This is a genomic window from Lelliottia sp. CFBP8978, assembly GCF_034046055.2.
GTDB lineage: Bacteria > Pseudomonadota > Gammaproteobacteria > Enterobacterales > Enterobacteriaceae > Enterobacter.
The window spans coordinates 172,260-402,945 of the sequence record NZ_CM188253.1 but is presented as its reverse complement, the minus strand read 5'-3'; the positions used below and the strand labels follow the sequence as shown (position 1 = coordinate 402,945).

General features: G+C 52.5%; 198 protein-coding genes, 7 tRNA genes, 3 rRNA genes, 1 other RNA gene, 8 pseudogenes and 1 riboswitch (1 of these 218 running past the window's edge). Of the genes and pseudogenes, 87 read left to right on the top strand and 130 right to left on the bottom strand.

What is annotated here, in order from left to right:
• Positions 1-39: 39 nt before the first annotated feature.
• Together groL and SOM82_RS01845 are read right to left on the bottom strand one after the other, a co-directional pair.
• On the bottom strand, positions 40-1,683 hold the full coding sequence (gene groL, locus SOM82_RS01850; RefSeq protein WP_154126925.1) for a chaperonin GroEL: 1,644 nt from the start codon (positions 1,681-1,683) through the stop codon (positions 40-42).
• 39 nt (positions 1,684-1,722) lie between these two features.
• Complete coding sequence (locus tag SOM82_RS01845; protein ID WP_003855929.1) at positions 1,723-2,016, bottom strand: co-chaperone GroES; 294 nt, start codon at positions 2,014-2,016, stop codon at positions 1,723-1,725.
• A gap of 178 nt (positions 2,017-2,194) precedes the next feature.
• On the opposite strand from SOM82_RS01845, the gene yjeH reads away from it, so the two are divergent.
• Positions 2,195-3,436 carry an L-methionine/branched-chain amino acid transporter gene (gene yjeH / locus SOM82_RS01840; RefSeq protein WP_320460724.1) on the top strand — a complete coding sequence of 414 codons (1,242 nt, stop codon included), beginning with the start codon at positions 2,195-2,197 and terminating at the stop codon, positions 3,434-3,436.
• A gap of 32 nt (positions 3,437-3,468) precedes the next feature.
• Here the strand turns inward: yjeH and SOM82_RS01835 are convergent, their stop codons facing one another.
• Entirely contained in the window at positions 3,469-3,939 is a 471-nt protein-coding gene (locus tag SOM82_RS01835; protein WP_320460723.1) for an FxsA family protein, read from the bottom strand.
• A gap of 334 nt (positions 3,940-4,273) precedes the next feature.
• On the opposite strand from SOM82_RS01835, the gene aspA reads away from it, so the two are divergent.
• The 5 genes from aspA (at position 4,274) to SOM82_RS01810 (ending at position 9,858) form a co-directional block, all read left to right on the top strand.
• Positions 4,274-5,710: an aspartate ammonia-lyase gene (gene aspA / locus SOM82_RS01830; protein WP_100777921.1), complete on the top strand. Its 1,437-nt coding sequence runs from the start codon at positions 4,274-4,276 to the stop codon at positions 5,708-5,710.
• 115 nt (positions 5,711-5,825) lie between these two features.
• Positions 5,826-7,127 carry an anaerobic C4-dicarboxylate transporter gene (locus SOM82_RS01825; protein WP_154126922.1) on the top strand — a complete coding sequence of 434 codons (1,302 nt, stop codon included), beginning with the start codon at positions 5,826-5,828 and terminating at the stop codon, positions 7,125-7,127.
• A 111-nt stretch (positions 7,128-7,238) separates the two neighbouring features.
• On the top strand, positions 7,239-7,562 hold the full coding sequence (gene cutA / locus SOM82_RS01820; protein ID WP_320460722.1) for a divalent cation tolerance protein CutA: 324 nt from the start codon (positions 7,239-7,241) through the stop codon (positions 7,560-7,562).
• Positions 7,538-9,235 carry a protein-disulfide reductase DsbD gene (locus tag SOM82_RS01815; protein WP_320460721.1) on the top strand — a complete coding sequence of 566 codons (1,698 nt, stop codon included), beginning with the start codon at positions 7,538-7,540 and terminating at the stop codon, positions 9,233-9,235. The genes cutA and SOM82_RS01815 overlap by 25 nt, the downstream gene beginning before the upstream one ends.
• A gap of 47 nt (positions 9,236-9,282) precedes the next feature.
• Entirely contained in the window at positions 9,283-9,858 is a 576-nt protein-coding gene (locus tag SOM82_RS01810) for a transcriptional regulator (RefSeq protein ID WP_320460720.1), read from the top strand.
• On the opposite strand, the gene SOM82_RS01805 is transcribed toward SOM82_RS01810, so the two are convergent.
• Together SOM82_RS01805 and SOM82_RS01800 are read right to left on the bottom strand one after the other, a co-directional pair.
• The gene (locus SOM82_RS01805) at positions 9,855-10,445 is read right to left on the bottom strand and encodes a LysE family translocator (RefSeq protein ID WP_320460719.1); all 591 of its coding nucleotides are present in this window, start codon (positions 10,443-10,445) and stop codon (positions 9,855-9,857) included. The genes SOM82_RS01810 and SOM82_RS01805 overlap by 4 nt on opposite strands.
• A gap of 36 nt (positions 10,446-10,481) precedes the next feature.
• On the bottom strand, positions 10,482-11,327 hold the full coding sequence (locus tag SOM82_RS01800) for an AraC family transcriptional regulator (RefSeq protein ID WP_422655529.1): 846 nt from the start codon (positions 11,325-11,327) through the stop codon (positions 10,482-10,484).
• Between the two features lie 170 nt (positions 11,328-11,497).
• Between SOM82_RS01800 and SOM82_RS01795 the strand changes: the two genes are divergently transcribed.
• The 3 genes from SOM82_RS01795 to SOM82_RS01785 all read left to right on the top strand — a co-directional run bounded on the left by SOM82_RS01795 (position 11,498) and on the right by SOM82_RS01785 (position 14,115).
• Positions 11,498-11,573 (top strand) — tRNA-Phe (locus SOM82_RS01795).
• Between the two features lie 407 nt (positions 11,574-11,980).
• Positions 11,981-13,648 carry an S-type pyocin domain-containing protein gene (locus SOM82_RS01790; RefSeq protein WP_320460717.1) on the top strand — a complete coding sequence of 556 codons (1,668 nt, stop codon included), beginning with the start codon at positions 11,981-11,983 and terminating at the stop codon, positions 13,646-13,648.
• Positions 13,648-14,115: a DUF6392 family protein gene (locus tag SOM82_RS01785; protein ID WP_320460716.1), complete on the top strand. Its 468-nt coding sequence runs from the start codon at positions 13,648-13,650 to the stop codon at positions 14,113-14,115. The genes SOM82_RS01790 and SOM82_RS01785 overlap by 1 nt, the downstream gene beginning before the upstream one ends.
• A 113-nt stretch (positions 14,116-14,228) precedes the next feature.
• Here SOM82_RS01785 and SOM82_RS01780 read toward each other — a convergent pair.
• The 3 genes and pseudogenes from SOM82_RS01780 to SOM82_RS01770 form a co-directional block, all read right to left on the bottom strand.
• Positions 14,229-15,131 (bottom strand): annotated as a pseudogene (locus tag SOM82_RS01780) (IS3 family transposase); the annotation flags it as partial.
• 12 nt (positions 15,132-15,143) lie between these two features.
• The gene (locus tag SOM82_RS01775) at positions 15,144-16,295 is read right to left on the bottom strand and encodes an IS30 family transposase (RefSeq protein ID WP_064562008.1); all 1,152 of its coding nucleotides are present in this window, start codon (positions 16,293-16,295) and stop codon (positions 15,144-15,146) included.
• A gap of 67 nt (positions 16,296-16,362) precedes the next feature.
• A pseudogene (locus tag SOM82_RS01770) lies at positions 16,363-16,629 on the bottom strand (transposase); the annotation flags it as partial.
• A 146-nt stretch (positions 16,630-16,775) separates the two neighbouring features.
• Between SOM82_RS01770 and SOM82_RS01765 the strand changes: the two are divergent.
• From SOM82_RS01765 to SOM82_RS01740, 6 genes and pseudogenes are all read left to right on the top strand, one after another.
• A pseudogene (locus SOM82_RS01765) lies at positions 16,776-17,021 on the top strand (transposase); the annotation flags it as partial.
• Positions 17,022-17,088: 67 nt separating this feature from the next.
• Complete coding sequence (locus tag SOM82_RS01760) at positions 17,089-18,240, top strand: IS30 family transposase (RefSeq protein WP_064562008.1); 1,152 nt, start codon at positions 17,089-17,091, stop codon at positions 18,238-18,240.
• Between the two features lie 10 nt (positions 18,241-18,250).
• A pseudogene (locus SOM82_RS01755) lies at positions 18,251-19,147 on the top strand (IS3 family transposase); the annotation flags it as partial.
• A 112-nt stretch (positions 19,148-19,259) separates the two neighbouring features.
• Positions 19,260-20,483 (top strand): ABC-three component system protein, encoded by a 1,224-nt coding sequence (locus SOM82_RS01750; protein WP_223075484.1) that lies wholly within the window; start codon positions 19,260-19,262, stop codon positions 20,481-20,483.
• The gene (locus SOM82_RS01745; protein WP_320461733.1) at positions 20,480-20,968 is read left to right on the top strand and encodes a three component ABC system middle component; all 489 of its coding nucleotides are present in this window, start codon (positions 20,480-20,482) and stop codon (positions 20,966-20,968) included. The genes SOM82_RS01750 and SOM82_RS01745 overlap by 4 nt, the downstream gene beginning before the upstream one ends.
• A complete protein-coding gene (locus SOM82_RS01740) occupies positions 20,965-22,926 on the top strand; it encodes a DUF3732 domain-containing protein (protein ID WP_320461734.1) in 1,962 nt (653 codons plus the stop codon). Before SOM82_RS01745 ends, SOM82_RS01740 begins: the two co-directional genes overlap by 4 nt.
• Before the next feature lie 159 nt (positions 22,927-23,085).
• Here SOM82_RS01740 and SOM82_RS01735 read toward each other — a convergent pair whose 3' ends face one another.
• The 37 genes and pseudogenes from SOM82_RS01735 to tssB form a co-directional block, all read right to left on the bottom strand.
• A complete protein-coding gene (locus SOM82_RS01735) occupies positions 23,086-23,571 on the bottom strand; it encodes a hypothetical protein (RefSeq protein WP_320461735.1) in 486 nt (161 codons plus the stop codon).
• 141 nt (positions 23,572-23,712) lie between these two features.
• A complete protein-coding gene (tssE, locus tag SOM82_RS01730; RefSeq protein ID WP_320461736.1) occupies positions 23,713-24,165 on the bottom strand; it encodes a type VI secretion system baseplate subunit TssE in 453 nt (150 codons plus the stop codon).
• Entirely contained in the window at positions 24,158-24,694 is a 537-nt protein-coding gene (gene tssJ, locus SOM82_RS01725; RefSeq protein WP_320461737.1) for a type VI secretion system lipoprotein TssJ, read from the bottom strand. The genes tssE and tssJ overlap by 8 nt, the downstream gene beginning before the upstream one ends.
• Positions 24,675-25,778: a type VI secretion system baseplate subunit TssG gene (gene tssG, locus SOM82_RS01720; protein ID WP_320461738.1), complete on the bottom strand. Its 1,104-nt coding sequence runs from the start codon at positions 25,776-25,778 to the stop codon at positions 24,675-24,677. The genes tssJ and tssG overlap by 20 nt, the downstream gene beginning before the upstream one ends.
• A complete protein-coding gene (gene tssF, locus SOM82_RS01715) occupies positions 25,733-27,496 on the bottom strand; it encodes a type VI secretion system baseplate subunit TssF (RefSeq protein WP_320461739.1) in 1,764 nt (587 codons plus the stop codon). Before tssF ends, tssG begins: the two co-directional genes overlap by 46 nt.
• A 54-nt stretch (positions 27,497-27,550) precedes the next feature.
• Positions 27,551-27,988, bottom strand: coding sequence for a putative T6SS immunity periplasmic lipoprotein (locus SOM82_RS01710; protein WP_320461740.1), 438 nt, complete (start codon positions 27,986-27,988; stop codon positions 27,551-27,553).
• Positions 27,979-28,518: a type IV secretion protein Rhs gene (locus SOM82_RS01705; RefSeq protein ID WP_320461741.1), complete on the bottom strand. Its 540-nt coding sequence runs from the start codon at positions 28,516-28,518 to the stop codon at positions 27,979-27,981. The genes SOM82_RS01710 and SOM82_RS01705 overlap by 10 nt, the downstream gene beginning before the upstream one ends.
• Before the next feature lie 44 nt (positions 28,519-28,562).
• On the bottom strand, positions 28,563-30,158 hold the full coding sequence (gene tssA / locus SOM82_RS01700; protein WP_320461742.1) for a type VI secretion system protein TssA: 1,596 nt from the start codon (positions 30,156-30,158) through the stop codon (positions 28,563-28,565).
• Complete coding sequence (locus SOM82_RS01695; RefSeq protein WP_320461743.1) at positions 30,158-33,574, bottom strand: ImcF-related family protein; 3,417 nt, start codon at positions 33,572-33,574, stop codon at positions 30,158-30,160. The genes tssA and SOM82_RS01695 overlap by 1 nt, the downstream gene beginning before the upstream one ends.
• Complete coding sequence (locus SOM82_RS01690) at positions 33,561-34,721, bottom strand: KPHS_23130 family T6SS system protein (RefSeq protein ID WP_320461744.1); 1,161 nt, start codon at positions 34,719-34,721, stop codon at positions 33,561-33,563. Before SOM82_RS01690 ends, SOM82_RS01695 begins: the two co-directional genes overlap by 14 nt.
• 3 nt (positions 34,722-34,724) lie before the next feature.
• The gene (locus tag SOM82_RS01685; RefSeq protein WP_118664847.1) at positions 34,725-34,991 is read right to left on the bottom strand and encodes a PAAR domain-containing protein; all 267 of its coding nucleotides are present in this window, start codon (positions 34,989-34,991) and stop codon (positions 34,725-34,727) included.
• A gap of 29 nt (positions 34,992-35,020) precedes the next feature.
• Positions 35,021-35,704: a hypothetical protein gene (locus SOM82_RS01680; protein ID WP_320461745.1), complete on the bottom strand. Its 684-nt coding sequence runs from the start codon at positions 35,702-35,704 to the stop codon at positions 35,021-35,023.
• Between the two features lie 50 nt (positions 35,705-35,754).
• Positions 35,755-36,423, bottom strand: a complete 669-nt coding sequence (locus tag SOM82_RS01675; RefSeq protein ID WP_320461746.1) for a hypothetical protein — start codon at positions 36,421-36,423, stop codon at positions 35,755-35,757.
• On the bottom strand, positions 36,420-38,324 hold the full coding sequence (locus SOM82_RS01670) for a muramidase family protein (protein WP_320461747.1): 1,905 nt from the start codon (positions 38,322-38,324) through the stop codon (positions 36,420-36,422). Before SOM82_RS01670 ends, SOM82_RS01675 begins: the two co-directional genes overlap by 4 nt.
• A gap of 8 nt (positions 38,325-38,332) precedes the next feature.
• The gene (locus SOM82_RS01665) at positions 38,333-38,872 is read right to left on the bottom strand and encodes a hypothetical protein (RefSeq protein WP_320461748.1); all 540 of its coding nucleotides are present in this window, start codon (positions 38,870-38,872) and stop codon (positions 38,333-38,335) included.
• Complete coding sequence (locus tag SOM82_RS01660) at positions 38,865-41,489, bottom strand: type VI secretion system Vgr family protein (RefSeq protein ID WP_320461749.1); 2,625 nt, start codon at positions 41,487-41,489, stop codon at positions 38,865-38,867. Before SOM82_RS01660 ends, SOM82_RS01665 begins: the two co-directional genes overlap by 8 nt.
• A 205-nt stretch (positions 41,490-41,694) precedes the next feature.
• The gene (locus SOM82_RS01655) at positions 41,695-42,159 is read right to left on the bottom strand and encodes a putative T6SS immunity periplasmic lipoprotein (protein ID WP_320461750.1); all 465 of its coding nucleotides are present in this window, start codon (positions 42,157-42,159) and stop codon (positions 41,695-41,697) included.
• Positions 42,153-42,716, bottom strand: coding sequence for a type IV secretion protein Rhs (locus SOM82_RS01650; protein ID WP_320461751.1), 564 nt, complete (start codon positions 42,714-42,716; stop codon positions 42,153-42,155). Before SOM82_RS01650 ends, SOM82_RS01655 begins: the two co-directional genes overlap by 7 nt.
• A 14-nt stretch (positions 42,717-42,730) precedes the next feature.
• A pseudogene (locus SOM82_RS01645) lies at positions 42,731-43,183 on the bottom strand (ClpB D2-like domain containing protein); the annotation flags it as partial.
• A complete protein-coding gene (locus SOM82_RS01640; RefSeq protein ID WP_501083548.1) occupies positions 43,165-43,674 on the bottom strand; it encodes a hypothetical protein in 510 nt (169 codons plus the stop codon). The gene SOM82_RS01640 and the pseudogene SOM82_RS01645, both read right to left, overlap by 19 nt.
• 281 nt (positions 43,675-43,955) lie before the next feature.
• The gene (locus SOM82_RS01635; RefSeq protein WP_501083547.1) at positions 43,956-44,594 is read right to left on the bottom strand and encodes a DUF2931 family protein; all 639 of its coding nucleotides are present in this window, start codon (positions 44,592-44,594) and stop codon (positions 43,956-43,958) included.
• Between the two features lie 90 nt (positions 44,595-44,684).
• On the bottom strand, positions 44,685-45,332 hold the full coding sequence (locus SOM82_RS01630) for a DUF2931 family protein (RefSeq protein ID WP_320461753.1): 648 nt from the start codon (positions 45,330-45,332) through the stop codon (positions 44,685-44,687).
• A complete protein-coding gene (locus SOM82_RS01625; RefSeq protein WP_320461754.1) occupies positions 45,329-46,897 on the bottom strand; it encodes a T6SS phospholipase effector Tle1-like catalytic domain-containing protein in 1,569 nt (522 codons plus the stop codon). Before SOM82_RS01625 ends, SOM82_RS01630 begins: the two co-directional genes overlap by 4 nt.
• Before the next feature lie 279 nt (positions 46,898-47,176).
• Positions 47,177-47,815, bottom strand: a complete 639-nt coding sequence (locus tag SOM82_RS01620; protein WP_501083546.1) for a DUF2931 family protein — start codon at positions 47,813-47,815, stop codon at positions 47,177-47,179.
• 92 nt (positions 47,816-47,907) lie between these two features.
• Complete coding sequence (locus SOM82_RS01615; RefSeq protein ID WP_320461755.1) at positions 47,908-48,546, bottom strand: DUF2931 family protein; 639 nt, start codon at positions 48,544-48,546, stop codon at positions 47,908-47,910.
• Positions 48,543-50,129 (bottom strand): phospholipase effector Tle1 domain-containing protein, encoded by a 1,587-nt coding sequence (locus SOM82_RS01610; protein WP_501083545.1) that lies wholly within the window; start codon positions 50,127-50,129, stop codon positions 48,543-48,545. Before SOM82_RS01610 ends, SOM82_RS01615 begins: the two co-directional genes overlap by 4 nt.
• A 281-nt stretch (positions 50,130-50,410) precedes the next feature.
• Entirely contained in the window at positions 50,411-51,049 is a 639-nt protein-coding gene (locus tag SOM82_RS01605) for a DUF2931 family protein (protein ID WP_501083544.1), read from the bottom strand.
• Entirely contained in the window at positions 51,046-52,632 is a 1,587-nt protein-coding gene (locus SOM82_RS01600) for a T6SS phospholipase effector Tle1-like catalytic domain-containing protein (RefSeq protein ID WP_320461756.1), read from the bottom strand. The genes SOM82_RS01605 and SOM82_RS01600 overlap by 4 nt, the downstream gene beginning before the upstream one ends.
• Positions 52,633-52,634: 2 nt before the next feature.
• Positions 52,635-55,151, bottom strand: a complete 2,517-nt coding sequence (locus SOM82_RS01595) for a type VI secretion system Vgr family protein (protein ID WP_320461757.1) — start codon at positions 55,149-55,151, stop codon at positions 52,635-52,637.
• A gap of 546 nt (positions 55,152-55,697) precedes the next feature.
• On the bottom strand, positions 55,698-56,330 hold the full coding sequence (locus SOM82_RS01590) for an Ssp6 family T6SS pore-forming effector (RefSeq protein WP_320461758.1): 633 nt from the start codon (positions 56,328-56,330) through the stop codon (positions 55,698-55,700).
• Positions 56,330-58,990 carry a type VI secretion system ATPase TssH gene (tssH, locus tag SOM82_RS01585; RefSeq protein WP_501083543.1) on the bottom strand — a complete coding sequence of 887 codons (2,661 nt, stop codon included), beginning with the start codon at positions 58,988-58,990 and terminating at the stop codon, positions 56,330-56,332. The genes SOM82_RS01590 and tssH overlap by 1 nt, the downstream gene beginning before the upstream one ends.
• Before the next feature lie 294 nt (positions 58,991-59,284).
• On the bottom strand, positions 59,285-59,776 hold the full coding sequence (locus SOM82_RS01580) for an Hcp family type VI secretion system effector (RefSeq protein ID WP_042319939.1): 492 nt from the start codon (positions 59,774-59,776) through the stop codon (positions 59,285-59,287).
• A gap of 2 nt (positions 59,777-59,778) precedes the next feature.
• Complete coding sequence (locus tag SOM82_RS01575) at positions 59,779-61,506, bottom strand: OmpA family protein (RefSeq protein ID WP_320461276.1); 1,728 nt, start codon at positions 61,504-61,506, stop codon at positions 59,779-59,781.
• A 3-nt stretch (positions 61,507-61,509) separates the two neighbouring features.
• Positions 61,510-62,163: a type VI secretion system protein TssL, short form gene (tssL, locus tag SOM82_RS01570; protein ID WP_320461275.1), complete on the bottom strand. Its 654-nt coding sequence runs from the start codon at positions 62,161-62,163 to the stop codon at positions 61,510-61,512.
• Positions 62,160-63,497, bottom strand: a complete 1,338-nt coding sequence (gene tssK / locus SOM82_RS01565) for a type VI secretion system baseplate subunit TssK (protein ID WP_320461274.1) — start codon at positions 63,495-63,497, stop codon at positions 62,160-62,162. Before tssK ends, tssL begins: the two co-directional genes overlap by 4 nt.
• 12 nt (positions 63,498-63,509) lie before the next feature.
• On the bottom strand, positions 63,510-65,060 hold the full coding sequence (gene tssC, locus SOM82_RS01560; protein WP_320461273.1) for a type VI secretion system contractile sheath large subunit: 1,551 nt from the start codon (positions 65,058-65,060) through the stop codon (positions 63,510-63,512).
• An 18-nt stretch (positions 65,061-65,078) separates the two neighbouring features.
• Complete coding sequence (gene tssB, locus SOM82_RS01555; protein ID WP_154126898.1) at positions 65,079-65,573, bottom strand: type VI secretion system contractile sheath small subunit; 495 nt, start codon at positions 65,571-65,573, stop codon at positions 65,079-65,081.
• Between the two features lie 986 nt (positions 65,574-66,559).
• On the opposite strand from tssB, the gene SOM82_RS01550 reads away from it, so the two are divergent.
• Positions 66,560-67,921 (top strand): HdeD family acid-resistance protein, encoded by a 1,362-nt coding sequence (locus SOM82_RS01550; protein ID WP_154126897.1) that lies wholly within the window; start codon positions 66,560-66,562, stop codon positions 67,919-67,921.
• Between the two features lie 103 nt (positions 67,922-68,024).
• The gene (locus SOM82_RS01545; protein ID WP_154126896.1) at positions 68,025-68,978 is read left to right on the top strand and encodes a nickel/cobalt transporter; all 954 of its coding nucleotides are present in this window, start codon (positions 68,025-68,027) and stop codon (positions 68,976-68,978) included.
• A gap of 32 nt (positions 68,979-69,010) precedes the next feature.
• Here the strand turns inward: SOM82_RS01545 and proP are convergent, their stop codons facing one another.
• Positions 69,011-70,513, bottom strand: a complete 1,503-nt coding sequence (proP, locus tag SOM82_RS01540) for a glycine betaine/L-proline transporter ProP (protein ID WP_154126895.1) — start codon at positions 70,511-70,513, stop codon at positions 69,011-69,013.
• 654 nt (positions 70,514-71,167) lie between these two features.
• Here proP and kdgT point away from each other — a divergent pair.
• Positions 71,168-72,157 carry a 2-keto-3-deoxygluconate transporter gene (gene kdgT, locus SOM82_RS01535; RefSeq protein ID WP_320461272.1) on the top strand — a complete coding sequence of 330 codons (990 nt, stop codon included), beginning with the start codon at positions 71,168-71,170 and terminating at the stop codon, positions 72,155-72,157.
• Positions 72,158-72,200: 43 nt separating this feature from the next.
• Here the strand turns inward: kdgT and SOM82_RS01530 are convergent, their stop codons facing one another.
• Entirely contained in the window at positions 72,201-73,079 is an 879-nt protein-coding gene (locus tag SOM82_RS01530; RefSeq protein WP_320461271.1) for a diguanylate cyclase regulator RdcB family protein, read from the bottom strand.
• On the bottom strand, positions 73,076-75,430 hold the full coding sequence (crfC, locus tag SOM82_RS01525; protein ID WP_320461270.1) for a clamp-binding protein CrfC: 2,355 nt from the start codon (positions 75,428-75,430) through the stop codon (positions 73,076-73,078). Before crfC ends, SOM82_RS01530 begins: the two co-directional genes overlap by 4 nt.
• Positions 75,431-76,029: 599 nt before the next feature.
• On the opposite strand from crfC, the gene SOM82_RS01520 reads away from it, so the two are divergent.
• The 18 genes from SOM82_RS01520 (at position 76,030) to SOM82_RS01435 (ending at position 89,889) form a co-directional block, all read left to right on the top strand.
• Positions 76,030-76,365 (top strand): zinc ribbon domain-containing protein YjdM, encoded by a 336-nt coding sequence (locus tag SOM82_RS01520; protein ID WP_320461269.1) that lies wholly within the window; start codon positions 76,030-76,032, stop codon positions 76,363-76,365.
• Between the two features lie 132 nt (positions 76,366-76,497).
• Positions 76,498-76,929 carry a VOC family metalloprotein YjdN gene (yjdN, locus tag SOM82_RS01515; RefSeq protein ID WP_320461268.1) on the top strand — a complete coding sequence of 144 codons (432 nt, stop codon included), beginning with the start codon at positions 76,498-76,500 and terminating at the stop codon, positions 76,927-76,929.
• Positions 76,930-77,065: 136 nt separating this feature from the next.
• Positions 77,066-77,854 carry a phosphonate ABC transporter ATP-binding protein gene (gene phnC / locus SOM82_RS01510; RefSeq protein WP_320461267.1) on the top strand — a complete coding sequence of 263 codons (789 nt, stop codon included), beginning with the start codon at positions 77,066-77,068 and terminating at the stop codon, positions 77,852-77,854.
• 65 nt (positions 77,855-77,919) lie between these two features.
• Complete coding sequence (gene phnD, locus SOM82_RS01505) at positions 77,920-78,936, top strand: phosphonate ABC transporter substrate-binding protein (protein WP_154126888.1); 1,017 nt, start codon at positions 77,920-77,922, stop codon at positions 78,934-78,936.
• Between the two features lie 448 nt (positions 78,937-79,384).
• Entirely contained in the window at positions 79,385-80,164 is a 780-nt protein-coding gene (gene phnE, locus SOM82_RS01500) for a phosphonate ABC transporter, permease protein PhnE (RefSeq protein ID WP_320461266.1), read from the top strand.
• Positions 80,165-80,184: 20 nt separating this feature from the next.
• Entirely contained in the window at positions 80,185-80,910 is a 726-nt protein-coding gene (phnF, locus tag SOM82_RS01495; RefSeq protein ID WP_320461265.1) for a phosphonate metabolism transcriptional regulator PhnF, read from the top strand.
• On the top strand, positions 80,911-81,363 hold the full coding sequence (phnG, locus tag SOM82_RS01490) for a phosphonate C-P lyase system protein PhnG (RefSeq protein WP_320461264.1): 453 nt from the start codon (positions 80,911-80,913) through the stop codon (positions 81,361-81,363).
• Positions 81,360-81,944, top strand: coding sequence for a phosphonate C-P lyase system protein PhnH (gene phnH / locus SOM82_RS01485; RefSeq protein ID WP_320461263.1), 585 nt, complete (start codon positions 81,360-81,362; stop codon positions 81,942-81,944). Before phnG ends, phnH begins: the two co-directional genes overlap by 4 nt.
• Positions 81,944-83,008, top strand: coding sequence for a carbon-phosphorus lyase complex subunit (locus tag SOM82_RS01480; protein WP_320461262.1), 1,065 nt, complete (start codon positions 81,944-81,946; stop codon positions 83,006-83,008). Before phnH ends, SOM82_RS01480 begins: the two co-directional genes overlap by 1 nt.
• A complete protein-coding gene (gene phnJ / locus SOM82_RS01475) occupies positions 83,001-83,846 on the top strand; it encodes an alpha-D-ribose 1-methylphosphonate 5-phosphate C-P-lyase PhnJ (RefSeq protein ID WP_154126882.1) in 846 nt (281 codons plus the stop codon). The genes SOM82_RS01480 and phnJ overlap by 8 nt, the downstream gene beginning before the upstream one ends.
• Positions 83,843-84,598: a phosphonate C-P lyase system protein PhnK gene (gene phnK, locus SOM82_RS01470; RefSeq protein WP_154126881.1), complete on the top strand. Its 756-nt coding sequence runs from the start codon at positions 83,843-83,845 to the stop codon at positions 84,596-84,598. Before phnJ ends, phnK begins: the two co-directional genes overlap by 4 nt.
• Positions 84,599-84,607: 9 nt before the next feature.
• Positions 84,608-85,294, top strand: coding sequence for a phosphonate C-P lyase system protein PhnL (gene phnL, locus SOM82_RS01465; RefSeq protein WP_154126880.1), 687 nt, complete (start codon positions 84,608-84,610; stop codon positions 85,292-85,294).
• Positions 85,291-86,427, top strand: coding sequence for an alpha-D-ribose 1-methylphosphonate 5-triphosphate diphosphatase (phnM, locus tag SOM82_RS01460; RefSeq protein WP_320461261.1), 1,137 nt, complete (start codon positions 85,291-85,293; stop codon positions 86,425-86,427). Before phnL ends, phnM begins: the two co-directional genes overlap by 4 nt.
• The gene (gene phnN, locus SOM82_RS01455) at positions 86,424-86,981 is read left to right on the top strand and encodes a ribose 1,5-bisphosphokinase (protein ID WP_320461282.1); all 558 of its coding nucleotides are present in this window, start codon (positions 86,424-86,426) and stop codon (positions 86,979-86,981) included. Before phnM ends, phnN begins: the two co-directional genes overlap by 4 nt.
• Positions 86,968-87,402 carry an aminoalkylphosphonate N-acetyltransferase gene (gene phnO / locus SOM82_RS01450; protein WP_320461260.1) on the top strand — a complete coding sequence of 145 codons (435 nt, stop codon included), beginning with the start codon at positions 86,968-86,970 and terminating at the stop codon, positions 87,400-87,402. Before phnN ends, phnO begins: the two co-directional genes overlap by 14 nt.
• A gap of 9 nt (positions 87,403-87,411) precedes the next feature.
• Complete coding sequence (gene phnP / locus SOM82_RS01445) at positions 87,412-88,170, top strand: phosphonate metabolism protein PhnP (RefSeq protein ID WP_320461259.1); 759 nt, start codon at positions 87,412-87,414, stop codon at positions 88,168-88,170.
• 310 nt (positions 88,171-88,480) lie between these two features.
• A complete protein-coding gene (locus tag SOM82_RS01440; RefSeq protein ID WP_320461281.1) occupies positions 88,481-89,164 on the top strand; it encodes an Ssp6 family T6SS pore-forming effector in 684 nt (227 codons plus the stop codon).
• A gap of 245 nt (positions 89,165-89,409) precedes the next feature.
• Positions 89,410-89,889 (top strand): Hcp family type VI secretion system effector, encoded by a 480-nt coding sequence (locus SOM82_RS01435; RefSeq protein WP_154126875.1) that lies wholly within the window; start codon positions 89,410-89,412, stop codon positions 89,887-89,889.
• Positions 89,890-89,964: 75 nt separating this feature from the next.
• Here SOM82_RS01435 and yjdP read toward each other — a convergent pair whose 3' ends face one another.
• Both yjdP and SOM82_RS01425 read right to left on the bottom strand, forming a co-directional pair.
• The gene (yjdP, locus tag SOM82_RS01430; protein WP_154126874.1) at positions 89,965-90,279 is read right to left on the bottom strand and encodes a DDRRRQL repeat protein YjdP; all 315 of its coding nucleotides are present in this window, start codon (positions 90,277-90,279) and stop codon (positions 89,965-89,967) included.
• Positions 90,280-90,348: 69 nt separating this feature from the next.
• Positions 90,349-90,441, bottom strand: a pseudogene (locus tag SOM82_RS01425) (hypothetical protein); the annotation flags it as partial.
• A gap of 240 nt (positions 90,442-90,681) precedes the next feature.
• On the opposite strand from SOM82_RS01425, the pseudogene SOM82_RS01420 reads away from it, so the two are divergent.
• Positions 90,682-90,789 (top strand): annotated as a pseudogene (locus SOM82_RS01420) (D-lyxose/D-mannose family sugar isomerase); the annotation flags it as partial.
• Positions 90,790-90,843: 54 nt separating this feature from the next.
• Here SOM82_RS01420 and SOM82_RS01415 read toward each other — a convergent pair.
• A pseudogene (locus SOM82_RS01415) lies at positions 90,844-90,951 on the bottom strand (winged helix-turn-helix domain-containing protein); the annotation flags it as partial.
• Positions 90,952-91,286: 335 nt separating this feature from the next.
• Between SOM82_RS01415 and fdhF the strand changes: the two are divergent.
• A complete protein-coding gene (gene fdhF, locus SOM82_RS01410) occupies positions 91,287-93,434 on the top strand; it encodes a formate dehydrogenase subunit alpha (protein WP_320461258.1) in 2,148 nt (715 codons plus the stop codon).
• 86 nt (positions 93,435-93,520) lie between these two features.
• Here the strand turns inward: fdhF and SOM82_RS01405 are convergent, their stop codons facing one another.
• A complete protein-coding gene (locus SOM82_RS01405; RefSeq protein ID WP_320461257.1) occupies positions 93,521-94,171 on the bottom strand; it encodes a helix-turn-helix domain-containing protein in 651 nt (216 codons plus the stop codon).
• A gap of 371 nt (positions 94,172-94,542) precedes the next feature.
• Between SOM82_RS01405 and SOM82_RS01400 the strand changes: the two genes are divergently transcribed.
• From SOM82_RS01400 to SOM82_RS01370, 7 genes are all read left to right on the top strand, one after another.
• Complete coding sequence (locus SOM82_RS01400) at positions 94,543-94,989, top strand: fimbrial protein (RefSeq protein ID WP_501083542.1); 447 nt, start codon at positions 94,543-94,545, stop codon at positions 94,987-94,989.
• A 76-nt stretch (positions 94,990-95,065) separates the two neighbouring features.
• The gene (locus tag SOM82_RS01395) at positions 95,066-95,602 is read left to right on the top strand and encodes a fimbrial protein (RefSeq protein WP_320461255.1); all 537 of its coding nucleotides are present in this window, start codon (positions 95,066-95,068) and stop codon (positions 95,600-95,602) included.
• Between the two features lie 39 nt (positions 95,603-95,641).
• Positions 95,642-96,313: a fimbrial biogenesis chaperone gene (locus tag SOM82_RS01390; RefSeq protein WP_320461254.1), complete on the top strand. Its 672-nt coding sequence runs from the start codon at positions 95,642-95,644 to the stop codon at positions 96,311-96,313.
• 79 nt (positions 96,314-96,392) lie between these two features.
• Complete coding sequence (locus tag SOM82_RS01385) at positions 96,393-98,924, top strand: fimbria/pilus outer membrane usher protein (protein ID WP_320461253.1); 2,532 nt, start codon at positions 96,393-96,395, stop codon at positions 98,922-98,924.
• Between the two features lie 10 nt (positions 98,925-98,934).
• Entirely contained in the window at positions 98,935-99,945 is a 1,011-nt protein-coding gene (locus SOM82_RS01380; protein WP_320461252.1) for a fimbrial protein, read from the top strand.
• A gap of 50 nt (positions 99,946-99,995) precedes the next feature.
• Complete coding sequence (locus SOM82_RS01375) at positions 99,996-100,544, top strand: hypothetical protein (protein ID WP_320461251.1); 549 nt, start codon at positions 99,996-99,998, stop codon at positions 100,542-100,544.
• Between the two features lie 82 nt (positions 100,545-100,626).
• Positions 100,627-101,295 (top strand): tetratricopeptide repeat protein, encoded by a 669-nt coding sequence (locus tag SOM82_RS01370; protein ID WP_414672126.1) that lies wholly within the window; start codon positions 100,627-100,629, stop codon positions 101,293-101,295.
• A 75-nt stretch (positions 101,296-101,370) separates the two neighbouring features.
• Here the strand turns inward: SOM82_RS01370 and gltP are convergent, their stop codons facing one another.
• Positions 101,371-102,684, bottom strand: a complete 1,314-nt coding sequence (gltP, locus tag SOM82_RS01365; RefSeq protein ID WP_320461249.1) for a glutamate/aspartate:proton symporter GltP — start codon at positions 102,682-102,684, stop codon at positions 101,371-101,373.
• Between the two features lie 423 nt (positions 102,685-103,107).
• Between gltP and acs the strand changes: the two genes are divergently transcribed.
• The 4 genes from acs to SOM82_RS01345 all read left to right on the top strand — a co-directional run bounded on the left by acs (position 103,108) and on the right by SOM82_RS01345 (position 108,635).
• Entirely contained in the window at positions 103,108-105,066 is a 1,959-nt protein-coding gene (acs, locus tag SOM82_RS01360; RefSeq protein ID WP_154126864.1) for an acetate--CoA ligase, read from the top strand.
• Between the two features lie 192 nt (positions 105,067-105,258).
• Entirely contained in the window at positions 105,259-105,573 is a 315-nt protein-coding gene (locus SOM82_RS01355; RefSeq protein ID WP_154126863.1) for a DUF485 domain-containing protein, read from the top strand.
• The gene (actP, locus tag SOM82_RS01350) at positions 105,570-107,219 is read left to right on the top strand and encodes a cation/acetate symporter ActP (protein WP_154126862.1); all 1,650 of its coding nucleotides are present in this window, start codon (positions 105,570-105,572) and stop codon (positions 107,217-107,219) included. Before SOM82_RS01355 ends, actP begins: the two co-directional genes overlap by 4 nt.
• Before the next feature lie 126 nt (positions 107,220-107,345).
• The gene (locus SOM82_RS01345) at positions 107,346-108,635 is read left to right on the top strand and encodes a Gfo/Idh/MocA family protein (protein WP_320461248.1); all 1,290 of its coding nucleotides are present in this window, start codon (positions 107,346-107,348) and stop codon (positions 108,633-108,635) included.
• A 15-nt stretch (positions 108,636-108,650) separates the two neighbouring features.
• Here SOM82_RS01345 and SOM82_RS01340 read toward each other — a convergent pair whose 3' ends face one another.
• Together SOM82_RS01340 and SOM82_RS01335 are read right to left on the bottom strand one after the other, a co-directional pair.
• A complete protein-coding gene (locus SOM82_RS01340) occupies positions 108,651-109,340 on the bottom strand; it encodes an LrgB family protein (protein ID WP_320461247.1) in 690 nt (229 codons plus the stop codon).
• The gene (locus SOM82_RS01335; RefSeq protein ID WP_320461246.1) at positions 109,333-109,743 is read right to left on the bottom strand and encodes a CidA/LrgA family protein; all 411 of its coding nucleotides are present in this window, start codon (positions 109,741-109,743) and stop codon (positions 109,333-109,335) included. Before SOM82_RS01335 ends, SOM82_RS01340 begins: the two co-directional genes overlap by 8 nt.
• A gap of 102 nt (positions 109,744-109,845) precedes the next feature.
• Here SOM82_RS01335 and SOM82_RS01330 point away from each other — a divergent pair, with 102 nt between their 5' ends.
• Positions 109,846-110,742 carry a LysR family transcriptional regulator gene (locus tag SOM82_RS01330; RefSeq protein ID WP_154126858.1) on the top strand — a complete coding sequence of 299 codons (897 nt, stop codon included), beginning with the start codon at positions 109,846-109,848 and terminating at the stop codon, positions 110,740-110,742.
• 213 nt (positions 110,743-110,955) lie between these two features.
• Here SOM82_RS01330 and SOM82_RS01325 read toward each other — a convergent pair whose 3' ends face one another.
• From SOM82_RS01325 to soxR, 4 genes are all read right to left on the bottom strand, one after another.
• Positions 110,956-112,602 (bottom strand): Na+/H+ antiporter, encoded by a 1,647-nt coding sequence (locus SOM82_RS01325; RefSeq protein WP_154126857.1) that lies wholly within the window; start codon positions 112,600-112,602, stop codon positions 110,956-110,958.
• 200 nt (positions 112,603-112,802) lie between these two features.
• Positions 112,803-114,152, bottom strand: a complete 1,350-nt coding sequence (gene ghxP / locus SOM82_RS01320; RefSeq protein ID WP_154126856.1) for a guanine/hypoxanthine transporter GhxP — start codon at positions 114,150-114,152, stop codon at positions 112,803-112,805.
• 301 nt (positions 114,153-114,453) lie between these two features.
• Entirely contained in the window at positions 114,454-115,122 is a 669-nt protein-coding gene (locus SOM82_RS01315; protein WP_320461245.1) for a glutathione S-transferase family protein, read from the bottom strand.
• A gap of 262 nt (positions 115,123-115,384) precedes the next feature.
• Entirely contained in the window at positions 115,385-115,843 is a 459-nt protein-coding gene (soxR, locus tag SOM82_RS01310; protein WP_154126854.1) for a redox-sensitive transcriptional activator SoxR, read from the bottom strand.
• Positions 115,844-115,940: 97 nt separating this feature from the next.
• Between soxR and soxS the strand changes: the two genes are divergently transcribed.
• On the top strand, positions 115,941-116,267 hold the full coding sequence (soxS, locus tag SOM82_RS01305) for a superoxide response transcriptional regulator SoxS (RefSeq protein ID WP_154126853.1): 327 nt from the start codon (positions 115,941-115,943) through the stop codon (positions 116,265-116,267).
• Here the strand turns inward: soxS and pdeC are convergent.
• Positions 116,264-117,850, bottom strand: coding sequence for a cyclic di-3',5'-guanosine monophosphate phosphodiesterase PdeC (gene pdeC / locus SOM82_RS01300; RefSeq protein ID WP_320461280.1), 1,587 nt, complete (start codon positions 117,848-117,850; stop codon positions 116,264-116,266). The two genes, soxS and pdeC, sit on opposite strands and share 4 nt — an antisense overlap.
• A gap of 338 nt (positions 117,851-118,188) precedes the next feature.
• On the bottom strand, positions 118,189-119,592 hold the full coding sequence (locus tag SOM82_RS01295; protein ID WP_320461279.1) for a sensor domain-containing diguanylate cyclase: 1,404 nt from the start codon (positions 119,590-119,592) through the stop codon (positions 118,189-118,191).
• Positions 119,593-120,089: 497 nt separating this feature from the next.
• Between SOM82_RS01295 and SOM82_RS01290 the strand changes: the two genes are divergently transcribed.
• A complete protein-coding gene (locus SOM82_RS01290) occupies positions 120,090-120,371 on the top strand; it encodes a YjcB family protein (RefSeq protein ID WP_154126852.1) in 282 nt (93 codons plus the stop codon).
• A gap of 227 nt (positions 120,372-120,598) precedes the next feature.
• Here SOM82_RS01290 and ssb1 read toward each other — a convergent pair whose 3' ends face one another.
• A complete protein-coding gene (gene ssb1 / locus SOM82_RS01285) occupies positions 120,599-121,126 on the bottom strand; it encodes a single-stranded DNA-binding protein SSB1 (protein WP_014168221.1) in 528 nt (175 codons plus the stop codon).
• Between the two features lie 246 nt (positions 121,127-121,372).
• Here ssb1 and uvrA point away from each other — a divergent pair, with 246 nt between their 5' ends.
• Positions 121,373-124,195: an excinuclease ABC subunit UvrA gene (uvrA, locus tag SOM82_RS01280; protein ID WP_154126851.1), complete on the top strand. Its 2,823-nt coding sequence runs from the start codon at positions 121,373-121,375 to the stop codon at positions 124,193-124,195.
• Between the two features lie 3 nt (positions 124,196-124,198).
• Here the strand turns inward: uvrA and SOM82_RS01275 are convergent, their stop codons facing one another.
• Entirely contained in the window at positions 124,199-124,552 is a 354-nt protein-coding gene (locus SOM82_RS01275) for an MmcQ/YjbR family DNA-binding protein (RefSeq protein ID WP_320461244.1), read from the bottom strand.
• A 117-nt stretch (positions 124,553-124,669) separates the two neighbouring features.
• The gene (gene aphA, locus SOM82_RS01270; protein WP_320461243.1) at positions 124,670-125,383 is read right to left on the bottom strand and encodes an acid phosphatase AphA; all 714 of its coding nucleotides are present in this window, start codon (positions 125,381-125,383) and stop codon (positions 124,670-124,672) included.
• A gap of 483 nt (positions 125,384-125,866) precedes the next feature.
• On the opposite strand from aphA, the gene SOM82_RS01265 reads away from it, so the two are divergent.
• Together SOM82_RS01265 and SOM82_RS01260 are read left to right on the top strand one after the other, a co-directional pair.
• Complete coding sequence (locus SOM82_RS01265) at positions 125,867-126,373, top strand: DUF2778 domain-containing protein (protein ID WP_320461242.1); 507 nt, start codon at positions 125,867-125,869, stop codon at positions 126,371-126,373.
• Positions 126,366-126,890 carry a hypothetical protein gene (locus SOM82_RS01260; RefSeq protein ID WP_501083541.1) on the top strand — a complete coding sequence of 175 codons (525 nt, stop codon included), beginning with the start codon at positions 126,366-126,368 and terminating at the stop codon, positions 126,888-126,890. The genes SOM82_RS01265 and SOM82_RS01260 overlap by 8 nt, the downstream gene beginning before the upstream one ends.
• Before the next feature lie 172 nt (positions 126,891-127,062).
• On the opposite strand, the gene tyrB is transcribed toward SOM82_RS01260, so the two are convergent.
• Positions 127,063-128,256 carry an aromatic amino acid transaminase gene (gene tyrB / locus SOM82_RS01255; RefSeq protein WP_320461240.1) on the bottom strand — a complete coding sequence of 398 codons (1,194 nt, stop codon included), beginning with the start codon at positions 128,254-128,256 and terminating at the stop codon, positions 127,063-127,065.
• A gap of 227 nt (positions 128,257-128,483) precedes the next feature.
• Here tyrB and SOM82_RS01250 point away from each other — a divergent pair, with 227 nt between their 5' ends.
• The 6 genes from SOM82_RS01250 to SOM82_RS01225 all read left to right on the top strand — a co-directional run bounded on the left by SOM82_RS01250 (position 128,484) and on the right by SOM82_RS01225 (position 131,450).
• Positions 128,484-129,041 (top strand): DUF2589 domain-containing protein, encoded by a 558-nt coding sequence (locus SOM82_RS01250; protein ID WP_154126848.1) that lies wholly within the window; start codon positions 128,484-128,486, stop codon positions 129,039-129,041.
• Positions 129,042-129,116: 75 nt separating this feature from the next.
• Positions 129,117-129,722: a DUF2589 domain-containing protein gene (locus SOM82_RS01245; RefSeq protein ID WP_154126847.1), complete on the top strand. Its 606-nt coding sequence runs from the start codon at positions 129,117-129,119 to the stop codon at positions 129,720-129,722.
• The gene (locus SOM82_RS01240) at positions 129,722-130,171 is read left to right on the top strand and encodes a lysozyme (protein ID WP_154126846.1); all 450 of its coding nucleotides are present in this window, start codon (positions 129,722-129,724) and stop codon (positions 130,169-130,171) included. The genes SOM82_RS01245 and SOM82_RS01240 overlap by 1 nt, the downstream gene beginning before the upstream one ends.
• 15 nt (positions 130,172-130,186) lie before the next feature.
• Positions 130,187-130,672 carry a ribonuclease domain-containing protein gene (locus tag SOM82_RS01235; RefSeq protein ID WP_320461239.1) on the top strand — a complete coding sequence of 162 codons (486 nt, stop codon included), beginning with the start codon at positions 130,187-130,189 and terminating at the stop codon, positions 130,670-130,672.
• Between the two features lie 81 nt (positions 130,673-130,753).
• A complete protein-coding gene (locus SOM82_RS01230; protein WP_320461238.1) occupies positions 130,754-131,161 on the top strand; it encodes a hypothetical protein in 408 nt (135 codons plus the stop codon).
• A gap of 1 nt (position 131,162) precedes the next feature.
• Positions 131,163-131,450, top strand: coding sequence for a hypothetical protein (locus SOM82_RS01225; protein ID WP_320461237.1), 288 nt, complete (start codon positions 131,163-131,165; stop codon positions 131,448-131,450).
• A 99-nt stretch (positions 131,451-131,549) separates the two neighbouring features.
• Here SOM82_RS01225 and SOM82_RS01220 read toward each other — a convergent pair whose 3' ends face one another.
• Complete coding sequence (locus tag SOM82_RS01220) at positions 131,550-132,155, bottom strand: response regulator transcription factor (RefSeq protein ID WP_154126842.1); 606 nt, start codon at positions 132,153-132,155, stop codon at positions 131,550-131,552.
• Positions 132,156-132,458: 303 nt separating this feature from the next.
• Between SOM82_RS01220 and SOM82_RS01215 the strand changes: the two genes are divergently transcribed.
• Complete coding sequence (locus SOM82_RS01215) at positions 132,459-133,592, top strand: hypothetical protein (protein WP_320461236.1); 1,134 nt, start codon at positions 132,459-132,461, stop codon at positions 133,590-133,592.
• 42 nt (positions 133,593-133,634) lie between these two features.
• Here the strand turns inward: SOM82_RS01215 and alr are convergent, their stop codons facing one another.
• Together alr and dnaB are read right to left on the bottom strand one after the other, a co-directional pair.
• Positions 133,635-134,714: an alanine racemase gene (gene alr, locus SOM82_RS01210; RefSeq protein ID WP_320461235.1), complete on the bottom strand. Its 1,080-nt coding sequence runs from the start codon at positions 134,712-134,714 to the stop codon at positions 133,635-133,637.
• Between the two features lie 148 nt (positions 134,715-134,862).
• Positions 134,863-136,275 (bottom strand): replicative DNA helicase, encoded by a 1,413-nt coding sequence (gene dnaB / locus SOM82_RS01205; RefSeq protein WP_154126839.1) that lies wholly within the window; start codon positions 136,273-136,275, stop codon positions 134,863-134,865.
• A gap of 66 nt (positions 136,276-136,341) precedes the next feature.
• Between dnaB and SOM82_RS01200 the strand changes: the two genes are divergently transcribed.
• Positions 136,342-137,325: a quinone oxidoreductase gene (locus tag SOM82_RS01200; protein WP_320461234.1), complete on the top strand. Its 984-nt coding sequence runs from the start codon at positions 136,342-136,344 to the stop codon at positions 137,323-137,325.
• Between the two features lie 177 nt (positions 137,326-137,502).
• On the opposite strand, the gene pspG is transcribed toward SOM82_RS01200, so the two are convergent.
• The 4 genes from pspG to SOM82_RS01180 all read right to left on the bottom strand — a co-directional run bounded on the left by pspG (position 137,503) and on the right by SOM82_RS01180 (position 140,932).
• The gene (pspG, locus tag SOM82_RS01195) at positions 137,503-137,745 is read right to left on the bottom strand and encodes an envelope stress response protein PspG (protein WP_154126837.1); all 243 of its coding nucleotides are present in this window, start codon (positions 137,743-137,745) and stop codon (positions 137,503-137,505) included.
• Between the two features lie 138 nt (positions 137,746-137,883).
• Positions 137,884-138,879: a tRNA dihydrouridine(20/20a) synthase DusA gene (gene dusA / locus SOM82_RS01190; RefSeq protein WP_320461233.1), complete on the bottom strand. Its 996-nt coding sequence runs from the start codon at positions 138,877-138,879 to the stop codon at positions 137,884-137,886.
• Between the two features lie 82 nt (positions 138,880-138,961).
• Complete coding sequence (locus SOM82_RS01185) at positions 138,962-140,272, bottom strand: conjugal transfer protein TraF (protein WP_320461232.1); 1,311 nt, start codon at positions 140,270-140,272, stop codon at positions 138,962-138,964.
• Positions 140,273-140,443: 171 nt separating this feature from the next.
• Positions 140,444-140,932: a cupin domain-containing protein gene (locus SOM82_RS01180; RefSeq protein WP_154126835.1), complete on the bottom strand. Its 489-nt coding sequence runs from the start codon at positions 140,930-140,932 to the stop codon at positions 140,444-140,446.
• A gap of 113 nt (positions 140,933-141,045) precedes the next feature.
• Between SOM82_RS01180 and zur the strand changes: the two genes are divergently transcribed.
• A complete protein-coding gene (gene zur, locus SOM82_RS01175; protein WP_154126834.1) occupies positions 141,046-141,561 on the top strand; it encodes a zinc uptake transcriptional repressor Zur in 516 nt (171 codons plus the stop codon).
• Positions 141,562-141,626: 65 nt separating this feature from the next.
• Here zur and SOM82_RS01170 read toward each other — a convergent pair whose 3' ends face one another.
• The 4 genes from SOM82_RS01170 to SOM82_RS01155 all read right to left on the bottom strand — a co-directional run bounded on the left by SOM82_RS01170 (position 141,627) and on the right by SOM82_RS01155 (position 144,454).
• A complete protein-coding gene (locus SOM82_RS01170) occupies positions 141,627-141,836 on the bottom strand; it encodes a CsbD family protein (protein WP_095280331.1) in 210 nt (69 codons plus the stop codon).
• A 145-nt stretch (positions 141,837-141,981) separates the two neighbouring features.
• The gene (dinF, locus tag SOM82_RS01165; RefSeq protein ID WP_320461231.1) at positions 141,982-143,301 is read right to left on the bottom strand and encodes an MATE family efflux transporter DinF; all 1,320 of its coding nucleotides are present in this window, start codon (positions 143,299-143,301) and stop codon (positions 141,982-141,984) included.
• A gap of 66 nt (positions 143,302-143,367) precedes the next feature.
• Positions 143,368-143,976, bottom strand: coding sequence for a transcriptional repressor LexA (gene lexA / locus SOM82_RS01160; protein WP_154126832.1), 609 nt, complete (start codon positions 143,974-143,976; stop codon positions 143,368-143,370).
• A gap of 109 nt (positions 143,977-144,085) precedes the next feature.
• Positions 144,086-144,454: a diacylglycerol kinase gene (locus tag SOM82_RS01155; protein ID WP_154126831.1), complete on the bottom strand. Its 369-nt coding sequence runs from the start codon at positions 144,452-144,454 to the stop codon at positions 144,086-144,088.
• Between the two features lie 154 nt (positions 144,455-144,608).
• Here SOM82_RS01155 and plsB point away from each other — a divergent pair, with 154 nt between their 5' ends.
• Complete coding sequence (plsB, locus tag SOM82_RS01150) at positions 144,609-147,029, top strand: glycerol-3-phosphate 1-O-acyltransferase PlsB (protein WP_154126830.1); 2,421 nt, start codon at positions 144,609-144,611, stop codon at positions 147,027-147,029.
• Between the two features lie 107 nt (positions 147,030-147,136).
• Here plsB and ubiA read toward each other — a convergent pair whose 3' ends face one another.
• From ubiA to malK, 5 genes are all read right to left on the bottom strand, one after another.
• Entirely contained in the window at positions 147,137-148,006 is an 870-nt protein-coding gene (gene ubiA, locus SOM82_RS01145) for a 4-hydroxybenzoate octaprenyltransferase (RefSeq protein WP_320461230.1), read from the bottom strand.
• Positions 148,007-148,018: 12 nt separating this feature from the next.
• Complete coding sequence (gene ubiC, locus SOM82_RS01140) at positions 148,019-148,516, bottom strand: chorismate lyase (protein WP_320461229.1); 498 nt, start codon at positions 148,514-148,516, stop codon at positions 148,019-148,021.
• 181 nt (positions 148,517-148,697) lie between these two features.
• Positions 148,698-149,660, bottom strand: coding sequence for a maltose operon protein MalM (gene malM / locus SOM82_RS01135; protein WP_320461228.1), 963 nt, complete (start codon positions 149,658-149,660; stop codon positions 148,698-148,700).
• A 119-nt stretch (positions 149,661-149,779) separates the two neighbouring features.
• Positions 149,780-151,102: a maltoporin gene (locus tag SOM82_RS01130; protein ID WP_320461278.1), complete on the bottom strand. Its 1,323-nt coding sequence runs from the start codon at positions 151,100-151,102 to the stop codon at positions 149,780-149,782.
• Positions 151,103-151,202: 100 nt separating this feature from the next.
• Complete coding sequence (malK, locus tag SOM82_RS01125) at positions 151,203-152,312, bottom strand: maltose/maltodextrin ABC transporter ATP-binding protein MalK (protein ID WP_154126825.1); 1,110 nt, start codon at positions 152,310-152,312, stop codon at positions 151,203-151,205.
• Between the two features lie 371 nt (positions 152,313-152,683).
• Between malK and malE the strand changes: the two genes are divergently transcribed.
• The 3 genes from malE (at position 152,684) to malG (ending at position 156,586) form a co-directional block, all read left to right on the top strand.
• Positions 152,684-153,874: a maltose/maltodextrin ABC transporter substrate-binding protein MalE gene (malE, locus tag SOM82_RS01120; RefSeq protein ID WP_154126824.1), complete on the top strand. Its 1,191-nt coding sequence runs from the start codon at positions 152,684-152,686 to the stop codon at positions 153,872-153,874.
• Positions 153,875-153,995: 121 nt separating this feature from the next.
• Complete coding sequence (malF, locus tag SOM82_RS01115) at positions 153,996-155,540, top strand: maltose ABC transporter permease MalF (protein ID WP_154126823.1); 1,545 nt, start codon at positions 153,996-153,998, stop codon at positions 155,538-155,540.
• Between the two features lie 155 nt (positions 155,541-155,695).
• Positions 155,696-156,586 (top strand): maltose ABC transporter permease MalG, encoded by an 891-nt coding sequence (gene malG / locus SOM82_RS01110; RefSeq protein WP_154126822.1) that lies wholly within the window; start codon positions 155,696-155,698, stop codon positions 156,584-156,586.
• A 213-nt stretch (positions 156,587-156,799) separates the two neighbouring features.
• Here malG and psiE read toward each other — a convergent pair whose 3' ends face one another.
• From psiE to pgi, 6 genes are all read right to left on the bottom strand, one after another.
• On the bottom strand, positions 156,800-157,210 hold the full coding sequence (gene psiE, locus SOM82_RS01105; protein WP_154126821.1) for a phosphate-starvation-inducible protein PsiE: 411 nt from the start codon (positions 157,208-157,210) through the stop codon (positions 156,800-156,802).
• Positions 157,211-157,660: 450 nt separating this feature from the next.
• A complete protein-coding gene (locus SOM82_RS01100; RefSeq protein ID WP_320461227.1) occupies positions 157,661-159,757 on the bottom strand; it encodes a YjbH domain-containing protein in 2,097 nt (698 codons plus the stop codon).
• Positions 159,757-160,494: a capsule biosynthesis GfcC family protein gene (locus SOM82_RS01095; RefSeq protein ID WP_320461226.1), complete on the bottom strand. Its 738-nt coding sequence runs from the start codon at positions 160,492-160,494 to the stop codon at positions 159,757-159,759. Before SOM82_RS01095 ends, SOM82_RS01100 begins: the two co-directional genes overlap by 1 nt.
• Positions 160,491-161,129, bottom strand: coding sequence for a YjbF family lipoprotein (locus SOM82_RS01090; protein WP_320461225.1), 639 nt, complete (start codon positions 161,127-161,129; stop codon positions 160,491-160,493). The genes SOM82_RS01095 and SOM82_RS01090 overlap by 4 nt, the downstream gene beginning before the upstream one ends.
• A 63-nt stretch (positions 161,130-161,192) precedes the next feature.
• Complete coding sequence (gene yjbE, locus SOM82_RS01085) at positions 161,193-161,435, bottom strand: exopolysaccharide production protein YjbE (protein WP_095280315.1); 243 nt, start codon at positions 161,433-161,435, stop codon at positions 161,193-161,195.
• 365 nt (positions 161,436-161,800) lie between these two features.
• Positions 161,801-163,450, bottom strand: a complete 1,650-nt coding sequence (gene pgi, locus SOM82_RS01080) for a glucose-6-phosphate isomerase (RefSeq protein ID WP_320461224.1) — start codon at positions 163,448-163,450, stop codon at positions 161,801-161,803.
• Positions 163,451-163,824: 374 nt separating this feature from the next.
• Here pgi and lysC point away from each other — a divergent pair, with 374 nt between their 5' ends.
• From lysC to SOM82_RS01065, 3 genes are all read left to right on the top strand, one after another.
• The gene (gene lysC, locus SOM82_RS01075) at positions 163,825-165,174 is read left to right on the top strand and encodes a lysine-sensitive aspartokinase 3 (RefSeq protein ID WP_154126817.1); all 1,350 of its coding nucleotides are present in this window, start codon (positions 163,825-163,827) and stop codon (positions 165,172-165,174) included.
• Between the two features lie 92 nt (positions 165,175-165,266).
• Positions 165,267-166,211 carry a ketopantoate/pantoate/pantothenate transporter PanS gene (panS, locus tag SOM82_RS01070; RefSeq protein WP_320461223.1) on the top strand — a complete coding sequence of 315 codons (945 nt, stop codon included), beginning with the start codon at positions 165,267-165,269 and terminating at the stop codon, positions 166,209-166,211.
• 63 nt (positions 166,212-166,274) lie between these two features.
• Positions 166,275-166,547, top strand: coding sequence for a YjbD family protein (locus SOM82_RS01065; protein WP_100778081.1), 273 nt, complete (start codon positions 166,275-166,277; stop codon positions 166,545-166,547).
• Here the strand turns inward: SOM82_RS01065 and rluF are convergent, their stop codons facing one another.
• The 5 genes from rluF to metH all read right to left on the bottom strand — a co-directional run bounded on the left by rluF (position 166,548) and on the right by metH (position 173,787).
• Complete coding sequence (gene rluF / locus SOM82_RS01060) at positions 166,548-167,429, bottom strand: 23S rRNA pseudouridine(2604) synthase RluF (RefSeq protein ID WP_320461222.1); 882 nt, start codon at positions 167,427-167,429, stop codon at positions 166,548-166,550.
• 84 nt (positions 167,430-167,513) lie between these two features.
• Positions 167,514-167,840 carry a helix-turn-helix domain-containing protein gene (locus tag SOM82_RS01055; RefSeq protein ID WP_320461221.1) on the bottom strand — a complete coding sequence of 109 codons (327 nt, stop codon included), beginning with the start codon at positions 167,838-167,840 and terminating at the stop codon, positions 167,514-167,516.
• On the bottom strand, positions 167,830-168,138 hold the full coding sequence (locus tag SOM82_RS01050) for a type II toxin-antitoxin system RelE/ParE family toxin (protein ID WP_320461220.1): 309 nt from the start codon (positions 168,136-168,138) through the stop codon (positions 167,830-167,832). The genes SOM82_RS01055 and SOM82_RS01050 overlap by 11 nt, the downstream gene beginning before the upstream one ends.
• A gap of 165 nt (positions 168,139-168,303) precedes the next feature.
• Positions 168,304-169,935 carry a Na/Pi cotransporter family protein gene (locus tag SOM82_RS01045; RefSeq protein ID WP_320461219.1) on the bottom strand — a complete coding sequence of 544 codons (1,632 nt, stop codon included), beginning with the start codon at positions 169,933-169,935 and terminating at the stop codon, positions 168,304-168,306.
• 168 nt (positions 169,936-170,103) lie between these two features.
• On the bottom strand, positions 170,104-173,787 hold the full coding sequence (metH, locus tag SOM82_RS01040) for a methionine synthase (RefSeq protein ID WP_320461218.1): 3,684 nt from the start codon (positions 173,785-173,787) through the stop codon (positions 170,104-170,106).
• 194 nt (positions 173,788-173,981) lie between these two features.
• Between metH and iclR the strand changes: the two genes are divergently transcribed.
• On the top strand, positions 173,982-174,809 hold the full coding sequence (gene iclR / locus SOM82_RS01035; RefSeq protein WP_154126811.1) for a glyoxylate bypass operon transcriptional repressor IclR: 828 nt from the start codon (positions 173,982-173,984) through the stop codon (positions 174,807-174,809).
• A 59-nt stretch (positions 174,810-174,868) separates the two neighbouring features.
• Here iclR and aceK read toward each other — a convergent pair whose 3' ends face one another.
• The 8 genes from aceK to SOM82_RS00995 all read right to left on the bottom strand — a co-directional run bounded on the left by aceK (position 174,869) and on the right by SOM82_RS00995 (position 186,133).
• Positions 174,869-176,596, bottom strand: coding sequence for a bifunctional isocitrate dehydrogenase kinase/phosphatase (gene aceK / locus SOM82_RS01030; protein ID WP_320461217.1), 1,728 nt, complete (start codon positions 176,594-176,596; stop codon positions 174,869-174,871).
• Positions 176,597-176,644: 48 nt separating this feature from the next.
• Complete coding sequence (gene aceA, locus SOM82_RS01025; protein ID WP_154126809.1) at positions 176,645-177,949, bottom strand: isocitrate lyase; 1,305 nt, start codon at positions 177,947-177,949, stop codon at positions 176,645-176,647.
• Positions 177,950-178,105: 156 nt separating this feature from the next.
• Entirely contained in the window at positions 178,106-179,707 is a 1,602-nt protein-coding gene (gene aceB / locus SOM82_RS01020) for a malate synthase A (protein ID WP_320461216.1), read from the bottom strand.
• A gap of 271 nt (positions 179,708-179,978) precedes the next feature.
• Positions 179,979-180,908 carry a homoserine O-acetyltransferase MetA gene (gene metA, locus SOM82_RS01015; RefSeq protein WP_154126807.1) on the bottom strand — a complete coding sequence of 310 codons (930 nt, stop codon included), beginning with the start codon at positions 180,906-180,908 and terminating at the stop codon, positions 179,979-179,981.
• Between the two features lie 193 nt (positions 180,909-181,101).
• Positions 181,102-181,217, bottom strand: a 5S ribosomal RNA gene (rrf, locus tag SOM82_RS01010).
• A gap of 91 nt (positions 181,218-181,308) precedes the next feature.
• Positions 181,309-184,215: ribosomal RNA gene (locus SOM82_RS01005) — 23S ribosomal RNA — on the bottom strand.
• A gap of 217 nt (positions 184,216-184,432) precedes the next feature.
• A tRNA-Glu gene (locus SOM82_RS01000) sits at positions 184,433-184,508 on the bottom strand.
• Positions 184,509-184,593: 85 nt separating this feature from the next.
• Positions 184,594-186,133: ribosomal RNA gene (locus SOM82_RS00995) — 16S ribosomal RNA — on the bottom strand.
• Together the 16S, 23S and 5S rRNA genes with 1 tRNA gene alongside form the textbook arrangement of a ribosomal RNA operon.
• Before the next feature lie 562 nt (positions 186,134-186,695).
• Here SOM82_RS00995 and purH point away from each other — a divergent pair.
• Both purH and purD read left to right on the top strand, forming a co-directional pair.
• Positions 186,696-188,285: a bifunctional phosphoribosylaminoimidazolecarboxamide formyltransferase/IMP cyclohydrolase gene (purH, locus tag SOM82_RS00990; RefSeq protein WP_154129101.1), complete on the top strand. Its 1,590-nt coding sequence runs from the start codon at positions 186,696-186,698 to the stop codon at positions 188,283-188,285.
• 15 nt (positions 188,286-188,300) lie between these two features.
• Positions 188,301-189,593, top strand: coding sequence for a phosphoribosylamine--glycine ligase (gene purD / locus SOM82_RS00985; protein WP_320461692.1), 1,293 nt, complete (start codon positions 188,301-188,303; stop codon positions 189,591-189,593).
• 38 nt (positions 189,594-189,631) lie between these two features.
• Here purD and SOM82_RS00980 read toward each other — a convergent pair whose 3' ends face one another.
• The 6 genes from SOM82_RS00980 to nudC all read right to left on the bottom strand — a co-directional run bounded on the left by SOM82_RS00980 (position 189,632) and on the right by nudC (position 193,986).
• Positions 189,632-190,324 (bottom strand): DUF1481 domain-containing protein, encoded by a 693-nt coding sequence (locus tag SOM82_RS00980; RefSeq protein WP_320461693.1) that lies wholly within the window; start codon positions 190,322-190,324, stop codon positions 189,632-189,634.
• A gap of 11 nt (positions 190,325-190,335) precedes the next feature.
• Positions 190,336-190,608, bottom strand: a complete 273-nt coding sequence (gene hupA / locus SOM82_RS00975; RefSeq protein WP_002445246.1) for a nucleoid-associated protein HU-alpha — start codon at positions 190,606-190,608, stop codon at positions 190,336-190,338.
• A gap of 186 nt (positions 190,609-190,794) precedes the next feature.
• Positions 190,795-191,385, bottom strand: coding sequence for a YjaG family protein (locus SOM82_RS00970; protein ID WP_154129103.1), 591 nt, complete (start codon positions 191,383-191,385; stop codon positions 190,795-190,797).
• A 41-nt stretch (positions 191,386-191,426) separates the two neighbouring features.
• The gene (nfi, locus tag SOM82_RS00965; RefSeq protein WP_320461694.1) at positions 191,427-192,098 is read right to left on the bottom strand and encodes a deoxyribonuclease V; all 672 of its coding nucleotides are present in this window, start codon (positions 192,096-192,098) and stop codon (positions 191,427-191,429) included.
• Positions 192,099-192,107: 9 nt separating this feature from the next.
• Positions 192,108-193,172 carry a uroporphyrinogen decarboxylase gene (gene hemE / locus SOM82_RS00960; RefSeq protein WP_320461695.1) on the bottom strand — a complete coding sequence of 355 codons (1,065 nt, stop codon included), beginning with the start codon at positions 193,170-193,172 and terminating at the stop codon, positions 192,108-192,110.
• A gap of 40 nt (positions 193,173-193,212) precedes the next feature.
• Complete coding sequence (gene nudC, locus SOM82_RS00955) at positions 193,213-193,986, bottom strand: NAD(+) diphosphatase (protein WP_320461696.1); 774 nt, start codon at positions 193,984-193,986, stop codon at positions 193,213-193,215.
• A 95-nt stretch (positions 193,987-194,081) separates the two neighbouring features.
• Between nudC and rsd the strand changes: the two genes are divergently transcribed.
• The 10 genes from rsd to SOM82_RS00905 all read left to right on the top strand — a co-directional run bounded on the left by rsd (position 194,082) and on the right by SOM82_RS00905 (position 202,813).
• A complete protein-coding gene (gene rsd, locus SOM82_RS00950) occupies positions 194,082-194,579 on the top strand; it encodes a sigma D regulator (protein ID WP_154129107.1) in 498 nt (165 codons plus the stop codon).
• A gap of 53 nt (positions 194,580-194,632) precedes the next feature.
• Positions 194,633-194,741, top strand: a riboswitch (TPP riboswitch).
• A gap of 83 nt (positions 194,742-194,824) precedes the next feature.
• Positions 194,825-196,720: a phosphomethylpyrimidine synthase ThiC gene (thiC, locus tag SOM82_RS00945; protein ID WP_320461697.1), complete on the top strand. Its 1,896-nt coding sequence runs from the start codon at positions 194,825-194,827 to the stop codon at positions 196,718-196,720.
• Positions 196,720-197,355, top strand: coding sequence for a thiamine phosphate synthase (gene thiE, locus SOM82_RS00940; protein ID WP_320461698.1), 636 nt, complete (start codon positions 196,720-196,722; stop codon positions 197,353-197,355). Before thiC ends, thiE begins: the two co-directional genes overlap by 1 nt.
• Positions 197,348-198,103, top strand: a complete 756-nt coding sequence (locus SOM82_RS00935) for a HesA/MoeB/ThiF family protein (protein WP_320461699.1) — start codon at positions 197,348-197,350, stop codon at positions 198,101-198,103. Before thiE ends, SOM82_RS00935 begins: the two co-directional genes overlap by 8 nt.
• Positions 198,087-198,287: a sulfur carrier protein ThiS gene (gene thiS / locus SOM82_RS00930; RefSeq protein WP_154129111.1), complete on the top strand. Its 201-nt coding sequence runs from the start codon at positions 198,087-198,089 to the stop codon at positions 198,285-198,287. The genes SOM82_RS00935 and thiS overlap by 17 nt, the downstream gene beginning before the upstream one ends.
• 1 nt (position 198,288) lies before the next feature.
• A complete protein-coding gene (gene thiG, locus SOM82_RS00925; protein WP_320461700.1) occupies positions 198,289-199,059 on the top strand; it encodes a thiazole synthase in 771 nt (256 codons plus the stop codon).
• Positions 199,056-200,189 (top strand): 2-iminoacetate synthase ThiH, encoded by a 1,134-nt coding sequence (thiH, locus tag SOM82_RS00920; RefSeq protein ID WP_320461701.1) that lies wholly within the window; start codon positions 199,056-199,058, stop codon positions 200,187-200,189. The genes thiG and thiH overlap by 4 nt, the downstream gene beginning before the upstream one ends.
• 276 nt (positions 200,190-200,465) lie before the next feature.
• Positions 200,466-202,007 carry a sensor domain-containing diguanylate cyclase gene (locus SOM82_RS00915; protein WP_320461702.1) on the top strand — a complete coding sequence of 514 codons (1,542 nt, stop codon included), beginning with the start codon at positions 200,466-200,468 and terminating at the stop codon, positions 202,005-202,007.
• A 179-nt stretch (positions 202,008-202,186) separates the two neighbouring features.
• The gene (locus tag SOM82_RS00910) at positions 202,187-202,492 is read left to right on the top strand and encodes a PTS sugar transporter subunit IIB (protein ID WP_154129115.1); all 306 of its coding nucleotides are present in this window, start codon (positions 202,187-202,189) and stop codon (positions 202,490-202,492) included.
• 3 nt (positions 202,493-202,495) lie between these two features.
• A complete protein-coding gene (locus tag SOM82_RS00905) occupies positions 202,496-202,813 on the top strand; it encodes a PTS lactose/cellobiose transporter subunit IIA (protein ID WP_154129116.1) in 318 nt (105 codons plus the stop codon).
• Positions 202,814-202,884: 71 nt separating this feature from the next.
• Here SOM82_RS00905 and rpoC read toward each other — a convergent pair whose 3' ends face one another.
• The 13 genes from rpoC to SOM82_RS00840 form a co-directional block, all read right to left on the bottom strand.
• Positions 202,885-207,108, bottom strand: a complete 4,224-nt coding sequence (rpoC, locus tag SOM82_RS00900; RefSeq protein WP_320461703.1) for a DNA-directed RNA polymerase subunit beta' — start codon at positions 207,106-207,108, stop codon at positions 202,885-202,887.
• A 77-nt stretch (positions 207,109-207,185) separates the two neighbouring features.
• On the bottom strand, positions 207,186-211,214 hold the full coding sequence (gene rpoB, locus SOM82_RS00895) for a DNA-directed RNA polymerase subunit beta (RefSeq protein ID WP_154129117.1): 4,029 nt from the start codon (positions 211,212-211,214) through the stop codon (positions 207,186-207,188).
• Positions 211,215-211,534: 320 nt separating this feature from the next.
• Positions 211,535-211,900 carry a 50S ribosomal protein L7/L12 gene (rplL, locus tag SOM82_RS00890; protein WP_095280280.1) on the bottom strand — a complete coding sequence of 122 codons (366 nt, stop codon included), beginning with the start codon at positions 211,898-211,900 and terminating at the stop codon, positions 211,535-211,537.
• A gap of 66 nt (positions 211,901-211,966) precedes the next feature.
• Entirely contained in the window at positions 211,967-212,464 is a 498-nt protein-coding gene (rplJ, locus tag SOM82_RS00885) for a 50S ribosomal protein L10 (RefSeq protein ID WP_002438625.1), read from the bottom strand.
• 291 nt (positions 212,465-212,755) lie between these two features.
• A complete protein-coding gene (rplA, locus tag SOM82_RS00880; protein WP_100778109.1) occupies positions 212,756-213,460 on the bottom strand; it encodes a 50S ribosomal protein L1 in 705 nt (234 codons plus the stop codon).
• 3 nt (positions 213,461-213,463) lie between these two features.
• Positions 213,464-213,892, bottom strand: coding sequence for a 50S ribosomal protein L11 (gene rplK / locus SOM82_RS00875; protein ID WP_004097640.1), 429 nt, complete (start codon positions 213,890-213,892; stop codon positions 213,464-213,466).
• A 155-nt stretch (positions 213,893-214,047) separates the two neighbouring features.
• Positions 214,048-214,593 carry a transcription termination/antitermination protein NusG gene (nusG, locus tag SOM82_RS00870; RefSeq protein WP_002438628.1) on the bottom strand — a complete coding sequence of 182 codons (546 nt, stop codon included), beginning with the start codon at positions 214,591-214,593 and terminating at the stop codon, positions 214,048-214,050.
• A 1-nt stretch (position 214,594) separates the two neighbouring features.
• Positions 214,595-214,978 (bottom strand): preprotein translocase subunit SecE, encoded by a 384-nt coding sequence (secE, locus tag SOM82_RS00865; RefSeq protein WP_003862342.1) that lies wholly within the window; start codon positions 214,976-214,978, stop codon positions 214,595-214,597.
• Positions 214,979-215,207: 229 nt separating this feature from the next.
• Positions 215,208-216,392 carry an elongation factor Tu gene (gene tuf / locus SOM82_RS00860; RefSeq protein ID WP_324723110.1) on the bottom strand — a complete coding sequence of 395 codons (1,185 nt, stop codon included), beginning with the start codon at positions 216,390-216,392 and terminating at the stop codon, positions 215,208-215,210.
• 118 nt (positions 216,393-216,510) lie between these two features.
• Positions 216,511-216,586: transfer RNA gene (locus SOM82_RS00855), tRNA-Thr, on the bottom strand.
• Positions 216,587-216,592: 6 nt separating this feature from the next.
• Positions 216,593-216,667 (bottom strand) — tRNA-Gly (locus SOM82_RS00850).
• 116 nt (positions 216,668-216,783) lie between these two features.
• Positions 216,784-216,868 (bottom strand) — tRNA-Tyr (locus tag SOM82_RS00845).
• Between the two features lie 8 nt (positions 216,869-216,876).
• A tRNA-Thr gene (locus tag SOM82_RS00840) sits at positions 216,877-216,952 on the bottom strand.
• Positions 216,953-217,287: 335 nt separating this feature from the next.
• Between SOM82_RS00840 and coaA the strand changes: the two genes are divergently transcribed.
• On the top strand, positions 217,288-218,238 hold the full coding sequence (gene coaA / locus SOM82_RS00835) for a type I pantothenate kinase (protein WP_154128630.1): 951 nt from the start codon (positions 217,288-217,290) through the stop codon (positions 218,236-218,238).
• Between the two features lie 55 nt (positions 218,239-218,293).
• Here coaA and dppF read toward each other — a convergent pair whose 3' ends face one another.
• The 10 genes from dppF to SOM82_RS00785 all read right to left on the bottom strand — a co-directional run bounded on the left by dppF (position 218,294) and on the right by SOM82_RS00785 (position 229,047).
• Positions 218,294-219,304: a dipeptide ABC transporter ATP-binding subunit DppF gene (gene dppF / locus SOM82_RS00830; RefSeq protein WP_154128629.1), complete on the bottom strand. Its 1,011-nt coding sequence runs from the start codon at positions 219,302-219,304 to the stop codon at positions 218,294-218,296.
• Complete coding sequence (gene dppD, locus SOM82_RS00825) at positions 219,301-220,284, bottom strand: dipeptide ABC transporter ATP-binding protein (protein WP_154128628.1); 984 nt, start codon at positions 220,282-220,284, stop codon at positions 219,301-219,303. The genes dppF and dppD overlap by 4 nt, the downstream gene beginning before the upstream one ends.
• Positions 220,285-220,294: 10 nt before the next feature.
• Entirely contained in the window at positions 220,295-221,197 is a 903-nt protein-coding gene (gene dppC / locus SOM82_RS00820) for a dipeptide ABC transporter permease DppC (RefSeq protein WP_154128627.1), read from the bottom strand.
• 9 nt (positions 221,198-221,206) lie between these two features.
• Entirely contained in the window at positions 221,207-222,226 is a 1,020-nt protein-coding gene (dppB, locus tag SOM82_RS00815) for a dipeptide ABC transporter permease DppB (RefSeq protein WP_154128626.1), read from the bottom strand.
• Between the two features lie 158 nt (positions 222,227-222,384).
• On the bottom strand, positions 222,385-223,992 hold the full coding sequence (gene dppA, locus SOM82_RS00810) for a dipeptide ABC transporter periplasmic-binding protein DppA (RefSeq protein WP_154128625.1): 1,608 nt from the start codon (positions 223,990-223,992) through the stop codon (positions 222,385-222,387).
• A 622-nt stretch (positions 223,993-224,614) separates the two neighbouring features.
• A non-coding RNA gene (locus tag SOM82_RS00805) (RtT sRNA) lies at positions 224,615-224,746 on the bottom strand.
• Between the two features lie 37 nt (positions 224,747-224,783).
• Positions 224,784-224,860, bottom strand: a tRNA-Pro gene (locus SOM82_RS00800).
• Positions 224,861-224,951: 91 nt separating this feature from the next.
• The gene (gene eptB / locus SOM82_RS00795; RefSeq protein WP_154128624.1) at positions 224,952-226,643 is read right to left on the bottom strand and encodes a kdo(2)-lipid A phosphoethanolamine 7''-transferase; all 1,692 of its coding nucleotides are present in this window, start codon (positions 226,641-226,643) and stop codon (positions 224,952-224,954) included.
• A gap of 261 nt (positions 226,644-226,904) precedes the next feature.
• The gene (locus SOM82_RS00790; RefSeq protein WP_154128623.1) at positions 226,905-228,107 is read right to left on the bottom strand and encodes an L-lactate MFS transporter; all 1,203 of its coding nucleotides are present in this window, start codon (positions 228,105-228,107) and stop codon (positions 226,905-226,907) included.
• A gap of 238 nt (positions 228,108-228,345) precedes the next feature.
• Positions 228,346-229,047, bottom strand: a complete 702-nt coding sequence (locus SOM82_RS00785) for an autotransporter domain-containing protein (protein ID WP_154128622.1) — start codon at positions 229,045-229,047, stop codon at positions 228,346-228,348.
• A gap of 160 nt (positions 229,048-229,207) precedes the next feature.
• Between SOM82_RS00785 and tag the strand changes: the two genes are divergently transcribed.
• A complete protein-coding gene (gene tag, locus SOM82_RS00780) occupies positions 229,208-229,789 on the top strand; it encodes a DNA-3-methyladenine glycosylase I (RefSeq protein ID WP_320460706.1) in 582 nt (193 codons plus the stop codon).
• Positions 229,767-230,213: an N-acetyltransferase gene (locus SOM82_RS00775; RefSeq protein ID WP_320460705.1), complete on the top strand. Its 447-nt coding sequence runs from the start codon at positions 229,767-229,769 to the stop codon at positions 230,211-230,213. Before tag ends, SOM82_RS00775 begins: the two co-directional genes overlap by 23 nt.
• Here SOM82_RS00775 and SOM82_RS00770 read toward each other — a convergent pair.
• Positions 230,176-230,686, bottom strand: the end of a protein-coding gene (locus SOM82_RS00770) for a molybdopterin guanine dinucleotide-containing S/N-oxide reductase (RefSeq protein WP_320460715.1). Its footprint extends 1,769 nt past the window's final position; 511 of the gene's 2,280 nt are visible here — the last part of the coding sequence; its start codon lies off the right edge, out of view — the gene reads right to left on this strand; it ends in the stop codon at positions 230,176-230,178. The genes SOM82_RS00775 and SOM82_RS00770 overlap by 38 nt on opposite strands.

Below are 230,686 nucleotides of genomic sequence, written 5' to 3'. Positions count from 1 at the left end.
AATCATTCTGGTTTCAGAAAGATGCCGGGCGCAGGGCAATTACATCATGCCGCCCATTCCACCCATTCCGCCCATGCCGGCTGCGCCTAAATCAGGAGCATCGCCTTTAGGCAGATCGGTCACCATGCACTCGGTCGTGATCATCAGACCCGCAACGGATGCCGCGTACTGCAGAGCAGAACGGGTCACTTTAGTTGGGTCCAGGATACCGAAGTCGATCATGTTGCCGTATTCTTCAGTTGCTGCGTTGTAACCGTAGTTACCTTCGCCTGCTTTCACGTTGTTCGCCACCACAGACGGCTCTTCACCGGCGTTGGACACGATCTGACGCAGTGGAGCTTCCATTGCGCGCAGCGCAACTTTGATACCCACGTTCTGATCTTCGTTCTGAGCAGTCAGGCCAGACAGTTTAGCGGCAACGCGAACCAGCGCGACACCACCACCAGCCACTACGCCTTCTTCTACCGCAGCACGGGTTGCGTGCAGGGCGTCATCAACGCGAGCTTTCTTCTCTTTCATTTCAACTTCGGTAGCCGCACCGACTTTGATTACCGCAACGCCGCCAGCCAGTTTCGCTACGCGCTCCTGCAGTTTTTCACGGTCGTAATCAGAAGTTGCTTCTTCGATCTGCTTACGGATCTGACCAACGCGGCCCTGAATAGCGGCTTCGTCACCCACGCCATCAATGATGGTGGTGGTGTCTTTGTTGATCACAACGCGTTTCGCCTGACCCAGGTCTTCCAGGGTGGCTTTTTCCAGTTCCATACCGATCTCTTCAGAGATAACGGTACCGCCGGTCAGCGTCGCGATATCCTGCAGCATGGCTTTACGGCGATCGCCGAAACCAGGTGCTTTAACCGCAGCCACTTTCACGATGCCGCGCATGGTGTTAACCACCAGCGTAGCCAGCGCTTCGCCTTCAACGTCTTCAGCGATGATAACCAGTGGTTTACCCGCTTTCGCAACGGCTTCCAGAACTGGCAGCATTTCGCGAATGTTGGAGATTTTCTTATCAGCCAGCAGGATGAACGGGCTTTCCAGCTCAACAGCGCCAGTTTCTGGCTTGTTGATGAAGTATGGGGACAGGTAACCGCGGTCGAACTGCATACCTTCTACCACGTCCAGTTCGTCTTCCAGACCGGTACCGTCTTCAACGGTGATAACGCCTTCTTTACCGACTTTATCCATCGCTTCAGCGATCAGTTTACCGACAGTTTCGTCGGAGTTAGCGGAGATAGTACCAACCTGAGCAATCGCTTTAGAGTCGGAGCATGGTACGGACAGCGTTTTCAGCTCTTCGACAGCCGCGATAACCGCTTTGTCGATACCACGTTTCAGATCCATCGGGTTCATGCCCGCAGCAACAGCTTTCAGGCCTTCAGCGATGATCGCCTGTGCCAGTACGGTCGCAGTGGTGGTACCGTCGCCTGCCGCATCGTTCGCTTTAGAGGCAACTTCTTTTACCATCTGCGCGCCCATGTTTTCGAACTTGTCTTCGAGTTCGATTTCACGAGCTACGGAAACGCCATCTTTGGTGATGGTTGGTGCGCCGAAGGATTTATCCAGCACTACGTTACGGCCTTTCGGGCCCAGGGTCACTTTAACTGCATCTGCCAGTACGTTTACGCCGCGCAGCATTTTCACACGAGCGTCGTTACCGAATTTTACGTCTTTAGCTGCCATGTTCTTATTTCCTCAAATTCGTTCAGTGTCGTCCGCGGATTACGCTTCAACAATTGCCAGGATGTCACTTTCGGACATGATCAACACTTCTTCATTGTCGATCTTCTCGGATTTCACGCCGTAACCATCGTTGAAAATCACGATGTCACCAACTTTAACGTCCAGTGGCTGCACAGTTCCGTTTTCCAGAATGCGGCCCTTACCGACAGCGATGATTTCGCCACGAGTTGATTTAGCTGCTGCTGAACCGGTCAGAACGATGCCGCCAGCAGATTTGGTTTCAACTTCTTTACGCTTGACGATCACACGATCATGTAACGGACGAATACTCATTGATAGCTCTCCTTTGAGAAAGTCATTATCAGTTATGGATGACGCCGGGCCGGGAACGGTTTTCCGACTAGTGCCCTGAGAGATGGGGATGGGGGGGTGCCCCTTCAAGGGGCTATCGAAAAAAAAATTGTGAAAGTGATACCATCGCCTCTCTTTTGATGGTGTCAGGACGAAGCAGATGAGTGGACTCAAGCAGGAACTGGGACTGGCGCAAGGTGTGGGACTCCTCTCAACATCCTTGTTAGGGACGGGTGTCTTTGCCGTGCCTGCGCTGGCGGCATGGGTGGCCGGAAATAACAGCCTGTGGGCGTGGCCGGTGCTGATCGTGCTGGTTTTCCCGATTGCGGTTGTCTTTGCGGTACTCGGACGGCACTTCCCCAGCGCGGGCGGCGTAGCGCATTTTGTCGGCATGGCGTTTGGCCCACGGCTCGAGCGCGTCACCGGCTGGCTGTTTCTGTCGGTCATTCCGGTTGGCTTGCCTGCGGCTCTGTATATTGCCACCGGCTTTGGTCAGGCGCTGTTTGGCTGGCACGACGAACAACTGCTGTTTGCTGAACTGGGGACGCTGGCCATCATCTGGTGGGTCGGTTCACGCGGAGCCAGCTCCAGCGCCAATCTGCAAACGCTGGTCGCCGTGCTCATCGTCGCGTTGATTGCAGCCATCTGGTGGGCGGGAAATATCCAGGTGAGCGCGATTCTTTTCCCGGCGATCGCTGATGTCGATCACTCTCAACTGTTCGCCGCACTCTCCGTGATGTTCTGGTGTTTTGTCGGGCTGGAAGCGTTCGCGCATCTGGCATCAGAATTTAAACAGCCGGAGCGCGACTTCCCACGCGCTCTGATGATTGGCCTGGTGCTGGCGGGGACCGTCTATTGGGCATGTACGGTGCTGGTACTGCATTTTCACGCTTATGGCGCGGAGACTGCCGCTGCCGCCTCTCTGCCCGGCATCGTCGTACAACTGTTTGGCGTAAAAGCCTTGTGGGTCGCCTGCGTGATTGGCTATCTCGCCTGTTTCGCCAGCCTGAATATCTATATTCAGAGCTTCGCCCGTCTGGTGTGGTCCCAGGCGCAGTACAAACCAAACAGCCGGTTATCTCGCCTGTCAACACGCCAGCTCCCGCTTAACGCGTTGAACGCTGTGCTGGGCTGCTGCGTGTTGAGCACTCTGGCGATCTACTGGCTGGACATTAATCTTGATGCCCTTATCGTCTATGCCAATGGCATTTTCATCATGATTTATCTGCTGTGCATGATCGCAGGTTGTCGATTACTGAAAGGGCGCTTTAAGGCGCTGGCGGTGACAGGCGGTGTGCTCTGTTTACTGCTGCTGGCGATGGTGGGATGGAAAAGTTTGTATGCGGTAATTATGCTGGCCGGATTGTGGCTGCTGTTGCCTAAGCGTAGCGTGGTTCTTTGACAAAACGCCCGGCGATGCCGGGCGTTTTCATATTATTTATCGTCTTTATGATCGAGACGGTCGCGCTGGTCGTCCTTACGCTGGTATTCCCCGTCGAAGGTCTCGCCATTGCCCGGACCGGCGCTGAACCCGCCGCCCGGCATACGGTTAAAGCGCAGATGCGGCAGCAGTCTCATCGTCAGAAGTTTTTGCACCGGTGGCAACAGCAGTAACAGGCCAAGGAAGTCGGTGAAGAACCCCGGCAGGATCAGCAGCAGGCCCGCAAGAATCAGGGACACGCTTTTGATCATCTCGGCCGCCGGACTTTCCCCCGCCGCCATCTTTTGCTGCATTAACAGGAAGTTTTTGAAACCCTGATTGCGCACCAATGACATACCAATCACTGACGTGAATATCACCAGAATCAGTGTCAGCAGGACGCCCAGCACGTGGGCGACCTGGATAAAAATAGAAATCTCAATGTAAACATAGAGAAAAATGGCAATAAAAGGTATCCAGCGCACTGGTTTCTCCTGTGTGGCAGACGCCTCTGGCCTCTGTCTGAATGTATTTGCGAGTCGCGTCTTTCTGAAATGGTGACGATTAGCCAAATTTCAATCGGTTTGCACGGATATTTTTTCTGGAAACATTCAAGCGGTGATTCATTTCACAGATTAATAATTATCATGTGATGAGGGTGATAATAAGTGATCCAGATTACGGCAATTCGCTATCATCAGCATATGATCTCGGGTATCTGGCTGATTGAGGGAATAATCGTCGGTCAGCAAATATTGAAAACCACATATCTACTGTGTGTTTAGTACAATCCATCGGCTGCTTTAAAAGAAGGTTCACATGTTAAACAACATTCGTATCGAAGAAGATTTGTTGGGTACCAGGGAAGTTCCAGCGGATGCCTACTACGGTATTCACACTCTGAGAGCGATTGAAAACTTCTACATCAGCAACAACAAAATCAGTGACATTCCTGAGTTTGTGCGTGGCATGGTGATGGTAAAAAAAGCCGCAGCACTGGCAAATAAAGAGCTGCAAACCATTCCGAAAAGCGCTGCGAACGCCATCATCGCTGCATGCGATGAAGTGCTGAACAACGGCAAATGCATGGATCAGTTCCCGGTTGACGTCTATCAGGGCGGCGCGGGGACCTCCGTGAACATGAATACCAACGAAGTGCTGGCAAACATCGGGCTTGAACTGATGGGCCACCAGAAAGGTGAGTACCAGTACCTCAACCCGAACGACCACGTTAACAAGTGCCAGTCTACTAACGACGCCTATCCGACCGGTTTCCGAATCGCCGTTTACGCCTCTGTAGTGAAACTGATCGACGCGATTAACCAGCTGGGCGATGGCTTCCAGCGTAAAGCGGTTGAATTCCAGGACATTCTGAAAATGGGTCGTACCCAGTTGCAGGACGCCGTGCCGATGACGCTCGGCCAGGAATTCCACGCGTTTAACGTTCTGCTGAACGAAGAGACCCGCAACATCCTGCGCACCTCCGAGCTGCTGCTGGAAGTGAACCTCGGTGCGACCGCCATTGGTACTCGCCTGAACACCCCGGACGGCTATCAGCAACTGGCCGTGCAGAAACTGGCCGAAGTCTCCAACCTGGCCGTCGTTCCGGCAGAAGACCTGATTGAAGCCACCTCCGACTGCGGCGCCTATGTGATGGTACACAGCGCGCTGAAACGTCTGGCGGTGAAACTCTCAAAAATCTGTAACGACCTGCGTTTGCTCTCTTCCGGTCCGCGTGCCGGCCTGAACGAAATCAATCTGCCAGAGCTGCAGGCCGGTTCTTCCATCATGCCAGCCAAAGTGAACCCGGTTGTGCCAGAAGTGGTAAATCAGGTGTGTTTCAAAGTCATCGGTAACGACATCACCGTGACGATGGCTTCTGAAGCGGGTCAGCTGCAGTTGAACGTCATGGAGCCGGTCATCGGTCAGGCGATGTTCGAGTCTATCCACATTCTGACCAACGCCTGCTACAACCTGCTGGAAAAATGCATTAATGGCATCACGGCAAACAAAGCCGTGTGTGAAAGCTTCGTCTACAACTCTATCGGTATCGTCACCTATCTGAACCCATTCATCGGCCACCACAACGGCGATATCGTCGGGAAGATTTGCGCCGAAACCGGTAAGAGCGTGCGCGAAGTCGTGCTTGAGCGTGGACTGCTGACAGAAGCGGAGCTGGATGATATCTTCTCGGCGCAAAACCTGATGCACCCGGCCTACAAAGCGAAACGTTATACCGATGAAAGCGAACAATAACAGTTCCGGTTAAACTTCCGAAAGGCACGTCACTTGTGACGTGCCTTTTTGCTTTTATAGGACATCACAAAAATAACATTTATGTATCCAACATCTAACATTCAAGGAAGCGATTATGATTGTCATTGAGCTGATTATCGTTTTAGCGGCGATTTTTCTCGGCGCCAGGCTAGGGGGGATTGGTATCGGCTATGCCGGTGGGTTGGGCGTGCTGGTACTGGCAGCCATCGGTGTCGCACCGGGTAAAATCCCGTTTGACGTTATCTCTATCATCATGGCGGTGATTGCGGCGATCTCGGCCATGCAGATCGCGGGCGGCCTGGATTATCTGGTCCATCAAACTGAAAAGCTGCTGCGCAAAAACCCTAAGTACATCACCATTCTCGCGCCTGTTGTCACCTATTTCCTGACCATTTTTGCCGGTACGGGCAACATCTCCCTGGCAACGCTGCCGGTGATTGCTGAAGTGGCAAAAGAGCAAGGCATCAAACCGTGCCGCCCGCTGTCGACTGCCGTCGTCTCCGCCCAGATTGCCATTACCGCCTCGCCGATTTCTGCCGCAGTGGTTTACATGTCATCCGTCATGGAAGGCCACGGCGTCAGCTACATTCATTTGCTGTCGGTGGTGATTCCTTCAACGCTGCTGGCCGTTCTGCTGATGTCCTTCCTGGTCACCATGCTGTTTAACTCCAAACTTTCCGACGATCCGGTGTATCTGAAACGTCTGGAAGAGGGCTTGATCGAGCTGCGTGGTGAAAACAAAATTGAGATCAAACCGCGTGCGAAACTGTCAGTGCTGCTGTTCCTGTTGGGCGTAATCTGCGTGGTGATTTATGCCATCGTTAACAGCCCAAGCCTGGGCCTGGTGGCGACGCCGCTCATGAACACCACCAACGCCATCCTGATTATTATGCTGAGTGTCGCGACGCTGACCACAACGCTTTGCGGCGTGGAAACGGACAGCATTCTGAGCTCCAGTACCTTTAAAGCGGGAATGAGCGCCTGTATCTGTATTCTCGGCGTGGCGTGGCTCGGCGATACCTTCGTGTCTCACAACATCGACTGGATTAAAGAGACGGCGGGTACGGTCATTCAGGGGCATCCGTGGCTGCTGGCGGTGATCTTCTTCGTTGCTTCTGCGCTGCTGTACTCTCAGGCCGCGACCGCCAAAGCGCTGATGCCAATGGCGCTGGCGCTGAACGTGTCGCCGCTGACAGCGGTCGCCTCGTTTGCCGCCGTTTCCGGCCTGTTCATTCTGCCTACCTACCCGACGCTGGTCGCGGCGGTACAGATGGACGATACCGGGACTACGCGCATCGGGCGTTTCGTCTTTAACCATCCATTCTTTATTCCAGGCACGATGGGCGTGGTCTTTGCCGTGTGCTTCGGTTTCCTGATCGGCAGCGTGATTCTCTGATCCGCCTCCGGTGTAAAATTAGTTAAAGTCGGGCCGCTTAGCGGCCCGATTCATTAATCGCCTCCGGCCCAGCGTGATATAGTGATTTTTTCGCGATGAGGAGGTCGACTTGTGAACACGCCTGACGCTGTTGTTGTACTCTGTACCGCCCCCGATGAAGCCACCGCCCAGGAGCTGGCCGCCAAAGTGCTGGCAGAAAAGCTCGCAGCCTGCGTGACCCTCCTTCCCGGCGCGACGTCCCTCTATTACTGGGAAGGCAAGCTGGAACAGGAGTACGAAGTGCAAATGCTGCTGAAAACCAACGTGGCACATCAACAGGCGCTGCTCGACTGCCTCAAATCTCATCACCCTTACCAGACCCCGGAACTACTGGTTATGCCAGTCCTCCACGGCGATAACGATTATCTCTCATGGCTCAACGCTTCCTTACACTGATTCTTCTGCTGTGCAGCACATCAGCATTTGCCGGGTTATTTGACGCGCCCGGCCGCTCGAATTTCATTCCCGCTGACCAGGCGTTTGTCTTCGACTTCCAGCAAAATCAGCACGATCTCAATCTGAGCTGGCAGGTCAAAGACGGCTATTACCTTTATCGCAAGCAGGTCAGCTTCACGCCCGCAAACGCGCAAATCGGTGAGCCACAGTTGCCCGCCGGTGAGTGGCATGAAGACGAGTTTTACGGCAAAAGCGAAATTTATCGCCAGCAGTTGAACGTGCCGGTTACGGTGAATCAGGCAAGCCCCGGCGCGACGCTCACAGTGACCTATCAGGGCTGTGCTGATGCAGGTTTTTGCTATCCACCTGAAACCAAAATAGTGCCGCTGAGTGAGGTAAAAGCGGCAGCTCAACCGGCCGTCTCTCCTGCTCCAGCTGGAAAAAGTGGCGAAGAGAGCACCAGGCTCCCCTTCTCTGCGCTCTGGGCCTTGCTGATCGGCATCGGCATCGCCTTCACGCCGTGCGTATTGCCGATGTATCCGCTGATCTCGGGTATCGTGCTGGGCGGTCAACAACGTCTATCGACGACTCGCGCGCTGCTGTTGGCGTTTATCTATGTGCAGGGGATGGCGCTGACCTATACGGCGCTGGGCCTGGTGGTTGCTGCCGCCGGGCTTCAGTTTCAGGCTGCGCTCCAGCATCCTTACGTGCTCATCGGCCTGTCGATAGTCTTCACGCTGCTGGCCCTGTCGATGTTTGGGCTCTTTACTCTGCAGCTGCCGTCGTCCCTGCAAACACGTTTAACGCTGATGAGTAACCGGCAGCAAGGCGGTTCTGCGGGTGGCGTTTTTGTGATGGGCGCCATTGCCGGGCTGATTTGCTCACCTTGCACCACCGCGCCGCTGAGCGCGATCCTGCTCTACATCGCGCAGAGCGGCAATATGTGGTTCGGCGGCGGTACGCTCTACCTGTATGCGCTGGGCATGGGTCTGCCGCTGATCCTGGTGACGGTCTTTGGCAATCGCCTGTTGCCGAAAAGCGGCCCGTGGATGGCGCAAGTGAAGACGGCCTTTGGCTTCGTGATTCTGGCGCTGCCGGTCTTCTTGCTGGAGCGCGTAACAGGCGATGTCTGGGGCGTTCGCTTGTGGGCGATGCTTGGGGTGGCGTTCTTTGGCTGGGCGTTTATCACCAGTCTGCAGGCGCAAAAACCCTGGATGCGGTTGCTTCAAATCATCCTGCTGGCTGCCGCGCTGATAAGCGTGCGTCCGCTTCAGGACTGGGCCTTTGGGTCAACAAGCGCGCAAACTCAGGCGCATCTTAACTTCACTCACATCAGCAACGTTGATGAGCTGAATACCGCGCTGGCGCAGGCCAAAGGAAAACCCGTGATGCTCGACCTCTATGCCGACTGGTGTGTGGCATGTAAAGAGTTCGAAAAATACACCTTTAGCGATCCGCAGGTGCAAAACGCGCTGAAAAATACCGTTCTGCTGCAGGCTAATGTGACAGCTAATAACGCCCAGGATAAGGCTTTACTGAAGCAACTCAACGTGTTGGGGCTGCCGACGATCCTGTTCTTTAACGAACAGGGCGAGGAACAACCGGCGGCACGCGTGACTGGATTTATGGATGCGGCTGCGTTCAGCGCACATTTGCGCGATCGCCAACCGTAAACGACACTGTTAACGGGAGAAACCGTTAGCATTGGGAGGAGAAAACCGTGCAACGTGAAGACGTACTGGGACAAGCCCTACAATTACTTGAGATTCAAGGGATCGCCAGCACCACGCTTGAGATGGTGGCCGAACGCGTCAATTATCCTCTGGATGAACTGCGCCGCTTCTGGCCCGATAAAGAAGCTCTGCTCTACGATGCGCTCCGCTATCTCAGCCAGCAGGTGGATATCTGGCGCAGGCAGTTAATACTGAATGAAGAGCTGTCGGCAGAACAAAAATTACTGGCGCGCTATACGGCGCTGGCGGATTGCGTGCGCAACAAACGCTATCCAGGGTGCTTGTTTATCGCCGCCTGTACTTTCTATCCGGATCCTGGTCACCCTATTCACCAACTGGCAGAACAGCAAAAACGCGCGGCTCACGACTTTACTCACGAGCTGCTCACGACGCTCGAAGTGGACGATCCTGCGATGGTCGCCAAACAAATGGAGCTGGTGCTGGAGGGGTGTCTGAGCCGCATGCTGGTTAATCGTAGCCTTACTGACGTCGAGACGGCGCATCGGCTGGCAGAAGATATTCTGCGTTTTGCCCAGTGCCGCATGGGCGGAGCGCTCACTTAAGCCAGCATGCCTGCCCAGGCAGAAGCAAACAGACACAGCGCCATCATCCGTTGAAAGCGCACCATCGCCACGGTGGTGCGAAATACGCGGTTAACTGCGCTTCCCAACCATGCCCAGCACGTCAGACAGGCCACTGAGATAAGCAAAAACCATAGGGCCATTAACGCGATCTCCCGCAAGGCATGCTCGCCTTTAGGGGCAAATAAACTCACCACCGCCAACGCCATCATCCACGTTTTCGGGTTAATCACCTGTAATAGAGCCGCCGCACGAACCGTAAAACGGTGCTGCGTTCCGTTGGTCAGATTCGCCGCCGGGGCGCTAAAAAGCTGCCAGCTCATCCAGCTTAGCCACAGCACTCCAGCCCAGCTCATGATCTGGCGGATAAGCGGATACTGGCGCAACAATTCCCCTGCCCCCGCGCCGGATATCAGCACAATGGCGCTCGCTGCCACGCAGCCGCTAATCAATGGGGGAAGGGTGGCCTTCACACCGTAATGCTGACTGTTGGTCAAAACGAGGATATTGGTCGGCCCCGGCGTTATCGAGGCAACAAAGGCAAACAGCAGAAACGGCATCACATTCACAGGTGGCTCCTTCTTATCAGAGCCCTGAATGTGCCGTTATTTTCTGGAAACGTCTGGAAGGTTTGTGCACAACTTTCGGTAATGAGCGGGGGTTATACGATACGCGCGCTGGAACCAACGCCCAAGATGACTTTGGTCGGCAAATCCCAGTGCCGCAGCCACATCGACAGGCTGCTCACCACGGGCCAACAACTGCCGCGCTTTCGCCAGCCGGAGCTGGATGAGCCAGGCGTGGGGGGCCAAATGGAACTCGCGTTTAAAGCAGCGCGTCAGCGTAAAACGGTCGGTGCCCGTCTCCCGTGCGAGATCGGAAAGACCGATGTTCTCACCCACGTGTGCGTAAAGATAATCGCGCGCGCGGTGGGCGACAGCGGCGCTTTGCAGCTGAGAGGGCAACTTTTTGCGCCAGTGACAATGAGAGGTAATCTGCGCCAGAAGATGATCCATCGTGCTCTGCTGCACGATTTTCATTTCGTCAGAATGGAGTGCTGCAAACGTGTCGCCAATAGCACCAACCAGCTGGGGCTCACGCGTCAGGGTTTGCGCAAAATGGAGTGAGTAGCTCCCGGGCGTGGCCTCATACAAGCCGTGCAGGGTGTTGGTCAGCCACTGTTCGTCCAGGTAAAAGGTCAGATAGGTAAAGCCCCCCTCTACGGGTGCATCACCATCATGGATCTCCCCCGGCTCCAGCAGAAAAGCATCGCCCGGACGACTATGATGCCGTTCGCGACGACAATGAAACTGCTGCGTACCGGAAAGCGTAATGCCCACCAGATAACTGTCATGCCAGTGCGGATCGTAGGCATGCCCTTCAAAATGCGCCTTGATCGTTTCAATACCCGTATCTGCATGCTGACGTAGCTCAAGCCAGTCGTTCGCCATATCGCCCTCCTCCTGCCCGTCAGCATTGCGATTTCTTGCCATTTTTGTCTGGAAGATTTGTGCATTTTCGGCGCTCAAACGGACAGATTGCCGCAAAGTTAAGCAGTTGAACAGCTTTTCCCTAAATAGGGTTGACGATCCTACGGGATTAAGGTTTAATTCGCTCCGTTGCCCGGATAGCTCAGTCGGTAGAGCAGGGGATTGAAAATCCCCGTGTCCTTGGTTCGATTCCGAGTCCGGGCACCACTATTTAAAGAAACCAGCCTTAGGGCTGGTTTTTTGCTTTCTGGGGTTCCGGTAGATTTCTGGTCGCGATGACCGCTGATGTCGCTGCTTTACCTCTTCCATCCAGCCTAAACATTTCTTCTAAGTGGCAACCCCCCTCTGGTCGCGGTAGCCTTGTCTGTCAGACTTCAAATCCCCAATAGACACTATATTTCACATGAGTACCCGGCTGACGGATTCATTTCTGCAAGGCCACATCCGGTCTTTGTCCGGTCGGAAGCCAAACACAAACCACCAGCACTAACTCTACCTCCCAGCTATCAACAACAACCCCTATATCAAACCGAACATTTTTCACTCTGATTGATTTAGCTTTAGTCATCTTTTGGGTATTATGCCTACGATATCAATATGATTCATGAGGGATTATGACCAGAGCACTGGTAAGGCTTGGAGACAAAACCACGAGCGGCGGTGAAGTGATTTCAGCTTCCTCGACGATTATTGAAGAACGGAATATTGCCCTGAATGGCGATATGGCATGGTGCCCAAAAGAAACCTGCAACGGGCCATTTCAGATCAATGGCACTGCGTATTACTTCGCTGAAGACAAACCCTGCGTAGCCACAGGTGATCGGGTACTTTGTAACTGCAAAAACAATCAGGTGCTGGGCAGTACGACAATTTGGGTGGAAGATAGTCCGAGCGATCCTTTTGAGGAGCATCGCAAGCGGGCAGCGGAATGGCCCATTAACAAAATAGCTGCCGCCGCCATAGTCGCTATTCCTGTGTTCGCAAAGTCTGTCCTGCGTGGTACTGGTAATACCGATGCCGGGGAGTCAGAAGAACCACAAAGCAATATCGGTGAAATGAGCTTCTATCAGTCACAACCCACTCAGCCAGACCCTGAGCCAGAACAATACGCACAGGCTGCAAAGAAGAAGAAAAATGCACCGCCACCAGAGCCACCGAAGAAATCACTCTTCGATAAAGTCACCGGCTTTTTCTTTGGTGAAGCTGAAGCGATGCCCCTCCCCCCGCCGCCTGTCATGGCTGGGACCGCCGAAGCCGGGATGGCTGCCTCTGCCGGAGGAGCAACCGCTAAAGCCAGTCAGGACGCCGCTATAGCGTTAATCTACTCCATGAAACGCCTCTCCGGCCCCGAAGTCTGGAACGGGCGGCTGGCGATGAATCTACCGTTCGTGGTCATGGGTGCCATCATTCAGTCGAATCTCAAAGGCGAGCAGAGCGACCTGCTAACGCCTCATAACCTGCTGGAAGTGGCTCACAGTAAGGGAGCTGTCCCTACCCGTGTCCGTTATAACTGGATCACCGACGACGACAGCGGGAAGCTGAAAGCGGTTGGCTATCACACTACTGCCGCCAGTGGCCGTGATCAGGTGCGAGTCAGAATGCTGGAGAAGCAGACCGATGGCAGCTATGAATTCTGGAGCGACGAGCGAAGCGATAAACCATTAATCACATGGACACCAGCAAACACGCCGGGGTCACAGAACGGCTGGAACACAGGGAGTAACAGCCCACAGGCAGGAACCGTCACGATACCGGGGCTTGAGCAACCGGATATTCAGAATGTGACCATCACCACCACGCCACTGCCAGAGGAAAAGGACTTCCGGGATTACATTCTGGTGTTTCCGGGCAACGTACATCCACCGATCTACATCTACCTTAGCAAGCCTCCAGTGGAACTACTGGAGGTCGATTTATATAGCAACTTTACAGGTAGACCACGGAATGGTACTCATGCTGATCACATGCCATCAGCCGCAGCAGTACGAGCCTTCTTACGACGTGAGTACCCAGACGCAAAACCTGCCGAAATTGACCGTATGGCGAAAGACGTTGCTTCTATTATCATTCCTGCTGATATTCACCAAAAACTTAGTGCCACTTATGGCGGCAGAAATAGCCCTATGCAAATACAGCAAGACTCCAGAGATTTGCGAGCGGCTGTAGATCGCGACATTGAGACCATACGCCCTGAGCTTAAACAGCGTGGCGTAACAGATAGCCAAATCGATGAAGCAAAAGTTGAGATGCATCAATTAAATCAGGAACAGGGATTATACTAATGACCGTTAATGTCGAAGCATTGATTCGCTACTTAGGTAAGCCATATCAGGAAATTTTTGATGCCGGATTGATTCCCTACAAGACCAAGCCGACAGGCTACCCGGGAGATCCTGATCTAACGTTAAGCATGATGAATGAAGGAATTTACTTAGCCTTTAAGCGAGAAGGTACAACGCTTTTTTCAATTGAGCTTTTTTTACAGAATGAGAAGAAAACGAACTATAAATTTCCTAATCAGCTGCCATCCCCACTACAACCTGAGATGGTGCGATCTTGGGTGCATTCACAATTCGGACCTCCTGACAGATTCTTGCCTCCCCGGAAACGGTTACGCCAAGAGATTGGCTACACAGATTTGTTCACCGTAACGGATTTTCATATTCCGATCAGTATGCAAGTCGATTACGACTTGCAGGAGAGAGTCAAAGAGGTGGCATTCATAGCAACATCTGAGCTCCGCTGGTAATGGTCATAGCAGCACCTTTCGGGGTGCCGTTTCCAGCCTCACCCAGAACAAGAAACGTTAAGGTCATCACAGAAAGCTGAATCATGCATGACAGAATCATCAATCTGAAGTGGTCAACAAAAACTGGCCACGGCTTTAGAGTTTTTCCAGAACAATCGCTCTGATTCATTGGGTGTTAAGCCACCGTTATATTGGTGGGGTCTGAGCTGGCTGTAATAACCAATGATGTAATTCGTTATTGATCTATTTGCTTCGCTAAAATTAGCGTATCCACAGTTCGGTACCCATTCTGATTTCAGGCTGCGAAAAAATCGTTCCATTGGGCTGTTGTCCCAGCAGTTCCCACGTCGACTCATGCTTTGCTTTATACGATAACGCCACAGTAACCGTCTGAATTCCCTGCTGGTATAGTGACTTCCCTGGTCAGAATGATACATAACGTCAGCCGGTTTCCCCCTGGCTTCCCAGGCCATCGTTAATGCTTTTCCTGTCAGGGCTGAGTCCGGAGAAAACGACATCGCCCAGCCTATTGGCTTGCGGGAAAATAAATCCAGAACAACCGCCAGATAAGCCCACCGTTTGCCCGTCCAGATGTAGGTCACGTCGCCGCACCAGGTCTGATTAGGTTCCGTTACTGCAAACTGGCGATCCAGATGATTAGGGATATCCACATGCTCTTTTGTGGCTTTTTTGTAGCGATGCTCCGGTTGCTGGCAACTAACAATATTCAGCTCTTTCATTATCTTACTGGCCCGCCAGCGACTCAACGGAACACCTTTTGCGCCGACCATATCGGCAATGCTCCGGGCCCCCGCAGAGCCATTACTGGCATGATGAACTTCACGAACCAGGCTAAGTATAACGATATGTTTTGCATCAGGTTTCTGCGGTCGGCTTAGCCAGTACCGATAGCTACTGCGATGGATCCCGAACACATTGCAAATAAAGGCAACAGGAAACCGCGTCCTGAGTTTCTCAACTAACGAGAATTGTTCAGAGAGTCTGACATCAAGAGCGCGGTTGTAGATTCAATCTGTCAACGCAACACCCCTTTCAATGATCTCTTTCGGTGTTTTGAACTTCAGTGTCTTTCTCGGTCTGTTGTTTAGCTGAGCTGCAACCTGATCCAGCTCATGTTGAGTATATTGGGCAAGACATGTCTTTTTAGGAAAGTACTGTCGAATTAGCCCATTAGTGTTCTCGTTTGTTCCCCGCTGCCAGGGACTCTGAGGATCGCAGAAGTAAACTTTAACTCCGGTGCTGCCAGTAAATTCCAGATGCCTGGCCAGCTCCATTCCTCTGTCCCATGTCAGTGATTGCCGGAGTTCAGGCGGCAAGCTCAGGAATTTGTCGGTAAGAGCCTGATTCACTGAGAAAGAATCTTTGCCCCTGAGCCTAAGGATGATCGTATAACGTGATTTTCGGTCTACAAGTGTGGCTATATGCGAGTTTTTTGTGCCTGATACTAAATCGCCTTCCCAGTGCCCCAGAGAGCGTCTGTTATCGATATGCCGGGAGCGTTCGTGAATTGGCGTTCCGTTCACTATGTTGATCGTGCCTCTTTCACCTTTGCGGGTATGGCGTCTGCCATGACGAAGGCTATGCGACCGGCGCAGATGCTGTACATTCAGGTGGTGTAGCGCTTCACGGCTACGAAAGTACAGGGTTTTATAAATTGTCTCAGGTGATATTCGCAGTGTTTTTTGACGCGGCTTCGTTCGCCTTAACCATCCTGATATTTGCTCTGGAGACCACTTCATCTCCAGCTTTTCCAGGACAAGCTCCCGCAACGGTAAATTCTGATCCAGTAAGCACGGTTTTGGTCTTTTCGCCATTCTGTTGGCCCGGTTATTAGCATCAACAGCTTTGTAATAGCGCCTGCCTCGATTACGCTGGACTTCACGTGAGATCGTCGAAGGACTACGATTCAGCGCAGTCGCTATCGCACGAATGCTCATTTTGGCTGACAAACCAGCTCGTATTTCCTCGCGCTCAGACAGCGTCAGGTGAGCTACAGCCCGCTTGCGCTCATTGGGTTTTATGCCGCCAGTATCTCTTAACATGGTGAAGATTGTTCCTGGTTTCGAACCCAGGATATTAGCTATCTCACTGAAGCCTGTTCCGTTCTTCCACAGTTCAAAAACAGATGCTTTTTCCTTTGCTGTAAATGTCCGTCTCATTCAAAAACCCTCCGCAACCCCATGTTTTCACATGACTGTTGCGTTGACCAATTGAATCTACAGTAGCCTTTTTTAATATATTGTTTTCCATTTCAACACGTTGCAGTCGTTTTTCTAATTCACGAATGCGAAGTTGCTCAGGCGTCATCGGAGAGGCCTTTGGGGATTTACCTGCGCGTTCTTCTTTAAGCTGGCGAACCCATTTATCCATCGTGGATTTACCGACATTCATTGCCGTTGCAGCGGCGGCAACGGTGTAGTGCTGATCGAGTACAAGCTGGGCAGCCTCAAGTCGGAACTCGGGGCTAAAATTGCGTCTGTTACGTCCGGTCATAATGTCACCTGTTTTGACTATGAGGTGATGATATCACCTCTATTCAGGTGGCCAGATTTAGTATTCCACTTCACTCCTGGATGAATAGACCCGGGTTTCGTAGACACTTTTTTGCCTCATAATGGAGGCCTAATGAAGGAGTGTTTATGTCAGTCAAAACGTTCACTGAAGAATTCAAAATTGAAGCCGTAAAACAGATCACTGAGCAGGGGTACCCTGTATCTGAGGTCTCCTCTCGACTTGGTGTATCCACTAATAGTCTTTACGCCTGGGTTAAGCGCTACCAGAAGCCCGAGCCGCAGCGTAAGCAGGACGATGCACTTCAGCATGAAGTAAAGCGCCTCAGGCAAGAACTTAAGCGAGTAACTGAAGAGCGGGATATCTTAAAAAAGGCCGCTGTAGATTCAATTGGTCAACGCAACAGTCATGTGAAAACATGGGGTTGCGGAGGGTTTTTGAATGAGACGGACATTTACAGCAAAGGAAAAAGCATCTGTTTTTGAACTGTGGAAGAACGGAACAGGCTTCAGTGAGATAGCTAATATCCTGGGTTCGAAACCAGGAACAATCTTCACCATGTTAAGAGATACTGGCGGCATAAAACCCAATGAGCGCAAGCGGGCTGTAGCTCACCTGACGCTGTCTGAGCGCGAGGAAATACGAGCTGGTTTGTCAGCCAAAATGAGCATTCGTGCGATAGCGACTGCGCTGAATCGTAGTCCTTCGACGATCTCACGTGAAGTCCAGCGTAATCGAGGCAGGCGCTATTACAAAGCTGTTGATGCTAATAACCGGGCCAACAGAATGGCGAAAAGACCAAAACCGTGCTTACTGGATCAGAATTTACCGTTGCGGGAGCTTGTCCTGGAAAAGCTGGAGATGAAGTGGTCTCCAGAGCAAATATCAGGATGGTTAAGGCGAACGAAGCCGCGTCAAAAAACACTGCGAATATCACCTGAGACAATTTATAAAACCCTGTACTTTCGTAGCCGTGAAGCGCTACACCACCTGAATGTACAGCATCTGCGCCGGTCGCATAGCCTTCGTCATGGCAGACGCCATACCCGCAAAGGTGAAAGAGGCACGATCAACATAGTGAACGGAACGCCAATTCACGAACGCTCCCGGCATATCGATAACAGACGCTCTCTGGGGCACTGGGAAGGCGATTTAGTATCAGGCACAAAAAACTCGCATATAGCCACACTTGTAGACCGAAAATCACGTTATACGATCATCCTTAGGCTCAGGGGCAAAGATTCTTTCTCAGTGAATCAGGCTCTTACCGACAAATTCCTGAGCTTGCCGCCTGAACTCCGGCAATCACTGACATGGGACAGAGGAATGGAGCTGGCCAGGCATCTGGAATTTACTGGCAGCACCGGAGTTAAAGTTTACTTCTGCGATCCTCAGAGTCCCTGGCAGCGGGGAACAAACGAGAACACTAATGGGCTAATTCGACAGTACTTTCCTAAAAAGACATGTCTTGCCCAATATACTCAACATGAGCTGGATCAGGTTGCAGCTCAGCTAAACAACAGACCGAGAAAGACACTGAAGTTCAAAACACCGAAAGAGATCATTGAAAGGGGTGTTGCGTTGACAGATTGAATCTACAGCCGTACTTTGCAAGAACGTCAGGCTGAAGTACGCCTTCATTAAAAAAATGTCGTCCTTTTATGCTGTACGCAGGTTATGCCTGGTTCTTGGCCTCCATCACAGCGGTTATTACCAGTGGCTAAAGCGGCCTAAATCTTTGCGTACCCGGCAAGATGAACGGCAAACAGGCTTGATTAAACAACTGTGGCTTGAAAGCGGTACGGTTTACGGCTATCGAAAAATCTGGCTCGATATGAAAGATCTGGGTGAATGCGTCGGACGTAACAGGATCGCGCGCCTGATGAGGCTCGCTGAACTAGCATCTCAGACTGGATACCGAAAACGACGCTATTACGGTGGCGGAAAGCCTTCTTTTGCCAGTCCAAATTACCTTGAACGCCAGTTCGTTGTCCCAACCCCAAATACGCATTGGGTGAGTGACATGACTTATATAAGGACGCATGAGGGTTGGCTGTATCTGGCTGTTGTTCTTGATCTCTTCTCACGCAGGGTTATCGGCTGGAGCATGGGCGGACGAATGACCGCTGAGTTAGTAATGGATGCATTATTGATGGCGGTATGGCGACGTAAACCAACGGCAGAAGTATTAATCCATTCAGATCAGGGCTCTCAATATACGAGCGAAAGATGTCAGCATTTTATGACAGCTCACAATTTAAAAAGCAGCATGAGTCGTCGGGGCAATTGCCATGACAACGCAGTGGCAGAAAGCTTTTTCCAGTTGCTAAAACGGGAACGCATAAAGAAACGGATCTATAAAAATAGGGAAGAAGCGAAGGCGGATATCTTCGATTATGTCGAAATGTTTTATAATGCTAAACGCCGCCACAGTGCCTGTGAGGATCAAGCCCCTGCAGTTTATGAAAGTGCCTGGTTCATGAGGCACGGAACAGTCTAGGAAACTAGGGTCTATTCAATGATACATACCACCAAACATTGGATGGTAGCTTGTTGCTTTCATGAGTCATTTTTCCGTACAGCTGAAAGCGCAATCGACGCAGGGACTAAAAATGACCGGAGTATCTAGCGATCAATACGCTGCTGGTGAACAGGGCTTAGGGTATATCTATCAGCCTCGTTTCGCGCTACTTAAGCTTCTACAGTGGCCAGAAGATACATCTGTTTTGATCGAAAAGGATGATGACCTAGACTTCATTAAGTCTGATGGTGTCAAAACACTGGCATCGCTCAAACACAAAGGGGATGGGGATACTCTAACCGACCTGTCTACCGATTTCTGGAAGTCAGTCCGCATCTGGCTTGACCGCTATAATCGTGATGGTAAAACCGAAGCAAATCTTCGTTTCTTTCTGTTTACGACCGGAACTATCTCAAACTCCTCGTTCCTGCAACACTTCTTAGTCGAACCGCCAACAAAAGACGATAATTCAGTATCAATAACTCAACTCGCTAACACAGCTCTGGCTAGAAGCAAGTCAAAACTGATCACGGCAATAGCCGATGAGTTCAATAAACTGACTGACGAGCAAAAAGATGACTTCTTATCACGGATAATCATATTTGATGGCGGGCCTCGCATTGAAGACCTTCCTTCAATCATCAAAAATCAGCACATGCGTATCATTAGACGCGATAACCGAGACGCTATTTTTGAACGACTTGAAGGATGGTGGAATAACACCATAGTCGATCTGCTAACAGGGAAACGTAAAGAGGCGATTTTTGGTTATGAGATCTCCGACAAACTTGCAGCATTTTCAGAAGAGTACAAATCGGACAATCTGCCGATTACGTTCAGAGGAAAAATGCCCGTTGGAGAAATCGACGCGATGAATGATCCCAGGCTCTTTGTTGTGCAGCTCCGTGAAATAGGGGTTTCCTCTAATCGTATCCGAAACGCTATTCTCGACTATTACCGAGCATTTGAGCAGCGTTCTTCATGGGCGCGTGAAAACCTTTTGGTAACAGGAGAGATGGAGGATTATGAAGACCGCCTTGTTGATGAATGGAGTCGCTATAAAGACGTCGTTTTTGAAGAATTAGATGAAAACTCAGCTGATGAAGTACTTATTACTGCGGGAAAAGCATTGTATCAATGGGCCGATCTTGAAAGTGGTAATATTCACTCATTGCGTATCCGAGAACGAGTGACTGAGCCTTATGTAGTTCGAGGAGGATTTCACATCCTTGCGAACAGTAGACCACTACCTAAAATTTTCTGGCATCCCCACTTCCTAAATAGAGTTGGTCAATTGTTGGGAGCCCAAGAATGAAGCAATGGGATCAACGTCCATTCGAGATAAGGAATCTTTTCAATCCTGCATTTTGTGGTGTTGTACTATTCAGAGCAATGCAGAGCTACGAAGAGGAAAACTCACAGGGCATGCCATTCTCTCTGGCTCTTTTAGTTCTACCATTATGTCTGCAAAAAGATTCTCGCCAAGTGTTTGCTGATAATCCTCGCCGCTACTTTTTGAAAACTATAGAAAACAACCCCAAATTACTCGTTAATTTTGCTAATCGCGTCAATAATATGCTGCCATTTACGCTTGAAGCTTTTGGAGTGCTCATGGAACGAGGATGTTTTGTTGTAACGCAAGATGGCCGATTGAAAACAGTACCTAAAAAAGTTCGCAAATCGGTCATAGGGACTGAAGAATCGATCTCATGCCAGCGTGTCGCGCGCTATATAGGAAAAGAATTTGCCCGTATTGCAGATCGCGTTACGGTATACACGACCTTTGGAATACGCCCATGAAAATTAAGTCGATTCATGTCTACAGCCATGATGGCCAACGTCGGGACCTGCAATTTAAGGTTAATGGTTTAAATGTCATTACTGGCCGTTCCTCAACCGGTAAATCAGCTCTTTCTGAGATCATTGAATACTGTATGGGTCGATCTACCTTTAACGTACCAGAAGGCATTATTCGCGATAAAGTGTCATGGTTCGCAGTCATTTATCAATTTTCACAGGAGCAGGTACTGATCGCGAAACCAACACCAAATGCAGGAGCCACAAGCTGTGGCACCGTTATGCTGCGACGAGGAAATGAACTGACCGCACCAAATTTCAAAGACCTCTCGGTTAACACCGATGATGATTCTGTAGTCGCACTGCTGTCACGATTACTAGGCATCCGCGAGAACCGTACAGACGTGGCAATTGGGCACAGCAGAGAAAGCTTTGATGCAAACATCAAGCATACTTTTTATTACCTTTTCCAAAAGCAGGGCCTTGTAGCAAATAAAGATCAACTTTTTTATCGACAAAATGAGGCATTTCAGCCACAAGCTATTCGCGACACATTACCGATTCTTCTAGGCATTTCATCAAATGATCGCTATGAACTTGAGGCCAAACTCCGAACTGCGCAGCGAGATCTGAAAATCAACGTCAAACGTCTTGAACAAGCTCGCGATACAATCGACACATCACTGCTAAAAGGTTCTGGGCTTTTATCTGAAGCCAGAGCCGTAGGTATCATCACACAAGACAAAGACAAAATTGGAACTGACGAAGTAATTAATGTTTTGCGTTCTACAATGCAATGGAGTCCGTCACCCCTACCTGAAGACGATGGACATAGAATATCCATTCTTGAAAATGAAATTGCTGGTTTACGACAAGACAGACGTCAGATCCAGTCCCGAATTGATTCTGCTCGGATGTATGCCAAGCAATCAGGTAATTTTGAAAACGAAGTTTTAGAACAACAAGACCGATTATCTTCTATCAAGGCTCTACCGAAAAATCCGGAAACTGGCGAATGGCAATGGCCTTTCTGTGAAGCAAATTTAGCACTGGAATCTCCAATTGCTAAAGCACTCCTGAGCGAACTAACAACTCTCGACGCTGAAATGAGCATTGTGGCTGGCCAGCGCCCTAAAATGGATGCTTATCTTACTGAACTAGAAGATGAGGTTCAGACCATTGTAAGTTCGATAAGAGCCAAAGAAGTGGAGCTTGCTGCGGCAATAGCGGCAAACGAAGTTATTGAGCAATTAGGCACACGCAATAATGCTGCGGCAAGAGTAATTGGTCGTATAAGTTTGTTCCTGGAAGACCTTGTACCTAACTCAGAGCTGGCAACATATGAATCAGAAAATCGTCGTCTAAAGCTCAAAGTCGAAGACCTACAAAGGAAAGTTGGAGCTGATAGCAGCCATGAAAGACTCATATCTATTCTGAATAACATTTCGTCACAGATTACACGCTACATCCTGGCTTTTGATGCAGAATTTCAGGGGCTCCCTGCACGGTTTGATCTAAGCCAAATGACTATTATCTTTGATCGTATAGATCGTCCGGTACCTATGAGTCGAACTGGCGGTGGCGAAAATCATCTCGCTTATCACCTCTCTGCATTGTTAGCCCTTCATCTCTTTGCCTCAAAGAACAATTGCCCCATCCCTCAGTTTCTTTTAATTGATCAGCCTACCCAAGTTTATTTCCCTTCTGAAAAAATTTACCAGGAAGCTGATGGTACTGTTCAGAAAACGGAAGCTGATGCTGACTTAGCAGCAGTACGTAGACTGTTTGCGTTACTGCTGAAGTTTACACAAGAAGAAGTTCCTGGCTTCCAGCTTATCGTGACAGAGCACGCAAATCTTCGCGACCAGTGGTTCCAAGATGCTTTAACCGAGCTTCCCTGGACCAAGCCCCCTGCCCTGGTACCAGAAGACTGGCCTTTACCGTCAGAATTACCAAATTAGGCACGAGTTTTGAAAATCCCCGTGTCCTTGGTTCGATTCCGAGTCCGGCACCACTATTTAAAGAACCCGCCCAAAAGGCGGGTTTTTGCTTTTGGAGTTTTGGTAAAACATTAACCAGAGCTGCGATGTTCAACGGCTTTTATCCGGGTACATTGGGTTTCAGGCCAGATTCTCAATGGCACGAAAGAAAATGTCTTCAGTCATAATGGCGTTTTTCACTATCGCCTGATGCTCGCCGCGAATAATCCAGCCCGCTTCCGGCGCCATGCATAAATAAAAAAGTTGTTTTACCGGGATGCGGTCAGGCGCATTGACCGTCATCGTGACACAACCTTTCTCACCTCCCCGATAAAGCTGCTCAGGCAAAATGCTTACGCTTCGGGTATCGTTTTGCAGCCTGACCGTCGTGATTTCATAGCGGAGTGCGCCGCTGTTGAGGCTATGCCCTACTGTGCTCAGGTCCTGCACATATTTTGATGCGACCGTCACTCTAATACCGGCTCCGTCAAACCACTGCTGTATCTGCTGTGCAAATTCCGCCATCCGCTGACAGAATGCCTGAATATCTGTATCAACAGACCCGTCTGTAGGTAAGGCGACGGTTTGTTGCTGGACTTTCTTAAAAAAACGCGCTCTGGCTGACACGCTATCCCCTTTCTTCTGACCCGGTGTGATAATCCGATGCTCTGTAACGGGCGAATCCGTTATTATTTCTTTCATACCGAAATACCCTATTACCTGCGAAAGAAACGGCAGGAAAATATATCAATATGAACAAAAATTCGGTTAAATCGCTGCCCGTGCGTCCAGATAATGTTCGTTTTTCATATGTCTGATAAGCACTCGACCCTCCGGCATAAACTCCGTGCCATAGCGTACCAACCCGATCCCCTTGAGTTCGGCATCAATCGCATAGCGCAATTCACCGGGGATCTCTTGATCCAGAAGTACCACGTCAATTTTTTTCAGCCTTGGCTCGTATTTAAGCAGAACAGCCGACAGTTTGCCGATCAGCTCATGAGCGGTGCCGGGCATGCCCTGAAGGGTTTTAGTCATATCCGGCAGCCCATAATCCGGAAGATGCGCCAGCGTCCCGGCGCGGCAGTTGAGGATGCGCTGCATGTTGTCGAGCACCGATAAAATCACCTGGTTCTGTTCGCTGACCTGATGCAGGTCGAGGCCGCCAGTGAAATTGCCAAAGAGGGACTCATACAGGGACGGACGTGGCGACTCATTCATCTTTCAATGGCTCCAGCGTCAGCCGGTTGTTACCCGCGTCGATGATCCGTGCCCTGTCCGGATCGAGATCGTCCCGGCTCAGTACCACGCGCCAGGTATTGTTTGCCTGATCCGGTGACATAAACATTCCGGCCACCGCCACATACTGCGCATTTTCATCAATCGGCATATCGACCATCACCGCCCCGCCCGGCTCCAGGCGAATGTCTTTCTCTGCCACCAGGTCTGCTTTAATCGCCTGACTGTCGGTGGCAAACAGAGACGGGTAGTCCGTACTGTCGAACGTCTTGCGATCCTTAAGCTGATAAATACGCACCACGGTGGACAACGCCGCGCCACTTGCATTGTTATTAATGGCTTCACGGGCGCGAATATCCAGGTGCAGGGTTTTTACCTGTTTGTAGAATATTGATTTGCTCACGGCGACGGTGCCGTCCGTGACTTTCTGGGTCAGTCCACAGCCCGCCAGCAGCATCGTGATGCCTGCGGTCAGTGCAACAAGGGGAAATTTACCAGTGGTAATCGCCATCTTCATCGGTCTCCCTGCGGTGAATATGTTCCAGAACCCGCTCATAGCGGCCCAGATTAATGGTGATGATTTTCGGGTGTGTCCGGGTGTTTTCCGGATTCAGTGGCCGCATGACGGCGGTACGGCCCAGCTGTACCGCCCCCGCCCGGGGCTGGCTGTGCATCGTGGCATCAGGAAGCAGGCTGCGGTCCACGCACAGCTGCAGCCGCACATCGAGTCGTGACCCGAGATACACATGCAGCAGCGCCATTAAATCCGTGTGGAGGTCGCCACCGGGTAGCCAGCCCTGCACTTCTTCCGGGTCGGTGGTGGTCAGGCGCATCAGCACCTGACTGTTCACATCGGTGGCATAGCTACCCATCACCGGCCGGTGGGTCAGGGTGACGGGCTGACGCACGCTCATCGTCAACGTTTTTTTCAGCGGGACGCGTCGTTTGTCGTGATGCCAGATTTTCGCCCGGGTATTGGGGGCCAGCAGACGTACCAGCGACACCATCCCTTCCGCAGTACGCCCCGGCAACAGCATGACCGGCAGCAGCGCCAGAAAACGCGAGGCGGGTGTCGCAATACTGTCCGTGCAGCCGTCAATCCCGAGTCCGGCGAGCCCCAGCAGATACTGTGAGGTGTTGTCCTTCCCGCCGGCTTCGAAGGTGGCAGGGTAGGAGTATTTCCGCCAGATACGGTAGTACTGAGCGATCAGCCGGTGGTTGAAGATATCAAGAAAATCAGCTGTTGCTTCATGGCCTTCCCGACGCTGGGTAATGTCATCGATGTAATGGGTCGGTAGCGGGGACTCCACGCCGTAAAGTCCCATAAAGGTGATGCGCACCGTGGGCGGCAGGTGGGGATGCTCAGGCGGTTCAATCCCTTTGATTTCGGAGGCCGGGAAACCCATGCCCGGATGGGGCCGAAAACGTACCGGTTCATGACGTACCTGCCAGGTGCTGCCAGTGACCGGTTTACCCGGCTGGCTCTGCTCCAGTATCTGGCAGAAGCGGTAAAAGTTCATGTACGGCAGATACTGCCGCAGCTGCTCCATCATCCTGGCAGGCGCGGACTGTGATTCTCTTTCCACCGGATGCATTTTCCTTCTGGCTGAACAATAAGGGTGAGCTGGTTAAACTGGTTCATATCGGCATACAGCGCAAAAAACCGGTTCAGCATTTCGCCAAACAGGTGAATATCCCCTTCTCCCGTGAAACCGTTGCTGTCGAGAGTCACTTCGATATCCAGCCCGCGCAGCAGGAAACCCTGCTCGAACCGCTGCAGGCGATGATGCGCTACGTGCTGGATAGCCTCCAGACGGCGGTTATTGAGTTCATCTTCCTGCCAGTTATACAGCGCCAGCGTGCCGCGCAGCACTTCGGCGGTACTCATCATATTGAGGAAGCCGGAGCCGAGATGGCTCAACACCCGCCAGTGAAAACGGTCTTCCGCAGGCGGATAGACCGGCAGCGTGGGTTTGCCGAGATTTCTCACCGTTAACGGTGTCTGTACCATCTGTTCACAGCGGTCAAGCAGCGTGCTCTGGAGCGCCCGGCGCGGTAGCTGGCCGTTGGTGCCGGTAATTTGCAGCGACACGGCTTCACGCTCAACGAGCCGGTCATCCTCCCACTGGTGACCGCCCAGAATAAGCCAGGTGTCATACAACCCGGTCACGCTGCGCTTCACCCGGGTGTGGTAATAACGGGGCGGCGCATGACGTCGCATCATGCCACCTTTGTGACGGAAACTGCTGAACGGCACGTACTCCGCATCGCGGGTCCGGTTTGAACCAGTGACAGAATCCACGGCATAAATCTCGGTGTGCCCGTCCTGCAGCCGTTTAGGCCGCAGCAGGTATTCACTTTCCAGACCGGTGATAGTGAGCGGGTCCGCCTCCAGCGTGAACAGGTTAATCACCGGCACGCAGTGAAGGCGAACGGCCTCATCGTTCACGGGCAGGTCTGATGGCCAGAGCGAACTGAACACCACTTCAATATCAAAATACTCCGCCCCGGCAGGCGGCGTGATATCGTCCAGCCCGTTGAGATGGACAAACATAAACTTGTCCCGGAAGGTGAAATATTCCAGCAACAGCTGGTAACCACTGAAAGCGGTATCGCCTTTTGGCCACAGCCCGTCCTCATCACCAAATCCACCCGGAGAAAAATATCCGTCAAGCCGGATACGGTCGGTCTGCCCGGGCAGGCGCATATACAGCGCCGCCTGCCGTTTAGTCAGCATCAGATGCAGCTGACTGCTGACCGGTGCATCCGCCCCGAGATACAGGCTCAGACGACTCAGGTCAGCGTGCGACCAGTCGGCCTGCGTGCTGCAGGCAAAACGCATCCGCAACAGCGAGCGGCCATCAGGCTCAGTGGTCATGGTCACCCCTGAGATATTCAGAGGATTAAGCATCACATCCCGCGTCGTGCGGTAACGACAGACCGTATTCTTTGGCCCTACGGGCCGGGAGTACACTTCCAGCCCTGCGGGCATCACTTCCGCCATTTTCACGGCCTGAAGCGCGGGCGTGAACGCCACCACCGAGAGCGACGGAATGGTGCGCAGATAATGGGGCCAGAGCATGCTGACCAGCCCTTCGGTCAGTTCCGGCAGGTCATCATCAATTTTTTCACGCAACCGCCCCATCGAGAAAGCAAAGCCTTCAAACAGGCGTTCAACATACGGGTCGGGTGTGCCGGCCTTATCCAGGTCCAGCATCGCGGCCCGGTCAGGGTGGGTCTGGGCAAACTCTTTGGCGGCTTCACGGAGGTAGCGCAATTCTGCGTCGTAATAACGCAGGGTTAAATCGTCCATAAAAATAATTACTCAGAATATATAAAAGAATATTCTCATCCCGAAAAGTGGAAACTATCTCACCACTTCTTGACTGGTGAGACGAATTGTCTTGATTTGACCATTTGAAATTTCAAATCCAGTAGTGATTTTTCTGAATGACCCATTAGGTGATATCGATGTAAGAAAATACCTTGCAATAAACTGACCCTTCTCTGGTAACGGCCAGCGCTCAGGGGGAACGCATAGTTTTCCATTTATTATTTTAAAATCGGATCCGAATAGATATTCCCGTTGATTAGGCGGAGTTCCTCTGGGTGAAATACTCATATCTGACAGACGATAGTGCTCAGTATCAGGAACCCAAAAACATATACTTGTCCCAACCATACTGATCTTCGCCTCCTCTTCCGGAAGCATTCTGTCTCCTGACCCAGGGCAGCCTGTAAGCGTTAATAAACAAATGCAGAAAAGCAATGCTTTATATGGCAGTTGATTATTTTTTAACACCATGGAAATCCTTTTAATACGTGCTTATATTGTCGCCTGATTGCCGACTCGCTAATATCTCCGTCAAGTGTAACGTCATGGGATCTAATCAGGTCACGCCATCCTCTGTATCCTTCTCTTTCAAGCGTGAAATAGTCTGCAATGATCTGCGCCTGCTGTTCCATTGGATAATCAGCTAAAATTCGGCCATCAAAACGATATCGATAACTGACGAGCCAACTTACCAGCCCTCGCATGATGACGTTCATCCCTTTTTCCCGCTGCCATATATGAGCCATCTCATGAATAAATAAATGCTGCATATCAGGAAGCGATTGAGAAAAATCCTCCCGGTATAATGAAACGCGGAAATAGATCTCCCCATTGGGCGTCATTGCCGTACGTTCATTTTGCAATTCAAAGGGAAGATAACTGTCACAATGGATCCACACCTTGTTATACGGAATGGTTGACATAAATATGGGGCTTGCCAGTGTAATTTCGCCCAAAGTCAATCTTCGCAGTGAGCCTTCTTTTTCCTGATCGGTTTCCATTCTTCCTCCTGATAGATGCTCAGCGATTTATTATTAAGCATTTTTTAACCACACAACACCGCCGCACGCGCTGGATCGAGAGTGATCAGACCGGCAAGTAACTGGTCCATAACCGGACCCAGGCGGGCTTTATCAGCCTCACTGCGTCCGGCTTTGATTCGAAGCAGTTTCAGGTGACGGGCACGCACTTCAAACAGCAGCTCAGGCTCCCAGTCGGTGAGAGTGACTTCACTGGCCCGATCGCCCAGTTCAGCAAACAGATGCACCGCCAGCTCATTTTTACCGTACTGCTCAGCAATCCTGCCCATCAGCAGACGCAGCAGCCACTTCTGACGGTCAGTCGTGATGCCTGGACGGCTCTGCAACCAGCCCAGCGCCGCATCCGGACCTTCACTGTCGGCCAGCGCCACGGCTTCCGGCTCCAGGGCCAGAATGTCATCGTTTCCGGAGGCCATCTGAGCAGACGGCGTGTCATTCCCCCACCCGCCCGTCGCATCCAGCACGCGCTGCTGGATCCAGTTCAGGGTCACTTCATCGGCAAAGGGGGTGCCATCACTGAAGGCCAGCGCTTCCAGTCCGGACAGACGGGTCAGCAGCCCTTTCAGATCGGCCGCCACAATGTCTGCCAGCGTAGCCTGACCAGAATTCATCAGCGCCTGGTGGATATACCACTGCAGATCCAGCCACAGATGGTTGGCACCCCGGGAAAAGGTACTGTCGGCGGTCTCCAGCATTTCACTCCAGTTCTGCTGCAGGTAAAGGCGCTTGAGTAACGCCCGCTGGTCCGCTCTGGGCGGCTCGATACGCGTGCGCCCCTGCGCATCCGGGCCAGGAATGGCATGCAGCGTATCGTGGCGCAGACTTTTCATCAGGTGATGCGCTGACAGCCAGCCGTCAGGTTGCTCACGCAGGTATTCGGAGAAGGTGCGCGCCTGCGCCAGCAAATCCTGACCGGAGGTAATACGCCCTGGAGCCAGGACATCACCGTGACGCGTTGTGGCAGGCGGTTCGCTATGGCTGGCATTCTGCGGCACGACGGCATCCACGCCACCGGCTTTCTGCAGCCGACTCTCCAGAGCACCGTACAGCGCACTGAGCTGCGGCCGGGTTGCATCCGGATCGTCCTGGGTCAGGTGTGCTATCAGCAGCAGCGCTCCGGCGGTCCGCAGCGTCTCTTCCCGGACCACTTCCGGGTACAGCGACAGACTGTCGGTCAGGCGTGAACCCGCCAGCCACTCCATCGCCGCCTTGCGGCTGCGGTCACGCTGCGGGTGAAGTTGCTGTCCATAGCGTTCCAGCAGTCCGGCCAGTAGTTCCAGCCCATCGGCCAGCCCCTGCTCCCCCTCACGATGCAGCTTCGCCCAGCAGTAGTACGTTGCCACCCGAATGTCTTTGGCGGTGGTCGTGAGCAGTTTTTCCGCCAGACGACAGATAAGCTCCGTGTCGGCGCCGGAGAGTTTGTTGACCTCTTCACGCATCTGCTGGAAGTCATCGTCATAGCCCGGGTCATCCCCAACGGGCGACGAATCTGATAACGGCTGCAGCCAGCTGTCCCACTTTGCCACCCGTTCACGGGTGGTCTGCAGCAAAGCCGCTTTATCAGCCTGACAGGCGCTGAGTAACGGATTCAGGGTGTTCATCAGTACACCTCCGCCGCATCAGCGCTGTCAGTGGTATCCGGAGAAGATGCCTGGGCGCTGACGCTGAAGATAGTATCCGGCAGGCGGAAATTACGCAGTTTCAGCAGCACCAGAGGTCCCTCTCCTGCTTCAGTTCGCAGGGTGTAATTCAACGTTCGTCCGTCCTGCGCTTTCCAGCTCAGGCTGTAGCTGCTGCCCACGCCCGGATAAGCACTGACGGCCGCCTTATCGAGCAGACGTATCCACCCCCAGGCGCCGGGGATATCCGCATACTGCCGGGTCCCCGCCTGCGTGCTAATCCAGCTCAGGTTCGCGCCGGGCGCTTCGGTATCCGCAGGCCAGGTGAAGCGCTTCCACGCCGGGAGCTGATTCACGTAGGTCAGTTTCTGGCTGTCGATAATCATGTCAGTCTGCATCACGCCGGCGGCGGTACCCGGACGCAATTCAAAGTTCATCCCGGCATTGCCCTCGGTGAACGCCACATCCGAGATATGACTCAGGGTGTTGATGGCATTGAGGAAGGCCGGATTAAAGGTCAGTCCCTGGGCGTTAATGCTGTCCGGCAGCCAGTGGTTGCCCTCACGGTGCAAAACCCCTTTCAGGCGAGTCTGCAGGAACTGCGCGATACGCCCGGAATCGGCATTCAGGTATTTCGCGAGCAGCGGAAGGGAAACATCACTGCTGGCATCGCTGAACGGATAGCGTCCCCCAAATGCACTGTTCCACTCGCTGACCACCGCCTGCTGCCACTGTGTATTGAGGCTGTCGGCCGCCGGGGTGAGCACCTGCTGCCAGGCCTGCTCCATGGGGTTCACAAATACCGTCTGACCAAAACCACTCCACTCCTGACCGAGGCCCGCCGCAATCAGGCTGCCGTAATCACGGGTTTCGGTCAGGTCGACCGCCTTGCCCTGGAACACCGTCTGGGCAAGCGTCTGGGTCATGGCCTGCGGGTCCGCGGCGTTGGTCACCTGCTGCAGGCGCAGACGCACCTGCGTCACCCGGGTCAGGAAGGACTGCAGACTCTGTGCATCGGTTCCGGTGCGGCTCTTGTCCATCAGCGCGATGACCGGGCCAAAAGTCGCATCCAGCGGGCCATGTACCCCGGCGCTCTGGTCAATGGCATCCTGGCTGTCACCGCCCAGCAGATTCTTCGCCGATTTCACCAGCGAGTCAGATATTGCCTCCCCGGTCTGCCCGGTGCGGCCCTGCACGTTCAGGGTATTCATCAGGGCCACCAGAGGAGACTGGCGCACGTCGGCCATCAGGGTTAACTGGTCAATCGAGTCCGACAGTGTGGCGGCACGATGAAGCCGCAGACTGTTGAGGAACGCCAGCCAGGCCCCGCCAAAATCTGCAAAATAGCGCTCCGTCAGCTGTTTCTTCAGCGCTTCCGGGGAGCTTTCATCCTGAGAGGGCACCGACCGATTGCTGTCAGTCAGTACCCAGTCGAGCTCGTCCCGGCGAGCCTTGACGACTTTTTCAATGGCGGGCTGCACGGCCTGCTCCCAGGCCTGGCGTGTGAACATCCCCGGCACGATTTCAGTTGTACTGAACAGACGGGCAGCATCGGTCTCGCCCGTCATGTCTTCCAGACGCATATCGGCATACAGATGAGCCACCTGAGAGAGCATCTTTTGATACAGGGTGGATTCACTGTTACGCACGCCCATCAGACGAACCAGCAGGGAGCGCACCTGGCTGACCATGCCCTCATTCGCAGGCAGGGACCACTGCGGATGACGGGCCAGCTGTGCACCATAAAATGACAGCAATGACGGGGCCACGCCCTGCCAGACACCGTCTTTCACGCCATCACGTTTCGGCCAGTCATGCAGCAGCGCGGAACTGAACCAGGCCGCATCCATATGCGCCGGGCGGGCCAGCATCAGGTAAAGTTTGAGCTGCTCCCAGGTGGTTTTTGCCATCTGCTCACGCAGCGGGCTGCCCGGCGGCAGGGCATTGAAGGCGTTAAGCTGTGTCTGCAAATGTCCGGCGGCGGCATCACGCAACAGCGGCAGAGCGCTGTCCTGATAACGTGGCCAGAGCGCGGCCTGCAGGGCGTCATTCTGACTGAGTCCGGCACGCTCATACCACGGCACTCCGTGCTCTGAACGGTACTGCAGTCGGGCCAGCGTTTTCTGCAGTTCGTACAGTGCGTGCAGGCGTTGTTCAACTGGCAGGTTCTGACGGGCGGCAAGCGTTGCCTGGGCATTCGCGCCGTCAATCTGCTGCCTGTTACTGATATACGACACGCCCATCCAGGCTGCCCATGACACCATCAGCAGCCCGACAACGGAAGTCAGTACGTTGCCCCACGGAAGACCGGGTTTATGCGGACGCAGCGCAGCCGGAAGCGAGCGAACAGTATCTGGCAGCACATCCCAGCGGCGGTCCATACCCCAGTGGTGCTGCACGCTGCGCTCAGCGCCCGCGGATGGCTGGCTGAACACCATGCCCGCCAGCGGCAGCGGCCGGTACGGATTGAGCATGACTGACAGCGGTGCGGTCACGCTCTCCGGTTCACGAATCAGCTGGTCAGCCAGCGCCAGCAGGAAGTGATGTTTTATGTCACCGCAGGTCTGCTGCAGCCCCTGAGAAGTCAGGTCAGATGCCAGGACATTAAGCTGCTGCGCCAGTCCTTCGGTACGACACCCGGCAGGCAACAGACAGCCTGTCGCCTGCACAATGCGCCCTTCCGGTTTACCGGCGCGCGGATGCAGGGACCAGACATATAGCGGGAGCTTCCAGCCGAGCACGTCCATAAGGTCGCTGATGGCGTGAGAAAGGGAGTCCATGATGCTTTCGGACGGGACCGGTAGCGGTTGTTCCAGCCCTGGCGCTGAGAGCTGGTCAAAGGCCGAGGTCACCCATACCAGACCATCCGCCGGACGACGACGCAGCTTACGCAGCGCGGTCAGCCAGGCGCTGTCCGTCGGGGTATTGAGGTCACCCCCCCACAACAGCAGCGTGCCGCGGTCTTCCTGCCAGAGTTGGGTGGTAAGACCCGGCGTCAGTTGTTCCACCTCAGCGACGGTCCCGGTTATCAGCAGAACACGAACCTTACGGCTCCAGCGACGGCCGTACAAATTGCGCATCGCCTGACGAATGGCCGTTACGGTGACATTACAGGGGGCGGTCTGCTTAACGCGACTTTCATCGGCTGGCAGCACATTATTTCGCATAGCCTGATAACGACGCCAGCCCTGCTTAATGGCAAGGCTAATTATTTTGCCATGGCGGACAAGTAGCAGGAGGATTATCACCGCCACAAATACCAGCAGCTTAAGGCCATTACTGGTCAGTCCGAACGCATCGCCCTTTTTCCAGATGGCCAATCCGATCGCGGCAGCAATCAGCACAGTAATACTGATGCGTCCCCAGTTACCACGCCACACTGAGTTATCCTTCGCCATTCATCAGATTCCCTGTAGTTACGGTATTTAAAAATCGCTGCTCTTTGTCACCCGAGAGCATTAGGCAATCTTCTTTTGTGAGCACGGCTATATCACTAACGACGGCAGCAATAATCCACGATGAGAAAGGACCGCTAAGTCCGGCATATTTCTCCAGCCAATGGCACTGCTGGGGTTTCCAGCTGCCTTCATATTGTTTTGCACTGGCCAGAATAGTGGAAAAATCCCCCCCCCACTCCATGCTATCGCCCACAATTGCACGCGCAGCAATAGCCTGTGACTGGGTCGAGAAAAAGGTATTGAGCTCTTCACTCAACATTTGGGTTGATTCAAGCGACATAGGCCGAAGCAGGCGAGCGTGATGGTTTAGCTGATACTTCATTGCTACATCATCAGAGGTCAGCATTAAAGCCGAGAGCGAATCACTGTACTCATTCCCTCCCTGAGTCTGGTGAACCAACAGAAGCTCAACATCCAGAATAGGGGATTTAAGACGTTCGCCCACCCAATCGAAGGTTCGGTCTTTAAGAATCGTCAGTAACGGTAAGGGAAACGCCTGTCCAACAAACTGGAGCCAGCATGCTGAAAATTCTCTCTGTAATGTCACATCAGGATCGTGTGAATCAGTCAGTAAGGTTGCGTGGAAAGGGAGGTCAGATAAGCGCTGTAATTCTGATATGTCCAAGCCCCCAATCAATGCTGAAAAAGCATCTTCGCCAACAGGTAACGTTATTCCCCGAGAAAGAGAGCTACTCTGCTCGAGATCTTTGGGGGCCTGCAGAAATGTGGATGGTGTCAATTCATCAGGCAGGATAACCCGGCTATACAGAACCGCCAGATAACGCCCGGCCCAGGAAACCCATTGCTGCTGTGCATAGTCTGCCTCATCGGATTCAAACTGATGGCGGTCCATTGCGTGGTTATATATCCATCCGCGAATGCAAATCGTCACGAACCAGAGAAAAAGAGGGCCTCCGGAAACAATCCAGAGGTTAAATTTTTGCAATTTACCCAGAAACTGATTGGCGTGGAGTACAAAGAGCAACACTCCAGCAATAACAGCAATAAGGCCTGCAATCAGCCAGATGACCAGTGACGGCTCATCAGGTTCTGTAGCAATTGTGGCTTTCTGACGCTCCCAGCTCATAACTTATCCTACTGAACAATCCGGCGCACTGGAGATAACATGGCAGCCACATTCACATTCGCAGCCATCCACCACAACTTCTTTGCCATCAGAAATCCATTCAGGTGATCCTTCTATAATGGCATTAATACCATGCCCTTCAACAGGACAATTAATTTCATCGCCAACTAAGGCTACTTTCTTTCCGTTCACAATCATGGTCGAAGATGCAGAGATAACCTCACCGCCATGCGTTGTTTTATCCCCAAGCAATACAAATCCTTTGGACATAGCACACCTAACAAATTAGTTTACACGTTTTAATTGAGGCGACGGAACTGAATCCATCCGTTTTTAATTTGAGAAACAATATCATCATCGAGAAATGCAGAACAAATACCGAGCTCATCGACGGCGAATACTGTAGCAGGATATCCGACTAATATATCTTTCCTGCCTGATGGGTCTGGCTCCTCAACATCAGGAAGCCCCGTTTCCGCATAATTATTAGTTTTTAAATATTGATTGCAATCAATACTAAACCCTTCATCATTGACTTCTTCTATCGGTGCCTTCTCTTCGATATCAAGGCGAACAACTTTACCATCAAATTTATCGCCAACAGAAATTCGTTCTTTCGAATCTTCTTTTAAAAAGCGAATAGTGTTTGCAGAAACAATCATTTCGCCCCCTGAAAACTTAGCACCTGCCCACCCTACAACATTTAAATCGGCATCACTACTTTCATGATAAAAGAATATAGTAGGCACATTATTATTTATTTTAATGTATATTTCATTAGTGGCGGCAAATTCAGGGTCGGGGCTTAAAATATATTCACTAGAATCTTTTTTTGGATTGTTAGCCAAAACCCCATATTCTTTCAACACCCCCTTCTCTTTATAAACCCAATAACCATAATACAAGCCATCTTTTATTTTGAGACCATTGCTGAATGCAATGGCAGGTAAAAACAAAACAAGGAAGGACATTAACTTAAACATAATCCCATTTCAATATAGAATGAGCTGCGCATACTTTCCAGATAGATAATTTAGATAATTCTCTTGAAAAGCATCCAACCCTTTAACACCTCAACCTTATTATTCTTATTTAAAATGGAGTTACATAAGCCATCATTACTCAAAAAAACACTACTACTATAGTCTTCCATTGGATCATTTTTTTTCTCTTTACCTCCGTATTTTTCGTTTGATTTAAAATATTCAGAACAGTCGATCTTGAAAACATCATTTTTTAAAATTTCTATAGGAGCAATTTCAGATGTTTTTTTAACTTTCTTATTTCCAGAGAATTTAACACCCACCTTATATTTTATGTCACGATCACTATCACCATCGGTATTATCATAAAAATTTCTTGTGGTTGGAGTATCAATCAATATTACCTTATCATTCAATTGGAAGTTGGCCCACCCAATAGTTGGCCCACCTTCAATTTCTTCATGCTTGAAGAAAACAGCACCAGAGCCCTTATTGATTACAATATATACTTCATCGTTGGACTGGTCATCAATTTTATTTTTCAAATAATAAAACCCGTCAACCTCATCAACATCCCCAACAACGCCAGCTATAGTTTTATAATTGTCATTAGGTCCATATGCCCATTCGAGATGATATAATCCAGGTTCTAAAGAAAAAGCACTTGCATTTAAAAAAAAAGGGAAAAGAAACAGGGAAATCACTAAAAATATTTTCATTGTACAATCTCCACATGGAACGCCGGCTCACCGCTATGCAAAAAAGGGCTGATGTATTTAAAGCCATCATTATTGGCAGCATATTCCGTAAGAGCCTTATCAAAGGCTAATAACACACTTCGCTTACTTGATAGGTTTTTACTAATATCAAATACATTTCTCTTAGCATACATTTCTTCTGAAACACAGTGACGTGATACTAATCGCCCCTCACTTTGAAGTTGAATTACTTTTTCTGTCATAGCTGCTTTAACTGCAGCTGTTTTGCTATGATCATTCCCACCGGCATCTATGGCCGCTTTAATGACCTCTCTCCCAGCTTTAGCATAATATGCTAACTGAGAATCTATCCCCTTGCCTTGCATATTACCATACATAGCATTCACTTGTTTTTCAACAGAACGTAACGTACTAGTTATCATGATTTTATGCACACCTGACGATTTCATTATTTCTTTTATAATATCAAGAGAATGATTGGTTACCAGATTTTTCAAGCTAAGAGGAATATCTTTAGAAAAATCCACCACCGGCTCAAAGTCTTTATCAACAGAAACATTTTTAGCTTTCCCCTCGGAAGTAGTCTGATGTTTCTCTGGATCACTTTTACTCCTACGAGCAACAGACTTATCTGTCGTCGTAGTTTTAATATGAATTACATTGTTTTTCTTTTCCGAGTCTGCGGACTTGCTTCCTTTTGGCAAAACAATATGGCTTCTCGAATACTCTATGGCTGCTTTAGTATTAGCATTTTCAACCCCAACGGTTTTGAGAATCTCTTTTTTTGTCTTCTCTGAAACATAGCGGCTAACATACCCATGGTTTTGATTATCGTCGGGTATTTTCAATTTAGCACCCACGCGTAACATGTTTACGTTATGAATCTTATTAATTCTTGCTAGCTTCTCAACTGATATGCAATGACTCTTAGCTATTGCCGATAAAGTGTCACCTTTCTTAACGGTATAAGTTAGAGTCTTATGCTTTCCATCGGTATCTTTTTCACCAGTTGCTTTAGCTAATTCTTTATAATTATCAGCAAGAATAGTAAACACAATTTCTGAACCTGCGATAGCATTGACTGATTCAGTCATCCCATTTGCATCAGTCATGCCTTTGATAAAAACTAGAGATTTCTCATAATCTGACACTAGATTCGGACATGTTGAAACAGGAAACGGAGAAATAGCAGCAATATAGTTTTTATTTTTGAATGCTGTATTATCCCCAATTGACAGCTTAAATTTAGTGCTTACCTCAGTGTTTTTGAGCAACCCTTCCGTAACAGATAAGCGATCGGTTATATATTGCGCCCATTTTATCCCATCTTTGCTTTTCTTACGCGTACCATCGAGATATTTCCCTAAACTATAGGCACCATCATGATGCAACAAATAAAGCCATTCCCAGTATTCACTTTGATCTGATGTGTAACTCTCCATTACCTTAGACTTATTAAGCAGAAAAGAATATATTACCGCATAGCATCCCTTCTCAGCATCAAAAACTTCTTCATTACGAAGATCTAGCTGAAAACCAAGAATGTCTTCAGATTGTGTTAATGTATCATTGATAAAACCAACAGTACCTTGAGCTAAACCAGCGGCACTTGTAGTCCCCGCAGCCGCATCCGGGTTAAATCCAGATTCAACTTTTGCCGTTAGTAATATATATGAGATTTCTTTATAACTCAATCCATAGCGGACGGCTATAGTGATTATCATATCTATGATAGCATCCTGGACTTCTTTGTCAGCATCTCCTGTTGTGCGGCTATTTCCTCTTAGCTTTCGAGATGTATCAATATCCGGATAGAGTGATATTAAAGAGAATGGTTTAATTTGGTCATCAAAATATGCCTTCCCTTTTTTTGCATTCAAGTACTCATATAAATCAGACATGCCATACCTCAGCGATTGCTAATAAAGTCTATATTTGTATTATTATATGGGTCTTTTATTTCTCGAGATCTAAGCTCAGAAAGTTTCTTGCCTGTAATAAACTCCCCTGACAGATTAAAAAATGGTGCATCAATATAGGATAGCAAAGAACCACTTACACTCTCTTCTTCATCCAATCCCAGATGATAACCTATGACAATACTGTCATTTTCATAACATTTCATTGTGGAAGGAGCCCAATCACCAGGCTTAACGACATTATTAAAAGTATAACCTTGATCTTCTAAAATCTTTATCTGTTCCTTTGGAATATATGGCAAATGAAATACTTTATTGCTTGCACTGGTTTTAACTTCCAACTGATAATCTTTGCATATATTTTCTGTGGAGCTCCCTTGGTACATCTGACACTCAGCAGTTACTTTTACTAAGGCAGAACCGCATTGCATTTGTACTGCTTTGGCGTTCCAGTCACTATTAGCAAAAGCCCCAAACGAGACCATACAAATGAACAATAAAAATCTGCAATTAAAAATAACACTATTCATCTCCATTCCCCTCACAATCACTGCATTGACAGCCATCATACTGAAATGACATATCTGAAAATGTTGAACAATGAACTCTATCCACAATGTTTTCGCTATCGTACCAATAGTCACTTTGCATTATTTCTAACTCAATTGGCTCATTCGAGTTTGATGTATAAACCGGAACTGTTTCACCATTCTCGTTAGTTTTACCAAATAGTTTCTGCCCATTACTTGCATTCAACATGTACGCAGCTGCAGCTACAGGTACGCCAGAATCAGAAGATGCTGCAAATTTCCCACTATATCCAGATGGAAACTGAGGCATAGAACTGCACATGCTTGCACTTCCCATTTTCTGCGCATTGGCACATTTCCACAGGATATTACCTTCACAGCCCAGAATAATATTTTTACCCTGCAACTGGATGAACGATCCATCCAGGTTTTTCAGCACGACATCTTTCGCTGCCGTGATTTCAACCCGCCCTTCCGTACTGGTTACGGTCACATCCTTTTTGGCTATCGCATCAAGCGCATCATCCTGAGCCTGAATTTCTACCTTACCCTTAGCGGCAAAGAGTTTCATCCCGGCCTTACGAGCCAACATACTCACGGCTTCTCCCGCTGCCACTGTAAAGTGTTTAAGTGCACTGATGTCAGTGTTTTGTTGTGACATAATCCCTACGCTGGCACTACCCGACGCCATGCGAACCGCCTGTGGGCTGGTGATACTCACGCCTTCAGGTGCATTCAACACAATTCCTGGCTGCACCAGATCTTTGAGGGCATCAGTTAACTTCACCTGGCTCTGAATATCCGCGGGTAGCGCCTGCGCAGTTTCAGCTGCGTCTGACATGCTTCGGGCAATACTCAGTGCATTCTCGAGCTGGGCAATCGCCTCCTGCATAGAAAGCATCTTGTCCCCGGCAAACGGCTGTTTATCTGCAGTGATAAACACCCCGGCACCACCCCGGATGGACACATACCGATCGGTACGCAATTCAGCACCTTCACCGCGAAGAATCCTGCTCGCATCGACGTTGTGACCTAAATTAAGTTGGGTCTTACCACCGTACTCTGTACTGAGCTTAACGTGCTCTTCACCGCGCTTGTCCTCCATCCGCAGCTTGTTCAGCCCTGCTGTGCGGATAACATTGCGCGTGCTGTTGGCCTCAGTGACGTGGTCGACATGGCGGGAGTCGTGCATCGCGTGGGCGATATACGGGCGGTCCGGGTCACCTTCATGGAAAGCGATGGCCACTTCAGTACCCTGAATCAGCGGGAAGTGGAAGCCGTACTTATCACCACCGTAGGGCTTGGCGAAGCGTACCGGCATACTTTCCATGCCCTGGCGTTTGTCGTCGCGGTCGGCGTCAAATTTTACCCGGTACATGCCGGATGCATCCTGCCAGGCGTAGATGTCGTTATCCTTGGCGCTGGTCACGCGCGCCATCAGGGTGCCGCTCACCACCGGGCGCTTTTTAGCCGCAGGACGCCAGCAACGGTTTTCGTAGTACGGCATCCCTTCCCACATGACTACCAGGGCATTCTTACGGCTGGCAATATAACCCGTGCGGGTAATGATAATGCCGTTGTCCGTTTCTGAGGGTAAAGTCGGCGGTATCGCCAGTTCACTGATGGTTAATACCTGCGCCGGAGAAAGCAAAGCATCATTACTGCAGCCGCTGATAGTCGTCTGTCCTGACAGAAAACGCTCGTGTTCAAGCCGAGCCCAGAAGTTGCCGGTTTCCGCTGAAGGTGTGATTTTATCGCCACGTTCAAGATGACGCGGCAGGTAGTGATAAACCTCACCGTAGGCCACACCGTCACCGTCGCCACGGGTCATGTCCGCCGGTACAGAGGTCAGGATATTCTGGGCTTCACGGTGATTGTAATCACTGGCAGTAACATTACGCTCTACCACGTTCTGTCGGACGTTAACCCCCCATATCGAGTCAGCAGCATTATCACTCATCCCTGACGGGCTGCTGAGTGGCAGCGATTTACCAAACGTCCAAGCGCTCTGCTTGTCTGCGAAATGCACCACTTCAGTCTGGGTATCGGGTTGCAGGGTGAAGAAGTAGAAAATCCCCACTTCGGCCAGCAAACGCTCAATAAACTCGAGGTCATTTTCCTTGTACTGGTTAATCTGTTCACGCTTCGGATAGTCTGCTTTGAGGGTGAACTCATATTCCCAGCCTTTCAGGCCATGTTCCTGCAAAACTTCGGCGACAACTTCCGGTACCGACTTATTAACGAAAAAGCGGTGGGTACGGAATTGCTTGCGCAGCAAAGACAGGAACGGCTCAATAATAATCTGGTACGTCGCCTGGTCACGTGAGCCACTGATACGCTTAAAATGCGTCACCACACCATGTACCACTTTCTGCCCGGTCAACCCCATCAGAGGCCCGGTTCCCATGGTTAGCGTGGCAGGTTTGGTCAACAGTTGCGCTGAACTGATATTCTGAGCGCTGCTGGTAAATATGATGGTATAGGTATAAAGCTCGCTCATGAACTCATTACCGTTAAATTCTTCCACATCCAGTGCTGCAGTACAGGACGGTATATCCAGACGGTAACGGTTCAGCCCATCTTCAGTTAGGGCCTTGAACGTATCGGTCAGACTCATGATATCGACTCCATGGGATAACCTGCTGTTCATTACTCTCTTGACGAAGGGCAAGTAGCAGATTTAATCAGGGGTACTCAGCGAGTACGAAAAAGTTATTACAATTCCAGCCCCGACAGCGCAATGAGGGCTCTAACCATTTATTCGGGAATTTCAAAATTGTTCATGCTAAAGAAAATTACTTACTTCCCGAGACTGCCATTCATCAATTCTTTATCATTTCATCATACGACCTTAGGATCTCCATATCGTTGGGTCGTATGTTATGAACCACGCCTTTACTCACCTCAAGTGCTGAAACAATACGTCGAGGACGGTCCTCATGCCTTAATGAGGCAAAGCTTGCCTGAATGAAATACTGACCATCTTTATTAAAATTATAAAAAGACGGTGGAATGCAAAGTAATTCATTACTTATCCGTAATTGTGGGCTGAATATTATTTTTTCATTTTTAGATTTTGTTCCCCGAGGATTAATAGATATGTACTTTAAAACATAGTCATCGCCACCATTGACAGAGAAGCAAACACTCCCATCATTAACAATGATATGTCCCTCTTCATCTGGTTGCAGTCTGTCGCCAGGCCCCGGACATCCTGTTAAAGTTTGCAAAAATATAGCAGCAAGCAGGCCTGCACGCAGAACCCGAAAAACGATCGGAATTACCATGGAAAACCTCTTAACGCGTTTTTATACCCTTGCTTAATGACAGATTCAGAAATATCACCATCCAAAGTTATACTATGGTCAATCCTCAGTTTTAACCAGCCATAATACCCTTCACTTTGCAAAGCAAAATTATCTGCAATGATTTGTGCTTGCTGCTCCATTGAATATTCGCTTAACAGTCGCCCATCGAGCGTATACCGATAGCTCACCAGCCAGCTTATCAAGCCTCTGGCAATGACGTTCATTCCCCGTTCTCTCTGCCAAACATGACTCATTTCGTGAATAAATAAATGCCGTAAAAATGGCAAGCTTTTTGAAAAGTCATCGCGATACCAATACCTGAAATATATTTCACCATTAGGCGTCATGGCTGTATGTTCATCCTGCAACCCAAACGGCAGATAGCTACCATGATGAATTTTCACCTTATCGTAATCGATCCGGTTGCCGAATACCGTTCTGGCTAAGGCGACTTCCCCGGTGGTCAGTTTTCTGACGGAATCATCGTCCTGCTTCTTGTCGTCCTTCTTTTTCTTACTGGCATCATGAATGGTCATTCCCTGCCTCCGGATTAGCGTTCAGCCGCTTCTGAAAATTCAAGCCCAATCCCTTCTTCATCGCTCCAGCCTAACGTCAGCGACGTCGGCTTCTGTTTCGCCGCCATGTGCATAAGCAGTTGCTGACTCAGCACCGGCAAAATCTGCTGGTTGAGCAGGCTGTCGACGTTGCGCGCGCCGGTATCCGGCAACAGGCAGGCGGCGGTCAGGGCATCGAACAGACTCTCATCAATGTGGGTGGACAGGCCGTAGTGGCGGTGCAGGCGCTTACTGACCTGGTCGAGCTTCATCTGCACGATGGTGCGCATCGCGGTTTCGGCCAGTGGCCGGAAGATCACCGTCTGGAAACGGGCCAGCAGCGCGGGCTGGAAATGATCGCGCAGGATCGGGCGCAACAGTTCATGCAGATCGCTTTCTGTAGCCTCTGGCTGCTCGTCAATCAGTTGCATCAGAGGGCCGCTGCCAAGAATTGCTTAGAAATCAGCTGGATAGCGTCATCGACCTTTTTAGTTACCCCTTCAAAAACTTCTCCAATACCCATTCCAATTAAACTATCTTCTTTATCTCTAGCTGTGCCGATACCTTCTACATACACAGCCACCTGATAGTCTGTTTTTTCATCTATTTTTATCTGTGCATCGACTGAATACAATGTATTTAACCAATGGATATTAGAATAATAACCGAGATAACTTCCTGCTCCATTATCACTCATATCTAGTTTACGTGAGCAGGACTCGGCATCCTCTGCATTTACACCGACATCCATATTTGTGCATGTATTTAAAAGACGATTATCGGTATTAAAAACGTTATTCCCGGTACCATCAAAAAACATACCAATGGTGAGGGTAATTCCTGGTACAGTTTTACGTTTACAGACCACTGTTTTCTCTGACACATTCACATCAGTAAAGTGCTCGCACTCACTGGCTTCCCATGCATGGAAATCACTCATGCTTATTTACTCCCTGTAGATGGATTGCCGGTCCCAATGATCTCAATATTTAATTTGCCGGGCATTGAGGTATAAACGGGCAGCGTTTTGCCATGTTCATCGGAGGTTCCGGTAAATATCTGACCGTCCGCCGTGGTTACCTTATATTCTGCATTAGCGGGTTATAAACACAACAATACTTGCATGCATTATCCTTAACATATTACAGGATAAAAAAAGCAATACCCCACACAAGATCGAAACTACCGTCCTAAACACACAAATAAAATAACCACAATGATTTACCATGACCCATATGGGTATTTTTTATCTTTTATAAATTGTTTCATACCATCGCTATATTCATAACCATTTGGAAAATTTGTTTCCCCTCTGCAAATATCAAGTTTATCGCCCGAAACCGTCGTAATTTTGGTTGACGTTTGTTCGATGTTAGGCTTTCCGTTATTTAGCAACCAGACCCGGACTTTCCCCTCCGGAGCCAGCCCTATTACCATATAACGAAAATAATAGGGTTTATCTGGATTATCCCACTCAGGCTCTGTGGATTCCATTTTCTTGCTTGTATCAGCAGCAAAAAAAAGCGTCGTCTCATATACTTTTTTGTCGATAATTGAATCCCAGCAAAACTTTATCATCTGTGGTGGCGCATCGGCTTTATTAAAGGTGGCTTTTCCTTTCCCAATATAATCACCCCATGCTCCCACACTGTTTCCCTGCGGCTGATCGATAGTCCGGAATACATATCCATAGCCATCTGTGTCCAGAAACTTCACCAGCGTAACCGCGGCAGGAAGCGCTTTCGGCGTGGTAAATGTAAAATACATCTTATCCCAGGGAACTTTAGTTTTTCCCTGCGAAGAAGAATTATCACATCCAGTCAATAACAGAACCAGGAATAAAGCTGCCCATATTTTCATGCATTATCATTAATATATTCTAGAATAAAAAACATTCCACACAAGAGCGAAATAACCATCCAAAAAACACAAAAAAATAACCACAACGATTCACCATGACCCATATGGGTATTTTTTGTTTTTTATAAAATCAATCGTGTCGTCGTCATATCCATAGCTAAAGTCACTTTTAGTCACTCCTTTGCACATATCTAATTCTTTGCCGGAAACCGTTGTAATCTCTGTGCCAGTCTGCTCAAGGTTAGGCCTACCATTATTTTTTAACCAAACCCTTACTTTTCCTTCTGGTGCCAGACCAATCACCACATATTCAAAGTAATAAGTATCCTCAGGACTGTAGTTACTGGGTTCCGTAGTAAGCATTTTATTTTTAGTTTCAGATGAAAACACTAATGTGGTTTCATAAACTTTTTTGTCAATAATTGAATCCCAGCAAAATTGCATAACTTGCGGGGGAGAAGATGCTTTATTAAAAGGCGAGGTTCCCTTTCCGGCATGCTGGCTCCATGTCCCCACACTCTGCCCTTGTGGTTGATCGATTGTCCGAAAAACTTTTCCATAACCATTAACATCAATAAGCTTTACAAGTGTTACCTGAGCAGGTAATGCTTTAGGTGTCGAAAAGGTAAAGTACCACTCATCAAAAGGGGCTTTAATCTTCCCTTGCTGGTCAGTGGCCGAACTGCTGTTGCAACTAACCAAAAAAGCAAATGATAAGAGTATAGTAATTAATCTCATGCTTTTTCTCCTTTCATATTCCATACTGCACGGGTCCAGCCGGGGTTTGGTCGATTAATAAATCCAAACACTTCTGTCGCTTTTACTGCTCCATATATTTTTTCAATATGCTTACCATCAAGCCATACCGTTTTGAACTCGACGGGGTTCCAATTTGCTGAGCAATGAATGTATTTTCCAATCAATTCAATTTCAGCTGCAGTAAAATATACTGGGACACCTCCACCTCGAACGGCTTTGCCTTGGTTAATCGCTTTTTGACTCAAGCTCTCTAGATCAGGAGGTAATTTTAAATCTTCATTAGCTTTCCTAATAAGATTAAATACACTACCAGCCTCAAGGGCAGCATCAAGCATCACCCTTAAGCTGACCTTGCTCCAGTCATTAGGGACAACTCGCTTAAGCGTCACAGCAGCGCCGACGCGTTTTTCTATTATCTCCTGACGCCGTTTATCATGGTTTACCAGATAGTCATACCAGGTTTCAGTTTTTATCTCTCCACTCGCCATTATTGGGCTTAGATTAGGAAACACCTTCAAATCAGGTGTTTCAGCTGCAGTCTGTCGATAAACATCAGTAATCTCTGGGGGAACACTATCCCTTACCGTTTCATTTTTCGGCTTAGTTAAAAAATAATATTCCTGCTCATTTGGGTTGTAACCACCGCCAATATCGGAATGTACACCGGGGAGAGATAGTTCTGGCCATGATTCTTTTATACTGTTCAGGCTAAAGTTATATCGACACTCGTGCATCGCAGCTATCTGGAAAACTTTCTGTGCGATATCGGGAGGTAAATCAAGATCCACGCCAGGATTTATGGCATCGTGCGGGTCAAGCCCAACGGCGCAAACGGTGTCAAACAATCCGATAAACCGCACTTCACCGGCAGGCTGCCCATGCTGATTTCGGCCATCTAACCCCTTAGTGATTGCTTGCTGTATTGCGTTATCATTATTTCTGACGCGATTTGCAAAATGACGGGCCGCTGCTGCGCCCCTACTGAAACCGAATATATCAAATTGGATTTTCTCTATTGCGTTTGTTATGCCACTTCCTTCACCGAGCAGAGTTCGGATTTCTTTTGCGATCTGAGAAACACCTTCATCAGTCTTATCAACCACACCTTCTGATAAAGTCCCGGTCCCCATTGCTACCAGGCTGTCTTCTATGCCTTTTTGTGTGCCAATACCTTGAACGTAGACAGCACGCTGAAATTGAGTTTTATCCTCAACAACCTCATCATCAACGGAATAAAGTGTATTTAGCCAATGAATATTTGAATAATATCCCATAAAACTACTACTGCCATTTACACTCATCCCCAGTTTTTTGGTACAAAGCTCAAGATCTTCTTTTTTAAGACCAACATCAAGGTGAGTACAACTTTTCAATAAGCGCTCATCTGTATTGAAGACATTATTACCTGTACCATCAAAAAACATACCAATGGTGATGGTAATTCCTGGTACAGTTTTACGTTTACAGACCACTGTTTTCTCTGACACATTCACATCAGTAAAGTGCTCGCACTCACTGGCTTCCCATGCATGGTAATCACTCATGCATATTTACTCCCTGTAGGTGGATTGCCAGCCCCAATGATCTCAATATTTAATTTGCCGGGCATTGAGGTATAAACGGGCAGCGTTTTGCCATGCTCATCGGAGGTTCCGGTGAATATCTGACCGTCAGCAGTGGTTACCTTATATTCTGCATTAGCGGGTTACAAACCCAACAATACTTTCATGCATTATCCTTAACATATTACAGGATAAAAAAAGCAATACCCCTCGCAAGAGCGGAACTACCGTCTTAAACAGACAAATAACAACCACAATGATTTACCATGCCCCATATGGGTATTTTTTATCTTTTATAAACTCGGGAGTCTCCCCATAATAAACATATCCATTCGGATGTTTAGTCACTCCTTTACACATGTCAAGTTCATCGCCCGAAACCGTCGTAATTTTGGTTGACGTTTGTTCGATGTTAGGCTTTCCGTTATTCAGCAACCAGACCCGGACTTTCCCCTCCGGAGCCAGCCCTATTACCATATAACGAAAATAATAAGGCTTATCTGGATTATCCCACTCAGGCTCTGTGGATTCCATTTTCTTGCTTGTATCGGGAGCGAAAAAAAGCGTCGTCTCATATACTTTTTTGTCGATAATTGAATCCCAGCAAAACTTTATCATCTGTGGTGGCGCATCGGCTTTATTAAAGGTGGCTTTTCCTTTCCCAATATAATCACCCCATGCTCCCACACTGTTTCCCTGCGGCTGATCGATAGTCCGGAATACATATCCATAGCCATCTGTGTCCAGAAACTTCACCAGCGTAACCGCGGCAGGAAGCGCCTTCGGCGTGGTAAATGTAAAATACATCTTATCCCAGGGAACTTTAATTTTTCCCTGCGAAGAAGAATTATCACATCCAGTCAATAACAGAACCAGGAATAAATCCGCCCATATTTTCATGCATTATCCTTAATTTATTCCAGAATAAAAAACATTCCACACAAGAGCGAAATCACCATCCAAAAAACACAAAAAAAAATAACCACAATGATTTACCATGCCCCATATGGGTATTTTTTATCTTTTATAAACTCGGGAGTCTCCCCATAATAAACATATCCATTCGGATGTTTAGTCACTCCTTTACACATGTCAAGTTTATCGCCCGAAACCGTCGTAATTTTGGTTGACGTTTGTTCGATGTTAGGCTTTCCGTTGTTTTTCAACCAGACCCGAACTTTCCCCTCAGGTGCGAGGCCGATTACCATTGATAGAAAATAATAAGGCTCGCCAGGATTATCCCACTCAGGCTCTGTGGATTCCATTTTCTTGCTTGTATCAGGAGCAAAAAACAGCGTCGTCTCATATACCTTTTTGTCGATAATTGAATCCCAGCAAAACTTTATCATCTGTGGTGGCGCATCGGCTTTATTAAAGGTGGCTATGCCCATGCCAATACGGTCCCCCCACGTCCCCACACTGTTTCCCTGCGGCTGATCGATAGTCCGGAATACATATCCATAGCCATCTGTGTCCAGAAACTTCACCAGCGTAACCACGGCAGGAAGCGATTTTGGTGTGGTAAATGTAAAATACATCTTATCCCAGGGAACTTTAATTTTTCCCTGCGAAGAAGAATTATCACATCCAGTCAATAACAAAACGAGGAACAGACCCGTCACTATTCTCATGCTTTTTCCCCTTGCATATTCCAGACCGACCGCACCCAATTTTCATTTGGCATATTAACATAGCCGATAACCTGCACTTTCTTCTCCGCACCATAAATCGTCCTCACTTGTTTGCCATCCAGCCAGACATCCTTAAATTTCAGTCCGTTCCAGTTAGCTGAGCAGTGAATATATTTTCCAATTATCAGTAACTCATCAGATGTGAAAGATGCAGGAACCTGACCCATTCTGATAGCCATCCCCTGAGTAATTGCTTTCTGGCTCAACAATTCAAGTTCATCGGGTAATTTCATATCCGGATCTTCGGGGTCAATATCATTAAAATTCGAACCATTTTCCTGAGCCGCATCCAGCATAACCTGCAAACTGACCTTACTCCAGTCATTAGGCACAATACGTTTGAGGGTTATAGCTGCCCCTACGCGCTTCTCTATTGTCCCCGCCCGCTGCGCATCCATATCCACGATATAATCATACCAACACTCTTCCTTTACCTCTCCAGAAGGTAATATATATTCAAGAGCTGGATTAGCCCTTAGATCCGGCAGTTTCGCTGCAGTATTTTTATAAACAAGCGTATTTTCGTTAACAGCCTTCACGTTGATATTTTCACCTGCTGGCTCCGTCAGAAAGTAATATTCCTGCTCATTCGGATTATACCCACCACCAATATCAGAGTGTACCCCTGGCAATGCAAGTTCTGGCCAGGAATCTTTGATGCTATTCAGACTGAAATTATAACGAACCTCATGCATAGCGGATATCTGAAATACTTTCTGCGCGATATCTGGTGGAAGCTTCAGTTCTACGCCGGGATTAACCGGGCCATGAACATCAAACAGGTTCGTGACAGAACCAACAGCACACACTGTATCAAACAATCCCAAAAATCGAACCTCTCCGGCTGGTTTTCCGTGCTGATTTCTCCCATTCAGACCAGTCTTTATTGCTTGCTGTATAACATTGTCTTGATTCCTGACGCGATTGGCAAAATGACGGGCGGCGGCTGCACCGCGACTAAAACCAAAAACATCGAACTGAATTTTATCAATTGCACATGTAATATTATTATCAGTCACTATCAGTGCTTTTAGTTGATTAGAAATCTGCGAGATAGCGTCATCGACCTTTTTAGTCACCCCTTCGAAAACTTCTCCAATACCCATTCCAATTAAACTATCTTCTTTATCTCTAGCTGTGCCGATACCTTCTACATACACAGCCACCTGATAGTCTGTTTTTTCATCTATTTTTATCTGTGCATCAATTGTATACAACGTATTTAACCAATGGATATTAGAATAATAACCGAGATAACTCCCTGCTCCATTATCACTCATATCTAGTTTACGTGAGCAGGACTCGGCATCCTCTGCATTTACACCGACATCCATATTTGTGCATGTATTTAAAAGACGGTTATCGATATTAAAAACGTTATTCCCGGTACCATCAAAAAACATACCAATGGTGATGGTAATGCCTGGAACAGGCTTACGCTTACAGACGACTGTTTTCTCTGACACATTCACATCAGTAAAGTGCTCGCACTCACTGGCTTCCCATGCATGGAAATCACTCATGCTTATTTACCCCCTGTAGATGGATTGCCGGTCCCAATGATCTCAATATTTAATTTGCCGGGCATTGAGGTATAAACGGGCAGCGTTTTGCCATGTTCATCGGAGGTTCCGGTAAATATCTGACCGTCCGCCGTGGTTACCTTATATTCTGCATTAGCGGGTTATAAACACAACAATACTTGCATGCATTATCCTTAACATATTACAGGATAAAAAAAGCAATACCCCACACAAGATCGAAACTACCGTCCTAAACACACAAATAAAATAACCACAATGATTTACCATGACCCATATGGGTATTTTTTATCTTTTATAAATTGTTTCATACCATCGCTATATTCATAACCATTTGGAAAATTTGTTTCCCCTCTGCAAATATCAAGTTTATCGCCCGAAACCGTCGTAATTTTGGTTGACGTTTGTTCGATGTTAGGCTTTCCGTTGTTTTTCAACCAGACCCGAACTTTCCCCTCAGGTGCGAGGCCGATTACCATTGATAGAAAATAATAAGGCTCGCCAGGATTATCCCACTCAGGCTCTGTGGATTCCATTTTCTTGCTTGTATCAGGAGCAAAAAACAGCGTCGTCTCATATACCTTTTTGTCGATAATTGAATCCCAGCAAAACTTTATCATCTGTGGTGGCGCATCGGCTTTATTAAAGGTGGCTATGCCCATGCCAATACGGTCCCCCCACGTCCCCACACTGTTTCCCTGCGGCTGATCGATAGTCCGGAATACATATCCATAGCCATCTGTGTCCAGAAACTTCACCAGCGTAACCACGGCAGGAAGCGATTTTGGTGTGGTAAATGTAAAATACATCTTATCCCAGGGAACTTTAATTTTTCCCTGCGAAGAAGAATTATCACATCCAGTCAATAACAAAACGAGGAACAGACCCGTCACTATTCTCATGCTTTTTCCCCTTGCATATTCCAGACCGACCGCACCCAATTTTCATTTGGCATATTAACATAGCCGATAACCTGCACTTTCTTCTCCGCACCATAAATCGTCCTCACTTGTTTGCCATCCAGCCAGACATCCTTAAATTTCAGTCCGTTCCAGTTTGCTGAGCAGTGAATATATTTACCAATTAACAGTAATTCGTCGGAGGAAAAAGGAATGAGTGCGTTACCAGTTCGAACAGACTTTCCTTGAGCAATTGCCTTTTGGCATAAACTTTCCAACTCAACATGAATTGACAGGTTTTTATCTTTTGGAAGTATTTCATCGAAAACTCCTCCAGCTTCCTGAGCCGCATCCAGCATAACCCGCAAACTGACCTTACTCCAGTCATTAGACACAATACGTTTGAGGGTTATAGCTGCCCCTACGCGCTTCTCTATTGTCCCCGCCCGCTGCGCATCCATATCCACGATATAATCATACCAACACTCTTCCTTTACCTCTCCAGAAGGTAATATATATTCAAGAGCTGGATTAGCCCTTAGATCCGGCAGTTTCGCTGCAGTATTTTTATAAACAAGCGTATTTTCGTTAACAGCCTTCACGTTGATATTTTCACCTGCTGGCTCCGTCAGAAAGTAATATTCCTGCTCATTCGGATTATACCCACCACCAATATCAGAGTGTACCCCTGGCAATGCAAGTTCTGGCCAGGAATCTTTGATGCTATTCAGACTGAAATTATAACGAACCTCATGCATAGCGGATATCTGAAATACTTTCTGCGCGATATCTGGTGGAAGCTTCAGTTCTACGCCGGGATTAACCGGGCCATGAACATCAAACAGGTTCGTGACAGAACCAACAGCACACACTGTATCAAACAATCCCAAAAATCGAACCTCTCCGGCTGGTTTTCCGTGCTGATTTCTCCCATTCAGACCAGTCTTTATTGCTTGCTGTATAACATTGTCTTGATTCCTGACGCGATTGGCAAAATGACGGGCGGCGGCTGCACCGCGACTAAAACCAAAAACATCGAACTGAATTTTATCAATTGCACATGTAATATTATTATCAGTCACTATCAGTGCTTTTAGTTGATTAGAAATCTGCGAGATAGCGTCATCGACCTTTTTAGTCACCCCTTCGAAAACTTCTCCAATACCCATTCCAATTAAACTATCTTCTTTATCTCTAGCTGTGCCGATACCTTCTACATACACAGCCACCTGATAGTCTGTTTTTTCATCTATTTTTATCTGTGCATCAATTGTATACAACGTATTTAACCAATGGATATTAGAATAATAACCGAGATAACTCCCTGCTCCATTATCACTCATATCTAGTTTACGTGAGCAGGACTCGGCATCCTCTGCATTTACACCGACATCCATATTTGTGCATGTATTTAAAAGACGGTTATCGATATTAAAAACGTTATTCCCGGTACCATCAAAAAACATACCAATGGTGATGGTAATGCCTGGAACAGGCTTACGCTTACAGACGACTGTTTTCTCTGACACATTCACATCAGTAAAGTGCTCGCACTCACTGGCTTCCCATGCATGGAAATCACTCATGCTTATTTACTCCCTGTAGATGGATTGCCGGTTCCAATGATCTCAATATTTAATTTGCCGGGCATTGAGGTATAAACGGGCAGCGTTTTGCCATGTTCATCGGAGGTTCCGGTAAATATCTGACCGTCCGCCGTGGTTACCTTATATTCGGTATTGGGAATAATTTTCCCTTCATCATCTTTCAGAGAATAAACACCACCATATCCTTTCGGGAACGTATGAGGCGGGGTATTTAACGTGGCCGGTCCCATTTTCTGAGCATTGGCACATTTTAGTAAAATATTCCCGGGGCAACCCAGTTCAATATTCCCTCCACTCAACTTGATGTAGGCACCACCGCAGTTAATGACCAGTTCCGTTGCTGCTGTAATTTCAATTTTGCCTTCGGCGCTCGTCACCGTAACGTCTTTCTTCGCTATGGCATCCAGCGCATCATCCTGTGCCTGGATTTCGACTTTACCCTTCGCCGCAAACAGCTTCATACCCGCCTGACGGGCCAGCAAGCTGATGGCTTCACCTGCCGCTACCGTGAAGCGCTTCATCGCGCTGATATCAGCATTGTTTTGCGCCACGATCCCCACGCTGGCACCTCCCGAGGAAACGCGCACGCCTTCCGGACTGCTGATGCTTACCCCTTGCGGTGCGTTCAATACCATCCCCGGCTGTGCCAATTCTGTCAGTGCATCCGTTAGCAGTTTATGGCTCTGGATATCCGCCGGATACGCCTGAGCTCCTTCCGCCGCATCTGACAGGCTTCTGGCAATACTTAACGCATTTTCAAGCTGTGCCACAGCCTCTTTCATGGAGAGCATTTTGTCACTGGCGGATGGCTGATTGTCCGCACTAATGAATACACCGGCTCCGCCGCGAACCGCCACCCACTTGTCGGTACGCAATTCAGCACCTTCACCGCGAAGAATCCTGCTCGCATCGACGTTGTGCCCTAAATTAAGTTGGGTCTTGCCACCGTACTCGGTACTGAGCTTAACGTGCTCTTCACCGCGTTTATCTTCCATCCGCAGCTTGTTAAGGCCCGCGGTGCGGATAACATTGCGCGTGCTGTTGGCTTCGGTGACGTGATCCACATGGCGGGAATCGTGCAGGGCATGGGCGATATACGGCCGGTCCGGGTCGCCCTCATGAAAGGCAATGGCCACTTCCGTGCCCTGTATCAGCGGGAAGTGGAAGCCATATTTGTCGCCACCGTAGGGTTTGGCAAAGCGCACCGGCATACTTTCCATGCCCTGACGCTTGTCGTCACGGTCAGCATCAAATTTTACCCGGTACATGCCCGACGCATCCTGCCAGGCGTAGTTATCGTTATCTTTGGCACTGGTCACGCGCGCCATCAGGGTGCCGCTCACCACCGGGCGCTTTTTAGCCGCAGGACGCCAGCAACGGTTTTCGTAGTACGGCATCGCCGCCCATGACACTTTCAGGGCATTCTTGCGGCTGGCGGTATAACCGGCGCTGACGATGACCAGGCCATTTTCGGTTTCACGCGGCAGCGTCGGTGGGATAGCGGTTTCGGTGATAGTCAGCACCTGGGCCGGGCCGAGGGTGTAATCGGTGCTGCTGCCGGTCACCACGGTTTGAGTGGACAGGAAGCGTTCATGCTCCAGGCGCGCCCAGAAGTTACCGGTTTCGGCTGTCGGGTTAATCTTGTCGCCACGCTCAAGATGGCGCGGACGGTAGTGGTACACCTCACCATACGTGATGCCGTCACCATCGCCCCGGGTCATGTCGGCCGGAGCGGACGTCAGGATATTCTGGGCTTCACGGTGGTTATAGTCGCTGGCCGTGACCGAGCGCTCCACCACGTTGTGCCTGACATGAACGCCCCACACAGAGTTAACTGCATTGTCATTCGCCCCTGACGGGCTGTTCAGCGGCAGTTTTTTACCGAACGTCCAGGCACTCTGTTTATCCGCGAAGTGCACCACTTCCGTCTGGGTATCAGGCTGCAGGGTGAAGAAGTAAAAAATCCCCACTTCGGCCAGCAGGCGTTCGATAAACGCGAGGTCGTTTTCCTGGTACTGGTTTATTTGTTCGCGCTTCGGATACTCCGCCTTGAGAGTGAACTCATATTCCCAGCCTTTCAGGCCATGCTCCTGGAGGACTTCGGTGACAACCTCCGGTACCGATTTGTTGACGAAGAAACGATGGGTGCGAAACTGCTTATCCAGTAGGGATATAAAAGGTTCCAGAATAATTTCATACGTAACCTGATCGCGTGAACCGGTCAGGCGCCGGAAATTTGTCACCACACCATGAACAATTTTACCGACAACAGAATTAAATAGTTCCCCCACCCCCATGCTCAGCGTAGCGGTTTTACTTAACATCATGTCAGCCGTAAGATCCGGATGGGGACTGGTAAAACGAATGGTATAATGATAGAGAGAACTCATTTGTTCTAAACCATCAAAACGTTCCACATCCAATGGATAAGGGCAGGAAGGAATATCTAGCTTATAGCGATTAAGGATACCCTCTGTAATTTTAAATGTATTTTCCATTTCTATAAACCCTGTCCCGTTCAGAATGATATTAAATAAAACTTAACAGACATGATAAGTTCCACCTATAATATCCCCACTCATCGTAAATATATTTCATGGCGGATTTATAAAGTCCATAGCCTATGAACAAAACTACTATACTGGCCCCCACCAAGAATAAAGAGGTAGGATTGACAGAAAAGAAGAAGCAGTAGAAAGAATAAACCTTACTGATATCTCATAACGTCATCCCGATGCTGACTACGATCCGTAAAACAATGACAAGCATAAAGTCCTTTATGTTCATAACGATCCATTTAAACCAAGCGCCGATATAAAACTAATAATGATCCCCCCATTTCTTATGAATTTTTGGGAATGCGTATCGATAAATTACATAACCAAGACATGCAACAACAAAGGCCCCTCCCCCCCAATAGAATCTGCTCTCCAGTTCTGATACAAAAAAAAACCAAAATACAAGAAGTAGCCCACAAAGCACCAGCGTCGCGCCAACAGCGCAAATAATATTAAGCACAATAGAAATTATTTTTCCAAAAACATTCATAGCCCACCAAAGAAATACTTGCAAATCCTGCTAAACTCTTCTGGATTTAGTTCATGTATGCCACATGCTGTTTCGAAAGGTTTGACTGTATCTTCGACAAGGAAATATAAAAGGTCCAAATCCCCCATACTTTTCAATTTGTAGTAAGCATCAGGATTTCTTTGCCGTAAATATCGTGATGTATAAATTGCACGTGATGCCTCTGCGCCAATTGAAAGTACCGATCCGATAACGGTGCCCGCAAACAATGCAGTTGCTGCTCGTTCCGAAATCATATATCCCAATTTAACACCAGTGAATTGTGAAAAAAGTGCCTTACCCACACTACTACCCGTGATGTGAAGTGCAACAGAAGGCATATCAACCCGAGATATAAAATCATCTATAAATGGTTGAATAATCTTACGAATAGTTTCATCGTTAAAGGTTACTTTTTTAACCAGAGCTGCCAACCGAAACTTATCATCCTGATTCTCTCTACGATGTTCAGTGTCTATAAAATCATAGCCAAGATAGGCAAGGCTGACGGGTAAGGTAATAACACCTTTCGCCACGGCACCGATAAACCCGGATCCATCGATATTAATGGCCTCCAGCATATCTCTGGCAATCTCTTTTGCACTGTCCATCACTCCCTCTCTATTACAGAGTCAGAGCGCACATCAAACGCCAGCCCAATCCCCTCTTTATCATCCCAACTGAGAGTCAGGGAGCGCGGCTTCTGTTTCGCCGCCATGTGCATAAGCAGTTGCTGACTCAGCACCGGCAAAATCTGCTGGTTGAGCAGGCTGTCGACGTTGCGCGCGCCGGTATCCGGCAACAGGCAGGCGGCGGTCAGGGCATCGAACAGACTCTCATCAATGTGGGTGGACAGGCCGTAGTGGCGGTGCAGGCGCTTACTGACCTGGTCGAGCTTCATCTGCACGATGGTGCGCATCGCGGTTTCGGCCAGTGGCCGGAAGATCACCGTCTGGAAACGGGCCAGCAGCGCGGGCTGGAAATGATCGCGCAGGATCGGGCGCAACAGTTCATGCAGATCGCTTTCTGTAGCCTCTGGCTGCTCGTCAATCAGTTGCATCAGAGGATCGCTGCCCAGATTAGAGGTCATCAGGATCACGGTATTGCGGAAGTCGATTTCACGCCCTTCCCCGTCGCGCATAAAGCCCCGGTCAAAGACCTGATAAAACAGGTTCATCACATCGCGATGCGCTTTTTCCACTTCATCGAGCAGCACCACGCTGTACGGACGCTTGCGCACCGCTTCGGTGAGAATGCCGCCCTGACCGTAGCCGACGTAGCCCGGAGGGGAGCCTTTTAACTGGCTGACGGTATGCGGCTCCTGGTATTCAGAGAGGTTGATAGTAATGAGCGATTTTTCCCCGCCGTACATGACATCAGCCAGCGCCAGCGCCGTTTCGGTTTTACCGACCCCGCTTGGCCCCACCAGCAAAAAGACACCCTGCGGACCGTTCTCTGGCGTAAGACCCGTCTTCGACGCACGCAGACGCTGGGCGATAGCGTTGAGCGCCGCGTCCTGACCCACCACGCGTTTCCCGATTTCCGCTTCCAGGTTCAGCAGTTCAGTCTGTTCGTCCTTCATTAATGAAGAGAGCGGCACCCCGGTCCAGTCGGCAATCACGTTGGCAACGGTGCGGGCGTCGACGTCCACCTGTATCAGGGCATTGCTCTGCTGGAGTTTATCCAGCTGCTTCTGCAGGACATGGATGTCGCCCTGACGACTGATGTCCTGGCGACAAGCCATCAGCTGTTCGCTGAGGGCTTTTTCTTCCGAGAAATGGCTTTCAAGCAATGCCAGAGCGTCGGTTTTCTCCTGATGCAGTTGTTCGATGACCGACAGGCGGTCGCTGTGTTGCTCACCCCCGAGCGCAATATCTTCCAGCAGCGCCTGTTGCTCCAACTCAAGCGCCGTCAGCTGTGCTTTCAGACGAACCATCGCTTCCGGCACGGTATCGAGGCTCATGCGTACCCGGGCGCTCGCCGTGTCGAGCAGGTCGACGGCTTTGTCCGGTAACTGGCGACCCGTCAGATAGCGCCGCGACAGCGTGACGGCGGCGCGGACGGCGGCGTCGGTAATGTGGACGTTGTGATGTCGCGCATAGCGGGATTTCAGGCCTCTGAGCATCAGGCAGGCGGTGTCGTCATCCGGCTCGTCCACTTTCACCATCTGGAAACGGCGCTCAAGAGCCGCGTCGCGCTCGAAGTATTGTTTGTACTCGCTCCAGGTGGTGGCGGCGATGGTGCGAAGTTCGCCACGCGCCAGCGCCGGTTTTAACAGGTTGGCCGCATCGGCGCCGCCCGCCTGGTTGCCCGCCCCGATAATGGTGTGCGCTTCGTCGATAAACAGCAAAATCGGAACCGGCGACTGCTGCACGGCATCAATCACGTTTTTCAGGCGCTGTTCAAACTCCCCTTTTACGCCCGCCCCCGCCTGCAGCAGGCCGAGGTCGAGGGTGCGCAGGCTGACGGTTTTCAGCGTTTCCGGTACGTTACCCTCGGCAATGCGCAGCGCCAGGCCTTCCACGAGTGCGGTTTTCCCCACGCCAGGCTCACCGACCAGAATCGGGTTGTTTTTACGACGACGCGAGAGAATATCGACCATCTGGCGGATTTCCGTATCACGGCCAAACACCGGATCGATTTTTCCCTCACGCGCTTTGGCGGTGACATCGAGGGTGAATTTATCCAGCGCGTTTTGTAGCGCCGGGGTGAGTTCACCTTCGCCGATTGCAGCTCCGACCGGACGGCCGACAAATTCCACTTCACTGCCGCTTTGCGCCAGTTCAGCTTCCTGCTGGACTTCAGGGCGTTCATCCGACTGGGCATCCAGCAGCGGACGCAGGAGCTCCAGCTGGCTCCGGCCCAGCGTTAGCAGCGGCCACAGCCCATCACAGCGTGCCAGTTTTGGCTTATCGACCAGCGCCATCAACAGGTGATGGCTTCGGATTTGCTCTTCACCATTGAGGGAGGCCCGCATCCAGGCGTCCTGCATCAGCGTCTGAATGCCGTCGGACAGCTCCGGCCGCCCGCGCACCGAACGCGGCAGCCTGTCCAGCCAGCCGAGTAAATCCTGCCAGAGGGCGTCCATATCCCATTCGTAGCGGCGGGCCAGCACCGTCAGGTCACCTTCACCCTGCTCCAGCAGTTTCAGCAGCCAGTGTTCTGGTAAAATTTCCGCATGCGCCCGGGTCTGGCACAGGGACGCGGCCCCTTCCATGGCGCGGGCACAGTAAGGGTTCAGTCGGCGTAACAGGATGGCGGGATTTTCCATGAGTTTCTCTCTTTTTAAGTTCCGGACACGCTACCGCCCCTCGCTTTTCCTTCTTTAAGGAACCCTAAGCGCATCAGGTCAGGCAGACAAATTGTGTATTTTTTTGCTGAAAGTCCGCGCGGCAGACACTCAGCAAAAAATGGGCAAACTCGCTGCCCATTTGAGTGGTTACTCTAAATAGTTCGTTCTGTAGCAAGGCGGCAAGTTCGGGCATCCCCGGGAGCATAGATAACTATGTGACCGGGGTGAGCGAACGTAGCCAACGCCGCTACAGCGCGAAATATGACGAGTAACTTAGGCGGTGGTACGCTCATTCCAGGAATCAGAATGAATGATGTTGCCGTCTTTGTAGGTCCAGGTGATTTTTTCGTAGCGCAGTTCGATCATTTCCAGATGGTTGTGTTTTTCCATTGCCGGGTCTTTGATGTCGTGCATTTTCGGGGCGACTTTCACCAGCTTCACGTTTTCCAGTTTGGTGTTGAAATATTCAACTTCCTGGCCTGCGTCGTTGATTTTGTACCACTTGAATTCGGCGGATTTCAGGGTCTGACCGGTGGTCACCGCCTTGTACAGGTACGGGCTGGACGAGTCGATTTCCTTGGTAAACAGGAACGGCGTGTGGATACGGGTACCGGTTAATTTGCCGGTGTTGTTATCGGTGGGGATGTACAGGCTGTGATCCTGAGCCACCACTTCAATACTGCCTTCGCGGTCTTTCACGTCGACGGAACCTTTAATGTCCGCACCGCCATCGTCCTTGAGCCATAGATAAACTGGAATTGCCATGTTTACTTCTCCATTTCTTGAGTTGAAACGTCACTTTCATCCGGTGACGCAGGTTTTGTATCTGGCAGACGGCAGGCATCTGCCTGCGGTACCAGACTGATCTCGACACGCCGGTTCTGCGCACGGCCATCGGGCGTATCGTTTGATGCAATTGGACGGCTGTCACCGAACCCCTGCACCGCAAAACAACTTTCCGGGACGTCACCGGTGTCACGCATCCAGTTGCGCACCGCTTCTGCGCGTTGCAAAGAGAGGGGCTGGTTAAGCTGCACGCTGCCGGTATTGTCGGTGTGGCCGCTGATGACAATCAGCCAGCCCGGTCTGGCTTTAATGCCCACCAGGGCATTGACCAACACTTTGGTCGACCCCTCTTTAAGTGCCGCTTTACCTGAGTCAAACAGCGACATGCTGTCGAGACGAACGATTTTCGGGTCCTGGCTAATCGTTTTAATAACAGGTGCAGGCGATGGCGGTGGTGCCCAGTCATTCACCGCGGCTTCCACTGGCGGGATCAGACGCAGTCCCTGATACAGTCCTAACCGATAGCGAACAGGCTCACCCCGTCGTTGCCAGTCATCCAGCAGCACCGCGTCGGCACGCAGACGCTGTTGCGCCCGGAGTTTGGGAGCAACGGGCTGGCCGATCAGGTGGTGATAGAGGGCAAGATGATCGCCAACATTGCGGATCAGACGCTGGTTATTCACCCAGGACGCCAGCATCGCCAGTGCCAGGAAAATCCCTGACATCAGTCCGGCATAACGCCAGAACACCATCCGGCGACTGACGCCCCGGCGTCGTGGCAGGGCAGACAGCAGCAACTCCGGCAACGGTAAGGGACCTTCAGTCGCCGCAATGTCGGGGGGCAGAGTCGTAAGGCTGGCGATATGCTGTTGCCAAAGGTTGTTGGCAAGCCCTCTGACGGGCGTCATACAGATCCCCTGAGCACAGAGCTTTAAAGCAGGCAACTCGCCATGACGAACCTGTAACAGTGTGTTGATGGTACTCGCCTGCCAGCTCAGCAGACTGTCCAGCCACAACCCCTGACTCAGGCGTGACAGACGCTTACCGGCATCGTTGTCCCGAGTCCATTCTGGCAGTGACAGATTGCCTTGCCCGGGCTGATACACCTGAATACCTGTACGATGGCTAACAGTTGTGAACCAGACGGGCTCTGCATCATGGCTGGCGGCAGACGGTGACACCCAGGTGGCCGTCCAGACCGGAGGAATGCTGCCCGTTGCGGGACGGCACTGCATCACACCACGCTGCCAGCCCCTGAGCTGCTGGGCAAAATCATCTACAGAGGTGTGTTTTTCGGGCAGGACGGCCAGTAATACAGAGATCTGCGACACCAGGGCCGGACGGACCTGACTCAGGTGCTGCGCTAGTTTTGGTAAATGCTCTGCATCCTTAACCCACAAATACCAGCCCTGCGGGGTTTCGCGGTAAAAGGTTCCAGGCGCAAAAAGGGCCGAGTTATCCCCGCAGGCGAGAATAACTGCCCCCTGAAAATCTTCCGGCGGCAGACTGTTATCCCCCAGATCCCGGACCGCGGCGGCCAGAGACCGGGCGTCCCGCCGCTGGCGCCACAGCACCATGCCGCACACCAGGATAACCAGCAAACTGAGTGCCACACGGCTTGTGACTGACAGCGGCCAGAAGCCCAGGATAAGCCACAGCGCCAGCACCGCACTTAGCGCCGTCAACAGACTCCGGTAAGTATCACGCATCCCTTACCCCGGCCTGACAATCTGACTCACCAGGTCAGTGAGGGAGGACGAGAGGAAAAACCAGAGTGCGGTCAGTGTTGCCGCACCGATAACCCAGGAAAACCAGTACCCACGACGCCCTCCACGCAGCCGGGACGTTCTGACCACAATCGGTGCATCCTGCGCCAGCGAAAATGCCGGTACCCGCTCGCTGAGACTGCGGACCACATCCTCGCGGCGTTCATCATCCCGAGCACGATACCGGCCGACAAACCCCAGCTGCAGAGTACGGTACAGACAGGTCAGCACCGCGGTATCAGGCGCGGTTTCCTTAAGAAGGTTACGAATACGCTCCCAAAGTTCCTCCCCGGCATTCAGCGAGCCAAAGAAATGGGCCTGCAGTGGATCGCGGTGCCAGACCAGATACCCGTCATCGGTCATCCCGCGGTTAAGTACGCTCTCATCGAGCAGGGCGCACAACGCGTACATCATGTGGTCACGACTGATGTCGCTGTATCCCGCTTCGGTCAGCGCTGTCCGTGCATCCTGTACCAGTCGACAGGCCCGGCGGTAAAGCTTTTCCCCTTCCCGTACTTCCTGACCGCCCCGCAGCTGGCTGGCCATCAGCCAGCCGGGATAGAAAATACGTTCAATCACGCTGATATCTGATTTGGTCATGTACGTAGTACCGCAAAGAGTTCAAGTTTCACCTCACCGAGTGAGCCCGGGGTGTAGAAGGTACAGCTCTCCGCCTCCAGCATCGCCCTTGCAGCTTCCGTCGACAGATCCAGCGAGAAATACTGGTTTTCCAGACGCAACGGGATTGCCGCCGGCACATGGGTGAGCGGTTTGATCACCATGCCACTCAGTGCCACGTTCACCACATCGGAGACATCGTCGAAGCTGCCGGCCTTGCACAGCAGAGGAAATCTGACCTGCAGCTCGTGATTCGGCATGGATGAGCGGACGGACAGGTAGAAATCGGCCCCTTCGCGCAGGCGCGCATCATGCAGGGAGCCTTTCCAGATCTGATCGTAATGCTCAAGCTGAATGCTTATCACCCGCGATGGCAGGCTCGCCTCAAGGAGCTTATCCAGTAAAGCCAGTAATGGCGTGAACACCTGTTCAGGGGCATCGTGTTGATACGCCGGAATATCCCCGGCATCATGCTCCAGTGAGAACGTCAGCAGGCTGCCGGCAAGGCGGGTCAGTTCCCGGTACAATAGTTCTGGATGGCGGGACGGCGACTGTAGCAGCTCCGTCAGGACCGGTTCGGCACTGTTCAGGGCATTGAGCAGCCAGAAGAGAGATACGTCGGCCACCGCGAAATCAGCCATCCGTTCATTACTCTCACGGCGCATGGCCATCAGACGACGACGACGCACCTGCAGACGCACCAGCAGATCACCCAGATCGGTGACCAGCAACGGGCTGGCGGAAAGCGAAAGCATTGGCGGGATAAACGACGGGTCACGGCTCCACTGCCCCTGAGCATTACGCACCAGACGGACCACCGGACAGGTCAGGTATGCCGTATTTTCCTGGGTAGATAACCTCAGCGTGATGACATTGCGCAGAATAGCCAGCTCCCCGCTTTCATACCCGGCAAGTTCCTGGACCACAACACGTTCTGCTTTCCAGCGACGGGGGCGTTCGCTGTCCTGTCCGTTATCTAGATTGCCCCCGCTGGCACTCAGCAGGGGTAGCGCAGCAACCACCTCAACGCTTTCACGTCCGACCGCAGTGGACAGATCACAAACCGGCGGGAGATTGTCTGCGAGATCCGTATCCACTATCGTGCCATCCTGAAACTGCAGCACAAGACGGGTAGCGTTCAGCCGCGACAGTGCCAGCGCCGCATCATCAAATTCTGCCGCAACCACGCCCCAGGGATGAGAAATCCCCATCAGGGCGACCATGTCGGCAACGTGCTCACTCCAGCGGGCCTGCTGCTGAAATTGCTGCGGGGCCAGAGCGGCCCCATCCTCCCATAACGGACGATAAATCTTCATCCCTGGGCCACCTTACGCTTTCGCCTTCGGCATCTGGCTGACCAGCGACAGATTCACATCCATCCCTTCGACCTGGAAGTGCGGTATGGCAAAGAGCTGCACGCGGAAAAAGCCCGGGTTGTCCTCAATGTCCTGCACAATCACTTTCGCATCGCGGAGTGGGTGAGACGCCTGCAGCTCGTCGCCCGGATCGGTCATTTCGGTGACCAGACCGCGCACCCAGGTGTTCAGCTCCAGCTCCAGCAGACGGCGATCCTTGGTGGTACCGATGTTTTCGCGCTGAATAATCTTCAGGTAATGCGCAATACGCGACAGCAGGAAGATATACGGCAGACGGGCGTTGATACGGCTGTTAGCGGTGGCATCAGGGGTGTCGTACAGCGCCGGTTTCTGCGTGGAGTTCGCCGAGAAGAAGCAGGCGTAGTCGCGGTTTTTGTAGTACGACAGCGGGATGAAACCGAGGTTGGCGAATTCAAATTCGCGGGTTTCCGGGATCATCACTTCAGACGGTATTTTTACCTGATTGCCGGTCCCCAAATCATAGAGATGAATTGGCAGGTCTTTCACCGCGCCACCCGCCTGCGGTCCACGAATCTGCACACACCATCCGTTGTTGATAAAGCTCTTCACCATGTTGGCAGCAAAGGCGAACGACGCGCTGGTCCACAGGTATTTCTCATGATCCGGACCTTTCACCTGCTCAACATAGTTGAAGCTGCGTACCGGAACGGTATCCGGGCCATACGGCAAGCGACCCAGCACGCGCGGCATCACCAGACCGAGATAGCGGGAGTCGTCCGTGTCGCGGAAGGATTTCCATTTGATGTATTCGGCGCGGTCGAAGTAGTTACCGATATCTTTAATAGCAGCCACTTCTTCCATGGTCTCTTTGAGGAAGAATTTCGGGCCTGCGGAGCCGATAAACGGCATATGGGCAGCAGCGGAGACTTTGGAAATGTTACGCATCAGCGCCACATCCTGTGGGCTGGCGTCAAATTCATACGCTGAGATCACCGCCGCAATGGGCTCGCCGCCCGGGGTGTCGTACTCGCTTGTATAAGAGTGCCAGTATAATCCGCTCTGAATGATCTCCGGCGCATCTTCGAAATCCTGACGCAGAACGTCTTTGGTGACGTCGAGGATTTCGGTTTTCACGTTCTGCCGATAATCGGTGTTGTCCACCAGATGCTTCATGCCACGCCACAGGCTCTCTACTTTCTGGAACTCTTCGCTGTGCATCACGGCGTCAAGCTGGCGGCTAATCTGATAGTCCAGCTCCGCAATATGGTGGTCGATTAAGGTCTTATCGAGTTTTTCCACCTTCTGGCCAGACTGGCGCAAACGCTCCAGAAACACCTGAACCCCAGCGGTAATACGCTCATTGGCACCAGCTTCTGCCATCGCCGTCTCATCCTGCCAGATGCTGAGATCGCTCAGGCTGGATGCGGGTTTGAGGTTAATTTTTTCAAACAGGGAGGCATAGACGCCCGTTGCGTCAGCGCGTCCCAGTACGGTGGTCTCGCCCACAGAAGCGGCATTTTCATTCTGTATAGACATCAGCATTTTCCTTAATAGTTTCCGTCAGGCTTTAGGGGCAAGTGCGGCAATTTCACTGCGAAGCTCATTGCTGAGGGCCGGATCGCGCAATATGACTTCCAGTTCTTTCCGGAACGTGGCGTTGTCCAGCAAATTGGATTTGAGATCGCGCAATAAGCTGCGCATGGCGAGCATCGCTTTGAGCTGGGGAATTTGTCGGGCCACCTGCTCCGGTTCAAAGTCCTTCATATCTTTAAAGCTAAGACGAACGTTTTCTTCGCTGCCATCACCTGCCAGCGTATTTTCCACGGTGAGATTAACCGAGGGAGAAAAGTCGGACAGGACGCTGTTAAAGTTATTTTTGTTGATGTTTACTTTTTCACGCTCAGACAGCGGACGCTGTTCTTCGCCATTACTGAAATCACCGGTTACCAGCAATTTCAGCGGCAGTTCGGTTTTCTTTTGGGCGTTTCCTGTATGCAAGCTTAATTTGAGATTAATTCGGGCTTTCGGAATTTCTTCCTGATATGAACCAGACATGTCATGTTCCTTCACACTAGAAATGAAAATGTTTCAGACGGCAGGTTTCCCCGGAATCCTCCGCGATAACACAGCCAGACCTGCAGTAACAATTTAACGGGGCAAAACAGATAATTACGTGAAAATGCTACGCCAATTACATGGCGTAACAAGAGGGTGATACTCCTTAAATGTAAATAGTCATGAATGAAGATTTAAAAAATGGCGACCAAAGGCGTGATTACTTGATGAGATAAATTCTACTTAAGGCCAGATAATACGCCACTCACCTCTGATGAATTACTGCCAACGCTTAATTATTTTTACGTGGGAAATATTTCAAAACCGTAACAATTAACTGTAACATCGCCCCTCAAAATAAAAGCCAGATCAAAAAACATATGCCAGATAATTGACCATTAACGAGTTTGTATCAATACATCACCCCCAAAGGCATTCATAAAATATATGACAAATAAATATTACTCCGGTTTATAGCAGAACACGTAATTCAATAATTTCACTCTAAATGGTCATTTAAAATTAGCCAGTACATTATTTATTTTCGTCAATATGTTTTTTTGATGAAACCATAATTGATTCAAAATCATTACCCCACGAATAATATTTATTTACGAGATGCATAAATAATACCTCCACTGCGGAATAACAATATCATCCTGAGAAAACTGAATAGCCTCCTCGTGATGCTGCTTATCCCTTGTCAATCGCTGCCTGGAGCCCTGGTCGTCCCGCCATGCCATCATTAAAATGCGTCAGCCGAACGAGCCAGGCGGAAAAATTAAGCGCCAGACGCGGCAAAATGGAAGTCCGAAGCCATACCTTTCTCACCGGCGGTGGTTGATAGCACCCTGTACTGGCCCGATGCGTATCAATGCTGCCGGACAACTGCATCATCGGTAGCCACCGGGGAGTTCGTGGATTGATCACGCACTCTCCGATTGGGTGAGCTATATATGTGAGAGGTTATTTCCGGAAGCGCTCTCATGATGCGATTGATCCTGATTTTGCTCGGCGTGGATTTTCTGCGTTCGCACTGGCGCGGGCTTCGCCGCTTCGGCTGGATAACGCTCATTGCCGGTATAGTCATCTTTGTTGACGCCATGGACGGATCGCTATTCTTTCCCATTGAACCTTTCGCCTGTTTGCTGCTTTTCGAAGGCGGCGCCACTTTAATGGTGGCTCACAGCGGGATGGGGGGACAGCGCATATTGCGCTATGTGAAAGGGGCGACCTTTTCGCTGGCAGCTGTGCTGATTCTTGCAGGTAATCATGATGGTAATCTGGTGCTAGCTATAATATTCGGCACCCTGTTTTTACTGGATGGCTCCCTGCAAATCGCCTCTGCGCTGGTGGTGCGTTATCAACGATGGCGGCCCGCTCTGGTGGGAGGCATTGTTGAAATTGCCCTCGCTATCTTCTTCTACCAGCCCTGGCCCTCACACTACGCTGGTACCGTTCCGTACTGTCTTGGGCTGGGTCTCGCGTTTGCGGGATGGAATATGTTTATCCTCGCCAACCGCGTCAAAGTCGCGGCCGCCAATCCCGGCCTGAAAGGCGAGGAGTATATGAAGGAAGCGGATACTCATCCTCCCGCCGTCGTGGAATGGGACGGTCCGCCAGACGATAACGAAAAAGCGCTTACCGTGCACGTCTGGACACCGGTTGGCTCGGCGCCAGGTGAAACCCTTTCCCGTCCGGTCATCAATCGCTATATTGCAGCGGTGGATCAAAATGGCATTATTTCTACCGGCCATGCTGCGCTGGAATCGCCGGGTGGGATCTATATCAGCCTCTACCCTGCAGTGCTGATTGATCGCTCGCCTGATGCTTTCGCCCGTCTGTTAAGGGCCACGCCGGAAAATAACGTCCCAGGGCTGTTTCAGCCGGATTATGCAACTGAATCCGTGCAATGGTGCCCCTCAACAAGACAAGTGCGCATTCGCAATTACAGCGAAACGCGTCTGATAGCCTTCTGGGAAAGCTATCGTCAGAACGAATCCTATAATTTGACGCATCGAAACTGCTCCAGCAGTGTCGCAAGAGCACTCGAAGCCGCGCTGGAGGGTTCCGTCGGCAGGCTATGGCAACGCCGTGGATTCTGGCTCGCGATAGGAAAATTGATGTCCACACCGGAGCTATGGGTAGCACTGCAATTACGTAAACGCGCCGAGACAATGGCCTGGACGCCGGGGCTGGTGCTGGATTACGCCCGAGCGCTGAGCATGCTCGCCGATCCGCGACCAACAGGCTGGTTCAACACGCTGAATCGGGCACTTAAAAAGATGTTCAACCGCCGGCTTGCATGGGTAAAAGGCAAAAGTGGTGAAGGGATGACGGGGGATTAACCCCCTGTCCGTATCTTGTCGCTCAGTAACAACCGAGAGAAACAGCCGTCACCACACGGTGACAAACGCTATACTTCCCCCAAATTTTCCCGCAGGCCAAATCATGATCACACAACGTCTTACGCGTGACTGGCGTCTTCCCACTGCCGGACTGATGGCACTGGTGATTCTGTTTGCAGGTTTTACCCTGCACGCGCACTGGAACACGTTTATTCAGTGGTGTCTCGCGACGCAAATAACGCTCCACCGCTATCTGGTGATGTATCTCTTGCAACTGAATAACCAGCAATACAGCGGTGGGCTGTGGCTGCTGACCGGCTCCTTCTTTTATGGGGTACTGCACGCCATCGGACCCGGCCACGGCAAATTTATCGTCACAGCCTACCTGAGCACCAATAAAGAGAGCCTTCTGGCGGCACGCGTCGTGCCCTTTGTCGGGAGTCTGATGCAGGGCGTCAGCGCCATTTTGTTTGTTTTTATCCTGGCCGTAGGGTTTAACCTCGCCTCGGGCGATCTGAGTACCAGCCGCTGGTACGTAGAGAAAATCAGCGCACTGCTGATCGGCGCGTTCGGTGCTTTTATCATTTACCATGCGCTGAAAAGCCTGCGTCCGCGCCAGATGACCATCGCGTCTCTCAGGCCTCTTCACCAGCACGATGAGCAGTGCGGCTGCGGACATCATGGCGCAGGCGTCGATCTCAGCCAGGGAGACTGGAAAACCCGTCTCGGCGTCATTCTGGCGATTGGCGCGCGCCCGTGTAGCGGAGCAATAATGATTTTACTGTTCTCAAATGCGCTGGGAATTGTCACATGGGGGATTGCCGCGGTGATGACCATGTCGTTCGGCACAGCGCTGTCGATTATGGGGCTTTCGCTGGCGGTACGCTTTGCGCGGGAGCGGACGGTTGCTTTCTTCGGTGACCGTTCAGGTTTGAGCTGGCTGATGCCCTGCGCGAAGATTATCGGGGGCGTGATTCTGATTCTGTTCGCAACCGTCTTGTTCTTAACGGTGATTCCGGTCAGTGCCAACGGCGACTATATCGCTGCGGGCTGTTAAAAAAAAACCCGCCAGCGGCGGGTTTTTGTCTGTTACTCATTTATCCGTGGATGCTGATCCACCAGGCGAGAACGCTTCGCCTGCAGTGCTTCGATCTCGGCATCAATATCTTCAATGCGGTGTTCAATCTTGTCGTGATGCTCACGCAGGATCTCTTTCGCTTCCTGAAGGTCAGAGGCCGCCGGAGTGGCACCTTTCAACGGCAGATTGGCCGTCTCTTTCATCGTCAGACCGGTAATTAAACCAATCACCGCGATGACCATCAGATAGTAAGCCGGCATCATCAGGTTCTGCGTGGTTTCGACCAGCGAAGCCGCAAGCGTCGGCGTCAGGCCGGCCACCAGCACCGAGATGTTAAATGCCGCCGCCAGCGCGCTGTAGCGAATATGCGTCGGGAACATCGCCGGAAGCGTTGACGCCATCACCCCGATAAAGCAGTTGAGGATCACCGCCAGCATCAGCAGACCGGCGAAAATCAGACCGAGTACATTACTGTTAATCAGGATAAAGGCCGGGATCGCCAGCAGGAACAGCGCAACGCTGCCCAGAATAATGAACGGGCGACGACCGAAGCGGTCACTCAGCAGGCCCATAATCGGCTGCACAAACAGCATACCCACCATGATGGCGATAATAATCAGCACACCGTGGTCTTCGGAGTAGTGCAAGTTATGCGACAGATAGCTCGGCATATAGGTGAGCAGCATGTAATAGGTCACGTTCGTCGAAATGACCAGACCGATACAGGTCAGCAGACTCCGCCAGTGTTTGGTCGCAATCTCTTTGAACGACACCTTTGGACCATCCTGCAGCCCTTCGCGATCGCCCTGCTCCAGCTTGTCAACGTGCTGCTGGAATGCCGGCGTCTCTTCTAATGCATGACGCAGATAAAGCCCAATCACACCCAGCGGCAGCGCCATGAAGAACGGAATACGCCAGCCCCACTCAAGGAAGTTCTCTTCGCCGACGACGGTTGAAATCAACACTACGACGCCCGCACCGAGCACAAAGCCTGCAATCGAACCAAAGTCGAGCCAGCTTCCCATAAAGCCGCGTTTACGGTCCGGGGAATATTCCGCGACAAAGATGGACGCGCCCGTGTATTCGCCCCCTACCGAGAAGCCCTGCGCCATTTTACACAGCAGCAGCAGAATCGGTGCCCATATGCCAATCGAGGCATAGGAAGGGATCAGGCCGATACAGAAGGTACTTATCGACATGATGACAATGGTGATGGCAAGGATCTTCTGGCGACCATATTTATCGCCCAACATGCCGAAGAACAAACCACCCAACGGACGGATCAGAAACGGTACGGAGAAGGTCCCCAGGGCCGCAATCATCTGCAGGCTGGGATCGGCACCGGGGAAGAAGACTTTACCTAATGCATAGGCAACGAAACCATAAACACCAAAATCGAACCACTCCATCGCGTTACCAAGGGAAGCGGCGGTAATGGCTTTGCGCAACTTGCCGTCATCAATAATGGTGACGTCGCGCAGTGTGATGGGTTTGACTTTTTTCCTTTTAAGCATTGCTATCCTCGTAGACTCAGCCCTGTCCATACCACAGATCTTTTTGCGGTCTGTGAACCTTGAGATTCGCCTCATGCGAATCTTCTTCTTCAAGCGTAGCAGGTTTACTTACATTGACGTTTATCGTCGATACAACCGAACCTGTTGACGCCTGACTGGGCAGTTAGTGACCTCTTTACCCTACCAGCCTTTAAATTAGTGATCAACTTCACAAATATTTACGAAGGGCGTCAAAAGTTGTCAAAAAGCGTAAACGCGTCTTTATCACGATGATCACTCAGAGAGCGCCAGAATGATTATTTCGCGGGTGATTATTTTTGTCGCAATAAAAAAATATCACTCACCTTTATTTACATTCAATTCACAGCGATTTTATTTATTAATAATGTAGACACGGGTTTACAAAAATATGTGATCAAGATAACTAAAACATTGTTTTATTTTCATTGAATCATAATTCCAATGATCGCATGATAAGCCCGAACACGCCGTCCGGGGTGCGTCTTACTGACCGTAAAAGAGAGATGCTGACTTACGGCTGGTGCATCAACAAACGGATTACCAGACAGCAACAATTCACAATCATTTGAATTTAATAAATATTTTTAGCTGACTTGTCCGCCAGAAACGCGAGATAAGATGTGAGGGTTTATCATGAAAATCAAAGCCACGATTGAACGCATCCCTGGCGGGATGATGCTGGTTCCACTGGTACTTGGCGCAATATTAAATACGCTTGCTCCAAATACAGGCGCTTATTTCGGTGGTTTCACAAAAGGAATGATTACCGGTACCGTTCCAATTCTGGCGGTATGGTTCTTCTGTATTGGGGCCTCCATTAACTTACGAGCGACCGGCACCGTTCTGCGTAAATCAGGCACGCTGGTGATTACCAAAATTGCCGTTGCCTGGGTTGTGGCAATGATCTGTGCGATGTTCATTCCTGAGAACGGTATCCAGACAGGCTTCTTCGCAGGGCTGTCCATTCTGGCGATTGTTTCAGCAATGGACATGACCAACGGCGGCCTCTACGCCAGCCTGATGAACCAGTACGGCACCAAAGAAGAGTCCGGCGCATTCGTGCTGATGTCTCTGGAATCGGGCCCGCTGATGACGATGCTGATCCTCGGCTCTGCCGGTCTGGCCTCGTTTGAACCGCACCATTTCGTTGGCGCTGTCCTGCCATTCCTGATCGGTTTTGCACTGGGTAACCTGGACACCGATCTGCGCGATTTCTTCAGCAAGGCAACTCCGGTTCTGATTCCGTTCTTCGGCTTCGCGCTGGGTAACACCATCAACCTGGGCGTAATCCTGGATACCGGCCTGCTGGGTATCCTTCTGGGTGTGGCAGTCATCGTCATCACCGGTATTCCACTGATTATCGCGGACCGCGTTATCGGGGGAGGAAATGGTACCGCAGGTGTCGCCGCCTCATCCGCCGCAGGAGCGGCCGTGGCGAACCCGGTCATTATTGCGCAGATTAACCCGGCATTCGAACCCGTCGCCGCCTCCGCTACGGCGCTGGTAGCTGCCGCGGTGATTGTGACCGCGATTCTGGTTCCAATCATTACTGCACTGTATGCGAAGCGCTATGGCAATATCCCGAAAGTCGAGTCAGAGCCAGTAGAATCCTTGCACCACTAAGTTATTATCTCAAGACCCTCTCTTCGGAGAGGGTTTTGGCTTTTTACTCGCCGAACATCTCACCGACCATCGCATCTGCCAGTCTTTTTGCCGAGCATAATCTGGGCATCCCCAGCGCGACTGTTTGCCAGCTTTGGGTCACCGACCAGCTCACCGGATGGCGTTCCGGATGACACCAGTCCCCCAGCCAGCCCAACATATCTTTATGATCCATTAAGCCCGGTGATATCGGCGTCGTCAGCCATTGATGATAAAAGTGGCGCGTGGCAGGGGAAGCGTTAATTCCCTGAGCAAGATAATTTGCCGCAAGGCTGCGTAAATTGTCCTTCAGCATCGCGCCCACATCATCGTTCGCCAGACGGCAGGCATCGCCAAACGCGCCCCAGCGCAACTCTTCCAGTGCCACATAGCACCGCCCAGCGAGTGACCAGCCGTCGTATTGGCCCGCTCGCCAGCGGGTAAAAATTTGCTCACTGTGTTCACCAGCCTGCACCGTTAATCCACGCTGAGACAGCGCTTTCTCTTTATAGGCTGCACGCTGGCAAAAATAGGCGCAAAGATCGTCATACTGCTGCATCAGGCCAGGAGAATGCTGGCCAGGACGATGGGTCTGTTGGCGTAATGAGGTTAATTTGTCGGTCATACGGGTCAACGCCAGGTGTCCGGGATCAAACATACCGGCCAGTTTCTCCGCCAGGCCCAGCCGCAGGGCAGCATTTTCGCTGAACATTCCCGTCATCGCCCAGGGCCGAAGCTTCGACTGAGTCATGATCTCCTGGGCTAAACGCTCACGAAATTGCTGCTGCTGCGGCACAAGAGGAGCAGGACGCGCCGCGTCCACCCCCTGAACCAAATCGACCATAAATTTGGGATGAATACACTCCAGCGTCCGCCCGGGACCGTCCAGTAGTTGTGTTGTCATGGTTGCTCTGCTGCGAATAGGGTTTGAATATCATCGCGTAACAGTCGGGTATCTTCCTGAATCCACGTCGCAGTAGTAATACTTTGCTTCAACAACTGGCTGAGCGCCCTGGTAGAATGCTCATTTTGCTGCCGCACTGCGAGGCTATCACGCAAGCTTTCCTGTAACCCGGTAAGACATAACGAGAATTCTGCAAAAAACGTCGCCATTCCTGCCGTAACAGAGACATCGACCTGCGCCACCAAAGCTTTACAGATTTGTTCACAAAATTGCTCAATATGGTGTTTGAAGCGCTGGTGAAGCTGCGCCACATCAATGACATATCGGGTACGCGTCATCACGTAATCTTCCCAGCCCCAGCCCGGATTATTGAGCCAGCGCGACACCGTCTCACGCACGCTGGCGGAACCGGACACCTCTCCGGCAGGACGGTTCTCCGGGGCAATCGCATCGTTAAACAGCCCGCGAGTGTTGAAGTTAAGCTGGCTGGCCTGGAATGCCGGGAAGCTGATCCTTGCGCGAAAACCAGCATGACTCAGCTCCTCTTTAATGCGCTTCTCAATAGGACGCATCGCTTCGTTAAGGGAACGGGCGAGCGTCGATTCCAGCTGGTCAAAGCGCAGCGCCAGCTCACGGCTTATTTTGCCCTGCGCATCCAGCATGATCATTTCACAGGAGGAGCGGATTTTGCTCAGTACAATCTGCGCCTGCCCTTCGTCGTCCAGCACCAGTTGCCCCATTTCAGCCGATGCGCCACTACGCAAATTCATCTTCTCAACGCCCGCTAAATCAAGAATGTTATCGCGGTTAAAAACGTGGCTGATCGCCTGCTGGATATGGCTTTGCTGATGGGCAATAAACGCGTTAGCCGCATCAAGCGCCTGCTCAACCTCATGCCCCACTTCATCGCTCACCACATCCTGACGCGTTTGTAACAGCGCCATATCCTCTTCCAGTCGGGCAATATTGACCTGCAGCTCCTCAAAGGCCACCGTCAGCCCCTGATAGCGGAAATCCAGATACTCACGCGCATTTTGCGCGTAGTTCAACAGCTTATGAGATGCGGAACGCAGCGCATAAAGCGACGCGTTGGCATAAGCGGCATAGATCAGTTTGCGAATAGGCTGTTCAAATAACGAGTCTTCCCACAGCAGATCGGCCGCGTGACGGATATGTTCAACGTCATCCAGATCGGCTGTTCGCCAGCGACGTCCGAGCGCCGCTTCGGCAAAGTCCTGCACCCAGCGCTGCTCCTGCGGATCCGGCAGACGACCATGAGTGGAAATTTCATAGCGCGCGCGGTTTGCCAGATACGCCCACATCGACGAGACCGGATAAATTTGTCCGGGCGAGATATTCCCTTTCATCAGCGTGCCGGAGATCATCGCCCGCACCTGTTCTTCGTCATCGCTGTTACGGTCTTTCTGATCGAATTTATTGACCAGCGCATAAAGCGGCACCGATTTCCCCACCGCCGAAATCGCCTGACGCACCTCTTCATCTGATATCGACTTAAGCTGCGTATAGTCCATTACCGTCAGCACGGCGGAGGAGCGCGACAGTTGCTCACTGAGCATTTTTTGCAGATGCGGCTGCCCGGCTTCGTTTGGCCCCGGGGTGTCGAGCAACGTTAATTGCCCCAGATGCGCATCCAGCCCCGCCAGATGCACAAATTCCACTTCAATAACCGGAATATGTTCAATGGCGGTATATTCCGAGAACGGGAATTCCACGTCTAACGCCTGTGAGAGCCGCACCAGATCGTTGAGGCTTTTCAGGCACTGGAAGATCGGCTGCGCGCCAAGATAGTGTTTTTCGAAGGCTTCGCCCTGCTCAATACGCCCCAGCAGCGCATTCATATCTTTGTCGATCTCAAGACGTTGCGTCAGCTTTCCGCGATCGTGATTGCACAATTTGTCCTGTAACTGCTTGATCAGCGTATCAATCGGCGACACATGCGCAAAATGCAGCACCGGCTCTGTTTGCCCCGGCGTATGGCGAATCAGCGTCGGCAGCGCGGTCATTGGACGATTACGGTTGGGCAAGACTTCGGTTCCGACAATCGCATTAATGGTCGTCGATTTCCCGGCCTTCATGGTGCCGACAATCGCCAGCACCATCTCAAGACGGGTAATTTTGCGTAATTCGTTATTCAGCATTGAAAGCTGAGTTTCAACGCCGCGGGTACTAAAGTGCAAAGGAAGAACATTATTCGTCTCCCCGGTCATTGCAGCAGTTGTGCTATCCAGAACCGCAATCGGCATAGACTTAAGGGCATCCAGATTCTGCAAAGCAAGTTGCAACAACCGCTCTGCTTCCTGGCTTAATTCGAAAATTGTCTGTGTGTGCATGATAAAAGCCTTTCCTTAACGCAAATTTATTACTTTTATTAAGCCAGATAGTTTTAATAAGAAATTTCGGCTTTTTGATTACGCGTGGAAAATAGGTTTAATGAATATAAGCGCCTGATGACAAAACAAAATATAATCTGCCGACAGCGTAAAGCGCTCCTACACTCCTCTCGGCAAGAGGAGCCGAAAGATATTGAGCGTAGACCATTTTTATGTAGCTATAGGATATATCAAACTAATTTACCCACCCAAAATGAGAGGTAATTCCCGGCTGCCAATGCAAAAAGCGGCAATCTCAGGTTCCGTTGATAAATAACAACTGCTCGCCTCACCTTATCCGAAATGACTGTACCTGGCAATTTACGCAATAAAATATTCAATATATTCCATTGCAATGCTTATCTCTTAAGCACGGTGTTAGCATCGCTTAAGTGACTGACAGGAAATGTCACTCTGAAAAAAGCGTTATCACTATTTAAAAAAAAGAATGTCACCGACAAATGTGTGGATTTAGGCTATACTTGACGCCTTTTTCGGCAAACAGCCGGGTTTTGGCTGGCACTTTCCAGCCCCGTTCGCACTTTTTTGAGGATACGAATATGTCACTTCCACATTGCCCACAATGTCATTCTGAATACACCTACGAAGATAATGGGATGTTCATTTGCCCTGAATGCGCCCATGAATGGAATGATGCAGAACCTGCACAGGATAACGATACGCTGATCGTAAAAGATGCCAACGGTAATCTGCTGGCCGATGGTGATAACGTTACCGTGGTAAAAGACCTGAAAGTCAAAGGCAGCTCTTCGATGCTGAAAATCGGCACCAAAGTGAAGGGTATTCGCCTGGTGGAAGGCGATCATAATATTGACTGTAAAATTGACGGGTTCGGCCCAATGAAATTGAAATCCGAATTTGTGAAAAAGAACTGATTTTACTTTTGTTTTCTTTACAGGCCCGGTAAGCGTCACGCTGCCGGGCCTTTTTTACACCTGCGCTGCGCTTATCCTGCCCCGACAATCCGAACTAAACTTACTGAGCTTCTCTTACCTGAGGTAATGATTATGCCGTTAAGTCCCTACATCGCATTCAGCGGTAACAGTGCAGAGGCCATCGCCTTTTATCAGCAGACCCTCGGCGCAGAACTCCTCTATAAAATCACCTTTGGCGAAATGCCTAAAGATGAGCACAGCGACGAAGGCTGTCCTTCCGGTATGCAGTTCCCGGATACCGCCATCGCTCACGCCAATGTTCGTATCGCAGGCAGCGATATCATGATGAGTGACGGAGCTCCGGGCGGTAAAGCGCAGTATGCAGGCTTTACGCTGGTTCTCGATACTCAGGATGTCTCCGAAGGCAAACGCTGGTTCGACAATCTGGCCGCCGACGGTCATATCGAGATGGCCTGGCAGGAAACCTTCTGGGCGCACGGATTCGGTAAAGTCACCGATAAATATGGCGTGCCGTGGATGATCAACGTCGTTAAACCGCAGTAACCTTCCGGCGGAGGCCGCCCGCCTCCGCCTGTCATCGCACTCGCCTCAATTATTCAAACTCCTGCAACGAATACTTAACCAAAATGTCACAATAATCCGCCAGCATGGGCCCACATTTTCCTTGAGGCCAGGCCACATGCAAACTGTCATCCGCGTCGAGAAACTGAGCAAGACCTTCCATCAAAACAAGGCGCTGCATGCCGTTGATCTGACCGTCCAGCAGGGCGAAATGGTGGCATTGTTAGGGCCTTCTGGTTCAGGTAAATCCACACTCTTAAGGCATCTCAGCGGTTTAATCACCGGTGATAAAACGCCAGAAAGCCACATTGAGCTGCTGGGTAACACCGTGCAGCGCGCAGGCCGCCTCGCGAGCGATATCCGTAAAAGCCGCGCGCAAACCGGCTACATCTTTCAGCAGTTCAATCTGGTGAACCGTCTGACGGTGCTGGAGAACGTTCTGATTGGCGCGCTGGGCAGCACTCCGTTCTGGCGCACCTGTCTGCGCTGGTTCTCTCCGGCACAAAAACAGCAAGCTCTCCAGGCGCTGACCCGCGTCGGCATGGCCCATTTCGCCCACCAGCGCGTCTCGACGCTGTCCGGTGGGCAACAGCAGCGCGTGGCGATTGCCCGGGCGCTGATGCAAAAAGCCAAAGTCATTCTGGCGGATGAGCCCATTGCCTCACTGGATCCCGAATCTGCCCGCATCGTGATGGAAACCCTGCGCGACATCAACCAGAACGACGGCATCACCGTGGTGGTGACGCTGCATCAGGTGGATTACGCCCTGCGCTACTGCGAACGCATCGTCGCCCTGCGTCAGGGCTATGTGTTCTTTGATGGCGCAAGCCAGCACTTTGATAACGAACGATCTGACCATCTCTACCGCAGCATTAACCGCGTCGATGAGAACGCGCAGGCTGCTTAATGTCCTGAAAGACCAGGCATTCATGGCGCTGCCAGCCTGGAACAATGTCTAAGTGAGGAACATAGATGAGCTACAAAGCCGTTGCCGCGCTGGCGTTCACCAGCATGTTCAGCATCAGCACCCTGTTAAGCCCGGCGTATGCCCAGGAGCAGGAAAAAGCCCTGAACTTTGGCATTATTTCGACCGAGTCACAGCAAAACCTGAAACCCCAGTGGGAACCGTTCCTGAAAGATATGGAAACCAAACTGGGCATCAAAGTGAATGCCTTCTTCGCCCCGGACTATGCCGGCATCATTCAGGGGATGCGCTTTAACAAAGTCGATATCGCCTGGTACGGCAACCTCTCCGCCATGGAAGCGGTGGACCGCGCTAACGGTCAGGTCTTTGCGCAAACCGTCGCTGCCGACGGTTCTCCGGGTTACTGGAGCGTATTGATCGTCAATAAAGACAGTCCGATCAACACCCTCAATGACATGCTCGCCAAACGTAAAGATCTGACCTTCGGCAACGGCGATCCTAACTCGACCTCCGGCTTCCTGGTCCCTGGCTACTACGTCTTCGCCAAAAATAACGTCTCCCCCAGCGAATTCAAACGCACCGTCAATGCGGGACATGAAACCAACGCGCTGGCCGTCGCCAACAAACAGGTCGATGTGGCGACCAATAACACCGAAAACCTCGACAAACTGAAAACCTCCGCGCCGGAAAAGCTGAAAGAACTGAAGGTGATCTGGAAATCACCACTCATTCCGGGCGACCCGATTGTCTGGCGGAAAAATCTCTCCGAAAGCACCAAAGACAAGGTGTACGACTTCTTTATGAATTACGGCAAAACGCCAGAAGAGAAAACCGTACTGGAACGTCTGGGGTGGGCACCGTTCCGCGCCTCAAGCGACCTGCAGCTGGTGCCAATTCGTCAACTGGCGCTGTTTAAAGAGATGCAGGGCGTGAAGGACAACAAAGGCCTGAACAGCGAAGAGAAGACCAGCAAAGTGTCGACGCTTCAGGCACAGCTGGAAGACCTGGACCGCCTGACCGCTGCGCTGAGCGCGATGACGTCGGTGAATAAAGCGGTGCAATAGCGCTTTTCCCCCTCACCCCTGCCCTCTCCCCAGAGGGGAGAGGGTGTAATCGTGCCCAATGGGGGGGAGAGTCATCATTCCCTCCGGAGAGAGAGTCATCGTTCCCTCTGCGGAGAAGGTGCAATCGTTCCCAAGGGGAGAGAGAGTAATCATTCCCTCCGCGGAGAGAGAGTCATCATTCCCTCTGCGGAGAGAGTGCAATCGTTCCCAAGGGGGGAGAGTCATCATTCCCTCCGGAGAGAGTGCAATCGTTCCCAAGGGGGGGAGAGTCATCATTCCCTCCGGAGAGAGTGCAATCGTTCCCAAGGGGGGGAGAGTCATCATTCCCTCCGGAGAGAGTGCAATCGTTCCCTCTCCCCTTTGGGGAGAGGGTTAGGGTGAGGGGAAAAAGCGCACGCTAATCCCTCACCGCGGCCTCTCTCACAGGGAGAGAACATTAGGAGAACTCATGCAAACCATCACCGTTCCACCACCAAAACGCAGCTGGTTCTCGCTGATAAGCTGGGCCATTCTGCTGGCGGTGCTCGTTGTCTCCTGGAAAGGCGCGGAAATGGACCCGCTAATGCTGGTCAAAGATTCCGGCAACATGGCTACCTTTGCGGCGGACTTCTTCCCGCCGGATTTTAGCCAGTGGCGAGACTATCTCAGTGAAATGGCCGTCACCATGCAAATCGCCGTCTGGGGCACTGCGCTTGCGGTCGTCCTCTCCATCCCGTTTGGCCTGATGAGCGCCGAAAACATCGTTCCCTGGTGGATTTACCAGCCGGTGCGCCGCCTGATGGACGCCTGCCGCGCCATCAACGAAATGGTCTTCGCCATGCTGTTCGTGGTCGCCGTCGGTCTGGGTCCGTTTGCTGGCGTCATGGCGCTGTTTATTCATACCACCGGCGTACTCTCCAAGCTGTTATCCGAAGCGGTCGAAGCCATTGAGCCCGGCCCGGTGGAAGGAATTCGCGCCACCGGAGCCAACAAAATCGAAGAAATTCTGTATGGCGTTCTGCCGCAGGTGATGCCGCTGCTGATCTCCTACTCCCTCTACCGCTTTGAATCCAACGTCCGCTCCGCCACGGTGGTCGGCATGGTGGGCGCAGGCGGGATTGGCGTCACGCTGTGGGAGGCGATTCGCGGTTTCCAGTTCCAGCAAACCTGCGCGCTGATGGTCCTTATCATCATCACCGTCAGCCTGCTGGACTTCCTCTCCCAACGGTTGCGTAAGCACTTTATCTGAGAAGCGAGGCATTGATTTCTATGCACTTATCCAGACATCCGACCAGTTACCCTACCCGCTGGCAAGAGATCGCCGCCAAACTTGAAGTGGAGCTGCGCACCCACTACCGCTGCGGCGACTATCTGCCTGCCGAACAACAGCTCGCCGACCGTTACGAGGTCAATCGCCACACGCTGCGCCGCGCCATTGATCAGCTGGTGGAACGCGGCTGGGTACAGCGCCGTCAGGGAGTTGGCGTGCTGGTGCTGATGCGCCCGTTCGACTACCCCCTGAATGCTCAGGCGCGCTTTAGCCAGAATCTGCTCGATCAGGGCAGCCATCCCACCAGCGAAAAACTGCTCTCCGTGCTGCGCCCGGCCTCCAGCCACATCGCTGATGCGCTGGGCATTCAGGAGGGCGATAACGTGGTGCATCTGCGCACCCTGCGCCGGGTCAACGGCGTGGCGGTCTGCCAAATCGACCACTACTTCGCCGACCTGACGCTCTGGCCGGTATTGCAAAATTTCTCCAGCGGCTCGCTGCATGACTTCCTGTCTGATGCCACCGGCATCGCGCTCAGACGAACCCAGACGCGGATCAGCGCCCGCCGCGCGCAGGCCAAAGAGAGCAAAGTGCTGGAGATCCCGAACATGGCGCCGCTGCTCTGCGTGCGCACTCTCAACCATCGTGACGGCGACATCAACGCGACGGAGTATTCCGTCAGCCTGACCCGCGCCGACATGATTGAATTCACCATGGAGCACTGAATGCATTTCGATACCTCCACTCGCCAGCGCTGGATGAGCGTGCTCGCTCACAGCCAGCCCGCGGCGCTGCGTGAACGCATGCGCACGCTGAAACTGACGCCGGAATACGAAACGATCCGCGCACCCGAAGTCGGCCTCGTGCAGATTCAGGCGCGGACGGGCGGTACCGGCGAGCGTTTTTTTGCCGGTGACGCCACCCTTACCCGCACAGTGGTCCGCCTCACCAGCGGAACGCTGGGTTACAGCTATCTGCTCGGACGCGACAAACAGCATGCCGAGCTGTGCGCCGTCATCGACGCGCTATTGCAGGAACAGCCCTATTTTCAGTCGTTAATGGAAACCCTCATTGCCCCGCTGGAGGCTGACCGTGCCGCGCGCATCGCCGCTCGTCAGGCCGAAATCAATACCAGCCGGGTCGACTTCTTTACGCTCGTTCGCGGAGACAACGCATGACGCTTCAACCCGCTTTTACCCAGGCAGTACCGGATGCCCAACACAGTTTTCGTCGTCTGCTGAAAGCCATGAGCGAGCCCGGCGTGATTGTCTCTTTGCATCAGCTGACACACGGCTGGCAGCCGCTGAATATCGCCACCACCAGCGTGCTGCTGACGCTGGCGGATAACGACACGCCGGTGTGGCTGTCGGCCAGGATGGCAAATGATATCGCCAGCCAGAATCTGCGTTTTCACACCAGCGCGCCGCTGGTTGAACAGCCGCAGCAGGCGGTGTTTGCGGTCGCCGACGAGCAGATCGACCATCAGCAGCTTAACGCGCTCTCGTCCGGCAGCGCCGTGGCCCCGGAAGCCAGCGCCACGCTGATTCTGCAGGTGTCCAGCCTCAGCGGTGGCCGGATGTTGCGCCTGACCGGCGCCGGTATTGCCGACGAGCGGATGGTCGCGCCGCAACTGCCGGAGTGCATTATTCACGAACTCACCGAACGCCCTCACCCGTTCCCGTTGGGTATCGACCTGATCCTGACCTGCGGCGAACGTCTGCTGGCTATCCCACGGACCACTCATGTAGAGGTGTGCTGATGTACGTTGCCGTGAAAGGGGGCGAAAAGGCGATAGCCAGCGCCCATGCATTGCAAGAGCACAGAAGACGGGGAGATGAACAGCTTCCCGAACTGAGCGTTAACCAGATTGAACAGCAGCTCAACCTTGCGGTGGACCGGGTGATGACCGAGGGCGGCATCGCCGATCGCGAGCTGGCGGCACTGGCGCTGAAACAGGCCAGCGGCGATAACGTCGAAGCCATTTTCCTGCTGCGCGCTTATCGCACAACGCTTGCGAAACTGGCGGTCAGCGAGCCGGTCAATACCGCAGAGATGCGTCTGGAACGCCGGATTTCTGCCATTTACAAAGATATTCCCGGCGGGCAACGGCTCGGCCCAACCTACGATTACACCCATCGTTTGCTGGATTTCACCCTGCTGGCGAACGGAGAAACCCCGACCCTGAATTCAGGCGACGCCCCCCAGGAAAGCGCCCCCCACGTTTTTAGTCTGCTGGTGAATCAGGGGCTGGCGAAGGCGGAAGAGGACAGCGGCAGCGTGCCCGACGACGTCACCCGCACGCCGCCGGTCTACCCGTGTTCACGCTCATCGCGCCTGCAACAGCTGATGCGTGGCGACGAAGGGTATCTGCTGGCGCTGGCCTACTCGACCCAGCGCGGCTACGGGCGCAACCATCCCTTCGCGGGCGAGATCCGCAGCGGCTACGTTCAGGTTGAAATTGTGCCAGAAGAGCTGGGTTTTGCGGTAAACGTCGGCGAACTGCTGCTAACGGAATGTGAAATGGTCAACGGCTTTGTAGCCCCTGAAAACGAATCACCCTGGTTCACTCGCGGCTACGGGCTGGTGTTTGGCATGAGCGAGCGCAAGGCGATGGCGATGGCGCTGGTCGACCGCGCACTGCAAGCTCCGGACTATCACGAGACCCTTTCCGGCCCGGCGCAGGACGAAGAGTTCGTGCTGGCCCATGCGGATAACGTCGAAGCGGCCGGTTTTGTCTCCCATCTTAAGCTGCCGCATTACGTCGATTTCCAGGCGGAACTGGAACTGCTGAAACGTCTGCAACGGGAGCACAACAATGGCTAACCTCAGCGGCTACAACTTTGCCTATCTGGACGAACAAACCAAACGCATGATCCGCCGCGCCATTTTGAAAGCGGTGGCAATTCCAGGCTATCAGGTGCCATTCGGCGGCCGCGAAATGCCCATGCCCTACGGCTGGGGAACCGGCGGCATTCAGCTCACCGCCAGCGTGATCGGCGAAGCGGACGTGCTGAAAGTCATCGACCAGGGGGCGGACGACACCACCAACGCCGTCTCGATCCGCAACTTCTTCAAACGCGTTACCGGCGTGAACACCACCGAACGCACGGAAGACGCCACCCTGATTCAGACCCGCCATCGCATCCCGGAAACGCCGCTTGTTGAAGATCAGATCCTGATTTTCCAGGTGCCGATCCCCGAGCCGCTGCGCTTTATCGAGCCGCGCGAAACGGAAACCCGCACCATGCATGCCCTCGAAGAGTACGGCGTGATGCAGGTGAAGCTGTACGAAGATATCGCCCGTTTCGGCCATATCGCCACCACCTACGCCTATCCGGTGAAAGTGAACGGACGCTACGTGATGGACCCGTCGCCAATCCCAAAATTCGATAACCCGAAGATGGACATGATGCCCGCGCTCCAGCTGTTCGGGGCCGGGCGCGAGAAGCGCATCTACGCCGTTCCGCCGTTTACCCGCGTCGAAAGCCTCGATTTCGACGATCACCCGTTTACGGTGCAGGAGTGGGACGAGCCGTGCGCGATCTGCGGGTCGAAACACAGCTATCTCGATGAAGTGGTGCTCGACGATACGGGCAAACGCATGTTTGTCTGCTCCGACACCGATTTCTGCCGCCAACAGAGCGAGGCCCAGCGCCCATGAAACCGCTGCTTTCAGTCAATCACCTCACCCATTTGTATGCGCCGGGCAAAGGTTTTAGCGACGTGTCATTCGATCTCTGGCCTGGCGAAGTGCTGGGCATCGTCGGCGAGTCCGGCTCCGGAAAAACGACGCTGCTCAAAGCTATCTCCGCGCGTCTTGCGCCGCAGAATGGCGAAATTTTGTATCAGGGCCAGTCGCTGTACGGCATGAGTGAAGCCGAGCGCCGTCGGCTGTTGCGCACCGAGTGGGGCGTGGTCCATCAGCATCCGATGGACGGCCTGCGCCGTCAGGTGTCGGCGGGCGGCAATATCGGCGAACGGCTGATGGCGACCGGGGCACGTCATTACGGCGATATTCGCGCCACCGCGCAGCAGTGGCTCACCGATGTCGAAATCCCCGCCTCGCGAATCGACGACCTGCCCACCACTTTTTCCGGCGGTATGCAGCAGCGTCTGCAAATCGCCCGCAATCTGGTGACGCACCCGAAGCTGGTGTTTATGGATGAGCCGACGGGCGGGCTGGACGTCTCCGTGCAGGCCCGCCTGCTGGACCTGCTGCGGGGCCTGGTGGTGGAATTGGATCTGGCGGTGGTGATTGTCACCCACGATCTGGGCGTGGCCCGTCTGCTGGCGGACCGCCTGATGGTGATGAAAGAGGGCCGGGTGGTGGAAAGTGGCTTAACCGACCGCGTGCTCGACGATCCGCTTCATCCGTACACCCAGCTGCTGGTGTCGTCCGTGTTGCAGAATTAAGGGAACATCATGAACGCCATTCGTGTACAAAATTTAAGTAAAACCTTTGTCCTGCACCATCAAAACGGCGTGCGCCTGCCGGTGCTGCAAAACGCGTCACTTGAGGTCAGCAACGGGGAATGCGTGGTCCTGCACGGCCATTCCGGCAGCGGAAAATCGACGCTGTTACGATCGCTGTACGCCAACTATTTGCCGGACGAAGGCCACATCCATATTCGCCACGGCGACGAGTGGGTGGATCTGGTGCAGGCTCCGGCGCGCAAAGTGCTGGAAGTGCGCCGCGCGACGATCGGCTGGGTGAGCCAGTTTCTGCGGGTGATCCCGAGGATCTCGGCGCTGGATGTGGTTATGCAGCCGCTGCTGGATCTGGGCGTCTCGCGCGAAGAGTGCGCCGCCAAAGCGGCCAGCCTGTTGACCCGTCTGAACGTCCCGGAACGGCTGTGGCATCTGGCGCCATCGACCTTTTCCGGCGGCGAACAGCAGCGCGTGAATATTGCCCGCGGCTTTATTGTCGATTACCCGATTTTACTTCTCGATGAACCGACCGCCTCGCTGGATGCCAAAAACAGCGCCGCAGTGGTCGAACTGATCGAACAGGCCAAAGCGCGCGGCGCGGCGATCGTGGGGATCTTCCACGACGCCACGGTCCGCGATCGCGTGGCGGATCGTCTGCATGCGATGGGAGTCGCGCCATGATTATCAATAACGTCAAACTGGTACTCGAAAACGAAGTCATCAACGGATCGATTGAAATCCAGGACGGTGTGATTCGCACATACGCCGAAACCCAGAGCCGCTCACCGCAGGCGATGGACGGCGACGGCGGCTGGCTGCTGCCGGGCCTTATCGAGCTGCACACCGATAACCTGGATAAATTCTTTACCCCGCGGCCAAAAGTGGACTGGCCTGCGCATTCGGCGATGAGCAGTCACGACGCGCTGATGGTCGCCAGCGGCATCACCACCGTGCTGGACGCGGTGGCCATCGGCGATGTACGCGACGGCGGAGACCGGCTGGAAAATCTGGAGAAGATGATTAACGCGGTCGAGGAGACGCAAAAACGCGGGCTTAACCGCGCCGAGCATCGCCTGCATCTGCGCTGCGAACTGCCCCACCACACCACGCTGCCGCTGTTTGAAAAGCTGGTTGGCCGCGAACCGGTATCGCTGGTCTCTCTGATGGACCACTCTCCGGGCCAGCGTCAGTTCGCCAATATCGAGAAGTATCGCGAATACTATCAGGGCAAGTATTCACTCAGCGACGAGGAGATGGCGCACTATGAAGAAGAGCAGCTCGCGCTGGCGGCGCAGTGGTCGCAGCCGAATCGCCTGTCGATCGCGGCGATGTGCCGGGAGCGCAATATTGCCCTCGCCAGCCACGACGACGCCACTCATGAGCATGTCCTCGAATCCCACCAGCTTGGCAGCGTGATCGCCGAATTTCCCACCACGTTTGCCGCAGCAGAGTCTTCGCGCAAAGTGGGGATGAACGTGCTGATGGGCGCGCCAAATATCGTGCGCGGAGGTTCTCACTCCGGCAACGTGGCGGCAAGCCAGCTCGCCTCGCTCGGCCTGCTGGATATTCTCTCATCCGATTACTATCCGGCGAGCCTGCTGGATGCGGCTTTCCGCGTGGCTGACGATGAAGGTAACGACTTTACGCTGTCGCAGGCCATTCGCCTGGTGACCAAAAACCCGGCCAACGCGCTGAACCTGAGCGATCGCGGGGTGATTGGCGAAGGCAAACGGGCGGATCTGGTGCTGGCGCATCGTAAGGGCGAGCACATCCATATCGACCACGTCTGGCGTCAGGGTAAACGGGTGTTCTGATGGGAAAACTGATCTGGCTGATGGGGCCGTCCGGCTCCGGAAAAGACAGTCTGCTGATGGCGCTGCGTCAGCAGGAGCACCCGGGATTGCTGGTCGCGCATCGTTACATTACGCGCGCAGCGAATGCGGGGAGCGAGAACCACATTGCCCTCAGCGAGCAGGAGTTTTTTACTCGCGCCGGGCAGAACTTACTGGCATTAAGCTGGCACGCCAACGGCCTTTACTATGGCGTGGGCGTGGAGATCGATCTGTGGCTACACGCCGGATTTGACGTGCTGGTGAACGGCTCACGCGCCCATCTGGCGCAGGCCCGCGCCCGCTATGCCCAGGCGCTGCTGCCGGTCTGCCTGCACGTTTCACCGGAGATTTTGCGCCACCGGCTGGAAAGCCGTGGGCGGGAGAGCGCGCGGGAGATCGACCTGCGGCTGGAACGCGCCGCGCGCTATACGCTATCCGACTGCCATCTCCTCAATAACGACGGAAGTTTGCTACAGTCAGTCGAACACTTTTTAGCGCTTATTCGGCAAAAGGAAAAACATCATGCCTGTCTGTGAACTTCGCCCCGCCACTGCTGAAGATGCTGAAGCCGTTTACGCGCTGATTTGCGAGCTAAAGCAGGCGCAATTCGACCGCGAGGCGTTCCATGCCGGTTATCTCGCCAACCTTCAGGACCGCAACATGCATTATCAGCTTGCGGCGCTCGACGGGCATATCGTCGGAATGATTGGCCTGCATTTGCAGTTTCATCTGCATCATGTTCGCTGGATTGGAGAGATTCAGGAGCTGGTGGTATTGCCGCAGTCGCGCGGTCTGAACGTCGGGAGCCGGCTGTTAGCCTGGGCAGAGGACGCCGCGCGTCGCGTGGATGCGGAGATGACCGAGCTGTCCACCAGCGTGAAGCGCGTGGATGCCCACCGCTTCTATCTGCGCGAAGGGTATACGCAGAGCCATTTTCGCTTTACCAAAGCGCTGTAAGGAGGCGTGATGAGCCTGACGATGACGCTCACAGGAACCGGTGGCGCCCAGCTGGTGCCGGTCTTCGGCTGCGACTGCGCGGCCTGTCGCCGGGCACGATTGCAGGAAGGGCATCGCCGCCGCCCTTGTAGCGCGGCGGTCAAATTCAATAACGCGGTCACACTGCTGGATGCGGGCATTCCACATCTGATGGATGACTGGCCAGCGGGCAGTTTTCAGCAATTTTTACTCACTCATTATCATATGGATCATGTGCAGGGTTTGTTCCCGCTGCGCTGGGGCGTGGGGGCAACCATTCCGGTTTACGGGCCACCGGATGAAAGCGGATGCGACGATCTTTTCAGGCACCCCGGCATTCTCGACTTTAGCCATACGGTCGAACCGTTTGTGATGTTTGAATTGCAGGGATTACGCGTCACTCCGCTGCCGCTGAATCATTCCAGGCTGACGTTTGGCTATCTGCTGGAGAGCGCCCACAGCCGCGTGGCGTGGCTGTCGGACACCGCCGGGCTGCCGGATAAAACGGTGAAATTCCTGCTCAACAACCCGCCGCAGGCGATGGTCATTGATTGCAGCCACGAGCCGCGCCCTGAAACCCCGCGTAATCACGGTGATTTGACTACCGTGATAGCCCTGAACGAGGTAATTGGTTGTCCGCAGGTGATTCTGACCCATATCAGCCACCAGTTTGACGTGTGGCTGATGGATAACCCATTGCCCGCGGGATATGAAGCGGCTTATGACGGCATGATATTGGCGATGGAGTAAACATTCAGCGTATCAATGAATATGATTTTTCAAACACATTGATTTGCCATGTATATGACTTATCTTTTGTTTGTTTATTTATTGAGATTGATGAGTCGTTCTATTTAAAATATCACTTATTAAGCCCTGGCGATTTTTTATTTCCCTCTTAAATTACTATCAAAGCAAAAACGCTTTCCGCATTTTATGTTCCTTTCCGTACAAAAACGCCCTGTAGGATATATACCTGCACCGTTTAATAATTTCTCAGCACCTCCGTAAATACGCTATTAACTAACATCACCGTGTAAGAGGGATTTTCATGGTAGACATGGTTCTCGTGGGAAATATTGCAACAGACGAGGTAAAGGATATTGCAAGGAGAATTGCACATATCATTATTGCACCTGAAACGGTTAAAGGAATGATTAACGGCGCGCTTACGGTGCCACTGGATATGGGATATCTGGCATGGGGATATCTGGATACGGACTCCCGTTTCTCCCACCAGACGCAACGCATTCGGATGGTCACCGCGATACGCCACGATATACTGAACTATCAAAATATCGTGAATGCCGCGCAAAAGATTCTCGAACTCTTTAATACGTATCTCTCTGAGTCGCAGCAAGATACCGCTTATCGGTCTGTCATGTCGTCCGTTGCTGGCAGGATGTTGGCAACAAAATTAGTCACGCTGATTGCGGCAGCGGCGCTGGAGCGCGTCTCTTTTATCGTTGCGGCAGACAGTAAAGGCGTCATCGGTACCGTCGCCATGGCGCTGCTGGTGGGAGGAATGAGTGAACGCTCCATCCGCACCGCTCAGGCGCTGGAGGCCGAGGACCCAGAGGTTTATATGCTGCTCGCTCCCCACGATTACGATCTTTTATACTTTCTGATTGAACCTGCGGTTAAACCCTTTGTGGATGCGATTCATGTCAGAGTCACTCAGGGAAGCCCGGCGTTTAATCGTATTATTCACGAAGTCGGGGAGAGGCTAAATGCCAGGCAATAGTCCTTTGCTTTCGGTATTGAAAACCTTTGCCGACATTCTCCTCTTCACCCTGATTAATATATGGGTGGATATTGATTCCGTGTTATTGGTTGGCGGAATCATACTGTGCATTATGATGTTTAACCCGTGGCCGATGAAATTTGTCTATATGGCGCTATGGATAGTTATCATTTACTCTGTTTCCAGAATTGTGACTGCCCTTGACAATTACAGGAAATCAAAAGAGACAGACAAAGGAAAATAGTATGTCTAATCCCGCATATTTATGGTTAACCGATCAAAATGGTTCTCCGGTACAAGGCAATTCTTGCGTCATCGGCAGGCAAGGTTCGATTGAAATACTCTCGTTATCGCATCACCTCACCATTCCCGCTGACCATAACACCGGGAAATTAACGGGAACCCGCATCCATACCCCTGTTCATTTTCAAAAAGAATTCGATCGCGTTACGCCGTTTTTATACCGCGCGATCAGTCAAGGCATGACCTTTAAATCTGCTGAAATCAAAATGTACCATATCCTGGAATCGGGTCGTGAAGCCGAGTATTTCAATATTTTTATGGAGAATGTCAAAATTACCGGCATCACGCCAAACCTGCATCCGGGTTCCGGAACCGGGAGGCACATGGAAACCATCCAGCTACGTTATGAGTCGATTCAGTGGAAATACGTCGACGGTAATATTGTGTTTAAAGACAGCTGGAATGAACGCTGTGTGGCCTAAAAGAGAGGGCGCCCGTTGCGCCCTTTATCCCTTCATCGGGCTTTCAAAAGGTCATGCGGAAAATGCATCACGCCTTTAATAGTCCTCTTCCAGCCTGCGCTCATCGTCCTCCAGCCGACGCCGGTCTTCGTCGAGCTGGCGCTGTCTGTCGTCAAGCTGACGGCGGCGGTCCTCCAGCTGGCGTCGTCTGTCATCGTACTGACGACTGTCGTTTCGACGACTCTCATCATAGCGATCATCATCGTTATTACGCTGGCCTGAGCCGGGATGGTAGGCATCGTTGATCGCCTGCTGAATATTGCCAATGGCATCATCAACAATATCGGCATGAGCCAGTTGGCTGGTTAACGACAGCAAGCCAAATAACAGAGCAGTAGAGTAACGTTTCATAGAACCAGTCTCGCAGAGGGGCTGGCTTTACGTTATTCAACGCGGTGCGGCGGGAGTAGCGGAGGAATCTCAAATATTGCTCGCCTTACCCAGCGCCTGTGCCAGCTGTGTCCGCGTAAACGGTTTACGCAATAATTCGACGTCCGGTAACCGGGGATTGTGCGGCCCGATGCTGACCCCTCACCCCTGCCCTCTCCCCATAGGGGAGAGGGAGAAAACCGCACCGGACTTTAGCAAAGAGGAAGAAAACCGCTCCGGACAATTATTCTCCCCTGAAGTAAAGAGGGCGAAAATCGCACCGTCCAGTCCCCTCTCCCCTGAAGTAAAAAAACAGCACCGGACAGTCCCCTCTCCCCTATGGGGAGAGGGTTAGGGTGAGGGGCGACGGGTGGCGGGTGGCAGGTGGCGGGTGAGGTCTCTTCCGTCAATGACGACGAGCACAACAACCACTTTATGCAGCCCCTGTCGCGTGATAACAACATCGAAGAAGACGAACCGGCGGTGCTGGTGCGAAAACATTCGTCGAACGGGAGGCGTCTTTACGCGACAACCTTTAAGCGGCTCGCTGTGCGAAATATCGGCGGCAAAGACGTAACCGAGGCCGCGAATGGTTTTTATCAGCAGCGGCTGATGAGGGTTAATTTCGATTTTACGCCGCAGGCGCATCAAAAGACGAGCTCATTGAGTACGTCCTGCAGCAGTTCGCAAACTGTCGTGTCGTCATCAACCACCAGAATTGCCGGTTTCATCGTCTGCTTCCGTGAGGGGATTATGTTAAGTCTGATCTATTCTGCAAACGGCTCCAGCCAAATGCATTATTGCGTGACGGAATTTCAAGCCATGTCACATCCGTTGCCCCTTCGACACGTCAATTTTGACGATTGCCTGTTCCTCGTCAGGGTTTTGACCAAAAAGGGGCCGTAAAGTCAGGGTATACCCACATTAAAAACATGGCATAGATGCTGCATAACAGGCTGCGAAAGATGTGATTAACTGGAGCGATACCGATGAAAAAAGTCGTCACGGTTTGCCCCTATTGTGCCTCAGGTTGCAAGATAAACCTGGTGGTCGATAACGGCAAAATCGTTCGGGCGGAGGCTGCACAGGGTAAGACCAACCAGGGTACGCTGTGCCTGAAAGGCTACTATGGCTGGGATTTCATTAACGATACCCAGATCCTCACCCCCCGTCTGAAAACCCCAATGATTCGCCGTCAACGTGGCGGAAAGCTGGAATCCGTCTCCTGGGACGAGGCGCTGGACTATGTCGCCAGCCGCCTGAGCGCCATCAAAGCGAAATATGGCCCGGATGCGATTCAAACTACCGGCTCATCACGCGGTACGGGTAATGAAACCAACTATGTAATGCAAAAATTTGCGCGCGCCGTTATTGGCACCAATAACGTCGACTGCTGCGCTCGCGTCTGACACGGCCCATCGGTTGCAGGTCTGCACCAGTCGGTCGGTAACGGCGCAATGAGTAACGCCATCAACGAGATAGATAATACCGATCTCGTGTTTATTTTCGGCTACAACCCGGCAGATTCACACCCGATCGTGGCGAATCACGTGATTAACGCCAAACGCAACGGGGCGAAAATCATCGTCTGCGATCCGCGCAAAATTGAAACCGCGCGCATTGCCGATATGCATCTGGCGCTGAAAAACGGCTCGAACATCGCGCTGCTGAACGCCATTGGCCACGTGATCATTGAAGAAAACCTCTACGATACGGCGTTTGTCGCCAGCCGTACCGAGGGCTTTGAGGATTACCGCAAAATCGTTGAAGGCTATACGCCGGAATCGGTGGAAGAGATCACCGGGCTTAGCGCCCAGCAGATTCGTGAATGTGCGCGGATGTACGCCGGGGCGAAATCGGCCGCTATCCTGTGGGGCATGGGCGTGACCCAGTTCTATCAGGGCGTGGAAACCGTACGCTCGCTGACCAGCCTGGCGATGCTCACCGGCAATCTGGGCCGCCCGAGCGTGGGCGTCAACCCGGTGCGTGGGCAGAACAACGTGCAGGGCGCGTGCGATATGGGCGCGCTGCCGGATACCTATCCGGGCTATCAGTACGTCAACAACCCGGAACACCGCGAAAAATTCGCCAAAGCCTGGGGCGTGGAGAGCCTGCCTGCGCATACCGGCTACCGCATCAGCGAGCTGCCGCACCGCGCGGCGCATGGCGAAGTGCGCGCGGCGTACATCATGGGCGAAGATCCGCTGCAAACCGATGCCGAGCTGTCGGCGGTGCGCAAAGGGTTTGACGATCTCGAGCTGGTTATCGTGCAGGACATCTTTATGACCAAAACCGCCCACGCGGCCGACGTCATTTTGCCGTCCACCTCCTGGGGCGAGCACGAAGGGGTGTATACCGCCGCCGACCGTGGTTTCCAGCGCTTCTTCAAAGCGGTTGAACCGCAGTGGGACCTGAAAACCGACTGGCAAATCATCAGCGAAATCGCCACCCGGATGGGCTATCCGATGCACTACAACAACACCCAGGAAATCTGGGATGAGTTGCGTCATCTGTGCCCAAGCTTTACCGGGGCGACCTATGAAAAAATGGGTGAACTGGGCTATGTGATGTGGCCGTGCCGCGATGAGTCCGAGGCCGATCAGGGTACGTCATACCTGTTCGCTGAGAAGTTCGATACCCCGAACGGGCTGGCGCAGTTCTTCACCTGCGACTGGGTCGCGCCTATCGATAAGCTCACCGATGAATATCCGATGGTGCTCTCGACGGTGCGTGAAGTCGGCCACTACTCCTGTCGTTCGATGACCGGGAACTGTGCCGCGCTGGCCGCGCTGGCAGACGAGCCAGGATATGCGCAGATCAACACCGCCGATGCCGCAAGGTTGGGCATCGAAAACGAAGCGCTGGTGTGGGTTCACTCGCGCAAGGGCAAAGTGATCACCCGCGCGCAGGTCAGCGATCGCCCAAACAAAGGGGCCGTCTACATGACCTATCAGTGGTGGATTGGCGCCTGTAACGAGTTGGTCACCGAGAACTTAAGCCCGATAACCAAAACCCCGGAGTATAAATACTGCGCCGTTCGGGTGGAAAGCATCAGCGATCAGCACAGCGCCGAGCAGTATGTGATCGACGAATACAACAAGCTGAAGTCCCGGTTACGTGAGAGTGCGCTGGGCTGAAGCAATTTTTGATTGTCAATTGGGCTAAATGCTTTGGGGTGAATATTTTCACCCCTTTTTTGTTCTCTACCTGCGGGGAACGATGTTTAAAATCTCAACGGCAAATCACTTATTTCCACCAGATTCCCTTTCCTGATCGTGATATAGCCCCCCTTTTTTAATTCAGACAGTATCGACAGAATATGGCTACGTGACAGCAACGTTCTCTCCTGGATAAATTCCGTGACGTTAGTGTTCGCCCTGAAATCCATCTCTTTGCTTGCTAAATCAATCAGTTGATATCTGACTTTATCGTAGGATGTTGGGGAAATCATCTTTAAATTATAATGGTGATAATGGCCGATAATATATAACAGCGTAATTGAAAAACTCTTCCACAACTGCTGTTTATCGAGGATATCGAAGATATTTCCTAAGGGTACAACCCCGAGACCGACGTCAACATCGGCGGTGATATACGTGGGATCTAACGATGAGGAAAAATTGCTCATACCCAATATCGCGGGCCCGTACACCGTGCCTATCACCAGGCCATCTCTGATGCGATTGACGTTAACCGAGCCTGTTTTAAGCAGATAACACTTAGTCTCCTGTTGGGTTATCAAGTCTAAACGCTGGCCGTGACGAAAAGTGATGGTTGTCGCGTCAGCCATCAGGGCATCAATCAACCGCTCAATGTCATCAACAGGTTTCGTGAGCCGATACTGAGACAATGCATCTAATTTATTGTTTTTCATAAGATTACCAGAAGCAAATCGCCATCATTTCAGGGTATCATCCTGACAAAACTATAATACAGCCACCCTCATTTATCTATAAATCTCCTGAATATTACCCGGTAACGCGCGACCACCGGAGCATTCTAGATAACATTATGAATTAACAGACTTTATCTACCACCACCCAGGACAAACTCTGATTTCAGAAGGAAATAATCTTGAGTGGCAGCGGATATCTGGCGCATTATCATCACCAGAATTTATGATTAATACCGCTCATTACGGGCTCTATTGAACAAATACTTTATCAATGTATGAGAAAACTTAACGCATTTCTGTTTGTTCTTATTTCCGTTTTAGTTCCGCTATTTTGCTGGGCGGCAGGAGATATGAGCATTATTAACATCACGGGGAAAATTACATCCTCCTCCTGCAAAGTGGATGGCGATAGTCTTAATGTTCCAGTGAAACTTGGGAGTAATATTCAGAGTAACGATTTAAGCAAAGCGGAATCATCTACGCCCTGGGTCGATTTTCATTTAAAAGTGATCAGTTGCCCCGAGTCAGTAACGCAAGCCACGGTAACATTTACCGGGAAAGCGGATACGGCAAACCCTGAGAGCATGTATAGCAATGACGGGACAGCCGAAAATGTGGCGATTGAATTACAAGGTTCAGGCGGTGAGGACCTTGGCAATGGTAAATCGTTGGTCGGGAAAATAGATGTCGACCATACGCATACGTTCGATTTGCAGGCTCGAGTATACAGTGCCAAGGGGAATGCAACCGGGGGGAATATCAGTTCTGCCGTCACCGCCACCTTTACTTATCAATGACAGAATTTTTATCTGTTATGACTTCAATCAATTCTGTAGTAAGTATTTTAACCCACTATCATGAAGGTGATAAACAATGAAACAACAGTTAAAAGCCGCCCTGCTGATTTCTGGCAGCGTATTAGTCTCGTCCTCGGCATTTGCCGAAGACGGAAAGATCAATTTTACTGGCGAAATATTAGATGCCGCCTGTACGGTTGATATTGGCGCTGGCAACACCATGAGCGTCGATTTAGGCAAGATTAACAAAAGCGCGATAGCCACATCTGGCGCAACATCCTCGCCTACCGATTTCTCATTAACGCTCACTGACTGCCCTGCAGCCATCACCTCGGCAGCCATTAAATTCGATGGTACTGCGTTCAATGGTGATAACAGTGTGCTGGCGCTGACGGAAGGGACCACTGAATTACCTTCAGCGACCGGCGTCGGTATCCAGATCCTGGATGATGAGGATACTGTCGTCGCCCTGGATGCCCCTTCAAAGGACTATACCCTCAAGGCTGATGTCGACAACGATCTGAAGTTCAGCGCTCGCTATATTGCCAAAAGCGATACGGTCGTTGCCGGTACAGCAAATTCAGCTGTGAGCTTTACCGTTAACTACAACTAATATCCTCACGCTTCACTCAAAAACCCAGAGATTAATTAAATGAAACTCCATTCATTACCCGTCATTGCTTGCCTATTATTTTCGATCCATGCTGCTCATGCTGGCGTGGTAGTCGGTGGAACCCGTGTTATTTATGATGGTGCGAAAAAAGAAAGTTCACTCCGTATAGAAAACCCGGATAAATCACCCTATTTAATTCAATCATGGGTTGAAGCCACGGATAGCGGTGCTAAAAAAGCACCCTTTGTCATTACCCCCCCATTATTCCGCCTGGATGGTGAGCAGAAGAATATTCTGCGTATCGTACAGGCTGGGGGGCTTCCCCAAAATCAGGAATCTCTTTTCTGGCTGAATATCAAATCTATTCCTTATGTCGCCAAAAAAGACAACACGCTACAGATCGCTATCAAAACGCGCATTAAGCTGATCTACAGACCCGATACATTAAAAAGCAATTCAGAGGCAACTACGAATGAACTGCGCTGGCAGCACGCTGGAAATAAAATTCAGGTCAGCAACCCGACGAATTATTACATGAACTTCAACAGCATCAAGGTGAACGGAAAAGCATTATCCAACGTCACGTTCGTTGCACCGCATGCCACCGCCCAGTTCCCAGTATCCGGTGGTCAGTCGTCTGGACAAGTGAGCTGGAAACTGATCAATGATTTCGGCGTTACGGGCCCAGAGCATACCGCCCCAGCTAATTAATTTTTACGCTTTCACGTCTTATTCATTCTGATAATTCCCGGATTAGCAGTGCTCTTTTATTGTCAACAGGAGGCATGTGATGAAATACAAAGTCATTTTAAAACATGCACTCCTCGCGACATTAATCGCTCAGATACTCACCGGCGTAGCACAAGCAGACCCCAAAGAAGGGGAGATGTATTTTAACCCGGCCTTATTAGAAACCGATAATAGCCAGCAAGGGAAAACCGATCTCAGTGTCTTTGCGGGCGATACTCAAGCCCCGGGTACCTATCGGGTGGATATTTATGTCAATAAAGACAAGGTTGATTCCCGAGATATTGAATTTACTCTGACCAAAGATGCGGACGATAAATCCAGCCTGCAACCTTGTCTGAGCGTCAGTGATTTAAAAAAGTATGGCGTTAGAACGGAAATATTTCCGGGTCTGAACACAGAGTCCGGTTGCGCCAATTTATCCGCGATCCCCCAGGCGACGAGTGAGTTAACGTTCAGCACGATGCAACTGGATCTGAGTATCCCCCAGGCCGCGCTGACACCCCGCGCTCGCGGCTATGTCCCCCCTGAGCAGTGGGATAACGGCATCACTGCCTTCTTACTGAACTACAGCCTTTCCGGCGACAGCAGTACCTCCCGCACCCAAAATGGCAGCGACAGCAACAGCCAATACGCCAACCTGCGTCCAGGCCTCAATATCGGGCCCTGGCGGTTGCGGAATTACAGCACCTGGAGCCGTGACAACAGCGGTCAGCAAGAGTGGAGCTCGGTCTACACCTATTTGCAGCGCAATGTTGTTCCGCTGAAAAGCGAATTGACGCTGGGGGACAGCTCATCACCGTCGGACGTGTTCGACAGCATTTCATTTCATGGGGTACAAATTGCCTCGGATGACGACATGCAGCCGGATAGCCTGCGCGGCTACGCGCCCGTAGTGCGTGGCATCGCGCGAACCAACGCCCAGGTGATCATTCGCCAGAACGGCTACCAGATTTATCAAAGCTATGTCGCTCCCGGCGCATTCGAAATTACCGATATGTACCCGACCGGCGGCAGCGGTGATTTAGATGTCACCATCAAAGAGAGCGATGGCAGCGAACAGCATTTAATCGTCCCCTTCGCCTCATTGCCTGTTCTCCAGCGCGAGGGGCGCTTTAAATACAGTGTCACCGGAGGAAAATACCGTGCTTATGACGACAGTACGATCGAAATGCCTTTCGTCCAGGGCACGGCGATGTACGGCTTACCTTGGGGCATAACGGCCTACGGCGGCCTGCAGAGTGCAAAAACCTATCGCTCCGTGGCTCTGGGCCTCGGGTTCAATATTGGCACCTTCGGAGCCTTCTCGATTGATGGTACTCAGGCCAGGTCGACCCCTTTTGAGGCGGAAGAACAAAGCGGGCAATCCTGGCGTGTGCGCTACAGCAAGAGTATTGCCCAAACCGGCACCAGTGTTTCTGTCGCCGGTTATCGCTATTCCACGGACGGTTATTACTCGATGCAGGATGTGTTCGACACCTACAGCGATGATCACGCACTGCCCTCGCACAACCGCAGCCGTCAGGAGCTGACGCTGAGTCAGAACTTGGGGAAAAACGCGGGCTCGCTGTCAGCCAACGTGGTCGCGGAGGATTACTGGGACAGTAACCAGACGATGAAATCTATCAGCCTGGGCTACAACAACAGCTGGCATGACATCAGTTACAGCATCAATTACAGCTACAACCGCAACACGTCATCCAGTGGCAACGACGATGTTACTTACGACCACGATCAAGTCGTCACCCTGAATATCAGCGTCCCGCTGGATCATTTTCTGCCAAACACTTACGCCAGTTATGGCCTGAATACCAGTCAACAAGGCAGCACCAGTCACAACGTTAGCCTCAACGGAACCGCGTTACCCGACAATAACCTGAGCTGGGGATTGCAGGAAGGCTACACCTCTGAGGGTGAAGGCAACAACGGCAGTCTGAGCGCGAACTACCGGGGCACCTACGGCCAGGCCAATGCGGGTTACAGCTATGACGAAAATAGCCGACGCATGAGTTATGGCCTCTCCGGCGGCGTCGTGGCGCATGAAAACGGCATCACCCTGAGCCAGCCACTTGGCGAGACCATTGCCCTGGTCAAAGCGCCGGGGGCCAGTGGTGTGGGCGTCAATAATCAGACCGGTGTGAAGACGGACTATCGGGGTTATGCCGTCCAAACGTTTCTGAGCCCGTATCGGAAAAATGACATTAGCCTGAACACGGAAACCTTACCCGATAACGTGGATATCGCTTTAGCCAACAAAACCGTGGTGCCCACTCGCGGCGCGGTCGTTCGCGCTGATTTTCAGGCTCGCGTGGGGAGTCGCGTGTTAATGACCCTCCTCAAGATGGGCGGTGAAGAGGTGCCCTTTGGTGCCACCGTCACGGACCCAACGTCGCCTGATGCACAGGGCTTTATTGTCGGCGATGCAGGTCAGGTCTTTCTGACCGGTTTACGTCAGCACGGCACGCTCAACGTGCAGTGGGGACAGGATACTAACGAACATTGCCAGGTTGATTATTCGCTGCCGGACAGCGAACCGCAAAATGGCATCATGCTGGTTAGCCAGCAGTGTAAATAAGAGAACGCACATGTTTAATGCTTATCGTAACGTCATTTTTCTCGCTCTGGCGCTGGTCTTCGTTATTTTGCATCCGCTTCAGGCGTATGCGAATCCTAGCTGTGATTCCTCTGGCGGAAATTATACCGCACAGGGTAGTGTTCAGATGGCCAGAGATGCGCCCATCGGTAGCAACACTACAGCACTTTTAGCCAGCGGACGTGAATATTATATTGCCTGCACAATGGTGTCTTCCGGCGAATACTCGGTCTATTTCAAAGTCACGGTAGATTCAGCCCCTGTCGACGGCTTTACCGATGTGTATCCTACCGATACCCCTGGCATCGGCGTGCGCTTCCATTTCCGCGACGACTCCGATCTTTGCGAAATACAATATGGCGATACCATTGATAATTCCTCGCGGGTCTTTAAATGTACGTTGAGCCCTACCTCAACCCCGATGGCGCTGATTTACTCCGCCGTTGAACTGGTGAAAACCAGCAATGACTTTTATGGCGGACAGATAAGAAAACTGCCAATCGTGAAAACCAGCTACCACATTGACGACCAGGTATTAGAAAGACCGCTGAGCGACATCTGGAATGGCTCAGACTCCATCTCGGTTGATATCACGTCGTGCTCATTATCAACCTATGCTGCCTCTGTGGATTTAGCTGATGTGCCAGACTCCTCCTTTACGGGAGAAGGCAGCACCGCCGGAGACAAAGCGTTCACCGTCAGTATGGATTGCAGTTTCGGTATTAACATTAATGTAACGCTACACGGTGTGCAAAATGCAGACACCAGCGATACCAGTGTCTTGGCATTAACCAACGCGGGTACTGCGGGTACAGCCAGTGGGCTGGGGGTGCAGATCCTTTCAAACGACATTCCGCTTAAGCTGGATGAGACAATAAAAGTCATGACCGCGATTGACGGGCATGAAGATCTCTCCTTTGTCGCCAGGTACATTCAAACCAAACCCTCGTTAGGCGCAGGCACCGCCAATACGGTCGCCACGCTCGAATTAACGTACCAGTAGCGTCTTTGTCCCTTTTTAATTGTCATCAATAAAGAAGAATCATTGAAAAAATGAACATAACCATATTGAGCGATGACCATTTTTTTGCCCAGAGTGTATTAGCGCTATGCCCGAAAAACAGCCTTGACGTACAGCCAGAAAAACATCTGCTGCTGGTTGACGTCATGAATTTCAGTGATTATCACCAACTGAGTGCGTTATGCACACCCGAGGGGAATTGCACTCTGGCCTTTGTCCCCCAACATGTTCAGCATTTTCATTTTATGGATACGACGCTGTGGCCGCGGTTGAGTGATAACATAAACATCGCTGTTATTTCGCGTAAAGCACAGGTATTCGAATATCAGGCATTATTTACGAATAATGCCTGTCATATTAAACATGCGTTTACGGCTGATACTATTTTTACCCGACCAGAGATTAATGTCATTCATTCGATAGACAGCGCCGCCCCGTCCTGCCACCAGGTGAACCATAAATGCCTGAGCGCTCACAAGCGTGCGGTGATGAAAAAGACCCATATTTCCAGCCATGCTGAACTGCAGGACGTGGTGATAAAGCATCAGGCCCTCACTCATGCGCTCACAAAACTGCTGTGACGGATTCACACTCAGCGTCCCATTTAATTCTTGCTGCTCACCCTTTATACTGCCGCTCCTTGCATGCGGATGAAAAAAGATGATGAAACGTAGTGGCTGGCTGCTGTTATTCCCTCTGCTGGCGCACGCCGACGAGATTGGTAGCCAATACAAAGAACAGGCAGAAGCAGGCGACAAACGCGCCCAATATTATCTGGCCGACACCTACTACAGCTCGGGCGATGAGCCACATGCTCGCTATTGGGCCGAGAAAGCAGCGAAAGCGGGCGATCCCGACGCCGTTGCCCTGCTGGCGCAGATGATGATGAAAACCAGTTTACCCGATGCGCGTAAGCTCGCGGAACAGGCGACGCTGGCAGGCAGCACCAACGGGGAGATCACCCTCGCCCACACGCTGGTGAACACGCTGGCGGGTAAAACCGACTATCCGCGCGCCCTCTCGCTGCTGCAAAAAGCCGCTGAGAATACCGATAGCGATGCCGCCGTGGATGCGCAAATGCTGCTCGGGCTGATTTACGCCAACGGCGGTGAAGTGGAAGAAGATGACGTCAAAGCTACCTTCTGGTTCAAACGCAGCTCCACGCTGTCACGCTCCGGCTATGCCGAATACTGGGCGGGAAAGATGTTCCAGGAAGGGGAAAAAGGCTTTATCGAACCGAATACGCAGAAGGCGCTGAACTGGTTTAACGTCAGCTGTCTGGAAGGCAATGATTCAGGTTGTGAAGAGCTTGATGCTTTAAGCGGGGAGTAACGCCCGGCGGCGCGATGCTTGCCAGGCCTACAAAAGTAGGCCCGATAAGCGCAAGCGCCATCGGGCAAAGGGGCTTTAACGGTTCGCGGTCGTCTCAAATTTCCCCAGCATTTCGCGCTCGTAGGCCTGCGCTTTTTTGCGGTCAAATTTGTGTTCCCACTTGGCAATCACCAGCACTGCCAGCGCATTCCCCACCACGTTCAGCGCGGTACGCGCCATGTCGAGAATACGATCCACACCGGCGATAAACGCCAGCCCTTCCAGCGGAATACCGACGCTGCCGAGCGTTGCCAGCAGTACCACGAAGGAGACACCCGGGACGCCCGCAATCCCTTTCGAGGTCACCATCAGGGTCAGGACCAGCACGATTTCCTGCCACAGTGACAGATCGATCCCGTACAGCTGGGCGATAAAGATTGCCGCGATACTCTGGTACAGGGTTGAGCCATCGAGGTTAAAGGAGTAACCGGTCGGGACAACGAAACTGGTAATCGACGCGGGCGCGCCGTAGGCTTCCATCTTCTCGATAATGCGCGGCAGAACGCTCTCAGAGCTGGCCGTGGAGTAAGCCAGAATCAGCTCGTCTTTCAGAATTCGAATCAGGATCCAGATACTCAGCCCGCAGATGCGCGCCACAATCCCCAGCACCACCAGCGCAAAGAACAGAATCGCAAAGTGAACCAGAATAACCAGCTTGGCCAGCGGCCACAGCGAGGCGAAACCAAAGTTCGCCACCGTCACGGCAATCAGCGCGAACACGCCCACCGGCGCATAGCGCATCACCATGTGCGTCACTTTAAACATGGTTTCAGAGATCGAGCGGAACACCGTCACCAGTGGCTCACGGTGCGTTGCCGGAAGGGAAGAAAGCCCCAGACCAAACAGCACCGAGAAGAAGATAATCGGCAGCATTTCGCCTTTCGCCATCGACGCCACAATATTGGTTGGCACCAGCGAAAGGATAGTTCCCATCAGGCCATGAGCATGGCTTTGCACGTCTGCTGTCGTGCTTTGGTATTTCGAAATATCCACCGTTGCCAGCTGCGACATATCAATCCCGGCGCCCGGCTGAAACACATTCGCCAGCGTGATGCCAAGGATGATCGCAACCGTAGTGATCACTTCGAAATAGATAATGGTTTTCGCGCCGATACGCCCTAACTGCTTTGCATCGCCGACACCCGCGATACCCACAATCAGCGTTGAGATCACAATCGGGACAACGATCATTTTGATCAGGTGAATAAAGATATCGCCCGCCGGTGACAGCATATTCGCCACCAGCCACTCGCGGTCGTCACTATGATAATGGAGATAACTACCCAGCAAGATACCCAGCACCATTGCCAGCAGGATTTGCCAGGCCAGGCTGATTTTAAAATTTTTCATAAAAACTGACTTCCTCAATGAAGCGTCCTATTCATCAAAACTGCATGAATATGGAAACATACTGAAAGGGTATGAATTGTGTTGCGTTGGTTTATGGGGTTTTTTAACGCGCCGTATCAGTATCATCTGCATGGCCTGCTGCGCAAGCCTTAAAGAACGAGGCTTTTCACTGCTAAATGGTCATCTGACGCTAATTTGTAATAATTCTTATAAATAACCTTTTGTTATAAAAACGCTTTTTTTCTACTAAATGTGAATAATCCTTACGGTAAATTATTTCCCTTCAAAGTTTCATTTGCTGCTTTTTCAACCTGTTCAGTTAATGCGTGATCTGTCGCCCAAATAACAAACAAAGCTGCTAAAGCCCCTACAATTAACGTTTTTGCGACATATTATTAACATCTTACAAGGAGAAAAAAAGCCATGAGCCAAATTCACAAACACGACATTCCCGCAAATATTGCGGACCACTGCCTGATTAATCCGGAACAATATAAAGAGAAGTATCAGCACTCGATTACCGATCCTGACGCCTTCTGGGGCGAACAGGGTAAAATTCTGGACTGGATCCAGCCCTATCAGAAGGTGAAGAACACCTCTTTTGCCCCCGGCAACGTTTCGATTAAATGGTATGAAGATGGTACCCTGAATCTGGCCGCTAACTGCCTGGACCGACATCTTGCCGGGCGCGGTGACGATACCGCCATTATCTGGGAAGGCGACGACGCCTCTCAGAGTAAGCACATTACCTATAAAGAGCTGCATCGCGACGTGTGTCGGTTTGCCAACGTCCTGCTGGACCAGGGGATCAAAAAAGGCGATGTCGTCGCCATTTACATGCCAATGGTGCCTGAAGCGGCCGTGGCGATGCTGGCCTGCGCGCGCATCGGAGCCGTGCATTCCGTGATTTTCGGCGGTTTCTCGCCGGAAGCCGTGGCCGGGCGCATCATTGATTCCAGTTCAAAACTGGTGATCACCGCCGATGAGGGCGTTCGCGCCGGACGCGGCATTCCGCTGAAGAAAAATGTCGACGAAGCGCTGAAAAACCCGAACGTCAAAACCATCAGCAATGTCATCGTCCTCAAACGTACCGGCGGCAACGTGGAGTGGAAAGAGGGTCGCGATCTGTGGTGGAGCGATCTGATTGAAAACGCCAGCGACCAGCATCAGCCCGAAGAGATGAACGCGGAAGATCCGCTTTTTATTCTTTATACCTCGGGGTCCACCGGCAAGCCAAAGGGCGTGCTGCACACCACCGGTGGCTATCTGGTGTACGCGGCATCGACGTTTAAATATGTCTTCGATTATCACCAGGGCGATGTGTACTGGTGTACCGCCGATGTGGGTTGGGTAACGGGCCACAGCTATCTGCTGTATGGTCCCCTGGCCTGTGGGGCGACCACGCTGATGTTCGAAGGCGTGCCTAACTGGCCGACACCTGCGCGAATGAGCCAGGTCGTGGACAAGCATCAGGTCAATATTCTCTATACCGCCCCCACCGCGATCCGCGCCCTGATGGCCGAAGGCGATAAAGCCATTGAAGGTACTGACCGCTCTTCCCTGCGTATTCTCGGTTCCGTGGGCGAGCCGATAAACCCGGAAGCGTGGGAATGGTACTGGAAGAAAATCGGCAACGAAAAATGTCCGGTGATGGATACCTGGTGGCAGACCGAAACCGGCGGTTTCATGATTACTCCCCTGCCCGGCGCGACCCAACTGAAGGCGGGATCCGCCACGCGCCCGTTCTTTGGCGTCCAGCCAGCGCTGGTGGATAACGAAGGCAATCCGCTGGAAGGCGCAACCGAAGGCAATCTGGTGATCACCGACTCCTGGCCTGGCCAGGCGCGCACCCTGTTTGGCGATCACGATCGCTTCGAGCAGACCTACTTCTCGACCTTTAAAAACATGTACTTCAGCGGCGACGGCGCGCGTCGTGATGAAGATGGCTACTACTGGATCACCGGACGCGTGGACGATGTGTTGAACGTCTCCGGTCACCGTCTGGGAACGGCTGAAATTGAATCGGCGCTGGTTTCCCATCCGAAAATTGCCGAAGCCGCCGTGGTGGGCATTCCGCACAACATTAAAGGCCAGGCGATTTATGCCTACGTCACTCTGAACCACGGCGAAGAGCCGTCACCAGAGCTGTACACCGAAGTGCGTAACTGGGTGCGTAAAGAGATTGGCCCGCTTGCCACGCCGGATGTGCTGCACTGGACCGACTCGCTGCCGAAAACCCGTTCCGGCAAGATCATGCGTCGTATTCTGCGCAAAATCGCGGCGGGCGATACCAGTAATCTCGGTGATACCTCCACGCTTGCCGATCCTGGCGTAGTGGAAAAACTGCTCGAAGAGAAGCAGGCCATCGCGATGCCTTCGTAACCCCCCTCACCCTGGCCCTCTCCCTATAGGGGAGAGGGAATTAAAACACCCCTCCCCAAAGGATTTCACGTTGAAGGAAGGCGGCAAGCGAGAACATCCCAGGAGCATAGTTATCTATGTGACCGGGGTGGTCGAGTGCGGCCAACGCACCTGCAGCGTGAAAGACAAAGGGGAACCTCTGGAGACTCTGTGATGAATGACAACATTTATCAGCAGATAGAAAATAGTGCGCATTTCAGGGAGCTCGTCGAAAAACGGCAACGGTTTGCCTTTATTCTTTCCATCATCATGCTGATTATTTACGTCGGCTTTATTTTACTGATCGCCTTTGCCCCTCACTGGCTCGGCACGCCGCTGCACGCAGGAACCAGCGTCACGCGTGGGATCCCCATCGGGATTGGCGTCATCGTCATTTCATTTGTGCTGACCGGCGTGTACGTCTGGCGCGCTAACGGTGAATTTGATCGTCTTAATAAAGCAGTTCTGCGCGAGGTAAAAGCATCATGAAGCGAGTTCTGACGGCGCTAGCCGCCACACTACCTATTGCTGCCAACGCTGCTGATGCCATTACCGGCGCGGTTGAACGCCAGCCAACCAACTGGCAGGCGATTATTATGTTTTTGATTTTCGTGCTGTTGACGCTCTATATCACCTACTGGGCGTCAAAGCGCGTACGGTCCCGTAACGATTATTACACCGCGGGCGGTAACATTACCGGCTTCCAGAACGGGCTGGCGATTGCGGGCGACTTTATGTCTGCCGCGTCGTTCCTCGGCATCTCCGCGCTGGTGTATACCTCCGGTTACGACGGGCTGATTTACTCCCTCGGTTTCCTCGTCGGCTGGCCGATTATTCTGTTCCTGATTGCCGAACGCCTGCGTAATCTCGGGCGCTACACCTTTGCCGACGTCGCATCCTATCGCCTGAAACAAGGCCCGATCCGCACCCTTTCCGCCTGCGGTTCGCTGGTGGTGGTGGCGCTGTACCTGATTGCCCAGATGGTGGGCGCAGGGAAATTGATCGAACTGCTGTTCGGCCTGAACTACCACGTGGCAGTCGTGCTGGTGGGCGTATTAATGGTGATGTATGTGTTGTTCGGCGGCATGCTCGCCACCACCTGGGTGCAGATCATCAAAGCCGTGCTGCTGCTGTTCGGCGCCAGTTTTATGGCCTTTATGGTGATGAAACACGTTGGCTTTAGCTTCAATAACCTGTTCACCGAAGCGATGGCGGTTCACCCGAAAGGCGAAGCCATTATGAGCCCGGGCGGGCTGGTGAAAGACCCGATATCCGCCCTGTCCCTCGGACTGGGTCTGATGTTTGGTACTGCCGGTTTGCCGCACATCCTGATGCGTTTCTTTACCGTCAGCGATGCCCGCGAAGCGCGTAAAAGCGTCTTCTATGCCACCGGTTTTATGGGTTATTTCTACATTCTGACCTTTATCATCGGCTTTGGCGCGATCATGCTGGTGGGCGCGAATCCGGCGTTTAAAGACGCGGCGGGACAGCTGATTGGCGGCAATAACATGGCGGCGGTACATCTGGCCGATGCCGTGGGCGGTAACCTGTTCCTCGGCTTTATCTCCGCCGTGGCGTTCGCCACCATTCTGGCGGTGGTCGCCGGTCTGACGCTGGCGGGCGCTTCCGCGGTATCGCATGACCTCTACGCTAACGTGTGGCGTAAAGGGGCGACCGAGCGCCAGGAGCTGAAGGTCTCCAAAATCACCGTGCTGATTCTCGGCGTGGTGGCGATCCTGCTGGGGATTCTGTTCGAGAAACAGAATATCGCCTTCATGGTCGGGCTGGCCTTCTCCATTGCGGCAAGCTGTAACTTCCCGATCATTCTGCTCTCCATGTACTGGTCAAAACTGACCACCCGTGGCGCGATGATTGGCGGCTGGCTGGGCCTGCTGACGGCGGTGATTCTGATGATTCTCGGCCCCACCATTTGGGTGCAGATCCTCGGTCACGAAAAAGCCATCTTCCCTTACGAATACCCGGCGCTGTTCTCCATTGCCGTGGCGTTCATCGGGATTTGGTTCTTCTCTGCCACCGATAACTCAGCGGAAGGTAATCTGGAGCGTGATAAATTCCGTGCCCAGTTTATCCGTTCTCAAACCGGCCTGGGTATCGATCAGGGCCGCGCGCATTAATCGTTAATTCTCCCCGGTCATTCTGGCCGGGGATCACATTTCTCTCCTGTTAACATATCCATCTTCGGCCATCGCGCTACAGTACCTGAACGATTATGAAACATTGTTTTATTACGTGAGGATACGATGAAGCGATATGCCCTTGTAGGAACCGGCGGCCGCGCTGGATTATATATTTCGGCTATTGGCGGACAATGGAAAACCGGTGCGCAAATGGTGGCCTTTTGCGACACCAACCAGACGCGCATGAACTATGCAAATCAACTGCTGCAGAACGAAGGCGCTGCGCCGGTCTCCACCTGGAAAGCCGCGCAGTTTGAAGAGATGATCCGCGAAACGCGTCCGGACATCATCATTGTGACCACGATGGATCGCACCCATGACGATTATATTGTCCGGGCGCTGCGCGCAGGCTGCGACGTGATCACCGAAAAACCGATGACCATTGATGAAAAGCGCGCTTTGCGCATTCTCGACGCTATTGAAGAAACGGGCCGCCAGGTACGCGTGGCGTTTAATTACCGCTATGCCCCGCATCACAGCAAAGTGCGTGAGCTGCTGATGAACGACACCATCGGCGAGGTCTACTCGGTACATTTTGAGTGGTTGCTCAACACCGAACATGGCGCGGATTACTTCCGTCGCTGGCATCGAGAAAAACGAAACAGCGGCGGCCTGCTGGTGCATAAATCTACCCACCATTTCGATCTGATGAACTTCTGGCTGGGCAGCTATCCTGAGCGCGTTTACGCGGAAGGCAGCCTGCGTTTTTACGGCAAAGAGAATGCGGAGCGCCGCGGCGTTGCGCAATTCTACCCGCGCGCCCATGGCTACACGCAGGCAAAAGACGATCCCTTTGCGCTGCATATGGCTGAAAATCCACAGCTTAAAGCGCTCTATCTCGACGCCGAGCATGAAGACAATTACTACCGCGATCAGAGCGTTTTCAGCGATGGCATTACCATCGAAGACACAATGTCAGTGCTGGTGAAATACCAGAACCAGACGCAGCTGACCTACTCGCTGAATACGTATCTGCCGTGGGAAGGGCTGAACGTGGTGTTCAACGGCAGCAAGGGGCGGCTGGAGATGAGGATCGTGGAGAAATCCTACGTTAACGCCGGCGGTGAGCGCGAAAACGAAGGCAGTCTGGAAGCGTGTGATATCACCGTCTTCCCGATGTTCGATGCTCCCTGGAAGGCCGATTTCTCGCTCGGTGAAGGCGGACACGGCGGCGGCGATAACGCGATGCTGGCGGACCTGTTTGGCGAACCGGGTCACGATCCGCTCAAACGCGCTGCCGACCACCGCGCAGGCGCCATGTCGATCCTGACCGGTATCGCCGGAAATCTCTCGATGCAGCAGCAGCGACCGGTTCATTTTAAAGAGTTTGAGCTGGTTGCCCGGCTGAAATAACCGTCACGCCGCTGGTCAGAACATTACCCATGCCACCAGCGGCGCAACCAGCACCATCACCACGCCGGACAGCATCATCACCAGGCTTGCCACCACGCCTTCCTGCTGACCCAGCTCGTAAGAGCGAGCCGTCCCTGCGCCGTGCGACGCCGCGCCAAATCCGGCCCCTTTTGCCATCCCCTCGCGAATCGACAGGCGCAAAAACAGCATGTCGCCCACCGCCATGCCAAACACGCCGGTCACCACGACAAACAGCGCGACCAGATCGGACTGCCCGCCGAGAGGTTTGGCGGCGGCCAGCGCAAACGGCGTGGTAACGGATCGCACCGCCAGGCTACGCTGGATCTCATCCGACAGAGTGAATAGTCGCGCCAGCCACACAGAGCTGGTCACCGCAACCACCGTGGCGGTAACCACGCCTGCGGTCAGCGACATCCAGTGACGTTTGATGATCGCCAGATTATCGTAAACCGGTACGGCAAAGGCGATAGTCGCAGGGCCAAGCAGCCATAATAACCAGTGCGACTCGCCGATATAGTTCTGCCAGGAGATGTGGCCAAAGACCAGCATCAGCACCAGTAAAATGGGGGTGAAGACCAGCGGCATCAGCGGCAGGGCGTGAAAGCGGCGATAGAGTCGTTTGTTGGCGAAATAGACCACCAGCGTGACGACAAGGCACAACACGCTGATGTGAAAATTAGTCATGCTTCTGCCTGCTGATTTCAAAGCGATACACTTTATCCACCACCCATGCCGTCGCCCCCAGCACCATGAGCGTGCTCAAGGCGATCACCGCAAAAATGCGCCAGCCGTCCACCATCAGCAGTTGTGCATAATTCACTACCGCCACCACGGCCGGAACAAAGAACAGCAGCATTTCTGCCAGCAGCCAGCGGGCGCCCGCGCGTACCCAGTTGAGGGGGATCACGCGACAGAGAATGAGGGCCAGCATTAATATCATGCCGACCAGATTGGCCGGCAGCGGCAAGCGCAGCCAGCTGACAAGATATTCAGCGAAAACGAACAGACCCGCATACAAAAGTACCTGAACCGGCACCTGGAGTCGTTGCATAACGGCAGGCGTAACACGACTTAACGCCACGGCCATGGGGGATTTCCTCAAAAATGAGACGAGACGCCAGTATAGTGACCGCACGGTATGGACTGAAATGAATTAAAATCATCGAAGGTATAGTTTCGAGGAATAATCATGGACATAAGAACGCTGCGCTATTTTGTCGAGGTGGTCCGCCAGCAGAGTTTTACCCGCGCAGCGGAGAAGTTATTTGTCACCCAACCCACCATCAGCAAGATGCTGAAAAATCTCGAAGATGAACTGAACTGTACGTTGTTAATTCGCGATGGGCGCAAGCTGTTGCTTACCGATACCGGTCGCGTGGTGTTTGAGCGCGGTCTGGCGATCCTGGCCGAGTTTCGTCAGCTCGAAGCCGAACTGGGCGATATTAACCATCTGAATAAAGGTCTGTTGCGCCTGGGGATCCCGCCGATGGTCGGCATGATGATGGCCGGGCCTATCAGTTTATATCGCCAGCGTTATCCGGGCGTCGAGCTGAAAATCTCCGAATTTGGCGGACTGACGGTGCAACAGGCGGTGATGAATGGCGAGCTGGATCTGGCGATGACCGCCCTGCCCGTTGAAGAAGACAGCGGGCTGGCAACGCTGCCACTGTTCAGCCATCCTCTGTGCGTGCTGGTTCCGCGCTCGGGCGACTGGCTGCACATTCACACCGTGAAACCGGAATTATTGGCGGAACATCCGCTGCTTATCTACAACGAGGATTTCGCCCTTAGTCGCCAACTGATGCAGCTGTTTAATGATCATGGCGTCAAACCGCGTATTGCCGTGCGCAGCGGGCAGTGGGATTTTTTGGCGGCGATGGTGCAAGCCGGAGTGGGGATCGCCATTTTACCGCAGCCCGTATGCGAGCGGCTGGACAAAAACACGCTGCGCTGGATACCGCTCGACAGCAATCTGCACTGGCAGCTAGGGATGATTTGGCGCGAAGGCGTCTATCTGTCGCACAGCGCACAGGCATGGCTGAAGTGCTGCGAAGGATTTTGGGTGAAGACCTCTTCTCTGGAGTAAAAAGCCCCCGCAGCGACACCCCGGTCCGGGCAAAAATCGTTGAGGTGCTTTCCGAGCAGCGATTTTCTTTGCCGGAAGGCGGGATTGTTACGGGGGCCACAATAGCCCCCATAACACGTTCACGAGCGCTGCTGGTTTAGAGAAGCGCGGGACCAGAAGTGAACGGAAGACCGTCCTGAGCCTCATGTCCCACTCTCACTTACATGAGAAGCCCTACGGATTCTCAATCAGCAATGCTTCCAGCAGATCCAAATCGTGCAGCAGTTTTTGCAGCGTCTCATTGCTGATCTGCCGGGTGGCGCGCAGGTGGTAAAGCTCGGCACGCTCGGAGCGCAGCGCCGCCAGGCGAAAACGGCGTTCGAGATTCTCTTCCTGCATTGAGCTTTCAACATCGTTACGGCCGTCGGCACGTCGGCGCAGATTACCAATCACGCGCGAGCTCACCTCTTTCAGCAACTGATTATCAATGTTCTCTTCAGTGTCAGCCGACAGGCGCTCTTCCATTTTTTCGATCGCCACAATCGCCACTTCAGCCGTAGCCGCGCGGGCGATTCGCTCCTCTTTATGCTGTTGGGCGTGATCGGCCACTTCAAGATGTTGCAGCAGCACGGGCAGCATGATGACGCCGATAAACAGTGAGAACAGAATCACTCCTGCCGCCAGGAACACCAGCTCGTAGCGCGCCGGGAACACATTGCCATCCGGCAACAGCAGCGGAATAGAGAGCACACCGGCAAGGGTAATCGCCCCACGCACACCGGCAAAGGACGCAATCAGCAGTTCACGCGTGGTCCAGGAGCCAAACTCCATCGGTTTTTTATGCAGAAAGCGCATGCTGAAGTTTTTCATCGTCCACAGCCAGCCGAAGCGAACCAGCATCAGCGCCATGTAAATCAGCACGATATCGGTAAACAGCATCCAGGTTTCGACGTTCGGATCAGCCTCTGCCGCCACCAGCGACGACTCCAGAATACCCGGCAGTTGCAGGCCCAACAGCAGGAACACCATGCCGTTAAACACAAATTCAAGCATCGCCCAGGTGCTGTTCGCACGCAGACGCATCGCCAGTGGCGCCCGGCGCATAACGCCGGAACGGGTGATCGTCATCCCCGCCGCGACCGCCGCCAGGATGCCGGATACGCCGATATGTTCCGCAATCAGATAAGAAGCGAACGGCAGCAGGAACAGCAGAACGATCTGCGTGGCGGGCTCGTCGCCGCCCCAGCGGCTGAGGAAGCCCAGCGAGCGGCCATACAGCCAGCTGACGGCGAAACCGGCCATAATGCCGCCAATCGCCACTTTGAAGAATTCAACGGTCGCGCCGCCGACGGTAAAGATCATCGTGCCCATCGCCACCGCGACGGCAAATTTCAGGGCGACCAGGCCGGAGGCATCATTCATCAGCGCCTCACCCTGCAGAATGCCCATGATTTTTTTCGGAATGCGCCCTTCTCCGACGATGCCGGACAGCGCCACCGCATCGGTGGGTGACAGAACAGCGGCCAGCGCGAAGGCGGGAATCAACGGAATGCCCGGGACAATCCAGTAAATGAGGAAACCAATTCCAACCACCGTGACGACGACCAGCGCCAGCGCCAGGCCGAAAATCTCCCGCCCGTGTTCAAGAAACTCGCGCGTGGGGGTTTTCCAGCCGTCGGCAAACAGCAGCGGCGGAATGAACAGCACGAGAAACAGCTCGGGATCGAACTCTACGTGCAGACCAAACGTCGGCCATGCCAGCAGCGCGCCGATGGCAATTTGCATCAGCGGGAGAGGTAACTGGAAGGGGAGGACTCGGGTCACTACCCCGGAAAGTGAGACCACAAGGGTCATGATGAGTATTGTGAAGAAGATTTCCATGCGTTCCCTGTTTGCGGTGTTTCTTATAAATATCCCACTCGGCTAAATCGGCACAGGCAAAATAGCCCAATGGGCCTCGCGCTCAGTAAGGCGTCGTGCCTTTATTCTACCTTCCCCAGAGTAACGCAAAAGACAACGATGTGTGTTCCGAAAATAAAAACGGGCGGCCAAAGCCACCCGTTTCAATAGGTTGCAGAGGCTTAGATTGCCCAGCCACCGGCATAGAACGCCACCAGCGCGATCGCAATCACGACGGTACCGATGTTCAGCTTGCGCCATTCACCGGAGACCAGACGACCAATGACCAGTGAAGCGAAACCAATCATGATGCCGGTCACGATGTTACAGGTCAGCACGATAAACACGGCGGTAATCAGGCCGGACATGGCATCGACGAAATCAGCAAAGTCGATTTTCGCCACATTGCTCAGCATCAGCAGGCCCACGTACATCAGCGCCGGAGCCGTTGCGTAGGCCGGAACCAGATAAGAGAGCGGAGAGAGGAACAGGATCAGCAGGAACAGCACGCCAACGGTGATAGCCGTCAGACCGGTTTTACCGCCCGCCGCCGTACCCGCTGCGGATTCGATGTACACCGCTGCCGGAGCCGCGCCCACCAGACCCGAGAACACGCTGCTCAGGGAGTCGGTGGTCAGCGCTTTGCCGCCATCAATGATTTGCCCGTCTTTATCGAGCAGGTTCGCCTGCCCGGCTACCGCGCGGATAGTGCCTGTGGCATCAAACACCGCGGTCATCACCAGCGCCAGAACGCTTGGCAGGATCACCGGGTTCAGCGCGCCGACGATATCCAGGCTGCCAATCAGAGAGTTGCCCTGCTCGTCACTCAGAGAAGGCATCGCGAAGATACCGGAGAAGTGAACGGTTGGGTCGAAGATCAGGCCGACAACGGAGATACCGATGATGGTCAGCAGGATCCCGCCAGGCACTTTCAGTTTTTCGAGGCCGATAATCACCGCCAGGCCAATCAGCGACATGATCACCGGGAAGCTGGCAAAGTGACCCAGCGCAACCGGCAGGCCATCCAGCGGGTTCTTAACAACCAGACCGACGCCGTTTGCGGCGATCAGCAGCAGGAACAGGCCGATACCAATTCCCGTACCGTGCGCCACGCCTTGCGGCAGGTTGCGCAAGATCCAGCTACGAATCCCGGTGGCGGAGATGATGGTAAACAGCACACCCATCAGGAAGACCGCACCCAGCGCGACAGGTACGCTGATGTGCTGGCCCAGCACCAGGCTGAACGCCGTAAACGCGGTTAATGAGATCGCGCAACCAATCGCCAGCGGCAGGTTCGCCCACAGACCCATAACGATTGAGCCAACGCCTGCCACCAGACAGGTTGCGACAAACACGGCTGCAGGCGGGAAGCCCGCTTTACCCAGCATGCCCGGCACAACAATGACGGAATAGACCATCGCCAGGAAGGTCGTCAGACCTGCAACCACTTCCTGACGCACGGTGCTGCCGCGAGCAGAAATCTTAAAGATGGCGTCGAGTGAACCGCCGGTACGCGCTGAAGGCGTAGACATAGAAAACATCCCCTGAGAATTTTTATCATTCGTTTGTGAGCGTGGTGAACACTCCACTGCCAGCGAAACGTCAAATCCTTGTGCTGCATTTGCGACGAAAAGGGGCGTCACAAAAAAAGCAAACGTTTAGCTCCGCGCCTACAAAACGGGTGGTCAATTTAAGGCAAACGATTATCTAGCGTAATACACGCCCTTTTCAACTGAACTTTGTCGTTTTTCGCTAAATTGGCCTTATGACGCTGAAGAAATAACCAGAGGATGCGCAAACGTTATCGTGAATGCGCAATTTGATAACAATCTGTCACCCGCCAGGGATCTCAAAAGGCCCACCCTGCTGAATCGCGCGTTGCCAGGCAGGACGCATTTCCACTCTTTTTTTCCACGCCTGGGTGTGCGGAAGATTATCGATCCCACCGCGTGCCAGCAGTGCGAAGATCGGATAAGTCATCTGGATATCGGCCATGCTCAGTTGCTCTCCGGCAAACCAGGTGTTTTCACTGAGATGCGCTTCAATGTAGCGCGCGTGGGTTTCCAGCTGCGGGTTGAGCCACGCTTTTTGCACCCCCTGCCCAAGCACTTTCCCCAGTGAACGCAGGCCAAACGGAATCGGCGGTTTGCCGAGGCTGACAAAAATGAGCTTCATCAGCAGTAAAGGCATCAGCGATCCCTCGGCATAATGCAGCCAGAAGCGATACTGAATTTTATCGGCCGCATCCTGAGGCTTGAGATGCGACTGCGGATCATAGGTCTCCTGCAAATATTCAAGAATAGCCCCCGATTCGGCGAGGATCAGGCCGTTATCTTCAACCACCGGCGATTTGCCCAGCGGATGAATTTTCTTGAGCGACGCGGGGGCCATCATGGTTTTTTCCCGCTGATAACGCACAATCTGATACGGCAAAGCGAGCTCTTCGAGTGCCCAAATCACGCGGTGTGAGCGGGACTGATTCAGATGGTGGAGCGTAAGCATGGTGATCTCCTGTGATTCATACAAACTAACTATAGAAAATTGCACAACATGGCGAAAAAATTTTGGCGAGAATTTCGCCTTGTTGACTGGCAATCAGCAGGGCTTTGCATAGAATTAAAGTGTCAACACAAACCGGAACCTCCCCAACGTGCTCGACATGAGGGGTGTTGATGTCGGGGGAAACCCTCCCGTGAACCAGCGGGATAGAGAGAAAGACAAAGACCGGGAACAAACTAAAGCGCCTTTATGGCGCTTTAGTTTTTTACTCCTCTTCCAGCAGTCGCGCCCCGGTTCCTTGCTCACCCAGTTTATCGCCCGGGTTGCGCAGCGGGCAGTCGCTGCGGGAAAGACATCCGCAACCAATACACCCGTCCAGCTCGTCGCGCAATGCCACCAGCGTATGAATGCGCCGATCCAGCTCTTCGCGCCATTGCGAAGAGAGCTCTTTCCACTCTTTCGGACTGAGCGAGTGCCCTTCCGGCAGAACGCCAAACGCATCGCCGATGGTCGCCAGCGGGATGCCGATGCGTTGCGCAATTTTGATAATCGCCACGTAGCGCAGGACATCGCGGGTATAGCGCCGCTGATTGCCCCCGTTGCGGATGCTTTTAATTAAGCCTTTGCTTTCATAGAAATGCAGCGCCGAGACCGCCACCCCACTTCGCTTCGCCACTTCGCCCGGCGTCAGCAGCGCTTTTATTCTGGGCAATCTCTTTTCCATAAAACCTCTTTACCTCAAGTTAACTTGAGGAATTATACTCCACCGCAGAGAAAACGACGAATCTACAGAGAAAGCTGTATTAAAAGAGGGCAACCTTATGTCACATCAGCAAATTATTCAGACACTTATTGAATGGATTGATGAACATATCGACCAACCGTTAAACATTGACGTTGTCGCCAAAAAGTCCGGTTATTCGAAATGGTATCTGCAGAGAATGTTCCGCACTGTGATGCATCAGACCCTGGGGGATTACATTCGCCAGCGCCGTTTGCTGCTGGCCGCCCAGGCATTGCGCACCACCAGGCGTCCTATTTTTGATATCGCGATGGATTTGGGGTATGTCTCCCAGCAGACTTTCTCCCGGGTGTTTCGTCGCGAATTTGATCGCACTCCCAGCGATTATCGCCACCAGCTCAATTAGCTTGTGCGGGGGATCAACACCGGAACCGGTTGCTGCTGCCAGGTCATAAATTCCTGCGGTGGCATCGCTTTCGCAAAGTGCCAGCCCTGACAATATTGCACGCCGCGCTTCAATAGCCATGTCACCTGTTCCGCCGTCTCCACGCCTTCGGCAATGGTTTTCAGGCGCAGGCTTTGGGCCATCTCAATGATGTGTTCGGCGATCAGATGGCTGGTGCTATTGGTCGTCAGGGTGTCAATAAAGGATTTGTCGATTTTGAGGATATCCACGTTGAGCGAATAGAGGTTATGCAGGTTTGAATAACCGGTGCCAAAATCGTCGATAGCCACTTCGTAGCCCGCCTGGCGGAAGGCCTGAATCACTGGCGTGGTTTTCGGTACATCAATGAAGCCGCGCTCCGTCACTTCGATTTTAATCTGCTGCGCCCGAACGTTGTGCTGGTGGGCTTTATCAGAGATAAGGGCAATCAGACGGGAAGAGTGGAAATCAGACGCCGACAGATTGATGGAAATATACAGGTCCGGATTGTCCCCCAAAAAATGCCCGAGATCGTTAAAGACCTCTTCGACGACATAATCGGTGATTCGCTCGATCATCCCCTCTTTTTCCGCCAGCGGAATAAACTCGGCGGGACTCATCACTTGCCCATTAAATCCTGGCCATCGAAGCAGAGCTTCAGCGCCAACGCAGCGATTGTTTTTAATATCAATAATCGGTTGATAATGAACGCACAGCTGTCGTTTATTCAGTGCACGATGCAATAAACGTCCGGGGGAATTAAATTCGCGATGAGTACGCGACCAAACCAGCAATATAATAATGCTGCAAATCATTCCCAGCGGTAGCGTTAGCGTCGCCTGATGATAAAGAATTTCATAAAACCGGGCGTTCGATGTTGAAACAATAGCCGCTATAGGACGTTTCGTAGATTGGACAATGGTGTAAAAACGGTCATCTTTTTGAAATGGCTGATCGGCTTTTCCCACCAGCGTGTGTAATAAGGGAATATTGGACTGGGGACTGACCGAAAAGAATGCGTTGGTGACCGTGTCATATACTCCCCATTCCAGCGAATGATCTGCCGACATGACTTCACTGTACGAGAGCGGATTAACCACCACCACATAATTCCCGCGCTGCATATATGTCATTTTATAACCAGCGAAAAAGGGCGTATCGCGGAAATAATAGATAGAGACGTCGGGCTTACGTTGATAATTGGGGGCAGCGATAACGTAGGGCTGGTTGGGCGTCGTGACCGTAGAACACAAAAACTGCTGACCTTCGGCGTAAATTAAATCAGCGACATACAGGCGACCGCGCACCACGTTCAACATATATTGTCGATGGGACGGCGTACACAATTCACCCTGATATTTGTTGGCCGCGTCGCGGGCTAAATCAACTTGATGAATGACGAGTTCAGTTTTATCTAAAGCAAGTTGCGCAAAGGTTCGTAGCTGACTGCTTGTTTCCGTTACGGCTCTTAGCTGGGCAAACCATAGCGCAAGCATCACCGGTAGTGAAACTACCATGATGATCCCTACCACCCTTAGCATCTTGCGCCGCGCGCTACGATTCATTTCCGCCTCATATCCCTGCATTTTGTGTGCCTGTAGTAATGAAGGCCGGATGCTTTGATAAACAGGTGATTACGTTGCATGAATCATGCGAAGTTAGCAACTGACTTTTATCATCAAAAACCTGTTATTTGGTTATGCCGATATTATTTTCCCGTAAGCCAAACTAAAAGAATGCGTTCCGTTTTAATTAAGGAAAATAATTATCCAGTCTTAACCAGGCGTTTTAAGATAACACAACAGAGAATCATAGATTAAGCCAAACTCATGACAGCATGAAAAAAGCACAACGCCATCATGAAATTTCTGCCTATTTGCCAGTCGGCGTTCCCGCAGATGATTTATAGATAATCGCGAGACACCACCGTTTTCCCTCTTCCGCTACGTTTGGCATCATATAAGGCTTTATCGGCGCGAGTGAGCAGCGCTGAGCTGTCATTCTGATCGCAACACACCTCAACCACCCCGGCACTGAAGGAGAGCGTCAGCGATTTATCCCCCATCTGCATCGGCCTTTCCATAAGTGCGGCGCGCAACCTGGCGGAAAGGACCACCGCCGCTTCACTATCCGCCTGCGACATCAGCAGCAGGAACTCCTCACCGCCCACCCGGCCCAGAGCCGAATGCGCGGGGCTTATCTCGCGCAGACGATCGCAAAAATGCACCAGCGCAGAATCTCCGACCTGATGTCCCCACTCATCGTTAATTTGCTTAAAGTAATCCAGGTCAAACATCAGCACGCAAAAGCGGTTGCCCGCATCTGGCCGTTGGGTCTCTGCCATAGCGGTCTGGAGCTGCTGCAAAATGGCAGAGCGGTTGAGGCATCCGGTGAGATCGTCAGTCGTGGCCTTCAGCGCCAGCTGTTGTTCGACCTTTTTCCGTTCGGTGATATCCAGCCCAATGTTCAGAATCGAGTTATCCGGGAGCGGAATGTTCGACCACAGGATCGTGAGCTGTGCGCCATCTTTTCGCAGAGGATGCCACTCGTACATATCTTTCAGCGGCGAGACATTAAACGAGCTACGGACCCGCCGTCGCTCTTCCGGGTCGGGATAAAACACCGCCAGCGGATCGGCATGGGCATTAATTTCCGCCATACTCCAGCCGAAAACTTTTTCGCACTCCACATTCCAGAGCACGCAACGATTCCCTTTATCAAAAGAGGTCATCAGTACCGGGGCGCGTTCAAATAAAGTCTTATATTGTGTGACCACTCGCTGCATCTCTTTTGCCGTTCGCTCACGGGAGACCATTTCGGCAAAATACTCTTTGAGTTTTTCGACCAGCACCGCGACGATATTTTTCAGCACGGGCAACGCCTGCAATCGCCGGGTAAACGCCAGAAAGAAATAGCCGTTACAACTCCCGTCGTGGGAAGAGAGTTTGCATAAAACCCCGCTTTGTAATTGTCCATATCCGGGATGTTGGGCAGTGAATAGCGATTTGCCGACATTTTCTTTCCAGTAAATAGCGCGCCATGCGCGATGATGGCGTTGCAGCAGAGTGCTGGCCAGAAAATCCGTCACATCAAAGGCGTGGCACGTCACCTCTCCGGCGCACACGACGCGTGGATATCCCCTGTCGTCATCCACGCTAATCCAGGCCAGCGTAGAACCCAGCGTGCGGTTGATGGTTTCCAGCATCTCCGATAACGAGCACTGGGAGGTTAACCGCGGCATCAGTTTTGCTAAAGCATGCAGAGCCAGCATGCTGTCATCAATAATTTCACGGCATGTTTCTTTCATCATTTTATTCGCAGGTCGTTGAATGATAAAAAAACGGGCGCAACGAATAACTCAGAATTCGGAAAAAGTGATCCAAAAGCGGCAGAGGGGAACCGCATAAATATGTAAAAAAAGAGAATGCGTGTGTGCAAAATAAGTGACAAAAACAAAAAATAAATAATAAAATCAGTAATCTGAGTTATTAACTGAGCGTATATTTAATTGTCCGTTCAAGCATAAGCCATAGTATTCATACTGTAAATATTGTACAACCGCCTGCCATCTGTAATGAATTTCCTATCTCAATGAATTCCTTATAAAGAAAAGAATAAACCTTCCCTTAGCCTGCAAAGATATATTTTGCATTCCAATTTTCTTTCTTTCAAAAGGTTAAAAAGCGCACATTATCCCGGCAACAGCACTGGTGAATAAAAGAGCAAGTGTGATATAGTTCACACATAATTTGTAACGCGAAACGCTGTTTCATTGTAGTTCGTCTGCTTTTGAGGATGGGTTTTATGGCGACCATTACCACCAGCATGGTTCTTCTGCGCTGGCCGTTGTTTAGTGCGGTTCTGATGTTTTTAGCCAGCACGCTGAATATTCAATTTCGTAAATCTGACTACGCTGGCCTGGCAGTGATCAGCACCTGCCTGGGGCTGGGTGCCGCATGCTGGTTCGCCACGGGGCTGCTGGGCATCACGATGGTGGACGTGGCGACCATCTGGAGCAACATGAAAGTGGTGATGATCGAAGCCATGAGCCATACCCCGCCAGACTGGCCGGTGGTCATGACGTGATCGTCGCCTCTGCCGGCGAATGACGAGCCTCCTTGCGGAGGCTTTTTTATTGCAACTCCGGGCAGAAACAGGCGCATCTGACTTTTTGCACTTCTGGATCCGTGAGTATTTTGCGGACAATAAAAAACCCTCTTCTATCCTTTCAGATACAAGAGGGCCATATCTATCTAACCCGTTAATTTATGTAAGCTTTCATTCAAACAGAACGTAACAGCTCACCGATCAGATTAGAACGGGATATCGTCGTCGAAATCCATTGGCGGTTCGTTAGACGGTGCCGGAGCGGATTGTTGCTGCGGACGAGACTGCGCGCCGCCGCTGAACTGGTTGCCGCCCTGAGGCTGCTGAGGCTGACCCCAGCTACCCTGCTGCTGCTGACCGCCACCTGCCGGAGCACCACCGCCCTGACGGCCACCCAGCATTTGCATGGTGCCGCCCACGTTCACCACCACTTCTGTGGTGTATTTTTCTGCACCGGCCTGGTCGGTCCATTTACGGGTACGAAGCTGACCTTCGATGTACACCTGAGAACCTTTACGCAGATACTCACCGGCCACTTCCGCCAGTTTGCCGAACAGCACAACGCGGTGCCATTCAGTCTGCTCTTTCATCTCACCGGTCGCTTTATCACGCCAGGATTCGGAAGTAGCCAGCGTAATGTTGGCAACTGCGCCACCACTCGGCATGTAGCGTACTTCCGGGTCCTGGCCCAGATTACCGACGAGAATCACCTTGTTTACGCCTCTGCTGGCCATGATCGTGTCTCCTGAATACGTTTCTTAATAGTGTAAACGCGCGAGTGTACCATTTCCACGTGGCATTTTGATAGCTGCGACGCGGATTCCACAGAACTCTCCCGAACTAAACATTGTTGCACACTAAATCAGAATTTGCATTCCAATACTGTATATTCAAACAGGTCGAATTGTGTCATAATTAGCCGTTTCTGCCGTTTGTCCTTCAAACAAACCAGGCATCCGAGTCTCTACCGGGAAAGGTGAATGGATAAGATCGAAGTACGGGGCGCCCGCACCCATAATCTCAAGAATATCAACCTGATAATCCCTCGCGACAAACTGATTGTCGTGACCGGGCTTTCGGGGTCTGGCAAATCATCACTGGCTTTCGACACCTTGTATGCCGAAGGACAGCGTCGTTACGTTGAATCACTGTCTGCCTATGCGCGTCAGTTCCTGTCGCTGATGGAAAAGCCAGACGTTGACCATATTGAAGGGTTATCGCCTGCTATTTCCATTGAGCAGAAGTCGACCTCACACAACCCGCGTTCAACGGTCGGGACGATTACCGAAATTCATGACTACCTGCGCCTGTTGTTTGCGCGCGTGGGTGAGCCTCGCTGCCCGGACCACGACGTCCCGCTGGCCGCGCAAACCGTCAGTCAGATGGTGGATAACGTGCTGGCGCAGCCCGAAGGCAAGCGCCTGATGCTGTTGGCTCCCATCATCAAAGAGCGCAAAGGCGAACACACCAAAACGCTGGAGAACCTGGCAAGCCAGGGGTATATCCGCGCCCGTATTGACGGGGAAGTGTGCGATCTGTCCGATCCGCCAAAACTGGAGCTGCAAAAGAAGCACACCATCGAAGTGGTCATTGACCGCTTTAAAGTGCGTGAAGATCTGACGCAGCGTCTGGCCGAATCGTTTGAAACCGCACTGGATCTCTCCGGTGGTTCCGCCATCGTTGCCGATATGGACGATCCAAAAGCCGAAGAACTGCTGTTTTCTGCGAACTTTGCCTGCCCTGTTTGCGGCTACAGCATGCGCGAGCTGGAGCCGCGTCTGTTTTCGTTCAACAACCCGGCAGGCGCATGTCCAACCTGCGACGGCCTGGGCGTACAGCAGTATTTCGATCCGGATCGTATTATTCAAAATCCGGAACTTTCTCTGGCGGGCGGGGCGATTCGCGGCTGGGACCGACGCAATTTCTACTATTTCCAGATGTTGAAATCGCTGGCCGAGCACTACAAATTCGACGTTGAAGCGCCGTGGGCGAGCTTAAGCCCTAATGTTCATAAAGTCGTGCTGTCGGGTTCCGGTAAAGAGAATATCGAATTCAAATACATGAACGATCGCGGCGATACCTCAGTACGCCGCCACCCGTTCGAAGGCGTGCTGCATAATATGGAGCGACGCTACAAAGAGACCGAATCCAGCGCAGTACGCGAGGAGCTGGCGAAGTTTATCAGCAACCGCTCCTGCACCACCTGTGAAGGTACGCGTCTGCGTCGCGAGGCCCGCCATGTGTTCGTTGAGAACACCGCGCTGCCGACCATCTCTGATATGAGCATCGGTCATGCGATGGACTTCTTCACCAATCTGAAGCTGTCCGGGCAACGCGCGCAAATCGCCGAAAAAGTGCTGAAAGAGATCGGCGATCGCCTGAAGTTCCTCGTGAACGTCGGCCTGAACTATCTGTCACTTTCTCGCTCAGCGGAAACACTTTCCGGCGGCGAGGCGCAGCGTATCCGTCTGGCAAGCCAGATTGGCGCGGGCTTAGTCGGCGTAATGTACGTGCTGGATGAGCCGTCCATCGGCCTGCACCAGCGCGATAACGAGCGTCTGCTCGGTACGCTGATCCATCTGCGTAATTTGGGTAACACGGTGATTGTGGTCGAGCACGACGAAGACGCGATCCGCGCCGCTGACCACGTGATCGACATCGGTCCAGGTGCTGGCGTGCATGGCGGCCAGGTGGTGGCAGAAGGGACGCTGGATGACATCATGGCCGTACCTGAATCGCTGACCGGCCAGTTCATGAGCGGTAAACGCAAAATTGAGGTGCCGAAACAGCGCGTGGCCGCGAATCCAGAGAAAGTGCTGAAACTTTCTGGGGCGCGCGGTAACAACCTGAAAGACGTGACGCTGACGCTGCCCGTCGGGCTGTTCACCTGTGTCACCGGGGTGTCGGGTTCCGGTAAATCGACCCTGATTAACGATACCTTGTTCCCGATTGCGCAGACCCAGTTGAACGGCGCAACGCTTGCTGAACCGGCGCCCTACCGTGACATTCAGGGTCTGGAACATTTCGATAAAGTTATTGATATCGACCAGAGCCCGATTGGCCGTACTCCGCGCTCGAACCCGGCGACTTATACTGGCGTCTTTACGCCGGTTCGTGAACTGTTTGCCGGTGTTCCTGAATCACGCTCGCGCGGGTATACGCCAGGACGTTTCAGCTTTAACGTGCGCGGTGGCCGCTGTGAGGCCTGTCAGGGTGACGGGGTGATCAAAGTCGAGATGCACTTCCTGCCGGATATCTACGTGCCGTGCGATCAGTGCAAAGGCAAGCGCTATAACCGCGAAACGCTGGAGATTAAATACAAAGGCAAGACTATCCACGAAGTGCTGGATATGACCATTGAAGAGGCGCGTGAATTCTTCGATGCCGTGCCTGCGCTGGCGCGTAAGCTGCAAACGCTGATGGACGTGGGGTTGACCTACATTCGTCTTGGGCAATCCGCGACAACGCTGTCGGGGGGTGAAGCGCAGCGTGTGAAGCTGGCGCGTGAGCTGTCGAAACGCGGAACGGGTCAGACGCTGTATATTCTGGACGAACCGACCACCGGCCTGCACTTTGCCGATATCCAGCAGCTGCTTGAAGTGCTGCATCAGTTGCGCGATCAGGGCAACACCATTGTGGTGATTGAGCACAATCTGGATGTTATCAAAACCGCAGACTGGATTGTGGATCTCGGTCCGGAAGGCGGCAGCGGCGGGGGTGAAATCCTTGTCTCCGGTACGCCTGAGACGGTGGCAGAGTGCGAAGCCTCGCACACTGCACGCTTCCTCAAACCTCTGCTGTAATCATCAGACGGAGAGCTGCTGTCGGGTATCATCCGGCAGCAGTTCAATTGCCTGTTGATAAGAGGCATCGACTAAATAGTAAATCTGCGAATCCGGCAGTGAACCATCGAGATAAACGGTACTCCAGTGCGCTTTATTCAGATGCTGACTTGGCCGCACATCGCTGTGCTGCTGGCGCAACAGATCGGCTAACTCCGGGCTGGTTTTTAACGATGCCGCGGGACGCCCTTCCGCCTCTTTTACCATCGCAAACAAAACGTCCGCCACTTTAATTTGCGTGGCTTTCCAGTCGCTGTGAACGCTCTGTTCCGCGCCGGTTTTGTTCATGCAGTACTGCAGTATCTCCGAAATTGTCATCTTTGCTCCCCTGTGAGTGGGTTGTGTGCGACCTGAGGACCTGCCCCTTTAAGTGTGCAGCAAGACGACAAAAGGTAAACCCGGGCAGGCCTGATTTGTTCAAAAAATCATCACATGTCAGTATTCAGAATTAACAATCACCTCTTCACCGAACGATCCGGCCATCGGCAGCGGGCGATACGTTGAGTTGGAGGCGCGCAGAACGCGGATGCCGCGAGCACCGACATCACGCGCAGCAGAGATGTCGTTATCCGAGTCACCATAGAAAATTTTGATATTTTTCTGTTCCAGCCATTGGGTTTTGGTGTTTTGCCCCTCTTTGTCGCCCGCAAAAATCACCGGATTCATATTGGCGGCAGGAATCGAGAAATCACCCTGCAGGGTTGTGGTGACGGTTTCCGTTTTGGTCTGGCTACGGCCAGTGACGAAATAGATACTGTCGCCGCGTTTAACGTGCATCGCAATCAGTGAGCGAGCCACCTCTTTCGGGATACTGAACTCATCCCAGCCGTTGTTCATTTTCTCCCAAAACTCGGGGTTTTTCAGATACTCCTCGCTCTCTGGCGAGAACGTTTTTTTACCGCGCCAGAAGCCCGGACTGGAGAAAAGGACGGTATCGTCAATGTCGAAACCCACGGCCATTGGCGCACGGCCCATCAGGCTGTTTTCAATTTGCGCGACGGAGACCCAGTGAATGGGGGCTTGTTCAGCCAGAATGGCGGCGGTGGTTCCGGTGTAAAGCGGCGTTGGCGCTGAGGCCCGTGCGCCAACTGCACTATTAAGTGAAAACAATAAGCAGGCGGCGCTGAGCGCCAGTGTGATTTTGCGCATGTATTCCCCTGAATATTCAGTTTTTTATCATTTTGAGTTGAGCAAATGGTCAAAAATCTATCAGACCTTACCCCCTGAGCCAGGTGAAGGAAAGGGAATTTTTCGTATAAACCTTAATAAAACGAGGGATATCACAGAGAGGGAAAGAGAGGTATGAAAGGCTACGCAACACATCAGTCTTGAAATCATAGGGCGAAATACTTATCCCGTAACCTGCAACTCACTTTAACCCTGTCAATTTATTCATGTCTGCTGTAAATAATCAATGCCCTACTCGTTTATAAATATATTTAGTCTCAATTATAATTTTTTATAATAGGTTAATCCTCCCCCCGACTTCAACAAGTCTAAAATCATAGATTTCGTAACAATTAAAATCTTACCAATAGTTATTTTCGACGCTAGCATGAACGAATATTTACAAACGATAAACCTCCAGGCGATTAACAGGGATTTGCGCATTTAAACGTAAGGATACATTTTATGATTTACTGTGAACTTAACTATAACGAGAAAACGGCGGATAATAGATTAAAGCTTCGCTGTGCTGGCGTCGGGAGTTTTCCCGTATTTTCAGGACTAGGGGCATTCGTAAATACTCCTGAATTCTCAGGCCGTAAAAACGGCCCCATTCCGCTTGGGAAATACTGGATAGTGGACAGACCAATGGGCGGAATCGGCTCTATTGAGAGAATGGCCGAAAAGTGGATAACGACTGGAAACCGCTACTGGCAATGGTTCGCTCTCTACAGGCAAGATGGTAAGATTAATGATCAAACTTTTGTTGATGGTGTACAACGAGGAAGTTTTAGACTTCATCCTTTGCGTCCAGATGGAACAGGAGTCTCTGACGGCTGCGTGACGTTCTATTGCCAGGCTGATTTTGATAACGTTCGTCATGCGTTACAGGATACTTCAATGCAATCCATACCCAATAGTAAACTGAAAGCGTATGGTGAAATCAACGTCATCGGTATGCGACGTGCGTAAGTCACTAAAACGCTATGTCCCGGTGGTGACACGGATATGTCTGGCCCCCCTTGGCTTCATTCTGGTGTTTATTCTTGCGTTGCTGGATCTGGATTTCAGTCACTACGCATGGAGTGGATACGAACGGAGCGATCTCCAGCGGGTTATCGGTATCAGCATCGACACAACGATCGCCCTGGCAGTCGTTATCCTGATTTATCTGCTAATTCTGAAACTGACACGAACATGGTCGCGAAATACAGTCATGACGGGCATTACCTATCTGGCCCTTTTCCAGGTCATATTTGTCATCTTCAGCATGAGTAATTTGGTCATGCTAATCAAAAATAGTGTGGAAAACATTCTTTACTACACAGGGTACTGGAGTCTGAGTAATACACTCAGCCCCGAAGTGATGACCAGTCAAAAAGAACTACGCGACCTTTTGATATCAGTGATTTACTTTTTAGCAAATACACTGATCTCAACTCTGCTCACCAGACTCATTAGCCGCTTATTCAGCGCGAATAAAGAATAATAAAAGCGCATAACATGGGTTCTATGGAATATCTTTCGCACGGGTACAACATGCCGGATTGGCATGCATAACCAGGAACAGACGGTCCCTGAAGAGAAAAACTAACGTATCACTATTATTAATTGTCGATATCCCCCTCCCACAAAGAGAGGGGGATATCGTAAGTGAGCACTTACATTACAGCAGCAAAGGCCTGGGCCACGCGCTGTACATTATGGCTATTCAAACCCGCGACGCACATACGGCCGCTGGCAATCAGATAGACACCAAACTCTTCACGCAGGCGATCCACCTGCTGCGCACTCAGTCCGGTGTAGCTGAACATTCCGCGCTGCTTAAGCAGATAATCAAAATTATGCTCCGGCAGCGCACTTTTCAGGGCGTTAACCAGCGCCTGACGCATGGTCAGAATGCGTTTGCGCATCGCTTCAACTTCGGCAAGCCAGGTCACTTTCAGTTGCTCATCGCCGAGAACCGTGGCCACAACCTGCGCGCCAAAAGCCGGTGGACTGGAATAGATGCGACGAACAGTGGCTTTAAGCTGCCCCAATACACGCCCTGCGGACTCTTCGTCTTCGCAGACCACGGATAATCCGCCGACACGCTCGCCGTAAAGAGAGAAGATTTTCGAGAACGAGTTGCTGACCAGCGCTGGCAGACCCGCGCTGGCAATCGCGCGAATGGCGTAAGCATCATCTTCCATCCCTGCGCCAAAGCCCTGATAGGCAATATCGAGGAAAGGAATCAGATTACGTGCCTTCAGCACTTCAATGACCGCATCCCACTGGGCGTTTGTCAGGTCTGCGCCGGTCGGGTTATGGCAGCACGGATGTAGCAGCACAATGCTGCGTTCCGGCAGCGTGGCGAGTTTTTCCAGCAGCGCTTCAACGCGCACACCATTCGTTTCGTTGTCGAACCATGGGTAGGTTCCGACAACAAATCCTGCGCCTTCAAAGATGGCAACATGGTTTTCCCAGGTTGGGTCGCTCACCCAGACGCCAGAATCGGGGAAATACTTTTTCAAAAAGTCAGCGCCCACTTTCAACGCACCCGAGCCGCCCAGCGTCTGAATGGTCGCCACGCGCTTTTGCGTTAATACCGGGTGACTGGCCCCAAACAGCAGTGGCGCAATGGTGTTGCGATAGGTGTTTAGGCCTTCCATCGGCAGATAGAGCGATGCGCCGTGCGGCACCGCATTCAGGCGTGCTTCAGCCTCGGCAACCGCCTGCAGCTGAGGAATAATGCCGTCCTCATTGTAATAAAGACCAATGCTCAGATTGACCTTATCGCTGCGCGAATCTTCTTTGAAACGCTCCATTAAGGAGAGGATGGGGTCGCCGGCGTAGGCGTCAACTTTCTGGAACACGCGATGATTCTCCGAATATCTAACAGGCAGGGATTTCAACAATAAACCGGAATACAGCGCAAAATCGAGGTTTTTATCACATCGTCTGTACCGCTTCACCATCCCCCGTATCGCATAGGTTCTTTGTGTTGAGCAAACGGGTCATTTGCCCAATATTGCCTCCGCCTTCACTGCCGTAATTTAACTCCTGCGCAACCGCGCAATCACTTATTCAAGGAGTTCACATTATGGATTCACAATTTATTGGTTCAGTCATTAATGCTCTGCCGCTGGAACATATGATTGGCGGGCCATTGCAGGCAATGATCAAGGCTCAGGTACAGGCCAGTAAGTCTTATACCGATTTTCTGCTCTCCGTCTGTATTAAGGACGGTAAAGCGGTCGCTATTGAGTTTGATTACGACGAAACCGTGGTTGATGAGCAAGGCGTCAACAAAGGTAGCGTTACCCGCAAAATGAGCATTCCGCTGCTGGCCGCGATCGCCCACCCGATCATCTGTATCGAGGAAGGGACTATCGATTTTGAGCTTGAAGTGAGCCAAAGCGAAGCCAGCGCGAGCAGTACTGAAGCGGAAGCGTCGGTCGAAGCCTCCGTCGGCTGGGGGGTATTCTCCGCCAAAATGACCGGTAAGGTGTCACATAAATCTGAGCAAACACGCTCTACCGATACCCGTGCCAAATATTCAATTCACACCCAGGTAAAACGTCAGGAGCCGCCTGAAGCCCTTCAGCGCGTCATTGATTACTTAACCAACGCCAAAACCAAGCCCGTCGCAGCGCAATAAGCCATTGCGTCGCTGGAATATTGCTTTCCATAACGTATGGGGCCGCCTCTGGTGGCCTCACTTCAGGAGCTAATTATGTCTTTTAAAAAATGGCTACGGGGCAGCAAAGATGCGGAGCCAGAAAATAATACGGACAAAGAGGCTGAAGGAACGCAGCCTCCCGCGCAGGAGAACCCCTCACCCGCGCCGCCATCGGCTATTCCGGGCGTGCCCGTCACGCTTGAAGATATTACGCGTGGGATGCAATACGCGGCGACCGCCGCTAATGAGTTAATTGCTCAACAATATATGAAGGCTTTGGATCCTTTTTTTGAACCCGGAAACGACGGTTCGCTAATCCCCCGCACGGTACAACTGGAGCTGGATGACAAACATTATTTCGATCTGCCGTTGGTCGCGCTTTCCACGCCGCGCGGGCTGATGCTGGAAAAAATGAAGGTAAATCTGACAATCCGTACAGAAGGTATGCAGGCACCTTCCCAACACGCGGGTGAAAACGATTTTGGCCGTTTTCACGTCAGCCTTTCGCCTGCCAGCGACACCAAAGGGGGCCGCGACAGTCGGCATGTCGATGTTGAAATGCAGTTTACCGCGCTGGAGCCGCCAGAGAGCGTCATGCGTTTAATTGATGAATACACCAATAAAGTGGTTCCCCGTCCAAAAACAGAGGAGACACCGTAATGCAAAAACAACCTGAAAATACCGGCGATAAAGGCGTACAGCTAATTTGTCAGTTTGAAGGACTGAAACTGGAACGTTACCGCGATGCTGTCGGTTTATGGACCATCGGCTATGGGCATTTAATTCTTAAAGAGGAGATGGATAAGCTCACCAAAATAAGCACCGGTGAAGCAAAACAGATCCTGCGTAAGGATTTAAAGCGCACGGAAATTGGCGTAAAAAAATTACTCACCCGACCCGTCACGCAGAATCAGTTCGATGCACTCGTCTCTTTTGCTTTTAATCTCGGCGTCGGCAATTTAAAGAAATCAACGCTGCTGAAGAAAATCAATATGGGCGATATTGAGGGTGCGGCGTTGCAATTCAAAAGCTGGAATAAGGCTGGTGGTAAAGTTCTTGCTGGTCTCACTCGTCGCCGCGATGCTGAAATGAAATTATTTCTGAGCTAATAAACAGGAAAAACCATGAAACGATTTACGTTATATAAAACTATAGCGCTGATTATGATGTTTTCAGCTGCCTTAACAACTGCCCACGCAGAACCAAAAACCTGTGAGGATGAGATTAACAAGACCAACCATTTCTTAACGGATAAAGGTTTTGCCCCCGTTAATGATGTCGCGAATCTGGCCTTAACACTACGATTTCTGAACAGAAACGGAAGACTGCCGGACAAATATATCACGACGGGAGAGGCCAAACGTCTTAACTGGTCGGGTCAGGACTCTGAGACACTGTGGGGATTAAAACCCACCAATGGTAAGTGGATCGGTGGCGATGTTTACACAAACAAAATACTGCCACCAGGCCAATCCTGGCTTAGCGCTGATATTGATATTCTCCGGGGATATCGCAATAACAAGCGTCTGGTCTATAGCAATGCGGGGCCGCAGCGCTTTATTACCACTGATAAATATGAGCATCTGGTTGCGCTGGATCCCTGCCAATAAGCGAACTCACAACATAACAAATAGAATCCCCTACTTTATTAATGACGGTATGGGATTTTATTTATTGCTGAGGAACAATACATGACTGATTTATTTCTCCCGACACTTATCAGTGAAGCATTATTAGCTTTTTCCGGCCTATTTGGCGGAGTCAGTATTTCGTTTTTTTGGCAACCCCAACGATTGCATCAGCATAGTCGATTTATTGCCGGCGTCATATTTGGTGGCATCAGCATGGGCGCGGCAGTAGCGTTAGGCGGCTTAACTGCCCGCTGGTTAAAAATAGATCTCACTCAGGCCGATATCACTTTGGGTTTGGGTTATATATTAGGTGCTCTCAGTAATGGGTTGATCGTTTGGCTGGCCAATTTTTTCCGTCGTCATGAGCAACAGGATATTTTTGATGTTGCCAGTGTGATTAAAAGTAAGGTGCGAAACGAATCCTTGCCATCGCCAGATCTTAATAACAACAAACCAAACGAGGACTAACATGTTTAAAACTGCTGATGGATGGATTCTCCTTTTTACGATCCTGATCGATTTTTCGACCTCATTTATTATCTTATTTGGTGCTTATAGCCGAAGAGTACATGCTCTCCCGGTGGTGAGTAAAATAGGTTTGGCTGCACTGGCATTTGGCCTCTTTGCCGAAAGCGGGTTGAATATAGACTTCATCCTGACGGGCGCAGATATACTCAGCGATAGTCTTCCTTTCTGGCTAATGCAGGATTTTGGAACATTAGTCGTTATTCTTTGCTACTTCTACTTGAAGAATTAAAAAATAAAGCGCAACACAATATTCGCGGTTGCGCTTTAACTTTTTCAGCATAGCATGAGGAACAAGCAGTTGATTGCAGGACAGTCAGAATATTTTTATTTAGTCAGCGATATATTTATAATACAACATCGCCGCCTGGGTTCGATTATTGACCTGAAGGCGATGAAAAATGGATTCAAGATGAACTTTTACCGTGCCAGCACTAATATTAAGCTGTCTGCTAATCTGTTTATTGGTCCCACCATTTGCCAGCAGCCTCAACACCTCCTGCTGGCGTCGGCTCAGTGTATAAATGGTGGGTGATTCCGCCTGTTGAGAGCGATGGAGAATGGCTTGTTCAGGGAAACAAACGACACCAGACAGTACCATATTCAGTATCTGACTGATTTTCTCCGCCGGAAGCTCCTTCGTCACAATGCCTTTGACATTTTGCCGAATATAAAAATTAAAAATGCTGTCTACAACCTTCCGCAACATGACGACTACGGGTAACGCCGCCCTGCTTATCGTTAATTCTTTTATAAAGTCTGTACAGTTCATTTCCCCATCAATAAGTACGATTGTGATCGGGGTCGATTCAAGGATAGTCAATGCATCATCAAAGCTGTTTGTAGCGAAAACGGTACATTCCGGCATGACTCTGTTCAGTTCAGTTTTCATACCGTGAATGTAGATCGGTAACTCATCGATCATCAATATATTCATCACAACTTACCTCGTCTGATTTCTCTTTTTTTGAATTATTCAATCAACTTATTCCGAGTTTTAGTATGGGTGCTAATGACTGACTTTTTAAACATCTTTTGGCATAGGGTAAACGTCATATTTCATGAAAAATATTTAAGCACTGCTAAATAAAAAGAAAAGCGTCAATTCAATTTAACTCGTCATATTACCTGGAGAAAATCGCATAGGATTAACAGCATATTCAATAACACTAATCACTCGATTACTCTTCAGTTGCACATGTGTCTACCCTATATATCTTAATATTTCGACGAGGATTTTATGACTATATTAACGATCTACTTCTGCGGTACGGGTTCTAATAAATTCGATGACTCACATGCTAATTACTGGAACGGGGAATTAGTTTCCACTCTGGCTACACATAACTCAGGAAAGGAGTTTGCAGAATGGGTAATTATTGATGGCCCCGGGAGCGGTAATCTTCAGTCTGATGAGATGTGGGTAAAAAGCGGAGAATATAGCCAGTTGCGAGGCCAAATCACTGGCGAAGGCTGGAAAGAAAATATCCAGCATGCTCTTCACATCATTAAAGGTAACTTTGACTGGCAGCGTGAGAAGCTGACCAAAGAAAATTACGATCAGCTTAAGAAAGCGGGCGTTCCGATTCAGGATGTTGAAGTCGAGGGATCGTTTTGGTGGCGCAAATATGACTATGGCGATCGTAAAGTCACTCAGCAACAATTGCAGCAGCAAATTATTAAGACCTATCGGAAAGGACAAATACTCCCCACTCAGATCAATCTGGTGGGCTGGAGTCGAGGGGGAATCAGCTGCCATATGCTGGCCAACGCGATGCTTGAAGATCCGTTATTGACGACAATACCCGTTAATATTTTTGCGATTGACCCCGTTCCGGGCATGGGTAACTTCCAGAGTGAAAAAGTGACGTTAGGGAATAATGTCAGGGAGTATGTTGCATTTTATGCCAAAGATGAGCGTTCAAAAGGCTTTAGCTGCGTGATCCCTCAGACAGACCGCTCCACCGTCGTGCATATCTATCCGATGGCTGGTCGGCATGCAACGCTTGTGGGGAACGCATCAGTCAACGGTGATAATGGCGAAAAAGTGCTGTATGAGCCAGGCACAATTGTGCGTCATTTAGCGGAGGCATGTCTGAAAAGATGGGGAGTGGCTCACGTTAAAACGCTGAATTTGACGGATGCAAAACTGCTGGAACTTCATCAAGGGATCGCCGCAAATGCCGCGCTCTATAACCAAATGCACGATTATTCGTATCTCTGGTTTACTGAAAAAGATCAGGGCGAACGTTACGTGTCATGCGCAAGCACGGGGGCGCCCTTCTCATCTGTTCGAGGTGAGAGATTCTCACCGCAAGCCGGTTTAGCCTCAGACTTCCTGGCCGATAATTCTGTTTACGACGCGATCAAATAACCGTCCGCGTCCAGCAAAGATACGTTTGCTGGACGCGGCATACTAATCCACGAATTTCATCGCCACCCTTGACGTCAGGCGCGTGATAAGTTCGTAAGCACTTACTTTCGTGATTTCAGCGATGCGCTCAACGGGTAATCCTTCGCCCCACATGACGACCGGATCGCCCGTTTTGTCATCAGCATTCGGACCCAGATCGACGCAAATCATGTCCATCGCCACGCGCCCGACGACCTGTACTTCACGACCATTAACCAGCACCGGCGTGCCGGAAGGGGCCGCCCGTGGGTAGCCATCACCATAGCCCATCGCCACTACGCCCAGCCGGGTATCACGTTCGCTAATCCAGCTGCCGCCGTAGCCCACCGGCTCGCCGGCTTTGTGATCGCGCACGGCAATCAGCCTGGAGACCAGAGACATCACCGGCTGAAAGCCAAAATCAGGTGCCCAGGGTTTGCTCTCCAGCGGCGATACGCCGTAAAGGATGATGCCAGGCCGCGCCCAGTCGAAGTGGGACTGAGGCCATAACAAAATACCGCCCGATGCCGCAATGGAGCGCAAACCGGGTTTGCCTTCGCAAAAAGTATTAAAGATATCGAGCTGGCGTTCCGTTGCGCCACACTCTGGCTCATCGGCGCGAGCAAAGTGGCTGACGATATTCACCGGCTGACGCACGTTTTTGCACTGGGTTAAGCGCTGATAAAACGCCTCAGCCTGCTCCGGACGCACACCTAAACGGTGCATGCCGGTGTCGAGTTTCATCCACACCGTGACCGGCTCGCTCAGCTGGACCGTCTCCAGGGCGATCAGTTGCTCTTCATTATGCACAGCCGTTTGCAGATGCTGATCCGCAATCGTCGTCAGATCGGCATCTTCAAAAAAACCTTCCAGCAACAGAATGGGTTGGGTGATGCCCCCCGCTCGCAGGCGGAGAGCCTCTTCAAGACGGGCGACGCCAAAGGCGTCGGCATCGGGTAGCGTTCGCGCGGTCTCAAGAAGACCGTGTCCGTAAGCGTTCGCTTTCACGACTGCAACGAGTTTGCTGGCGGGAGCCAGTTCACGCAGACGCTGCAGATTGTGTCGCAGAGCGCGGCGGTTAATGACTACAGTTGCCGCTTGCATTTGAATTCCTTCATAAAAAAAGAATTTCCAAAACCATTCGCGTTGCAGGAAGGCGACAAGCCCGCAAATCCCCGGGAGCTTAGTGAACTAAGCGACTGGGGTGAGCGAGCGCAGTCAACGCACCTGCGGCGTGAAGGGTGAAGGAAATTTATTCGTCGTCGTATTGAGGTCCCGCATAATTATCAAAACGCGACCACTGACCGTTAAACGTCAGGCGCACCGTCCCGATCGGGCCGTTACGCTGTTTACCAATGATGATTTCCGCGATGCCTTTCATGTCGCTGTTCTCGTGATAAACCTCGTCACGGTAGATGAACATGATCAAGTCGGCATCCTGCTCAATGGAGCCCGATTCACGCAGATCGGAGTTGACCGGGCGTTTGTCGGCTCGCTGCTCCAGGGAGCGGTTAAGCTGCGAAAGCGCCACAACCGGAACCTGTAACTCTTTAGCTAACGCCTTCAGTGAGCGGGAGATCTCTGCGATTTCCAGGGTTCGGTTATCCGAGAGCGACGGTACGCGCATCAGCTGGAGGTAGTCGATCATGATGAGGCCGATACCGCCGTGCTCACGGGCAATACGACGGGCGCGCGAACGCACTTCTGTCGGCGTCAGGCCGGAAGAGTCATCAATATAGATATTCCGTTTTTCCAGCAGAATACCCATGGTGCCTGAGATCCGCGCCCAGTCTTCATCGTCGAGCTGACCGGTACGAATACGGGTCTGATCCACGCGCGACAGTGACGCCAGAGAACGCATCATGATCTGATCCGATGGCATCTCAAGACTGAAAATAAGTACCGGTTTATCCTGCAACATCGCCGCATTTTCGACGAGGTTCATCGCAAAGGTCGTTTTACCCATCGACGGACGCGCCGCAACGATAATCAGATCTGACGGCTGCAAACCGGCGGTTTTTTTATTGAGATCGTCATAGCCGGTGTTGACGCCGGTGACGCCATCGTGCGGTTGCTGGAAGAGCTGTTCGATACGCGCAACGGTGGAATCGAGGACTTCGGCAATATTGCGCGGGCCTTCGTCTTTGTTCGCGCGGCTTTCAGCAATTTTGAACACGCGGGATTCCGCGAGATCCAGCAGGTCTTCACTGGTGCGCCCCTGCGGATCAAAGCCCGCTTCGGCAATCTCATTTGCGACGGCGATCATCTCGCGGACAACGGCACGTTCACGCACGATGTCCGCATAGGCGCTGATGTTCGCCGCACTTGGCGTGTTTTTCGATAACTCTGCGAGATAAGCAAACCCGCCGACAGAGTCCAGCTGCCCCTGACGTTCCAGCGATTCCGCCAGCGTAATCAGATCAATAGGGCTGCCAGCCTCTTGCAGGCGTGCCATTTCGGTAAAAATATGGCGATGCGGACGGGTATAAAAATCGTCGGATACGACGCGTTCGGCGACATCGTCCCAACGCTCGTTGTCCAGCATTAAACCGCCCAACACCGACTGTTCAGCTTCAATCGAGTGCGGCGGGACTTTTAACCCGGCTACCTGCAAATCGCGCTCGCGAGGCTCAGTCTGTTTGTTGAAGGGTTTATTTCCTGCCATAGTGAATGGAGTTACCGAGATAAAGAGTGGGTCGAAAGATTACCATATTTTTCTGACGGAGGGAGCATGGCAACGCGCATTGAGTTCCAGAAACATGGTGGGCCAGAAGTGCTGAAAGCGGTGGAATTTGTTCCCGCTGCGCCTGGCGAAAATGAAGTCCAGGTCGAAAACAAAGCCATTGGCATTAACTACATCGACACCTATATTCGCGGCGGCCTCTACCCGCCACCGGCCATGCCGAGCGGCCTGGGAACCGAAGCCGCAGGCATCGTGGTGAAAACGGGCAGCGGCGTTAAACATATTAAAGAAGGCGATCGCGTGGTCTATGCCCAGTCCGCACTGGGCGCGTACAGTTCCATCCACAACGTTCCTGCTGATAAAGCCGCTATCCTGCCGAATGCGATTTCGTTTGAGCAAGCTGCAGCATCATTCCTGAAAGGGCTGACCGTCTATTATCTGCTGCGGAAAACTTACGAAATTAAACCCGATGAGCCATTCCTGTTTCATGCTGCGGCAGGCGGTGTCGGCCTTATCGCCTGTCAGTGGGCAAAAGCGTTGGGCGCTAAGTTAATCGGCACGGTCGGCAGTGCGCAAAAAGCACAGCGGGCATTACAGGCCGGCGCGTGGCAGGTGATTAACTATCGCGAAGAGAGCATTGTTGAGCGCGTGAAAGAGATAACCGGCGGTAAAAAGCTGCGCGTGGTGTACGACTCGGTCGGAAAAGATACCTGGGAAGCCTCGCTGGATTGTTTGCAGCGCCGCGGACTGATGGTGAGCTTTGGTAACGCCTCGGGAGCGGTGACCGGCGTGAATCTGGGCATCCTTAACCAGAAAGGTTCGCTGTATGTGACTCGCCCTTCCCTGCAAGGCTACATTACCAACCGTGACGAGTTGACCGAGGCAAGCAACGAGCTGTTTTCACTGATCGCCAGTGGGGTGATTAAGGTGGATGTGGCCGCTGAGCAGAAATATCCGTTGAGCGAGGCGCAGCGTGCGCATGAGGTGCTGGAGAGTCGTGTCACGCAGGGGTCGAGTTTGCTGATCCCTTAAAAAGAATTAGGGCTTCCCGTGGGAAGCCCTTTCTTTTTTTAGTTCGGCTGTATGTAGGGTACAGCTCGATGAATTCGTTAACGGCAGCAATAGTGACAGATTTGATAAGTAAATCCTATTCTGTTCTAAGCATCGCTGCCGGAAAAGTTGCAGGTATGTGACGAATACCTCAATCCCTTAGTAACGAAAGCGGTTATTGCGCTGATACTGTGGAACTTTTGGTGTTTTAATCGCCCTGATCACCCATACCACAGCGACCGCCAACAGCAGCCACGGCAACAGTTTAATCATCAACGCAAACAGCCCGCCGATAAACATCACCGCCGTCGCCACCACCAGCGCTGCCAGAATACCGAGCAGCGAAATTCCGGTCGCCATCAGCATTACAAAAAATCCAACCACAAATAGCAGTTCCAGCATGGCTCTCTCCCACGTAAGGCATCACAGTATGCTCTGAGTATTACAAGAAACGTGCCAATTTTAATGCATTGATTTTAAACAAAAACGCCCCGCGAGGACAGGCGGGGCGTGGTGAATTTGACCATCTTTTAGTGAAAATTATCGCTTATCCGCGACCAGACGCAGCGCATGCTCCAGGACGTCGATATCGGCCCCGGCTTTATGCGCGTTTTCACTCAGATAACGACGCCACTGACGCGCCCCGGGGATCCCCTGGAACAGACCCAGCATATGGCGGGTAATGTGCCCCAGATAGGTTCCGTTACTCAGCTCACGCTCAATATAGGGATACATCGCTCGCACCACCGCCACCGGGTCGCTGTCCGCGCCATCAACGCCAAAGATTTCGCGATCGACCGAGGCAAGAATGCCTGGATTCTGGTACGCCTCACGGCCGACCATTACGCCATCCATATGGTCTAAATGGGCTTTGGTTTCGTCGAGAGACTTGATGCCGCCGTTAATCGACATGGTGAGATGCGGGAAATCGCGCTTCAGCTGATAGACGCGTGGATAGTCCAGCGGTGGAATTTCGCGGTTCTCTTTCGGGCTGAGGCCGGAGAGCCAGGCTTTGCGCGCGTGAATGATAAACATCTCACACTCACCTTTCCCTGAAACGGTATTGATAAAATCGCACAGGAATTGGTAGCTGTCCTGGTCATCAATACCGATACGCGTTTTTACCGTTACCGGAATCGACACCACGTCGCGCATCGCTTTGATACTGTCCGCAACCAGCTGCGCGTTGCCCATCAGACAGGCGCCAAACATGCCGTTCTGCACGCGATCGGACGGGCAACCGACGTTGAGATTAATTTCGTCATAGCCACGTTCTTCAGCCAGCTTCGCACAATGCGCTAACGCCGCCGGATCGCTGCCGCCCAGCTGCAAGGCAACGGGATGCTCTTCTTCGCTGTAGGCCAGATAGTCGCCTTTACCATGAATGATCGCACCCGTCGTGACCATTTCGGTGTACAGCAGCGTATGGCGTGAGAGCTGGCGCAGGAAATAGCGGCAGTGTCTGTCCGTCCAGTCGAGCATAGGGGCGATGGAAAAACGGTGTGCTGGAAATGTTGGCTTTGATTCTGACGACATGGCGAAGTTTTAAGCATCTGGTGGAAAAGGGGCGCTACTATAGCACAAAGAAAAGCCGGAGGCGCATGGCCTCCGGATGACCTTAGAACGTCACGCTTAACTGCGCGCCAGCCCCCCAGGTTTCGTCTTCGCCGTACAGCCCCATCAGATCCACGTGTACCGTGTTGAACGGCGCAAAGCCGACACCGCCGGTAAAGACGTTGCTGTCGTTATCCTTCACATCCGCACGATAACCCGCACGAACCGCCAGCCAGCTGAGCGGTGTCACTTCCGCACCGACGCCTACGTACTGCGAGTTTTCCTCGCTTTTAAAGCCTTTGGTTTCCGTCAGGTCACCGTCGGCGGTGAGGGTCACGAGATCGGTGTGCCAGGCCACGCCTGCCGTCACCAGAGGGCGGATCTGATAGGTATCTTTATAGTTGACCACTTCTCCCGTGCGGCCATTGCGGATGCGCACGTCTTTGGTGTCGATATCGCGAGACATCAGGTTCTGCCCGCTCAAACCGACCGTCCAGTTCTCACCAAAATCAGCCGTGATACCTGCATCAACGTTAAATCCGGTATCGTCATTACGATAGCGGCTGCTGTTCCAGTCGTTGCTGTCGTAGGTGTAGATGGAGGTGGTATAGTTGTAGAGCCAGGTTTTTTGCAATTTTGGCGTCACACCGACGGAGACCGGGACATCGGCAATATCAAACTGTCGGGCGACGGCGATACCGTAGTCAGAAACAATCGCCACGCGACCGGATGCCGTAGAGTTGAGGTTTTTAGTGATCTCATCCGAGCCGTTTAACGCGGCATCCAGCGCGACGCCTCCGGCCACAATTTTGCTGTTTTGAATGCCGCGCAGGTAATCAATATCCTGCTGATCGATAGATGAGCTGACGCGTGCGTGAGCATTGCCTTTCGCCACAAAGGCTACCGCCAGCACGTTATTGGGAATACTCACCGCAATTCCTGCACCTGCATTGGCACGGGCGGTTTTGCCTTTCAGGTTATTAAGTTCATCAGCCAGATCTTTCGCTGCGCTCTGGAACTGATTCACCGAGCCCAACGGATTAGCGATGATTTCAGCCGCCGTCAGGTTGCTGATCACGTCATCATAATGATCGACTTTGTCGCTAATATCGTCGATATCATCCTGAAGATTGTCTTTGTCTGTAATGCGTGCCCCAACAGAAGGCAAAATAACGGTAATGTCATCATCGGGTTTTGCTTTTGCCAGCAGTGCCGGGTTAATGAACGCTCCGCTACCGTAATTGCCTGATGCAACGCCCGTACCGCCCATCGCGTCGCTACGCGCTTCTGTCCAGGTATTGGCTGCTCCCGCCTCGTTTGCCATAAACAGGGAGACAGCGATGCTAACCACCGAAAATTTAAAATTTTTTTTCACAGTATGCTCGTCTTATAATCTGTTATTAAACAACCCCCGTCAGTTATCTCCCAAACGGGGACGAACTATTGCTGTGAATAAGAACCAAAAGACCCGCTATTTCCTTAAGTTAAATCATCCCTTTGGCCTGTTGTTATGTGTGACGGCCCTCAATATTTATAGAAGAGGATATTATTTTCGCCCAGGTTTTCCGTCGTGAGGGCCAAAAAATTGCGGCGGATGATCGACCCAGCGATCTTCTCGCGTGGCGGCATAAACCGGGTTTAGCGGATAGTAGATTCGATTATGCTTTTTGTTTGCCTCGCCCACGACCAGCAGTCGTACTTCGTCATCAGTGTTATTGATAAAGGTATGGCACACACCGGTTCCGGCCGGAAAACCGACGCTGTCGCCCGGCTCCAGCTTCCACAGGTAGCCATTTATCCACGCCTGCGGATATCCCTCAATGACATAGATAAACTCTTCTTCATCGCTTTCTGCATGAGGGTAAGAGGTACGACGGCCTGGCGGCAATCGCTCATGATGGATACCGATACGCCCGAGTCCAAGCTTGCGGGCCAGCGGGGCGCCAATGGCAAAACGTTCGTCGCTATCGGGATAGGTTGAGTCATCAGCGCCCTCGACGTCGCGCCAGTGTTTGATGCAGTCAGGTCTTTTCATAAGGGTTTCTCGTGTTGCGATGGCTCAGGTATAGCACACTGTGGTGGATCTCGGCGTTTTGAGCAGAACATGGTAAAGTGAGCGTTTCCCGTCAATTTGATTCGAGGTGCTATATGGATAAGACCACGATGCAGGAGCTGTTAGCGCAAGCTGAAAAGCTCTGCGCGCAACGCAATGTGCGCCTGACCCCGCAGCGCCTTGAAGTCTTGCGTTTGATGAGCCTGCAACCCGGTGCCATCAGCGCCTATGATTTACTCGATTTATTGCGTGAAAGCGAGCCACAGGCAAAACCCCCCACCGTCTATCGGGCGCTGGATTTTCTGCTGGAACAGGGTTTTGTGCATAAAGTTGAATCAACAAACAGCTATGTGCTTTGCCATCTGTTCGATCAACCGACGCATACGTCCGCCATGTTTATCTGCGATCGCTGTGGAGTGGTCAAAGAAGAGGGTGCAGAGGGTGTGGAAGATATTATGCATTCGCTGGCCGCGAAAATGGGATTTGCCCTTCGCCACAATGTGATTGAGGCGCACGGCTTATGCTCAGCCTGTGTGGAAGTAGAAGCCTGTCGCCACCAGAGCGATTGCCAGCACGATCATTCGATACTGGTAAAGAAAAAGCCGCGTTAACGTAAGCGGGCGGCATAAGCCGCCCTCAGAGATCGTACATCCATGTACGTTCGGGTAGAACTCATTTACCAGCGGTAGTCGTTGCGTTTTTCCCAGTCAACAACCTCTTTTTCCGCCTGGTCTTTCGCGTAGCCATATCGTTCCTGAATCTTACCGACAAGCTGTTCGCGTTTACCTTCAATGACGGTTACGTCATCGTCGGTCAGTTTACCCCACTGTTCTTTCGCTTTACCTTTGAACTGTTTCCAGTTACCGCCGATTTCGTCTTTATTCATAATCAATTCCTCATCGTTCGGTTATCAAGTAAATTCGTATCGTCCGTTACGTTCATTTCCTGCTGGACGTGATAATAATTGTAGATAAGGATTCGGTATGCGTGTTGAGATTCAGAATCTTTAACCATTTCGCCGAACGAAGCCACTATGGGAACCAGGTATTTTTGCGCCAGTGACGACGCCAGATAAGGGCCAGCGACAGGCCCCGCAGCGCCAGAAATACGGCCAGAGCCAGCCACAAACCGTGGTTTCCGAGCCACGGAAGTGTCAACAGGGTTAAGGCGAAGCCCGCTGCCGCCACGGCCATGCTGTTGCGCATTTCCGCGCCGCGCGTCGCGCCAATAAACATACCATCCAGCAAATAGCACCAGACCCCCACCACCGGCAACAAGACCTGCCAGAAGATGTAATGACTCGCCAGCTCGCGTAACTCAGGCAATGTGGTCAGTAGCGCCACAATGTGATTACCAAATAAGGCATAGCTCAGCGCAAAAACGAGCGCCACCAGGCCAGATTGCCTGCACGCGGCACGCCACACGTCCTGCAATTGCCCCGCTTGCCGCGCACCGTAGGCTTGCCCGGAATGGGCTTCTACGGCGTAGGCAAAGCCATCCAGCGCGTAGGCCGTGAAGGTCAGTAACGTCATGAGTACGGCATTGACGGCCACGATCTCTGGACCTAAACGCGCGCCAAAAACCGTCAGCGCGCCAAAGCAGAGCTGTAGCAGCAACGAGCGCAGCATGATGTCGCGGTTCAGCGCCAGCAGTTTACGAATATTGCCACGCCACGCAGTTTTGAGCATCGTCAGCGAGATGCCACGCATCGCGAGCACCCGTTTAACCATCCACAAGCCGATGAAAAATGTGCCGTATTCTGCCACGACGGTCGCCAGAGCCGCCCCCTGCACATTCATGTGCAGGCCCATCACCAGCCACAAATCGAGAACAATATTGAGGAGATTTCCTACCACCAGCAGGATCACCGGCGCCCGGGCATACTGAACGCCAAGCAACCAGCCGAGCAGCACCAGATTCGCCAGGGAGGCCGGAGCGCTGAGCCAGCGGATAGCCAGAAAACGTCGCGCTTGCTCCAGCACGGCTTCGCTCCCGCCCACAATCTGCAACGCCAGATCGATCAGGGGAGTACGCAACAGCACAATCAGCAAACCTGCACCCAGGGCGAGGATCAGCGGCTGAACCAGCGCCCGTGCCAGACGCCGCGGATCTTTGGCGCCAAAAGCCTGAGCGGTAAGCCCCGTCGTGCTCATGCGCAAAAAGAGGAGCAGCATGAAGAGGAAACTGGTCGCCGTAGCGCCGATCGCTACGCCTCCCAGATAAACCGGAGAGTCCAGATGACCAATGACAGCCGTATCGACCAGACCGAGAAGGGGTACGGTGATATTGGAGAAGATCATGGGCAGGGCGAGACGCCACAATGCCTTGTCTGAAGAGGTCAGCAGAGACATGAGCAATTACCGGGAAGGGAAGAACACAGCCAGGCTGCGGTGGGACCACAGCCTGTCAGAGAGAAATTACAGCCACTCACCATTACGGATAACGCCAACTGCCAGCCCTTCAATAGTGAAAGTCTGCTCGCGCAAATCCACAACAATCGGAGAGAACTCGCTGTTTTCTGGCAACAACTGAACAGAGTTACCCTGTTTTTTCAGTCGCTTAACCGTAACTTCGTCGTCAATACGCGCAACAACAACCTGCCCGTTACGCACATCCTGCGTTTTATGTACTGCCAACAGATCGCCATCCAGGATACCGATATCCTTCATGGACATACCGCTGACGCGCAGCAGGAAATCAGCACTCGGTTTAAACATTCCAGGATCGACCTGATAATGCCCTTCGATATGTTGCTGTGCCAGCAAAGGCTCACCCGCTGCAACGCGCCCCACGAGTGGCAGGCCTTCTTCTTCTTCCACCAGCAGACGGATGCCGCGTGAAGCGCCGGAGACAATCTCAAGGACGCCTTTACGTGCCAGCGCTTTGAGGTGCTCTTCAGCGGCATTTGGAGAACGGAAGCCCAGGCGCTGTGCGATTTCCGCACGCGTCGGGGGCATTCCCGTCTGGCTGATATGATCTCTGATCAGATCAAACACCTCTTGCTGTCTGGCCGTTAACGCTTTCATTCCGCCCCCTGGGTGTATATACAGTTATGCTGTGAGTATATACAGTCAAAGGTGAATTTGGAACCAAAAACTGCACAAAAAACCAGAGACTTATTTGAATCTGGAAGGCTTATCGAAAATGTGACCAAAGAAGCGTGCCCCAGGTGATGGCAGCGATGATAATCGCCAGCAACACGGCGGCAGAACCCATGTCTTTCGCACGGCCTGAGAGCTCGTGGAAATCAGAACCGATACGATCCACCACCGCTTCAATAGCACTGTTGAGAATTTCCACTATCATCACCAGAAGAACCGAACCAATGAGCAGAACGCGGGTGATCGCATCCACATCAAGGAAACAGGCGATGATCACCGCGATGATGGCGGCAACCCCTTCCTGGCGGAAAGCAGCCTCATTGATCCATGCGGCGCGGAAACCTTTCCATGAATATCCGGCAGCTTTGATGATTCGGGTTAACCCAGTGGTATTATTGGCCATTAAAAGAACCTTTTCTTAGATTTAGCGTCAATCACTCTCGCTGCGACGCGTATCGCCGCAGCCTGAAGTATGACGGGTAACAACAGAAATTTTGCGCGCTTTCTGTTATCCTTGCGCCGCAATTGCATTATTAACCAGAGGCTTTACATCGTTTATGTCCGGCTGGCCACGAATTTACTACAAATTACTTAATTTACCATTAAGCGTCCTGGTAAAAAGTAAGTCTATCCCGGCGGAACCTGCGCTGGAATTAGGGCTCGATACCTCGCGCCCTATTATGTACGTTTTGCCTTACAACTCGAAGGCAGACTTACTGACGCTGCGCGCCCAATGTCTGGCGCACGACTTACCCGATCCGCTTGAACCCCTTGAGGTCGATGGCACTCTGCTGCCACGCTACGTGTTTATTCACGGCGGGCCTCGCGTGTTTACCTATTACACGCCGAAGGAAGAGTCCATCAAGCTGTTCCACGACTACCTCGATCTGCACCGCAGCAACCCCGATCTGGATGTCCAGATGGTGCCGGTGTCGGTGATGTTTGGTCGTCGTCCGGGACGTCAGAAAGGCGAAGAAAATCCGCCACTGCGTATGCTTAACGGCATTCAAAAATTCTTTGCCGTTTCATGGTTGGGACGCGACAGTTTTGTGCGTTTCTCGCCGTCCGTCTCCTTGCGCCGCATGGCTGACGAACACGGTACCGATAAAATCATCGCGCAAAAACTGGCCCGCGTCGCCCGTATGCACTTCGCCCGTCAGCGCCTGGCGGCCGTTGGGCCACGCCTGCCCGCGCGTCAGGATCTGTTTAATAAACTGCTGGCATCCAAAGCGATTGCCCGCGCGGTTGAAGATGAAGCGCGCAGCAAGAAAATCTCTCACGAGAAAGCCCAGCAGAACGCTATCGCCCTGATGGAAGAGATTGCGGCGAATTTCTCGTATGAAATGATCCGCCTGTCTGACCGTATCCTGAGCTTTACCTGGAACCGTCTCTATCAGGGGATTAACGTCCATAACGCCGAGCGCGTGCGCCAGCTGGCTCACGACGGTCACGAGATCGTCTATGTGCCCTGCCACCGCAGCCACATGGATTATCTGCTGCTTTCGTACGTGCTTTATCACCAGGGGCTGGTGCCGCCGCACATTGCTGCCGGTATCAACCTGAATTTCTGGCCAGCAGGCCCGATTTTCCGCCGCCTGGGCGCGTTCTTTATCCGCCGTACCTTCAAGGGCAATAAGCTCTATTCCACCGTGTTCCGCGAATATCTGGGCGAGCTGTTCAGCCGCGGCTATTCCGTTGAATACTTTGTCGAAGGTGGGCGTTCGCGCACCGGCCGACTGCTTGATCCTAAAACCGGTACGCTGTCGATGACCATTCAGGCGATGCTGCGTGGCGGCACGCGCCCAATCACGTTAGTGCCTATTTACATCGGCTACGAGCACGTGATGGAAGTGGGTACTTACGCCAAAGAGTTGCGCGGCGCGACCAAAGAGAAAGAGAGCCTGCCGCAGATGCTGAAAGGCCTGAGCAAACTGCGTAATCTTGGTCAGGGCTACGTGAACTTTGGCGAACCGATGCCGCTGATGACCTATCTGAATCAGCATGTGCCGGAATGGCGCGAATCTATCGATCCGATCGAGGCGATTCGTCCTGCGTGGCTGACGCCGACGGTTAACAGCATCGCCGCCGATTTGATGGTGCGCATTAACAACGCCGGGGCGGCTAACGCCATGAACCTGTGCGTTACGGCGCTGCTGGCATCGCGTCAGCGTTCCCTAACGCGTGAACAGCTGACCGAACAGCTCGACTGCTATCTGAGCATTATGCGTAATGTTCCGTACTCTACCGACTCTACCGTTCCTTCTACCACCGCGGGTCAACTGATCGATCACGCGCTGCAGATGAACAAGTTTGAAGTCGAGAAAGATACGATTGGCGATATCATCATTCTGCCGCGCGAGCAGGCGGTACTGATGACGTACTATCGCAACAACATCACCCATATGCTGATGTTGCCGTCGCTGATGGCCGCGATCATCACCCAACATCGTCGCATCTCCCGTCAGGAATTGCTGCGCCATGTTGAAACGCTCTACCCGATGCTGAAAGCGGAGCTGTTCCTGCGCTGGAGCAAAGAGGAGCTGGCAATTGAGCTGGATAAACTGACGGAAGAGTTGCTCCGCCAGGGTCTGCTGACGGTGAAAGATGACGAGCTGCTGATCAATCCATCACGCTCCCGCACGCTGCAACTGCTGGCAGCGGGCGCACGCGAGACGCTGCAACGCTACGCGATCACCTTCTGGCTGTTGAGCGCTAACCCGTCTATCAACCGCGGAACACTGGAAAAAGAGAGCCGTACGCTGGCTCAGCGTTTGTCCGTCCTGCACGGCATTAACGCCCCAGAATTCTTCGATAAAGCGGTATTTAGCTCGTTGGTGCTGACGCTGCGTGACGAAGGCTATATCAGCGACACCGGAGATGCAGAGCCTGAAGAGACGATGAAGGTTTATCAGATGCTGGCAGAACTGATTACCTCCGACGTGCGCTTAACCATTGAGAGCGCGACGCAGGACGAGTAATAAAGGGGGCAGTCAGATGCCCTCACCACGCCCTCTCGCCAGGTACTCGCCCGTAGAGAGGGCGCAAACACTAAAACGGCAGCCCAGAGGCTGCCGTTTGCTTTTACTTATGACCAGTAACTCATCGCCAGGCCGATAAACAACACCAGGCCGACATAGTTGTTATTCAAAAACGCTTTGAAACAGGCGTCGCGCTCGCGTTGAGCAATCAATTTTTGCTGATACACGAACAGCAATCCAGCCACCAGCACTGACCAGTAGAACGCCCAGTTCAGCCCGTTCAGATAACCTATCAGCACCATCAGCGCCAGGACAGCAACCTGCAGTATCCCGATGATCAGTTTGTCATGACGGCCAAACAAAATTGCCGTCGACTTGATACCAATCTTCAGATCATCATCTCTGTCGACCATGGCGTACTGCGTGTCATAGGCAACGGCCCACAGAATATTGGCGAGGAACATGAGCCAGCAGCTCAGGGGCACGGATTCACTGACGGCGGCGAACGCCATGGGGATCGACCAGCCAAACGCCGCACCCAGCACCACCTGCGGCAGATGGGTGTAGCGCTTCATAAACGGATAGACCCATGCCAGCGCCAGCGCCGCGACTGAGAGTAAAATCGTCATGGTATTGAGCGTTAACACCAGCAGGAAAGCGAGTAACACCAGCACCACAAACAGCGTACGCGCCTCTTTCTCGGTGACCTGACCGCCCGGTAACGGACGGTTGGCGGTGCGTTTTACATGCCCGTCAAATTTACGATCCGCATAGTCATTGACCACACAGCCCGCTGCGCGCATCAGCCAGACACCCGCCACGAAGACCGCCAGTATCCACAGCGGCGGTAACCCCGGGGTGGCGACCCATAGCGCCCACAGCGTTGGCCATAACAGCAACAATGCGCCGATGGGTTTATCAGTACGCATTAAGCGGTGAAACGCCAGCAGCTTATTTTGCGTCAGACTCCACTCCATTTTCGTTTCCTCTCAGTACAACGGCGATGCCGGCAAAAACAGCTCCGTCAGCATTAACGGCTTGCCGCTTAAGCGAAGGCGGGAACGGCGTCCCCACAAATCGGCATCGCGACCAATCTCAATAAAATCACGGGTTAGCTCGGACGAGGTAAAAAGATAGCGCCCCAGCGGAGTCTTGCCCAGTTGTTGCAATGCCAGCTCCGGTCCCGAAAGCGTGGATTCAGGGACCACCGTGCGTCCGGCAAGCCAGGGCACACCGTCTGCGCAGAGCAAAATTTCACGCAGCCAGTAGCGTTCTTCTTGAGGCAACAGCGGCAGTTCACTGATGACCGCATCGGGGGAGACAAAACCTTCCTGAATCAGCGTCACCGTGACTTTTTTTCCCTGCTGCTCAAAACGTTTCGTCATGGAATCTTCCAGCAGCAGCCAGTCCAGTTGCGCCGGGTCAAGTGCGGGGATGTTTTCAAAATAGCGCAGCGCACGCAGTTGCGTTAGCGCAGGGTGTGACATGCCAGATTCTCCGATACATAACGTTTGGCTATTGTATCGCAGAAACGAAGACAGGGGGCGCTCAAACGCCGATTAGCGATCATTATCGCAACAGCGATGCAACAGCTTTTGCTGCACAAAAAAAAGTGCGCCCACTCAGGCGCACTAAACTACGGACAAAATCAGCACTGTGGGGAGATAGTTACCCCTTGCCTTTTACACTGCTGATAAAGGTGGAACGGGCAGTGGTTGAACCTAAACGCTCGGCTTCATCCAGCAGTTTCAGCGCTTTGTCGACATCGCCGCGATCAACTGCCTGTTTGATGGCTGTATTGAAGTAAGTTTCGGTATCGTTAAGCACAGGCTCGGCTTTTTTCGCAGGAGCCGGGGCGGCGGGAACACTCGCCGGGGCTGGGGCTGGCGCCGCCATTGCAGGCGCTGAATACGCGGTGGCTGGCGCAGCGGTGTTGCCGACGGTCACTGACGCCTGGCCCGATGAACCAAACAGCGGGCCTACTAAAATGCTGGAGCTGGAATTCGTTTGAACTTTGAGTTTCAAGGTGCCATTCGTGACGTGGCGGGCGATTGGATCCGGAATATCAGGGATAGCGTTACCCGCCCCCTGAGCATAAGATTTTGCCGGATCGATCATTTTGGTGGTGCGCTGTAAATCTTCAGGTGTGGTAAACGCCAGCAGATATATTTTTTGCTGACCCAGCGCAGGCGTCAGTTTGACGATCCCTTCAAGGCGATCAGCCGACATCACGCCAGGTTTCTGATAGGTAAAATAACTGCTCGGGAAATAGGCTGCAGGAGCCAAATTCTGATCCAGTACCAGCACGTTTGGGGCAAAAACTGACGGTGTTTTGTCGGCTTCACTGACAATCGTTAACGTTAATTCACCCAGATTGGCAGGCACGCTCCAGGCCGCCACAGGCCCAGCGATGCCCGGAACATTGAGAGTCTGCCCGGTATTTGCAAGCTCAATGGTCTGCGTTTGTGACACATTGACCGGCGTCCAGTTCAGGCTTTGCAGCGCGGCTGATGGAATGGCCGGGGCAGCCGCTGTGTTCTGCGGAACAATATTGACGTCAGCGAGGCTCACTGCCGGTAATGCGGAAAGCATGCCCGCCGCCAGGCAGAGTGCTAAGAGACTTTTTTTCATTATTATGACCTCATTGAATGAAAGCATGGTAGCCAGGCAATAGCGCATACTTTCCAGGAAGTACGGGGAGTATTAGCAAGAGGGGCTGACGCCCCTCTTTCACAAAGGAAGAACCTGAATTACCACCAAATTTCCATCTGAGCGCCGAAGGTCCACTCGTCGCTATCGCCACGACTGGTGGTGCCAAATGGCGTAACAGTGCTGTTGCTTGCCGCAGCAGACGAGAAGTTACCGTCAGAATCGGTCTTCACGTAGCCCCATTTCTCATCCCACTTGGCATAAGTTGCAAACACACGAATCGCCGGACGAGACCAGATGCTGTCGCCTGCCTGCCACTGTTGTGCCAGGGTGATTTTGTACTGATTGTTACGATCGCCGGTTTCCTGAGATTTGACGTTGTCGTAACCCGCCTCAAGCAAAGTACTCATGATCGGCGTCCATTTGTACATTGGGCGCACGCCCACGGTGTACCAGGTGGAGCCCTGGTTGTTGTCACGATCGATATCCTGATACATACCGACGTACATCAGGTCCCAGTTATCCGCCAGGGTAATGGCACCGTGGTCGAGGACGCGGATCAGGCTACCGTCGTTATCAACGGAACCGCCACGAGCCTGACCTTTACCCTGAGAAATCATCGAGTCGGTGGCGTACTGCACCACAAACTTGTTGAAACCTTTCATCATGCTTTGGGTGTGTTCAGCAGTGAACATCCAGCCATCTTTCGATGCACCCGGTTGCAGGTAGTAGTCGTCAGGAATGTTGGTGTGACCGTAGTCAACACCCAGTTCCAGCGTGCCGCCTGGGTTGATTTCCATACCGGCTAAACGCGCGTCAAACACGTCGTTTGGCACTTTGTTGTTATAGGTGCGCAGGCCCGTGTTCGGATCGCGATCGCCGAATGCGGAAGAACCACCGGACTCAGAAGAGCGGGTTGCTGCGAGAGAGAGTTTACCGATACCAACGTCGATGTTTTCCAGACCCGCACCAGGACCGGAAATATCCCAGTAGTAGAAGTCGATCATGTGGACGTCATGACGTTGATAGAAACGCTTACCTGCCCAAATATTTGCCCCTGGCAGTGAATCAATCAGGTTTTTACCTACGACGTTAAACTCACGCACAGCTGGCGTGTTGCTGTCTTCCCAGTCATTCAGCTGAGAGGTTTTATAGGCAATGTTGGAGTCAAAATAAAAGCTCTTGTCCGCTTCTTTCCACACTTCCTGGCCTAATTTAATTTCCGCGTAGGTTTCACATTCGTTACCGAGACGATATTTAGCATCCGCACCGGTTGCCTGGAAGCACTGTTGTTCGCCGCCACTCCCGGTCCAGCCGATGCCGGAACGAGCATAACCTTTAAAGTCGACGGCGCCCGCGTGAGCAGACAAAATGCCCGCAGTCACGGCGATTGCCAGAGGAAGTTTGCGCAGAGTAATCATTATTCTATCTCCTGAGATCATTGCTTTTCTTATTACACGCCACTCTTCGGGCTGCCTCTTCGTTGGCTGCAGCGCGAAGGGTGAAGTGTCGTTTTTGGAATGCTTAAACGCCTGGCTCTTTGTGCAACCGACGACATGCAGTGCCATCTTCTCGGAACAGATGGCAACGCTCTGGCGGCAAACCGATAGCGAATGTGGCACCCTCTTCTACCAACACCACGTCATTCTGGCGGTAAACCAGGTTCTGACGGATGGCGGGGATCTGGATATGAATCTGTGTTTCGTGGCCTAGCTGTTCGACAACCTGAACGTCCCCTTCCAGCGTCACATCGGCGATGTGGCTCGGCAGTAAATGCTCAGGGCGAATACCCAGGGACATGTTTGCCCCAACCTGCACGTTGGCACTGTCCACTGGCAGCCAAATCTGCTGACGGTTCGGCAGTTCCACCTGCACCTGTTCGATGGCTGTTGCGGTGACTTTTACCGGCAGGAAGTTCATCTTTGGCGAGCCAATAAAGCCCGCAACAAAACGGTCAGCCGGATAGTGATAAAGCTCTAACGGTTTACCCACCTGCGCGACGCGGCCAGCGTCCAGCACCACAATTTTGTCGGCGAGCGTCATCGCTTCGACCTGATCGTGAGTGACGTAAATCATCGTGCGGCCAAGACGTTTGTGCAGACGGGAGATTTCGATACGCATCTGAACGCGCAGAGCGGCGTCCAGGTTAGAAAGCGGTTCATCAAGCAGGAATACGCGCGGTTCGGCCACCAGCGTACGGCCAATCGCCACACGCTGACGCTGCCCGCCGGACAGCGCTTTCGGTTTTCGTTCCAGCAGATGCGCCAGCTGCAGCACTTCGGCAACCTGATTGACGCGCTGGTTGATCACCTCTTTTTTCGCGCCGGCCAGCTTCAGGCCAAACGACATATTCTCGGCAACGGAAAGATGGGGATAAAGCGCGTAGGACTGGAACACCATGCCGACGCCGCGTTCCGCTGGCGGGATATCATTCATGCGCGTTTCACCAATAAACAGATCGCCACTGGTGATCGTTTCCAGGCCAGCAATCATACGCAGCAGCGTTGACTTACCGCAGCCAGACGGACCGACAAACACCACGAATTCACCTTCGTGGATGTCGAGATCGATGTCTTTAGACACCACTACGTCGCCCCAGGCTTTCGTTACATTCCGCAGCTGTACGCTCGCCATGCCCTTCTCCCTTCGTTACAACCTGTCACCGACAGAAACATTCAAGATGGGCTGACTATGGGGCATCTATAACGTGTGTGAATCCTCCACCCCCTCGCTTTTTTATGGGGGAGGAGGCGGGAGGATGAGAGAACCGCTTCTGCCCCTGTCTCAGGCGGGCTGCGGCTAAATTCGTGATGCAGACGGCAAAATTCAGGGTGTTTTTGTGTGCGCCAGGACTCATAACTCAAATTTATGCAACACGGATCACACAAAGAGGGGGTGGGGCGTAGCATCAGGGAGGATGGAAAGAGGATGTCAAATAAGGAGACTGAGTCACGTTGAACCACCTCAGTGTATCCACGAGCACATCACCAAAAAGGATGGCAGATATGAAAATCAATACTGGCGCACGCGTTTTCGCATTGTCCGCCCTGGCAGCAATGATGATTTCCGCACCGGCTCTCGCCAAAATTGAAGAAGGTAAACTGGTTATCTGGATTAACGGCGACAAAGGCTATAACGGCCTGGCCGAAGTGGGTAAGAAATTCGAGAAAGACACCGGCATCAAAGTCACCGTTGAACACCCGGACAAGCTGGAAGAGAAATTCCCGCAGGTTGCCGCCACCGGCGATGGCCCGGACATTATCTTCTGGGCGCATGACCGTTTCGGCGGCTACGCGCAATCTGGCCTGCTGGCTGAAGTGTCTCCGGATAAAGCTTTCCAGGACAAACTGTTCCCGTTCACCTGGGACGCAGTGCGTTACAACGGCAAACTGATCGCCTATCCGGTGGCGGTTGAAGCCCTCTCCCTGATCTACAACAAAGACCTCGTTCCGAACCCGCCAAAATCCTGGGAAGAGATCCCGGCTCTGGACAAAGAGCTGAAGGCGAAGGGTAAGAGCGCGCTGATGTTCAACCTGCAAGAACCGTACTTCACCTGGCCGCTGATTGCTGCCGACGGCGGTTACGCCTTTAAGTTTGAAAACGGCAAATATGACGTGAAAGACGTGGGCGTGGACAGCGCTGGCGCGAAAGCCGGTCTGACCTTCCTGGTCGACCTGATTAAAAACAAACATATGAACGCGGATACCGATTACTCCATTGCCGAAGCGGCGTTCAACAAGGGTGAAACCGCGATGACCATTAACGGTCCGTGGGCCTGGACCAATATCGACAAGAGCAAAATTAACTACGGCGTCGCACTGCTGCCAACCTTTAAAGGCAAAGCGTCAAAACCGTTCGTTGGCGTGCTGAGCGCAGGTATCAACGCCGCCAGCCCGAACAAAGAGCTGGCGAAAGAGTTCCTCGAAAACTATCTGCTGACCGACCAGGGTCTGGGTGAAGTGAACAAGGATAAACCGCTGGGCGCTGTTGCCCTGAAATCCTTCCAGGATACGCTCGCGAAAGACCCGCGTATTGCCGCCACAATGGATAACGCCCAGAAAGGCGAAATCATGCCGAATATCCCGCAAATGGCGGCGTTCTGGTATGCCACTCGTACCGCCGTCATTAACGCAGCAAGCGGTCGTCAGACTGTCGATGCCGCGTTGAAAGATGCGCAGGGTCGTATCACGAAGTAATGTTTTTATCCCCTCTCCCTTTTCAGGAGAGGGTTAGGGTGAGGTCGCATGTTTCCCCTCATCCCGACCCTCTCCTCTGAGGGGAGAGGGAGAACAAATCAAGCTGTAGAGGAATATCCCCATGGATGTCATTAAAAAGAAACACGGGTGGCAAAGCGACACGCTGAAATGGTCAGTGATAGGTCTGCTGGGCTTACTGGTGGGTTACCTTGTTGTTTTAATGTATGTGCAGGGGGAGTACCTGTTCGCCATCATGACGCTGATTTTAAGCTCAGTTGGCCTGTATATTTTCGCCAATCGTAAAGCCTATGCCTGGCGTTATGTCTATCCGGGTGTGGCCGGGATGGGGCTGTTCGTGCTCTTCCCGCTGATCTGTACTATCGCTATCGCATTCACTAACTACAGCAGCACCAACCAGCTCGCGCAGGAACGCGCCCAGCAGGTGCTGATGGACCGCTCCTATCAGGCCGGGAAAAGCTTTAACTTTGGTTTATATCCGGCGGGTGACGAGTGGAAGCTGGCCCTGACAGACGACGAGAGCGGCAAAAACTATGTCTCCGACGCCTTCAAATTTGGCGGCGAACAGAAGCTAACGCTGAAAGAAGCCGATGCTCTGCCGGAAGGCGAGCGCGCGAATCTGCGCATCATTACCCAGAACCGTCAGGCGCTGACGCAACTCACCGCGATTCTGCCGGACGAAAGCAAAGTGATCATGAGCTCGCTGCGTCAGTTCTCCGGCACGCAGCCGCTCTATACCAAAGCCGATGACGGTACGCTCACCAACAACCAGAGCGGCGTGAAATACCGTCCGAACAACGAGATCGGTTTCTACCAGTCCATTAACGCTGACGGCAACTGGGGCGACGAAAAACTCAGCCCGGGCTATACCGTCACCATCGGCTGGGACAACTTCACCCGCGTCTTCACCGACGAAGGCATCCAGAAGCCGTTCTTCGCCATTTTCGTCTGGACGGTCGTCTTCTCGGTCCTGACGGTCATTCTGACCGTGGCGGTCGGCATGGTGCTGGCCTGTGTTGTTCAGTGGGAATCGCTGAAAGGCAAAGCCATCTATCGCGTGCTGCTGATTCTGCCGTACGCCGTGCCGTCGTTTATCTCGATTCTGATTTTCAAAGGGCTGTTTAACCAGAGCTTTGGCGAAATCAACATGATGCTGGGCGCGCTGTTTGGCATCAAACCGGCCTGGTTCAGCGACCCGACCACCGCCCGCAGTATGATTATTATCGTCAATACCTGGCTCGGCTATCCGTACATGATGATCCTGTGCATGGGCCTGCTGAAAGCGATTCCGGACGATCTGTACGAAGCTTCCGCGATGGATGGCGCCGGCCCGTTCCAGAACTTCTTTAAGATTACGCTCCCGCTGCTGATCAAGCCGCTGACACCGCTGATGATTGCCAGTTTTGCCTTTAACTTTAACAACTTCGTACTGATTCAGTTATTGACTAACGGCAGCCCGGACCGTCTCGGAACGACTACGCCAGCAGGCTATACCGATCTGTTAGTGAGCTACACCTACCGCATCGCCTTTGAAGGCGGCGGTGGTCAGGACTTTGGTCTGGCGGCGGCGATTGCCACCCTGATCTTCCTGCTGGTGGGCGCTCTGGCGATTGTGAACCTGAAAGCCACACGTATGAAATTTGACTAACTGGAATCACCAGGCGTCATTGGCGCAGCCAGTTTGGGCGCTGCCAGCGCGCAAGAACCGGAGCGTACACGAAGTACGTGAGGATTCTGAGCACTGCCAGCATTCAAAATGGCAAGCAAAACAGCCTGGAGCGGTATTAAGGAGTAAAGAATATTATGGCTATGGTACAACCCAAATCTCAAAAACTTCGCCTGCTGGTGACGCACTTAGGGCTGCTGATTTTTATCGCCGCCATTATGTTCCCGCTGCTGATGGTTATCGCCATCTCCCTGCGTGAAGGGAACTTCGCCACCGGGAGCCTGATCCCGGACCAGATCTCGTGGGAGCACTGGAAGCTGGCGCTGGGCTTCAGCGTCGAACACGCCGATGGCCGCGTGACGCCGCCGCCTTTCCCGGTGCTGTTATGGCTGTGGAACTCCATCAAAGTGGCCGGAATTACCGCTATCGGGATTGTGGCGCTCTCCACCACCTGCGCGTATGCCTTTGCCCGTATGCGTTTCCCGGGTAAAGCGACGCTACTGAAAAGCATGCTCATTTTCCAGATGTTCCCGGCGGTGCTGTCGCTGGTGGCGTTGTACGCGTTGTTCGACCGTCTCGGCCAGTACGTGCCGTTTATCGGTCTGAATACCCACGGCGGTGTGATCTTCGCGTATCTGGGCGGTATCGCCCTCCACGTCTGGACGATTAAAGGCTATTTCGAAACCATTGATGGCTCGCTGGAAGAGGCGGCGTCACTGGATGGCGCCACGCCGTGGCAGGCATTCCGCCTGGTGCTGCTGCCACTGTCGGTGCCGATTCTGGCGGTGGTGTTTATTCTGTCGTTCATCGCGGCCATTACCGAAGTTCCGGTCGCTTCCCTGCTCCTGCGCGATGTGAATAGCTACACGCTGGCAGTGGGGATGCAGCAATACCTCAACCCGCAAAACTATCTGTGGGGTGACTTTGCCGCAGCCGCTGTTCTCTCGGCCATCCCGATTACCGTGGTGTTCCTGCTGGCCCAGCGCTGGCTGGTCAACGGCCTCACGGCGGGCGGTGTTAAAGGTTAAGTTTCATCATGTTATGCCACTGCAACCCTCAACTTTGACGTATTGACCCAACTCCCACTCTTTCGGGGTGCTGGAAGGCGGCAAGTGAGTGAATCCCGGGAGCTTGCTCAAACAGGTGACCAGGGTGAACGAACGCAGCCAACGCATCAACAACCTGAAAGATGACGAGTTAACTTGTGACTGTTGTTTGGCGGCCTTTGGGCCGCCATTTTTTTATTCGCGTTTCAGCCGCTTAGAGTTACACAGCCAGAGAGTGATGACTAACAGCAGGATCGCCGCAGAGTAGATCAGCACATCGATCGGTGATTTGTGATCGACGATGATCAGCCGCACAATCGCCGTGATGCCGATGTAGACAAAGTAACGCAGTGGAAAATGAAAGCCAGACTGAAAGTACTTCACAATCAGGGCGATAAATTCGAAGTAGAGAAAGTAGACCACCAGTCCTTCGACCAGCTCATATTTGCTGGTTTGTTCAGGGGCGAAGAGCACATCGGCAAGATGCACCGTTTCTTTGCCCAGAAAAACGACCAGTATCAGGCCAAGACTCAACAAACCGAGGCTCAGCACGGTCTGGAGAATCGTTGAGATAAACTCAACGCGCGGGCGAGTCAGTGATGACATACAGCACCTCGGTCTCAGGGGTGAGGTACTTGTATAACGTAAAAATGTGACAGGGATCTATATTTTTTGCTTATGTTTTTATGCAATGGCGAGGAGACCCCTGACCCCGGCCCTCTCCCCAAAGGGGCGAGGGAGAAAAGACGGCTCTGAACGATCCCCTCTCCCACACTGTACAGGGCAAGGGGGAAAAGGCGGCTCCGGGCGCTCACCTCTCCCACACTGTACAGCGGCAAGGGGGAAAAGGCGGCTCCGGGCGATACCCTCTCCCACACTGTACAGCGGCAAGGGGAAAAGACGGCTCTGAGCGATCCCCTCTCCCACACTGTACAGGGCGAGGGGGAAAAGACGGCTCCGGGCGATCCCCTCTCTCACACTGTACCGGAGCGAGGGGAAAAGACGACGCTGAACGATCCCCTCTCCCCTTTGGGGAGAGGGTTAGGGTGAGGGGTATCAGCGGAAATTCACGCTCCGGTCGCTGGTCATGTCATACAGCTGGAACTTACGGCCCAGCGGCTGACCCCCATCACGCGTCAGCGGTGTCCAGCCCACCGCAGCACGGCTGCGCGTCGGGCCTGACGAGAAGAGATCCAGCGGGATAGACACATACACCCCTTTGGTGAAATCCCCTTCCCCGTATTCGTCTGGCGACACGTTGGTAATGGTCGCGTAACCGCCCACCACCACGCCGCTGTCGAAGTGTTTGGAGATATCCAGCGTACCACCTTTATCACCCGCCAGATATTGACCGACGCTGGCTTTTACCAGCACGTCCTGGGCAAACGACGGCGTCCAGTAGGCGGTGAGATGGCCGGTTTTCACGCTGTAATCGGTGAACTTCATCATGTCCTGCGCGCTACGCCAGTCACGCTGTTTCACGTAGTTGGCATCAAGGCCGAACGCCCAGTTGCTGTCGACCGGACGATAGAGCACTTCTGCGCCCGCGCCGCCGTACATGGTTTCCAGATAACCGCCGTACACCTGACCGTAAAAACCGTTGCCGAGATACTGGAAGTAGTTGGCCTGCAGGTTATTCACATAGACATCGTTCTGCACATATTCACGCACGCGGGTACGCACGCGCGGCAGCTTAGAGTCGCTCGGCGGATTGGTGTAGTTAAATTTGTCGTAGTTATTGGCAAGGTTACCGAAGACGCTCCCGGTGGTCAGCAGGTGATCCGTCATCCACAGATCTGCCGTTGCCATCACGCCAAGCTGATACATGTAAAAGTTTTCAGGTCCGCCAACCGACTGGTTTAACACCGGATCGATATGGAAATCGAAGCGGGATTTATCAATATACCAGCCCTGCTCGGTGCTTTGCGGAACCACCGGCTCCACGCGTTTTTGGACCAGCTCGGTTTCATGTCCCAGCGGTTCGCCCTCCAGATGACGCTTCAGGCTGGCGACATCCGTTTCGGTCGTGACCTGCGGCATATTGAGGCGATTTTCAGTGACGCGGATCGTGCGGATCCCGTCCGGCAGATCGTTCATCACGATCCGGTTTGCCCGTTCGATGCCTTCGCGGGAATCACGGTATTTGACCTGTTCTCCCGTGACATACAACGTGTCGCCCTGCGTCTGGATCTTCGGATCCGCAAGGCCCGCATTGTATTTCAGCAGGGTAAGCTGATTGGCCACCACCGAGTGCTGTATGATGGCATCCTGCGGCTCCGGCTGATATTTTGGCCGCGCGTTATCGTTGTATGACGGGCGCATGTCGTTAAAGTTGGTTCGCAGCGTGACCCCAAACATCAGGGTGTTGCCGCGCTCATAGCTGAGGTTAACGTCGGCCCAATCGGCGACACGGTAAATGGCGCCGACGTTAAACTTGCTCTTCTGCTCGATCTTGCCAGCAAAATCCTCGGTGTAGTTGTTGCCTTCATACTCAAGTTTCAGGCGCAGCGGTTGCCACGGCGTCTGGTATTCCACGCCGCCGAACAATGACGCCGGACCATGGAACATCTGATCGCCGTTCACCGAGCCTGCTTTCTGGTAACTGTTATCGCGATAGCAGTATTTATCGCTGTAAGAGCAGAACGGACTTTTCACATTCCCGCTGGTACCGAGATAGCCCCAGCCCATCCCCAGAGAGAAGTCGAACGGTCCCCAGGCTTTGTTGGCGACAATGTATTCGGCATCGAACAGGCCCGTACCGCCGATATCGCGCGCGCCGACGGAGACCTGCGGCATCCAGTAGCTCTCTTCCCACAGGCGTAATTTGACGTCGAAGGCTTTATCTTTGTAGGTCTGATCGCCGGAGAAAGCATCCACGCTGCTGTACTGTTTCGTTCGCACATCGGTGTAACGCAGGGTGGTTTCCAGCCACGGAAACAGCTGCACCGAAGCCGAGTAATAGCGGTACTGATCGTTGTCGCGATAGTTGAGGCTGATTTCGCCCTCGCGCGCCATGCGTGCCGTTGGCGTTTGCATCAGGCCGACGCCGCCAAAATCTGACTGCGACGGCCCGACAGGAGCGGGAAAGGTTTCGGCATGGCAGGCGGCGCTGACGCACAGCGCCAGCATGCTGTAGAGATAAGTTCTTTTCATTAATCCGGTATCCGCTGCGTCAGGGAATGAAGGATGTCGGTGTTCAGCCCGTCATACGCCTTCGTCCAGAAATGGTCGGCAAAGCCGACAAAAATCACGCTGCCCGGCATGGGTTCGATATGACGTTTATTCCAGTACGCCACCGGTGCTTTTTGCGTGCGGCCATCGGGATAAACCACCCACGCATAGCTGCGTTCGGCGCCCGACAGCAGGCTTTGATCATCCAGATAACTCGCCAGGTCGCGTCCCGGTGTAAACGGTTTTTTGCCGGGGTGACTCACCAGCCCCATCACCGTGACGGTGGAAGGCTGGGGGGTGATCCACAGGGTATATTCCCCTTCCAGAGACGGATTGCCGGTGTCCGTCACCCGCACGACATCGGGATCGAGGTTAATCTTTTGCCGTCCCGTTACCGTGATGGCTTGTAACTGCTGGCGCATGGCGTTAATGGCCGCGGCCCTGTCACCCTCTTCCTGCCCGGCCAGCCCGGTCAGTCTTGCCAGCAAGGCGTTGTGTTTTTGTTCTGCCAGCGCCGTGGCCTGATGCTCGCTGATCACCGCGCCTGGCCACCAGCTGTTTGCCAGTCGGGGCTGTCCGACTAAATCAATGAGGTGCTCGGCATTCGATAAGGTTTTCGGCTCTTTGTTCTCTGGGGTGTAGACCTTAACGGTCCCCGCCGCCCACGCCAGCGGCGCAGCCAGACTCATAAACAGTGCAAGGCTTGTTATGATTTTCATTGTTTTGCCGCCTTGATCAGGGTGGCTTTCACCGGGAAGTAATGAGCGCCAAGGTACTGCAACGACTGGCGAATCTGCCCTTCATCATCCACCCAGAAGCGGTTATGCCAGGTCGCCTGGTCGGTGGTGACTTCTTCATCCAGGATCCGTACCTGAGTTTCATCGCTACCCAGTTTTACGCTGTCAGTGCCGTCCCAGCGGAAAACGGACCGCGCGGTGGCGTATCGCACCTGCTGGTGCTCCGTCCAGCCCATCGTGCGCGTCCAGCTTGCGCCATCCACAATTTGATTGGGTTTGATCAGCGGGTCTGCCGCGAGGTTGTTCACTTCAAGCAGGTTGTCGCCGCCGAGCAGGGTTTTCACGATTCGGCCATGCTGTGTCACGAGGGTGGCCTGATCCTGCGTCACCCATTTCTGCAGCCCGTTTTCGGCGAAAGCGAGTACCACAAACAGTTGCGGTCCCCCGTTTAACTGCATGTACTGGCTGGCATACGGCATGTTCTGGATATCATCATCGGTAAGATGGACGCCGGGCGTACCGAAGACGCTGTCCCACAGTGAATGTCCCAGCCCTTTAGTGGTGGCTGAGCACGCCTGCAAAAGCAGGCAAATCAGGATGATTGCAGGTCGCTTCACGACTCTTCTCCGAAGGGGCGAAATAACCACACCGAAGTGTGGTTATGGTTAATACACCCGTTATTACTGAGTGCTTGTTGTCGTGGTGGTCGTGGTTCCGGTATTGGAGCCATCACCGCCACCGGTTGCCGCCAGAGCGACACCCACGGCTGAGCCTACGGTGCTCGTTGCGGTCGCGGTAGAACTTCCCGCTGACGCAGACGTTGCTGCCGAGCCTGCTGCTTCTCCGACCTGAACCGGAGCCGCATAGACAGACGTCGCCGCAAGCGCAGATATGGCAAAAATGCCATACAGTACTTTTTTCATAACAATTTCCCTTCAATGAATGAATGGAGATTTGCCCAAAAAGAAATTCGGGCGGATTCGAGTATACACAACTAAAGCAGACGGATTGGCGAACGGGGAAATAGCAAGGCGGTTTTAGGATAAATGGATGAAAGGAAATACAATCCACTAAAGAATATAAAATAAGATAATAAAATTCAGATGGTTATAATAAAATCACAACCAGTAAATCTCCGTATATTCCTAAAATTACCCGTAGTGATTAACAGGGTAATCAGCCTTTTCGGAATAAACTCAGAATAGAAATTTGCGCCAGGTAACGGACAACCGGAATTATCCGATAAAAAAATGCCGGCATTTCGCCGGCATTGATATGGGAATATTAATTATCCGCGCCAGGATTTATAGCGATTAATCAGACCATTTGTTGAACTGTCATGGCTGTTAATATCTTTATCGTCACCCAGCTCCGGCAGAATGCGATTAGCCAGCTGTTTGCCCAGCTCTACGCCCCACTGATCGAAGGTGAAGATATTCAGGATAGCGCCCTGCGTGAAGATTTTGTGCTCATACAGCGCAATCAGCGCACCCAGGCTGAACGGCGTGATTTCGCGCAGCAGGATGGAGTTGGTTGGACGGTTGCCTTCAAACACTTTGAACGGGACAACGTGGTCCAGCGTCGCCGGATCTTTACCCTGATCGCGATACTCTTGCTCGACCACATCGCGGGCTTTACCAAACGCCAGCGCTTCGGTCTGCGCGAAGAAGTTAGACAGCAGCTTCTGATGATGATCAGACAGCGCATTGTGGGTCACTGCCGGTGCGATAAAGTCGCAAGGAACCATTTTGGTGCCCTGGTGGATCAGCTGGTAGAACGCATGCTGGCCGTTTGTGCCCGGCTCACCCCAGATAATTGGGCCGGTCTGGTAATCCACCGCGTTGCCGTTACGGTCAACGTACTTGCCGTTGGATTCCATGTTGCCCTGCTGGAAATACGCCGCAAAGCGGTGCATGTACTGGTCGTACGGCAGGATGGCTTCGGTTTCAGCACCAAAGAAGTTGTTGTACCAGATGCCAATCAGCGCCAACAGGACCGGCAGGTTTTTCTCGGCCGGGGTGGTGGAGAAGTGCTTGTCCATCGCATGCGCGCCGGAGAGCAGCTCAACAAAGTTGTCGTAACCCACGGACAGGATGATCGACAGACCGATCGCTGACCACAGGGAGTAACGACCGCCGACCCAGTCCCAGAATTCGAACATGTTCGCGGTATCAATGCCGAACTCGCCCACGGCTTTGCCGTTGGTGGAGAGCGCCGCGAAGTGTTTTGCGACGTGTTTGTTGTCGCCCGCTGTGGCCAGGAACCAGTCGCGCGCGCTGTGGGCGTTGGTCATGGTTTCCTGGGTGGTGAAGGTTTTAGACGCGACCAGGAACAGCGTAGTTTCCGGGTTCACTTTCTTCAGCACTTCGGCGATGTGAGTCCCATCGACGTTAGAGACGAAGTGCATGTTCAGATGGTTTTTGTACGGGCGCAGCGCTTCGGTCACCATGAATGGGCCGAGGTCAGAACCACCGATACCAATGTTCACGACGTCAGTGATCGCTTTACCGGTGTAGCCTTTCCAGCTACCGGAGATAATGGCTTCAGAGAAGGTTTTCATCTTCTCAAGCACGGCGTTCACTTCCGGCATCACATCTTTGCCGTCAACAATAATCGGGGTATTGCTACGGTTACGCAGCGCGACGTGCAGTACAGCGCGGTCTTCAGTACGGTTGATTTTCTCGCCGGAGAACATGGACTTGATAGCCCCTGCCAGATCGGTTTCTTTCGCCAGATCCTGCAGTTTGGCCAGCGTCTCTTCAGTGATGCGGTTTTTAGAGAAGTCCACCAGCATCAGATCGTCGAAGGTCGCGGAGAATTTGCTGAAACGATCGCCGTCTTTCGCGAACAGATCCGCGATAGTGACGTCTTTCATTTCGTCGAAGTGTTTTTGTAGTGCCTGCCAGGCAGAAGTCTGCGTTGGATTGATGTTTTTCATTAGCAATACTCTTGTGATTTGAGAATTGTGACTGCGGTCGATTGTAGCGCCTGCGCGCGGAAATTGTGATGGTTTTTATGCCATTGCCCTGGCCTGCATCAAACGGGCGTGAAAAGACTCAAAAAGTATAGCCGTTGAAGCCAGCCCCTGAAGGGGTTGAATGTCGTCCAGAATGCCGTGAATCGGAGGATAAAATAGTGCCTTGTTATAAGTCCTGTTACTAAGGGATACCCCCCCATGAAAAATCCGCATAATCCCAGCGTTGACAGGACTCCCCCCGCATTTTATTTATAGGGCGGTATTTGCGCCTGCACCTGTCTTCGTTTCGTTCTTGTGCCATGGTCGCTTTATTCTTTCCCCGACACGAGGATGTTATGACGAGTTTTGTTGTCGCCAAGTTTGGCGGTACCAGCGTGGCCAATTACGAAGCCATGAACCGCAGCGCCGATGTGGTGCTGGCCGATCCACACACCCGCATGGTCGTACTTTCAGCCTCTGCTGGCGTGACGAACCTGCTGGTTGCCCTGTCAGAAGGACTGGAAGCGACCGAACGCTTTGTGAAGCTCGATGCGCTGCGCAAAATTCAGTTTGATATTCTGGAGCAGATGCAGAATCCACAGGTGATTCGCGAGGAAATTGAACGCCTGCTCGAAAATATCACCACCCTGGCAGAAGCCGCCTCACTGGCGACCTCTACCGCGCTTACCGACGAACTGGTGAGCCACGGTGAGCTGATGTCGACTCTGCTGTTCGTTGAAATCCTGCGTGAGCGCGACGTGCTGGCGCAATGGTTTGATGTGCGTAAGGTCATGCGTACCAGCGATCGCTTTGGTCGCGCGGAGCCTGACGTTGCTACGCTTTCTGAGCTGGCACAACAGCAACTGGCCCCACGCCTTGCCGAAGGCATTGTCATCACTCAGGGCTTTATCGGGAGTGAAGCCAAAGGCCGCACCACGACGCTGGGCCGTGGCGGTAGCGACTATACCGCGGCGCTGCTGGGCGAAGCGCTACACGCCACCCGCGTGGATATCTGGACCGACGTTCCTGGGATCTATACGACCGATCCGCGCGTCGTGCCTGCCGCGAAACGTATTGATGTTATCGCCTTTGAAGAAGCTGCGGAAATGGCGACGTTCGGGGCGAAAGTGCTGCATCCCGCCACGCTGCTGCCCGCGGTACGTAGCGATATTCCGGTGTTTGTCGGATCGAGCAAAGACCCGAAAGCAGGCGGTACGCTGGTGTGCAATAAAACCGAAAAACCACCGCTATTCCGTGCCCTGGCGCTGCGTCGCAAGCAGACGCTGGTCACGCTGCACAGCCTGAATATGCTGCACTCTCGTGGGTTCCTGGCGGAAGTGTTTGGCATTCTGGCGCGCCACAATATCTCGGTGGATCTGATCACCACCTCTGAAGTGAGCATTGCGTTGACGCTCGACACCACCGGCTCAACGTCTACGGGCGATACCCTGCTGACGCAATCGCTGCTGATGGAGCTTTCTGCCCTGTGTCGCGTTGAAGTGGAAGAAGATCTGGCGCTGGTCGCGATCATTGGCAACCAGCTGTCACGCGCCTGCGGTGTGGGTAAAGAGGTCTTCGGCGTGCTGGATCCGTTCAATATCCGCATGATTTGCTACGGCGCATCCAGCTATAACCTGTGCTTCCTCGTACCGGGTCACGAAGCCGAGCAAGTCGTGCAGAAACTTCATCATAATTTGTTTGAATAAAATTCCTTAGCACGATAAACATTACCTATAGCCGGGCTCGAACCCGGCTTTTTTATAACTAAATAACACAACGTCATCGCAAGGAATTCACTATGTTATCCGCTATCACGCGGCTGTTCCCGTTATGGGCGCTGCTGCTCTCTGTTCTCGCCTATTACACGCCATCGACCTTTACCCCAATTGGCCCGTGGGTCACCACGCTGCTGATGCTGATTATGCTCGGGATGGGCGTGCATCTAAAAATTGACGACTTTAAACGCGTGCTGTCACGCCCGGCGCCCGTCGCGGCGGGGATTTTCCTGCACTATCTGGTGATGCCGCTGGCTGCCTGGCTGCTGGCATTAGCGTTTAAAATGCCGCCGGACTTATCCGCCGGGATGGTGCTGGTGGGCAGCGTCGCCAGCGGGACGGCATCGAATGTGATGATCTATCTTGCCAAGGGCGATGTGGCGCTCTCTGTCACCATCTCTTCGGTCTCCACGCTGGTGGGCGTGATTGCCACTCCACTGCTGACGCGCCTGTACGTGGATGCGCATATTCAGGTGGATGTGATGGGTATGCTGCTCTCCATCCTGCAAATCGTGGTGATTCCGATTGCGCTCGGTCTGGTCATCCATCACCTGTTCCCGCGAGTCGTGAAAGCCGTGGAGCCTTACCTGCCTGCGTTTTCGATGGTCTGTATCCTGGCGATCATCAGCGCCGTGGTTGCCGGGTCGGCATCGCATATTGCGTCGGTAGGATTTGTGGTGATCATCGCGGTAATTCTGCATAACACCATTGGGCTATTGGGCGGCTACTGGGGCGGGAAGCTGTTCGGCTTTGATGAATCGACCTGCCGCACGCTGGCAATTGAAGTGGGGATGCAGAACTCAGGGCTGGCGGCAGCGCTCGGGAAGATCTACTTCTCTCCGCTCGCCGCACTGCCGGGCGCGCTGTTCTCGGTATGGCATAACCTTTCCGGCTCGCTGCTGGCGGGCTACTGGTCAGGAAAACCGATTGACGAACCGCCGAAAAAAGAAGTGGTGAAAGAAAGCTAATTCGCTTCGCGCAAGCCCTGGCTTGCTTTACACTGAAGCCTCTATTCTCAAGAGGCTTCAGGTATGTCCACACCGAGATTGACCCAGAAAGACATGACGGAAAGCGAGCAGCGCGAACTGAAAACCCTGCTCGATCGCGCACGGATTGCACATGGTCGTACTCTGACAAACGCTGAAACCAATCAGGTTAAAAAAGAGTACATCGACAAACTGATGGCTCAGCGTGAAGTTGAAGCAAAAAAAGCCCGCAAGCTTAAAAAGGCACAGGCTTATAAACCAGATACGGAATCAACCTTCTCCTGGTCTGCCAATACTTCACCCCGTGGAAGGCGCTAATTAGCGCCCTTTCTTTTTCCGCCCTGGCGATGCAAAGCGCTTACGATTTGCCATCTCTGCCGGGGTTTTCGCCATGTTCTTGCCGCTGCCGCTGACCGGTTTTTTGGCCGGCGTCGAGGCGGTTTTTGGTTTCGCCTTCGGCTTCGCCGTTTTCACCTCGGACGTCGAGTTCTCAATCAGCTTGAACAGCTCAATCAATTCATCACCCGTTAAATCACGCCATTCACCCTGCGGAATGCCGGAGAGACTGACGTTCATGATGCGCGTACGCTCAAGCTTCGTCACCTCAAAACCAAAATGCTCGCACATGCGGCGGATCTGGCGGTTTAACCCCTGAACCAGGGTGATGCGGAAAGTGAAAGGCGCCTCTTTTTTCACTTTGCATTTCTTAGTGACCGTGCCGAGGATCGGCACGCCCGCGCTCATACCGCGAATAAACTCGTCCGTGACGGGCTTATTCACGGTAACTAAATACTCTTTCTCATGGTCGTTGCCGGCACGCAGGATTTTGTTCACCAGATCGCCATGGTTGGTGAGAAAAATTAGCCCCTGAGAGTCTTTATCCAGGCGGCCAATCGGGAAAATACGGCTGCTGTGGTTAACGAAATCGACGATATTATCCCGCTCGCCCTCTTCCGTGGTGCTGACAATACCCACTGGTTTATTCAACGCGATAAACACCAGATCCTCTTCGTCTCTGGGCTCAATAAGCTGACCATTCACTTTCACCACATCGCCAGGGACCACCTGATCGCCGATGGTGGCGCGTTTACCGTTGAGAAACACGTTACCTTGCTCAATGTAACGGTCAGCTTCGCGGCGTGAGCAGATTCCGCTCTCGCTAATGTATTTGTTGAGTCGGGTTGATTGGGTGGGCAGCATAATTTCTCCTTAATGGGCGAAATATACCTTAGGTTTGGGCTGGTAAAAAGATTAGCCGACGATAACCGAGAGGGATTATTCAGTTCATTGCGCGCCGCTAAAGCTGACTCTGAGGCATCCTGGCGTGGTTTTCTCTTTACCAACCACGATATTAATATCACGGCCTAGTCTCACCAGGCACTCAAGCATCTTCGCCTCACTGATCCCGCGAAACTGCCCACGCAGCATGTTTGAGAGCTTAGGTTGAGTCATGCCCAGCATAGTCGCCGCCTGCTGCTGCGTGAAACCTTTGCGTTGCAGGATGTCACTTATCGCCAGTGCCAGCTGAGCTTTTAACTGCATCTGGTCCGCATCAAGTACATTGAGATCGGAAAATACATTACCGCTGCCTGATTCCACTTCATGAGACATTTTTTGTCCCCTCCGCATGCTGCTGCGCGGCCTTTAGCCGCTGAGTGATCAAATCGATTTCCGGTTTTGGTGTCGCTTTACCTGAAACCGACTTTTTCTGAAAGGCGTGGAGCACGTACACCGCATCTTTCAGTTTGATGGTATATACGGCGCGCCAGGTGTGCCCCTGGAAGTCTTCAACGACCTCAAGCACGCCTGCTCCGCCAAATCCTTTTAAGACTTTCACCTGAGGGTGATGCCTGCTCTGTTGCGCGAGCCATAATGCATAGCCAAAGACGTCCTGCACTTGCTCTGGCATGGCCTGCAGATCTTTTCTGGCTTGACCAACCCAATACAACGGTTGCTCATCCTTGCCTCCAATTATACCCATATGGGTATAAAAATCTATCCCGAAGAAAAAGGATAAAACAACAAACCCCGCATCAGGCGGGGTTTGTTTCAGATTTGCGAGGCGCTTTCAGAACTAATACTCATCCCTTTCATCATCTTCATCCGGCTGCTCCATGACGCTATAGGCCACCGAGCAGAACAGGGAGTTGAGACGTTTCATGTCACCGAGCAGCCCCAGATGCAGGGAACTGGTTTCGATACTTTGCACGTTTTGCTGATGCAGGCGATCAACATGCGCGTGCGAATAACGACGGTTGAGAATGCGGAAGCGGTGTTTGTTGCGGCGCAAACGACGCGCACTGGGAACATCGCCGGAGAAAAAGACCGACATCGCCAGCTGCAAATTGCTGAGCAATTGCTCCAGCAGCGCATCCAGCTCAGCAACGCCTTCCAGTGAGAACGCCCGGCGGGCGGCCAACGATTTATCTGCAATTTCACTGCCCATGCGCTCGACAATATCCGATGCCTGCTCAAGGTTCAGCGACATCTCAATAATCTCCGCCCAGCGGCGTGACTCCTCTTCTGCCAGCTCATCCTGCGGCATTCGCGCCAGATACAGCTTGATGGCGGTATAGAGCACGTTGATATCGTCGGCCAGCTTGCGCAGCTCTTTTTCCTCGCGCGGCTCGCCGTGCATGACCTTTTTTAGGCCATCCAGCATCGTCTCCATCGCATCGCCCATACGCAGCGTTTCGCGGGCGGCATTCGCCAGCGCAAGTGCCGGAGTATCGAGAGCGGTGGTATCCAGATGCTTCGGTTTCAGGCGCGCATCCAGTTCCGGCTCATCGCGGATCATGCGTTTGCAGAACCGCGCCATCGGCCCGGCGAACGGCACCATCGCGAGACAGCGCACCAGGTTGTAGAAGACGTGGAAGTAAATAACCAGTTCGGCTTTCGGCAGCGGCAGGTTATCCATCAGATTCGCCAGCGGATGCACAAACGGCAGGATGATCAGACTGCCCACCAGCTTGAACAGCAAACTGCCCAACGCGACGCGACGGGCGGCCGCATTGGCTCCGCTGTTATTGAGCATCGCCAGCAGGCCAGATCCCAGGTTGGCACCAATCACCAGGCAGAGCGCCACCGGGAAGGAGATCGCGCCTGCGGTGGTCAGTGTGGCGGTCAGCAGCACCGCCGCCAGGCTGGAGTAACTGATGATGGCAAACACCGCGCCAATCAGCGCATCCAGCATGATATCGCCCGTCAGCGAAGCAAAAATCACCTGCACGCCGTTGGCCTGGGTGATCGGCGTGACCGCCTGCACAATCAGTTCCAGCGCCAGCAGAATCAGCCCCAGACCAATCCCCACGCGCCCCAGTTGCCCTTCGCGGGTCTGTTTGCGGCCAAGGAAGAAGATCACGCCAATGAAAATAAGCAGCGGCGAAAGCCACGAAAGATCGAAGGTGAGCACGCGCGCCATTAGCGCGGTCCCCACATCTGCGCCAAGGACGATAACCAGTGCAGGGGTCAGCGCCACCAGATCTTGCGCCACAAAAGAGGTGACGAGCATGGTGGTGGCATTGCTGCTTTGCACCAGCGCGGTAACGCCTATCCCCGCACAGAAGGCGAGCGGTTTCTTCTCAACGCTGCGGCTGAGGACGGTGCGCAAGCGCGCGCCAAACACACGCATCACGCCGGTACGGACGATATGTGTGCCCCATACCAGTAGAGCAACAGCCGATAGCAGGTGTAACAGAGTCAGCACGGATCTGGGTTCTCCTTATCGTTATACGTTTTCCTTTGACGGTTCTCTTCCAGTATAAGGGTTTAAACGTAAGAAAGAGACAGGGCGCCCTGTGAGCGCCCTGTATGTTGTAAGGAAAGGTGACGTATCGCGGTTTATTTACCGTCAGAACCGTTCTAAAACGCCGGATCAGTCGGCGTCGTAGCCCAGATTTGGCGCCAGCCAGCGCTCCACTTCTGACACGCTCATCCCCTTACGCCGCGCGTAATCCTCAACCTGGTCACGCTGAATTTGCGCCACGGCATAATATTTGCTGTCTGGATGGCTGAAATACCAGCCCGAAACGGACGCGCCAGGCCACATGGCGAAGGACTCGGTCAGTTTCATTCCGGTATGGGTTTCGACATCAAGAAGCTGCCAGATGGTGCCTTTCTCAGTGTGCTCCGGGCACGCCGGATAGCCAGGCGCCGGACGGATACCCTGATAATTTTCGCGAATCAGCTCTTCGTTGCTGAGGTTTTCATTGGCGGCATATCCCCAGTGCACTTTACGCACCCGCTCATGCAGATATTCCGCGAAGGCTTCAGCCAGACGGTCGGCGATCGCTTTCACCATGATTTTGTTGTAATCATCGTGCTGCGCTTCGTAGGCGTCGGCCAGCGCATCCTCTTCCAGTCCGCCGGTGACGGCGAATGCACCGATATAATCCGCTTTACCGCTCAGTTTTGGCGCAACAAAATCGGCCAGACAGTAGTTGGCAAAACCCACTTTCTCGGTTTGCTGACGCAAATGGCGGCTGACGGCTAACACGCTGGTGCGCGTTTCATCGCGATAAATTTCGATATCGTCCCCGACGCGGTTCGCCGGGAATAGCCCCACAACGCCGCGCGGATTGAGGCTCTTTTCTGCGCTGAGCTGGTCGAGAATATCGTTGGCGTCTTTGAACAGGCGCTGCGCCTCTTCGCCGACCACCTCATCTTCAAGGATGCGCGGATATTTGCCCGCCAGCGACCAGGTCATGAAGAACGGCGTCCAGTCGATGTAATTACGCAGGGTTTCGATACTGGCAGTAACGGCCTGAACGCCCAAACGATGCGCTACCGGCGGGGTATAACTTGCCCAGTCAAAGGCCAGATCGTTTTCCCGCGCGGCGGCCAGCGTAACCGGCGGCGTGCGGGGTTTCTTACGGGCGTGCTGGATACGAACGGTGTCGTACTCTTTGCGGGTTTTCGCCACAAAATCATCACGCTGGGTCGCAGAGAGCAATGCTGACACCACGCCCACGGTACGTGAGGCGTTCTGCACGTAGACCGTCGGCCCGCTGTAGTTCTGCTCGATTTTCACCGCCGTGTGCGCTTTCGAAGTGGTCGCTCCGCCGATCAACAACGGGATGGTAAAGCCCTGGCGCTCCATCTCTTTCGCCACGTTGACCATTTCGTCCAGCGACGGCGTAATAAGCCCGGAAAGGCCAATCAAATCCGCATTCACTTCGCGCGCGGTTTTGAGAATTTTGTCTGCCGGAACCATCACGCCGAGGTCGATGATTTCGTAGTTATTGCACTGCAGTACCACGCCGACGATATTTTTGCCGATATCGTGGACGTCGCCTTTGACGGTGGCGATCACCATCTTGCCGTTGGTCTGCCCTTTTTCTTTGCTGGCCTCAATGTAGGGTTCGAGATAGGCCACCGCCTGCTTCATGACGCGCGCGGATTTGACCACCTGCGGCAGGAACATTTTGCCCTCGCCAAACAGGTCACCGACCACGTTCATTCCGTCCATCAGCGGCCCTTCGATCACCTCAATCGGACGCGCGGAGAGCTGGCGAGCCTCTTCCGTATCCAGCTCGATAAATTCGGTAATGCCTTTGACCAGCGAGTATTCCAGACGCTTTTTCACGTCCCACGCGCGCCACTCCGCCTGCTGAACCTGAACACTTTCGTCGCTTTTACTGCCGCGATATTTCTCCGCCAGCTCCAGCATCCGTTCGGTGGAGTCGTCGCGGCGGTTGAGGATCACGTCTTCAACGGCGTCGCGCAGTTCGGCGGGCAGGTCGTCATAAATCGCCAGCTGTCCGGCGTTGACGATCCCCATGTCCATGCCGTTGCGGATGGCGTAGTAGAGGAACACGGCGTGGATGGCTTCACGTACCGGATCGTTACCGCGGAACGAGAACGACACGTTAGAAACGCCGCCGGAGATCAGCGCGTGCGGTAATTCGCGTTTGATATCTTCACAGGCGCCGATAAAGTCCTGCGCATAGTTGTTGTGCTCTTCGATACCGGTCGCGACGGCAAAGATGTTGGGGTCAAAAATGATATCTTCTGGCGGGAAACCGACCTCTTCGGTCAGGATTTTGTACGCGCGGCGGCAAATCTCAATCTTGCGTTCGCGGGTATCGGCCTGGCCCACCTCATCAAACGCCATCACCACCACGGCTGCGCCATAGCGTCGCACCCGTTTTGCGTGGTGGATAAACGGTTCAACGCCCTCTTTCATTGAGATGGAGTTGACGATGCCTTTGCCCTGAATGCACTTCAGCCCTTTCTCGATGACCTCCCACTTTGAGGAGTCAATCATGATCGGCACGCGGGCGATATCCGGCTCACCGGCAATCAGATTCAGGAAACGCACCATCGCCGCTTCGGCGTCGAGCATCCCCTCATCCATATTGATATCAATAATTTGCGCGCCACTTTCCACCTGCTGACGGGCAACGTCCAGCGCTTCGCTGTATTTCTCTTCTTTGATGAGTCGTTTGAACTTAGCGGAACCGGTGACGTTAGTTCGTTCACCGACGTTCACAAACAGGCTGTCTTCAGCAATCGTCAGCGGCTCGAGGCCCGCCAGACGACAGGCCACCGGCAGCGTTGGTAACGGGCGCGGCGGCAATCCTGCGACGGCATTACTCATGGCGGCAATATGTTCCGGCGTGGTTCCGCAGCAGCCGCCAACGATATTCAGGAAGCCAGACTCTGCCCATTCGCGAATTTGCGCGGCCATGGTCATGGCATCAAGATCGTATTCACCAAAGGCATTCGGCAGACCGGCGTTCGGGTGCGCCGTGACGTAGCACTCGGCGATGCGGGAAAGTTCCTGCACGTACTGGCGCAGTTCGTCAGGACCCAGCGCGCAGTTCAGACCAAAGGTGAGCGCATCAGCATGGCGCAGGGAGTTGTAAAAGGCTTCTGTCGTCTGACCGGAGAGGGTGCGTCCCGACGCATCGGTGATGGTGCCGGATATCATGATCGGCAGATCGACACCCAGTGCTTCCATCTCTTCTTTCACCGCAAAGATGGCGGCTTTCGCGTTCAGGGTGTCGAACACCGTTTCAATCATAATCAGATCGGAACCGCCTTCCACCAGCGCTTTGGTAGATTCACGGTACGCCACCACGAGCTGGTCAAAGGTGACATTACGGTAAGCCGGATCGTTAACGTCCGGTGAAATAGAGGCGGTACGGTTGGTTGGCCCGAGCACCCCGGCGACGTAGCGCGGTTTGTTCGGCGTGCGGGCCGTCCATACATCGGCACAGGCCCGCGCCATTCTGGCCGCTTCAAAGTTGATTTCTGCCGACAGGGATTCCATCTGGTAATCCGCCATGGCGATGGTTGTCGAGTTAAAGGTGTTGGTTTCAACGATATCCGCGCCCGCCTCAAAATAGGCGTTATGGATGGCCGCGATGACATCCGGTTTACTCAGCACCAGCAGGTCATTATTCCCTTTCAGGTCGCAGGGCCAGTCGGCGAAACGCTCGCCGCGAAAATCGTCTTCACTCAGACGATAGCTCTGGATCATGGTGCCCATGCCGCCGTCCAGCACCAGAATTCGTTCATTTAACTGCGCACGCAGTTGATCTACTTTGCTGCTCACACTCGCTCCCGACAACGCTCAACAAGGCCAAAAGGCCAGCAGTCCATACTGGCATAATCTCGCAGGGTGGAGAAGTCACCCAGCGTTAACATGAGACATGTTCACTATCACTCCTCCGATCAGTCAGGATAACGGTTGCAAATTCACCAAATAAAACGAAAATGATTTCCACGATACAGAAAAAGGATCTCACCATGGTCGCTACCGTTCCCGCTAAACGCGGCAGAAAACCTGCTGCTACCACGACCGCACCACCTGGTGGACAAGTACAGTCTCTGACGCGCGGCTTAAAACTGCTGGAATGGATTGCGGAATCCCACAGCAGCGTGGCACTTACCGAGCTGGCGCAACAGGCTGGCTTGCCAAACTCCACCACTCACCGTCTGCTAAGCACGATGCAGCAGCTGGGCTTTGTCCGTCAGGTGGGCGAGCTGGGCCACTGGTCGGTGGGTGCGCACGCATTTATTGTCGGCAGCAGTTTTTTGCAGAGCCGTAATCTGCTGGCAATCGTGCACCCGATCCTGCGCAAACTGATGGAGGATTCCGGCGAAACGGTCAATCTGGCGGTGCTCGACCAGAGCGATCATCAGGCGATTATCATTGACCAGGTGCAGTGTACGCAGCTGATGCGTATGTCCGCGCCGATTGGCGGTAAGCTGCCGATGCATGCGTCGGGCGCGGGGAAAGCGTTTCTGTCGCAGTTAAGCGAGGAACAGGTCACCGGCCTGCTGCATCGTAAAGGGCTACATGCGTATACCCATGCCACGCTGGTTTCGCCATTGCATCTGAAAGATGATTTAGCACAGACCCGCAAACGCGGCTATTCATTTGATGACGAAGAACACGCCCTGGGTCTGCGCTGCATCGCGGCCTGTATTTTTGATGAGCATCGCGAGCCGTTCGCAGCGATCTCCATTTCTGGCCCGATCTCGCGCGTCACGGATGATCGCGTCACCGAGCTGGGCGCGCTGGTGATCAAAGCGGCGAAGGAAGTGACGCTGGCGTATGGTGGGATGCGTTAAGGTTGAGTGCGGCCTGATACTTTCACTTCAGCCCTCTCCCACGGGAGAAGGTGAAAACACTAAATTGACCACCGCACACTGAAGCGTTGCCGTCTGCGGTAAGCATACACATCTTCTACGTACCCGTTTTTAATGCGGGTTTGTAAACCACGCCAGTACTCCGCGCGGAACAGATCTTCATGCATCTCGGCAAAAAGTGGCCCGATACGCGGATCGGCGCAGAGCCAGTGGCGAAATTCCTCCGGGAAGACATCCCCCGGCGAGACGCTGTACCATGGCTCGCTGGCCAGTTCATCTTCCGGATAACGGGCCGGTGGAATATCGCGGAAATTCACTTCTGTCATATAGCAAATTTCGTCGTAGTCGTAGAACACCACCCGCCCGTGACGCGTTACACCAAAGTTTTTAAACAGCATATCGCCCGGGAAAATATTGGCCGCTGCCAGCTGACGGATCGCGTTGCCGTACTCTTCAATCGCATCGCGTAGCGCCTGGCCGTCAACCTGCTCCAGCCAGATATTGAGCGGAACCATGCGACGTTCGATATACAAATGACTGATGACAATCTTATCGCCAAGATCGGTGATTTTTCCCGGAGCCTCCTGCAACAGCAACGCCATTAACGCGGGATCGATCTGGCGTTTATCCAGCACAAAATTTTCAAACTCCTGGGTGTCGGCCATCCGTCCGACGCGGTCATGTTCTTTGACCAGCTGATAGCAGGCGCGAACATGTGCTGCCGTCATCTCTTTCTGCGGCGCAAATTTATCTTTGATAACCTTAAACACCCGATCAAACCCTGGCAGGGTGAAGACCAGCATCACCATCCCACGGATACCGGGCGCTTCGATGAACTGCTCATCGGTGCTGGTGATGTAGTGCAGGTATTCGCGATAGCTTTCTGTTTTGGCGTGCTTCTGGCAGCCGATCGCCATATACAATTCGGCGGTGGTTTTGACGGGTAAAATCTCGCGTAGCCATTCGACCAGCGCGGCGGGGAGCGGCGCATAAACCATAAAGTAAGAGCGGGCGAAGCCAAAAACGATGCTGGCTTCGGCACTGGTGGTCAGACAGGTATCCACAAACAGCTCACCGTCATCGGTGCGATGAATGGGCATCAGGAACGGGATGGTGGTCGTGGAGTTGATCAGTTTTCCGACCAGCCAGGCAGCTTTATTGCGGAAAAACAGTTCGTTAGCCACCTCTAAATGGCTGTGCGCTAAGGTCTCAGTACCTATCGTTTCCGCCAGATGAGCAACGATATAACCTACGTCCCGGTCTTTGTTTTGCCAGGGCAGACGCAGCGGTAAATCGGACAGCACTTTTGTCAGTAAGCTTTCCCAGCCATTCTCCGGAAAGAAATCTTTCGCCAGCGGGCGCGGGATGGTGCGAAAACGACGCTCCGGCTGGGAGCTAAAAATAAATAGCCGCTCAGGAGATAACGAGCGGTGGTCAAATAACCGACAATAGACGGAGTTGAAAAAGCTTTCCGCAATCTCGAAGCGCGGGTAATCCGGCAACAAATGGGTGTAATGCTCTTTCACGCGGAGCAGGAAATCGGCGTCGGGGTTTTTGCCATCGGTGATGCAACGCAACTGCTCGACCACCAGACCCACGTGGTGATCGTAAAGATGGATACGCTGCTTCATTGCCTGTTGAACAGCATGCCAGTCGGCATGTTCAAAGCGCTGCTGCGCGCCCGAAGTCACTTCCAGAAAACGACCATACTGCGCGTCAAACCCCTGCAGGATGGTTTGTGCAATCAGTAACTCCAGGCCACGCGGCATAGACTCCCCCTCATCCTGCCCTCTCCCCAGAGGAGAGAGGGGGAAAGATCAGAACTGCGATTCTTCAGTCGAACCGGTCAACGCAGTAACGGATGACGCACCGCCCTGAATGATAGTGGTAACTTTGTCGAAGTAGCCCGTTCCCACTTCCTGTTGGTGAGAGGCAAAGGTGTAGCCTTCTTTGCTGGCGGCAAACTCTGGCTGCTGTACTTTTTCCACGTAGTGCTTCATGCCCTCTCCCTGGGCGTAGGCGTGCGCCAGGTCGAACATGTTGAACCACATGCTGTGGATGCCCGCGAGGGTGATGAACTGGTATTTGTAGCCCATCTCAGACAACTGCTGCTGGAAGCTGGCAATGGTCTGGTCGTCCAGATTCTTTTGCCAGTTGAACGACGGTGAGCAGTTGTAGGCCAACAGTTTGCCTGGATATTTGGCATGAATCGCATCGGCAAAGCGTTTTGCCAGCGCCAGGTCCGGCGTGGAGGTTTCGCACCACACCAGGTCGGCATACGGGGCGTACGCCAGGCCGCGGCTGATCGCCTGCTCGATCCCCGCATGAGTACGGTAGAACCCTTCGCTGGTGCGTTCACCGGTAATGAATTCGCTGTCATAAGGATCGCAGTCAGAGGTAATCAGATCCGCCGCATCCGCATCGGTACGGGCGATAACCAGGGTCGGCACGCCCAGAACATCTGCCGCCAGACGCGCGGCGACCAGCTTCTGAATCGCTTCTTGCGTCGGGACCAGCACTTTACCGCCCATATGGCCGCATTTCTTCACGGACGCCAGCTGATCTTCAAAGTGAACCGCCGCTGCACCGGCCTCAATCATTGATTTCATCAGCTCAAACGCATTCAATACGCCGCCAAAACCTGCTTCGGCATCCGCGACTATAGGCAGAAAATAATCGACAAAGCGCGGATCGTTCGGCTCGATACCCGACGCCCACTGGATCTGATCCGCACGGCGGAAGGTGTTGTTGATCCGATCCACAACCGACGGCACAGAGTTGGCCGGATAGAGCGACTGATCCGGGTACATGCTGGAAGCCAGGTTGGCATCCGCCGCCACCTGCCAGCCGGAGAGATAAACGGCTTCAATCCCCGCTTTTGCCTGCTGTAACGCCTGCCCACCCGTCAGCGCACCCAGGCTATTGATATAGCCTTTTTTCGATTCCCCGTGCAGCAGACGCCACATCTTCGCGGCACCGAGCTGCGCCAGCGTGCATTCAGGATTGACCGAGCCGCGTAACTTCACCACTTCCTCCGCGCTGTACGGGCGGTTGATGCCTTCCCAGCGCGGTTGAGTCCACTCTTTTTGTAATTCTTCGATTTGTTGGGTACGGGTTTTCATGTGCAGATGCTCCATATTATCGGCCTGGCTTCCCAGGCGTTATTGGTGAAGGCTGTTTGGTCAGGGCCAGCGCGCAAGAACCGAAGCGCACTCGTCGTACGTGAGAGTTCTGAGCACAGCCCTGGGCCAAAATGGCGAACAAAATATCGGGGCTCTTCAGGCCAGCAGGCGGTAGCCGGGCAGCGTAAGGAAATCAATCAGCTCGTCGGAGGTGGTGATCTGCTCCATCAGGCGCGCCGCATCGTCAAAACGGCCGCTGCTAAAGCGGTGCTCGCCCAGCTCGTCCTGAATCACCAGCATCTCTTCAGCCAGCATCTGGCGAAACAGCGATTTGGTAACCGGTTTACCGTTATTGAGCGCTTTCTGATGATGGATCCACTGCCAGATGGAGGTACGCGAGATCTCAGCCGTTGCGGCGTCTTCCATCAGGCCGTAAATCGGTACGCAGCCGTTACCGGAAATCCATGCCTCAATGTATTGCACGGCCACGCGGATATTGGCGCGCATGCCTGCTTCAGTCCGTTCGCCTTCACAAGGTGCCAGTAATTGTTCAGCGGTAATCGACGCATCGTCTTCGCGGGTGACGAAAAGCTGATTTTTGTTTTCGCCCAATACGCCGTTAAATACATCCATGGCGGTATCCGCGAGGCCCGGGTGCGCAATCCATGTACCGTCGTGACCGTTACGGGCTTCCAGCTCTTTATCCGCCTTCACTTTGCTCAATACCTGATTATTGCGTTCAGCATCTTTGCTCGGAATAAACGCCGCCATCCCCCCCATCGCAAACGCACCGCGCTTGTGGCAAGTCTTTATCAGCAATCGCGAATAAGCGTTGAGGAAGGGTTTATCCATTGTGACCGCCTGACGATCCGGTAATACGCGGTCTGGATGATTTTTCAACGTTTTGATGTAGCTGAAGATGTAATCCCAGCGCCCACAGTTCAGGCCAACAATATGGTCGCGCAGGGCGTGTAAAATCTCGTCCATCTGGAAGACGGCGGGCAGTGTTTCGATCAGCAGAGTGGCTTTGATCGTACCTCGCGGCAGGTTAAAGCGATCTTCTGCGTAGCTGAAGACTTCGCTCCACCACGCCGCTTCCTGCCAGGACTGCGTTTTAGGCAGATAAAAATAGGGCCCGCTTCCCTTCGCCAGCAGCGCTTTGTAGTTGTGGAAGAAATAGAGCGCAAAATCAAACAGGCTGCCGGGAATGGCCTCATCGCGCCATGTGACGTGTTTTTCCGGCAGGTGCAGGCCACGCACGCGACAGATCAACACAGCCGGATTGGGTTTCAGCTGATAGATTTTTCCGGCTTCATTGGTGTAGCTGATGGTGCCATTCACCGCATCACGCAGGTTAATCTGCCCCTCGATCACTTTACGCCAGTCTGGCGCCAGTGAATCTTCGAAGTCCGCCATAAAGACTTTGACGTTAGCATTCATCGCGTTGATGACCATTTTGCGCTCAACCGGGCCGGTTATCTCTACGCGCCGATCCTGCAAATCCTGCGGAATACCACGAATTTTCCAGTCAGAACTACGAATGGAAGCGGTTTCCGAAATGAAATCTGGAAGCTTACCGTTATCGATGGCCTGCTGCTGCTGAATACGAGCCGCCAGCAGTTTATTGCGCTTCGGTGCAAAGCGCGTTACCAGATCAGTCAGAAACTCGACGGCATCTGGCGTCAGAACCTGCTGTTCCAGCTCACTATAGGTTTGGTTAAATGCCAGTTCATCGGTGGTCGTTGCCTGTTGATTCATTTCGCTGCTCCTCATCAAAGATCCAAAAAAGCGTCCCCCACTGCGAGCGAAAGATCGTTGTGTGGTTTTCGCTCAGCAGATTTAAGACTATCCATTATTTTTCTAAAATCAAAAACAATTTCCATTTTAATTAATAAATGCAGATAAGACATTGATGTTATTGAGATTAAAATTTTATTGGTTGATGAAGATTATTTCGGAAATAAAAAAGGCACCCGAAGGTGCCTGATCTGGAATGCTGAAACGCTTTAGGATCGTTCTGCGCAGAGGATTAATCCAGAGTTGGATTCATGTGTCGCAGATCGTATGGCGTGATCTGATAGACGTAATAGTTAAGCCAGTTGGTGAACAGCAGATTTCCATGGCTGCGCCAGGTTGCTCTCGGCTTGTTTTGCGGATCGTTTTTTGGGAAATAGTTGTACGGCACTTCCGGGGTTAACCCCGCTTCGAGATCGCGGAAATATTCACTCGCCAGCGTGTGTGCATCGTATTCAGGATGTCCTGTGACAAAGGCAATGCGCTTGTCTTTGCTGGCGAACAGATAGGCGTCGCCATCTTCCGTTTCGGCCAGGATCTCAAGATCCGTGTAATCACGAATCAGCGCGGCCGGGAAATCAGCATAACGCGAATGAGGAGCCAGGAAAGAGTCATCGAAACCGCGCGTCAGTAAGGCATGTGGATGGAGAATATGGTGTTCGTAAACGCCGGAAAGCTTTTCTGCGCGGGTTTGCTTGGGAATTCCGTAGAGAATATTCAACGCTGCCTGTACCGCCCAACAGACAAATAGCGTTGAGGTGACGTGATCTTTGGCCCACTCCAGTACCTGTTTGATCTGTGGCCAATAGGCCACGTCGTTAAACTCCACCAGACCAAGCGGTGCTCCGGTGACGATCAGGCCATCATAGTTGTCGTTACGGATATCTTCAAAGTTACAGTAGAAGTTATTCAGGTGTTCAGAAGGGGTGTTCCGTGACTCGCGGGCGTCAATGCGGAGTAGCTGGATATCTACCTGTAGCGGCGAGTTAGAGAGCAGACGCAGAAACTGGTTCTCGGTTTCGATCTTTTTAGGCATCAGGTTGAGGATAAGAACCTTCAGAGGGCGAATTTCCTGACCTGTAGCGCGCGATGCCTTCATAACAAAGACATTCTCTTCACGCAAGAAATTGACGGCTGGTAGCTCGTCCTGCACCCGAATCGGCATAACCTTATATCCTCACAGCATACGTATAAACGTTTAGACATCCAGATAGCTGACAATACCCAGGAATCGCGTGAATGTCGAGTCAGGAAAACAAAGGTGAGAAAGTTTCACGGAGAGGAAATAGAGCAATAAACAGGAAAGTACAAAAACGCAAAAAGGCCATCCTTTCGGATGGCCTCTTCACTTAATTAATGCCTGGCAGTTCCCTACTCTCACATGGGGAGACCCCACACTACCATCGGCGCTACGGCGTTTCACTTCTGAGTTCGGCATGGGGTCAGGTGGGACCACCGCGCTAAAGCCGCCAGGCAAATTCTGTTACCAACACGCTTCTCCGCGCGTCAGTTAATCTGTATCAAGCTGAATATCGTCTCTTTCGCCAAAACATCTTCGGCGTTGTAAGGTTAAGCCTCACGGTTCATTAGTATCGGTTAGCTCAATGCATCGCTGCACTTACACACCCGACCTATCAACGTCGTAGTCTTCAACGTTCCTTCAGGACTCTTAAAGAGTCAGGGAGAACTCATCTCGGGGCAAGTTTCGTGCTTAGATGCTTTCAGCACTTATCTTTTCCGCATTTAGCTACCGGGCAATGCCATTGGCATGACAACCCGAACACCAGTGATGCGTCCACTCCGGTCCTCTCGTACTAGGAGCAGCCCCCCTCAATTCTCCAGCGCCCACGGCAGATAGGGACCGAACTGTCTCACGACGTTCTAAACCCAGCTCGCGTACCACTTTAAACGGCGAACAGCCGTACCCTTGGGACCTACTTCAGCCCCAGGATGTGATGAGCCGACATCGAGGTGCCAAACACCGCCGTCGATATGAACTCTTGGGCGGTATCAGCCTGTTATCCCCGGAGTACCTTTTATCCGTTGAGCGATGGCCCTTCCATTCAGAACCACCGGATCACTATGACCTGCTTTCGCACCTGCTCGAGCCGTCACTCTCGCAGTCAAGCTAGCTTATGCCATTGCACTAACCTCCTGATGTCCGACCAGGATTAGCTAACCTTCGTGCTCCTCCGTTACTCTTTAGGAGGAGACCGCCCCAGTCAAACTACCCACCAGACACTGTCCGCAACCCGGATTACGGGTCTACGTTAGAACACCAGCCATTAAAGGGTGGTATTTCAAGGTTGGCTCCACGCAGACTGGCGTCCACGCTTCAAAGCCTCCCACCTATCCTACACATCAAGGACCAGTGTTCAGTGTCAAGCTATAGTAAAGGTTCACGGGGTCTTTCCGTCTTGCCGCGGGTACACTGCATCTTCACAGCGAGTTCAATTTCACTGAGTCTCGGGTGGAGACAGCCTGGCCATCATTACGCCATTCGTGCAGGTCGGAACTTACCCGACAAGGAATTTCGCTACCTTAGGACCGTTATAGTTACGGCCGCCGTTTACCGGGGCTTCGATCAAGAGCTTCGCCTTGCGGCTAACCCCATCAATTAACCTTCCGGCACCGGGCAGGCGTCACACCGTATACGTCCACTTTCGTGTTTGCACAGTGCTGTGTTTTTAATAAACAGTTGCAGCCAGCTGGTATCTTCGACTGGTTTCAGCTCCGTCCGCAGGGACTTCACCTACACACCAGCGTGCCTTCTCCCGAAGTTACGGCACCATTTTGCCTAGTTCCTTCACCCGAGTTCTCTCAAGCGCCTTGGTATTCTCTACCTGACCACCTGTGTCGGTTTGGGGTACGATTTGATGTTACCTGATGCTTAGAGGCTTTTCCTGGAAGCAGGGCATTTGTTACTTCAGCACCGTAGTGCCTCGTCATCACACCTCAGCGTTAGATAAGAGTCCGGATTTACCTAAACTCTCCGCCTACATGCTTAAACCGGGACAACCGTCGCCCGGCTAACATAGCCTTCTCCGTCCCCCCTTCGCAGTAACACCGAGTACAGGAATATTAACCTGTTTCCCATCGACTACGCCTTTCGGCCTCGCCTTAGGGGTCGACTCACCCTGCCCCGATTAACGTTGGACAGGAACCCTTGGTCTTCCGGCGAGCGGGCTTTTCACCCGCTTTATCGTTACTTATGTCAGCATTCGCACTTCTGATACCTCCAGCAAACCTCACAGTTCACCTTCAACGGCTTACAGAACGCTCCCCTACCCAACAACGCATAAGCGTCGCTGCCGCAGCTTCGGTGCATGGTTTAGCCCCGTTACATCTTCCGCGCAGGCCGACTCGACCAGTGAGCTATTACGCTTTCTTTAAATGATGGCTGCTTCTAAGCCAACATCCTGGCTGTCTGTGCCTTCCCACATCGTTTCCCACTTAACCATGACTTTGGGACCTTAGCTGGCGGTCTGGGTTGTTTCCCTCTTCACGACGGACGTTAGCACCCGCCGTGTGTCTCCCGTGATAACATTCTTCGGTATTCGTAGTTTGCATCGGGTTGGTAAGCCGGGATGGCCCCCTAGCCGAAACAGTGCTCTACCCCCGAAGATGAGTTCACGAGGCGCTACCTAAATAGCTTTCGGGGAGAACCAGCTATCTCCCGGTTTGATTGGCCTTTCACCCCCAGCCACAAGTCATCCGCTAATTTTTCAACATTAGTCGGTTCGGTCCTCCAGTTAGTGTTACCCAACCTTCAACCTGCCCATGGCTAGATCACCGGGTTTCGGGTCTATACCCTGCAACTTAACGCCCAGTTAAGACTCGGTTTCCCTTCGGCTCCCCTATACGGTTAACCTTGCTACAGAATATAAGTCGCTGACCCATTATACAAAAGGTACGCAGTCACCTAACAAGTAGGCTCCCACTGCTTGTACGTACACGGTTTCAGGTTCTTTTTCACTCCCCTCGCCGGGGTTCTTTTCGCCTTTCCCTCACGGTACTGGTTCACTATCGGTCAGTCAGGAGTATTTAGCCTTGGAGGATGGTCCCCCCATATTCAGACAGGATACCACGTGTCCCGCCCTACTCTTCGAGTTCACAACGCGTGCATTTTTGTGTACGGGACTATCACCCTGTACCGTCGGACTTTCCAGACCATTCCACTAACACGCGCGCTGATTCAGACTCTGGGCTCCTCCCCGTTCGCTCGCCGCTACTGGGGGAATCTCGGTTGATTTCTTTTCCTCGGGGTACTTAGATGTTTCAGTTCCCCCGGTTCGCCTCATGCCACTATGTATTCATGACATGATAGTGTGTCGAAACACACTGGGTTTCCCCATTCGGGTATCGCCGGGTCAAAGGTTCATATCACCTCGCCGACGCTTATCGCAGATTAGCACGCCCTTCATCGCCTCTGACTGCCAGGGCATCCACCGTGTACGCTTAGTCGCTTAACCTCACAACCCGAAGATGTTTCGTAAAACATCGTCGTGTTGCGAAAATTTGAGAGACTCGAACACACCGCCTGTCTGTTCTTATTACGGAGAACAGACACAGTGTGTCGTTTCAATTTTCAGCTTGATCCAGATTTTTAAAGAGCAAATATCTCAAACATGACTCGCAAGTCAGTTTTGAGATACAGAGGTCGGCGACTTTCACTCACAAACCAGCAAGTGGCGTCCCCTAGGGGATTCGAACCCCTGTTACCGCCGTGAAAGGGCGGTGTCCTGGGCCTCTAGACGAAGGGGACACTGAAGTCTCAATCGCAAGACGCCTTGCTATTTACTTTTCATCAGACAATCTGTGTGAGCACTACAAAGGCAGGTTCTTTCAGGTAAGGAGGTGATCCAACCGCAGGTTCCCCTACGGTTACCTTGTTACGACTTCACCCCAGTCATGAATCACAAAGTGGTAAGCGCCCTCCCGAAGGTTAAGCTACCTACTTCTTTTGCAACCCACTCCCATGGTGTGACGGGCGGTGTGTACAAGGCCCGGGAACGTATTCACCGTAGCATTCTGATCTACGATTACTAGCGATTCCGACTTCATGGAGTCGAGTTGCAGACTCCAATCCGGACTACGACGCACTTTATGAGGTCCGCTTGCTCTCGCGAGGTCGCTTCTCTTTGTATGCGCCATTGTAGCACGTGTGTAGCCCTACTCGTAAGGGCCATGATGACTTGACGTCATCCCCACCTTCCTCCAGTTTATCACTGGCAGTCTCCTTTGAGTTCCCGGCCGAACCGCTGGCAACAAAGGATAAGGGTTGCGCTCGTTGCGGGACTTAACCCAACATTTCACAACACGAGCTGACGACAGCCATGCAGCACCTGTCTCACGGTTCCCGAAGGCACTAAAGCATCTCTGCTAAATTCCGTGGATGTCAAGAGTAGGTAAGGTTCTTCGCGTTGCATCGAATTAAACCACATGCTCCACCGCTTGTGCGGGCCCCCGTCAATTCATTTGAGTTTTAACCTTGCGGCCGTACTCCCCAGGCGGTCGACTTAACGCGTTAGCTCCGGAAGCCACTCCTCAAGGGAACAACCTCCAAGTCGACATCGTTTACGGCGTGGACTACCAGGGTATCTAATCCTGTTTGCTCCCCACGCTTTCGCACCTGAGCGTCAGTCTTTGTCCAGGGGGCCGCCTTCGCCACCGGTATTCCTCCAGATCTCTACGCATTTCACCGCTACACCTGGAATTCTACCCCCCTCTACAAGACTCTAGCCTGCCAGTTTCGAATGCAGTTCCCAGGTTGAGCCCGGGGATTTCACATCCGACTTGACAGACCGCCTGCGTGCGCTTTACGCCCAGTAATTCCGATTAACGCTTGCACCCTCCGTATTACCGCGGCTGCTGGCACGGAGTTAGCCGGTGCTTCTTCTGCGAGTAACGTCAATCACTGTGGTTATTAACCACAATGCCTTCCTCCTCGCTGAAAGTACTTTACAACCCGAAGGCCTTCTTCATACACGCGGCATGGCTGCATCAGGCTTGCGCCCATTGTGCAATATTCCCCACTGCTGCCTCCCGTAGGAGTCTGGACCGTGTCTCAGTTCCAGTGTGGCTGGTCATCCTCTCAGACCAGCTAGGGATCGTCGCCTAGGTGAGCCGTTACCCCACCTACTAGCTAATCCCATCTGGGCACATCTGATGGCAAGAGGCCCGAAGGTCCCCCTCTTTGGTCTTGCGACGTTATGCGGTATTAGCTACCGTTTCCAGTAGTTATCCCCCTCCATCAGGCAGTTTCCCAGACATTACTCACCCGTCCGCCGCTCGTCACCCGAGAGCAAGCTCTCTGTGCTACCGCTCGACTTGCATGTGTTAGGCCTGCCGCCAGCGTTCAATCTGAGCCATGATCAAACTCTTCAATTTAAGTTTGATGCTCGTGAATTAAACTTCGTAATGAATTACGTATGTTCACTCAGAGACTTGGTTATTCATTTAGCGTCTTGCGACGTTTAGAATCCATGTCACTTTGAGTGCCCACACAGATTGTCTGATAAATTGTTAAAGAGCAGTGCAACGCGGCTTTCGCTCACCGTTGCGAGGTGGCGTATATTACGCTTTCCTCTTTCAGAGTCAACCCTGAATTTCAGGATTTTTTCTCTTCAACCGAACCGGCTGTTTGTGTGAAGTGATTCACATCCGCCGTGTCGATGGAGGCGCATTATAGGGAGTTCTCAGCAGGCCGCAATACCTAAATGACAGAAAAATGACTGACTGCTGCATTCCACAGCAAAACCCCGCCTTATACCTTTTTTTACACAGACTTATCCACAATGCTGCGAAAATTTGAAAATTCGCGAGCGTTGCGCAAACGTTTTCGTTAAAATGCACGCGCTAAACAAGGATGCCCCGTCAGGTGTGTTAGATGAGTTTTTTGCGGAAAATTCATCTAACGCTCTCTGTAATCGTGAAATCCAGGGGATTTACCATGCAACAACGTCGTCCAGTCCGCCGCGCTCTGCTCAGTGTTTCTGATAAAGCCGGTATCGTTGAATTCGCTCAGGCACTTTCTGCACGTGGTGTAGAGCTGCTTTCCACTGGCGGAACCGCTCGCCTGTTAGCAGATAAAGGTCTGCCGGTAACCGAAGTGTCCGATTACACCGGTTTTCCGGAAATGATGGATGGACGTGTAAAGACCCTGCATCCAAAAGTACACGGCGGCATTCTCGGTCGTCGCGGTCAGGATGACGGTATTATGGAAGAACACGGGATCGCGCCAATCGATATGGTTGTTGTTAACCTTTATCCGTTCGCCCAGACCGTCGCCCGCGAAGGCTGTTCTCTGGAAGATGCCGTAGAGAACATTGATATCGGCGGTCCAACCATGGTTCGCTCCGCGGCCAAGAACCATAAAGATGTCGCTATCGTCGTTAAGAGCAACGACTACGAAACCATTATTAAAGAAATGGATGCCAACGACGGTTCTCTTTCGCTTGCCACCCGTTTCGATCTCGCCATTAAAGCCTTCGAACATACCGCCGCGTATGACAGCATGATCGCCAACTACTTCGGCAGCCTCGTTCCCGCCTATCACGGTGAGAGCAAAGAGCCTTCCGGCAAATTCCCGCGTACCCTTAACCTGAACTTCATCAAGAAGCAGGATATGCGTTACGGTGAAAACAGCCACCAGCACGCCGCCTTCTATATAGAAGAAGAGATCAAAGAAGCCTCCGTAGCGACCGCGCAGCAGGTTCAGGGTAAAGCCCTCTCTTATAACAACATCGCCGACACCGATGCGGCGCTGGAGTGTGTCAAAGAGTTCAGCGAACCGGCATGCGTCATTGTGAAGCACGCCAACCCATGCGGCGTTGCAGTCAGCTCTTCGATTCTTGATGCTTACGACCGCGCTTATAAAACCGACCCGACGTCTGCTTTCGGCGGCATTATCGCCTTCAACCGTGAACTGGATGCCGAGACTGCGCAGGCCATTATCTCCCGCCAGTTTGTCGAAGTGATCATTGCCCCTTCCGCATCTGAAGAAGCGCTGAAGATCACCGCCGCCAAACAGAATGTGCGCGTTCTGATTTGTGGCCAATGGGCCGATCGCGTTCCGGGCCTGGATTTCAAACGTGTTAACGGCGGGCTGCTGGTTCAGGATCGCGATCTGGGTATGGTGACCGCAGGTGACCTGCGAGTAGTCAGCAAACGTCAGCCGACCGAACAGGAACTGCGTGACGCGCTGTTCTGCTGGAAGGTGGCGAAGTTCGTCAAATCCAACGCCATTGTCTACTCGAAAGAAAATATGACCATCGGTATTGGCGCAGGCCAGATGAGCCGCGTTTACTCCGCGAAAATCGCCGGTATTAAAGCCAGCGATGAAGGGCTGGAAGTGAAAGGCTCTGCCATGGCGTCTGACGCCTTCTTCCCGTTCCGTGACGGTATTGATGCAGCCGCTGCGGTAGGTGTGACCTGTGTTATCCAGCCGGGTGGTTCTATTCGCGATGACGAAGTGATTGCCGCTGCCGACGAACACGGCATTGCAATGATCTTTACCGACATGCGCCACTTCCGCCATTAATCATCGGAGCAGACAATGAAAGTATTAGTGATTGGTAATGGCGGGCGCGAACATGCCCTGGCGTGGAAAGCAGCACAGTCGCCGCTGGTGAGCACCGTCTTTGTCGCCCCGGGTAATGCGGGCACGGCACTGGAGCCAACCCTGCAAAACGTCGATATCGGTGTGACCGATATTCCGGCACTGCTGAGCTTTGCGCAGAACGAGAAGATTGATCTGACTATCGTTGGCCCGGAAGCGCCGCTGGTGATTGGCGTGGTGGATGCGTTTCGCGCTGCTGGCCTGAAGATCTTTGGCCCGACGGAAGGCGCCGCACAGCTTGAAGGCTCCAAAGCCTTCACTAAAGATTTCCTGGCACGCCACAAAATCCCGACCGGTGAATATCAAAACTTCACCGAAGTCGAACCAGCCCTGGCCTATCTGCGTGAGAAAGGCGCGCCGATTGTCATCAAAGCCGACGGTCTGGCTGCCGGTAAAGGCGTGATTGTTGCAATGACACTCGAAGAGGCCGAAGCCGCAGTTCAGGATATGCTGGCGGGGAATGCTTTTGGTGATGCCGGGCACCGCATCGTTATTGAAGAGTTCCTTGATGGCGAAGAGGCCAGCTTTATCGTGATGGTCGATGGCGAGCATGTTCTGCCAATGGCGACCAGCCAGGATCATAAACGCGTGGGCGATGGCGATACTGGCCCGAACACGGGCGGTATGGGGGCTTACTCCCCGGCACCGGTAGTGACCGATGAAGTGCATCAGCGCACCATGGAACGCATCATCTGGCCAACGGTAAAAGGGATGGCGGCCGAAGGAAACACTTATACCGGTTTCCTGTATGCAGGCCTGATGATCGACAAACAGGGCAACCCAAAGGTTATCGAATTCAACTGTCGCTTTGGCGATCCGGAAACTCAGCCAATCATGCTGCGCATGAAATCCGACCTGGTTGAGCTTTGTCTGGCCGCCTGCGAAGGTAAACTGGACGAGAAAACTTCCGACTGGGATGAGCGCGCTTCGTTAGGTGTGGTCATTGCCGCTGGCGGTTATCCGGGACATTACAACAATGGCGAGCAGATCCACGGTTTACCGCTGGAAGAAGTGGATGGCGGCAAAGTGTTTCATGCCGGCACAAAACTCGCTGCCGATGACCGGGTTCTGACTAACGGTGGCCGTGTACTGTGCGCCACTGCACTGGGCAATACCGTCGCCGAAGCGCAAAAACGCGCGTATGCATTGATGGCCGATATTCACTGGAACGGCAGCTTTAGCCGCCATGATATTGGCTATCGGGCGATAGCTCGCGAGCAAGAACAGTAATAGCCATTCGCCCTCTCCGACCGGAGGGGGCACTGACTTCAGAACGTTTTTTCGGTCGGCTGCCAGGTACAGAAATCTTCATTCGCCACCAGCAGCAGTTGCGAACCTTCCGGAGCTTCAAGCCAGGCCACGCTCACTTCCACTGAAGAGTGTCGCTGACGACGTTCGATATGTTTTGTTGCCCATGATTCAAGATCAGGCTTCACGGTTTGCCCTTCGCACGTGGTAACAGACCCATTCGTATGCCAGCGCCCCTGACGCAGCACGACACGTCCCTGACGCAGCGCATCGCTGGTCTGACGAATTTGCTCGGCACGGTAACGGTATAATGCGATTTGATCGCTGGAGAGCTGCTGTTTTTGACCGCCGACTTCACGCTGCATAAAACTCAGCTCGCCGTGGTCATCAAAACGCACGCGCACATGTTCGGGCGTTTTACTGTAGATATTGAGTTCAATCAGCGATAGCTTATCGTCCTGCCAGCGGTATTCCGCTGTAGACGTATTGCCGTTGTGCCACGGACTGAATGCCGAGAGCAGGCGGACATCACCGCTGTTATCTTTGCGCCAGATGCGCACAGCGCCCTGGTTGTCAGCGTATCCGCTGGCGGTGAATGGCGGCAGAGAAGAGTCACGGCTACAGGCAGAGAGCAACAGTATCCCCCCCAGCGCCAGCAGACTGCGCCAGAAAGACAAAAGGGGCGAAACCGCCCCCTTGTTAAAACTGTTCACTGCCACGCGTCTTACTTAACAGCGTCTTTCAGTGCTTTACCAGAAACAAATGCCGGTACGTTTGCAGCGGCGATTTTGATTTCTTTACCGGTCTGCGGGTTGCGGCCAGTACGCTCAGCGCGGTGGTTCACTTTGAAGGTACCGAAACCAACCAGTTGTACAGCATCGCCTTCTTTCAGAGACTCAGTAATAGCAGCCAGGGTGGATTCCAGAGCAGCTTTAGCCTGCACTTTAGACAGATCGGCCTTGTCCGCAATTACATCAATCAGTTGAGTCTTGTTCATAAGTTATCCTTTCAATGTGTTTATCGCTTGCTAAGCATCGAGTGCGACGAAAATGCCAAAAAAGCACTCTCCTGCATACACGCACCGATAGCCACTTTTTTTCGCCCCCCAAATGTAGACCAGACGGGGGGCAGAAGGGAAGAGTCGAGGTGCGACAAAACAGGCGTTAAATCACGTTTTATTGTCTCATTGATTAAAAATTATACCAATATTGCTCTCACCCGCCTCGCGTAAGTCCGCGCGCAGGCCTTTTATCAGTTCAATATCGCGTTCTTCGCAGTCGGCCAAAAGTCGGAAGATTTCCCACTGAATGTCCCATTCCTGCTCAACAGCGGGGTTGGCTCTGAGCTCTTCATCGGTCATTTCTCGACCTTCCTGCGTCATTTCCAGCATCGCCACGGTGGTGATCGAAGCCTTGCTCACTTCGATGGCATGTTCCAGAGTTTCGCCACTAAGACGAGAATGAATCAGTTCGCTCAACGCCACACAGGCGTCGATAGCCGGGTAGACACCATACATATCGTAGTCATCTGCCGCCGGGATCGCCTCTTCCAGCTTCTCAAGCTGAGAATCAAAGTTCACTTTTGCGTCTTTGACCGTCAGCGTTTCCCAAATCAGGTCGAGAATACGGCGATAAATCTGGCCTTCACCAAATTCAGTCTGCTTGCAGAACGTGGCATAGTTTGGATACATGCGCTCGCACAGGCACGCCATAAAGGTGACATGCTGCCAGCTTTCCAGCTTCTCAAGGCGCAGATGAATCGGGTTTTGTAACATGATGATGTCTCGAATCGGAAATTAGCGGCAGTTTACCTGAATCAACGCTGAATTTCCTGCCAACGAATAAATGCCGGACGCGCCGACGCCACTGCATCAGCCCAACGCGTCGGCTCCGGTAAACGATAGCCTTTCATACAGCGCTGAACCCACGCCAGCGCGCTATCCGTGCTCACTCTGTGCCCCGTTGCGACAAACAGCGGGTTACACCGCGCTTTGCTGCGCCAGACCCACGCCAGCTGCTCGCCTTTATCCATCAGCGGTGCCAGAGCGCCAGGTTCGGCAGAAAGCGGAGCAAACTTGCCGCATAAACGCTTTTTGGCCACGCCAATGGTGGGCACATCCACCAGCAGCCCAAAATGGCTGGCCACGCCGAGGCGACGAGGATGAGAAATCCCATGACCGTCGACGAACAGCAGGTCGGGTTTTTGCGAGAGTTGTTCCCACGCAGCCAGCAGCGCAGGATATTCACGAAAAGAGAGGAAGCCCGGAATGTAAGGCATGGTGGTGGCAATACGCGCCACCTTGTATTCAACCAGCTCCAGCGAAGGATACTTCAGTAATACCATTGCGGCTCGCGTCACCTCTCCGCCCTGCTCAAACCCAACGTCAGCGCCTGCGATCAACTGCGGCGGATCCACACCCAGACGATCCTCGCGGATCACGGATGAGGCGAGTTCAAGCTGCTGAGCGCGTAACGACGCGAGATCCATAACGACTCCTTACTGATGGTACGGGGCTGAAAGTCGGTGTACCGCCTCCACAAACGCACCCGCATGTTCTGGCGGAACATCCTGATGGATCCCGTGGCCCAGGTTAAAGACGTGACCCTCGCCCTGACCAAATCCGGCCAGAATCGTTGCCACTTCTTCTTCAATACGCGCAGGCTGCGCATACAGCATGGAAGGATCCATGTTGCCCTGCAGCGCCACTTTGTCACCCACGCGACGGCGCGCATCGGCAATATCGGTCGTCCAGTCAAGACCCAGCGCATCACAGCCGGTCGCGGCCAGGGCTTCCAGCCACTGCCCGCCGCCCTTGGTGAACAGTGTCACCGGCACGCGACGGCCTTCGTTTTCACGCAGCAGACCATCAATGATTTTGTGCATGTAATACAGCGAGAACTGCTGATAATCACGCCCGGTCAATACACCACCCCAGGTATCGAAAATCATCACCGACTGCGCGCCTGCTTTAATCTGAGCATTGAGATAAAGCGTGACGCTCTTCGCCAGCTTGTCGAGCAATGCGTGCAGCGCCAGCGGCTCGGCGTACATCATCTTTTTGATCACGGTAAAGGCTTTACTGCTACCGCCTTCAACCATATATGTCGCCAGCGTCCACGGGCTGCCGGAGAAACCAATCAACGGGACTTCGCCTTTCAGCTCGCGTCGGATAGTGCGCACCGCATTCATAACATAGCCCAGCTCCTGCTCCGGATCCGGGATCGGCAGCTTATCAATATCGGCTTTGCTCTTAATCGGAGAGGTAAAGCGCGGGCCTTCGCCTGTTTCAAAGTACAGGCCAAGCCCCATCGCGTCCGGGATGGTCAGGATGTCTGAAAAAAGGATCGCCGCATCAAGCGGGAATCGGCGCAACGGCTGAAGCGTCACTTCACAGGCCAGCTCCGCGTTTTTGCACAGCGACATAAAATCGCCCGCCTGTGCGCGCGTGGCTTTATATTCCGGTAAATAACGGCCCGCCTGGCGCATCATCCATACAGGCGTGATATCAACGGGTTGGCGCAGTAGCGCACGCAGATAACGATCGTTCTTCAGTTCGGTCATTTTTGCAGTTCCTTAAGCGTCATGGCCTCATTGTAACATGTCACTCATCATCAGCCCGACACATTGCCACGGTATCTTCTATCAGGCGGCGAGCGACGGTGCCTGGCGGCGGCAACAGCGGTAGATCGTCATAGCGATACCAGTTTGCCTCCAGCAACTCTTTCGGATCGATAACGATCTCCCCGCTATCATAGTCAGCCATAAATGCGGTCATCAGCGACATCGGGAACGGCCACGGCTGAGACGTCACGTAACGCAGGTTTTTAACCTTGATGCTGCTCTCCTCCATCACTTCCCGGGCAACGGCTTGCTCCAGTGTTTCACCCACTTCGACAAAGCCAGCCAGCACGGTATGGACACCGTTGCGGTGGCGGGTGTGTTGCGCCAGCAGGATGGAGTCATCACGACGAATGGCGACAATAATGCACGGCGCAATTTGCGGATAGTAGCGCTCGCGGCAGTGGTCACACAGCATGGCCCACTCGGATTTGCTGCGGTGCATAGTATGGCCACAGTAGCCACAGAATTTATGGGAACGGAAAAATTCAGCCAGCTGAACCCCACGTCCGGCCAACTGGAAAAGACCGACATCCAGATCGAGCACCTGGCGAACCGAGCCCATATCCTGGCGGCGATTTTGTTGGATCAACCACACGGATTCGCCTTGCCACTCGCCGATCCTGAGTGCGGACTGCCCCGCAAGATCGAAATTTTCTGCCTCGCCATAAGGTAATTCACCGTCGGGCAACCATAATTTTTGTTCGTGACTGACGATCCACCAGCCGCGATCTAATTTTTCAATTATACGATCCATATCTATTGCACTACCTTTGCTTCACAGGCATGTTGGTAACATTATTATTACATTTTGGGTGGGCAGCTTTTAATCTTAACCTTGCGGAGTCAAACATGCTAAACCAGCTACAAAGCCTGACGGAGCGCGTTGGAGGAAGTCATCAACTGGTCGATCGCTGGCTGCACGTGCGCAAACATTTGCTTGTTGCCTACTACAATCTGGTCGGCATTAAGCCTGGCAAAGAATCCTATATGCGGCTTAATGAAAAAGCGCTGGATGATTTTTGTCAGAGCCTCGTTGATTATCTTTCAGACGGTCATTTCAATATTTATGAACGCATTATCCGCGAAATGGAAGGGTCCAGCCCGTATTTAACGGCGACAAAACTCTATCCGCTGCTGGAAGCCAATACCCAGCAGATCATGGACTACTACGACTCAACGCTCGAAAACGCTATCGATCAGGATAATTATCTGGATTTCCAGCAGGCCCTTTCCGATCTCGGTGAAGCGATGGAAGCCCGGTTCACGCTTGAAGACAAGCTCATCGCTCTCGTGCTGGACAGCAATCTGAAGGCCAGCAATGAAGATGACATCGCGCGTCCGGCTTGAGTTCTTATGCGTTAACGAGTAATTTACAAATACCGCTCCTGCCCTGCAGGAGTGTTTTCTTGTCGGAGTGCCCAGAGCGAAAGCCGGGCTGAGACCGTTAATTCGGGATCCGCGGAACCTGATCAGGCTAATACCTGCGAAGGGAACAAGAGTCAACATGCTGTTGTATTACCCTCTCTGGGTGATCACATCTCTTGCTTCATCCGTCGTCTGACAAGCCACTTCCTTCATATTTGGAATGAGCTATGTCTGCAATCAAACTGACCCGCCGCGAACAACGCGCGCAAGCACAACACTTCATTGATACGCTGGAAGGCACCGCTTTCCCCAACTCTAAACGCATTTACATTACCGGTTCGCAAGCAGATATCCGCGTGCCGATGCGTGAAATCCAGCTTAGCCCAACCCTCATCGGCGGCAGCAAAGAAAATCCCCAGTTTGAAGATAACGAAGCCGTACCGGTCTACGACACCTCTGGCCCTTACGGCGATCCCGCTGTCGCCATCAACGTTCAGCAGGGGCTGGAAAAACTACGTCAGCCGTGGATTGATGCCCGCAACGACAGCGAGCCGCTGACCGATCGCAGCTCTGTCTTTACCAAAGAGCGTCTGGCCGATGAGGGTCTGGACGCGCTGCGGTTTACCGGTCTGTTGACGCCGAAACGCGCGAAAGCGGGAAAATGCGTGACGCAATTGCATTACGCTCGTCAGGGCGTAGTTACCCCAGAGATGGAATTCATCGCCATCCGCGAAAACATGGGCCGTGAACGCATTCGTAGCGAAGTTCTGCGCCACCAGCATCCGGGCGAAGGTTTTGGCGCTCGTTTGCCGGAAAACATCACCGCGGAATTCGTGCGTGACGAAGTCGCCGCCGGCCGCGCCATCATCCCTGCCAATATTAACCATCCTGAATCCGAACCGATGATTATTGGCCGTAACTTCCTGGTGAAGGTTAACGCTAATATCGGCAACTCTGCGGTCACCTCTTCCATCGAAGAAGAGGTCGAAAAACTGGTGTGGTCCACCCGCTGGGGTGCGGATACCGTCATGGATCTCTCCACCGGGCGCTACATCCACGAAACCCGCGAATGGATCTTGCGTAACAGCCCGGTTCCTATCGGCACAGTACCCATCTATCAGGCGCTGGAGAAGGTCAACGGGATCGCCGAAGATCTGACCTGGGAAGCCTTCCGCGATACGTTTCTGGAACAGGCCGAACAGGGCGTGGACTATTTCACCATCCACGCTGGCGTCCTGCTGCGCTACGTGCCGATGACCGCCAAACGCCTGACCGGCATTGTCTCGCGCGGCGGTTCCATCATGGCGAAATGGTGTTTATCGCATCATCAGGAAAACTTCCTGTATGAGCATTTCCGCGAAATTTGCGAAATCTGTGCGGCCTATGATGTCTCCCTGTCGCTGGGTGATGGTCTGCGTCCGGGATCGATTCGCGATGCAAACGACGAAGCGCAATTTGCCGAACTGCATACCCTGGGTGAGCTGACCAAAATCGCGTGGGAATATGACGTCCAGGTGATGATCGAAGGTCCCGGCCACGTACCGATGCAGATGATTCGTCGCAATATGACCGAAGAGCTGGAGCACTGTCATGAAGCGCCGTTCTACACCCTGGGACCGCTGACTACCGATATTGCGCCGGGCTATGATCACTTCACCTCCGGGATTGGCGCGGCGATGATCGGCTGGTTTGGCTGCGCGATGCTCTGCTATGTCACGCCGAAAGAACACCTCGGCCTGCCCAATAAAGAGGACGTAAAACAGGGGCTGATCACCTACAAGATCGCCGCCCACGCGGCGGATTTAGCCAAGGGCCATCCCGGCGCGCAAATCCGCGATAACGCCATGTCAAAAGCACGCTTTGAATTCCGCTGGGAGGACCAGTTCAACCTGGCGCTCGATCCGTTCACCGCCCGCGCGTATCACGATGAAACCCTGCCGCAGGAATCCGGCAAAGTGGCACACTTCTGCTCCATGTGCGGCCCCAAATTCTGCTCGATGAAAATCAGCCAGGAAGTGCGCGACTACGCGGCGAAACAGGTGATCGACGTGGGCATGGCGGACATGTCGGAAAACTTCCGCGCCAAAGGCGGCGAAATCTACCTCAAAAAAGAGGAAGTGTAATGTATCAACCTGACTTTCCCCCTGTCCCCTTCCGCCTCGGGCTTTATCCGGTGGTAGATAGCGTCACGTGGCTGGAACGCCTGCTTGCAGCAGGCGTAAAAACGCTTCAGCTACGCATCAAGGATAAACCTGATGATGAGGTTGAAGGCGATGTTATGGCCGCGATTACGCTGGGGCATCGTTACGATGCCCGGCTGTTCATCAACGATTACTGGCGGCTCGCGGTTAAGCATCAGGCGTACGGCGTACATCTTGGTCAGGAAGATCTGGAAACGACCGATCTGAATGCCATTCGCCAGGCGGGTTTACGGCTCGGCGTTTCGACCCACGATGATATGGAGATCGACATCGCTCTCGCGGCGCGGCCATCTTATATCGCCCTCGGACACGTTTTCCCGACCCAAACCAAACAGATGCCGTCTGCCCCGCAGGGGCTGGCGCAGCTGGCAAGCCATATCGCGCGCCTGAAAGATTACCCCACGGTCGCCATCGGCGGGATCAGCCTTGAACGCGCTCCTGATGTGCTCGCCACCGGCGTGGGCAGCATCGCGGTAGTCAGCGCGATAACTCAGGCGACAGACTGGCAGCTCGCGACAGCACAATTACTGGAACTGGCAGGAGCGGGCGATGAATGACAGCGACTTTATGCGTTACAGCCGCCAGATATTGCTGGACGACATCGCCATTGAGGGTCAGCAAAAGCTGCTCGCCAGCCGGGTGTTGATCGTCGGTCTTGGCGGATTAGGCGCTCCTGCCGCGCTCTATCTTGCCGGAGCGGGAATCGGAACGCTGGTGCTGGCTGACGATGACGACGTTCATCTGAGCAATCTGCAACGGCAAATCCTGTTCACCACCGACGATCTGAGCCAGCCAAAAGCCCAGGCGACCACCGCGCGTCTGAAAGCGCTCAACCCCACTATCACGCTCATCACGATACAGGAACGACTCAGGGACGAAGCCCTGCGCCAGGAGGTCGCCCGCGCCGACGCGGTCCTGGATTGCACCGACAATATGCTGACGCGTCAGATGCTTAACGCGGCCTGCGTGGATCTCAACACTCCGCTCATCACCGCCAGCGCCGTCGGTTTTGGCGGGCAGATGATGGTGCTGACCCCACCGTGGACGCAGGGCTGTTATCGCTGCCTGTGGCCTGACGATGACGAGCCGCAGCGCAATTGCCGAACGGCGGGCATTCTCGGCCCGGTTGTCGGCGTGATGGGGACACTTCAGGCGCTTGAGGCCATCAAATTACTCAGCGGCATGAACACTCCGCGTAATGCGCTACGACTGTTTGACGCCCGCTCGGGAAGCTGGCGACAGCTCGCTTTACAGCGCGCGCGAGGATGTCAGGTTTGCGGAGGCAATCATGCGGATCCTGTTTAACGATGAGCCCATGCAGTGTGCGTCGGGACTGACCATTGCCGCTCTGCTCGACCAGCTACGCCAGCTCAAGCCCGGAATGGCGCTGGCGCTCAACCAACACATCCTGCCGCGCGAGCAGTGGGAACTTCAGCAGGTGCGCGAAGGCGATCAGATCCTGCTTTTCCAGGTTATCGCGGGAGGCTGACATGTTAAAAATTGCGGATAAAACCTTTGATTCACATCTGTTTACCGGCACAGGAAAATTCGCTACGCCGCAACTGATGGTTAACGCCATTCAGGAGAGCGGCAGCCAGCTGGTGACGCTGGCAATGAAGCGCGTGGATCTGCGTCATCACAGCGATGCGATTCTGGCTCCGCTGCTGGAGGCTGGCATGACACTTTTGCCCAATACTTCTGGCGCAAAAACCGCAGAAGAAGCGGTCTTTGCCGCTCAACTGGCACGGGAAGCGCTCGGCACCCATTGGCTAAAACTGGAAATCCATCCCGATGCCCGCTGGCTATTACCTGATCCCGTCGAAACGCTAAAAGCCGCCGATATTCTTGTTAAACAGGGATTTACCGTTCTTCCGTACTGCGGTGCCGATCCGGTCTTGTGCAAAAGGCTGGAAGAGGTGGGCTGCGCGGCAGTCATGCCGTTAGGCGCGCCCATTGGTTCGAATCAGGGGCTGGAAACCCGCGCGATGCTGGAAATCATCATCGAACAGGCCACCGTTCCGGTCGTCATTGATGCCGGCATTGGCGTACCAAGCCATGCCGCGCAGGCGCTGGAAATGGGAGCCGATGCGGTACTGGTCAACACCGCCATTGCCGTTGCTGACGATCCGGTGATGATGGCGCGGGCTTTTCGCCTGGCCGTTGAAGCCGGTTTACTGGCACGTCACGCCGGACCGGGTTCGCGCCGTTTTCAGGCTCAGGCAACCAGCCCGTTAACGGGCTTTCTGGAGACCTTTTCATGAGCAGCTTCACAGACCGCTGGCGGCAACTTGACTGGGACGACATTCGCCTGCGTATAAACAGCAAAACCGCGGCGGATGTTGAGCATGCCCTGAATGCGCGTCATCTGACTCGCGATGACATGATGGCGCTACTCTCCCCTGCGGCCAGCACGTATCTGGAACCCATGGCACAACGGGCACAGCGGCTGACCCGGCAGCGTTTCGGCAACACGGTGAGTTTTTACGTCCCTCTCTATCTCTCTAACCTCTGCGCCAACGACTGTACCTACTGCGGCTTTTCGATGAGCAATCGTATTAAGCGTAAAACGCTCGATGAGGGCGAGATCGCGCGCGAATGTGCAGCGATCAGGGAGATGGGATTTGAGCACCTTCTTCTGGTCACTGGCGAACATCAGGCTCAGGTCGGAATGGACTACTTTCGCCAGCATTTACCGGCCATTCGCCGCGAGTTTTCCTCATTACAGATGGAAGTCCAGCCGCTTTCAACGGAACAGTATGCAGAGCTTAAATCGCTGGGGCTGGATGGCGTGATGGTTTATCAGGAGACTTATCACGAAGCGATGTATGCGCAGCATCACTTAAAGGGAAAAAAACAGGATTTCTTTTTCCGGCTCGACACGCCGGACCGGCTCGGCCGTGCGGGGATCGATAAAATTGGCCTGGGCGCATTGATTGGTCTGTCCGACAGCTGGCGGGTCGATTGCTATATGGTTGCAGAGCATTTGCTCTGGCTACAACAACATTACTGGCAAAGCCGTTATTCTGTCTCGTTTCCGCGACTACGGCCCTGTGCTGGCGGTATCGAACCGGCGTCAATCATGGACGAACGCCAGCTGGTACAAACGATCTGCGCGTTTCGTCTGCTGGCACCGGAAGTCGAACTGTCGCTGTCGACCCGGGAATCAGCGGAATTTCGCGATCGGGTCATTCCATTGGCCATCAACAACGTCAGTGCATTTTCGAAAACACAGCCCGGCGGCTATGCCGATAATCATCCTGAGCTGGAGCAGTTTACGCCTCATGATGGCCGTCGACCTGAAGAGGTCGCCCGTGCCCTGAGCGCGCAAGGCTTACAGCCGGTATGGAAAGACTGGGATAGTTGGTTGGGACGCGCCTCGCAGTTGCGCTGAAAAAGCGTGTAACTCCACAAAAATCGCCCGAGGCGCCTCGTAATGCGCACATCGGGCGATTGTCGGAGGACGCGCGATTTTTTATTCTCACCTCGTCAGCAACGGACGCTGACCAGGGCGAAAAATCTCTTCCTCGTTTCGCCCTGCCTTCAAAAAATAGAGAAATTCTGTCGAGTTCTTAAGATAAATCATCCTGACCTATACTCTGAAAAGTATAATTCAGCGGCATACCTTTTTGATTTTCAGGCCTTAAACCTTATGGATTATTGATAACTCATGGCTCTTCACAGCAGGAAACTTTCTTTTACGACACCGATTCTGGTGAGTTTCGCGGGGATCCTGGTCAGTTTTATTCTGATCGCCGTGTTTATTACGTTGTCGCAAAGAAAGGAGTTTATTGATGATTATCATACCATTAACCGTAATTTCACCCACAATCTGGCGGTCAACTATACGGGTTCAATCCTGAGGGAGAACGATCATATTCTCGGTAGTGCGGCGACGTTCTTTTCGCGAAATGACCGGCTAAATAACGCCTTAAATGTCGATCGCGAAAAAGGCATGCAGGTGTTGATGCAGTTGCAGAATCTCATGCCGATGGTCTCATCTATTTCTCTGGCGGATTTAGCTGGGCACTATTTGCGGGCGCCGGAAGTGCTGGAAACAGACAGCAGTAAAACCTTTGATGCCCGTACGCGCCCGTGGTTTGTTGGGCAGGCTGAATCCAGTACCTTAAGCCGCTACACCAGCCCTTATATAGATTACTTTCTCCATCATCCGACGGTGACCCTCTTTAAGCCCGTGATTTCGCCAGAGGGCAAGCTGAAGGGAACACTCGCTTTTCATCTTGATCTGACTTCCATGGGCTACACCCTACGCCAGATGGTGGCGCCCGTTCAGGGTGAATTTTTCGTGGTGGAACGTAACGGGAAAGTCGTGCTTCATCCGGATACGGGGGAGCTGTTTAAGCAGCATGTCAGCACGGCGCTGATGGATCAGATGACCAGCGGTGAAGGACATCTTTACGATCAAAAAACCGGGTTCTGGTATTACTACTACGCGTTAACCAACCCGGAGTGGTTCGTCGTTTATCGCGTTGCCGATCGCACGCTGACGGATATTACCCGCCATGAGACAAGCATCATCGCCTGGGGTTTTTCACTTGCGGCTATCATCATTATTTTATTCGGCCTGTATCTGCGCCACGCTTCGCGCACCGTACTGATGAATATCATTAACGCGATTAAAACCGGTGAGGTCAACCGTGCCCCCCGCCTTGAGGCCATGCTTAGCAAGGCCATTCAGTCAAACAAAGAGCGTGAGCGGGACTTTGTACGCCAGGCAACCATTGACGCGCTGACCGGCTGCAAGAATCGACGCGCTTTTGACAGCGATATTGCTGCGCTGATGAATCATCAGCAACCCTTCATACTGGCGCTGATTGATATTGATAATTTCAAGTCCATTAACGATACCTGGGGCCATCTCAGCGGCGATATCGTCTTGCGTAACGTCGCGCGTGAAGGCATTCAGATCATGCAGCCACATGATATTTCTGTCTATCGCTACGGCGGCGAGGAATTTGCGGTGATATTCCCAACCGACAATCTTGAGCTTTCTCACTCATTGCTGGAAGCCTGGCGCGCGGCGGTTGCCAGCAGAGCATGGCGTGAGGAGGGATTAAATGTCACCTTCAGCGGCGGAATGGGAGAATGGCGCTTTGAACCTCTCGAGCAGCTCATCGGCAGCGTGGACGAAGCGCTGTATAAGGCAAAAGAGCAGGGAAAAAACCGTATTTTGCGCACCTCCGTTCGATAACCACTATCCTTTCTTTATGCCCGTTTCTGCGGGCATATCTCATGACGACCTAAAAATTGTAACCGGTTTCAGAAAACCGGATTTCTTTGTGATGCCTGACACACAATCGTGGTAAAGCGGTTGTTGTAGCCGCCCTCACGGGATAATTATCAATAAACACATGTACATCGAGGCTGACTATGAAGAACATCGTTTTATGCTGTGCAGCGGGCATGTCTACCAGCATGCTGGTTCAGCGGATGAAAGACGCCGCGGCGAAAAAAGGCGTCGAAGTAACCATCAAAGCCGTTCCGGTTGCTGAGTTTAAAGACAACATTGCGACAGCCGACATCGTATTACTGGGGCCACAGGTCAAATACGAGCTGGCAAAATTACAGGCGCAGGCCGAACCGTTGGGCAAGCAGGTCGCGGTGATCGACATGATGGATTACGGCATGATGAAAGGCGATGTCGTGCTGGAAAAAGCACTTAAACTGCTGGAGTAACACATGGAAGATTTAGAAACAACCATTATGGAGTTGCTGGTAAACGCGGGCGCGGCCCGCAGCGCAGCGTTAACCGCTCTGCAACTGGCACGAAAAGGCGAATTTGACGAAGCCGAAAAAGCGATGGAAGAGTCGCGCGAATATGTAAAGCACGCGCACACTATCCAGACTCAGCTTATTGGCCTGGATGAAGGCACCGGCAAACTTCCCGTTAACTTGATTACGGTCCATTCGCAGGATCATCTGATGAACGCGATGGTGATTCAGGATTTAGCGGGGGACATGATCGAGCTTTATCGCCGTGTGCCATTACTGAAGTAACGCTTCACGTCGTTGATTATCAGACATAAAAAAACCCGCCGAAGCGGGTTTTTTATTAGCTCACAGCACGATTAATCGTTGTCAGAGCCGCCCAGACCTGCGTTCAGCAGTTCTGCCAGGCTTGCAGAAGCATCTTCCGCAGTGACCTGTGGTGCAACTGGCAGTTCGCCCGCAGCACGACGACGCATACGATCCTGGTGGTAAGCATAACCGGTACCAGCCGGAATCAGACGACCCACGATAACGTTCTCTTTCAGACCGCGCAGTTCATCACGTTTGCCCGCAACAGCCGCTTCGGTCAGGACACGCGTGGTCTCCTGGAACGATGCTGCAGAGATGAAGGACTCGGTTGCCAGAGACGCTTTGGTGATACCCAGCAGGTCGCGGGAATAGAGCGCCGCCACTTTGCCGTTCGCTTCCAGATCGCGGTTGGCAATCTTGACGCGGGAGTATTCCACCTGCTCGCCTTCCAGGAAGTCCGAGCTGCCAGCGCTATCGATGGTTGCTTTACGCAGCATCTGACGAACGATAACTTCGATGTGTTTATCGTTAATCTTAACGCCTTGCAGACGGTAAACGTCCTGTACTTCGTTGGTGATATAACGCGTTACCGCGTGAACACCACGAAGACGCAGAATGTCGTGCGGCGCTTCTGGACCATCGGAAACCACGTCACCACGTTCTACACGTTCGCCTTCGAACACGTTGAGCTGACGCCATTTTGGAATCATCTCTTCGTATGGTTCGCTGCCGTCTAACGGAGTGATAACCAGACGACGTTTCCCTTTGGTCTCTTTACCGAAGGAAATGATACCGCTGATTTCCGCCAGAATGGCAGGCTCTTTCGGACGACGTGCTTCGAACAGGTCAGCAACGCGTGGCAGACCACCGGTGATGTCCTTAGTACCGCCAGATTCCTGCGGAATACGTGCCAGGGTGTCACCACCGCTGATCTGTACGCCATCTTCCAGCTGAACAATCGCTTTACCTGGCAGGAAGTACTGAGCAGGCATATCGGTGCCTGGGATCAGAACGTCGTTGCCGTTCGCATCAACGATTTTCAGTGCCGGACGCAGATCTTTACCACCCGCGGTACGTTCTGCAGAATCCAGAACCACCAGGGAAGACAGACCGGTCAGTTCGTCGGTCTGACGAGTAATCGTCTGGCCATCGATCATATCGGTGAAGCGAATGAAGCCCGCCACTTCGGTGATAACCGGCATGGTGTGTGGATCCCAGTTTGCTACGGTCTCGCCGCCAGCAACCTGCTCGCCATCACCTTTCGCCATCACAGCACCGTAAGGCACTTTATAGCTTTCTTTGGTACGACCGAATTCGTCGATCAGCTTCAGCTCGGTGTTACGAGAAGTCACAACCAGTTTCCCGGAAGAGTTAACAACCGACTTCGCGTTGCTGAGCTTGATGCTACCTTTGTTTTTCACCTGGATGCTGGATTCAGCAGCCGCACGAGATGCCGCACCACCGATGTGGAACGTACGCATCGTCAGCTGTGTACCCGGCTCACCGATGGACTGTGCTGCGATGACGCCGATAGCCTCACCTTTGTTGATGATGTGGCCACGCGCCAGGTCACGACCATAGCAGTGCGCACATACACCAAAGTCGGTGTCACAGGATACGACGGAACGGACTTTCACAGAGTCAACAGAGTTCGCTTCCAGCAGGTCACACCACTGTTCGTGCAGCAGAGTGTTGCGTGGAACCAGAATGTCTGCGGTACCTGGTTTCAGTACGTCTTCAGCAGTCACACGACCCAGAACGCGATCGCGCAGTGGCTCTTTAACATCACCACCCTCGATAACCGGGGTCATGGTGATACCTTCAAGCGTGCCGCAATCGTCTTCAGTAACAACCAGATCCTGTGCAACGTCAACCAGACGACGCGTCAGATAACCGGAGTTCGCTGTTTTCAGTGCGGTATCCGCCAGACCTTTACGCGCACCGTGCGTGGAGATGAAGTACTGGAGTACGTTCAGACCTTCACGGAAGTTCGCGGTGATTGGCGTTTCGATGATGGAACCATCTGGTTTCGCCATCAGACCACGCATACCTGCCAGCTGACGAATCTGTGCTGCAGAACCACGCGCACCGGAGTCGGCCATCATGTAGATGCTGTTAAAGGAAACCTGCTGCTCTTCTTTACCTTCACGGTTAATGACGGTTTCAGTTTGCAGGTTATCCATCATCGCTTTAGAAACGCGATCGTTCGCCGCAGCCCAAATATCGATAACTTTGTTGTAGCGTTCGCCCGCGGTAACCAGACCAGACTGGAACTGCTCCTGGATCTCGGCCACTTCGGCTTCGGCTTCGCTGATGATCTCGTATTTCTTCTGTGGGATCACCATGTCATCAATACCAACGGATGCACCTGAACGCGCTGCATAAGCAAAGCCGGTGTACATCGTCTGGTCAGCGAAGATAACGGTCGGTTTCAGACCCAAAATGCGGTAACAGGTGTTCAGCATTTTGGAGATTGCTTTCTTGCCCAGCGCCTGGTTGACGATGGAGAAAGGCAGACCTTTCGGTACGATCATCCACAGAATCGCACGACCTACGGTAGTGTCGATAATGCTGGTTTTCGCAACGAATTCGCCGTTAGCGTCTTTTTCATATTCGGTGATACGCACTTTAACGCGCGCATGCAGAGAGGCCAGGCCAGCGCGATAAATACGCTCAGCTTCTTTAGGGCCAGTCAGCACCATGCCTTCGCCTTTGGCGTTAACACAGTCACGGGTCATGTAGTACAGACCCAGTACAACGTCCTGAGAAGGAACGATGATTGGCTCGCCATTCGCAGGTGACAGGATGTTGTTGGTAGACATCATCAGCGCACGCGCTTCGAGCTGGGCTTCCAGCGTCAGCGGTACGTGAACAGCCATCTGGTCACCATCGAAGTCGGCGTTATATGCCGCACAAACCAGCGGGTGCAGCTGAATTGCTTTACCTTCGATCAGAACCGGTTCAAACGCCTGGATACCCAAACGGTGCAGAGTTGGTGCACGGTTCAGCAGTACCGGGTGTTCGCGGATAACTTCGTCCAGGATATCCCAAACGACAGCTTCTTCGCGCTCAACCATTTTCTTAGCGGCTTTGATGGTGGTGGCCAGGCCACGCAGTTCCAGCTTGCCGTAGATGAACGGTTTGAACAGCTCAAGTGCCATTTTCTTAGGCAGACCGCACTGATGCAGACGCAGGTATGGACCTACGGTGATAACAGAACGACCAGAGTAGTCAACACGCTTACCGAGCAGGTTCTGACGGAAACGACCCTGTTTACCTTTGATCATATCGGCCAAAGATTTCAGAGGACGTTTGTTAGAACCGGTGATCGCACGACCGCGACGACCGTTATCCAGCAGGGCATCTACCGCTTCCTGCAGCATACGTTTTTCGTTACGTACGATGATGTCAGGCGCAGCCAGATCCAACAGTCGTTTCAGACGGTTGTTACGGTTGATCACGCGACGATACAGATCGTTCAGGTCAGAAGTCGCGAAACGACCACCATCCAGCGGAACCAGCGGACGCAGATCTGGCGGCAGAACCGGCAGAACGGTCAGGATCATCCACTCTGGTTTGTTGCCAGACTGAACGAACGCTTCCAGCAGCTTGATGCGCTTGGTCAGCTTTTTACGCTTGGTTTCGGAGTTGGTTTCGTTCAGCTCTTCACGCAGCTGTTCGCACTCTTGCTCCAGATCCATGCTTTTCAGCAGGGCCTGAATAGCTTCCGCACCCATCTTAGCGTCGAATTCGTCACCGAACTCTTCCAGCGCGTCCAGATACTGTTCTTCGGTCAGAATCTGGTTACGTTCCAGATTCGTCATCCCGCCTTCGATAACCACATAAGATTCGAAGTACAGAACACGTTCGATATCGCGCAGCGGCATATCCAGCAGCAGACCGATACGGGACGGCAGAGATTTCAGGAACCAGATGTGAGCAGTTGGAGACGCCAGCTCGATGTGGCCCATGCGCTCACGGCGCACTTTGGTCTGGGTCACTTCAACGCCGCACTTCTCACAGATCACACCACGGTGTTTCAGGCGCTTGTACTTACCGCACAGGCACTCGTAATCTTTTACTGGCCCGAAAATACGCGCACAGAAAAGGCCGTCACGCTCAGGTTTGAACGTACGGTAGTTGATGGTTTCCGGCTTCTTAACTTCACCGAAAGACCATGAACGGATCATGTCTGGCGATGCCAGAGCAATTTTGATCGCATCAAACTCTTCGGTTTTAGTTTGCGCTTTCAGAAACTTTAATAAGTCTTTCACGGATTTGCTCCCGTCGGAGTTAGCACAATCTGGTGCCGGGTTATTAATCCGGCACCAGTGACCTGTTTGAGCGAGAGTTACTCGTCTTCCAGCTCGATGTTGATACCCAGCGAACGGATCTCTTTCAACAGTACGTTGAAGGATTCCGGCATGCCTGGTTCCATCTGATGATTGCCGTCTACGATGTTTTTATACATCTTAGTACGACCGTTCACGTCATCAGACTTAACGGTAAGCATTTCCTGCAGGGTGTATGCTGCGCCGTATGCTTCAAGCGCCCACACTTCCATCTCACCGAAGCGCTGACCACCGAACTGCGCCTTACCACCCAGCGGCTGCTGAGTAACCAGGCTGTAAGAACCGGTAGAACGCGCATGCATCTTGTCATCAACCAGGTGGTTCAGTTTCAGCATGTACATGTAGCCAACGGTAACCTGGCGCTCGAATTGCTCACCGGTACGACCGTCGAACAGTGTGATCTGACCGGAAGTCGGCAGGCCACCCAGCTGTAACAGTTCCTTGATTTCAGACTCTTTCGCACCATCGAAGACCGGTGTTGCGATCGGCATGCCTTTTTTCAGGTTCTCAGCCAGACGCAGTACTTCGTCATCGCTGAAGGTGTTCAGGTCAACTTTCTGACGAACATCAGTGCCCAGATCGTACGCACGCTGGATGAATTCGCGCAGTTTCGCGACTTCTTCCTGCTGCTTCAGCATGGCGTTGATTTTCTCGCCGATACCTTTCGCAGCCATACCCAGGTGAGTTTCGAGGATCTGACCAATGTTCATACGAGACGGTACACCCAGTGGGTTCAGCACGATATCTACCGGCGTACCGTTAGCATCGTGAGGCATATCTTCGATCGGGTTGATCTTGGAGATAACACCTTTGTTACCGTGACGACCTGCCATTTTATCACCAGGCTGAATCTGACGTTTAACTGCCAGATAAACCTTAACAATCTTCAGCACGCCTGGTGCCAGATCGTCGCCCTGAGTGATTTTGCGGCGTTTCGCTTCGAGTTTTTTCTCGAACTCGTGTTTCAGTTCGTCATACTGCTCAGCCAGCTGTTCCAGCTGACTTTGTTTCTCTTCGTCGGCCAGGCCCAGTTCCAGCCAGCGGTCGCGCGGCAGTTTGTCGAGCTTCTCAGCTTCAATGCCACCGGAGACCAGCGCTGCGTAGATACGGCTAAACAGGCCAGCTTCGAGGATTTGCAATTCTTCAGACAGGTCTTTCTTCGCCTGCTTCAGCTGCATCTCTTCGATTTCCAGCGCACGTTTGTCTTTTTCTACGCCATCGCGAGTAAAGACCTGAACGTCGATAACTGTACCGGAAACACCGTTTGGTACACGCAGAGAAGAGTCTTTAACGTCAGACGCTTTCTCACCGAAGATTGCACGCAGCAGTTTCTCTTCTGGCGTCAGCTGGGTTTCACCTTTTGGCGTTACCTTACCAACCAGAATGTCGCCGCCGGTCACTTCTGCACCGATGTAAACGATACCGGATTCATCCAGTTTGGAGAGCGCAGCTTCACCCACGTTCGGGATGTCGGCAGTGATCTCTTCTGGCCCCAGCTTGGTGTCACGGGACACACATGCCAGTTCCTGAATGTGAATCGTGGTGAAACGATCTTCCTGAACCACGCGTTCGGAGACAAGGATGGAGTCTTCGAAGTTGTAGCCGTTCCACGGCATGAACGCTACGCGCATGTTCTGACCGAGCGCCAGTTCACCGAGGTCGGTGGACGGACCATCTGCCAGCACGTCGCCGCGCTCAACCGGCTCACCCAGGGACACACAAGGCATCTGGTTGATGCAGGTGTTCTGGTTAGAACGGGTGTATTTGGTCAGGTTATAAATGTCGATACCCGCTTCGCCCGGATACATCTCGTCTTCGTTAACTTTAATAACGATACGGGATGCATCAACGTACTGAACAGTACCGCCACGTTTAGCAACTGCAGTTACACCGGAGTCAACGGCAACAGCACGTTCCATACCGGTACCAACCAGCGGCTTATCAGCGCGCAGAGTCGGAACCGCCTGACGTTGCATGTTCGCACCCATCAATGCACGGTTGGCGTCATCGTGTTCCAGGAATGGAATCAGGGACGCACCAACAGAAACGATCTGCTGCGTGGAAACGTCCATGTAATCCACCTGATCATTGCTAAACAGGCTGGATTCGCCTTTGCTACGGCAGGTAACGAGATCGTCAACGAAACGACCTTCTTCGTCCAGGTTGGTGTTCGCCTGAGCGATGACGTAGTTACCTTCTTCAATAGCAGACAGGTAATGAATCTCGTCGGTTACCACACCGTCAGTCACTTTACGATACGGAGTCTCAAGGAAACCGTATTCGTTAGTCTGTGCGTACACGGACAGGGAGTTGATCAGACCGATGTTTGGACCTTCAGGCGTTTCGATTGGACATACGCGACCGTAGTGAGTCGGGTGTACGTCTCGAACTTCAAAGCCTGCACGTTCACGGGTCAGACCGCCTGGGCCGAGTGCAGAGATACGACGTTTGTGCGTAATCTCAGACAGTGGGTTGTTCTGGTCCATGAACTGAGACAGCTGGCTGGAACCAAAGAACTCTTTCACTGCGGCAGAAATTGGCTTGGCGTTGATCATATCCTGAGGCATCAGGGTATCCAGATCGCCCAGAGACAGACGCTCTTTTACCGCACGCTCAACACGCACCAGGCCAACACGGAATTGGTTTTCCGCCATTTCGCCTACGGAACGGATACGACGGTTGCCGAGGTGGTCGATATCATCCACTTCGCCTTTGCCGTTACGGATATCAATGAGCTTTTTCATCACTTCGATGATGTCTTCTTTGCTCAGGATACCGGAACCTTCGATCGCATCACGCAGCAGAGAACGGTTGAACTTCATGCGACCAACCGCGGACAGATCGTAGCGGTCTTCGGAGAAGAACAGGTTCTCAAACAGGCTTTCAGCCGCTTCACGCGTTGGCGGCTCACCAGGGCGCATCATGCGGTAGATTTCTACCAGTGCGCTCAGACGATCGTTGGTTGGGTCGACGCGTACAGTCTCAGAGATGTACGGACCGTGGTCCAGATCGTTAGTGAACAGCGTTTCGATGCGCTTGTGGCCAGACTGGCTAAGTTTAGCCAGCAGATCCAGGCTCAGCTCCATGTTAGCCGGGCAGATCAGCTCGCCAGTTGATGCATCAACGTAATCTTTTGCTGCAACTTTACCTGCGATGTACTCAACCGGGACTTCGATGTGTTTGATATCATCTTTTTCCAGCTGACGGATGTGGCGCGCAGTAATACGGCGGCCTTTTTCCACATACACTTTGCCGTCGGATTCGATATCGAACGACGCAGTTTCGCCACGCAGACGCTCCGGCAACAGCTCCATTTGCAGCTTGTTGTCACGGATTTCAAAGATCACTTTCTCAAAGAACAGATCAAGAATCTGCTCAGTGGTATAGCTCAGCGCACGCAGAATGATGGTTGCAGGCAGTTTACGACGACGGTCGATACGGACAAACAGGTTGTCTTTAGGATCGAACTCGAAGTCCAGCCAGGAACCACGGTAAGGAATGATACGCGCGTTATACAGTACTTTACCGGATGAGTGCGTTTTACCTTTATCGCTGTCGAAGAAGACGCCCGGGCTACGATGCAGCTGGGAAACGATAACACGCTCAGTGCCGTTGATTACGAAAGTACCGTTGTCCGTCATGAGTGGAATTTCACCCATGTAGACTTCTTGTTCTTTAATGTCTTTAACGGTGCCTTCCGGCGCTTCGCGCTCGTAGACCACCAGACGCAGTTTTACGCGCAGGGGTGCGGAATAGGTCACACCACGGATCTGACATTCCTGAACGTCAAATACCGGTTCGCCAAGACGGTAGCTGACATATTGCAGCTCAGAATTACCGCTATAGCTTTTAATTGGGAATACGGAACGGAAGGCTGCTTCCAGACCATACTGCCCTTCAGGATCTTGCTCGATAAACTTCTGGAACGAGTCAAGCTGGATAGAAAGGAGATAAGGTATATCCAGAACTTGTGGACGTTTACCAAAATCCTTACGAATACGTTTTTTCTCGGTATAGGAGTAAACCATTAGGGTTCCTCAGCTCGCTGACAAGTCGACCCATCTGCCCGACGAAGGGACAGTTTGTGCAACACCATTTTGTTGATCGGAAAATTGAATACTTTCCGCAATACCTGTTGCTATCACGCTTAAACCATTTCGTTGCGATTTACACAGAGCGAGCACCCTGTCGCAGTATATTAAGACGTCGATAGAAACAAGCATTGTCAGGACAACCAGCAGTCAAACAGTGTGAAATGCTACTGGCGCCTTACAGCGCAAAAAGGCTGGTGACTAAAAAGTCACCAGCCATCAGCCTAATTTCTCAGGCTGCAACCGGAAAGGTTGGCTTATTTAACTTCAACTTCAGCGCCAGCTTCTTCCAGAGATTTTTTCAGTGCTTCTGCGTCATCTTTGCTCACGCCTTCTTTCAGAGCGGCTGGAGCAGATTCTACCAGGTCTTTAGCTTCTTTCAGACCCAGGCCAGTTGCGCTACGTACTGCTTTGATTACAGCAACTTTGTTAGCGCCAGCAGCTTTCAGAATTACGTCGAATTCAGTTTTTTCTTCAGCAGCTTCAGCCGGGCCCGCAGCTACAGCTACAGCAGCAGCAGCAGAAACACCGAATTTTTCTTCCATTGCAGAAATCAGTTCTACAACGTCCATTACGGACATAGCTGCAACTGCTTCAATGATTTGATCTTTAGTGATAGACATTTAAATTGTTCCTGAAAATCAGAATAAGTTTATACGTAAGCGAATGCTTGATAAAGAAAACGGCTATTAAGCAGCTTCTTTTGCATCGCGAACAGCAGCCAGAGTGCGAACCAGTTTGCCAGCCGAAGCTTCTTTCATGGTTGCCATCAGGCGTGCAATTGCTTCTTCGTAGGTTGGCAGGGTTGCCAGGCGATCGATTTGCGATGCCGGGATCAACTCACCTTCAAAGGCTGCGGCTTTGACCTCAAATTTTGCATTCGCTTTCGCGAACTCTTTGAACAGACGAGCAGCTGCGCCCGGGTGTTCCATAGAGTATGCAATCAGGGTCGGACCAACGAACGCGTCTTTCAGGCACTCAAACTGAGTACCTTCAACAACACGGCGCAGCAGGGTGTTACGAACAACACGCATGTATACGCCGGCTTCGCGACCTGCTTTACGCAGTTCAGTCATTTTGTCTACAGTTACGCCGCGGGAATCCGCAACTACTGCAGACAGCGCGCCTTTGGCTACTTCGCTGACTTCAGCAACAATCGCTTGTTTGTCTTGAAGATTTAAAGCCATTAGCTTTGCTCCTGGATGTTTGCCGGAACTCATGTTCCGGAACTCACTTCACTCTTCCCAACGGGAAGAGCGTCTTAATACGGTGAGCAGAAACAAGCCAGAGTATCAGAAATAATCTTAGCGTTCTGTCACCGTCTACGCAGGGCATTAAGCCTCTTTCGAGACACCTGCGGTCTTCGACGGAGGCCTGGATTAGGCCAGGCTCCAACGAACAAATCTTTTTACCTGCTAACTTTCATTAGCAAACGTGGGGGTAAGATTGTAGACAAATCCACCGCCCACGTAAAGGTATTAGTTTGCAGCAGCGCTCAGGCCAGCCTGGTCAACTGCAACACCTGCACCCATAGTGGTGGAGATGCTAATTTTCTTGATGTACACGCCTTTCGCCTGAGTTGGTTTTGCTTTTTTCAGCGCAACCAGCAGAGATTCCAGGTTTTCTTTCAATTTGTCAGCGTCGAAGTCCACTTTACCGATGGTAGTGTGGATGATGCCGTTTTTGTCGTTACGATAACGAACCTGACCCGCTTTAGCGTTCTTAACCGCTTCAGCAACGTTAGGAGTTACAGTACCAACTTTAGGGTTTGGCATCAGGCCGCGTGGACCCAGAACCTGGCCCAGCTGGCCAACAACGCGCATTGCATCTGGAGATGCAATAACAACGTCAAAGTTCATTTCGCCTTTTTTGATCTGATCAGCCAGATCTTCCATACCTACCAGTTCAGCGCCAGCAGCTTTAGCAGCTTCAGCGTTTGCACCCTGAGCAAATACAGCTACGCGTACGGAACGGCCAGTACCGTGTGGCAGTACAGTTGCGCCACGAACGTTCTGATCAGATTTACGAGCGTCGATACCGAGATTTACAGCAACGTCAACGCTTTCAACGAACTTAGCAGTAGCCAGTTCTTTCAGCAGAGCGATAGCTTCGGTGATGTCGTATTGTTTGGTCGCATCAACTTTGTCACGGATCACGGACATGCGCTTGGTCAGTTTAGCCATTTCTTAGTCCTCCACTACCAGGCCCATGGAACGTGCAGTACCTTCAATGGAGCGAGTCATCGCTTCAATGTCGGAACCAGTCATGTCGGCAGCTTTGGTCTGCGCGATTTCCTGCAGCTGAGCGCGGGAAATTTTACCTACTTTATCTTTGTTCGGCTTACCGGAACCAGACTTGATACCAGCCGCTTTTTTCAGCAGAACTGCTGCCGGCGGGGTCTTGGTAACGAAAGTGAAAGAACGGTCAGCGTATACGGTGATAACAACCGGAATTGGCAAACCTTTTTCAAGGGATTCAGTTTTTGCGTTAAACGCTTTACAGAATTCCATGATGTTAACACCCTGCTGACCCAGAGCTGGACCAACTGGTGGACTTGGGTTAGCCATACCAGCTGCAACCTGCAGCTTGACATAGGCTTGTACTTTCTTAGCCATTCTAAAATCCTCTAAATGGGTTATAGCGCCTCAAGGAGGCTCCCCGTGATAAATATCGTTTTACGGGCTGAACCCATAAAAACAAAAGGCGCGAAATTGTATTCCAATCTCGCGCCCCGTGCAACGATTAAATCGCCGCTTTTTTGATCTGCTGGTTAGGCTTTTTCTACCTGAGCAAAGTCCAGTTCTACCGGGGTCGCACGACCAAAGATAGAAACAGAAACTTTCAGGCGGGACTTCTCGTAGTCCACTTCTTCAACCACACCATTAAAGTCAGCAAACGGACCGTCGCTAACACGAACCATTTCACCCGGTTCAAACAGCGTTTTAGGACGCGGCTTATCACCAACCTGCTGCAGGCGGTTCATAATCGCATCAACTTCTTTGTCGCTGATTGGCGCCGGACGATCGGACGTGCCGCCGATAAAGCCCATTACGCGCGGGACGCTGCGCACCAGGTGCCAGCTTGCATCGTTCATCACCATCTGAACAAGCACGTAACCCGGGAAGAATTTGCGCTCGCTTTTGCGACGCTGGCCACCACGGATCTCGACCACTTCTTCGGTCGGAACCATGACTTCACCAAACAACTCTTCCATATTGTGTAATTTGATATGCTCACGCAGCGAAGTGGCTACGCGGCCTTCAAAACCGGAGAACGCCTGAACGACGTACCAGCGCTTTTTAGGGGCTTCAGACATCTTAGAACCTCAGGCCAGTGATAAAGGAGACCAGGCGAACCAGAATACCATCCAGTCCCCACAGGATCAGTGACATTACCGCAGTCACCGCTGCCACAATCAGCGTGGTGTGCAATGTTTCCTGGCGAGTCGGCCAAATGACCTTGCGAACTTCGGTTCGCGCTTCGCGGGCAAAAGCAACTGTCGCTTTACCTTTTGTCGTCAACAGCGCGACACCACCCGCTGCAGCAATAAGAATTACTACGGCCAGCGCACGCAACGGCAGCATCATGTCACGATAGAGATAGTTGCCAACAATAGCCACAATCAGCAGCACAGCCACAACTACCCACTTCATCGCTTCCAGGCCGCGACCGCTCCCTTGAGCTTCGGTATTCGCACTCATAAACCAACCTGTAAGAAGAATTCTACAAACATTTTCACCCCGCAAGAGCGAGGCGATCCAACCCGAAAAAACCAATCGCTTTTCGGACTAAACGCCCTCTACAGAGCCTGTCTCAGCAATGATTATGACAAAAAAAATCACTGATGAGCCAGGTTCTGGTTCGAAAGCGTGCAAAAAGGGCATCAAATGATGCCCTTTTATTGCGCATTGCGTCAAATGTTATCAGCGATTAGCTGAGAACTTTAGCAACAACGCCCGCACCAACAGTACGGCCGCCTTCACGGATTGCGAAACGCAGACCGTCATCCATCGCGATTGGGTGGATCAGGGTAACAACCATTTTGATGTTGTCGCCTGGCATTACCATCTCTACGCCTTCTGGCAGTTCGATGGTACCGGTCACGTCAGTTGTACGGAAGTAGAACTGTGGACGGTAGCCTTTGAAGAACGGAGTATGACGGCCGCCTTCATCTTTGGACAGGATGTAAACTTCAGATTCGAACTTGGTGTGCGGCTTGATTGAGCCTGGCTTAGCCAGTACCTGACCACGTTCGATTTCTTCACGTTTGATACCACGCAGCAGAACACCAACGTTCTCACCAGCACGGCCTTCGTCCAGCAGTTTGCGGAACATTTCAACGCCAGTACAGGTAGACTTGGCAGTCTCTTTGATACCAACGATTTCAACTTCTTCGCCAACTTTAACGATACCGCGCTCTACACGACCGGTTACAACAGTACCACGGCCGGAGATGGAGAATACGTCTTCGATAGGCAGCAGGAACGGCTTGTCAATCGCACGCTCTGGTTCTGGGATGTAAGAATCCAGGAAGCCAGCCAGCTCAACGATTTTCGCTTCCCACTCTGCTTCGCCTTCCAGCGCTTTCAGAGCAGAACCACGGATGATTGGGGTATCATCACCCGGGAAGTCGTACTGGGACAGAAGTTCACGAACTTCCATTTCAACCAGTTCCAGCAGCTCTTCGTCATCAACCATGTCACATTTGTTCAGGAACACGATGATGAAAGGAACGCCAACCTGACGACCCAGCAGGATGTGCTCACGAGTCTGAGGCATAGGGCCGTCAGTCGCAGCAACAACCAGGATCGCGCCATCCATCTGAGCAGCACCGGTGATCATGTTTTTAACATAGTCGGCGTGGCCCGGGCAGTCTACGTGTGCGTAGTGGCGAGTCGGGGTGTCATATTCAACGTGAGAAGTGTTGATGGTGATACCACGAGCTTTTTCTTCTGGTGCGTTATCGATCTGGTCGAATGCACGAGCAGAACCACCGTAGGTTTTAGCCAGAACGGTAGTGATTGCAGCGGTCAGCGTTGTTTTACCATGGTCAACGTGGCCGATAGTACCGACGTTAACGTGCGGTTTTGTACGTTCAAACTTTTCTTTAGACATCGATTGTCCCTCTAAGACACGGATAAATCGGTGATATCACCACATCAACCAGGCAATATGCCTGAACTGTTGAATGCTTTTAAAGGTAAACAGAGAGAAACGGGAGGGAGAAGTGAAGTGGTGCTGATACCCAGAGTCGAACTGGGGACCTCACCCTTACCAAGGGTGCGCTCTACCAACTGAGCCATATCAGCACGTCTTGGAGCGGGCAGCGGGAATCGAACCCGCATCATCAGCTTGGAAGGCTGAGGTAATAGCCATTATACGATGCCCGCATCCTGAAACTCGGCTACCCAGTTCTTTCTGTAACAAAAAAGAGATTGCTCTCTTTTTATGTTTTGAGCTGATTAATTTTTTAGCCAGCTCAGGCGGCGATAACGCTGCCAGAAAGTGGTGGTGGGGGAAGGATTCGAACCTTCGAAGTCTGTGACGGCAGATTTACAGTCTGCTCCCTTTGGCCGCTCGGGAACCCCACCGGACTTGATGGTGCCGACTACCGGAATCGAACTGGTGACCTACTGATTACAAGTCAGTTGCTCTACCTACTGAGCTAAGTCGGCATCAAGTAGCGCGCATTCTATGGAGACATGAGCAGTCATGCAACTAAAAAATTGCATAAAATGTTCTTTCGCTCACATTTTGTGCGCAAACAGGGAAAAACGCTGATATTTTACCCATCACAGATTAAATATTCAGCATTACCCCCCTTATAAACCTCCCAATAGCGTAGCGTGATGGCCTCCGCGTTCATCATCACTTGTCTATATTTTTTCTTATTATTCCTGTCATCTGGTGTTAACCTCCTGCCCATTGTCCAAAATTAACTACTAAGTGATGGACCATTGCCTGCAAAAGATCGTGACCGCACCGGTAAATGGTTCACTGAAGCATGCTTATGAGCAAAAAAGAGCAATCGTTAATGACACCCTATCTACAATTTAACCGCAGCCAGTGGGCCGCCCTGCGAGATTCCGTCCCCATGACGCTGACGGAAGGCGAAATAGCACGGTTAAAGGGGATAAACGAAGATCTGTCGCTGGAGGAGGTTGCAGAGATTTATCTGCCGCTATCCCGCTTGCTTAACTTCTATATAAGCTCCAACCTGCGGCGCCAGGCCGTACTTGAGCAGTTCCTCGGGACCAACGGGCAGCGCATTCCTTATATCATCAGCATCGCTGGTAGCGTCGCGGTAGGTAAAAGCACCACCGCCCGCGTGTTACAGGCGTTATTAAGCCGCTGGCCGGAACATCGCAGCGTTGAGCTGATTACAACAGATGGCTTCTTACATCCGAACGAGGTGTTAAAAGAACGCGGTCTGATGAAAAAGAAAGGCTTTCCGCTCTCTTATGATATGCACCGTCTGGTGAAGTTCGTGTCCGACCTTAAGTCAGGCGCACCGAATGTGACTGCACCGGTCTATTCTCATCTCATTTATGATCGTATTCCCGATGGCGACAAAACGGTTGCTCAGCCGGATATCCTGATCCTTGAAGGGTTGAATGTCCTGCAAAGTGGCATGGACTATCCGCATGACCCGCATCATGTGTTTGTTTCTGACTTCGTCGACTTCTCTATCTATGTTGATGCACCGGAAGACCTGCTGCAAAGCTGGTACATCAATCGTTTCCTCAAGTTCCGCGAAGGTGCATTCACCGACCCGGACTCTTACTTCCATAACTACGCTCAGCTTTCTGAAGCAGAAGCCGTGAACGTTGCCACATCATTGTGGAGTGAGATCAACTACGTGAACCTGAAAGAGAACATTCTGCCGACGCGCGAACGCGCCAGCCTGATCCTCACGAAAAGCGAAAACCACGCGGTAGACCAAATCCGCTTGCGAAAATAGCGGATAAGCAGACATAAAAAAACCGGCGCTCATCGCCGGTTTTTTTGTTTATGCATTACGCATGCGGTTTTTCACCATTTTCATCCTGATCGACGGCAAAGCAGGCCACCAGCTGTCCGCCGTAATCTTTCAACTGCGGTTGCAACTGCGTGCATGGGCCAAAGCGACGACGGCAACGGGCGTTAAAGGCACAGCCTGGAGGCGGATTCAGCGGGCTTGGCAACTCTCCGGTCAGCTTAATGCGCTCACGGCGGTCATCCGGATTAAGGCGCGGTGTAGCCGACAGCAGAGCCTGCGTATACGGATGGCGAGGATTATTAAAGATCTGGTCTTTCGTCCCCTTCTCCACGCAGCGTCCCAAATACATCACCATCACTTCATCGGCAATGTGCTCTACCACGGAGAGATCGTGGGAGATAAACACATACGACAGCCCCAGGTCCTGCTGCAAATCCATCATCAGGTTCAGCACCTGCGCACGCACAGAAACGTCGAGCGCAGAGACGGGTTCATCGGCAATCACCACATCGGGATCCAGCATCAATCCGCGCGCGATAGCGATACGCTGACGTTGGCCGCCGGAGAACATGTGCGGATAGCGATCGTAGTGCTCGGTTTTCAGGCCTACTTTCGCCATCATCGCCAGTGCTTTCTCGCGGCGCTGCTCTTTGTTGAGATCGCTGTTAATTTGCAGCGGCTCTTCCAGAATCTGTCCCACTTTTTTACGCGGGTTCAGAGAACCGTACGGGTTCTGGAACACAATCTGGATTTTCTGTCGACGCAGCTTCTGCGCCTGCGGATCGTGCTTGAGCAGATCCTGGCCCTGATAGTACAGCTCACCGCCCGTTGGCGTTTCAATCATGGTCAGCAGACGACCCAGCGTGGATTTACCGCACCCTGATTCACCAACAACGGCCAGCGTTTTGCCGCGTTCAAGGGTGAATGAGACCCCGTCCAGCGCTTTGACCAGGCGTTCAGGCGCAAAAAGCCCCTTCTTCACCGGATAATGTTTTTTCAGATCGATGGCCTGCAACAGCGGTTGCGTGGTGGCCTTTTCGGTACTCATAGGGTTGGCCTCCCGGCATCATCGAGTGGGTAGTGACATTTAGACTGACGCCCCCCAGCGAGGGTATTCAGTTCCGGTTCTTCAGCACGGCATTTATCCGTCGCATACGGACAGCGCGGATTCAGCAGGCAACCGGTCGGACGGTCATATTTACCCGGTACGACGCCAGGAAGGGAAGCCAGACGCGCTTTATCCTGAGCAAACTCCGGCAGCGCACGCAGCAGCGCCTGAGTATAGGGGTGACGCGGCGCGCGGAAAATATCGCTCGCGCTTGCAGCTTCCACTACCTGACCGGCATACATCACAATAATTTTGTGCGCGGCCTCGGCCACCAGGGCCAGGTCGTGCGTAATCAATACCAGCGCCATATTCTCTTTCTGCTGCAACTCCAGCAGAAGCTCAATAATCTGCGCCTGAATCGTCACGTCCAGTGCGGTCGTCGGCTCATCGGCGATCAGCAGTTTTGGCCGGCAAGCAATCGCCATCGCGATCATCACGCGCTGACTCATCCCGCCAGAAAGCTGATGCGGATAGACATCAAGACGCGATGCCGGATCGGGGATCCCCACCTGAGTTAACAGGTCTATCGCGCGCTGGCGGCGGGTTTTCTTGTTCCCACCCTGATGCACCTTGATCGCTTCCATAATCTGGAAGCCCACGGTATAGCATGGGTTCAGGCTGGTCATCGGGTCCTGGAAGATCATCGCCACTTCAGCACCTACCAGCTGGCGGCGCTGCTTCTCGGAAATTCGCTTCAGATCCTGACCGTTGAACTCCAGGCTTTCCGCCATAACGCGTCCTGGATAGTCAATCAATCCCATGATGGCGAGCGAGCTGACCGATTTACCGGAACCAGACTCACCCACAATACCCACCACTTCACCCTGATTCACACTGTAGCTGATACGATCTACGGCACGAAACTCGGAGCCCACGTCACCGAAGTGCACCGATAATTTATCTACATTTAATAACGCCATCTCGTGCCTCTTACTGCTTCAGTTTGGGATCAAGTGCATCACGCAGACCATCACCCATCAGGTTAAATGCCAGCACCGTCAGCAGAATCGCCAGACCCGGGAAGGTCACGACCCACCACGCGCTTTGCGCGAACTGCAACACATCGGCGAGCATCGTGCCCCACTCCGGTGTTGGCGGTTGCGCCCCCATGCCAAGGAAGCCAAGAGCAGCCATATCGAGAATGGCGTTAGAGAAACCAAGCGACGCCTGAACGATCAGCGGCGCGAGGCAGTTCGGGAGAATATTGACGAACATCTGGCGCAATGCGCCCGCACCCGCCACGCGAGATGCCGTGACGTAATCGCGGTTCACCTCTACCAGCACCGCCGCACGCGTTAATCGCACATAGTGAGGGAGCGCCACAAATGTCAGCGCCAGCGCGGCGTTGCCAATCGAGGGCCCGAAGACCGCCACCAGAACCAGTGCCAACAGCAGGCTTGGCAGTGCCAGCATGATATCGACCACACGCATAATGATATTGTCGACAAGGCCGCCGAAGTATCCCGCGACCAGCCCGAGGATAACCCCGAGGATCAGCGACAGCACCACCACCAGACAACCCACCAGCAGCGACAGACGCGCACCGTACATCAAACGTGATAACACATCGCGGCCAACGTCATCCGTACCAAGAAGATGAGCAAAAGTACCGCCATCCTGCCAGGCTGGCGGAGCCAGTAACACGTCGCGGAACTGATCCGCCGGGTTATAAGGTGCAAGAACGTTCGCAAACACGGCAATAATGATCATGATGGTGACGTACACCAGGCCGACCACTGCGCCTTTGTTGCGTTTAAAGTAATGCCAGAATTCCTGCATCGGGGTCATAGGAACCGGGGCAGAAACAGCTTTATTTGAAGTGACTTGTGACATGATGGCCCCTTACTTCTTATGACGAATACGCGGGTTCACCACGCCGTAGAGCAGATCGACCAGCAGGTTGACGAGAATAATCATCGTCGCCACCAGCAGCACACCACCCTGCACGACCGGATAATCGCGGCGTTGCAGCGCGTCAATCAGCCAACGTCCCAGACCCGGCCACGAGAAGATGGTTTCGGTCAGGATCGCGCCAGCCAGCAGCGTACCCACCTGCAGACCGATGACGGTCACCACTGGCAGCATCGCATTTCGCAAGGCATGAACGATGATCACACGCATACGGGTCAACCCTTTGGCGCGAGCGGTACGGATGTAATCTTCACCCAATACTTCCAGCATTGATGAGCGGGTCATACGCACAATCACCGCCAGAGGAATCGTCCCGAGCACCATCGCAGGTAGGATCATATGCGCCAGCGCATCAATGAAGTTGCCCTCTTCGCCCCAGATAGCCGTATCAATCAGCATAAAGCCGGTGAGCGGATTGGAGTCATCAAGGAACACCATATCGCTGACACGACCAGAGACTGGCGTCAGGTTGAGTTGCACGGAGACCAGCATGATCAGCATCATGCCCCACCAGAAGATAGGCATGGAGTAACCGGTCAGCGCCAGGCCAACAGCGGTGTGATCGAAAATAGAACCGCGCTTAACGGCAGCCAGCACACCGACGGGGATACCGACAGCAACGGCAAAAATCATGGCGCAGATACCGAGTTCCAGCGTCGCTTTAAAACGCGGCACGAACTCGTCCCACACCGGAAGGCGGCTTTTCAGCGAAATGCCCAAATCACCGTGCATCACACCCCAGATATAGTGGAGGTACTGCTGCCACATCGGCTTATCGAGGCCAAGTTCGGCCAGCAGCTGCGCATGACGTTCAGGGGAGATACCACGCTCACCTGCCATAATCATTACCGGGTCGCCGGGGATCATATGGACAAAGGCAAAAGTGAGAAGGGTGATACCGATAAACGTGGGGATGACAAGTCCCAGACGTCGGAGGATGAACTGCAACATATCCCGGATTCTCTCTGATGACGCACGACCAGGGGCGTGACGTCTGTATTGCTCACAAATGTAAATTCCCTCTCCCTCAGGAGAAGGTTAGGGTGAGGGAATGCCTGCACGCCCTCACCCCTGCCCTCTCCCTAAGGAGAGAGCGAACACCCTACTTATTATTCAACAGATACGTTTTCGAAGTGGTGTTTGCCCAGCGGATCAACCACATAGCCTTTGACTTCTTTACGAACTGGCTCGTACACAGTGGAGTGCGCAACGATCAGAGCCGGGGCCTGGTCATGCATCACAACCTGAGCCTGCTTGTACAGTTCGATACGCTTGTTGTGGTCGTCAGTTGCGCGTGCCGGTTGAATCAGATCTTCAAACGGCTTATAGCACCAGCGAGAGTAGTTGGAGCCTTGTTTTGCTGCATCACAGCTGAACAGGGTCGCGAAGAAGTTGTCCGGATCCCCATTGTCCCCGGTCCAGCCCATCATCACCGCCTGGTGTTCACCGGCTTTAGCACGCTTCAGATACTCGCCCCACTCGTAAGTGACGATCTTGGCCTGAACGCCGATTTTTGCCCAGTCAGCCTGAACCATCTCAGCCATACGGCGAGCGTTCGGGTTGTACGGACGCTGTACCGGCATCGCCCACAGCTCAACGGTAAAGCCTTTATCCTGACCCGCTTCTTTCAGCAGCGCTTTCGCTTTCTCAACGTCGTAGGTGTAATCCTTCACGTCGTCGTTATAGCCCCACATGGTTGGTGGAATCAGGTTCTTCGCGGCAACACCCGCGCCCTGGTAAACGGCTTTGATAATTGCTTCTTTGTTGACTGCGTAAGTCAGCGCCTGACGCACTTTCACATCATCAAACGGTTTTTTCTCGGTATTGAAAGACAGGTAACCGACGTTCAGACCCGCCTGCTCCAGCAGATTGATATTTTTATCCTGCTTCATGCGAGCGATATCAGCCGGGTTCGGGTACGGCATCACCTGGCACTCGTTTTTCTGCAGTTTTGCATAACGCACAGAGGCGTCTGGCGTGATGGAGAAGACCAGGCGATCGATCTGCGGTTTAGTGCCCCAGTAACCTTCAAACGCTTTGTACAGAATACGGGAGTCTTTCTGGTACTGCTGCAGCTGGAACGGACCGGTACCGATTGGGTTCAGATCCACTTTTTCCGGGGTGCCCGCTTTCAGCATATTGTCCGCATACTCTTTTGACAGAATAGAAGCGAAGTCCATAGCCAGGTCAGCCAGGAATGGCGCTTCCGGACGGCTCAGTACGAACTGGACGGTTTTGTCGTCCACTTTTTTCACTTCGGTAATCAGGTCTGGTAAACCCATCCCTTCGAAGTACTCATAGCTGCCGCCAGACACTTTATGGTACGGGTTCTGCGCGTTTTTCTGGCGGTCAAAAGAGAACACCACGTCGTCAGCGGTCAATTCACGCGTTGGTTTGAAATCTTTGTTGTCCTGCCACTTCACACCCTGACGCAGGTGGAAGGTATAGGTTTTGCCGTCTTCGCTGACTTCCCACTTTTCAGCCAGACCCGGAATAACTTCGGTGGTGCCGATTTTAAATTCAACCAGACGGTTATAGATAGGTACAGAGCTTGCGTCGTACGTCGTACCAGAGGTGAAGAGCTGTGGGTTAAAGCCTTCCGGCGAGCCTTCAGAACAGTAAACCAGGGTTTTGGCCTGTACGCTTGCCGCGACGGTCAGAGCTACCAGGCTCAGACCAAGCTTCAGCATCCCTGACTTCTTCAAGGAAATACTCATTATTCTGCTCCAATGTGATGTTTTTGCTTTGTTGTGTTACGCCGCCTGACCTTTATTTATTTTTTACCCGGTCCGGTCGGTGATGCCCGAAGGCGTTATAAGGGATGGAGATTCCTTTCAGAAGAGCGACAGAGTTGCAGCGCAGATCCTCCCTGAAATGCCCCTCGTGCCCTACAATCTGTCAACAGAATGTGAAAACGTCAATACAGGTGACGGGGATTTACGTTGAGGGTGAGAAACCGCAAACAAAGATTAAAAAAACTTTAGGCACCTATTTTCAGCAGGGAAATTTATGCTACTCCTCATCTTGCAGCACAAATCTCTTCATATTTCGCAACAATCAGTGATTAACATTTATTCAGATCGCGTAAATTTTCTTACGGAATGGTGATTATCTGAGCACTTAATACCGCGAACGTTAAAACGCACAGCGGAAAATGCTGAGGTTATCCATAAGCAACGCGAAAAAAGATCAATCCATATATAAAAAAATACAATGGATTATGTCACAAAATCGTTAACAGACAGGGTAAAGCGGGGATAAGGACCGTTTTGAGACGTAGACGTGGATAAGTCCATAATGCCAAAAGGGCCAACCTTGCGGTTAGCCCTTTTTTGAATGTGGTCGGCGAGAGAGGATAACTCGCCACTGCGTGGCTCGCCCTTCGGGCCGTTGCTGTCGCAACGTTCTCTCGCTACGCTCGGGTCGAACCTCTTCCCCGGAGTTTCTCATCCTCGTTGAATTGAGGATAGCAAAAAGGCCAACCTTAACGGTTGGCCTTTTTTAAATTTGGTCGGCGAGAGAGGATTCGAACCTCCGACCCACTGGTCCCAAACCAGTTGCGCTACCAAGCTGCGCTACTCGCCGAATGCGGAGCGCATCTTACTGCTGGGGTACGCGCCCGTCAATCCCTTATGATAAAAAAGCCATTCGACTGGCGAGAAACTCGCCAGGTCGCTTACTGAGTCGCTTTTTTCGTGCCGTCAGGGATATGGCACCAGTTGTTATTCTCGTTAATTCCCCCGTTCGGCGAGGTATAACCGAGGCAACCCATAATCGTGTCGTAAAGCTCTACGTGGCGACGAGGCACTTTCATGTCCGCCTGTTGCTTCAGGTGCTCGAACATTTTAGCTTTGTCCGGTTGCTCCAGATATTTATCCGACATCCACACCATCATTGGCACGCGGAACTGCTCTGGCGGAGCCATCTTGCGCGGCGTACCGTGCAGATGCTCATATTCGTTAATCGACTCACCGTGGTCTGCCGCATAGAAAACGATCGCTTTCTTATCGCGAACCTGATCAATCACGGTATCAATAAAGTGATCGACGTACATCACCGAGTTATCGTAGGAGTTAATCAGCTCCTCTTTGCTACAGTCTTTATCAACACCCACGCACTCCGGCGTCCAGCGGGCAAAACTGCGCGGATATCGCTGGGTATAGTTAAAGTGTGAGCCTTTGGTGTGCAGGATAATCATGTGCTTACCCTTCGGATTACCGTTCAGGGAGAGCTTCATCTCATCAATCAGCAGCATATCGTCGACGCTCTTACCGCGGTTACGCGCCTCTGCGCCAATCTGCTCACGGTAAGAAATATTCTGCGCCATGGTGTTGCTGTAGAACCACATCTCGCTTTGCATCGCATACAGATCGGAAGTAAAGCCAAGCTGACGCAGTACAGAGAAGACATTTTGCTCTTTCAGCGTACGCTGCGGGTTATCCTCCGCCCCACCCTCACGCACAAACATGCAGCGCAAAGAGAGCTTCGTCGCGGTATCGCAAGAGTACCCGCGGAAGGCGGCCAGATTCTTTTCCTGCGCCAGTTTCGGCGTGGTGTCACGGTCATAGCCCAGAAGACCCATGTGATCCCAGCGCGTTGTTTCGCCGATGATAAACACGACATAGGTATCGTCGATATCTTTCGGCTCCACGTAGGTGAATTGCTTCACCGGGTTCATCAGCGATTTATTATCAGAAGACTCATCAACCTGCGCCCAGGCATACAGACCCAGCGCAGAAATCCAGTTTGAAGGCAGATACGAATTCGCTACCACACCGCCATAGCTTGGCAAATCCACGCCAGAAGTGCGTTCATCATACTTCTGCTTCACTTCCAGCAAGCGAATCGGTCCCCAGACCATCAGTCCCGCCAGCACCACCAGCGTCACGCTTCTGATACGTTGTCCAGGCGTTCGCATTTGACGAAGCAGGGTATAACGGCAGCGGTTGCTCCAGATGAACAACAGCGGCAGCACGCTGACACACACCAGCCACAATATGAAGTGCAGCCCAACGACCTCTTTCGAGAGATCGATATCCGTCGTCATGACTGAGGCGATGATGCCATAGCCGATGACCACGTTCATGAAAGTCATGTAATAACTGGCACCTGCCGAACACAGCACTACCAGCGAGGCCAGGACGCGCCAGACCCGACGCCCAAAGAGCGAAAGTAAACGTAATAAGAAAAAGGTGACCAGAACAGTACCGACCAACTCGACTACCGCTGCGATTCCTTTCCAGGCGGTAAATTCTTGCGCATAGCCGTCAAACCGACGGAAAAAAACAGCGCCATTCATAAACAGGCCGATGTACAACGCCAGCAAAAAGCTCAGCTTCTGTTGTGTCATCGATTTAATATATTTCATGCAAGCAACCTGGAAAAAGGGGCAGTTACGCCATTCACCTTTGATTGATAATCAAACAGCGTGGATATTCGCTCAGGCAACCATTAAAGGAAACCTTTTAAGCGTGGTAAGTAGACCACAGGGACCAGTAAAAGTGGCAGCGTAAGGTGTGATTGCAGTAGATATTTACAAAAAAAATCATTTCAGAGGGGGGAAATGCGGCTAGAACGGGGAGAATCCAAAAGAGATAAGGCCGGGAATCCCAGCCTTATCAGCTTGTTATCATGCATGCGCTTCGTTGAATACTTCACGCTGCGGCTGGCGAATCGTCGTGGAGAGTGCCAGAGAAATGATAAGTAGCGCGAATATTACGCAGAAGGTGACATAAAAACCACCGAACAGCGAAGCAATAAGCGATCCGCAGATACTGCCAATACCAAACCCTAAATAAATCACACCGTAATTCTTCGCCAGATTGTTCAGACCAAAGAATTCACTCACCAGTGACGGGAACACCGTAATCGTACCGCCAAAGTTAAACGCGACGCAGGCGATAGCCGCAAAGAAGGTGATCTCATTCAGCGGGGCAAACAAGAGTGCCGCCATCCCGACCAGGGAAACCACTTGTCCCAGCGTAATGACGCGAATACGGGCAATTTTGTCAGAAAGGATCCCCAGCACCAGACGCCCGGAGAGGTTAGCAATGGAAATCACCGTCACCGCGTTGGCCGCCGTTGCAGCGTCCAGTTTCACCATCCCCTGCGCAATATCTTTGGCCACGCCAATCACATACAGGCCGCTCATACAAGCCGTCAGGAACATCACGGCGAGCATCCAGTACTGCGGTTTACGCATCGACTGCGCGAGAGTGAAATCATTTTCAACGACGCCGTTCACCGTTTTGACGGCCTGCTGAGGCGCATCTTTCATCAGTGTCGCACCGAAGACAATCATCACCAGCACGATTGCGCCCCAGATCATAAAGGTCTGTTCCAGGCCAACGGAGGCCAGCAGGTGCGAGTCGATGAATTTAAAACCGAGACTTCCCAGGCCATACGAACCAATTGAGAACGCTGAAATTAAGCCTTTACGCTCCGGGAACCACTTCACGCAGTTTGACAGGGTTAACAGATAACCGGCCCCGTCGGCCAGCCCCACCAACACACCGGCGCTGAGCCAGAGCATCATCAGGTTGTTAGAATGGGCGGTCAGGAAGAAACCGACACCCAGCATAATGCCCGAGGCCATGGTTACACGCTTCACACCGAAACGTTCCTGTAATTTCCCGGCGACCGAGGACGACAACGCCAGACCCAGGCTCAGTAAACCGAAGGAAAAAGCGACCTGGCTTACCGACACACCCAGCTTATCGGAGAGCGCGCTGTTAAACAGGCTCCAGGTATAAACCGATCCCAGCGCAAACTGCGTCACGATGGTGCCGAAAAGTGTCAGCCAACGAGTACGGTTGTAAGTTGAATTATTCATGGCAGTTGTCCTGCAAGAGAAATTAAAAGAATTCGCTGCAGACAACGATATACAAAACCCCCTACGCGCAGGGGTAAAACGGCATGAAATGCAGTAGAGACGGAATGAAATGCCTGGAATCAGGAATGAATGACCTTGCGGGAATGAACAGAGTGAATTTGTTAGTGCCTGCTATCGCTACAGGCCTGATGGTTGTTGTATTTAAGATGTTACCGTAAGGTTGTTAGCAATAACAATATTAAAACCTCGCGCTCACACCGAGGCTGTACAGATAGTCTTCACCCGTCATTGTATTATCCGCCTGGGATAGCGACGCATATGCTGCCATATGGGGATAGAGCAGAACATCGGCTCCGACCGTGACATCCATCCAGTTTTCATACTGCATTGAGGCAGACACTCGATTCATGCCGGATTGAGACTTCCACTGGTTATCACCAAATTGCTGGTTGTAGCTCACCTGCGCCCAGGGCCGTAGATCGCCTAACCGGGTATCAACACGCCAGCCGAGCGTACTCACGCTGGCATGCCATAACGGATCGGTTAACGAGGCAGCGCCATTATCTCCGAACTCGTTATACATCGTGGGCGCTGAACCATCATAATGCCACGCAGCCACAGGCCCGGTCGTCACATTACGCGACACCGGAATATTCAGTCCAACGCTCATGGTGCTGGTGGATTCAGCCGGATAACTTTCCGGTATATTCAACGCCAGTCCCGGCAAATTCTGCGCAGAATGGATCCGCTCCGCGAGAATATCTTCATAACGCGGTTGGTGATCGGCGTCCCATGTGTAGCGTTCCGTCGTATTACTTTGTGCATCCGAAACGATATATTCCTGTTGCCAGGCATAAGCTGTGTGACAAAAAAACAGGCAAGCTGATACACCCACCAGGCCTGTGACGGCATGGCGACCACTGATTTTTTTTATCATCATCAAAGCGACTCCAGAGAGAGCCGAGTTCGGCGATATTTGTCATTGTTCAGAAAGAGGTATGAGGGCATAACCCTTAATTAAATATTGTCTCTTTAAGACACACGTCAAGCCAGGTTGGTTGAATTTTTTGCGGATTCATCATTAATAAGGAAGAAAACCTATGCAACGTTGCGGTTGGGTCAGCCAGGATCAGCTCTATATCGACTATCACGATAAAGAGTGGGGTGTTCCAGAAAATGACGGCAAAAAGCTCTTTGAGATGATCTGTCTTGAGGGCCAGCAAGCGGGGTTATCATGGATTACGGTACTGAAAAAACGGGAGAATTACCGTAACGCCTTCCATCATTTTGATCCTGAACACGTTGCGGCAATGACCGACGAAGATGTGGAAAGACTGGTGCTGGACGCCGGGATTATTCGCCACCGAGGTAAAATTCAGGCCATTATCGGCAACGCGCGGGCTTACCTGGCCATGGAAGCAAACGGCGAATCCTTTTCAGATTTTGTCTGGTCGTTCGTCGACCATACGCCGCAGATCACACAGGCCGCAACGCTGGCAGAAATTGCCACCTCGACGCCCGCATCAGATGCGCTGTCAAAAGCGCTCAAAAAGCGCGGCTTCAAGTTCATTGGCACGACGATTTGCTACTCTTTCATGCAAGCCTGCGGCCTGGTGAACGATCACATTACGGGCTGTTTTTGCCACCCTGGAGGCCAACATGATCCGCAAATGGCAAAGTGAAAACACCGCGCCGCTGCTCAGTTTATGGCTTGAAAGCACGACCGAAGCGCATCCCTTTATTGATGCGCGCTACTGGACAGAGAGCGAGGCGCTCGTCCGCGATGCTTATCTCCCGTCAGCAGAAACCTGGGTATGGGAAGAAGCCGGAGAGGTGCGCGGTTTTATCAGCGTGATGCAATCACAGTTTATCGGCGCACTGTTTGTCGCCACCGCGCATCTGGGTAAAGGGATCGGGCACACGCTGATCCACTATGTGCAACAGCGCTTCCCGTATTTAAGCCTGGAGGTGTATCAGAAAAACAGCCGGGCGGTGAATTTCTACCATGCTCAGGGCTTTCGTATTGAAGACAGCGCGTGGCAGGAAGAGACGCAACACCCGACCTGGATTATGAGCTGGCAGGCGGATCAAACGCCGTTAACGTAAGCTCCGGCCCCTGATATTTTTCTACCCAGGCCAGCGCCGTATTCCCTGCGCATCCGTTCCCCAGCTTCGAGCTGGGGAGATCTTTGGTGAGCACGTTGACCGCACCGTTTTTACAAATCCCGCCCTCGCTACGTTCCAGATCCGGCCACGCCCCCTGGTGAATACAAATCACACCCGGTTTAATACCATCGCTCACCACTGCACCCGCCAGCACCTGTCCGCGCGCGTTCCAGACGCGGACCACGTCGCCATCATGGATACCACGCGCCATTGCATCCGTGGGGTGTAGCGTTATCGGCTCACGCCCGGCGACGGCGTACTGCTCGCGCAGGGAAGAATAGTTGAGCTGACTGTGCAGGCGATGCGCCGGGTGCGCAGAGAGCAGCTGCAGCTGTTTTGGCTGCGCATTACCGTGCCACTCGTCTGGCTCCAGCCACATAGGATGCGGCGGACAGTCGGCGTAGTTAAAGCTG

Bases quoted from the DNA above. Each gene is read 5' to 3' on its own strand.
- phnD (WP_154126888.1), top strand. From the start codon at position 77,920: ATGAGCTACAAAGCCGTTGCCGCGCTGGCGTTCACCAGCATGTTCAGC.
- SOM82_RS01610 (WP_501083545.1), bottom strand. From the start codon at position 50,129: ATGAGTGATTTCCATGCATGGGAAGCCAGTGAGTGCGAGCACTTTACT.
- tssH (WP_501083543.1), bottom strand. From the start codon at position 58,990: ATGGAAAATCCCGCCATCCTGTTACGCCGACTGAACCCTTACTGTGCC.
- iclR (WP_154126811.1), top strand. From the start codon at position 173,982: ATGGTCGCTACCGTTCCCGCTAAACGCGGCAGAAAACCTGCTGCTACC.
- SOM82_RS01295 (WP_320461279.1), bottom strand. From the start codon at position 119,592: ATGAAAGAAACATGCCGTGAAATTATTGATGACAGCATGCTGGCTCTG.
- SOM82_RS01675 (WP_320461746.1), bottom strand. From the start codon at position 36,423: ATGAAAATATTTTTAGTGATTTCCCTGTTTCTTTTCCCTTTTTTTTTA.
- ubiC (WP_320461229.1), bottom strand. From the start codon at position 148,516: ATGTCACACCCTGCGCTAACGCAACTGCGTGCGCTGCGCTATTTTGAA.
- SOM82_RS01245 (WP_154126847.1), top strand. From the start codon at position 129,117: ATGTCTTTTAAAAAATGGCTACGGGGCAGCAAAGATGCGGAGCCAGAA.
- SOM82_RS01520 (WP_320461269.1), top strand. From the start codon at position 76,030: ATGTCACTTCCACATTGCCCACAATGTCATTCTGAATACACCTACGAA.
- malM (WP_320461228.1), bottom strand. From the start codon at position 149,660: ATGAAAAAAAGTCTCTTAGCACTCTGCCTGGCGGCGGGCATGCTTTCC.
- phnF (WP_320461265.1), top strand. From the start codon at position 80,185: ATGCACTTATCCAGACATCCGACCAGTTACCCTACCCGCTGGCAAGAG.
- SOM82_RS01315 (WP_320461245.1), bottom strand. From the start codon at position 115,122: ATGCTTACGCTCCACCATCTGAATCAGTCCCGCTCACACCGCGTGATT.
- phnG (WP_320461264.1), top strand. From the start codon at position 80,911: ATGCATTTCGATACCTCCACTCGCCAGCGCTGGATGAGCGTGCTCGCT.
- SOM82_RS01545 (WP_154126896.1), top strand. From the start codon at position 68,025: ATGATCACACAACGTCTTACGCGTGACTGGCGTCTTCCCACTGCCGGA.
- SOM82_RS01395 (WP_320461255.1), top strand. From the start codon at position 95,066: ATGAAACAACAGTTAAAAGCCGCCCTGCTGATTTCTGGCAGCGTATTA.
- proP (WP_154126895.1), bottom strand. From the start codon at position 70,513: ATGCTTAAAAGGAAAAAAGTCAAACCCATCACACTGCGCGACGTCACC.
- metA (WP_154126807.1), bottom strand. From the start codon at position 180,908: ATGCCGATTCGGGTGCAGGACGAGCTACCAGCCGTCAATTTCTTGCGT.
- tssJ (WP_320461737.1), bottom strand. From the start codon at position 24,694: ATGGCGATTACCACTGGTAAATTTCCCCTTGTTGCACTGACCGCAGGC.
- SOM82_RS01180 (WP_154126835.1), bottom strand. From the start codon at position 140,932: ATGAAAAGACCTGACTGCATCAAACACTGGCGCGACGTCGAGGGCGCT.
- rsd (WP_154129107.1), top strand. From the start codon at position 194,082: ATGCTAAACCAGCTACAAAGCCTGACGGAGCGCGTTGGAGGAAGTCAT.
- SOM82_RS01230 (WP_320461238.1), top strand. From the start codon at position 130,754: ATGACTGATTTATTTCTCCCGACACTTATCAGTGAAGCATTATTAGCT.
- SOM82_RS01330 (WP_154126858.1), top strand. From the start codon at position 109,846: ATGGACATAAGAACGCTGCGCTATTTTGTCGAGGTGGTCCGCCAGCAG.
- phnM (WP_320461261.1), top strand. From the start codon at position 85,291: ATGATTATCAATAACGTCAAACTGGTACTCGAAAACGAAGTCATCAAC.
- SOM82_RS00775 (WP_320460705.1), top strand. From the start codon at position 229,767: ATGATCCGCAAATGGCAAAGTGAAAACACCGCGCCGCTGCTCAGTTTA.
- tssE (WP_320461736.1), bottom strand. From the start codon at position 24,165: ATGAATGAGTCGCCACGTCCGTCCCTGTATGAGTCCCTCTTTGGCAAT.
- thiG (WP_320461700.1), top strand. From the start codon at position 198,289: ATGTTAAAAATTGCGGATAAAACCTTTGATTCACATCTGTTTACCGGC.
- SOM82_RS01680 (WP_320461745.1), bottom strand. From the start codon at position 35,704: ATGTTTAAGTTAATGTCCTTCCTTGTTTTGTTTTTACCTGCCATTGCA.
- tssB (WP_154126898.1), bottom strand. From the start codon at position 65,573: ATGTCTGGTTCATATCAGGAAGAAATTCCGAAAGCCCGAATTAATCTC.
- SOM82_RS01370 (WP_414672126.1), top strand. From the start codon at position 100,627: ATGAAACGTAGTGGCTGGCTGCTGTTATTCCCTCTGCTGGCGCACGCC.
- malE (WP_154126824.1), top strand. From the start codon at position 152,684: ATGAAAATCAATACTGGCGCACGCGTTTTCGCATTGTCCGCCCTGGCA.
- dusA (WP_320461233.1), bottom strand. From the start codon at position 138,879: ATGTCGTCAGAATCAAAGCCAACATTTCCAGCACACCGTTTTTCCATC.
- SOM82_RS00935 (WP_320461699.1), top strand. From the start codon at position 197,348: ATGAATGACAGCGACTTTATGCGTTACAGCCGCCAGATATTGCTGGAC.
- SOM82_RS01760 (WP_064562008.1), top strand. From the start codon at position 17,089: ATGAGACGGACATTTACAGCAAAGGAAAAAGCATCTGTTTTTGAACTG.
- nfi (WP_320461694.1), bottom strand. From the start codon at position 192,098: ATGGATCTCGCGTCGTTACGCGCTCAGCAGCTTGAACTCGCCTCATCC.
- SOM82_RS01435 (WP_154126875.1), top strand. From the start codon at position 89,410: ATGTCTAATCCCGCATATTTATGGTTAACCGATCAAAATGGTTCTCCG.
- SOM82_RS01265 (WP_320461242.1), top strand. From the start codon at position 125,867: ATGATTTACTGTGAACTTAACTATAACGAGAAAACGGCGGATAATAGA.
- SOM82_RS01440 (WP_320461281.1), top strand. From the start codon at position 88,481: ATGGTTCTCGTGGGAAATATTGCAACAGACGAGGTAAAGGATATTGCA.
- SOM82_RS01745 (WP_320461733.1), top strand. From the start codon at position 20,480: ATGAAGCAATGGGATCAACGTCCATTCGAGATAAGGAATCTTTTCAAT.
- dinF (WP_320461231.1), bottom strand. From the start codon at position 143,301: ATGTCTCTGCTGACCTCTTCAGACAAGGCATTGTGGCGTCTCGCCCTG.
- SOM82_RS01235 (WP_320461239.1), top strand. From the start codon at position 130,187: ATGAAACGATTTACGTTATATAAAACTATAGCGCTGATTATGATGTTT.
- SOM82_RS01660 (WP_320461749.1), bottom strand. From the start codon at position 41,489: ATGAGTCTGACCGATACGTTCAAGGCCCTAACTGAAGATGGGCTGAAC.
- SOM82_RS01225 (WP_320461237.1), top strand. From the start codon at position 131,163: ATGTTTAAAACTGCTGATGGATGGATTCTCCTTTTTACGATCCTGATC.
- SOM82_RS01550 (WP_154126897.1), top strand. From the start codon at position 66,560: ATGATGCGATTGATCCTGATTTTGCTCGGCGTGGATTTTCTGCGTTCG.
- SOM82_RS01055 (WP_320461221.1), bottom strand. From the start codon at position 167,840: ATGTCTCATGAAGTGGAATCAGGCAGCGGTAATGTATTTTCCGATCTC.
- SOM82_RS01635 (WP_501083547.1), bottom strand. From the start codon at position 44,594: ATGAAAATATGGGCAGCTTTATTCCTGGTTCTGTTATTGACTGGATGT.
- phnP (WP_320461259.1), top strand. From the start codon at position 87,412: ATGAGCCTGACGATGACGCTCACAGGAACCGGTGGCGCCCAGCTGGTG.
- tag (WP_320460706.1), top strand. From the start codon at position 229,208: ATGCAACGTTGCGGTTGGGTCAGCCAGGATCAGCTCTATATCGACTAT.
- soxR (WP_154126854.1), bottom strand. From the start codon at position 115,843: ATGGAAAAGAGATTGCCCAGAATAAAAGCGCTGCTGACGCCGGGCGAA.
- crfC (WP_320461270.1), bottom strand. From the start codon at position 75,430: ATGCACACACAGACAATTTTCGAATTAAGCCAGGAAGCAGAGCGGTTG.
- SOM82_RS01695 (WP_320461743.1), bottom strand. From the start codon at position 33,574: ATGGCGAAGGATAACTCAGTGTGGCGTGGTAACTGGGGACGCATCAGT.
- phnH (WP_320461263.1), top strand. From the start codon at position 81,360: ATGACGCTTCAACCCGCTTTTACCCAGGCAGTACCGGATGCCCAACAC.
- SOM82_RS01530 (WP_320461271.1), bottom strand. From the start codon at position 73,079: ATGACAACACAACTACTGGACGGTCCCGGGCGGACGCTGGAGTGTATT.
- pgi (WP_320461224.1), bottom strand. From the start codon at position 163,450: ATGAAAAACATCAATCCAACGCAGACTTCTGCCTGGCAGGCACTACAA.
- coaA (WP_154128630.1), top strand. From the start codon at position 217,288: ATGAGCAAAAAAGAGCAATCGTTAATGACACCCTATCTACAATTTAAC.
- actP (WP_154126862.1), top strand. From the start codon at position 105,570: ATGAAGCGAGTTCTGACGGCGCTAGCCGCCACACTACCTATTGCTGCC.
- yjeH (WP_320460724.1), top strand. From the start codon at position 2,195: ATGAGTGGACTCAAGCAGGAACTGGGACTGGCGCAAGGTGTGGGACTC.
- tssL (WP_320461275.1), bottom strand. From the start codon at position 62,163: ATGACCAAATCAGATATCAGCGTGATTGAACGTATTTTCTATCCCGGC.
- malG (WP_154126822.1), top strand. From the start codon at position 155,696: ATGGCTATGGTACAACCCAAATCTCAAAAACTTCGCCTGCTGGTGACG.
- SOM82_RS01630 (WP_320461753.1), bottom strand. From the start codon at position 45,332: ATGAGATTAATTACTATACTCTTATCATTTGCTTTTTTGGTTAGTTGC.
- SOM82_RS01590 (WP_320461758.1), bottom strand. From the start codon at position 56,330: ATGGACAGTGCAAAAGAGATTGCCAGAGATATGCTGGAGGCCATTAAT.
- secE (WP_003862342.1), bottom strand. From the start codon at position 214,978: ATGAGTGCGAATACCGAAGCTCAAGGGAGCGGTCGCGGCCTGGAAGCG.
- phnO (WP_320461260.1), top strand. From the start codon at position 86,968: ATGCCTGTCTGTGAACTTCGCCCCGCCACTGCTGAAGATGCTGAAGCC.
- SOM82_RS01775 (WP_064562008.1), bottom strand. From the start codon at position 16,295: ATGAGACGGACATTTACAGCAAAGGAAAAAGCATCTGTTTTTGAACTG.
- SOM82_RS01750 (WP_223075484.1), top strand. From the start codon at position 19,260: ATGACCGGAGTATCTAGCGATCAATACGCTGCTGGTGAACAGGGCTTA.
- soxS (WP_154126853.1), top strand. From the start codon at position 115,941: ATGTCACATCAGCAAATTATTCAGACACTTATTGAATGGATTGATGAA.
- SOM82_RS01380 (WP_320461252.1), top strand. From the start codon at position 98,935: ATGTTTAATGCTTATCGTAACGTCATTTTTCTCGCTCTGGCGCTGGTC.
- malF (WP_154126823.1), top strand. From the start codon at position 153,996: ATGGATGTCATTAAAAAGAAACACGGGTGGCAAAGCGACACGCTGAAA.
- aceA (WP_154126809.1), bottom strand. From the start codon at position 177,949: ATGAAAACCCGTACCCAACAAATCGAAGAATTACAAAAAGAGTGGACT.
- aceB (WP_320461216.1), bottom strand. From the start codon at position 179,707: ATGAATCAACAGGCAACGACCACCGATGAACTGGCATTTAACCAAACC.
- aspA (WP_100777921.1), top strand. From the start codon at position 4,274: ATGTTAAACAACATTCGTATCGAAGAAGATTTGTTGGGTACCAGGGAA.
- malK (WP_154126825.1), bottom strand. From the start codon at position 152,312: ATGGCGAGCGTACAGCTGCGGAATGTAACGAAAGCCTGGGGCGACGTA.
- aphA (WP_320461243.1), bottom strand. From the start codon at position 125,383: ATGCGCAAAATCACACTGGCGCTCAGCGCCGCCTGCTTATTGTTTTCA.
- SOM82_RS01290 (WP_154126852.1), top strand. From the start codon at position 120,090: ATGGCGACCATTACCACCAGCATGGTTCTTCTGCGCTGGCCGTTGTTT.
- thiS (WP_154129111.1), top strand. From the start codon at position 198,087: ATGCGGATCCTGTTTAACGATGAGCCCATGCAGTGTGCGTCGGGACTG.
- rplL (WP_095280280.1), bottom strand. From the start codon at position 211,900: ATGTCTATCACTAAAGATCAAATCATTGAAGCAGTTGCAGCTATGTCC.
- SOM82_RS01595 (WP_320461757.1), bottom strand. From the start codon at position 55,151: ATGGAAAATACATTTAAAATTACAGAGGGTATCCTTAATCGCTATAAG.
- tuf (WP_324723110.1), bottom strand. From the start codon at position 216,392: ATGTCTAAAGAAAAGTTTGAACGTACAAAACCGCACGTTAACGTCGGT.
- rluF (WP_320461222.1), bottom strand. From the start codon at position 167,429: ATGCTGCCCACCCAATCAACCCGACTCAACAAATACATTAGCGAGAGC.
- gltP (WP_320461249.1), bottom strand. From the start codon at position 102,684: ATGAAAAATTTTAAAATCAGCCTGGCCTGGCAAATCCTGCTGGCAATG.
- uvrA (WP_154126851.1), top strand. From the start codon at position 121,373: ATGGATAAGATCGAAGTACGGGGCGCCCGCACCCATAATCTCAAGAAT.
- SOM82_RS01405 (WP_320461257.1), bottom strand. From the start codon at position 94,171: ATGAAAAACAATAAATTAGATGCATTGTCTCAGTATCGGCTCACGAAA.
- SOM82_RS01200 (WP_320461234.1), top strand. From the start codon at position 136,342: ATGGCAACGCGCATTGAGTTCCAGAAACATGGTGGGCCAGAAGTGCTG.
- acs (WP_154126864.1), top strand. From the start codon at position 103,108: ATGAGCCAAATTCACAAACACGACATTCCCGCAAATATTGCGGACCAC.
- pdeC (WP_320461280.1), bottom strand. From the start codon at position 117,850: ATGAATCGTAGCGCGCGGCGCAAGATGCTAAGGGTGGTAGGGATCATC.
- SOM82_RS01220 (WP_154126842.1), bottom strand. From the start codon at position 132,155: ATGAATATATTGATGATCGATGAGTTACCGATCTACATTCACGGTATG.
- SOM82_RS01480 (WP_320461262.1), top strand. From the start codon at position 81,944: ATGTACGTTGCCGTGAAAGGGGGCGAAAAGGCGATAGCCAGCGCCCAT.
- nudC (WP_320461696.1), bottom strand. From the start codon at position 193,986: ATGGATCGTATAATTGAAAAATTAGATCGCGGCTGGTGGATCGTCAGT.
- SOM82_RS01155 (WP_154126831.1), bottom strand. From the start codon at position 144,454: ATGGCCAATAATACCACTGGGTTAACCCGAATCATCAAAGCTGCCGGA.
- purD (WP_320461692.1), top strand. From the start codon at position 188,301: ATGAAAGTATTAGTGATTGGTAATGGCGGGCGCGAACATGCCCTGGCG.
- SOM82_RS01215 (WP_320461236.1), top strand. From the start codon at position 132,459: ATGACTATATTAACGATCTACTTCTGCGGTACGGGTTCTAATAAATTC.
- tssF (WP_320461739.1), bottom strand. From the start codon at position 27,496: ATGGACGATTTAACCCTGCGTTATTACGACGCAGAATTGCGCTACCTC.
- SOM82_RS01335 (WP_320461246.1), bottom strand. From the start codon at position 109,743: ATGGCCGTGGCGTTAAGTCGTGTTACGCCTGCCGTTATGCAACGACTC.
- alr (WP_320461235.1), bottom strand. From the start codon at position 134,714: ATGCAAGCGGCAACTGTAGTCATTAACCGCCGCGCTCTGCGACACAAT.
- SOM82_RS01605 (WP_501083544.1), bottom strand. From the start codon at position 51,049: ATGAGAATAGTGACGGGTCTGTTCCTCGTTTTGTTATTGACTGGATGT.
- SOM82_RS01625 (WP_320461754.1), bottom strand. From the start codon at position 46,897: ATGAGTGATTACCATGCATGGGAAGCCAGTGAGTGCGAGCACTTTACT.
- SOM82_RS01650 (WP_320461751.1), bottom strand. From the start codon at position 42,716: ATGACCATTCATGATGCCAGTAAGAAAAAGAAGGACGACAAGAAGCAG.
- SOM82_RS00785 (WP_154128622.1), bottom strand. From the start codon at position 229,047: ATGATGATAAAAAAAATCAGTGGTCGCCATGCCGTCACAGGCCTGGTG.
- SOM82_RS01600 (WP_320461756.1), bottom strand. From the start codon at position 52,632: ATGAGTGATTTCCATGCATGGGAAGCCAGTGAGTGCGAGCACTTTACT.
- phnK (WP_154126881.1), top strand. From the start codon at position 83,843: ATGAAACCGCTGCTTTCAGTCAATCACCTCACCCATTTGTATGCGCCG.
- SOM82_RS01575 (WP_320461276.1), bottom strand. From the start codon at position 61,506: ATGCGTGATACTTACCGGAGTCTGTTGACGGCGCTAAGTGCGGTGCTG.
- SOM82_RS00790 (WP_154128623.1), bottom strand. From the start codon at position 228,107: ATGAATAATTCAACTTACAACCGTACTCGTTGGCTGACACTTTTCGGC.
- dppA (WP_154128625.1), bottom strand. From the start codon at position 223,992: ATGAGTATTTCCTTGAAGAAGTCAGGGATGCTGAAGCTTGGTCTGAGC.
- tssK (WP_320461274.1), bottom strand. From the start codon at position 63,497: ATGAAGATTTATCGTCCGTTATGGGAGGATGGGGCCGCTCTGGCCCCG.
- groL (WP_154126925.1), bottom strand. From the start codon at position 1,683: ATGGCAGCTAAAGACGTAAAATTCGGTAACGACGCTCGTGTGAAAATG.
- SOM82_RS01170 (WP_095280331.1), bottom strand. From the start codon at position 141,836: ATGAATAAAGACGAAATCGGCGGTAACTGGAAACAGTTCAAAGGTAAA.
- SOM82_RS01685 (WP_118664847.1), bottom strand. From the start codon at position 34,991: ATGTCCAAAGGATTTGTATTGCTTGGGGATAAAACAACGCATGGCGGT.
- SOM82_RS01615 (WP_320461755.1), bottom strand. From the start codon at position 48,546: ATGAGAATAGTGACGGGTCTGTTCCTCGTTTTGTTATTGACTGGATGT.
- dppD (WP_154128628.1), bottom strand. From the start codon at position 220,284: ATGGCGTTATTAAATGTAGATAAATTATCGGTGCACTTCGGTGACGTG.
- SOM82_RS01670 (WP_320461747.1), bottom strand. From the start codon at position 38,324: ATGTCTGATTTATATGAGTACTTGAATGCAAAAAAAGGGAAGGCATAT.
- yjbE (WP_095280315.1), bottom strand. From the start codon at position 161,435: ATGAAAAAAGTACTGTATGGCATTTTTGCCATATCTGCGCTTGCGGCG.
- rpoB (WP_154129117.1), bottom strand. From the start codon at position 211,214: ATGGTTTACTCCTATACCGAGAAAAAACGTATTCGTAAGGATTTTGGT.
- SOM82_RS01400 (WP_501083542.1), top strand. From the start codon at position 94,543: ATGAGCATTATTAACATCACGGGGAAAATTACATCCTCCTCCTGCAAA.
- lysC (WP_154126817.1), top strand. From the start codon at position 163,825: ATGACGAGTTTTGTTGTCGCCAAGTTTGGCGGTACCAGCGTGGCCAAT.
- SOM82_RS01845 (WP_003855929.1), bottom strand. From the start codon at position 2,016: ATGAGTATTCGTCCGTTACATGATCGTGTGATCGTCAAGCGTAAAGAA.
- zur (WP_154126834.1), top strand. From the start codon at position 141,046: ATGGATAAGACCACGATGCAGGAGCTGTTAGCGCAAGCTGAAAAGCTC.
- SOM82_RS01705 (WP_320461741.1), bottom strand. From the start codon at position 28,518: ATGGAAACCGATCAGGAAAAAGAAGGCTCACTGCGAAGATTGACTTTG.
- pspG (WP_154126837.1), bottom strand. From the start codon at position 137,745: ATGCTGGAACTGCTATTTGTGGTTGGATTTTTTGTAATGCTGATGGCG.
- SOM82_RS01580 (WP_042319939.1), bottom strand. From the start codon at position 59,776: ATGGCAATTCCAGTTTATCTATGGCTCAAGGACGATGGCGGTGCGGAC.
- SOM82_RS01790 (WP_320460717.1), top strand. From the start codon at position 11,981: ATGACCAGAGCACTGGTAAGGCTTGGAGACAAAACCACGAGCGGCGGT.
- SOM82_RS01785 (WP_320460716.1), top strand. From the start codon at position 13,648: ATGACCGTTAATGTCGAAGCATTGATTCGCTACTTAGGTAAGCCATAT.
- yjdN (WP_320461268.1), top strand. From the start codon at position 76,498: ATGCCGTTAAGTCCCTACATCGCATTCAGCGGTAACAGTGCAGAGGCC.
- rplJ (WP_002438625.1), bottom strand. From the start codon at position 212,464: ATGGCTTTAAATCTTCAAGACAAACAAGCGATTGTTGCTGAAGTCAGC.
- panS (WP_320461223.1), top strand. From the start codon at position 165,267: ATGTTATCCGCTATCACGCGGCTGTTCCCGTTATGGGCGCTGCTGCTC.
- SOM82_RS01620 (WP_501083546.1), bottom strand. From the start codon at position 47,815: ATGAAAATATGGGCGGATTTATTCCTGGTTCTGTTATTGACTGGATGT.
- dppB (WP_154128626.1), bottom strand. From the start codon at position 222,226: ATGTTGCAGTTCATCCTCCGACGTCTGGGACTTGTCATCCCCACGTTT.
- SOM82_RS01825 (WP_154126922.1), top strand. From the start codon at position 5,826: ATGATTGTCATTGAGCTGATTATCGTTTTAGCGGCGATTTTTCTCGGC.
- SOM82_RS01385 (WP_320461253.1), top strand. From the start codon at position 96,393: ATGAAATACAAAGTCATTTTAAAACATGCACTCCTCGCGACATTAATC.
- dnaB (WP_154126839.1), bottom strand. From the start codon at position 136,275: ATGGCAGGAAATAAACCCTTCAACAAACAGACTGAGCCTCGCGAGCGC.
- SOM82_RS00915 (WP_320461702.1), top strand. From the start codon at position 200,466: ATGGCTCTTCACAGCAGGAAACTTTCTTTTACGACACCGATTCTGGTG.
- SOM82_RS01275 (WP_320461244.1), bottom strand. From the start codon at position 124,552: ATGACAATTTCGGAGATACTGCAGTACTGCATGAACAAAACCGGCGCG.
- hemE (WP_320461695.1), bottom strand. From the start codon at position 193,172: ATGACCGAACTGAAGAACGATCGTTATCTGCGTGCGCTACTGCGCCAA.
- SOM82_RS01050 (WP_320461220.1), bottom strand. From the start codon at position 168,138: ATGCCAGAGCAAGTGCAGGACGTCTTTGGCTATGCATTATGGCTCGCG.
- tssC (WP_320461273.1), bottom strand. From the start codon at position 65,060: ATGCTGATGTCTATACAGAATGAAAATGCCGCTTCTGTGGGCGAGACC.
- SOM82_RS01240 (WP_154126846.1), top strand. From the start codon at position 129,722: ATGCAAAAACAACCTGAAAATACCGGCGATAAAGGCGTACAGCTAATT.
- SOM82_RS01710 (WP_320461740.1), bottom strand. From the start codon at position 27,988: ATGGTGTTAAAAAATAATCAACTGCCATATAAAGCATTGCTTTTCTGC.
- SOM82_RS01665 (WP_320461748.1), bottom strand. From the start codon at position 38,872: ATGAATAGTGTTATTTTTAATTGCAGATTTTTATTGTTCATTTGTATG.
- ssb1 (WP_014168221.1), bottom strand. From the start codon at position 121,126: ATGGCCAGCAGAGGCGTAAACAAGGTGATTCTCGTCGGTAATCTGGGC.
- ghxP (WP_154126856.1), bottom strand. From the start codon at position 114,152: ATGTCTACGCCTTCAGCGCGTACCGGCGGTTCACTCGACGCCATCTTT.
- thiH (WP_320461701.1), top strand. From the start codon at position 199,056: ATGAGCAGCTTCACAGACCGCTGGCGGCAACTTGACTGGGACGACATT.
- SOM82_RS01340 (WP_320461247.1), bottom strand. From the start codon at position 109,340: ATGACTAATTTTCACATCAGCGTGTTGTGCCTTGTCGTCACGCTGGTG.
- phnL (WP_154126880.1), top strand. From the start codon at position 84,608: ATGAACGCCATTCGTGTACAAAATTTAAGTAAAACCTTTGTCCTGCAC.
- dppF (WP_154128629.1), bottom strand. From the start codon at position 219,304: ATGAGTACCGAAAAGGCCACCACGCAACCGCTGTTGCAGGCCATCGAT.
- SOM82_RS01065 (WP_100778081.1), top strand. From the start codon at position 166,275: ATGTCCACACCGAGATTGACCCAGAAAGACATGACGGAAAGCGAGCAG.
- lexA (WP_154126832.1), bottom strand. From the start codon at position 143,976: ATGAAAGCGTTAACGGCCAGACAGCAAGAGGTGTTTGATCTGATCAGA.
- aceK (WP_320461217.1), bottom strand. From the start codon at position 176,596: ATGCCGCGTGGCCTGGAGTTACTGATTGCACAAACCATCCTGCAGGGG.
- ubiA (WP_320461230.1), bottom strand. From the start codon at position 148,006: ATGGAGTGGAGTCTGACGCAAAATAAGCTGCTGGCGTTTCACCGCTTA.
- phnC (WP_320461267.1), top strand. From the start codon at position 77,066: ATGCAAACTGTCATCCGCGTCGAGAAACTGAGCAAGACCTTCCATCAA.
- purH (WP_154129101.1), top strand. From the start codon at position 186,696: ATGCAACAACGTCGTCCAGTCCGCCGCGCTCTGCTCAGTGTTTCTGAT.
- SOM82_RS01390 (WP_320461254.1), top strand. From the start codon at position 95,642: ATGAAACTCCATTCATTACCCGTCATTGCTTGCCTATTATTTTCGATC.
- SOM82_RS01815 (WP_320460721.1), top strand. From the start codon at position 7,538: ATGGCTCAACGCTTCCTTACACTGATTCTTCTGCTGTGCAGCACATCA.
- thiE (WP_320461698.1), top strand. From the start codon at position 196,720: ATGTATCAACCTGACTTTCCCCCTGTCCCCTTCCGCCTCGGGCTTTAT.
- plsB (WP_154126830.1), top strand. From the start codon at position 144,609: ATGTCCGGCTGGCCACGAATTTACTACAAATTACTTAATTTACCATTA.
- rplA (WP_100778109.1), bottom strand. From the start codon at position 213,460: ATGGCTAAACTGACCAAGCGCATGTCCGTGATCCGTGACAAAGTTGAT.
- kdgT (WP_320461272.1), top strand. From the start codon at position 71,168: ATGAAAATCAAAGCCACGATTGAACGCATCCCTGGCGGGATGATGCTG.
- SOM82_RS01375 (WP_320461251.1), top strand. From the start codon at position 99,996: ATGAACATAACCATATTGAGCGATGACCATTTTTTTGCCCAGAGTGTA.
- rplK (WP_004097640.1), bottom strand. From the start codon at position 213,892: ATGGCTAAGAAAGTACAAGCCTATGTCAAGCTGCAGGTTGCAGCTGGT.
- SOM82_RS01355 (WP_154126863.1), top strand. From the start codon at position 105,259: ATGAATGACAACATTTATCAGCAGATAGAAAATAGTGCGCATTTCAGG.
- SOM82_RS01095 (WP_320461226.1), bottom strand. From the start codon at position 160,494: ATGAAAATCATAACAAGCCTTGCACTGTTTATGAGTCTGGCTGCGCCG.
- SOM82_RS01800 (WP_422655529.1), bottom strand. From the start codon at position 11,327: ATGGCGAACGACTGGCTTGAGCTACGTCAGCATGCAGATACGGGTATT.
- thiC (WP_320461697.1), top strand. From the start codon at position 194,825: ATGTCTGCAATCAAACTGACCCGCCGCGAACAACGCGCGCAAGCACAA.
- SOM82_RS01640 (WP_501083548.1), bottom strand. From the start codon at position 43,674: ATGAGTGATTTCCATGCATGGGAAGCCAGTGAGTGCGAGCACTTTACT.
- SOM82_RS01740 (WP_320461734.1), top strand. From the start codon at position 20,965: ATGAAAATTAAGTCGATTCATGTCTACAGCCATGATGGCCAACGTCGG.
- tssA (WP_320461742.1), bottom strand. From the start codon at position 30,158: ATGAACACCCTGAATCCGTTACTCAGCGCCTGTCAGGCTGATAAAGCG.
- SOM82_RS01100 (WP_320461227.1), bottom strand. From the start codon at position 159,757: ATGAAAAGAACTTATCTCTACAGCATGCTGGCGCTGTGCGTCAGCGCC.
- psiE (WP_154126821.1), bottom strand. From the start codon at position 157,210: ATGTCATCACTGACTCGCCCGCGCGTTGAGTTTATCTCAACGATTCTC.
- dppC (WP_154128627.1), bottom strand. From the start codon at position 221,197: ATGTCACAAGTCACTTCAAATAAAGCTGTTTCTGCCCCGGTTCCTATG.
- SOM82_RS01250 (WP_154126848.1), top strand. From the start codon at position 128,484: ATGGATTCACAATTTATTGGTTCAGTCATTAATGCTCTGCCGCTGGAA.
- yjdP (WP_154126874.1), bottom strand. From the start codon at position 90,279: ATGAAACGTTACTCTACTGCTCTGTTATTTGGCTTGCTGTCGTTAACC.
- SOM82_RS01690 (WP_320461744.1), bottom strand. From the start codon at position 34,721: ATGAGCTGGGAGCGTCAGAAAGCCACAATTGCTACAGAACCTGATGAG.
- phnJ (WP_154126882.1), top strand. From the start codon at position 83,001: ATGGCTAACCTCAGCGGCTACAACTTTGCCTATCTGGACGAACAAACC.
- SOM82_RS01325 (WP_154126857.1), bottom strand. From the start codon at position 112,602: ATGGAAATCTTCTTCACAATACTCATCATGACCCTTGTGGTCTCACTT.
- SOM82_RS01345 (WP_320461248.1), top strand. From the start codon at position 107,346: ATGAAGCGATATGCCCTTGTAGGAACCGGCGGCCGCGCTGGATTATAT.
- SOM82_RS00910 (WP_154129115.1), top strand. From the start codon at position 202,187: ATGAAGAACATCGTTTTATGCTGTGCAGCGGGCATGTCTACCAGCATG.
- SOM82_RS01655 (WP_320461750.1), bottom strand. From the start codon at position 42,159: ATGGTAATTCCGATCGTTTTTCGGGTTCTGCGTGCAGGCCTGCTTGCT.
- SOM82_RS00970 (WP_154129103.1), bottom strand. From the start codon at position 191,385: ATGTTACAAAACCCGATTCATCTGCGCCTTGAGAAGCTGGAAAGCTGG.
- hupA (WP_002445246.1), bottom strand. From the start codon at position 190,608: ATGAACAAGACTCAACTGATTGATGTAATTGCGGACAAGGCCGATCTG.
- nusG (WP_002438628.1), bottom strand. From the start codon at position 214,593: ATGTCTGAAGCCCCTAAAAAGCGCTGGTACGTCGTTCAGGCGTTCTCC.
- eptB (WP_154128624.1), bottom strand. From the start codon at position 226,643: ATGAAATATATTAAATCGATGACACAACAGAAGCTGAGCTTTTTGCTG.
- phnE (WP_320461266.1), top strand. From the start codon at position 79,385: ATGCAAACCATCACCGTTCCACCACCAAAACGCAGCTGGTTCTCGCTG.
- tssG (WP_320461738.1), bottom strand. From the start codon at position 25,778: ATGCATCCGGTGGAAAGAGAATCACAGTCCGCGCCTGCCAGGATGATG.
- SOM82_RS00905 (WP_154129116.1), top strand. From the start codon at position 202,496: ATGGAAGATTTAGAAACAACCATTATGGAGTTGCTGGTAAACGCGGGC.